We start from the raw sequence: 230,686 nt of genomic DNA on the forward strand, positions 1-230,686 counted from the left end.
ATCGCTTCTCTAAAGACAACGTCCAAAATTCATTTTTTTATTGTTATTTTGGAACACTATGCCCCTAGCGTTTACTTACTTTAACATTAAATATTTTTCTAAATTAAGATTTTGCAACTTAGGCAAATCAATATTAAATAATTCAGCTTGAGATCTTAAAATAGTCAAAGAATCATAATATCCCATTATCTGTCCCATAATATAGTCTTTATCACCTTTTTCACAGGAAGAAATTTCCTGTTCCAACTCAGATAACTTATCTATTTGTATATCAATAAAATCATTTAGATAATTCTTATAACTATTAGCATTCATTTTACTTCTCTTTTAAAATTCCTCCAGCCGTCATTCGTGAAAAAAATAGCTCTCGCTTGCTTCCTAGCAAGTGATTTATAGGTATTCGGCTTGTAGCCGTGTATTTGTATTTCTAAACTAGCATAAATCTAATATTTTAAAGTCAAAATCAAAAGAACTTTACAAATTAAAATGGCAAATACAAAAACCACGGCTACAAGCCGAATACATATGAAGCACTCGTTAAAAACGAGCGATAGCCACAAAAATACTTTTTGTTAAAACAAGTATTCATAAATTTGAAAATTTTATTTTTTACTAGTAAAGATAGTTAATTTATTTTCCCAAGTTAAAATCATATAAATCCAAACAGGAATACAACAAGCAAAAACGATGTATGTTCCTGTACTTCCAAATTCGATAAGTATATCAATCCAAGCGTGCAGAGTTACGACCACAAAAAGGGATTTTGTTTTTTCGATAGCTTTTCCCAAAATAACACTAATAATAAAACTGCCTAAGCCAAAAGCTAAAATTTTAACGATAATCATATACCATTCTCCAGAAGAAGTACGAACGAAAATATGCCAAAACTCCCATAAAACAGCAATGATTAAATATTTTGGTAGTGGTTTTACATTCTTCAAACTGTCTTGTAAAAAACCTCTCCAGCCAATTTCTTCTCCCAAAATAGAAATAAAACCTACAATAGATAACACTAAAGGTGCAATATGAACAGGAAAAGGAAGTCCTTCTATTCCCACAATGCAAAGTCCAAACACAGGCAGGAAATAAAAAATAAGGGATTTTATCCAAGAAGTTCCTCCTAGAGAAACCGTTTTTTCAATGCTTTTTCTAAACAAAAAATAACATACTAAAGCCGAAATTCCGACTCCCCACATGATGAACCATTGTTTGGCAAAACCTATCATTTTCCAGTCTATCCAACTGTCTGTATTAAAGTGTCGCCACCAAAAAAAAGGAAACGAAATGGCACACGCCAAAACATAATAAACTGCAATCGCTTTCCAATTTATTTTTGAAGAATCAGGAGAAATAAGTATATTTTTCATAGATTGAAATTAAGTTTTACAGTACTGGACATGAGTTAAATTTTTCATAGAACTCAGCAGTAGCTCGCACAATCCTTGTTCGGCTGAGTCTTCCAAAAAACAGTAAAAAATAGCTCTCGATTGCTTCTTAGCAAGTGAGCAATATGTATTCGGCCTGTAGCCGTGGTTTTTGTATTTGGTATTTTAAGTTGTACATTTTTTTGATTTTCGTTAAAAAATCAAAGCCATTTAATTTACCAGCATCTAACTTTACGCAAACCCCAACTGTTTCCTTACTTTCTGCAAGACTTCAAAAGCTACTTTTCTAGCTTTTTCTTCTCCTATTTTGAGTTTATTATCTAGTTCTTTTTCATCTGCCATTAATTTATCAAAAGTAATTCTTTCGTTCTTATATTTATCCAAAATAAGTTCTAAAAGAGCCTTTTTTGCGTGTCCGTAGCCATAATTTCCACCTGCATAATTTTGTTTCATTGTCTTCAAATCACTTTCAGAAGCTAATAATTTATACAAAGAAAAGACATTACAAGTTTCGGTATCCTTTGGTTCTTCTAAAGGTGTACTGTCTGTTACGATAGACATAACTTGCTTTTTGAGTTGCTTTTCAGGTAAGAAAATATCGACAATATTTCCATACGATTTACTCATTTTTCGCCCATCAGTCCCCGGAATTGTCATTATTTGTTCATCTACTTTTGCTTGTGGCATTACAAAAATATCTCCGTACTTATTATTAAAAGCTGAAGCAATATCTCTAGTGATTTCAATATGTTGAATTTGGTCTTTTCCGACAGGAACAAACTCAGCATCATACATCAAAATATCAGCAGCCATCAAAACAGGATACGTAAAAAGACCTGCATTTACATCTGAAAGAGAATCTGATTTATCTTTGAACGAATGTGCATTGGCAAGCATTGGAAAAGGTGTAAAGCACGATAAATGCCACGCAAGTTCGGTTACTTCTGGGATTCTTGACTGACGATAGAACGTATTTTTTTCTATATCAAAACCAAAAGCCAGCCACGCAGCAGCAACAGCATTTGTGTTTTGAATTCTCGTTTCGGCATCTTTTACCGTTGTGAGAGAGTGCAAGTCAGCAATAAAAAAATAAGAATCGTTACCTGCTTTTTTTGAAAGCTCAATAGCTGGTAAGATTGCGCCCAAAAGATTTCCTAAATGTGGACGACCAGAAGACTGAATACCTGTGAGAATACGGGACATATTGAATTGTGAATGATGAATTGTGAATGATGAATGGAATAAAATAAAACCAAACACTATTTTTCGTTTTTCTGTCGTTGTTGGTGTTGCCACCAACGATAACAGTTTACATTACTTCAAAATTGAAAAAAAAGTTTCAAAAAGCCTAATTATTTACTTTTAAGAAAAATAAAAAGGATTTTTGCCTATCCAAAAAATAAACCATACAAATATCTACCTGGTGAAAAAGTAAAAGCTCCTGCAATAATGAGCGCACCAAAATAGAGCAAAATCATTTTTCGTTTGTGGGATTTTACATCTCCTTTTTTGATAGCAATATAAGCTGTCGGAACGCTATAAAGAACGACAAAACTAAAAATATGAATCCACCCAAAATGATTGAAAACTGTAAATCCAATTGTTGCAGGCATAAAAAGAGTAATAACTGCTGTAAAAAGCATCAAAATCATATAAATTCTTCCAAAAATTTTATGAATTTGTGTCCCTTTTTTGATGAGTAAAAGAACTGTTCCGATAAAAAAACTAGGCACTACGGTAGCCAAATGAAGATACATAAGTTGTAAATAATCCATAAGTAAGTAAGTTAGATTTGGGAAAAAAAATCAAAAGTATAAAATTTTATAATTACTATGTTACTTTTTCTAATCACTAAATTTTCCGTTATTTGAGCTTTCTAGCTAAGTAAAAGGTATTAAAAAATTCTGTATCAGATGGATAAGTGATTTATTATCCCACATAAAACTTCAAAAAAATATTTCTAAATAATGAAAACTAACTCTTTATCTTCTTCATTTTTATCTTTCTTATCAAAATCGCCATTAGTAGCATCAATATTTTTTCTATTCTTTTTTTCTTGTAGTTCTGATAAAATGACAGATAAAGAAAAAGAAGATGAATCTAGTATTGAATGGGAAAGCACACAGATTCCTACTGATTCTGTTTCTCTTGTTCATGCAACTCAATTTCGTTCTTATGTATATCCAAATTTCAGAACTTTAGAAGTTTATGATAAAAATAAAAATTTACAACAGCGTTATCTATTGTACAAAGGAGAAACAAAACCAAAAACGAATTTTGAATATGATGTTGCTCTTCAAATTCCTTTAAAACGTATCGTTTCACGTTCTACAAAGTATGCGACTTTTATATCACTTTTAGAAAATGTAGATAATTTAGTCGGTTTTGTAGGCTCTCAGTATGTTTCGGATGAGCAAATTAGAAAAGGTTTGGATGCAGGAAAAATCAAAGAAGTTGGAAACGATGATGGTTCAGGAGTAAATTTTGAAGGTTTGCTTAGTTTAGAACCAGATGCCATTTTTACCTATGATGCCAGTTTGTATGGAGGAACAAGCGATACACAGCAAAAAATGAAAGAATTGGGTTTGCCTATGATTATTTGTAATGAAACTTTAGAAAGCTCGCCTCTTGCACAAGCAGAATGGATAAAATTCTTTGGTATTTTGTTTGAAAAAGAAGAAAAAGCAACCGAAATTTTCAATCAGGTAAAAAGCAATTATGATTCTCTAAAAAACCTGACAGGCAATCTAAAAGAAACTCAAAAACCAACACTTTTTTTTAATGCATGGTATAATGAAACTTGGTTTATGCCAAATGGAGATAGTTATGTAGCACAGTTTGCCAAAGATGCAGGAGCAATTTATTTATGGAATGATTTAGAAGGAACAGGTGCTTCTCCTTTAGCCATAGAGTCGGTTTATGAAAAAGCTCAGCAGGCAGATTATTGGTTTCATGCTAGTGATTGGAAGAATATGAATCAGCTTATAAGTTCGGACAGACGGTTTGTGTCTTTCAAGTCAGTCAAAAATAAAAAAATATTTAATCATAATAAAAGACAACTAAAAAGTGGTGGAAATGACTATTTTGAGAGTGGAGTAGCTTTTCCAAACAAAATTTTGGAAGACTTTATCAAAATTTTGCATCCAGAATTAATCAAAAATAAAGAGCTTTATTTTTATGAAAATTTGAAGTAAATTGGATAAAATACAAATTATCTAGCTATTAAAAAATAAAAATAATTTTGTTTTTTAATAATCTAAAAGTCGGTTTTTTGTGTAAAAACTGTCAAAAATCAGTAAGTAAAGCGACTTTTGATAGTGTTTTGCGCTTATTAAATTTGTATCTTGCAAGCCAAAATAAACACCACACACAAATACACACAATTAAATAAATAATTTATCGGTTCAATTCTATGCTAATAATAAGCAATAGATTTCATAAAAAAACTGATACAAAAAAAATAGTTTATGAGTAATATTCTAACCCTTTCCCCTTCTCGTTTAGAAGTCATGCGCCATTTAGAAGGCTACGTGGATCAAATGACAAGTAAATTTTTACGTCCTATTGATGTAAACTGGCAGCCTTCCGATTTATTGCCTGATGCTTCTAAACTAGATTTCTTTGATAAAGTAAAAGATCTTCAAGAACGTGCTAGAGAACTATCTTATGATTTTTGGATTGTTTTGATAGGCGATATGATAACAGAGGAAGCTCTTCCAACTTACGAATCTTGGTTGATGGATGTAGAAGGTGTACACCAAGGCGACAAAGAAAATCCGTGGTCAAAATGGGTAAGAGGCTGGACAGCAGAAGAAAATCGTCATGGAGATTTGCTCAATAAATACCTTTATTTATCAGGACGAGTAAACATGAAGCAGGTAGAAATTTCTACTCAACACTTAATTGCTGATGGTTTTGATATCGGAACTGCAACAGACCCTTATCGTAATTTTGTTTATACTTCATTTCAAGAATTAGCTACTAACATTTCACACAAACGAGTAGCTCAACTGGCAGGAACACATGATAATTCAGATTTAGAGAAAATGTGTAGTATGGTAGCTGCCGACGAATACCGTCATGCGTATGCGTATATGTCATTTGTAGAAAAGATTTTGGAAGTTGATCCAAATGAAATGCTTTTTGCTTTTGAAGATATGATGCGTAAAAAAATTGTGATGCCTGCTCATTATTTGAGAGAAATTGGTGGAAAAGTAGGCGAAACCTTCAAGCATTTTTCTGATTGCGCTCAACGTTTGGGTGTTTATACAGCAGAAGATTATGTTGATATTATGGAAGTGCTAATCAAGAAATGGAATATCGAAAACTTGAAAGACCTTAATGAAACAGGCGAAAAAGCAAGAGATTATATTATGAAACTTCCTGCTAGACTTTTGCGTGTAGCTGAAAGAATGAAAACAGACACAAGTGCAGGATATAAATTTAAGTGGATAGATTAAAATCAATTATTAGTGATAAATGGTTAATTATAAATGAATGAAAGTAGTCCATTTATAATTAACCATTCACAATTATTCATTGCTTTCTTCTTCAAATTCTAGTTCTTTAATAGGTAGTTTGTTTTTCTTGGCAGTTTTTCGTTTTCCTCTTTTATAATAAAACCACTCGCCAGTTACTTTTCCCTCTTTATATTGACCTTCATATTTGGGTTTTCCTTCTTCATCATAGTGAATCCAATATCCAGTTTTTTTTCCTTCTTTATATACTCCTCTACTCATTACAATCCCGTTTTGATCATAGTATGTCCAAGAACCTTGTTTTTGTCCATCTTTGTATGTTCCTGATTGAATTGCACTTCCATCAGTAAAATATTCTTCTACTAACCCGTCTAATTGTCCTTTTGTATAAAAAACTCGTCTTGCAAGAGTTCCATCTTCATAAAAAGTTAGCCAAAGACCTTCATACGCACCATCACGATAAATACCTGTACGTTTTACTTGTCCATTTGGATAATAAAAAAAAGCTGAATCTTGTAACATTCCGTTTATCCATATTTCTTTTCGCTCTAGCTTTCCATCTGGTGAATAATACTTTGATGTTCCATTAAGTTTATTGTATTGGTAGTTCTCAAAAGCCATTGTTGTTCCATCTGGATAATATAAGAACCAATATCCTTCTTTATTTCCTTTTACTTCTTTTCCCTCAGCTTTTAGTATTCCACTTTTATAAAACTCTTGCTTTTTTGATTGTGCAACAGAATTTTGTATAAAGCTAAATAATAAAAAAGCAAGTAAATACAGAGTTAAATATACATTTGAATAATACTTATTTTTCATATAATTTTGTTTAGATACTTATAGATAAAAGAGTCCTATCATCAAGCCCAATTATCATACTACTTTTTTGCTCTTAGTAAGGCAAGCTACATAAATTTAAAATAAAAAAAACAAAATAATCAAATCTCTTTTATGAATGCAGTCAAACAAAGATTTTAGCTATTTTTATATCTATTTTTAATATTTAATCTAAAAATGTGTTTGATAAATCAAAAAAAATGTTATTTTTGTACTACTTACTATCTAATTATTTGCTCAAAATTGTACATTATTTAGACTACTTTTCCCCTTGAAAAAATTGCGAGAAAAATTATCAACTATCTCTTTTTTAAAAAAATACCTTCATCAGTTTGCTGAGAATTTCTTTTCAAAATCTTTAGTAAAAGGATTACTCTTGATTTTATTTTTCTTTGTTTCACTTATTGTTAATGCACAAAAACAAAATAAACACGTTCCCTTTGACCCTAATAAACAACTCTCTCAATTTTTAATAGATGTTTGGGATAGTGAAAAGGGATTACCTTCTAGTACACTTTTGCAAGTCATCCAAACCAAAGATGGATATCTATGGATTGGAAGTTATGATGGGCTTTTACGTTTTGATGGAAATAGTTTTGATATTTATACAAAAAATACCACAAAAGAATTCCAAACAAATAATATTACTTATCTCAAAGAAAGTAAAGATAGTACGCTTTGGATAGGAACACAAGGTAGTGGATTAGTAAGTTGCAAAAATGGAGTATTCAAATCACATGGTTTAGAAAAAGAGTATATTGAAGCAATTCATGTTTTAGATAATAGTGATTCAGCATATATTGGCACTCGTTCTAGGGGATTGTTACTATATGATATAAAAAACAAGATTTTCAAACCTCTTTTTGCTAAAGAATTGTCTTCGGAATCTATTTATGATATTTTAGAGTATCCAAGGGGTAAATTTTGGTTAGCTACAAGAAATCAAGGGGTACTAACTATAGAAAACAATCAAATTCTAAAAGTTGCTTGTGATGTGGAAAATCCACGAACACTAAAATTATATTTAGATAATACCAAAAGAATTTGGGCAGGTACTTATGATGGTATATTTATGTATCAAGACAATAAACTTACTAGACAATTCGAACAGCTTGCTAAAGAACGAATTCATGATATGAGGTTTGATCCAGCAGGTAATTTTTGGATTGTTACTCGTAATAATATTTATCGTCATAATGTCTTGACAGAGAAATTAGAACTTCTTACCACTGATACAGGAGAAGCATTTGATGATGTGCGTTCGGTGTGGTTAGATCAAGAAGAAGATTTATGGATTCCGACAGCTAGACATGGACTGTGTCGTTTGCGTGATGGAAAATTTATTAATTACACTGTTCGTGAAGGACTTGCTTACCCTTCTGTAAACTCTGTGGGGATTTACAATAATACAGATGTTTTGGTTGGAACAAGTAATGGAACTGTTCATCGTATAAATCCTATACAAAATAAAGTGTTTGATTACCCTATAAAAAGTAAACTTTCTAATCAAGAAATATTCAATATCCGTCAAGATAGCGCAGGAGCCGTTTGGATAGTTACTTATGACGGTCTATTAAGGAAAGATATTAAGGGAAACGAAAAATTATTTACTACAAAAGATGGGCTTCCAACTAATATTTTGAGACTTACCTATCAAGATTCAAAAGGTCGCTTTTGGATAGGGACACGAGGAGAAGGATTGGTAGAATACAAAAAAGACAGGAAAACAGATCAAGATAGTTTTTCCAAAGTTGGTCTAGAAAGAGGATTTACGGCTGATTTTGTGATGGCAATAACAGAAGATAATGATGGAAATCTTTTAGTAGGAACAAATAATGGAGGATTAGCTATAGAAAACGGAGATAAATTTGATTTGTTTTCTACTGAAAATGGATTACCTACTAATCTTATCTTTAATATTTATTGTGATAAACAGAATATAATTTGGCTGGCTACTAATGCTGGTTTGGTGCGTTGGAAAGATAAAAAAGCATTTGTTTTTGATGGAGCAAATGGTTTACCAAACGAAACTATTTTTGATATTGTAGAAGATGAGAAGGGGTATTTTTGGTTTTCTTCCAATAGAGGAGTGCTACGCATAAATAAAAATGAACTCAATTCTTTAGCCAATGGAGAAGATATAGACTTAAACTGGACACAATACGACAAAAATGATGGTATGCGTTCCGAACAATGTAAGGGAGCAACTCAATCAATTATCTCTCCTCAAGGAATAATTTGGATTCCTACTAACAATGGTATTTTACAAATCAACCCTAATTTTCTACCTATCAATTCTCATCGTCCTCCTGTATATGTACAGAAAGTTTTCTTAGATGATGAGTTATTTTTAGAACCTTTAAAAGTAATTGTGAAACCTGAGCAACAGCGTGTCATTATTGATTTTACAGCACTTAGTTTTCGTGCACCTGAAAAAGTAAAGTTCAAATACCGATTAGAAGGCTTCGATAAAGATTGGGTAGTAGCAAAAAATAATAAAAGAGAAGCAATTTATACCAATCTTCCTAACGGAACATATAATTTTCAAGTCATTGCAGCTAATAATGATGGTGTTTGGAATAATGAAGGTGCAAGTGTAGAAGTTATTGTTAAACCTCATATTTACGAAACACTTTGGTTTATTGGATTGATAGTTCTCTTAGTTGTAGGAAGCATTTGGGGAGTAGTAGCTACAAGAACAAAGAGAATTAAGATGAAAGCTGAAGAATTAGAAAGGATTGTTGAATTACGTACTGTCGAACTTCGATCTAGTAACGAAGAACTGATTACTCAACAGCAAGTAGTAGATGAAAGAAATCTTCTGATCGAAAAACAAAATCATAATATTATATCTAGTATCAATTATGCCAAACGCATTCAAGTAGCAATGCTTCCTGCCCTAGAACAAGTGACAGAACTTTTGCCTGAGTCTTTTATATTATTTTTGCCCAGAGATATAGTTTCAGGAGATTTTTATTGGATAGAAAAACAAAGTGAAAAAATAGTTGTAGCTACTGTTGATTGTACAGGACACGGTGTACCAGGTGCATTTATGTCTTTGATAGGAAATGATTTGCTCAATAAAGTAATTCAAGACTATTCTATTACACAACCTAGTCTTATTCTTAATGTTCTTAATGAGGAAATAAGTAATATTTTAAGACAACGAGAAACAGATAATCGTGATGGAATGGATATGAATATTTGGACATGGAATCAGAAAACTCATACAGTAGAATTTGCTGGCGCAAAAAACCCATTGATTTATATCCAAAATGGAGAATTACATGAAGTAAAGGCTGATAAACTTTCTATAGGTGGAAATTATTATGACAAAGAAGGTATAAAATATAAAAATCATATTATCAAGATTGATTCTCCTACTGTATTATATACATTTTCTGATGGATATCAAGACCAATTTGGAGGGGAACAAAATAGAAAATTTATGAAAGGTAAATTGAAAAAACTACTATTAAAAATTCATCATTTACCTATGAAAGAACAATATCAAATCTTAAAAGATACTATTGAAGATTGGAAAGATGAATACCCACAAGTTGATGATATTTTAATTATAGGAGCTAAACTAGATGTAAATATTTAGATTATGAGTTTCACAAAACTATGTTTTACACTAATTCATAGTATACAAAAGTTAACTTTTAAATTAATCTTGAAATCAAAAAAAAAGAGTTATTTTAAATAAAAATCACAGAAGTGTTTTTTTTTTCATAAATTGTCTCGTCCTAACATAGTGTTACACAACCAATTTTATTATGGAACGTACCTATGTAAAACGTACACAGAAAGACTATACCATGCAGTTCAAACTTCAAGTAGTTAAGGAAATAGAACAAGGTCTTTTTACAATAACTCAAGCACAACGGAATTATGGTATTCAATGTCGTCATACTGTTGTGAACTGGTTAAAAAAATACGGTAATTTTGATCATTCTTATAAAGTAATTCGTCCTATGAAAACAGCAGAACAACGTTTAATGGAACAAGAGCAGGAAATTCGTCTTCTTAAAAAACAAAATGCCACTCTACAAGAAGAATTATCTACCTTAGATAAGAAAGCCATTTTGTTTGACATGATGATTGACTTAGCCGAAAAAGAATATAAAATTTCTATACGAAAAAACTCCAACCCCAAGTAGTTAGTTCATTTAGTGAACAGCCTGCAACCAGTATTGAAAAGACCTGTAAATTGCTTGGGATATCTAGACGGGTATATTATTATTCTTTATTTCGGACAGATAAATACAAAGAATTAGCTCAAAAAGTAGTTGATTTAGTCAAAGAAGTTAGACATCGAATGCCACGAGTGGGTACTCGTAAACTTTACCACATTTTAAAAATTCCTTTAAAGGCTTTAAAAGTGGGACGAGATAAACTATTTCGTATTTTGGAAGCTAATCATCTTCTTATTTTACCTAAACGGAGGTATCATGTTACTACAGACTCCTTTCATCGTTTCAAAAAGCATAAAAATTTAATTGCAAACTTGAAGGTAGATGGAGCAGAACAAGTTTGGGTAAGTGATATTACCTATATTGGAACACGAGAAAATCCGATGTATTTGGCATTGGTTACTGATGCGTATTCAAAGAAAATAGTTGGTTTTGATGTTTCTAATAGCTTAGAGACTGTTGGTTGTTCAAATGCTTTAAAAATGGCATTGAAAAACAGAAATTATCCGTTACGAGAATTGATTCATCATTCAGATAGAGGTGTCCAATATTGTAGTGATGAATATCAGACGATTTTAACTAAAAATCGTATTCGTTGTAGTATGACAGAATGTTATGACCCTTACGAAAATGCAGTAGCAGAACGTGTCAATGGTATTCTCAAACAAGAGTTTTTACTAGAAACTCAACAATCGTATTTGACTTGGATGAAACAATTAGTACAACAAAGTGTACAAATATATAATCAAGAAAGACCTCATTTTTCTTTATATATGCAAACACCAGAGCAAACACATCAAAAGGAAAATATTGAAATAAGAACCTATAAAAAAGAAAAATCAGACAATCTTAAGACTGCCTGATATATATTTAATCTATCTAAAAAACTGTAACACTATTTCAGGACTAGACAAATTAAAGACAAATATTGGATAACCGTATTTATATTATCTGTAAAGCTGGTCGTTGATGCCTCATACAAGCCCCTTTTTTAAACTATCTACAGAAGCTCTCTGTGTGCTAGATATACATAATCGTATCCTGCACGCCAATACTGCTATGGAAAAACTTGCTCAAAGAGAAGAAAAATTCTTAATTGGAGAAAGTTTTATAGAAGAAATAGAAAAAAGAATTGAAGGGCAGAATAAAATAGGTGTTAAAGAATTGATTACTAGGTTAATAAATCAACTTGACAAAACACGTATCAAAATAAATGAAAAAATAATTGAATCGTATAGCTTCATAAATAATATAAATAATAGAGAAGAATACAAAATTTCTACAATTTCTACAAAAGAAAATTACGTTTATATATCCATTGCTTATACATCAACTACTATTAATCCTGATTTAGTAGAAACATTTATTGAAACAAGAGCCATACAGACAAAGCAGTTGAATACTATCCTAGCAACTGTTCCTGATGGTATTTTTGTTATCAATGAAAAGGGAATTATATCTTTGGTTAATCCTGCTGCTGAGAATATTTTTGGTTACAAAGAAGAAGAGTTACTTGGCAAATCAATAGAATTACTTTTGTCTAACCAACCTATACCCGAACGTTTTACGCAGCTAGTAACAGAGTCTTCTTCTGATTTGAAGGTCATTCATAATATAGAATTAATTGCAAAACACAAAAATCAAACTGAATTTCCTTTAAGTGTTTCGTTAAACGAAACTCATTTTGAAAAAGGAAAAACGGTTTATATTGCTTTAGTGAGAAACCTTACAAAATCAAAAGAAGTACAGAATAAATTACGTGATAGTCAAACATTTGGAGAGTCAATCTTTCAATCAGCCAAAATTGGATTAGCTGTTATTAATGAATGGGGCTATTTTGTAAATGTAAATAGACAATATGCACTCATGACTGGCTATAATCCAGAAGAATTAATTGGTCAAGTATATTCTATAATTGTACCTGATTTCGAAACAGAAGATAGCATTAATACTATAAAAAAAGCTCGCAGAGGAAACACTACTGCAAAACGTTTTTGGAAGCTAAAGCAAAAAAAGGGTGCATTGATTGACATCGAATTATATATTAATGATTTTTATAATCGTAATAAAGAACAGTTTTTTATTCTTTCTTCAAAAGACATTACTGAAGAGAAAAGTATTGAAAAAGATTTAAGGAATACAAAAGAATTATTAGAAGGCATTTTTCAGTCTTTAGATAATGTATTTTGGTCGTATGATGTCAAAAAAGATAAATTACTTACTATTTCTGCTGCTGTGGAAAAAATTTATGATATTTCACAAGCAGAATTAAAAGATGATCCAAATGCGTGGCTAAAAAAGGTACATCCAAAGGACATAAAACTTGTCAATGAATCTCGTAAAAAAGCAAGAGAAGGACAAAGTATATCTTATGAATATCGCATCATAGACAGAAAAGGAAACACGAAATGGATTCAGACAGATGTAAAAGTAACAGTAGATAAAGAGGGAAATCCTATTCGCATTGAGGGAGTAGATACAGAAGTGACACAACGCATTCTTGCTAACCACGAGTTAGACAATACGAAAAGAATGTTACAATTCATTTTAGACTCACTTCCTGATGGAGTCGTCTTTACTAATCCAAATCTAGAAATAGAATGGGTAAATCCTGCTATAAAAAAACTTTTAGATTATGATGAAGAGGAATATACAGGAAAAGTTTTTTCAAGCCTATTTGAAGAAGAGAGCTTTTTTCTAATTTCTGACCATTTTGACATAATGGAAAAAATGTCTGTTTTCGAAATTGCTCTGAAGTCTAAAAATGGAAAGTTAATTTATTCAGAAACTATTTCTACACCTGTTTATGACTCTAGCAAAAGCATAATTGGCTATCTGTATGTAATCAGAGATATTAGTGAACGAAGAGTATTTGAGCAGGAAAAAGCACAGATTATGCGTTCTCTAGCACAGTTCAAACGAACACTAGATGTTACCAAAGATAGTGTTTTTATGTTTGATGCTACTACGCATTTGTTTATTTATGCTAATAAAGGAGCGACAGAAGCTGTTGGGTATTCGTTTGGAGAACTTCGTGCCATGAAGCTCATTGACCTTATGAGTGATATTAATCCTGAAGATTTTCAACAACTTACTTCTTATGTTGTAAATAATACGAATCATCAAATCAACTTAGATACAACCTTTTTACATAAAAGTGGAGGCAAATTTCCTGTTGCTCTTTTATTGCAATATGTAGATTTAGATGATGGAGAAAATCGTTTTGTAGCTATTGTAAGAGATATTAGTGAGCGAAAAATTACAGAACAGTTACTAAAGGAAAGTGAACTCAAATTTCGTTCTACCTTCGAACAAGCAGGGATTGGAATTGCTCATATCGGAATAGATTTGTCGTGGGCAGCTTTCAATGTTCATTTTTGTAAAATGACTGGCTATTCTCAAAATGAACTTAGCATCAAAAAATTGAGGGAAATAACACATCCAAAAGATTTGCCAAGAGACATTATGCAGCTTCGTCGTGTTCTGAATGAAAAAAGTGAGGGTTACTCTATGCGAACACGTTATATTCATAAAAATGGAGATACCATTTGGCTCAATCTGTCGCTTTCAGTAGTAAAAGATGATGATAAAAAACCTGCATTTATTGTAATGTTTATTGAAAATATTTCCGACCAAGTAGAAGCTGAAGAAATGTTGCGTCAAACTTTAGAAGAACTAAAAGTAAGTAACTATGAATTAGATCAGTTTGTCTATAAAGCCTCACATGATTTGCGTTCTCCTCTTACATCGATTTTAGGTCTTTTAAATATTGCCGAAATTGACAAAGAAAATGCACTTTCTCATATCAGAATGATTAGAGGAAGAATTCATAAACTTGACGAATTTGTACAATCCATCATTAATTATTCTCAGACAAGTAATTTGGAAACTAATTATGAACCTTTGCGAATAGAATATTTAATTCATAAAAATATTGCTGATTTAGATTTTTTACCTTATGCAAATGAAATAAAATTCAAAATTAAATCAAGTCAAAAAGGAGCTGTTTATACTGATAATTTAAGACTAAATGTAATTTTGAGAAACTTACTCTCAAATGCAATTAAGTTTGTAGACAGAACCAAAAAAAGATCAGTTATTATAGTAGAAACTGCTTTGAGAGAAGACAAAAAGTTTGTTTTGAAAATTACTGATAATGGCGTAGGCATAGATAAAGCCTATCAAGAACGCATTTTTGATATGTTTTATCGTGGAAACGAAACCTCTGATGGAAATGGTTTGGGACTTTATATTGTTCGTCAGGCTGTTGAAAAACTAAGGGGAGAACTCAAATTTGCTAGTCAGCTTGGAAAAGGTTCTACTTTTATGGTAATTTTACCTAGTTTCGAACCAAAAACTAAAGATGAATTAGAAAAATTATTTATTCCTGCTGAGTTGGATAATAGTAAGGAAAACAGAAATAATTAAATATAATTTGTACTTTAGTGTGAAAAATATAAATCAAATTGAAAAAAATACTTGTAATTGCAGGAGCAACAGCTGTAGGAAAAACAGCTTTATGTACAGAATTAGCAGCTTACTTTGATACAGAAGTTATATCAGCTGATTCAAGACAGTTTTATAAAGAAATGAGCATCGGAACAGCAAAGCCTACACGTGAGGAGATGACTTTCATTTCAGAAACAGGAACTTCTAGGCTAATCAAACATCATTTTATAGATTCTCATTCTATTCAAAATCCTTTATCAGCAGGGCAATTTGAAAAAGAGGCTTTATCTGTTATTAATAATTTATTTAAAGCTAGAAACAAAGAAAATGACATCCTTATTCTGACAGGAGGTTCTGGACTTTTTGTTCAAGCTATTTGTGATGGATTTGATGAAATACCAACCATCGAAACAACATTCAGAGAAGAGTTAAATCAAGAATTGAAACAAAATGGGCTAGATAGTTTAGTTTCAGAGTTACAAGAAAAAGATTCAGAATACGCATCAGAAGCAGACTTAAATAATCCTCAACGAGTAATTAGAGCATTAGAAATAATTAGAAGCACAGGCTGCAGCTATTCAGAGTTCAGGAAAAAAAATGCACAAAACCAAGAAAAAGTAAGAACAGAGAGATTGCAAAAATTAGGCTTTGATTTCATCAAGGTAATGTTAGACCGACCTAGAGAAGAACTTTACGAACGAATAAATAAAAGAGTCTTGCTCATGATTGAGAACGGATTGGTAGAAGAGGTAAAATCATTGAAAGAATACGCTCATCTTGCACCCTTAAAAACAGTAGGGTATCAAGAAATTTTTGAATATCTTGATACTGATAATAACGAAAAAACAGAAGAAAAAATAAACTTAGAAACAGCTATTTCAACTATTCAACAAAACACAAGACGATTTGCTAAAAGACAATTGACATGGTTTCGTAAAGACAAAGAATATGTTTGGTTCGATATTTCACAACCAAACTATAAACAAAAATTAATTAATTTCATTAAAAGTCAATTGACTAAAGGTTGATTAATTATAATAGTTATAAAAAAGTCAGTATATCGAATCTTGATTCAACATACTGACTTTAATGTAAAATAAATTGTAAAAATAGGTCTATAAGCCGAGTCCTGTCCAGTTTGAGTCTTTATTTTTAATTTACATTTAAAATAAAAAACAAACCTGTCCTATCATTTATCTATGCTGCATTTCACAAAACAGCTTTAACGACCTACCCGTCTGCTCCAGCGAGCAACTTTTTTGTATTTATTCTCATAATTAAATAAGAATAAAAACATTCGCAGACTTATTTGGTCTTTCAGCACATGGGGTTTATTCGCCCAAAAAAGTTGCCTTTTCTGTCGGTGCGCTCTTACCACACCTTTTCACCCTTTCCTTTCCACTCATTTTTTCAAAAAAGTAAAAAGGTGGTTATTTTCTGTAACACTTTCCGTCTATACTTACAACTTCTTTTAACTTGGTATAGCCTTCCCGTTAGGAAGCATGTTGCTCTGTGCTGCTCAGACTTTCCTCTTCCATTTTTCTGATTTTCTTACTTTAAAAAGTTACCAAATAAGAAATATGAAAGCGATAAGATGACCTATTAAGTTAATAATATTAAGACTTTTCCTAAATAATCTAAAATTTAGTAGAAAAAGTAACAAAAAATTCATTAAATTCGTTTCAAATTACACTATCGTTTAGCAAATATCAAAATATTTTGTCAATTTTACAGCATTATTTTTTGATAAAAGCAAAAAACTAACAAAAAAGAAATTTTTTTAAAGTGTAAAGCAAGTTTTAAACAAATTTAGATACAAATTATTCCCTCCCTTATTATATTAGTTGTGTCTAATTTTTATTATAAACTTTCTCTATAACTAACTAGTTTCTAATTTTTATTTTGCTTTAAATTTTTTCCCCTTAATAATTATATAATAATGCATTCATTTAAGACAATACATAAAGAAGAGTACGCTTCAAAAAAACAAATTTTTGATGATGCTCATACTGCCTATAAAAAAAGGTTAGATACAAAATCTGTAGAGGTTCCTATTTATAATACGGTTCTTTTTGAAGTACCTTTCGCTAGAATTAGTTATATCCCAAAAGATAAAACAAATAAAGAAGCTATCAAAGATGGTATTCTAGCTCTAAAATGGAGAGGTGACATAACTGACGAGCAATACAAGGAAGTTATGAACAAATTACTTGAGTTTAGTTATCTCTATGGTATTACAGGTTTATTGATTGATGCTATGGAATTGGGCTATGTCAGTATGTTCGCCCGTGCTTGGTTGATGTTAGACTGGATTCCTCGTATGCAAAAACAAGAAATAGAATCAGCTAAGTTGGCTATTTTACGTACAAATGCTCCTATGCACAAAGTAGGAATTGACTATGTTGTTAGTTATTTACAGCAAATGTTGCCTTATGAATGTAGATTTTATATGAGCAAAGAAAATGCTATCAACTGGATTTTTAGAAAATAAAATCAAGTGTATTGGTTATTATAAGACACGTTTTTTGTATAAAAAAATTATGCAAAAAGCGTGTTTTGTTTTTACATCAAATGTACAGGAAGATAATATATAGCAGCACTCTCCTTTTGAGAAGCAGGTAAGTCGCTTTCAGTAGAAGGTTCTTCTGAATTCTCTTTTTTTGAAGGCTTTTTTGGACTACTTTTTAAATCAGAAACTACTTTTTTTGAAGAAGAGAATGAAGGTAAAAAAGAAAACAGATTAATTTTAAGTGTGTGCATTTTTTTATAGTATGAAAATTTTGTAAGACAGGATTTTTTATTTTAACTAATACAAAATTAAGTCCATCAAATTATATAAAAACTTGAATATCAGAGCTTTTATCACTTGTATAAGTCTTGAGTGCATGTTTCTCAAAATTTAATTTAAAGCGATTATTTAGTAGCTTATTGTAATTTTTGCGTACTTATTAGCTAGTAATTTGCATAAAACACAAAATGATTAGATATTTAGGGTACAATGATAAAATTAAAATATCCACGCCAACGTATTTTTATAGCTTTTTTGATTTACACCTTACTCTCCTTTGCTGTGGCTACACTCAGTTTTTGGCTTTTTAGACGTGTCGAATCAATAAATCTGTTGGCTGATAAAGTTCATGAATTACATATCCATATTCGAAATCTATCAAAATTAAGGAGCGATTTTTTATTAAATGAACCACTCAATGAAGAGTTTTATAAAACAGGACACAGTCGTTTTTTGAAAGAGTATATTGTCAATCAATCACAAATCTTAGGTTCAATCAATTCCATCAAAACATCTCCTCAAGCCAAAAAGTGGAATATGACTAAGAATTTGGATTCCCTGCAATATGAAGTTAAGCTCAGTACAGATATGATGAAAGAATTAGCACGCAAGATAAGATTAAGAGGATATAAAGATTATGGTTTGGAAGGCGTAATGAGAGAGTATATACGCTTATTAGAAGTTCAACCTCACATAGACAAAGTTTTAGTTTTACAGCTTCGTAGACATGAAAAAGATTTTATAAATAGATTAGATAGCATTTCATTAAATAAATGGAAAAAAAATTTTGAAACACTTACCGAAAACATTGTTAGCAACACCTATGAATTAGAACAAAAATATAAATATCTTGCCTACCTAAATGCCTATAAAGATGCTTTTCAGCATTTTGTAGAAGTAGATTATGATATTGGTTACCGACAAGAAACGGGATTTACAGCCCAGACTAATCTAAAAGACCAAAAAATTTTGAGACGTATCGATAAATTAGATGCTTACTCACAAAATAAAAAAGATTCAATTTTAACTCAACTTCGTTTTATTACAGTAGTTTTAGTTACAACTTCTGTTATTGCTTCCATGCTGCTCAGTTTAGCTTTTCCATATATTATGAAAATTTAAAAAAAGAACAATTACTCTTTTGATGCAATGTCTATTATAATTGTAATAGATGCGTTTTTTGTGTATATTTGTATAATAATTTTTGGAATGAAATATGCCTTTTATCTAGTAAGGATTTTAGTTAAGACAGATAAAAACGTATTAAATCAAAAAAGTAAAAACGCAAAAACAATTAGTAATAATTAAAATGGCAGAAAATAATAAAGAGGAAAACGCAATAGTAGAAACAGATGTAGAAAATACAGTTTCTCCTATTCCAGAAGATAACTCAGAAAATAATGATAGAGGTAATTATGGCGCAGATAATATTCAAGTTCTTGAAGGATTAGAAGCCGTACGTAAACGCCCAGCCATGTATATTGGCGATGTAGGTATAAAAGGATTGCATCACTTGATTTGGGAAGTTGTAGATAACTCTATCGATGAAGCTCTTGCTGGACATTGTGATACGATACATGTAACCATAAATGAAGGAAATACAATCACAGTTAGAGATAATGGTCGTGGTATTCCTACTGATATTCATACAAAAGAAAATCGTTCTGCTTTAGAAGTTGTAATGACAGTACTTCACGCAGGAGGTAAATTTGATAAAGATACTTATAAAGTTTCTGGTGGTCTTCATGGTGTAGGTGTTTCCTGTGTAAATGCTTTATCAGATGATTTGAGAGTAGAAGTACACAGAAATGGGAAGATTTTTGAGCAAGAATATTCTTGTGGCGCACCTAAATACTCGGTGCGTGAAATAGGAACGACTGATGTATCAGGAACTCAAGTTACTTTTCATCCTGATGCAAGCATTTTTACACATTCAGTTTTTAAATATGAAACCGTTGCTAATCGTCTTCGTGAGCTGTCTTATTTGAATGCAGGTGTAAAAATTACCCTTTCAGATGTAAGAGAAGAGTTTGGTGAAAAAGATGAAAAAGGAAATTTTGTAACCGAAACATTTTTATCAGAAGGTGGACTACGTGAGTTTGTAGAATATTTAGACAAAAGCCGTACTGCCATTATTCCAAATGCAATTTATGTAGAAGGAGACAAAAATGATGTTCCAGTTCAGGTAGCTATTCTTTACAATACTTCTTACTCTGAAAATGTATTTTCTTATGTAAATAATATTAATACAATAGAAGGAGGAACACATATTACAGGTTTTTATCGTGCCTTGACAAGAACTTTGAAAAGTTATGCTGATAAAAATGGCTTAACAGACAAAAAAGTAGAACTTTCAGGAAGTGATTTTAGAGAAGGAATGACTGCTGTAATTTCTGTAAAAGTAATGGAGCCTCAATTTGAGGGACAAACAAAAACAAAATTAGGAAATTCTGAAGTATCAGGTGCAGTAGAAACATGTGTAGCTGACGCACTTTATAGTTATTTAGAAGAAAATCCGAAAGAAGCTAAGATCATTATTCAAAAAGTTACTTTAGCTGCACAAGCTAGAATGGCTGCACGAAAGGCTCGTGAAATGGTTCAGCGTAAAACGGCTCTTAGTGGAACAGGACTTCCAGGGAAATTAGCTGATTGTTCGGAAAAAGACCCAGAAAAGTGTGAAATTTATCTCGTAGAGGGAGATTCAGCAGGTGGTTGTTTTGTTGGTACAACAGAAGTAGCTCTAACAGATGGTAGAAATTTGAGCTTTATAGAACTCATCAAAGAAGCCTCACAAGGAAAACAAAATTACTGTTATACTATTCTTAAAGATGGTTCGATAGGTATTGAAAAAATCTTATATCCTCGTAGAACTAAACAAAAAGCAAATTTAGTTCAAGTTACTTTAGACAATGGAGAGAAAATTAAATGTACGCCAGACCATAAGTTTATGCTTCGAAATGGTGAGTATGTAGAAGCAAAAGATTTAAAAAATGGTTTTTCTTTAATGCCTCTCTATAAAAAAATATCTAAAATAGGAGGAAGAATTACTATAGAAGGTTATGAAATGGTAACTAATCCAAAAAATAGTAAGTGGATTTTTACTCATATGTTAGCTGATCAATATAATTTGAGGAATAATTTAGATGCATTGGAAGATGGTGATACTAGACATCATGTTGATTTCAATAAGCTAAATAATAATCCATCTAATATTAAAAGATTTTCTAAAGAGGAACACTTAATTATTCATCAACAGCATTTAGAAAAAACACTTCATAGACCAGATGTAATAGAAAAATGTAGGCAACTTAAAAAAGAACCTGCTTTTCGTATAAAAATGAGTGAGAGAATGCAAGAACCTCAAACTCGTAAAATACTTTCCGAACAAGCGAAAGCTCAATGGAATGATGAGCAATATATGGAAATGATGAGGGAAAAACTTCTAATTCCAAATGGTAAAGCTCCTAAAAATGTAGAGCGTTTGAATCAAATGCAACAAGAATATTGGAGTAAAGAAGAAAATAAAAATAAGCAATCCCAAACTACAAAAAGTTATTTTGAAGAAAATCCTCAAAAAAGAGAAGAACTTTCTAAAATAGCTAAGGAACAATGGAATGATGAAGAATTATTGTTGTGGAGAAGCGAAACTACTAAACAACAATGGACAGAAGAATTTAGAGAATCTCGTTCAAAGGCATATAATCAGACATATTTTGATGGTACCATTGCTTTAATGAAGGAAGTTTTGGAAAAACATGGCTCTTTAGAAAATTTTGATAAAATCAAAAGAAGTGACTATCCGAAGAAGAAAAATGTATTGAAAGTAAATAATTTTTCAGAACGTTTTTTTAATGGGGATAATCAAAAAGTTTTAGAAGCTGTTGAAAATTACAATCACAAAGTAATAAGTGTAGAGTTTTTGGAAGAAACTCAAGATGTATTTGATATTGAAGTTCCGAATACTCACAATTTTGCTTTAGCTTCTGGGGTTTTTGTTCATAATAGTGCCAAACAAGGAAGAGACAGACAATCACAAGCAATTTTGCCTTTACGTGGTAAAATCTTGAATGTCGAAAAAGCACAAGAACATCGTATTTATGATAATGAAGAGATAAAAAATATTATTACAGCATTGGGTATTCGTTTTGGAGAAAATGAGAATGGCGAAAAATACCTAAACCTTGATAAACTTCGCTATCACAAAATCGTAATCATGACCGATGCAGACGTTGATGGTAGCCATATTAGAACACTTATTTTGACACTTTTCTTCCGTTATATGAAAGATTTGGTTGAAAAAGGGTATGTTTATATTGCTCAACCTCCTCTGTATCTTATCAAGAAAGGTAAGCAGCAAGTTTATTGTTGGGATGAACCTCAACGTGAACAAGCGATGAGAGAACTCGGTGGCTCAAGTGGAAATATGAATGGAGTAGGCGTACAGCGTTACAAAGGTTTGGGAGAGATGAACCCAGAGCAACTTTGGGAAACAACAATGAACCCAGAAACGAGAAGTATGAAGCGTGTAGATGTAGAGTCTGCTGCTGCTGCAGATCAACTTTTCTCTATGCTTATGGGAGATGAGGTTGCTCCACGTAGAGAGTTTATTGAGAAAAATGCTCGTTATGCTCGTGTAGATACTTGATAAAATCGTCAAAATTATTTTTGACAATCTTATATTAAAAAAGCCATAAAAATATTTTTTAATTATTTTTATGGCTTTTTTGTGCTTATATACCTCAAAAATAAGGTTTTTAAAAAATAGACAAATTATTTCTATTTTTTTTCATGTTTTGTGTAACCTTTCTTCATCAATCAGAGTATATATAAGCAGACAGACACTTTAAATAGTTCTCACTTTAATTTAATTAAAGTCATTTTTTTAGAAAAGGAAACTATCATTTTTTTTATATTCCTTCTCAAACTATTCTACTAAATAAAGTATTTATTCTTATTTTTTTAAAACTTATTTTAAGAATACTGTCAAAAATCAAAAAAAACAGAAAACATTTATCAAAAACTCTATTAAGTAAATTAGTAAATCAACAATTTCTAATTTCCATTTTTTTACCTAGTCTTGTTACATATAGACATAAATTTTACAAATCATGAATTTCAAAGCAATAATTAGCATTTTTCTTATCCTTTTAGGTATTATTGGATTAGTAATAGGTGTCTTCGGTATTTTCGGACAAAACCTTTCTAGTCAAAATCCTTGGATTTTTGCCGTACTTGGTTTTATCTTTTTCCTTTCTGGAATGGGACTTTTCAAAACCACAAGTGGAAAAGTAGAAGGATAAAAAAAAATACATTTTTTAAAACAAAAAAAAATAAAAAATGTTAATACACCAACGTTATTAGAGTATAAATCTAATTCATTCAACGAGCAATTTATTTTTTAATCTCAATTTTTTAATCTTTATTATTATGGACAAGCTAGAATATCAAGGAACTTGGAACGAAGTAAAAGGTCGTTTAAAAAAATCATACGGCTCACTTACTGATGATGACTTAACATACGCAGAAGGTCAAGAAGACCAAATGTTAGGCAAAATTCAACAAAAACTTGGTAAGACAAGAGATGAAGTAGTCAAGATGATTAAATCTCTTTAGTCAATCAAAAATATAAAAATTCATTTTTATAAAATTAGAAAGAAATGAATGATGCAGAAGCTACGGTGGTCTGATAAGTACGTTTTCTTTCTAATTTCTATACCTTTCCGACCAAAAAATACTATTCAATTTTCAGAGAAGACAACCAAATCTTCCATTTTTTAATCTCAATTTTTTAATCTTTATTTATTATGGGTAATTTATTATATATCATCGCTGTTGTTCTTGTTATTATATGGGCTGTTAGTTTCTTTACTGGAGCTTATACAGGTGGAATTATACACGTTCTTTTAGTTGTTGCTATTATTGCAGTTTTACTTCGTGTTATTCGTGGTGGAAAAATTATATAGTTTGACTATTAAAAATTGATTTCCTTTCTATTTAATTTTATCATACATTTTATTACGCTAAGTACATGAAAAGTTTAGAATTCATTTTCTATACAATGGTAGTTATCATATTTATTGCTTGGTGTTTAGGATTCTTTTGGTACGATTTAGATAAATCAATCCACATGTTACCAGTAATAGCCTTGTTAGCTTTATCATTTAAAAAATACAGAAAAAAAAGCTTTTAACTCAAGATATATTACGAAACACAAAGCCTTTACAAGTCAATTTAATTGATTTGTAAAGGTTTCTTTTTTGTTCAAAAAAAAGGAATTAGTGTATATTTGTGCTATGAATACAACTACTAAAACCAATAAAATAGATAAAATAAAGAGTTTTCTTAATCATCCCATTGATATTGCTCCTTTGATTTATGCAAGGATTACTTTAGGACTTTTGATGACTATTGAACTCTGTGGAGGAGTTTTATCACCTTATGGAAGAACTCTTATAACTGGAGATTATCATTTTTCATATTCTTTTGCCCCTTTTATAAAACCTTGGTCAGAACCAATAATGATGTATATTCATTTTGGAGTAAATTTTATTTTAGGTTTGATGGTAGTTTTTGGGTTTAAATATCGTTTTGCCTGTATTGCCATGTTTTTTTCGGCTACTTCTATTTTTTTGATGGAAAAGACATTGTATATTAACCATGTTTATTTATACTGCATATTATTTTCAGTTTTTGCTTTTCTTCCTGCAAACCGAGCTTTTTCAGTTGATGCACATCAAAATCCTCAACTAAAGTCTTCTGAAATACCTGCTTGGACAGTCTATTGCATTATTTTTCAGCTCAGTATTGTTTATATTTATGCAGGAATTGCAAAGTTAAATATTGATTGGCTTCACGCTCAACCCATGCAAATTTGGCTGGCTGCAAAAAAAGACCATCCTGTTCCTTATTTAGGAATTTTACTTGCTCATAAATATCATGCTTTTTTGGTTGCTTATGGTGGAATTGTTTTTGATTTGCTTGTTGTTCCTCTGATGATTTGGAAAAAAACGAGAAAGGTAACTTTTATTTTAGCTATCTTTTTTCATGCTATTAATGCGCTCACATTCGGAATTGGTACTTTTCCTTGGTTTTCTATTGCTGCAACAGCTCTATTTTTTCCTCCTTCTGTTTTTCGAAATTGGTGGATTTTCAAGTATTTTGATAAACAACTTCCAAAAAAGAATACTCACTTTTTTCAGTATTCAGATAAATCAAAGTTATATCAAAACTTTGTTTATTCCTTCTTTACTTTATTTTTTGTTGTACAGTTTTTTCTTCCTTGGAGAGCTTTTTTTTATGGAGAAGACCCAAGTTGGACAGAACAAGGACATTTTTTTTCTTGGAGAATGATGTTACGAACAAAAAGAGGAATTACAACTTTTAAAGTAAGCGATGCAAAATCAGACAAAAAAGAAATTGCCTATCCTAGTGTGCATTTGTCGTACAGGCAACTTCGAAAAATGGAAAAAGACCCAGATATGATTCTTCAATATGTTCATTTTTTAGAAAAAATTTATAAAGAAGAAAAAGGTTATATAGAACCAATTATAAAAGTAGAATCAGAAATGTCATTGAATGGAAGAAAAAAACAGTCTTTTATTGATTCAAGTGTAGATTTGACAAAAGAAAAACGAAGTTGGAGACTCTATAATTGGGTAACTCCACTTACAGAAACAGAATACATAAAAAAAGAAGATAAAAATGAAGACCCAAACGATTAAATTTTACTTTTTTTGAGAGAAAGCCTATTTTTAAAATCACTATTATCATTTAACTTTGTAAACATTAGTGAATATTTTTTTAAACCCTAAGGGTTTTGAAAACCCTTAGGGTTTCGAAACTAAGTTGTTGTCGGTGTATTATTGACAACTTTTATATACAAAAAGCTATGAATAATTTATTTAGAGGAACAGGAATTGCCCTTGTTACTCCTTTTGATGAAAATAAAAATGTAGATTTTGATGCACTCAAAAACCTACTTGTACATACACAAAATCACGTAGAGTTTTGGGTTGTTCATGGAACAACTGGCGAAGCTGCTACTACCACACGCCAAGAAAAACGAGAAATATTTGATTTTATAGCTGAAAATAACCCAAATAAGTTGCCTTTAGTCTACGGATTAGCTTGGAATGATACAAGACAACTTATAGAACTGATTGGCAAATCTAATTTAGAAGGCGTGTCTGCAATTCTTTCGGCTTCCCCTTCATATAACAAGCCAACTCAAGAAGGAATTTATAGACATTATATGGAAATGGCTGATGCAAGTCCGAAGCCAATTATTTTGTATAATGTGCCAAGCCGAACAGCATCAAATATTGAAGCCAAAACTACTCTAAGACTTGCTCAACACCCTAATATTATTGGCACAAAAGAGGCTTCTGGAGATATGACACAATGTATCGAAATTTTGAGAAATAAGCCAAAAGATTTCATGGTATTTTCGGGAGACGATGCACTTACACTGCCTTTAATTTCTCTTGGAGCAGATGGTGTAATTGGTGTAATTCCGAATGCTTATCCAAAAGAGTTTGGAAGCCTTACTCGTGCTGCTCTGAAAGGTGATTTTGAAAAGGCAAATGAATATTTACATCAGCTTTTTCCTCTTTTCGAACATTTATTTGTAGAAAGTAATCCTGTTGGAATCAAGGAAATTTTATCTTTGATGGGAATTATGAAGCCTGATGTAAGACTTCCTCTGTTAAATGCTTCAAAAGAATTAAGCAATAAATTTGAGCAAGAAATGAAAAAAATACAGAAACTTCAAATAGCTTGAAAGACATAACTATTTTGATAATTAATGCTTGCTTTATTGAGCGTCTTTTGTATATATAATAGTATTACTTAAAAGTAAAACTATTTGTAAACAATACAAAAAAATTAAATTAATTAAAACAATTCTTGGTATAATACTGTTATATATATGTAACGTTACTCAAAAGAGAGTTACTTTACAAATTCATTTTTGTAAATTGATTTATTCAATCTAGGAAAATGAAATGTTTTGGAAGAAACCGTTTTTTGATGTTTTTTCAAATTCGTAGAGGCTAATTGCAATTGTGTTTTATATAATTTTGTGTCAATTTTTAGAATTATGAAGTTAAAATTTCAGAGTTCTAACAAAATCATAAAATTAGCTTATAGTATAAAGTCAATTGTGAAAAGGGATTTCAACGCTTATTTCTGAAATTAAACAAATAAGTAGCATTTCTATCGACATGCCTTTACATCTAAGACTTTAGATTCTTTTATTGTAATTAATAAATAAGTATTTTTTTTGTAGAAAATTACAACAATAACTATCCTATTAAAAGAATCAGAATTTATGAATTAGTTTTATTAAATTTGAGAAAGTTTGATATTCGTAAATTCAACTGAAAAAATATCCTTACGTAATGTAAAACTTTAGTTTTTATGTAATTTGTAGATTTCTCTTTTGAGTAACATAAAAATCATAAAAGCTAATAAAATAATCATTCATTAACTTAAACAGAAATCCTGAATGCAAAGAATCGTATTGAGCGGCAGTATTGCCGTACTCGTACTTCTCTTTTTCGGATTTTCTAAATTTTTTGCAACTGCTTCGGCTACGAACAGTTCGCTAGAAAGTGCATCGAAAGTAGATGCTTTTCCGTCAAAAGAACCTAAAACTATTGAGAATACTTCTATCGCTTTTGAAAATCATATCAAAGATATGTATCAGAAGTTGAAATTGAAAAAGGCAGAATTAGATTATCCTGCTTTCAAAACAGCGTATGTGGGTTATCTTAACCTTCAAGCTAAAGGAGAACTCAAAAAAGAAATATTGACAATCTTAGATTTTACAAAATCTTCTCGCTTTGAGCGTATGTGGATTATTGATATGGAAAACCAAAAATTAATCCGTAGAGAATTAGTAGCTCATGGCAAAAATTCTGGACACGATATGGTTACGTCATTTTCCAATAAATTACATTCTAATCAAAGTAGTATGGGATTTTATGTAACTGACTCACCTTACATTGGTAAAAATGGAATTTCTATGCTTATCAATGGAATGGATAAAGGCTATAACTGCCAAGCGAGAAATCGTGCTGTAGTTATGCACGGAGCAAATTATGTAAACCCAAGAACTATGAATCGTAATGGAAGATTAGGAAGAAGTTTTGGTTGTCCTGCTGTAGAAATGCACAAGGCACAAGAAATTATAGATTATGTCAAAAGTGGTTCTTGTCTATTTATTTATTTCAAAGACAAAAAATATTTGAATACAAGTAAATGGCTTAATTTAGACAAAGCAACAACTTTTTTTGCTGAAAATATACAGCATAACGCAGTAAACGTACCGAGTACGGCAAGCGTAACAACAGAAAATACAAATGGATAATTCTTAATGTAGATTTATGATTTTGAGATAGATAAAAAAATAACTGAACGGCTAACTACTTAGTAACTTATTTTCTATTCAAAATTACTAAAATCCATTAATTGAAAAGATAAATTAAGTTTTATCGAAGACGAAAATCACTTGAAAGCTGATTTAATCAATAATCCATTTTGTATCTGCTTCAAAGCAGCAACGCTTAAAAGTCGCAACATGGCTGGTATTTTCAACTTCGAAAACTAGATAGGTGAAATGGTTCATCCATTCGCCTGTATTAAAATAATAGCTTTTATCATTAGGTTCAGTTTGTGAATCGGTGGTAGAAGCTATTGTTTTTTTGTCCATTTCAATCATAAGAGGCAAATGACGATGCCCAAAAACATAATAATCTTGTGGATTTTTTTGATGAATTTCATTACAATAATTCCAAATCCATTCTTTTTCTTTGCCTTTATAGCTTTCTATTTCTTTAGGTTTTTTATTAGTTGGTTTTTTAGAAGGTTTACGGCTATTTGACCAAAAATGAGCCAAACCAATTCCGATATTTGGGTGCAACCATTCAAAAAAGAAACGACATATAGGATTTTTAAATAATGCTTTTTTCATAAACTTGTAGGAATAATCTCCATTTCCTAATCCATCTCCATGTCCTAAAGTTATTTTTTTATTATTCCAAACTACTTGTTGAGGCTCATGATAAACTTTTACTCCCAGTTCTTTCTCAAAATAGCCAAACATCCATAAATCGTGGTTTCCTGTAAAAAATACCACATCAATTCCACTATCCGTGATTTCAGCTATTTTACCCTGTAAACGTACAAAACCTTTAGGAATGGTTTTGTTATATTCGTACCAAAAATCAAAAATATCTCCCAATAAAATAATAAGTTCGGCATTCTTACGAGCCATTTCTAACCAACGAAGTATTTTTTTTTCTCTTTCTAAAGAATCTAAACCAGCTTCATCTTTAGAATATCCTAAGTGAAAATCAGAAGCAATATAAATTTTTTTTGATGGGGAAAGGTTTATGTTTTGCATAAATCACAAAAGTAGTTTTTTATAACTGGTTCAAGTGTCGACGCTTGAACCAGTTAAATAAAAAAGAAAACCAACACTAAAAAAATAGAGTTGGTTTCTTGAAATGATTTTTCTATAAGCTAATTTTACAAAATGTAAATTAAGCCTGTGAAGCAGTATAATTACCACGACGCTCTTTGATACGAGCAGCTTTACCCATACGACCACGTAAGTAATAAATTCTTGCTCTACGTACTTTACCACGACGAACCATATCAACTCCTTCTACATTTGGAGAAAGAAGTGGGAAGATACGCTCAACACCAACACCATTAGAAACTTTACGTACTGTAAAAGATTCTCCGTTTGTGTTAGGGTTTTTACGTTGGATAACTACACCTTGGTATTGCTGAATACGCTCTTTATCGCCCTCTTTGATACGAACTCTTACGTTCACTGTATCACCAGCACGAAATTGAGGAAATTTTTTGCGAGCTTCTGCATTAGAAGCTTCTACCATCTGAATAAATTGATTTCTCATTAGAAACAAATTGGGTAAGTTTGAAATAAAGAGTTTGATAGACAATTAAATTCCTCAAAGTATATTTCACAACTTGGGTTAAAAATAATTTTAGTCTTGAATGATATTAATAATCATTTAATAAAATTATTTGTTGCTGGTGATACACCAGTAACAGTTTTTATTAAAGACAGTCCAAAGCTAAATTTTATTAGCAAATTTTATTTTTATTAGTGGAGACACCAATAATGACAAATAAAATAAGATAAGGGAAAATGTTGGAGGCTGTGCGCTTCAAAACGAACCACAAAGGTAGAACTTTTTATTTGTCTTTGCAAAATTAATAAGTAGAAGATTGTTTTTAACTGCCCTAAATGTCAATATTATTTTCATCTTCTGTATTCTCTCTAATTACTTTCCAAGTTCGGTCTGCTAATAATAAAACTTCTGCCATAAAAGTAAGTTTTGAGCTTCGTCCCCATTGGTCTGGAGCAATCATAGAAAGAACTTTTTCGCCTGTTTTAGAGCGTTCATAAAGGAAATAGGTATGATTTACAAGTGGCTCAAAACCCATATCAGCATTATAAATCTCTAATGAGATATGTGTTCTTGATTGAATTTCTTTTGCCTGTTGTGCCAAAAGGTTGATTTGTTCTCTAATTTGGTCAAGTTGCATTTCAGTTTGTTGTTCCATGGCAGCAAGTGCCTTACTTTTCATAATTCCTTTTTCGGTCGGAACAATGATAGCACCTCCAACTGTATGTGCATAAGGTAAAAGCCCTGGGTTGGTCGCTATTTTATCGGCATCAATTGGATTGACAAAGTTTTCGAATTGTTGTTTTTGTTTCTCATCAAAGAAAAGATTTTCTTTTTTGTGTTCTGATTTTTCTTTGTCGCTCATACGTACAGTATTCAAAATAAATAGTGGTTAATTTTTATCTTTATGCAGATGTTATATTGTTTAATCTTTTACTATCAAAAATCAAACAAAACTCTAAAATCTAACTTTCTGAATCCTTTTTTTGTTTGGAATTTCTTAATCTATTTGTGTAGTAGCTAACCAATTTTCAACCTCTTGTATTTCTGTAAAGAATTTTACTTTAATTTTTGTTTTTCTGTTTGCCATCACAACAGCATCTTCAAACACACTCGTTTCAAAACCCATTTTTTCTACTAAGAAAGCGTGTTTTTGTAGACCATACTCCTCTGCATCAGGATACCACATATGTTCAATATACATGAGCGTTTCTTCAGGAGGAAGATTTATTTTTGTAAAATCATCTACCCACATCAAAACTTGATTTTTTCGCATAAACTTTAAACCTGTTTTGTAAGCAGATAGAGCTTCTTCTGTCAGAACAGTTCCACGCCAATGGCAACGTAAATATTTTTTTTCATTCTCAAAATGAATTTCTACGTGAGAATCTGTATAAATGATTGAATTTTCCATAGTTGCAATTGATTTTAAACTAGTTATTTTTAAATGGCTATTTTCTTGTTCTTTATCATTTTTATAAGGACTACTTTTTCTATTAAATAATCAGTAGTTTTGAACTGTAAAATTACACAACTCTACTCAATTTAAAACGATGTGAAACTGTAAAATTATGTAGAGATAATGTAGAGTTTTTAAAAAATGTCTTATAATTAAATTAGTTATGCAACAGAAAAAAGTAGGAATTTTAGGAGGTGGACAACTTGGCAGAATGTTGATTTCGCCAGCCATTGATTTAGACATTGAATTACATTTTTTAGAAAATGATTCAGATGCACCTTGTTCGACTGTTTCAAGAAATTTTCATAAAGGAAATATTATAGACTACCAAGATGTTTTAGATTTTGGTAGAAAAATGGATATTATTTCCATAGAAATTGAAAAAGTTTCGGCTGATGCGCTTGAGCAGTTAGAAAAAGAAGGTAAAAAAGTTTTTCCTCAATCAGCTATTATTCGTTTGATTCAAGATAAAAGATTGCAAAAACAATTTTATAAGGATAATCAAATTCCTACTTCTGATTTTGTTTTGATTGACGATAAAGAAGAATTGATAAGCTATTTAAGTAAAAATCAAGACAAATTTCCTATTGTTCAAAAATTAGGAAAAGATGGCTATGATGGAAAAGGTGTTCAGATTCTGAAAAACCTAGAAGATGCAAAGCAAAATGGTTTTGATGCTCCGTCGCTTTTAGAAGAAAAAGTCGATATTGAGAAAGAAATTTCAGTAATTGTGGCAAGAAATGAAAAAGGCGAAATAGCTGTTTTTGATGCTGTCGAAATGGTTGTAAATGAAAAATATAATTTGCTTGATTATCTGTTAGCACCTGCAAATATTACAGAAAGCCAAAAAGAAGAATCTATTCGTTTAGCCAAAGAAGTTATTGAAAAACTAGGTAATAAAGAAGGTATAGATGGAATGGTTGGTCTTTTGGCTGTTGAATTATTTATTCCAAAAAATAATGACAAGCAAGGAGCTATTTTAGTTAATGAAGTTGCGCCACGCCCTCATAATAGTGGACATCATACCATAGAAGCCTCTACTACTTCACAATATGCTCAACATTTACGCTCAATTATGAATCTTCCTTTAGGAAAGACAACGCTTCGAAGCTCAGCAGCAATCCTAAATTTGATAGGAGAAGAAAAGCATACAGGCGAGCCATTCTATGAAGGATTAGATAAATTATTGGATTTGGAAAATGTCTATCCTCATATCTATGGAAAAAAAATAACAAAACCAGCACGAAAAATGGGACATATTACCATTTTGGGAAATGATATTGAATCATTAAAGGAAAAAATTGATAAAGTCAAAGGCAGTATTCGTGTGATTACTAGATAAACCAAATTTGATTTTAGGTTTCAAGAAAATATCAATTAAATTAATAAAATTATATTTCTTAGTGTTAAAGTTATGTTTTATTTGGAATGATTCTAATAAACACTGTTTTTGGCAAGGTAATTGAATTATTTATAGTATATTTTATACAAAACAAAGTTTACTTATTTTACTACTACTATTAATTTTGTTTTGAATACTCACTAAAAATATTTTCCTATGACTACTATTCGCAATTATATTTTATCGTCTTTATTACTTGTTTCAGTTTTTGGCTGTGCAGCTTTTTCTCAAAATGAGAATGTAAACAAGAATGAAGGAAAGGTTTTTTCAGTTTCTGATGCTTCTGCTATTGGAGAAGGTAAAATTACAGAAAAAAGGGTAGAGAAAGATAACAGCAAGGAAAAAGAAGATACTAACTCAGAGAGAAACGAGTTTGTAGCTTCTGTTTTAGAAACAGCTACTGCTTTGGAAGGTGTTCCTTATGTTTATGCAGGCAAGTCACCAAAAGGTTTTGACTGTTCAGGATTTGTTTATTATGTATTCAAAAATCATGATATTGCTCTTCCTGCTTCTTCAAGAATGTACGACAATGTAGGTAAAACAATTACGTTAGAAAATGCAAAAGAAGGAGATATTATTTGTTTTACAGGAACAGACCCAAGCATTGATCGTACGGGACACGTTGGAATTGTAGTAGAAAACAATCCAAATGAACCTATAAAGTTTATTCATGCTACTTCTGGAAAAAAATATTCAGTAGCATATAGTACACTTTCAAAAGATGGAAGTGGTCATTATGCTAGACGTTTCCGTTCTATCCGTAGAGTTTCTCCAAAAAACTAGAAAATTATCTAGCTTATTCTTATAAGCTCATCAATAATACATAAAAAAATGCCTTATTCCATTAATTTGAAGTAAGGCATTTTTTGTGTCAAATATTGAAATTGATTATGTAATTATGCCAAATTCTGACGAATCTTTTCTGCTGTATTTTGAAAATCTTCTTGACTAAATTCTGGTCGTTTTTTTGAAAAATCTAAATCTGAAATTTCATTAATTGGAACTAAATGAACATGTGTATGTGGAACTTCTAAACCAATAACAGCAACTCCAATACGATTACAAGAAATAGATTTTTTCATTGCTAGAGCAACTTTTTTCGAAAAAAGCATTAATTCAGAAAGTTCTGAATCGGCTAGATCAAAAATATAATCGTTTTCTTTTTTTGGAACACACAAAACGTGTCCTTCTTTCAAGGGACGAACATCTAAAAAAGCAAGATGTTTTTCGTCTTCCAAAATTTTATAAGAAGGAATTTCTCCGTTGATGATTTTTGTGAAAATAGACATAAGTTAAGTTATAGGTTGTAAGTGGTAAATTGTAAGTTCATTGTGAATTCATTTATCACTTATAACTCACAACTTATCACCTGTGTTTTTATCGTGTAATTTCTAGAATTTCAAATTTCATTTTTCCTCTTGGAGCATCTATCTCTGCTGTTTCGCCTACTTTTTTACCTAAAAGTCCTTTTCCGATAGGAGATAAAACAGAAATTTTGTTTTGTTTTAAGTCTGATTCTTCTTCTGCTACAAGAGTGTATTGTAAAACTAGTTTTTTATTAGCCGAATTTCTAATTTTTACTTTTGAAAGAATAGAAACTTTTGAAATATCAATTTGAGACTCGTCAAGAATACGAGCATTACTGATTGTTGTTTCTAGTTTTGATATTTTCATTTCTAGCATTCCTTGTGCATCTTTTGCTGCATCATATTCTGCATTTTCTCTCAAGTCTCCTTTGTCTCTAGCTTCTGAAATTTCTTCAGCAATATTTGCTCTTCCTTTTGTTTTAAGATATAAAAGTTCTTGTTGTAATTCGTCGTATTTTTCTTTTGTAAAATATGATATGTTTGCCATAATTCTGAAATGTTATAAGTTATTGTTGTCAAATTGTATGATGTACTTCCTTTTATAGTTGTAAAGGAATTTTTATCAAAAAAAAGAACACACCAAATCTATGAGAAGTTTGGCGTGAACCTTTTATGATTATACGTATTTTGCTAATTTCTATTTTAATTTTCTGTAATTACAAAGATACAAAAAACACATTGAAATTGATGTAATTTACTACTTAGGTAATTACATTTTTTTTGGATTATCTGTCTTTGTTTTTTCCTTATTATTTATAGTTGATTTGGGTTGATTGAGTTGTATTTTTTCAACTGTTACAATTTTTCCTTTTTCATTTTTGTCCAATCTCCAACTTAATGTTCCATCAGACAAACGAATAAGTTTAGCTACACCCAAAATTTCTAATGTATTACGGTCTTTTACTTGTAGAGTGGCTGTATCAGCTTCTACTGTACCAGAAAGTGAATAGTTATATTGACAATCTACTCCGTAACAATGTGTTCCTAAAACTTCTTTCCCAACTTGATTGAGTTGAATCAATACTTTTTTACCATCAAAGTTCCATTCCCAATCTCCTTTAAAATCAGCATATTTAGGTTGATTATTTTGCATCAACACTATTTCTTCAAGCTGTTTTGTCATTGGCTTAAAGGTAAGATTAATGATAGAAGGCTTTGCCGAATAGTTTACAAACTGTACAGTTAGAGAATCGGATGTTTTGTTCTGAAACTCAAACACCCAATAATAGGCATTGCCAGCTTCATTACTCAAAACTAACGTATGGTTTGTTTCTATAAAAAAGCCTTTTAAGCTATCTAAACCTAATAAATTTCGTGCATCATATTTTCCATTTTTTTCAAATGAGATTTGTTGAGCACCTTGTTTGAATAACTTAGAGGTAATTTTGGAAGAAACACTTGTATCTTGTTCTGTCATTCTTTCCAAATACCACTTTGTGCCTTTTAGTGTGGAAAGGGAGGTAGCCCAAACATATCCATTACAAAAAAACAAAAGACCAATTAAAGATAAAAAAAATAAATATTTTGTAGTTTTCATTTAATAAAAAATAAAGGTAAAATTTAGTGTGCTAATATATTTGTGAGTATAACTTTAAAATTATTTTAAGAACCTATCAAACAAAAAAGTTTGAGCTGATAGTTCCCACAAAAATATTGTTTTTTATGTAGGATAAAAAATAAGTGTAAATAATTAATTATTGGTTGTAAGTGAGTGTTTATAACAAAATAATTGTATTATATTGAATATAAAATATTTTATTTTATGCGATATAAATCCTAACTCTATCAACCACTTATTATAGTTTAACTGTAATAAGGCATATTTTTGTTAAAAAAGCAAAACAACAGAAGGTAAATTTATTATTTATAGTCAACCATTTATAATTTGTTTTGTTTTATTCGTAACGCAAAGACTCAATAGGATCTAAATTAGAAGCCTTATAAGCAGGATAAACACCAGCAGCTAATCCAACAAAAATACAAATAATGATTCCGACAATCATCCAAAGCCAAGGAATAACAAACTGAGCATCTGCACTTCCTATAAGTTTGGCGACTCCATTACCTAATCCAATACCCAAAAAAATGCCAAATAATCCACCCAGTAAGCAAATAACGATTGCTTCAATTAAAAATTGCCTTCTTATCTGTTTGGCAGAAGCTCCAATTGCTTTTCTGATTCCGATTTCTCGTGTTCGTTCTGTCACCGAAACAAGCATAATATTCATTAGTCCAATAGATGCCCCTAGTAAGGTTAAGAATCCTATTCCAGCTCCTCCTAAACGCAATATTCCTGTGGTTTCTCCTAAAGAAGAAGATAAAGATTCACTACTAGAAACTTCAAAAGAGGAATCTTGAGTAAGTTTGTCTCCTCTAATTATTCTCATAAGTCCTGTTGCTTCTCCCATGAGTGCTTCTGTTTGAGCAGGATTTTTTACACCAATTGTGATAGTGTAGGAAAGTTGTCTGTCATTTCCCAAAATATTTGCCATTGGTAAAGGAATCAAAACACTTCTATCTGTACTTGAAGAGCTTCCTATTCCTCCTTCTTCTTCCAAAAGACCAATAACTGTAAAGCCATATCCTTTTACTAAAATACGCTTTCCGATAGGTGAGTTTCCTTTAAAAAGAGTTTCATTTATTTCTTTTCCGATAATGGCAAATTGACTTCCTCGTTGAATGTCTATTGAAGTAAAATTTCTACCTTCCTTAATCTCAAATCCATTTACTAAGTTATAGTTTTCATCAATACCAACAACTGAAGAGTTTGGGTTTGTTTTTTCGGATTGATATTTTACTTCTGTTCCAAAACTTACTCTTGTATAAATAGTAACGGCATCTTCTGAACTTACACTTTCACTAAAACGTTTTTCAAATGCCATTACTTCATTATATTTCAATGGACTTTCTATTTTTTCTACTACGCCACGACGACGAGAGCGCATGCTATTATTTTTATCTTTTACATCAAAAGAATTAGCTCCCAAATCTGAGAGACCAGCAGTAATATTTTGTTCGATAGCATCAATAGCTGTCAAAATACCTACTAGAGCAGTAATTCCGATAGCAATAAGAGAAATTGTAAGAAGAGAACGCAACCAATTATCACGAGTAGCACGTAGAGCTTCGGCAGTATTTTGAGCTAAATTCATAAATTATTCAAAACTATTTTTTGGTAGATACTACTATTACTAAGAGATTATTCTATTAGTTTGAATAAATTGGATTTATTACAAAAATCTGGGAAATTTGATTTTTTATAAGGAGATTAATAACAGATTTATTTGATTAAATTATATTTTAAGATGCAATAAATAGCTCTAAATCCATCTTTCCAGTTTATTTTTTTTCCTTCTTTATAAGTTCTTCTATGGTAAGAGATAGCTACTTCATAAATTCTTATTCCATATAATTTAGAGATTTTAGCAGTTATTTCAGGTTCAAAACCAAAACTATTTTCTTCTAATTTTATAGATTGAATCATTTTAGTATTAAAAATTTTATAACAGGTTTCCATATCTGTTAAGTTGAGATTAGTAAACAGATTCGATAAAAAAGTTAAAAATTTATTCCCTAGTGTGTGCCAACAGAAAACAAACCCTTTAGAGTTATCATTCATAAATCTAGAACCATATACTACATCTGCAAAATCATCAATGATAGGTTGTAACAAAATATTATATTCCTGTGGAGCATATTCTAGGTCAGCATCTTGAATAATTAGATATTCGCCTGCTGCTTTATGTATTCCTGTTCGTAAGGCTGCACCTTTGCCTTTATTGATATTGTGGGCAAAATAATAAATAGACAAATCAGGATTTTCTGTAGTATATTTTTTTATTGCTAGTTCAGTATTGTCAGTCGAACAGTCATTTACTATAATTATTTCTTTTTGAATATTATTTATCAAAATTACATCCTTAACTTTATTCAGTAATGCTATAATTGTTCTTTCTTCATTATAGGTAGGGATAATTATAGAAAGGGTGTTTATGTGCATAAAGTTAATTAAGAGGTGTTTTATGTGGATATTACTATAACAATGGTTGCTTTTTCTTATTTTTGAATTGTCAAAGGAAGACTAAAAAAATAAATTTACATTTTTAGCTATCTATAAAAACAGAATTTTAATCCTGTTTATTAATGCGTGAATTTTTCAAAGTATAAATTTATTCATTTTATATTCCAAAGAGGTGTTGCTGTTGTTGAGGAAAAAAATAGAGTAGTAGATGATTTTTGAGACAGTTTACTACCTTGTCAAAACAATATAATCCTGTAATACAGTATGTAAAAACTGTTTAGTTTGTTGTGGACTTGAAAATTTTTCTTGTGGAACATCTAGTTTTTGGGCAGCTAAAAGAGCTGTTTTTTGAAGTAATTTATAGGTTTCTTTTTGTTTTGGAAAACGACTTGCACGATTTAGAATTGTTTTGATGGCAAGCATATCCTCCTCTGAAAACACTGTAACACGCTCATAAGTAGGTTCATAGTTTCTAAAAGAACGAATATTAAGTAATTCTTTCATATTTACATGTTGAGTAGATTTTACTTTAATAACTGTTGTTCCTGCCAAAATATCTCCCAAACGCTGTCCTTTTTCAGTTCCTGTAACCAACAAAACAGCTAAAGCACCTGAGGAAAAAACTATATCTACCATTCTGAATGCCCAACGCATAAAGTAATCGGAAAGAGAAGGAATATCACCATTTAGCTTTACTACACGAATTCCCATTGCTCGTTTGCCAATACTTTGTCCATTAAAAATAATTTCACAAAAGAGCGAATAAAAAAGCCATATAGGTAAAATAATCAGAAAACTAAAAAAAGTGTATGCTTTTTCCGACCAACCAACAACATAAAGTAACCAACTAAATAATAGATACAAGACAATATTTACTAGAATAAGAATAGCCAAATCTATAACCCAAGCAATGATACGCTGAACGGTAGAAGGTAATTCGTATTCAATAGTTACGTTTTGAGAAGTGCGAATAGAAATGGTTTTCATATATTTACAGAGTATTTTTTTATTATCTAACCTTATATTTTAAATTTCTTAGAACAAATAAAAGTTTTAGCTTACAAATTAGTAAAATAATTAGTATTTTGTAGTTTATTATATAAAAAATGATGACAAAATAATTGGCAGAGCAATTTTATAAAATTCATAAAAAATGAGAGAAAATACTTTTATAGAACAAAATAAGGAAAAATGGCAAGACTTTGAGCAATTACTCAAAGAAAAACAACGTAATCCAGACAAACTTAGTGAATCTTTTGTCGAAATTACAGATGACCTTTCTTATGCACGTACATTTTACCCTAATCGTTCGGTGCGTTTATATCTCAACGGAATTGCTCAACAAATATTTAGAGATGTCTATAAAAATAAACGGGTTAGGTGGCAAAAACTCCTAGATTTTTGGACAACTGATTTGCCTGCCACCATGTATATGATTCGAAAAGACCTTTTAGTTGCTTTTCTTATTTTCTTTGGTGCTTTACTGATTGGTATTTTTTCTACTGTACAAGACCCTGATTTTGTAAATGTTATTTTAGGAGAAAGTTATGTGCAAATGACAGAGGAGAATATTGCCAATGGAGACCCAATGGCTGTTTATAAAGGAAGTGATGAGATAAGTATGTTTTTTCGGATTACATTTAATAATTTGAGAGTTGCTTTTATGAGTTTTGTTATGGGCGCACTCTTTTGTATAGGAAGTATTTTTGTATCTATTTATAATGGAATAATGGTAGGGTCTTTTCAATATTTTTTCTATGAAAAGGATGTTTTGATAGATTCCATGTTTGCGATTTGGTTACACGGAACGCTTGAAATTTCATCGATTGTTATTGCTACAGCAGCAGGAATTACGATGGGAAAAGGGTTGCTTTTTCCAGGCACACTCAGTAGATTGGAATCTTTTCAGATTAGTGCAAGACGTGGAATGAAAGTAATGGTAGGACTTGTTCCTGTGATTATTTTGGCTGGGTTTATTGAAAGTTTTCTAACTCGTTATACCGATATGCCTTTAATTATTCGTGGAATACTTATTCTAGTTTCGTTTCTTTTTATGGTAGGTTATTTTGTGATTTATCCATATATTTTGGTAAAGACTAAAAAAATAACATTACCTGTTCAGAAACTTCCCGAAACAAGTGAAGACAGTGAATTTGAGCTTTTTCAGATACGAACATTAGGTAATATTCTGACAGAGTCAATGATGATTCATAGAAGACATTTTGTTCCTATTTTTAATCTATGTGTTGTGATGTTATTTCCTTTGGCTATTATGATGTATCTTTTAGTTTTTAAAGATATTTCAAATTTTGATTTTCCTCGTGATTTGGAATATAAGATGGAGAAATATTATTTATTAATCGTAACAGGAAATTATATTCAAAGTATTCCCTTCATGATAGCACATACATTAATTTGGACACTTGGCATTACCTTTCCTTATTATTTTTTCTCTGAAACGGTCACTCAGGAATCTAGAAAGATAGAGTGGTCTGTTAAAGGTTTTGGTAATTTTCTGCTCAAAAATGGTTACAAATCATTTTTAGCTGTTCTTTTGGTAAAAGTTATTATTTTTTCTAGTCCGTACATGATTTTTGTTGCTTTACTAGTTACGCCACTATTACTTTTTTGGTTATTTACTTGGACGACTCAAACAAATAACCCTTTCAAAGCCTTTGGAAAAGCACTAAAACTATTTTTCTTTCAACCAATCGATAGTTTTATGATGATGGCAATTACTCTTTTGGTAGGTTCTGTTTATTATGTTCTTATCAATTCTCCTTTGAGTGGTTTCTTTATTGGAGTTTTGGAAATGCACTTTTTGGAAGGCGAAACGTTTGCACTCAAGATTGTACAAGTATTTTATTTTGCTAGTCTGATTACAGGTATGTTTCTCATTGTTCCTTTATTTATTTATTCTATCGGAATGCAGTATTTTAGTGTGATGGAACGTGCTGAAAATACCACACTCAAACAACGTATTGAAGCCATCAAAGTAGAGGAATAGAACATTATATGTCGTTGGTGGGACACCGATATTAGAAAGTTTATATATTGTCAGTCTAAAACCAACCAACAGCAAAAAGAAAGAATTACTAAAAAATTAAATTACTTTAGAAACCAAAAACACCTTCAAATTTATAAGATTTGAAGGTGTTTTTAGTATTTATAATCTCTATCTATTTATCTCTTTACTTAGGATTTGTAGCCCAAACTGTGGCATCAGTAATAAAACCAACATCATTCATAGAAAGTAAAGATACGATAGTATGAGCAATTTCAGTTCCTTGTAGTTTGCTCTCATTTTCTTTGTCTTGTGTAGCTCCTACTTTATCAAAAAATGGTGTCACCACTTCACTAGGATTTACTTGCATTACTCTGACGTTGTGTTTACGAAGTTCTGCACGCCAACATTCTGTCATGGCAGCCAATGCAAATTTACTAGAACAGTAAGCTGTTCCATTTGCAAAACCTTTTTGAGAAGCTGTAGAAGCAATATTTATAATATTTCCAGTATTTTCTTTTTGGAAATGTTTGGCAGCTTCCTTTCCTACCATAAAAGCACCTTTTACATTTACTTCCCAAACTTTAGTAAAATCTTTTACTGAAGTATCTACCAATGCACCAAAACTACCAATTCCTGCATTATTTATAACTACATTAATTCCTCCCATTTCTTGAAGTGCTTTTTCGAATAAGTTTTTGACATCAACTTCATTCGAAATATCAGCAGTTGTTCCTTTTATTCCTAATTCTGAAATAGCTTTTTGTACGTCTTTTGCGTTTCTAGCACAGATAAAAACATCTGCTCCTTGTTCTTTCAGAAGTTTAGCTGTTGCATAACCTATTCCTGTACTTCCACCTGTCAAAATTACTTTTGCGTCTTTGATTTGCATAAAAAATGAGTATGATTAATTTTTTGATAAATTGATTTAAAGTTTAACATGTAATCAAAGAACTACTAGATAATATTGTTTTAAATTTTAGAATAAACTAACATTTTTGAAAAAAATAAAAACAATAAACAAGAAATGAAAATTCATATCTAATCACTTTAAAACTCATATATTTCTTTCCAAGGTTGTATAGGATTACGATTTGGTATTGGTTCACCTGTTTCTTCATCTACTTTTAATTTTATTTTTTGACCTGTCGTAATTTTTTTAATCTTAAATTTGGGTAACTCTTGAGTATAATAAAAAGGCTGGTTGGGTTTATAAATTTCTGTATCCATATTATAAAATGGAACAACTACATAACCATAGAGCTTAAACTCTTCTGGCAAATCCTTTTTATTTTCAGGATATACGTACAAGAAAAACTCATTTTCTAGATTTCTTATTGGTAATTTGGGATTATAATAAGTTAATTTTGTCTTATCTTCGCTCAAATATATCCCAAAAAAATCACCATCTATAATTCTTTTTCCATCTATATTTTTTACTTTATAGGTGTTTTTGGCAGCATCTTCTGTACTTCTGCCTTGCATAATCATTTTATAAGTAGGCTTTTCTTCAATACGCCAGTTAAAATTATTTAGCTCAGAGTTTTTCTTAGTAATAAGCTGAGGAGGAATTACTTGCCCTTCGGGTTGCTGTAAAAATAGGATTTCTTCTAGCTCGTTATCTGCAATAAATTTCATAATAATATTACTACATTTTATGTAATTCATTCCTTTTAAGGTAGCCTCTTCTTCTTTTTTTTCTTCTATCATAAAATAAATACTCTCACCATTTCCATTTACATTTACTCTTTTTATATAGCCACTATCAAAAACGGCAAGCAAATCCCGACCTTTTATTTGATTAAATTGTCCGAATACATCAGCCGAAATAACAAAAGCTTTATCGGTAATTGTCATAGAATCTACAGTATTATCTCTCAGTTTTGCTTTTATTTTTGTACCTGAAAGTTGATTTGCAGTATTCCATAAAACAGGGTCATAATCAAAATAAATAATAGAATCTTCTAAGTCATAATTTAAAGAATCACAAATTCCCTGCAAATCTTGCTTATAAATCTTGACATTTCTGTAAGCATAAAAACGCTGTTCAGCTGCTACGCTATCATTCATTGCAATTAATGTATCAGCAGCAATATAGAGTGTGTCCTTTTTGAAAGGTTTTACCAAAAGAGCATCTCCATAGGCATCTAAACGGCTTTTTATCCCATCATAGTAGGCTTCATCTCCAAAAATAGTGACATTTTCTTTTTTGTAATAGAGCTGTACATTCTCCTTGAAAATGCCTTTTTCTGTCAAATTATCATAATCGATAAAATTAGCAGAAATAATATAATCTCGGTTTTCGATGCGAGTAGCTACATTCGAACCTTCTGCTGTTTTCAAAATTCCTGTTTGAGCATTTATTTGAGTTCCTTTTACAGCATTGATAGTTCCATCTTTATTGATGATTTTTCCCTCTGAATCAAAAAAGATTGTTTTTGTAACTGTATTATAAGCTACCGAATCAGCTATAAGTTGTTGGTCTGGACTAAGTGCTTGTACATTTCCACGAAAAGTAGCAATTCTAGAATTTGTGTTATAATAGCCTCTATCACTTGTCAGTCTTGAAGTTTTGTCTGTAACTACTCCTCCTTCAAAATAAGCTGCTGTTTTTGTTTTGAGGTTATAATTTAATTTTCGTGTTCGAACTGTTTTTTCTTGGTCTTGCAAAACTACATTTCCTCTTACTTTGGCTAATTTTGTATACCCATCATAATAAAGTGTATCGCCAGTAAGAGTAAGGCTGTCCTGTTCTACAAAACGAATATTTCCAAATGCTTCAATTTGATTTCTGTCAATATATTGAAAAACACTATCGGCATACATGATTGTGTTTTTCTGTTTAAACTGAACTTGTCCACGTTCATCTTTTTTCAGAATACGTATTTTTTCCCCATTTGGCAATACATCGCCTTCCAAAACTCCAGCTTTCAAAAGTTCTACCCTTGATATTGTTTGGGTTGTATCTTCAATAGTTTCTAAAGTAGGTTTTTTTTCTATGGTTTTGTTAGTTGCTTTTTGAGCAAAAGAAGAATGCGAAAAGAACGCTGATGAAGATAACAAGAAAATGAAAAATGTAACAAATAAAAATCTCATAAATTCCTTTTTTTGAACGACTAGAAATGCTTTGAATTAATTTACAAAGTTAGTCTATTTTAATTCTATGTTGCATAAATTGATTTAGAAAAAATGGTATTTTGTATTTACTTAATCTTTGCTAAAGCTATTTAACGGATTTTTTCAGGTATTTCTTATTGCAAAAGAATCAAGTACACTATGAATTACAGTCACTTTTTCTAAACTTTACTTTCTAACAGTCCGTACTTGTAAGAGAAAAAATACTCTTAACAAAACATTAAACGACTCTTATGAATAATTTTAACGACGAAAATAATGGGTATTTACTTTTTTGCAAGCGATGGAATATAGAAGATGTCAAAAAAGTAGAAAGCATGTATCACTTAGAAGATTTAAAAGCATTTTTGCCTGATGAACCTAGTGAACAAGACAAAATAGCATTAAATAGTGTTTTGGGAGCTAGTTTTGATAATTTTTATGGATATATGGACTATCAAAAATCAACTAATACCTTCGAACTTATCATGCAATGGCGTGAAAAAACAGGTAAGTTTGAGATATAAATTTCTTTTTATTTGATTAATTCAATACCGTAACATAAATTATTTTGTATTTCTTTGTATGTAAAACAGGGTTAAAACCCTGTTCAATTCATAATTCTGCCATTGTCGGTGTCCCCACCGACGATAGCAAAATACAAACAAACTTATATTACGCTGTATTCAACCTATAGATTAAATCTAGACTTTTTAGTCTGCATCCACACACATACCCTCATCTTATACTAACTTCAATTCTGTAAATATTACACCCTAGAAATAAAATACTCTATTTGAAGGAGCTGATAGCTATGAAATGCCATCTATTGTAGCCATGTTAAAAAGCAAATTTTACTAACTATAATTTCTAAAAATATAAAATAAAACTAATGTTTTAGGTGTTTTTTTGAATTATAATCTGTTTAATGTCGCAATTTTAACGTTTAAGAAGCGTTATTTTTTTATAATAAAGATAAAAAATGTTACCTTGCATGAGGTTTATTCAATTAACTAAAATAAAATTTAGTTTTCGTTTTATCTACTATTATATTTTTGATAAGACTATTGATTATATCACTACCAGCTATAAAAATTTCAATCATATTTATATTACGACAATGAATTTAGGTTTATTCAAAAATTTTTTATGTGTAATTGTTCTATTTGCTTGCTTTGGACTTTATCATAAAACTACTGCACAAGATTTACAGTTTTCACAATTTCATAATGCACCTCTTTATCTCAATCCAGCTTTTGCAGGAATGCACCAAGGAGGAAGAATGACACTTAACTATCGCAATCAATGGCCTAGCTTAGATGTCAATTATATTACCTATGCAGGTGGCTTTGATTATTATTTCCCAAATATTCGCTCTTCTATTGGTGTAATTGCCAAAGTAGACGAGCAAAGTACAGGTACAACTCCTTATAAAAGTACAGATGTTTCGCTTATTTATGCGTACATGATTCCTTTAAGTGACAGGCTTACTGTCCAGCCAGCCCTTCAAGTAGGATATGTGCAAAAAAGTGCAGGATTTATCGGACTTACTTTTCCAGACCAATTTAGTGATAAAGGATTTTTAGGAACACCAACAGGAGAAAGTTTTGCTCGTAATCAACTTGGATATGTAGATATTGCAACAGGAGCAGTTCTTTTTGGTCAGAATTTTTGGGTAGGAGTTTCTGCCAATCATATAAATAGTCCTCCTGATAGTTTTATTGGAGATGAAAACCGTTTGCCTATCAAACTATCTTTTCATGGTGGATACAAAATAGACTTTGCAAACCGTTACGACAATCGTAGTAAAAGTATTACTCCTACCTTTATGTACAAAAAACAAGGTTCTTTTCAACAGTTGAGCCTTGGCGCACATGGAGAGTATGAACCACTTTTGTATGGACTTTGGTACAGAGGTTTTCCTATCGAACAATCAGTTAATAATTTTCCAAAACATGATGCTGTTGTAGCTATGTTGGGAGTGAAATTTGGTGGCTGGGCATTGGCTTATAGTTATGATTGGTCTATTTCAGAAGTTGCAGGAGCTAGAGCAAATTCACATGAAATTTCTTTAGTATTTAGCTTTGGTGGAAAAGACGATGTAGCTTGTCCCAATCCTTTTTCTGAACCTCGTTATAAAGGTGCACGTTATCGTTAGAAAAATATTCTATGTTAAATAGAAATCAAAATTTGTAAAGAAATTAAAAATCAGACAGTTGTTATATTGTCTGATTTTTCTTTTTTATAGATTCTTAGCTCAAACATTTTCACTATTTTAATTTTATATTCTAAATACTGTTCAAATTTGAAAGCTGACCAATTTCATGTTTTATTGATTCTTATTTCCTGCATTGTTGCATATTTGATTCCTTTCGAACTTTTTTTATTTAGTTATATTATTTTGGGTGCTTTACATTATCTGACTGAACTTGCTTGGTTGCATGAAAAAAAATATTTCACTTCATCTGCCAAAATAGAACTAATTATCATTTTTATATGTGCTGTGGGAGTTTCGCTAAGTTATATTTGTTATCGTTTAGAGTTTGATCTAAGTTCTGTAATTCCTTTTTGGAATTCAAAATCAGCTACTCATTTCATTTTTTTAGCCTTTATAATGGCATTTTCTGCTATTTTTCTTAAAAAGAGGAAAGAAAAAATAGTTCTTCTTCTTTTATCTATTCTGGGAATTTATCTATTTCGAAATCAATTTTATTATTTATTTCTTATCGGACTTCTTCTTCCTACACTTATTCATGTCTTTATTTTTACAGGAATATTTATGCTTGTAGGAATTAAGAAAAATCCTACTTTTTGGACAAAGATTTGTTTTATTACTTTTATTGTCTGTGCAATCAGTTTTGCTATTGTTCCAGCTTCTTTGCCTGTTCTGTCTGAAAAAGTGAAGTCTAATTATTTTTTGAGTGGTTTTGATATGCTCAATAAAGTATTTATTGCTCTTTTTGATGGTACTGTTTTTAATGAAGCTAACAAACAATTAATTTTTGAATCTACTTTATCTATAAAAATTCAGCGTTTTGTTGCCTTTGCTTATACCTATCATTATCTCAATTGGTTTTCGAAAGTACATATAATTGCTTGGCATAAAGTAAATAAATTACGTCTTAGTTTAGCTATTTTGCTTTGGATTATGGCTCTAGGAATTTATTTTTATGATTTCAAAACAGGAATACTGACGCTTTATTTTCTAAGTACACTTCATGTTTTGATGGAGTTTCCATTGAATATGCAATCTTTTCAAATTTTGATTCAAAAATAATTCTTCGTATTTTATATAAGTAATTTAGCCAAGTTGTTTCTGATTTATATCTTTGCCTTTCAATTCTTTAAGGCTTTCTTTCTCCTATTTTTACTTACAAAATTAAACCAACTGTTATGAAAATTAATTTACTCAAAAAATATAGTTTATTTTCAATTATATTTGTGTCTTTACTTGTTTTTTCAAGTTGTGGTGCTTCAAAACGCTCTAGCTGCCCTACTTATAGAGATTCTGATCCAAAAGTTATTTTTGGAGAAATAACATTGAAAGAAAGAATGGATCAACAAGAAAAAGACCTTCAAGTGAAGTCAGATAAACAGCGAAGAAAAGAAGCCAAACAACAAATTAAACGCTCAAAGAAAGCAAGTAGAAAACGTAAAAAATAATTAAGATAATAGCTAATAGTTCTCAATAATTTTAATGGAAGAATTAGATAATCAACTAGACTTATTACACAAAGGTTATAAAGCCTTATCTTCAAAACTACTTGGATGGTTTGAAACTTTAATTTCAATGTTGCCTAATTTTTTCTTGGCAATACTTGTGCTAATTGTATTTTATTTCTTAGCAAAAGCTATTAAGGTGGGTATCAACCGTGCTCTTTCTCGTTGGGTAGACAACACAAACATATTAGACCTTGCTACTCAAGTTATCTTTTATGTTATCATGATTGTAGGTACTTTTGTTGCATTGGGAGTTCTGAACCTAGATAAGACAGTTACTTCTTTACTTGCAGGTGCTGGTGTTATTGGTCTTGCTCTGAGTTTTGCCTTTCAAGATTTGGCTACTAATTTTATTTCAGGGATTTTTATTGCTGTTCAAAAACCTTTACAAATAGGAGACCTTATTCAGACTAATGATTACATCGGATATGTAAAAAAAATAGGTTTGAGAGCCATTGATATAGAAAATTTTGATGGACAGTATGTAATTATTCCTTCAAAAGAGGTTTTTCAAAATCCTTTATTAAATTATAATCGACTCAATAATCGTAGAGTAAATGTTCCTGTTGGAGTATCTTATGGAGACGATATAGAAGTTGTAGAAAAACTCCTTTATGAAACCATTCGTGATTTAGATATTACAAAGAATGATTTTAGTGATGTACGTATAGATTTTGATGGTTTTGGAGATAGTTCTGTTAATTTTATTGTTCGATTTTGGATAAATAGATGCGACCAACCTTCTTATCATAAGGCTTATACTAGAGCTGGAATTGCTATTAAAAAAGCATTTGATGCCAATGATATTACAATTCCTTTTCCAATTCGCACTTTAGATTTTGGAATAAAAGGAGGTGAAAAACTCAATCAACAGCTTGCCATTTTAGAGATATTAGACAGAATAGAAAAGAAAAATCATTAAGTGTTCAGTTTCATAAGTTTGTTTTATGAATTTTGATTATGCTTTTATACACAAAAAACGGGTTCAAACATCCTTGCCTGAACCAGTTTAGTAAAATAATAATTCTGTGTATTTGCCTTAATCTTATAAAACGCCTTTTGTAGAAGGCAATTCAGACGAACCTGTATGTGTTTTTGCCATTTTAAGAGCTTTTGCAAAGGCTTTAAAAATTGCTTCAACTTTGTGGTGTTCGTTTGCACCGTCCATTGGTTCAGCTTTGATATTTATGTTTGATTTTGAGGTATCGCTAAGCGATTTAAAAAAGTGCATAAACATTTCGGTAGGCATATCTCCAATTTTTTCTCGCTTGAAATCTGCATCCCAAACCAACCAAGGTCTTCCTCCAAAATCAAGTGCTACCTGTGCCAAAACTTCATCCATTGGTAAACAAAAGCCATAACGCTCAATACCTCGTTTATTTCCAAAGGCTTTTAAAAGAGCTTCTCCAAGTGCGAGAGCTGTATCTTCGATAGTGTGATGTTCGTCGATATGTAAATCTCCTTTTGTTTGGATTTTCAAATCTACTTCTCCGTGTCTTGCAATTTGTTCTAGCATGTGGTCAAAAAAAGCAATTCCTGTATTTATTTCTGCTTTTCCTGTTCCATCCAAATCTATTTCTATGTCGATGTCAGTTTCTTTGGTTGTGCGTTTTACCTTTCCGATTCTAGAACCAAATTTAGATTGTGGTGTAGAAAGAAAATCTTTGATTTCTGTCCAATCATCACTTACCAAGACACAAATAGAAGCCAGTTCAGGATTTTTTAAACTAATTGCTTTGTCATTTTCTGCAATCAAAATTCCTTTACAACCTAAGTTTTTAGCTAATTGTATATCACTAAATCTGTCTCCAATAACAAAAGAGTTTTGAATATCAAAGTCAGGGTTGTTTAAATAGTGTTTTACTAATCCAATTTCAGGTTTACGGTTTGGTGATTTTTCGTGAGGAAATGTTTTGTCAATCAAAATTTCATCAAAAATGATTCCTTCATTTTCTAAGATATTGAGCATTTTATTGTGTGCAGGATGAAAAGTATGTTCTGGAAAACTTACTGTTCCTAAGCCATCTTGATTAGTTACCATTACCAATTCATATTCTTTGCTGGCTGCAAGTTCATATAAATTTCTCAAAACGGCTGGTAAAAACTCTAATTTATCTAGTGAGTCGATTTGTTCGTCGGCTGGTTCTTTTATGATTGTTCCGTCACGATCAATGAAAAGTATTTTTTTCATGGTTTTTCTTTGTGTTATTACTCAAACAATTTAGTGTATGGTAGGAATTTTTTAAAATAGAATATAGCTTTCCTTTATTGGACAGGGTTTCAACCCTGTTTTGGATTTTTACAAAAATAACAGAATTTTTCCACAAAATTGTTTAGACTTATTCTAAATAATTCTTGTTTTTTTAAAAATAGAATTATACATTTGCAACTCTATTGAGAATTAGTCTAAATAAGTATAGTGATTTAGTTCTTATCATTTTATTAAAAAAATATTCATAGCCATGAAAAAATCAACAACCTCTTTTCTCTTACTTTTAGTTTTACTTTGTAGCACTTTTTTAGTTTCTTCTTGTAAAGATGATGAAGATGAAGAGCAGGATTCAGAATTAAAATTAGATGAAAATCAAGTAAATAGTTTTCTTTCTAATTATTCAAATATTGTTTATGCTTCTTATGAAGATAGTTATAATACAGCAAAATTATTAGATGATGCCATTAAAGCATTTACTCAAAGTCCTTCTCAAGCTACTTTAGAGGCAGCAAAAACAGCTTGGATAGCAGCAAGAGAGCCTTATGGACAAACAGAATCTTATCGTTTTTATGGTGGTCCAATTGATGGTGATGAAGGTGTAGAAGGTTTTATCAATGCTTGGCCTCTTGATGAATCGTATATTGATTATGTAGAAGGTAACGCTACAACAGGAATAATTAATAATCCAACAGATTTTCCTACTATTGATAAGCAAACTTTGATGGATGCAAACGAACAAGATGGAGAAACAAACATCAGTACAGGATACCACGCTATTGAATTTTTGCTTTGGGGACAAGATGTTACTTTAGGTGCAGGTGGTGGAGACCGTGCTTTCACAGATTATACAACAGCAGAAAATGCAGAGCGTAGAAAAACATATCTTTTGACTGCTTCTAGTCTTCTTTTAGACCATTTACAAACTGTTTTGAATGAGTGGACTCCTAATACAGCAGGAAATTACAGAGCTTCTTTTGAAAATAGTTCGAATCCAAAATCTCGTTTATTAGACGTTTTGGTAGGAATTTCTTCGCTTAGTAAAGGTGAGCTTGCAGGAGAGCGTATTTTTGTAGCTTTAGATGAGCCAGATAGAGAAAATGAGCATTCTTGTTTTAGCGACAATACAGATAGAGATGTTGTAAATAATGCGCTTGCTGTTGATAATGTGTATTTTGGTAGATACAAAAGAACAGATGGATCAACTATTTCAGGAACAAGTATTTCAGATATTTTTGAGCTTGCCGATACAGAAAAAACAGCCGCTTTAGATGCCAAAATGAACGAAACAATAGTAAATGTAAATGCCATTCAGAATCCATTTGAAACTGAAATGGTAGAAGCAGACGGACGTGCAAGACTTCAAGCATGTGTTACTTCTCTAACAGAACAAGCTGACATGATTTTAGAACTTGCTTCTTTGTATGGAATTAATATCGTTTTAGAATAATCATTTTAATTATTAGGAATATAAAATGAATAAATTTACACTTTGAAAAATTCACTTAATAAACAGGGTTAAAACCCTGTTCAATTAAAAAACTACCTTTTGTGATTTTTTACAAAGATGTGTTTTCAAAAATAGACTATGAATTATAAATTGTACAGGGTTTTAACCCTGTTTTTATAGATAGCTTCTGATACTTTTGTAATCAATTTAAACCCTAAGAGTCTTCAAGACGCTTAGGGTTTGTGAGTAAAAATCTCAATCTAATTTTATAAAAATATGCGTTCTTACTTATTACTTTCTCTATCTTTTATTTTACTTTTTTCTTCTTGTAAAAATGAAGAAACCGAACCTCTTTTTGAAGAAAACGAAATTTATGCAGGAGGAAATGCTACTACTTTTGACCAATCTCAAAATGCTTTTGGACATGCTGCAAACAAACTTACAACTGAAGAAAATGGAAAATTTGTTACAGGAAATTCGTTTTTTAAAGCAAATTGGGTAGCTGCACCTTCTTCTACTGTCGGACTTGATGGTTTGGGAGGATTTTTTAGCGCACGTTCGTGTTCGGGTTGTCATGCCTTTGATGGACGTGGAAATTTACCTCAAAATCAAGGTGATGATATTGTTGCCTTAGTGATAAAATTGAGTGTCAGAAATGGAGTAACGTATGAAAATGAGCCAACTTATGGTGGACAGTTATCTAGTCAGGCTATTTTTGGAATGGAAGCAGAAGGAAATATTTCTATTTCGCACCAAACTATTACTGGAAGTTTTGCAGATGGAACAAGTTATACTTTAGAGAAACCTATTTATAATTTCGAAAGAATGAATTATGGAAATGTTCACCCAAATGTAGTTGTTTCTCCTCGTCTTGCACCACATATTGCAGGTTTAGGACTTTTAGAAGCTGTTTCAGAACAAACTCTTCTTTCTTTTGCTGATGAAAATGATGCAAATAATGATGGAATTTCTGGGAAACCAAACTATGTTTTGGAAGCTGAAACAGGACAAATAAAAATTGGTCGTTTTGGTTTGAAATCAAATCAAGTTTCTTTAAGAGAGCAAGTAGCTGGAGCATTTAATGGAGATATGGGAATTACGTCTTCTATCCATCCAATAGAAAATTGTACGGATGCACAACAAAATTGTAAAGAGGCTATTTCGGGAAGTACAGATGAAGAAATGGAAATTAGTGAATCAAAACTAGCAAAAGTAGTTTTGTATTGCCAGACACTTGCTGTTCCTGCTCGTCGTGATGCTGACAACGAACAAGTTTTGAGAGGGAAACAGATTTTTTCCAATCTAAATTGTAATAAATGCCATATTCCAAAAATGAAAACAGATTTTCATGAAATTCAAGCTCTTTCTAATCAAACCATTTATCCTTATACAGATTTGCTTTTACACGATATGGGAGAAGATTTAGCAGATAATCGTCCAGATTTTGAAGCAACAGGAAATGAATGGCGAACTGCTCCTTTGTGGGGATTAGGAATGGTTCAGCGTGTAAATCCACGAGCTACTTTTATGCACGACGGAAGAGCAAAAACAATAGAAGAAGCAATTTTATGGCACAATGGAGAAGCAAAAAACAGTCAAGAAGCCTATAAAAGTTTATCAAAAAATGAAAGAACTGATTTACTCACTTTTCTGAATTCTTTATAATTTAATTTGTCTTTCATTCTAAAAACTTTGTCAGAGTTTGACAAAACAAACTCTGACAAAGTTTAAATAAGTCTAATAAAACTATAAACTAGTCTATTTTTTCAATGATTCAGCCGTTTTGACAAGGCGAATAAATTCTCCTTTGTACCCTTCTTCGTCATTAGTTTTTGCGTTGGGAGCATTTTCCAAAATCCATTTATACAAATCAGAATCTTTTTCTTTTTTGTATTTCGAATCAGTCAGAATCATTCCAAACATCGCAACAGCATTTGTCCAAACAAAATTTTCAGAGTTATCTGTTTTAATTTCATTCATAATAACTTCTTCAAATTTTACACTTTTATCTCCGTCAGGTTCTTTGTAACGAAACTTTACAGTCATCAGTTCTTGACTTCCTGCTGCTTCCGAAACTTCTGAATTTTGGTATTTTAAGTTCTGTTCTTTTCCGTCTGTTTTAGGCAAAAAATCAGATTTTACACCAACAGGAATAATTTCATAAAGAGCTGTTACTGTATGACCTACGCCTATTTCTCCAGCATCTTTTGTGTCGTCGTCGAAGTCTTCTTCATTCAAAAGACGATTTTCATAACCCACCAAACGGTACGCAGCTACATAATTTGGGTTAAATTCAATTTGAATCTTGACATCTTTTGCAAGTGTAAAAAGTGTTCCTGAAAATTCGGTAACAAGCATCTTTCTAGCTTCTTGAAAGTCATCAATGTAGCCATAATTTCCGTTTCCTTTATCTGCTAATGTTTCAAGTTTTGAATCTTTGTAATTTCCCATTCCAAAACCCAAACACGTCAGAAAAACACCACTTTCACGCTCTTTTTCTATCAATCTTTGCATATCGCCATCAGAAGAAGCTCCTACATTAAAATCACCATCAGTACACAAAATGACACGATTTGTCCCATCTTTGATGAAATTTTCCTTCGCAATTTTGTAAGCTAATTCTATTCCCTGTCCTCCTGCTGTACTTCCTCCAGCACTAAGTTGGTCTAAGGCTGCAATAATTTCTTCTTTTTTAGTTCCAGAAGTAGAAGGCAAAACTACACCTGCTGCACCTGCATAAACTACAATGGCTACTTTGTCATTTTCTCGTAATTCTTTTACCAGTTCTGTAAGTCCTTTTTTGAGCAAAGGCAATTTATTTGCAGAACTCATAGAACCCGAAACATCAAGCAGAAAAACAATATTACTATTTGGTAAATTATCTTTTTTGATTTTTTTTGCTTGTAAGCCTACCAAAACAAGTTTGTGGTCTTCATTCCAAGCACAATTTCCATATTCTGTCGTAACTCCAAAAGGGTGTTCATTTGTAGGTTCTTGATAGTCATAATTGAAATAATTTATCATTTCTTCTACTCTAACGGCATCTTGTGGAGGCATTTGTCCATCATTCAAAAAACGACGTACATTAGAATAAGAAGCCTTATCTACATCAATCGAAAATGTAGAAAGTGGGTTTTGAGAAACAGAACTAAATCCGTTTTCTTCTTTTGATGAATAACTTTCAGTAGTAGGTTCTTGATAAGAAGAATTAGAATAACTGTATGAATAATTTGAACTTGTGCTACTACTGCTATGTTTATTTTTTTTACGTCTCTTTCTTCCTCCAGACCTTCCAGAATAACCTGTAACTACGACTTCTTCCAGTCCTGCATCTTCTACTAGAGTTACATCAATGACAGATTTTTGTCCAATCCTAATTTCTTGTGATTCATAACCTACAAAACTAAAAACCAAAACATCACTTCCTTCAGGAACAGTAATAGAATATTTTCCTTCCATGTCACTTTGCGTTCCATGTTGTGTTCCTTTTACTTGAACCGTTGCACCAGGTAAAGCACCATCAGCACTTGTAACTGTTCCTGTGATAGTGCGCTGCGAAAAAGCAATATCTGAAATAAAATAGCTTCCCAAAAATAAGAGAATTGTAAATACGTACTTGTACATCTTCATAATAAAAATAAATTAGTGAGTAAAAATGATTTTTTATAAAATTATATTTTGTAGAAAGGGTAATTTTTGATGTGATTCTTTCCCTATTCGTAAAAAAACTTAAAAACGTTGCAAAGTAATTATAAAGAATCTTGTGAGTAGGATTGTAAAACCTTTAGAAATGGCTAATTTTGTTTTATAAAATAATATTAATTAGCTCTTCATTTTGATTATAGATGCTACTTTGCTGATTAATCCATAAAAATAGTTTACATTTTAAAATAGTCCTTCATAAAAAGATATGAGTCAAAAAACAACTTTACGCCAATTTTTGAAAGATAATGAAGCAAATCTTCCTGCTCCACTTTCTGAATTAGACCATTTATTACATTCGATTGCTCGTACAGCAAAAACTGTTCATAGCCATGTTTCTCGTGCTGCCATCACAGATTTGTATGGAACAGCAGGTTCTAGTAACGTACAAGGCGAAGAACAGCAAAAATTGGATGTTCTTGCAAACACCCTTTTTATTACTACATTTAGAGAAAGTAATCTGGTTTGTGTAGTGGGTTCGGAAGAAGAAGAAGAAATTATTTTGACCGATAATAATGATGCTGAATATGTTGTGGCAATGGATCCCTTAGACGGCTCGTCAAATATTGATGTAAATGTTTCTATTGGAACTATTTTTTCGGTCTTTAAGCGCAAATCTCCAAAAGGAACAAAGCCAAAAGTAGAAGATGTTTTGCAAAAAGGAACTGAACAGCTTATTGGTGGCTATGTATTGTATGGAACAGCTACAGCTTTAGTTTTTACAACAGGAAATGGCGTTCATATTTTTACCTACGACCCAAAAGGAGGCGAGTTTTTGCTTACTCACAACAATTTAACTATTCCTAAAGACAGTAAAACCTATTCTTGTAATGAAGGAGGTTTTTTAGGTTTTACAGAAGGTGTAAAAAAATACATTGATTTTTGCAAAGAAGGTGGCGAATACAAAGCTCGTTACATCGGTTCTTTGGTGGCAGATTTTCATAGAAATATGCTAAAAGGAGGAATTTTTATCTATCCAAGTACAGAAAAAACACCAAAAGGAAAATTGAGATTGTTGTATGAATGTAATCCATTGGCTTTTATTGCCGAACAAGCAGGTGGAAAAGCGTATGATGGACGTGTGCGTATAATGGATATTGAGCCAGATTCTTTACACCAACGAACTACCTATTATGTGGGTTCTGCAAATATGGTCGATAAGGCTTTGGAGCTTATTGAGGCGAATGAGTAAACAAATTTAGAAGTCAGATTTAAGAAGTTAGAAGTGAAATACTAATTTCAGAAGTCCATTTTTACGGAATGCTATTATTACTTTTTTGTGATAATAGCATTTTTTATGGATTACTAATTTCAATATTTTTATTATCTTAGTAATATGAAAATAAAAACTATCTTTCTCGTTCAAGCAAGATACTTGCACCAGATAAATTATTAAATAATGAAGCACATTGTAAAAATATATCTTCTAAACCCTATTCTACCTACTTTTTTTCTGTTGGTATTTTTTTGTTGGATAGGCTACGATAATTTTTTGAAGGAAAAATATACAGATGCAGAGAAGAAAATTTGGAACTCTGCTACAAATAACGTCAGAAATTTAGGAAATACTCTCTTAGAAAACACGAATAGATTATCAAACGATTTAAAATATCAGTCCAGTTATGAGTATTGTTTGAATCAAGACAAAATTCCTCCCATTAATTCGGAATTGGTAAAGCATTTACGAGAATTAATAAATGAAAATTTCGTGCAAAATGATTTTTCGAATCCAAAAGAAATTCCTATTCGTTTTGTATTTGAGAGTTATGTCAAAAAGGCAAGTGAGTTAGATACGGCTTTGGCTAAAAAATACAAAGATTTTGAATTTGAAAACGGCTTGTCAGATAAAGAAATCAATCTCAACTATTTTTCTTATGATAGTATGCAAAGCAAATATCATTTGGCTAGGTTTGAAATGCAACTTGCCGAAATGTACAGCGATGACATGAAACTGTTAGCTAACATATATTTTTTAAATGAATTAAAAGAAAAATTGAGCAATCCAGTTATTGTTCCGTACATTAAAAATCACAATAAAGGAGTAGATATTTATACTGTCTATCCATTTGACACAGAACATACCAAAATTGAATCTCCCAAAGGCTTAGAAACTCATTTTGACGATAGAGGTTATTTGATTATTCCACCTTCTTTGAGAGGCAAAAAGATTGATATGGATATTAGAATAAAATGTTCGGCAGATACCACTTACACTTACAAAAATTATCATGAAGAATAAAATATACATATCTATTTTCTTATGGCTGTCTTTTGTTGTATTGGTTGTTTCTTTTTTTACCCAAAATGCAGAAAAGGAATGTCAAGCACTAAAAGAAACACAAGAAAGTATCTTGAGAGTTCATAAAAAAATGTATAATAATAAGTCGAATAGTATGAGGTTGCGAATAAATATAGCTGGAAATAATCCTAGAGATAAAATAGTTCAAGATACTGTAGAAAAAGGAGAGGTTCTACTAAATTCTATGTTCGTAAAAGAAAAAATAGAAAACGAACGTGTTCTACCTTTTTTGTGGAAGTATTATTATTCAATGGAAGTAGGAAGAGAAATAGATGGTACAGAGAAAATTTTGAAAAAATTAGAAGAGTACGAAGGAGGAAGTGAAATAGTAAAGCAAGTAAATTTTCTTAACCGTTATCAAACTGCATTCTATCATCTATACGAACATTACAATAAAATTGGAGAGTATTCTCGGCGTTTTACTAAAACTAGAATAGTAAACGCTAGTGATACCACTTTAGGTTTTGAATTAGGGTTTTATGATGATTACTTTATAATTCCGAGAAGCAAAGCTTGGTGGATAACAGGTTCTTCAAATAAACTAACTGGTATTCAGACAGAAACATACATAGAAAGGGATACCATTACAAAAATGTACAAAGTTATTCCTTCTAAAAATGGTAAAATTAATCCTTTTGATTATGAAGAAGTAGAGTGAAATTAGCGTTACCCTGATGTCTTAGATGACTTCAACAAAATCTGTAAGACAACTTCACGAGACACCACTTACACTTACAAAAATTATCATGAAGAATAAAATATACATATCCCTTTTTCTATGGCTATCTTTTATCATATTGGTTGTTTCTTATTTTACCCAAAATACAGAAAAGGAATGTCAAGCACTAAAAGAAACACAAAATACCTTCTTGAAGTCGCATAAAAAGATGTATAATGATAAATTTAATAGTATGGAATTGTATATAGATGGTCTTGGAAATAACCCTAGAGACTTTTTAATTCAAAATAAAATACAAGAAGGAGAAAGTTTGCTAGACTCAATGTTTGTAAAAGGTAAAATAGAAAATGAGCGTATTTTACCATTTTTGAGAACACATTATTACTCAATGGGCGAAGTAAATGATACAAAAAAAATACTAAAAGGATTAGAGATCTACAAAGGGAATAATAAAATGTTACAGCAAGTCAATTTAATTGACCGTTACCAAACTTCATTCTATTATTTGTACGAACATCACAAAGAAATTGGAGATTTTAGAATACGTTATTCGAAGACTAACATAATAAATGTTAGTGATACCACGTTAGGGTTTGAGTTTTTAGGACGTTATGAGGGTGTTGTTCTAACTCCAGAAAACAAAGTGTACTGGATGATGGATTCTTCAAAGAAATTAATTGGTATTAAAACAGATACCTATACAAAAGAAGATACTATTACAAAAATGTACAAAGTTATTCCTTCTAAAAATGGCAAAATCAATCCTTTTGATTATGAAGAAGTAGAGCTTGATAAGTAATTAATCAATAATTTAAAAATCGGTTATTAAAAATACTATCATTACAAATATTGTATAGATAGTATTTTTTTGTCATTTATTTAATAGTGAAAAGTCAGTTTTGTAAAATTCTATTTGCCTTTTAGTTTGTGTTTTGCGTAAAGAGTAAAAACAATAGTTTTAATTTATTCAAAAAAAATGCGTATTTTTCTAAAATAAGGAATTACCAAATACCTACCTTACTTATGAATAAAAAACAACAAATAAATGAACTCTTCCGAAAACTTTCCATTGTAGAGTCAAAACAATCTGTTTTTGATAGAGAAATTAGAAAGTTACGTGTAGAAATTGAAGGTCTGCAAAATGAAACTTCTTTTGAGAGCGAAAAACTAAAAGAATCAAGAGAAGAAGAACCAATAAGACAAAAGCCAATTTTTAGAGATATTCCTTCTGACTTTCCTACTGAATCTGAAAATGAGAAGAAAGAAGAAAATAGAGAGTTAAAAAGAAGAAAAACACCTGTTTTTGAAGCACCAACCCAACCTCAGAGAACAAAAGTTCATCAAAAATCAAGTATCGAAAAATTCATTGGTGAAAATGTAATTTATATAGTTGGGGTTTTGATTATTGTTTTGGGGGTTGGTATTGGAGTAAAATATGCCATCGATAATGATATGATTAGTCCACTTACTAGAATAATTTTAGGTTATTTGGTGGGTGCTGGTTTGTTAGGTTTTGCGATTCGTTTGAAGGAAAAGTATGAGAAGTTTAGTGCTGGACTACTTAGTGGTGCAATGGCAATTTTCTACTTTGTTACCTTTATGGGATATGATTTTTATAATCTTTTTCCTAAAGAAATGGCGTTTGGTCTGATGGTCGCTTTTACGGTCTTTACAGTGGTGGCTTCTCTCAATTATGACAGACAAATTATTGCTCATATCGGACTTGTGGGGGCTTATGCAGTTCCGTTTTTGCTTAGTGATGGCTCTGGAAAAGTGATGATTTTGTTTAGTTATATGGCAATTATAAACTTAGGCATTTTAGCCATTTCTATTAAAAAATACTGGAAGCCTCTTTATATAAATGCTTTTACGCTTACTTGGCTTATCGTTTTGGCTTGGTATGGATCAAAATACAATCAAGAAGAACACTTTAGTTTGACATTGATTTTCTCTACTCTCTTTTTTCTCATTTTCTACATTTCGTTTTTGGCATATAAAATCAAGAAAAAGGAAATTTTCAATGTTGGAGATGTTATTTTGATGCTCATCAACTCATTTATTTTTTATGGAGTTGGCTTTGCAACACTTTCAACAAATGTTCAGACAGAAAATTTAGTAGGTTTATTTACACTCGGACAGGCAATTATTCATTTTGGAGTGAGTGTAGTTTTATATAAAAATAAACTGGCTGATAGAAATTTATTCTACTTAGCTTCTGGGTTAGTTTTGGTTTTTATTACTATTGCTGTTCCTGTTCAGTTGGATGGAAATTGGGTAACTCTTATTTGGTCGTTACAAGCTGCGCTGCTGTTTTGGATTGGACGAACAAAAAAAGTCGGTGTTTATGAATCGCTTTCTTTTCCTTTAATGCTCTTGGCTTCTTTTAGTATGCTTCAAGATTGGTTTTTAGCAATTGATGCCTCTACAGGAATATATAGTTATGAAACTGGCAAAACTGTTTTGAATCAAATAACACCAATTTTTAATGTTATTTTTCTGACTTCTGTTATTTTTGCAGCTTCATTTTTCTTTATTGATTTTATCAATAAAAATGATAAATATATTTCTTCATTGAAAGATAAAGCAAGTGGGTTTTTGAGTTTTGTAACTATTGTAATCACTACAACATTACTTTTTGCATTGTATTTACCTTTATTAATTGAAATAATAATTTATTTCAATCAACTTTTTACCTTGTCCAAACTTGAAGTAATGGGACAATATGATTACATGGAAACATTCCATAATTATGATTTGCAGCATTATCAAACTGTTTGGGGATTAAATTATACACTTCTTTTCTTTATCGCACTGGGTTTTTATTGTATCAAAAAAGTAGAAACTCAAATGTCAGTCATTCTCTATTATTTAGCTTCTGCTCTTTTACTTTTTGTTTTTATGAGCGCAGGATTATACGAGTTGAGTGAACTCAGAGATAGTTATATTTCACAAAGTTTAGCTAAATACTATGAGGTAGGTAGCTTTAATTTAATAGTTCGTTATATTTCTTTTTCACTTGTTATCGGTCTTTTATTTATCCTTTTCAGACTTGCAAAACAAGAGTTTTTGAAATTTGATTTTATTCCCTTCTTCGATTTTATTCTTCACGTTTCAGCTTTATGGCTATTGAGTGCCGAACTTATTCATATTCTTAGCCTAACAAGCAATGCCGATGCTTACAAACTTGGTTTGAGTATTTTGTGGGGAGCTTATTCGCTTTTTGTAGTTGTTTTGGGAATTTTGAAAAAGAAAAAATATTTGCGTGTTGGTGGTTTAGTTTGGTTTGGAATTACGTTTGTCAAACTCTTCTTCTACGACATTGCAGCTTTATCAACAATTTCGAAAGTAATTGTCTTTCTATCTTTAGGAACACTTCTTTTGATAATCTCATTCTTATATAATAAATATAAAGACAAGATTGAGGGCTAGAACAAAATTAATTTCCTATTTTTACAAGACAAAGTAACTATTTTTAATTCTCAACTATTTGTTTCAAATAGTTGAGAATTTTTGTATCTTTTGAAAAAAATAAATTTAGAATAAATGCAAACTACTCAAAATTCTCTTTTTGAAGAGGAAGAAAAAGACAAACAAATTATAGAAAAAGATAGCGATATTGATGAAAAAGAGGAAACAGACGAAAATGTTATTTATCCTAAAGATCTAAGAGGATTTGAAATAGGAATTCAAGAAGATAAATTTAGTGTCTATGAGCTTTTACGCCAATATCAAAATGGTAGAATTATATTAGATGCCGAATTTCAACGCAATTTAGTTTGGAATAAAAATGATATGAGTCGTTTTTTAGAATCTGTTATTTTAGGGTTACCTATTCCTGCTCTATTTTTTAATCAAACTATTGATAATGAATATATTGTAGTTGATGGAAGACAACGCCTTTCTGCTCTTATTTCATTCTTAGGAACAGCAAAAAAAGATGATGTTTTTGAGCATCTAAATTTTAAATTACGAGGTTTGCAAGGTCTGAAACATTTGAATGGAAAAACATATAAAGATTTAAAGGAGTATGTTGGTTTACAAGCTAGGATTGAAAATAAGGCACTTAATATTTTTGTAATAAAACCCTCTGTAAAATTAGATATTATTTATGATATTTTTGATAGAATAAATACTGGAGGAACAAAGTTAAATAAACAAGAAGTCAGAAACGCACTTTTAGCAGGAAAATCAAATCAATTATTAAGAGATTTAGTTCAAACTGATTATTTTCAAAAAGCTATAAATGAGGGGATTTCAGATAAACGAATGAAAGCACAAGAAACGGTTTTACGTGTTTTGTCTTTTATGATTTTTGATTATGAAACAGAATATAAAGGAAGTATGAGTAATTTTTTGGAAATGGGAATGAGAGAACTCAATAAAACAGATGATAATAGAATAGAAGAACTAAAAAACAGATTTGAAAAAGTAATGCGATTGTCTCATTCTATTTTTGAAGAAAATAATTTTAGTTTACAGTTGAATGAAAAATCTAAAAGAATAAATTTGTCAATAATGGATTCAGTTTGTCATTTTTTAGATACAACAGATGAGTATTTTATCGAAACACATAAAGAAAAAATAAGAAAAAATTATGAAACTCTAGTAAATGATAGTGATTATATAAAAGCTGTAACTTTAGCAACCAGTTCTAGTGAAAAAGTGCAAGAACGTTTTTATCTTGCAAAAACTATTTTATCAAACGTATAGCACACCTTTTTTATGCTTAAAGAAATTCGTCTAAAAAACTTCAAATGTTTCCGTGAAGAAACTATTTTTCCACTTTCTTCCATAAATCTCCTAACAGGAATAAATGGAAGAGGAAAATCTACGCTTTTACAATCTATGCTTTTGATGAAACAAAGTGTAGAACACAATGAATATACAAATAAACTTATTTTGAATGGAAATTGTGTGAATTTGGGAACCTATGAAGATATAAAAAATTATAATTCTGATATATCTCAAAATATAGAATTTTTATTTATTTTTTATAATATTTTTAATATTAAAAGAATTGAAATACCAGTAGTAGTTTCCTCTCATACAAAAATTAATAGAAGTCCAAAATTAGAATTAGGAGATGAAGAGGAAATGCCACATTTAATAGAATTAATAAAAGTTGATAATCCTAGTCTTAATGAAATGACAGAAGAATCAGCAATGGAATTAGCTAAAAATACTCTTGGATTAACAACACAAGAAGAATTAGACGAATTAGATGAAGAAGATATAAAAATTAAATTATTACTTGAAAAAACTAAAAATATATATAACAAAACATTAGCTATTGCTTTTAGCAAGATTCACTATGTTGCTGCTGACCGACTAGGCTCACAAGAATACTACAAAAAAATAAATCTAAATGATTTTATAAGTGTAGATAAAAAAGGCGAAAACTTAGTAACTGTTTTATTTGAGTTAAAAGAAAGTTTAGTTAATGACAGATTGTATTTAGGAGAAGACGCAAAAAATCTAATTACTCAAACTGGAGAATGGCTTAGTCAAGTTTTTGATACAGATGTAAAAATTGAGTTACAGGAAATTTCTTTTATTTTTGAACTGCTTTTTATTCTTAATACACAATCTCACAGACCTAATAATGTAGGTTTCGGCTATTCTTATATTTTGCCAATTATTGTTTCTGGATTGATAGCAAAAGAAGGCGAAATCTTAATTATAGAAAACCCAGAAGCACATTTACATCCAAAAGCACAATCAGAACTGACAAAGTTTTTAGCAAAAGTAGCTTCTTGTGGTGTTCAGATTTTTATAGAAAGTCATAGTGAGCATATTTTGAATGGGTTGAGAGTGGCTATGCTACAAGAAGATATAGAAATAAATAATGAAGATTTGAATATTCTTTATTTTCAAAATGAAGAAGAAAATCCATTTGTAAAATTAGATTTACAATCTAATGGGAAAATCAAAAATTGGGTAGATGGCTTTTTTGACCAACAAGAACAAGATTTAGCTGAAATTTTTAAACTAGGAAGGAAACAAAAATGATTGCTAATTTTTATTTATTCAAAGATTCTTTTCAATATAAAGAAGGTCTGACTACTGATGATTTAGAAGAAAAAATCAAAAAGTTTTCAGTAGACTATGAGTACATACGAGAGTACGAAAATGACAATGTCTTCATTCAAGATTCTGTTTATGATGCTTATATTTTTCCTAATATAACAGTTGTTGATTTAATGTATGATATTAAATACAAACAAAAATTTGATAGAGATACGTTAGAGTTTCTAAGATTAATTGTAGAAAAATCTGCTGACACAGATTTGAGTAACGAAGAAATAATTGACTTACTTCCAACTCATTCTCAAGAGGAAATTTTTGGGGTTTTATGTTTTCAAGAAATTGAGAATATAGAGCAAAAATACCTAGTTTATGATAAAAATGACTGGTTAAGTTTTCATCGATATTTCTTAGCTCTTTATCCTATTGATAATTTGTTTTTTATATCTGAATGTGAAAAATATTTTCCTGCTCTTTGTTTTCATTCCAATAATAAATTGAGTATAAAATCTATTTTAGATGACTTTTCAATAGAAATTATACGGCATTTATCAGAATTAAATGATAAATTCAAAACTATAAGAAGTGAAGATACACATTTACCAAATGCCATAATAGTTTTTTCATCTACTTGTAATATAAATGTCAGTTTAGAAGGAGATGCAAGTCGTAGAAACGATCTGACTTTTGATTTTGAAACAGAAGATGGAAAATTAGAGCCTGTCTATTGTGAACCTCATACAAAAATCAACAGTCATAATAATAAAGGAAATACAAATTATTTTCAACATCGTATTTATTTTCACGAAGGTAAAAATCATATTCAAAAGGGAAATATTTTAATAGGGCATATTGGAGAACATTTATAGAATAATTATCGCTATCTGATTTTACATATTTCTATTCTCATAAAAAACGAACCACAAAATAAATTGTAGTTCGCTTTTTGTATAAAACTCTACTTGCCGTTGTTTGTGTCCCCACAAACGACATTATTTAAAAACCTAAACCAATTCAGGTTTATAAATTTCAGCATAACGGAAGAAGAAATGAGGAATTGTATTTATTCCTTTATAATAATTGAAAAGTCCGTAATGTTCGTTTGGCGAGTGAATGGCATCAGAATCTAAGCCAAATCCCATCAAAATACTATCAATTCCAAGTTCAGATTTGAACATCGCAACAATTGGAATACTTCCACCACCACGCATCGGAATTGGGTCTTTGCCAAACGTTTGTTTATAGGCATAACTTGCAGCTTGATATGCCTGTGAATCGGTTGGTGTCACAACTGGCTCACCTCCATGATGAGGTTTTACGACAACACTAACTGAAGGAGGAGCAATTTTTTCAAAATGCTTCTTGAAAAGTTTAGTTATTGTTGCAGAATCTTGATTAGGAACTAAGCGCATAGAGATTTTTGCATACGCTTTCGAAGCAATAACTGTTTTTGCGCCTTCGCCTGTATAACCTCCCCAAATTCCGTTTACATCTAAAGTTGGACGGATAGAAGCACGCTCTAAAGTAGAATATCCTTTTTCACCTTCTACATCTTTAAGTCCAATAGATTTTTTATATTCTTCTAAAGAAAAAGGAGCTTTTGCCATTTGAGCACGTTCTTCTTTCGAAAGTTCTGCTACATCATCATAAAAATTCTCTACTGTAATTCTGCCTTCTTCATCTTTCAAAGAAGCAATCATATCACAAAGAACATTGATAGGATTTGGAACAGCACCACCATAAAGACCAGAGTGTAAATCACGATTAGGTCCTGTAACTTCTACTTCTACATACGAAAGACCACGCAAACCAACTGTTACAGAAGGAATATCATTGGCAATCATTCCAGTATCAGAAATCAAAATTACATCAGTAGCTAATTTTTCTTTATTATTTGCGACAAAAATTCCTAAATTGTCTGAACCTACTTCTTCTTCACCTTCTATCATAAACTTGACATTACAAGGCAAAGAATCAGTTTTCATCATAGCTTCAAATGCCTTGATGTGCATATACATTTGTCCTTTGTCGTCGCACGCACCACGAGCATAAATTTTCTCATCTCTAACAGTTGGCTCAAAAGGAGGCGTTTCCCAAAGCTCTAATGGGTCTGGTGGCTGAACATCATAATGTCCGTATACCAAAACAGTAGGTAAAGAAGAATCAATCATCTTTTCTCCATAAACAATTGGATAACCTGCTGTCTGACAAAGTTCTACTTTATCAGCTCCTGCTTCTTCTAGTTTTGTTTTTATAAATTCTCCAGCTCTGAAAACGTCTTCTTTGTATTTTTTGTCTGCACTTACAGAAGGGATACGAAGTAAGTCTTTAAGCTCTTCTAAGAAGCGTTCTTTATTTTTTTCTATATAATCGTGTGTATTCATTAATAAGGGTATGTTTATATAAGTTTATTGAATGAGTTTTACTAATATTTTTGATGCAAATTTAGTAAAAATAAAAATTCTTCAACGAAGTTCGAATATACGGCTTTTTCTTCAAAAAAAGAACCTTCATCTATTCAAAAGGTAGGATAGTCTAAAAAACAAATGTTTTTAATTCCTTTGGTTCGTCGTTTGTTCTTTACTCAAAAAATAAAAGACTGTTTGAATAAAAAGTTACAAAAATTTGAAACAGTTTAGCAAAACAATCAAAATCATTCCATTCCAATACTCATTTCATAATGAATTATCTCATTTTTATAGTTAGTGTTATTGTTCTTGTTAAGGGAGCAGACTGGGTTACTGACGGAGCTTCATCAATCGCCAAACGCTTTAATATCTCTGACCTTATTATTGGTCTGACGGTAGTTTCGATTGGTACTTCTGCTCCCGAGCTGGTCGTAAATCTTTTTGCTTCTAGTAGTGGAAGCTCTGAACTTGCAATTGGAAATGTTTTGGGAAGTAATATTTTTAATACATTAGCTATTTTAGGAATTTGTGCCATGATTTCGCCTGTTTTTGTCAAGCGTGCAACTGTTCAGATAGAAATTCCTTTAGGACTTTTGGCAGCTTTGGTATTGGGTGTTTTGGCAAATGATATGCTTATTGATGGTTCTAGTAATTCTATTCTAACTAGAAGTGATGGAATTATTTTGCTCTTTTTCTTTGTGGTTTTTATGTATTATACATTTTTTTCAGCCCAAAAAGATAAAAAATTATCTGTTGAAGAAGCTGAAGACATACAAAAATTACCTTTAGGATTGTCTATATTGATGCTCTTAGGTGGTTTTGCAGGACTTATTGGAGGAGGGAAATTTATGGTAGATGCAGCTATCGAAATTGCACAATCTTGGGGAGTAAGTGAAGGAATTATCGGACTTACCGTGGTGGCAGCAGGAACTTCTTTTCCCGAACTAGTCGTGTCAATCATGGCTGCACGAAAAGGGAGTGCAGATATGGCAATTGGTAATGTAGTAGGTTCAAATGTCTTTAATATTTTCTTTGTTTTGGGTATTAGTGCGACTGTTAGACCTATTCCATTTAATCCCAATACAAGCAATTTAGATGTTGTAGTTACAGCTTTAGGTTGTTTGATGGTTGTCGCTTTTGTTTTTATGGGAGAAGGGCGAAAAATAAGCAGAGGTGAAGGTTCAATTCTTACACTTGGTTATGTAGTCTATATTGCTTATTTAATTTATCAACAAATTGGATTAGCATAACTTCGAACTACGCCAAAAAGGTTTTTTTTAGATAAGAGTTTCGCAAAAACAAAATTTTAGTTAGAGAATAAAATTTTGTTTTAGCCATTCAACAAGGGTTTAATCCTGTTTATGCTTAATATTCCACCTTATCAAATAGAGGTAAATTTTTATCCTTTTCAGAAAGAATAATTTTATCCAAATCCATTTGCCATTCTATTCCTATTTTTGGGTCATTATAATACATTCCTGTATCTGCTTGTGGCTCGTAAAAAGCATCACATTTATAAAAAAACTCAGCATAATCACTCAAAACCAAAAAACCGTGTGCAAATCCTTTTGGTATGAAAAGCTGTTTTTTGTTTGTTCCAGAAAGATTTATACTTAAGCTTTTGCCATAAGTAGCTGATTCTTTTCTCAAATCAACAATTACATCTTGTACCTCTCCAACAATTACTCTAACTAACTTAGACTGTCCGAAAGGAGATTTTTGAAAATGTAATCCTCTCATAACTCCCTTTGTAGAACCAGATTGATTATCTTGCACAAAAGTAGGTTTTAGACCTGTGTGTTTCTCAAAATTATTAAGATTAAAACTCTCAAAAAAATAACCTCTATGGTCTTCAAAAAGGAGTGGTTCGAAAATCCAAACACCTTCAAAATCTGTTTTGTTATACATATAAATTAATTATGAATTAAACGAAGTAATACAAAATAACGTATTAATTTTATGAATTGCATAATTTTATCACTACTCTTTTCAAATTTTATAAAAAATGACCACACAAAAAACAATTTTATATCAGATTTCTTCTCGTGCTTGGGAACATCCAGCCGATCGTGCAGCCCTAAATTCACTCAAAAAAGTACCTGGGTTGGATAAACTTCTCAGTATGCTTTTCGGAGCAACTTCTGAGCGTTCGCTTCGTCTTATGTATTTGGCTTCTGCTGTTAGAGTTTCTGATAAACAGTTTGCAAGAGTCAAAGTACTGTTTGATGAGGTTTGTAAAACATTTGATATAGAAAAAAAACCAGAAGTCTATGTTTATCAAAGTGAAGCGTTGAATGCTTTTGCTGTGGGAATGGACAGTCCTTTTATCGTTTTGAATTCTGCGTTAATAGAACACTTTGATGATGAGGAACTAACAGAAGTTTTGGGACACGAATTAGGTCATATTATGAGTGGACATATGTTGTATCGTACTCTTTTTATACTTCTTCAACAAATGTCTAGGTCTGTTATAAAACTTCCTATTCCTGATTGGATTTTCTCAGGTGTCTATTATGCACTACAAGAATGGAGTAGAAAAAGCGAGCTTAGTGCAGATAGAGCAGGTCTTTTGGCTACTCAAAATCCTGATGCTTCATTGCGTGTGTCGATGAAATTGGCAGGAGGAGATTTTGAACAAATGGATGTTGCAGCCTTTTTAGAGCAAGCTGAAGAATATCATAAGATGGATAATGTGGGAGATAATATTTTTAAGTTTTTTAATATAATTGGACAATCTCATCCTTTTGCATCTACTCGTGCTTTAGAAATTGTAAACTGGGTGCGTTCGGGAGATTATGATGCAACTTTACAAGGAAATTACCCAAGAAGAACAGATGCTGAAAAAAATGCGTCTGTTTGGGAAGATGTAAAAGAAGCTTCACAAGGTTATGCAAGTGATTTTAAGGAAGCAACACAATCGACTAGAAATACAGCACAATCTACACAGTTTAATGAACAGTTTAGGCAAACAGCTCAAAATGTATCTGAAAAAATGGATGAGACTACCAAAAAAGCAAAAGATTTTTTTGATGATTTTTTCAAGCCAAAAAATTATTAATCTATTAAAGGTTATCACGGTTAGTTTAGTAACATTGATTTTTCCGTAGCGACAGGTTTGCAAACCTGTCACTACGGAAAAATAAGACTGTTTTGCTTTTCTATAACTTGCTAATTATTAGACCTGTAAATAACTGTGATAACGTTTATTATGAATTACAAACAAAAGTAGAAGTTTTCTAAACTATTGATAGCACTTCACTAAGAGCTATCAATAGTTTAAAATAAAAAATATATGACTTAAAATTAAATTTAGTGTAAGTTTTGGTTAGCTTGAACAACTTACTTGACTGAACTGTTAAATCACTCTATTTGAATAATTAATTTTACTCTTATATTTTTAATTCATACTTCTAACTTTGTATTATCATATGTCTAATAAAAAACTTTTTATAATCATTGGTGCTGTTGTTTTGCTTGTTATCTTAGGTGTTGCAGGAAAAAAGCTAGGCTGGTTTGGTGCAAAAGATGGAATTGAAGTAGAGTTTGCTCCTGTTAAGCGTATTCAGATTGTAGAAAGAGTTAGCGCATCAGGCAAAATTTATCCAGAAGTAGAAGTCAAATTATCGCCAGATGTATCAGGGGAAATCACAGAATTATTAGTAAAAGAAGGAGATTCTGTAAAAGAAGGACAATTACTTTTGAAAATACGTCCTGATACGTATCAAACAGCTGTGGATAGAACACGTGCTTCTTTAGGGTCACAAGGGGCAAATATCGAACAAGCCAATGCCAGATTACAACAAGCTAAAGCACAATATTTTAGAGCCAAAGCAGATTTTGGAAGACAACAAAAACTTTATGATGATAAAATTATTTCTTTACAAGATTTTCAAGCTGCTGAATCTACCTTTAAAGTAGCAGAAGCAGAATTGCAAGCTGCCGAAAAAACAGTAGAAAGCGCACGTTATTCTCTTCAAAGTGCTAGGGCAACATTAGAAGAAGCCCAAGCAAATTTATCTCTAACTAATATTTTTGCTCCTCAAAGTGGAATTATTTCTTCACTCAATGTAGAACAAGGTGAACGTGTAGTAGGAACTGTACAAATGACAGGAACAGAGCTTTTACGCATTGCAGAATTTAAAAATATGGAAGTGAGAGTTAATGTCAATGAAAATGATATTATAAGAATTGAAATGAATGATACAGCCTATGTTGAAGTGGATGCTTATCCAGACCAAAAATTTATAGGAATCGTTACTTCAATTGCAAAGAGTGCAAATAATTTACAGACTGTTACAGCTGATGCTGTTACAGAGTTTGAAGTCAAGATACGAATGAGTAGAGAGTCATACAAAGAATTATTAGTAAAAAGAAAGTTTCCTTTTCTCCCAGGTATGACGGCAAGTGTTGAAGTTATTACTAATCGCAAAAATGGTGCATTGGCTGTTCCATTGGCTGCCGTTACAGTTAGAAATGAAAATCAAAATAATGAAAAAGAGGAAGATTCTCCAAGAGGAAAACCTAAAAAAGAAACTACTCAAAATGCAAAAGTAGAAGAAGATAAAATGAAAGAAGTGATTTTTGTGAGAGATGGCGACAATAAAGTCAAGATGATACAAGTAAAAACTGGAATAAGTGATTTTGACAATATAGAAATTTTGAGTGGAGTGGAAGAAGGACAAGAAGTAGTAGTTGCGCCTTACAATGCAATTTCAAAAACTTTAGAAGATGAAAGTAATGTCAAAATTGCAAAAGACAAAAAAGCGAAGTAACTTGTAGGTTATTAATGTGAAACTTGCTTAGTAATTTATATCGCAAGTTTTGTGTTAAATTAAAATTTATTACTGCTTGATACCAAATAGCCTATTTTTTTACTTCATAATGCAATTATGACTTTAGCTAACATTAATTTTTATAGAAATATTCAGATAGAAAAATTTAAGGAACTCGCAGGAGTTACAGGTTTTGATACAGGAGTAGATATTGACCAAATTTATCCTCAAATAAAAGATGCAAAAGCAATTGCAGAACTAGGAGTAGGATATGGAAGAGCCGTCCAACAGCTTTTAGAACGTGGTTTTGAAGGTAAAATCTATGGGGTCGAAAGAGTAGAGTCTTTTGTAACTTATATGGAAAAAGAGCATAAAAATGAAAAATTGTTTATGCTTCATCAAGACATAGAAGAGTTAGAGCTACCTGAGAAAGTAGATGCTGTTTTGTGGCTTTGGTCTGGAATATTGGAGCAAAACCTTGAACAACAACGAGATTCTATCTGTAAAATTAGAAAATACCTCAAAACAGGAGGTAAACTATTTATTGAAGCTCCTCAAGACAAAATTAAGTTTGTTGGAATGAAAATCAATAAACATTATATCCGTGTAGAAATGGATTGGGGAACACTTGATGCCTATATGCCTTATGAGGAAGATATGCACCTCATAAAAGAATCATGTCACTACAAATCGTTAGAAATGATTAAATATCAATCTGTTACAGGATTAGATAGAGTATTTTATGTTTTTGAGAATTAAATAATTGATTTTGAAAAAGAAAAACTCTCTAAAAAAATTAGAGAGTTTGGTTCTTCCGATAATTTAGCGAAATTAAAAAAGGGTGTGCGTTAGTTTTAGCTTCGCTGAGGGTTACACCGTTCTCAAAAACTAACGAAACACTTCCTCAAGCAATATTACGCTTCTGAGGAAGCGTTTTTTCAGTTCTGAGGAACTGAACACACAATGTTTCGCTTAATAATTCACCTTTTATAATTCATAACTGATGTTAAGCAGTCAAAAAACGAGACCCCATAACTTTACTTATGGGAAAAACATTTACTACTATTCTGTGCCTGTTTTACCACGATTAAAATCGTGGGTTTCGTTATTTATGCAAGAAATTTGCAGAAATTTTATTGTTATGTAATATCAGTTCGTAATTAATTTTAAGCATCCATATCTACCTTTACATCATCTGTAAGTGGGTGGGCTTGACAAGTCAGAATATAACCTTCAATAATTTCGGCTTCGCTAAGAGCTTCATTGGAGTCCATCGTAACTTTTCCAGACAGACAAAGCCCACGACAAGCCGTACAAAGTCCACTCTGACACGAATAAGGCATATCAATTTCATCATCTAAAGCAGCTTCTAAAATTGTCTTTTTGGCATCGACAGCAATCTCAGTTTCTTCGCCATTCAAAATAACTTTTACTGTTTTTCTTCCATCAGGAACGATTGCTCCATTTTCATCATCAGAATTAACAGGTGCAAAAAAGTTTTCTTTATGAACCGTATCACTAGGTACATTCAATTCTGATAAAGTTTCTTCTATAGTATCCATCATTCCTTCAGGACCACATAAGTAAAAAATTCTATCTTTTATTGTTGGTAATTTTTCTAAAGTTGTTTTAATGAACTCTTTTGTAACTCTACCTTCAAAATGATTTTCTTTAGTTGATAAATCTGTTTTAGGCTGTGTTAAAGAATAAATCAAATTAAATCTATCTCCATGTTTTTGTTTGAGTTTGTTTAATTGATTTTTGAAAATAGTGCTTTCTTCATCTCTACACGTATAAATTAAGGAAACAATACTATTTTGCTCATAACTTAAAGCCACTTTTAGCATCGACATCAATGGCGTAATTCCACTTCCACCCCCAAAAAGAACAATATGACGTTTATTATCTGGATGTGTTCTCAAAACAAAATTACCCATTGGTTCCATAATTTCTAGTTTTTCTCCAGCTTTCAATGTATCATTCAAAAGATTTGAAACTACACCACCCTCTACTCGTTTTACAGTCACGGCAAGCGTACTATCTAAGTGAGGAGCAGAACAAAGCGAGTAAGCACGACGATATTTTTTACCATTGGCATCTTTAACAATTAGTGTCAGAAACTGCCCTGCATAATAAGGAATCTTTCTAAAAAGAGGTTGTTTGAGATGTATAGTAATTGTGTCAGGTGTTTCTTTGACAATTTCTTTTATTTTTAGTGTTTGATAGCGATTAGATGACATAAAACAAATTATATTTATTAGTTGGGTGTAAATTGTATATGAATTGGCTAAGTTTTTCTTTAAGGACAAATAATTAAATTAGTTGTGTTTTTTTTCAAAATAGCTTGTTAGACTATCCAATAATTTCTTAAATTGATGCAAAGTGCAAAGATAGTCATTCAAATAAATTTAAGATAGACTTAAAGGCTAAAAAAAGCAAAAACCGATTTTATATGATAAATGTTGAAATTTTATCTCCTACTACTACTATTACTCCATCTTCTAGTTTTTCTGTGCCTTCTCAAATACAGGCACAAACTCTATTTTCATTTCTCAAATCAGCAAATAGTTGTATTTCTTTTAATGCACTCTATGATTCTATTTTCGAACATCTAAATAAAGTCTTTGAAATAGATTTTAGTATTGTAATTGTATCTTATCAAATTATTTATTCGAAAAAATATTCAAAAAATACGCCTTTTCTGAGTGAAGAAGAAATAAATATGTTAGAAAAAGAAAGCAAACTACAAAAGCTAGTTTTTACAAAAAATGAAAACAATCATTATTTTCTATATATTCCAATTCAAAAGTCTAATCAATTATTGAATATTTTTGTTTGTCTTTCTCAAGATAGTTATCAAAATATAGATAATCAGACTATTAGTTTTTTAGATTGTTTCTATCAAATGATTTTGTCGGCTTTAGTGCGCTTAGACAAACAAGAAAATGATATAAAATTCAAGACCATTTTTGAATCTTTTCAAGATATTTATTTTCAAGCTACTCCAAATGGAATAATAACAAGCATTAGTCCGTCCGTAAAAGCTATATTAGAATATGATCCAAAAGAACTTGTTAATAAAGCGATTCATTCCTTTCTTATTTCAAAAGAGAAACTTGAAAATCTTCTTTTTATATTGAAAGAACGTAAAAAAATAAAAAATTATGAAATACATGTCTTATCAAAATTAGGTCATTCGAAAACGCTACTCTGTAACTTTCAAGTATTAGAAGACAAGACAAATAAAAATATATTGGCAATAGAAGGCATTGCACGAGAAATTAATGAAAGTAAAAAAGTAAGCCAAGAAGTACAAAAAACCAAACAGAATATAGAGCGAATTTTGGAAAGCAAAAAGCAATTTTTAGCTGATATGGGACATGAAATAAGAACTCCCATGAATGGAATTATTGGAATGATTGATTTGCTTCGTACAACTCAGCTCAATGAAGAACAAAATAATTATTTAGATACAATTGAAGCCTCTTCAAATGATTTATTAACTATTTTGAATAATGTATTAGATTTATCAAAGATGGAAGCCAATAAAATGCTTCTAAAACCAGAAGTATTTGAGTTAAAATCAGTATTAGAACAATTTTTATTACTTTTTACAAAGGAAATTAGGCAAAAATCATTACAGCTTTCTGTCAAAGTTACAGATAAAACACCTAGAAAAATTATCGCTGATAAAAGTCGTTTATTGCAAATTTTTGGTTCTTTAATTTCAAATGCTATTAAATATAATGTTCAGAATGGAAAAATTTCTATTTCATTAGATACTCTCAAAGAAGAAGACGGAAAACTACTTTTGAGAGGCGAAGTAAAAGATACGGGAATCGGAATTTCGGAAGAAAATCAAGAGTTTTTATTTGATTCATTTTCCAAACTACAACATCATTATCAAAAAATAGTAAGTGGAACAGGACTAGGACTAACAATAGCCAAACATCTTGCAGAAATAATGGGAGGAACTATGCAAGTTTGGTCGAAGGAAAAAGAAGGGAGTACATTTTATTTCTCTTTTGAAGCACTAAGAAGTACAGAAAATAATAGAGAAGACGAATTGATAAGTGAAAATAATTCTGAAATTCAAAGTGAGTTAGCAAGTCAAAAAACAACTACTCAAATACAATTAGATTGGGAAAATTCATTTATTAATAATCCTTTGATTTTAGTAGTCGATGACAATACAACAAATTTAACAGTAGCCAAAAAAATACTAGAAAAATCGGGTTGTCAGATAATTACGGCAGTAAATGGCAAGGAAGCAATTCATAAAATAAAAAATAATCAATTTGAACTCGTCTATATGGATATTCAGATGCCTGAAATGGATGGTGTAACAGCTACTCGTTTTATAAAAAGGCTCAAAATTTCTGTTCCTCCTATTATTGCCTTAACAGCTTTTACAGTTGCAGACGAAAAAGAACGTTTTATTAGTGCAGGAATGGATGATTATTTGCCCAAGCCTGTAAAAGCAGAAACACTGATTCAAAAAACAAAACAATGGATAGATATTAAGTTTCATAATTTGGATGATGAAAACTCAAAAGAGAATAGAGCAAAAAAGAGTCAAGAATCTATAAATAAAGCTAATCTAGCCAGTCAATCTTCGACAGAATCTTTAAAATATTTACCTATTGTAAATACACAAACAGCCCAACAGCTTCAAAAATGGGGAGGACAGGAACTAGTGGATGAATCCTACGAACTTTTTGAAACTGAAACAACAGGGCTTTTGATTGAGGCAATTATGGCATTTAATAAAAATGATAGACAGACTTTAAAACTTCATGTTCATACCATAAAAGGAAGTGCTGCTACTTTGGGAATTGATAGAATGGCAACTATAGCCACTGAAATTGATGCAATGCTAAAAGATGATATTGACGCAGATGTAGCCGAACAAATGCAAGCCTTCGAACATTCTTTTGAAGAATATAGATTGAATTATCGTATTATTTTGAATTTGTGATTGTATTAAAATTATTTCAGCTAACAGAAATTAAATGGCTATCAATAATGAAATAGATAGTATTCTACTATGAGTGCTTTCACATTTATCTATATTTTCAAAGCCTATTAATTCTACGAATCTTTAAGAAAAATCAGTTGCAAAAAACCTTTACATAAATTTTATTCTTTCAAATCACACTTTTTTCCCTAAATTAGTGTAAAAATAGAATTACGTACAACAGACTTCCTAGTCTGTTCAAAAAACATAAAATTTATATATGAGTACAGTTGATAATAAAGTTATATTTTCGATGGCAGGAGTGAGCAAAACGTATCCTCCTCAGAAACAAGTATTAAAAGATATTTATCTTTCATTTTTTTATGGTGCTAAAATCGGTGTAATTGGTCTGAATGGTGCAGGTAAATCTACCATTCTCAAAATTATCGCAGGTTTGGAAACAGAATATCAAGGCGAAGTTGTTTTTTCACCTGGTTATTCGGTTGGTTATTTGGAACAAGAACCAAAACTTGACCCAACCAAAACAGTAAAAGATATTGTACAAGAAGGCGCACAAGAAACAGTTGATTTACTCAAAGAATTTGAAGATATTAATCTAAAATTTGGTGACCCAGAAATTTTGGACGATCCAGATAAAATGGACAAACTCATCGAAAAACAAGCGAAAGTTCAAGAAAAACTAGATGCTTTAGATGCTTGGAGTTTGGACACAAAATTAGAAAAAGCAATGGATGCACTTCGCACACCTCCAGAAGATGCCATTATTGGTAATCTTTCGGGTGGAGAAAAAAGACGTGTTGCCCTTTGTCGTTTGCTTTTGAAAGAACCTGATGTTTTGCTTTTAGATGAGCCTACCAACCACTTGGATGCAGAATCTGTACACTGGCTTGAGCATCATTTGAGAGAATATAAGGGAACAGTAATTATTGTTACTCACGACCGTTATTTCTTGGATAATGTAACTGAATGGATTTTGGAATTGGATAATGGAAAAGGTATTCCGTGGAAAGCAAACTATTCAGATTGGTTAGACCAAAAGCAGAAAAAAATGTCTGAAAATGAAAAAACTGCTTCTCGTTACCAAAAAGCTCTTCAAAAAGAGTTGGAATGGTCAAGAATGAATTCAAAAGGCAAACAAGCAAAATCTAAAGCTCGTATGTCTTCGTATGACAAAATGATGAGTGAAGACCAATCTCAAAAAGAAGAAAAACTAGAAATTTTTATTCCTGCAAGTGAGCGTTTGGGAGATGTGGTTATTGAAGCAAATGAGGTTTCAAAAGCATTTGGAGATAAATTATTATTTGAAAATCTTAATTTCTCATTACCTAAAGGTGGAATTGTAGGAGTAATTGGACCAAATGGAGCAGGAAAAACAACCCTCTTCAAAATGATTATGGGAACTGAAAATCCTGATGGAGGAACATTCAAAGTCGGAGAAACCGTACAAGTAGGTTACGCAGACCAAGAACACATCCATATAGACAATGAAAAAACAATCTTCGAAACCATCACAGGAGGAAGCGAACTGATGATGTTGGGAGGAAAAGAAACAAATTCTCGTGCCTATGTTAGTCGCTTTAATTTCGGAGGTTCAGACCAACAGAAAAAACTAAAAGAGCTTTCAGGTGGAGAAAGAAATCGTGTACATTTAGCCTTGACATTAAAAGAAGGTGCAAACTTACTTTTACTAGATGAGCCTACCAATGATTTGGATGTAAAAACTCTGCGTGCCTTAGAGGAAGGTTTAGATAATTTTGCAGGTTGTGCCGTTGTTATTTCTCACGATAGATGGTTCTTAGATAGAGTAGCAACACATATCTTGGCCTTTGAAGGCGATTCGCAAGTGCGTTTTTATGAAGGAAACTTTAGCGAGTATATGGAAGACCGTCAGAAAAGATTAGGCGATGAAATTCCTAAGCGTTTGAAATATAAGAAATTAGTTTAAAATAACAACAGGTTATTAACTTTCAACCCTAAGGGTCTTTAGCGACCCTTAGGGTTTTTACGTAAAAAATAAATTTAACATTTTCAAGACTTTTTACGTACTAGGTAATACCAACTACTAAAACTACTTTTCATTAAATTACTTTATGCCTACTCAACTTCCTACCAAAACGGTTTGTCTTAATTGTGATTACGAGGTTAAAACAGAAAATAAATATTGTCCGAATTGTGGACAAGAAAATGCTGATAAACGTATTTCTTTATACCTTTTATTGAAAGATGCTATTGCAACAGCTTTTAATTTTGAGTCAAGAGTATTCAAAACCATTCCTTATTTTCTTTTCTACCCAGGAAAACTAACCAATGAGTTTTTAAATGGAAAACGAGTGCGTTATATGCACCCTTTTAAAATTTATTTGCTTTCTAGTTTGCTTTTTTTCTTTGTCGTTATCAAATTATTTACGCCTGCTATAGAAACGGCTATTAGAAGTATTGATAAAAAAACAGAAGATTTGAATGTAAACCTGACTTTAGATGATTCTACAAGTACAAATAATTCTAAAGAAAAAGGATTTATTGAAGATGTAAGCGAAGGATACTATCATGGAAAATATTTACAAGATAGTCTTGAGCAAGATACTATTTCTGATGAAATGGTAGAAAAAATAAGAATACAACAAAAAAGTATAACAGATTCACTATCTAAAATTATTGCTGACGTAAGTTCAGGAAAAGTAACTAATGTGGCTGTAAATATAGATTCTTTAGAAGATTTGGTACAAGATAGTGCTGCTTTAGCTAAAACTATATACACTTTTAATAAAAAAGCTAATCAAAAAGTAGATGGATTTCGTAGATTTTACCGTATGATTCAAGATAGAAATATGACCCCAGAAGCATTTTTAGACTCCTCTGATATAGTAATGAAAGGTAATAAAAGAGATATGATAAACTTGCAATTTGCTGAACAATTGCTAAAGATTGGCAGAAATGATCCTGCTATATTTTTGGCAAATATTATCAATAATATTGGTACACTTATGTTTTTTACGCTGCCTTTATTAGCATTTTGTTTTATGCCTTTTTATATAAGACGAAAAAAATATTATATAGACCATCTTATTTTTACGCTTCATTTACAAGGGTTTACATTTATAATTCTGACACTTGCAGCATTATTCTTTCATTGGAATTTTTGGATAATTAGCTTGCTTATGTTCTTAGGACTGGTAATTTATGTTTGGCTTGCTTTTAAGAATGTATACAAACAAGGGTTTATCAAAACAACTATTAAAGCATATATTATTTCTATGCTTTATGCAACTATACTTATGTTTATGCTTTCTATTAATTTATTGTATTCTTTCTTTATGTTTTGATTTTATATCAAAACTCGTCTTCAAATTCCATCAAAAAAAGCTCATGCGCCGATTTTAATTCTTGAAGTGATTTTAAAGTTACTTTATCAATTTCTATATTTTGCTCTTGAGCTTTTTGAATTGTTGTTTCACAAACTTCAATCCCTTTTAAATATGTTTGATTTGCCTTTTCATAGTTCTCTAAATTGGTGTATAATTCGGCTGCATGATAATAGGTAGGAATATAATTAGCGTGATTTTGAAGTAAATTTTCATAATAACTTACGGCTTTTTGGGTATCTGTTTTGAGGTATTCGGTTGCAACTGCATATAATAAAAATGTATCGTTGGGTTCTTTTTCTAAGAATTTTAATAGCTGTTCTATGCGTTCCATATTTGTTTATGAATAGTTGTAAAATTATTTTTTTGATTACAAATTTAGTAATTTTGCAATATATATTTTTGACAAAAACTAAAGAAAGTATAATGCAAAGAGAAAAAGATTATTTAAAGAAAAAAATAGACAAACTTGCTGTAGTATTAGCAGAACTTTTAGCTAAAGTAACCAAAACAGATGTTGCTTTCACAAAAGAAGAGTTTGCAGCCGAGTTTGATAAAGTTTTAAACGAAGAATCAAATCTCACTATTGCTATGGTTTTAGAAATGAAAGCTGAGGTTTTTTTACAAGTCTTGAGAGACGAATATGAATTTAATCCAAATCAACTCCATATTTTAGCAGATTTATTATATCAATATTCCTTAAATTTTGAAGAGAATGGAGAAAATTTGAATAGTAAAATAGTTGCTCTCTATGAAAGTTGTATTGATGAGGGAATTGCACTTTCATTAGATAAGTATAAATTGATAGATTTCTTGAAAAATAAAATGTAGCATACTCTTCAGAGTGTGAAAAAAATGATATGAATAAAATAGACATACAAAAAAACACCAAAAAGTGGTTTGAAGAATGGATTTTGAAATTAAATCTTTGCCCTTTTGCTCATTCTGTTTATGCAAAAAAGCAAATTCGTTTTGAGATAGAAGAAAGTGATAGTTTTGAAAAATGCGTACAGAAAGCTGTTTCTGAAATTGAACTTTTACAAGATAATGATAATGAACAAAGTCAAAATTATATAGACACAACACTTTTAGTTTTTCCAAATATTTTTTTTAACCTTTCTGAAAAGATAAATAACGAAGAAAATACGCTGTTCAACGACTTTCTAGACTTTGTTGCTGTATTGGATTTATATTTGGAGCAAAATAACTTAGAAGAAAAATTTCAACTTGTAGCTTTTCATCCCAATTATATTTTTGCAGGGGAAGATATAAATTCAAAAAGTCATTTTACTAATCGCAGTCCTTACCCAATTTTACATATTTTGAGAGAAAAAAGTGTAGAAAATGCAATTAAAAATTATAATCAAGTAGAAGCTATACCTCAAAAAAATATAGAAAAATTAGAAAAAATGAAAGATACTGACTTTGAATGGTTAAAATTTTTTTCTTCATAGTTTTCGAAATCCTTAGGGTGTAAATAAACATTCAACTTATCACTAATAGTTAATCATTAATCACTAAAAATGTACGGTTCTTCCTCCTCTTCTCGTTCGCCTTTCTCTCAGTTAGACTGGATGACAATTTTATTGTTTTTTGGACTTCTAACTTGGGGTTGGATTAGTATTTATGCAGCCATTTACGACGCTGAAAAAACCTATACCATTACTCAATTTTTATTTAAGACCAATGCAGGAAAACAAATCGTTTGGATTGGACTAGCAACAATGTTGGCTTTGGTTTTGATGCTTTTAGATGTTCGGCTTTTCGCTTCTGTTTCCCCCTTTTTTTATATTGGAACAATGGCTTTACTGGTCGGAGTTTTACTTTTTGGAAGAGAAGTAGCAGGGTCAAAGTCGTGGTTTGATTTTGGAGGAATTCGCTTCCAACCTGCCGAACTCGCCAAAGTAGGAACAGCTCTGATGATAGCCTTTTTCTTAGGAAATAAACGGGTTAGTGCCGAAAAATGGAAGTATATCGGTGTTTTGATGGTCATTATTGGCATTCCTGCCGTTCTTACAATTTTGCAAGGAGATACAGGTTCTGCAATGGTTTTTGCTAGTTTTTTTATCGTTTTTTATCGTGAAGGGTTGCCTTCTTTTATTATGGTGGCTGGTCTTTCTGCTATTTTACTTCTGGTGGCTACACTTGTTATGCTCTCCGATTTGTGGGGATTGATGCAGCGAATTATTGTCATTGGAGGAACAGTTTTACTCTGTATTCAGCTCATAGATTTTTTTAGAAGGCGAGCAGAAGACCGTCCAAAATGGTTTGTTTTTGCAATAGAAATTGGCTTAAATGTTATTCTTTTAACTATTCCTTGGTGGCTTCCTGTTCAAGAGTATCAGTCAGAAGATATTGCTCTTATCAAATCTGAATCTTTCAAACAAAATTTGATGTGGCTAAGTGGTGTTTTTGCTGTTTGGTTATTTATTAAAGGAATTTTTTCAATTACAATAGACAAAAAATACAAACCCATTTGGCTTGTTGGTTTTATAGTAATTGCTGCTGTAGCAATTGTAGGAGGATTAGACTTTTTTGTAAAAGATGTTTTGAAAGAATATCAACGCAAAAGATTAGAAGTTTTGGTCGATCCAACACAAGGAAAACAAGATTTTGGATGGCAGGTTTACAACTCAAAAAGTGCTATCAGTTCAGGAGGACTAACAGGAAAAGGATTTTTAGAAGGAACACACACAAAACTAAATTATGTACCTGACCAAAGTACCGATTTTATTTATTGTACCATCGGAGAAGAACAAGGCTGGGTCGGAAGTTTTGGTGTTTTGGTGTTATTTGTTTTGCTGTTTTTTAGGCTCATTCATGTAGCAGAACGGCAAAAATCAAAATTTTCTAGGGTGTATGCATACGGTGTAGTTTCAATTTTATTCTATCATTTTGTAGTAAACATCGGAATGACAATCGGACTTTTTCCTGTAATTGGTATTCCTTTGCCATTCTTTAGTTATGGTGGTTCGTCGCTTTGGGGTTTTACGCTATTACTTTTTATTTTGGTAAAACTAGATATGCACCGTAAAATTGAAGTCAAAATTGATTAAAATAGTGATTAGTTATAAATTATTAGTGATTAATGAAATTCAAAATTAATCACTTATCACTAACCATTAATCACTATGAAATTAAGCATTATTACCGTTGTCCGAAATGCAAAAGAACTTTTCCTTCAAACGCTTGAATCGGTCAAAAATCAAACCTATCAAAACATAGAATATGTAGTTGTTGATGGAAATTCTAGCGACGGAACAAAACAGCTCATTGAAGAAAATCAAGAGTTTATCACAACGTGGATAAGCGAAAAAGATAAAAGCCTTTATGATGCAATGAATAAAGGTTTGAAACTCAGTATAGGCGATTTTGTGTTGTTTTTACACGCAGGAGATACAATCCCAACGCCTCAAACTTTAGAAAATGCGATAAATGATGTTTTGAATAAGGAAACAGACTTTCAAAAAATAGATTTCATTTATGGAAAAGTAAAAATCAAACATTTAGATAATTCTTTTACAGATTATCATAAAATTGCTCCCACAGAAAAACAGTTAGCAAAACTAGGGTACAAAAATTTCTTAGAAGGAATGGTAATTTGTCATCAAGCGATGCTAGTTCGTAGAGAAATTGCGCCTTTGTATGATTTGGATTTTAGATTAGCTGGAGATATAGATTGGTCTATTCGTCTTTTTAAAGAAATAGAAAAACGCAAAAAGAATAAACAGGAAATAAGAGTAAAACAAACAGAAATAGTTATTGCTCACTTTTTGGCAGGAGGAATTTCCACTTCTCAAAAGAAAAAATCACTTCAAGAGCGTTTTGCTATCTTTGAAAAACATATTGGTTTTGTAGGTGCAGTTTGGCAGCATTTCGTTATTTTTGGAAAGCGATTTTTTAAATAAACTTTATTTTATATGCCACAAACCTCAAATAAATTCTCTTCTATTATTGGAATTGTTTTATTGATTGCAGTTATAGGCTTTACTGTTTTTATAAATTTCTTTGTTGATAAATCCATTAATCAACAGAATAATAAAGAGAATAGTGCATTTGAATATATAGTCTTAGAAGAGAGAGATTTGATTTCTCTTTGGAAGCTAAAAGACTTAGATACTAATCCATTGACTATTGATCCAAAGAAACCAATATCACATATAGGTATTAATGAGAGTTTTAAATTTGAGCAGTATGATTCATTAATAAGTAGTGAAATGTTTAAGAAAATACCTGATTCACTAAAACATCTATCAGAAATATTTAATGAAGGTAATCAGCAGAAAGCTATTATAAATTATGGTACATTAAGTTTGAAACATGATTCCAAAGGTAACTACATAGGAACACCTGAAAGTATCAAAATAAAGAATTATGATATTAATTTTATAGATTCTACTCAACTAATGGAAATAGGAAAAATGTTATTAAAGTATCAGATTGATAATATTTCTACTCCTACTTCAGAACAATTTACAAAAATTGATTTGAAAGATGGTAGAAAATTATTCTTAATCAGAAAAGCTATAAAAATACAAGATGATTACTACAGAAACATACTAGGGAATGCAATATATTTGAATGACAGTACAAGAATAATTTATCCATCACACAAATAAAATATGCGACAAAGTCTAAAAAACAAACTCTCTACTTTCATTGGAATCATTTTACTACTCTTTATAATAGGCTGTACTATCTTTGCAAATGTTTTTGGTCTGAAAACAAAAGAGCAAGCCAAAAAAGAATATGATTGGAAAATGAAACTGGCAAAGCAAGAATATACGCCTCTTAAAACAAATGATTTAGTCAAATTTTGGAATCTAGAGAATTTGCAAACAGATTCTATCAAAATTGATTATGATAAAAAAAGAACATTAATTACAATAATCAATTGTGGAATATTAGATTTTAGCCACTCTTATAGTGGAAAATATATAATGACATTTGAAGATTTTTTGGTAAAAGGTTCTGTAAAAAATCATAACAAACTAACCGAGATAGGAAATTTATTTATAAAATATCAGATTCAATCTATCCATACCAAAACACAATTGGGAGATTTTACTCGCATAAATTTCAAAGATGGTAGAAGTGTTTTTTTAGTAAAAAAGAATGCAAAACTTGAAGAGGAATACAAAAGAATTTTAGGAAAGGCACAATCATTAAATGATAGCACAAAGCTACTTTATAGTAATTAAAATCTTATGCCACAAAGACCATCAACAAGCAAAATATCATCTACTGTTGGAATCATTTTACTTCTTTTAGTAATAGGTTTTACTGTTTTTATAAATTTCTTTGTTGAAGAATCGACAGAAGAAATAAAAGAGGTGGAGAATGTAGTTTTTGAGCAAGAAGCAGTATTAGAAGATACTTTAGTAAATTTTAAAGACAGGTATTTTACAGAAGCTGAGTTATCTGATTTGTGGAAACTAGAAAATATACACACAGATTCTATAGTAACAAATGAAATAGAAAACCAAACGTACATGAAAATTTATAAAGAATTAGGATTTACAAAACTTAATCCTTTTAGAGATTCTGCATTAATTGAAATACTAGGCGAGTCTGAAATGCGTGAATTATTTATAGATGTTTCATCAAGATATAAAATTTACAACGGAATAATTTCATTCAAACACGTAGAACAAGATGATGCCAGTTTATCTAATACAGATTCTTCTATTGAATATTTTGAATATTTTTCGATAGAATATACAAAAGCCAGTGATTTTGAACCAGCAATGAGAGAAATTGCTCACTTAATTGTAAAATATCAAATTGAATCTATTACTACATTACCAGAAGCAGGTAATTTTACCAAAATTGAATTCAAAGGTGGAGGAGCTTTATTTTTAGTAAAGGAAAATGCAGAAATAATAGATAATTCTTATAAGAACACAATCAACAAAGCACGTTATTTAAATGATAGTACACAAATAGTCTTACCTTCTGATTATTAAAATGTTATGTCACAAAATCCGACAATAAATAAATTTTCGTCTTTTATTGGAATAGCTCTTTTGCTGTCAATTATTGCTTTTACTGTTTTTATAAATTTCTATGAAAGACAAGTTACAGAAGAATTAGAAGCTATAGAATTTGAAGAAGAAAAAAATCAAGCATTTACACCAAACGAATTATTAGACTTTTGGGAATTGGAAGGAATACGAGCCGATAAAATAGCAGCAAGAACTAAAGAGCAAGATAAAACATATATTGTTATCAGTAAAACAGTACGCTCTTTAGAATCTGATTTGTCAAAAGATAGCCTTTTTGTTTATTATGGTTCGGTTGAGTTTAGCACAATGAATAGTGGCGAGAACAATAAGAATGAAGAACTGGCTTATTTTAAAATAATAGATAAAAATGATACACAACTTGATTTGGTGAATCAAATAAGTAATTTATTTATTGATCATCAAATACATTCTATTTCCGTTCTACCAAAAAGCAATCATTTTACGTGTATTAATTTCAAAGATAGTTCAAAAGTGTTTTTAATAAAGGACAATAAGACAATAGAAAACACTTATTACAAGGAGTTTATAAAAGAAGCCAAGTTTCTAAATGATAGTACAAAATTATATTTGCCTAAAGTAGAATGAAGTTATTATCCTAAATGAATACTCAATATGCCACAGAACCCGACATCAAATAAATTTTCATCAATCGTAGGTTTTCTTTTACTGATTGGAGTTATTGGTTTTACTGTTTTTATAAATTTCTTTGTAGAAAAGCCTGTTGAAGAAATAAAAGAGGAAGAAGAAATAATAGAAACAGCAGAACCAGAATTTAGTATTTTAGATTCTGCTGACTTAGCTGATTTGTGGAAGCTAGAAAAATTACAAACAGATTCTATAAACTTTCATTATGAGAAGCTAAGAAAGCATATTCAAATCAATAAAAACTTTGGTTATATAACTACTGAACTTATTAATAATTCCAATAACTTAGAACCTAATACGAAAAGACGTTTACAAGAAGCATACAATAACTTCGACCAAGGTAAGGTTATTATCAATTATGGAATGTTAGATTTTGAATATTCTTACCCTACAAGCTATACTACTAAACTTGAAGAGTTCGATATCAAAGAATCTGACTCTAGTTATTATTATCAGCTTAAAGAGATTGGAGTGTTATTTTTAAAGTATCAGATAAAATCTATTTTTACTGAATCAAAGGCAGGAGATTTTACTAAAATTGAATTAAAAGATGGAAGACAGTTATTTTTGATAAAACAAAATGCAGAAATAAAAACGGAATATTCCAAAAAACTCATCGAACGAGCAGAGTATCTGAATGATAGCACAAAAGTAATTTATCCTTATTAAAAATAGAATATGCCACAAAATCAATTTACAAGTAAAATTTCTGCTTTTATTGGGTTTACTCTACTTCTTTTGATAGTAGGTTTTACTATTCTTGTAAATCTTTTTCCTATAAAAACGAAAGAAGAAATATTGCAAAGTAAAACCTTAAAACCATTTACTCAAGATGAATTGGCTGATTTATGGGAGTTGGATAGCATACAAACTAGTATAACTTATCCAGTTGAGGGAGAACAAAAATGCACAATTCGTACCACCAACAATTATTACTTAGGAATCTTAAAGTTTCAAATAGATATTGATCAGAATGTGAGCGAGCCATTAATGATAATTGAAGAATCTGAAATTCTGTATTCCAAAAATGAAAAAGATTCAATATTCTTAAACAGAATAGGACATTTATTTATGAAATATCAAATAAAAAATATTGTTTCTAACTCTTACTATGGCGATTTTACAGCAATTCATTTAATTGATGGAAGTATAATTATTTTGATGGAAAAAAAAATAGAAACAGAAGATAAGTATTATGAAAAAATCATTGAAAAAGCAGATTTCGTAAATGAGACCACAAAAGTAATTTCGCCATTAGAAGCCACAAAAATCTATAAAGAGATTTATGTTAATTTGGAAGTAAATTAATGGTTGATTATTCTAATCAAAACTTTCTATTGTAAAATAGCAAATAAATCGTTTTTTTTGTAGAACCTAAAAAAGAAAACACAGAAAAGTAAAACCTAGCACACACTACAAACTATGGCAGAATCAAAAAGTCCTGATAAAACTAGCACTCATAGCAGCCCTTCAAAGTCTGAAAAGGAAAATGTACAGCTCAACATTAATGAAGATGCAAACAAACAGCTTATATTTCAACTTCAAGCAAAGCTAGACAAAGTAAAATTAGGAGGAGGACAGAAAAAAATAGACAAACACAAATCTAAAGGAAAACTAACAGCTAGAGAACGTATCAACTACCTTTTAGACAAAGACCAAGAAGGAAACACCACTTATTTTAATGAAATCGGAGCTTTTGTAGGTGATGATATGTACAATGAGTGGGGAGGTTGTCCGTCTGGTGGCGTAGTTACTGGTTTGGGACATGTAAGTGGACGACTTTGTGTAATTGTGGCAAATGATGCCACTGTAAAGGCTGGAGCGTGGTTTCCAATTACAGGAAAAAAGAATTTGAGAGCGCAAGAAATAGCTATGGAAAACCGAATTCCTATTATTTATTTGGTAGATAGCGCAGGAATATTTTTGCCTTTGCAAGACGAAATTTTTGCAGATAAAGAGCATTTTGGTAGAGTTTTTAGAAATAATGCTCACATGTCAGCCGAAGGAATTGTACAAGTTTCTGCTATTATGGGAAGTTGTGTGGCAGGTGGCGCATATTTGCCAATCATGTCCGATGAGGCTTTAATTGTTGAGGGAACTGGTTCAGTATTTTTAGCAGGTCCTTATCTTGTAAAATCTGCTATAGGCGAAGATATAGACCAAGAAACACTAGGTGGAGCTTCTACACATTGCGAAATTTCGGGAGTTACTGATAATAAATATCCAAATGATGAAGCGTGTTTAGATGCCATCCGAAATATTATTGATAAAATTGGAGAGCCTGATAGTGCAGGTTTTAATCGTTCAGAACCAAAACTTCCTACCAAAGATATGGAGGAAATTTACAGACTTTTACCTGCTGACCGTACCAAGCCGTATGATATGCGAGATATTATCGAAAGAATTGTAGATAATTCTGACTTTGAAGAATATAAAAAGGAGTATGGCAAAACTATTTTGTGTGGACATGCAAGAATAGATGGTTGGTCAGTTGGAATAGTAGCCAATCAGAGAACGATTTTGAAGAGTGGTAAAAAAGAAATGCAAATGGGTGGAGTTGTTTACTCAGATTCTGCTGATAAAGCTGCCCGTTTCATAATGACGTGTAACCAAAAGAAAATTCCACTTTTGTTTTTGCACGATGTTACTGGATTTATGGTAGGAAGTCGTTCCGAACACGGAGGAATTATTAAAGATGGTGCAAAACTAGTTAGTGCAATGGCAAATAGTGTCGTTCCTAAGTTTACTATTGTAGTTGGTAATTCGTATGGTGCAGGAAATTATGCCATGTGTGGAAAAGCGTATGACCCTCGTTTGATGTTAGCTTTTCCGACAGCTAAAATTGCTGTTATGAGTGGTGCTTCGGCTGCAAAAACTCTTTTACAGATAAAAGTAGGTTCTGAAAAGGCACAGGGAAGAGAAGTTTCTAAGGAAGATGAAGAAAAATTACTAGCAGAAATAACAGAGAAATACGAAAAACAAACAACTCCTTATTATGCTGCTGCACGTCTTTGGATTGATGCTATTATTGATCCATTAGAAACTCGTCAGATTATTTCGATGGGAATTGAGGCTGCTAATCAAGCACCAATTACGAAGCGTTATAATGTAGGTGCAATTCAAACCTAGAATTTTTAGTTATCAGTGAACATTAATCAGTTACTAGTTAAATGCAAAAGCCAATCATTTTTATAAAACGATTGGCTTTTTTGTTTAATTCAAGTGTCCTCAATTGAATTTTAAAACTAAAAAGATAGTTCAAAAAGAGTATAAAGTCATATATTTTATTTTCATGCGTTTGCCCTATAACAAGATAGTATTTTTCGTTGAGTTTAGATCTTTCACTAAAAAAAATCTGTGGTTTATCTGTATAATCCGTAAAATCTGTGTTCCATAAAATAGTAGGTTAGAGTATTCTAAGGAATTGGAATTAAATAACATATTCATTTCGAAGTAACAAAACGCTAATATTTAGTGTATTACATTCGTAATTGTTCCTAAAGATTAAACCAATAAGAAATCTTTGCTACAATAGCACGGTTTTTCGAACCAAAACTTTCAGGTAAATAATTTTCTGAATAGACTAAGAAAAAGTCCGAAACAGGTTTGAAACGCCATTGAAAACGGGCATTCAAATTGACATTATCAGCTTGTGTATTATATTGTAAAAAAGTAGTCAGGAAAAGACTGCGAGTAAATGAAACATCTAAACGAGGACTAATAATCCAAAAATTAGCATCATTATAAGGCTCAGGCAAATCAATAATATTATGGTCAAAACTAACAGCTATTTGTCCATAAGGCTGAAAACGGTAGCGAATCGTTCCATCAACATTAAAACGAGTTCCTGTAAAATATGTGCTATGTGATGCTGAAGTAGAAAGATTAAAACGCTTACGAGAATCAGAACTAAAATAAACATACGCTCCTGTATTTGTAAATTCTTGTCCTTCTTCAAATTGTTTTCCTCCAGAGTTAGTAGGGTCAAAGGAAAAGAATAAATATGTATAATCATTGAAAACACCTGCTCCAAATTCACTAGTATTAAATAAAGTAGCATTGTATTCTAAAGAAATATTTCTGTCTGTCATTTTCCAATTCAAATCAGTATAAGTATTGAAATAAGCATAAAAATTATGACGCTGTATTTTTCCTTTTTTAGGATAAATATTATAGCCTGCCCAATCTTCAAAACGCCAAAGACCTTTTCGAAGCACATAACCAATATCATTAATATCATAATTTTCTCCTACCAATTCGTGATTCCAAGCAGCATAAAATTTGCGAGTATTGTAGGCAAAAAAAGCAGCATGAGCAAATGTTCCTTTTGTTTCATTGGGCAAAAAAGCATGATGATAAAATACTTTTCCTCTCCACTTGCTGTCCTTTGATTGCATGTTATAATCAATTCCTGCCATTCTTGTATAAGGCTTGTCAGAAGTTTCGTTCCCAGTTTCCTGACGATTAACAAAAATCCCTGCAATATTCGAACGAGAGAAAATCTGTCTTTGAAAAGCTGCAACGGTGTAGTTATTACCAATAATTCCTTTTTCTTTATCTTGTCCTGTTTGAATATTTAAAAGACCTACACGCCAATCTTTATTAACTTTTCCACTCAAACGTGCGCCATATAAAATAGGATTCTGAACATTTTGATTAATAGTAGTATCATAAGCAATTCCGACACGACGAGAGAAAAAAGGTCGCATTCTACTGAACCCAAAATTGGCAAACAAATCACTATTTTCTAAAAAAAACTGTCTTCGTTCTGGAAAAAATATCTCAAAACGACTCAAATTAGTAACCTGCTGATCGACTTCTACTTGCGAAAAATCAGGGTTTACAGTCAAATCCAAATTTAGAGAAGGAGTAACAGCAATTTTTGCATCTCCCCCAATATTTCCTTTGGTTTTGTAAGGAGTATTATTGATGTTGTCTTTTGCAGCCGAACCTGCTAAATAAGGAATAATAGAAATATTTGAACCTGCTTTTTTTAAGTTTTCATCAAATATAAGTTCGCCTGTAAAAGCCAATGAAACCGTCGAAAACTGAATTGGAACAGGAATCCAAGCCGAAATTTCATTTCTATACGCATCATTACGAGCAAAATTTACTTTCCATTTTGATTTGTCTTTTGGATAACGAAGTGTCTTGAAAGGAATTGCAATTTCACATGTCCAAGAACCATCAGGCAAGTCTGAAACAGCACTATACCATTTATTATCCCAATTAGAAGCATCTCTATCGCCCTCAAAAATAAGTCCTTCCAATTGCGCTCCAACAGGTGAAACTGTAAAATAAACACCATTCAAGCCATCTCCAAAAGGGTCAAGATTAACAGAAAAATTGTCATTTTGTCCCCAATCATAATCTCTTCGCATGGAAGAAATAATGTATTTTTTTTTGGGATTCCCTTTACAAATTGCAGCGACATACAAATAATTTTCATCGTATGCCACTCGCACTTCAGTCTGAGAAAGAGCAAGTAACGTATCAGTAGGGAAATTCTGAACAAAACCTGTTGCTACTTCAGAAACTTGCCAAATTTCTTCATCTAATGCACCATCTACACGGATAGCAGTTGTTTTTCTAACTGAAAGGCGATAAGGAGAAGTGGCAAGTGAATCTATATTTTTTTCATTTATGATACTTTCTGTTTGATTAGGAGTAGTTTGACAAAAAATAGAAAAGTGAAAACAATAAAAACAGAAAGTAAGAAAGACAGAAGAATAAAAGTGTTTCATTAAAAGTAAAATTGAAGTTGTGAACTATGATTGACTAATCAAATTAAACAAAAATACTTGCTAATAACTTTGTTACTTGTTAAGAAATTCAAAAATCAGATTTCTTTAAGAGAATTTAATACAATTCAAACGAAGTTTTGAGCAGCTAATAAAAATAAATTTAATTTTTTTAAACCTTTTCAAATAAGATACGTTTTAAATACTGAACTTAAATAAAAAGAAATTTTTGCTTTATTTTTAAAAAGCATAAGTTTTTAGCTCAACAAATCAACTTATATTGTATCATTTTTTCATATACACATTTTTTTTTATGATTTGTTTAATAAAATTATTAAATTTACCCCATAATTATTTCAGTTTTTAAACAATTTTTTGATAAAACTGTATAATACACAAAGACAAAACTGAAAATCGAAACCAAAAAAAAACGATTTTTAATTATTATTTTTAACCTTATTTTTTCAACAACTATTTTTTATTATGAATACTAAATTATCTGTATTTTTATTTGCCCTTCTATTGTCTTCAACAACACTTTTTACAGCTTGTTCTCCTTCTGAAAGAAAAGAAGCTCAAGCAGAAGTAAACGAAGAAATGACTGAAATGAACAACGAAATCAATGAAGCTAGTGCTGAATTTAAGCAAGAGCGCATGGAGTGGAAAAACGAATGGAACACTAAAATGGCTACTTGGGATGCTCGTTTGGCAGAATTAGATGCTAAAATTGAAGCAAAAGGCGATAAAGCATCTGCAGAGCTTAAGCAAGAGCGTGAAGAGCTTCGTAACGAATATGCAGAATTTAAGACAAATATGGAGCAAGCTGAAAATAAAACAGAAGCTGAATGGGCTGAGTTTAAAGCTGACGTAAATAAAACAGCTGATAAAATTGCTTCTGATGTAGATAACTTTTTTGCTCGTATCGATGTAGATGGCGACGGCAAATAATCCAAGGCTAAATAGACTTTTCAAACATCTGTTTCTAACAAGAAACAGATGTTTATTTTTACAACTTATTTAATTTTTTTAAACTCAACTGTATTTTTATTATGAACACTAAATTATCTGTATTTTTATTAGCATTATTAGTTTCTTCTTCTTCTCTATTTTATTCTTGTCAGTCTGCAACTGAAAAGAAAGATGATGCTGCTGAAGAAGTAGTAGAAGCGAAAGAAGAACTTGCTGAAGCAAATGTTGAATATGCTAAAGCAAAACAAGAATGGCAAAACGAAATGAATGTGAAAATGGCTGAATGGGATGCTCGTTTGGTAGAATTAGACAAAAAAATTGAAGAAAAAGGAGATGATGTTTCTGCTGAAATGAAAGAAGAACGCAGAGAATTGGATAACAATTATGAAGCATTTAAAGCTGATGTAAATCAAGCTGAAAACAAAACAGAAGCTGAATGGGATCAATTTAAAGCTGACGTAAACAAAACGGCTGACCAAATCGGTGAAAATGTTAGTAATTTCTTTGACCGTTTAGATGGAAAAAAAGATAACTAATAAGCAATTTTTAGGATACTATTTGAAAGACCTGTTTTCTTTAAAAAGAAGACAGGTCTTTTTTTATAAATTAATTTGTGATAAATTAAGATTATTTTTACTACATTTGATTCAAAATTAATCTAAAATACAGAATAGATAAGTTTCTACTATTTTTGTATCAAAACTATTATTTTTATTACTAGCATTTTTTACAAAAAACTTTTATTATGACTACTAAATTCTCTGTATTTTTATTTGCAGCTCTTCTTTTTTCTTCTACACTTTTTTATTCTTGTACTCCTGCTGAAAAAGCAACAGCAGAAGAAGATGCTACGGAAATGGTAGATGATGCACAAGCAGAAGTGAACGAAGTGAATGCTGAATTGGCACAAGAGCGTATGGAATTGAAAAATGAGTGGAATGCAAAAATGGAAAAAATGGATGCTCGTTTGGCAGAAGTAGACGCTAAAATGGAAGCTGAAGGCGATAAAGTTTCAGCAGAAGTAAAAGAAAGACGTGAAGCACTTCGTAAAGATTACGCAGATTTTAAAGCAAATTTAGAAAATGCTGAAAACAAAACTGAAGCTGAATGGGAACAGTTCAAAACAGAAATGAAAGCAGCATCAGATAAAGCAGACCAAGAAGTAGATTACTTCTTTGCTCAATTAGGCATGTAGTTTTTATAAAATTTATAAATTTAGAAAAGCTATTTCTTTACAAAAGGAATAGCTTTTTTGTTCGACTCTTTATTATTTAAAACTCTTTTCCATGTGTCAGACTAACTACTTTACGAGCCAAAGAAGGAATATATTTGAATGTATTTATCAAAATCTCGCTAGATTGTCGTCCTCCAAAAAAATGTTGAACAGTTCTTCCTGCCTTTAATCGCAATTGAAACTGCTTAGTCCAACGTTTTTGATAGTGTTTTTTTAAAGTATTAAAATCTATTTGATTGTCAAAGTGTTGGATGAGTAAATCACTCAAAATTTTTGAACTATGAAGAGCCATTGCCATTCCATTTCCACACAAAGGCGTTATCATTCCTGCCGAATCTCCACACATCAAAACATCATCTTCAATTAATTTTTTTGGAGAAAAAGAAACTTGATTGATTATTTCGGGCTTATCATACAAAAACTCAGCTTCTTTCAATATTTTACTCAAAAATGGATTTTCTGTAAAAAGCTGTTTTTCAATTTCTTCCACTTTCTTAAAATCTGTAATGTTGTCTTTATGAGAAAGATAACAGAAACAAAACTTGTCATCTTCAATTCTTGAAATCCCACAGTAGCCACGCCAAAAATTATGCAATGCAATTACATTATCAGGCATTAAATTAGTTTTTAAATGATATTTTACACCAATATAAGGGAAATTTTTACTTGAAAAGTCTCTTTGTAGTTTGTTGTCTAAGTTGCTTCGTTTGCCATAAGAACCAATTATAATCTGACTTTCAATAGTTCCATTTGAAGTTTCAATCAAGAATTTGTTTTCAGAGCTGTTATTCTCATTGGTATTCTCCAATTCCCAATTTCCAATTTCCATTCCCTTATTTACGTCTTTTACAAAAACTCCTTCCCAAATATCTACGCCTTCTTTTTTTGCAATTTTTGATAACTCATAATCTAATGTATAACGGCTAATTCCGAAACCACCCAAAGGCAAATCTAATTCTAGTTTGTTTCCAGAAGGCGAAGAAAGCCAAAATTTGTCTAAAGCAACTGCACCAAAATCAAAGGGATTTACGCCTAAAGATTTTACATATTCTAGGGCTTCATTTGAAATATATTCTCCACAAACTTTATGAAATGGATAGGTGTTTTTTTCTATTAAAATTACTTTTATTCCTGCTCTAGCTAACCGAATACTACACGCTAACCCAGCCAAACCACCTCCAATGATGGTGATTTGAGTAGAGACAGATTTATTTTCTTTTGTTTGAGTTGTTTCTTTTTGCTTAATTTTTATCATTTTATGAAATTATAGTTTACAAACCCAAATCTAATCTATCGTTTTGAGGTGTAACAAAAGGAATATTTTGAATCGTATTTTCAATGCTATTTAGAGTCGAATATTTTTTTAGAATATTAGTTTCTAGTTCAATTCGTTTTATTTCGTGTTCTGAAACAAAAACTTTATGTGTTTCTTCGTTTTTTGTTGTGATAATTAAATCATAAAAATTTTCTCCTTTATTAAATAAAATAGAGTTAGCAAGACGAGAAAAGAATTTTGCTTTTTCTGTATTTATAGATTTGATATTTTGAGTAGGAATAACTACTTGATTTTTTTTATCTTTAGAGCCTGTTCGAGTTTAGATACATAAAAAAGAACATCAGATTTTTTTATTAGTTAAGTTATTGATTTTCAGTTACTAATTAAAATATCAATGACTATGTTTACTAATGAATATTTATCTGATGCTCTTTGGCAATATATGAAAAAATTTATACCTTTTTCGTACTTGGAAAGAAAACGCAAACACAGTTTGTATAATATCTTTTCAGGACTATTTTACATCACTCGTTCTGGCAGTAGTTGGCGTTTACTTCCCAGTAGTTATGGTATTCCTTGGAGTAGTTTGTATGACTACTTTAGCAAATGGCAGAAGATGGGTTGGTACAAAAAACTTTTGGACAAGTTGGTCACAAGAGAACGGTTGGCTCAAGGTAGAAATGCTAAACCCTCTTTGGGTTCTATAGACTCTCAAAGTGTACAAAGTGTATATGGAGGGGAAGCTATAGGTGTAGATGGTTACAAGCTCAAAAAAGGACGTAAACGGCATATACTGGTAGATACGCAAGGAAATTTACTAGAATTAGAGATTAGTCCAGCCAATGAAGCTGACGTGAATCAACTTGCTTATCTAGCTTATTTAGCTCAATTTAGAGGAAGAAAATTCTTTAAAATTCTTGCTGATGCAGGCTATAGAAGTGCTAGTTTGGCTGCTGAAATATTTAGTCAAACAGGAGTACAAATTGAGATTGTCAATAGTCCAAGAAGAGAAAAAAAAGAGGATAAAGCATTTGTACCTCAACCCAAAAGGTGGGTAGTAGAAAGAACTTTTGCTTGGCTTAATCAAAACAGAAGACTAAAAGTAGATTATGAGAAAACTGTAGATTCTGCTAAAGCATTTGTGTATTTAGCTATGATTTTAAACCTCATAAATAAAGGGGCTAGAAGAAAGAAAAAATAAAAACTCGAACAGGCTCTTATTGATTATGAAATATCCAGAATCTAAGATAAGCGTTTTTTGTTTGTACATTTTTTTTCCTGCACCTATTCCCAATAAAACAGCACCTAAACCAAAAAGAAAAAAATCCATATCAAGAAGATATGTTGAATAAGATATAATTCCCCCTATCAAAGCGAAAAAACCAGTATAAATACTAGTTGCTTCCGACTGTTTTACTGTTGTGAACTGATAAAAAGCAAGTTTATCAAGTCTTTCATTTCTTGATTCTCTATCGATTTTGACAGCTTCTTGTTTTGGTATTTCTCTTAAAGTATGTGTTTGATTACAATGTTTTTTATCCATATACGACCACGAATCAGCTAAAAAAGCAGATTTACAGCTTGCACAAATTACAATCTCATCTCCTTCTTGCAGAATATCTCCAGTAATTGGGTCAATTCGTTCTTGTTTTAGGAAATCTTGGTGTTTTTCTTTTTGTAGGGTGTGAGTGGTCATTTTTTATACTGTATGTTGTTCAATTTCTATATTAACGCTAGTAGAGGGAAGAGAGTTTTTATTGAATTTTTGTAAAAGGTTGGTTTCTGATTTAATATGTTCTAATGTTTTTTTAGTTATCAAAACTTTGTGTTTTTTATTATAATCTACTGTGAACTCTAAGGTGTAGAGCTTGTCTGATTTTTGTCTCAATAAATTAGCCATCCAATAACGACTAGGTTTGTAATAACGAATATTTTTTACAGAAGAGAGAAGAATACTATCCTCCCATTTTTCCTCTTTTTTAAATGATAAAAACTTTCCTTTTATCTGTAAATAGCTCTTATAATCATTGACTACCCAAAAAAAGAACCAAGATAGCAAGAAGGAAATAACAGAAACTATCGAAAAATTAGTATCAAAAAAGGTATCAAACGTTATTCCTAAACAAGTAGTAGGAAGATATATATTTACGGCAGCCATTTTTGAAGCTCTATTGATTGAAACTGTTTTTACTTCAAGATTTACATTAAGACTAATAAGAGGTCGTTCAATTTTAAATATGCTATTTATAGGAATTTTCTTTAAAGTAAGCTTTTGCTGACAATGTTTCCTATCCATATACTCCCAAGAATCCACCAAAAAAGCAGACTTACAACTCGCACAAATCACAATTTCATCTCCTTCTTGCAGAATATCTCCAGTAATTGGGTCAATTCTTTCTTGTTTTAGGAAATCTTGGTGTTTTTCTTTTTGTAGGATGTGAGTGGTCATTTTGTGATATTGAATAGCTTAAAAATATACATCTAAATTTACCTTCTCATTTGGAGATATGATAAGAGGAATATTTGTGTTTTGAATGTGATTCAAACCATTATATTTTCTCAAAAAATTAGTTTCTCTTTCAATTCGATCTACTTCATATTCTGAAATGAAAACTTTATGTGCTTTGTTGTATTTTGTCGTAATAATTAGATTATAAAAATCCTCTTGTCTTTGTTTGAATAGAAAAGAATTAGCTAAATAGGAATAGAGTTCATCTTTCTCTATCCTAATTGTATCAATCTCTTCTAGATAAATGATAATTTCACCTCTCTTTTTTTTGTTGATTATAAAATGACCAGATTCTAAAACAAGCGTTTTTTGTTTATAAAATTTTTCAACCGTCTTAACTTTATAAAAAGCAAGTCTGTCTAAATTTTTGTTTTTTGCGACCAAATTAATTCTAACAACTTCATTTACAGGAATCTCCTTTAATGTAAGACTTTGCTCACAATGCTTCTTATCCATATACTCCCAAGAATCCACCAAAAAAGCAGACTTGCAACTTGCACAAATCACAATCTCATCATTTTCTTTTAATAAATCTCCTGTAATTGGATCAATTCTGTTTTGAGCTAGAAAATTACTGTGTTTTTCTTTTCCTAAGGTGTGGACTGTCATTTTTTACTTGTTCTTTTGTTTTTTGAACAGACTAGGAAGTCTGTTATACATAATTCAAGTTAATAATATTCTCCCAAATATTCTATCAATCTTTTTTTTGAGTGTGGAAGTCCTGCATCTCTCATCATGAGACTAAAATTTGCAAAAGATATATCTTCTCCCCAACCTTTTGAATTTGCAATGGCTCTTAGTGCGATTCTTTCATTTTTTTCTAAGTCGTTTACGTCAGTTTCTTTGATAGGAGTTGTTCTGTTTCTATTCAAAATATCCAAAACAAATCCAGTTGTTTCGGTGGCTTGATACATATTCAATTTTTCCAAAACTTGACAAAAAGCTAAAAGTATTTTCTGTTCTTCATCTTCATTTTGTGCATAACCAGAAAGCATTCCACTTGCATAACCGTTTATATTTCCGTCGTTAAATGGAATTTCGTTTATTTTTCTTAGTTCTTCATTTGAAGTAATTGAGTCAATCAAAATTTCGATAATTTGATTTGTTAGAGGATATTTTACTAGTGCAATTGCTGCTGAGGTTTTTAAAAGAACAGAAGTAGAATCTAAATACTTTTCTAAAAAAGAAATATCTATAACTGGTTCTGTATTTTTGGAAAGCAAGCCAATTGCTAAAATACAATTTGCAATATCGTTTTCATGTGTCAGAATAGAAATTTGATTTTTGATAAGTTCTACCGATTCTGTTCCTTTTTCGGCAAACCAAGCCAAAGCATAAATAGCTGCATTGATTAATTTTCTGTTTTTATTATTCTCAACTTCATTATTTAGGTTTTTGGGTGTTTTTTCTATTATTCTCCATAAGATAGGAATTCGCTCTTCTACAAAACTATAACAATCCAAAAGAGCCAAATAACTATATCCATAATCTTTACTATTCTGGATTTCTTGTTCAGACATGGTTGAGTGTGCATGTTTGAGTTCTGCCTTTATTTGTCGTGGATTTATTCCTTCTAACAAATACGAATTTTCGTAACCTAAAGCCAAATGAACAACATAATAAATAAGTTTGTGTCTCTCTTCAATATATTCACTCTCAATAAGTTCGAATAAAAATGGAATTGCGTAAGGAGTAGCCTCATAACGTGTTCCCTGATGAAAAATGTTTCCATAAAGAACCCAAAGAGCATTTTTACGAAGTTCTTTATCAGAAAATGTCAAGCTACGTATAGTATCAGGCACATCAGCAGCCGAGCCATAAGCATGTTGCAGTTTAGCCCAAGGAATTGTGTCTATTTTTTCTAGCATTTTATTAAAATTTAAAAGTCGTTGAACAATTTTTTTGATAAAAACTTTCTAAACTCTCTCTAATGCCATTTCAGAAATTGTTTTTCCAATAGAAAGTGAAGACGTAGCTGCTGGAGAAGGTGCATTGACAACATTGATGACACCTTGTTTTTCCAAAATCTTAAAGTCGTCTAAAAGTCCTCCATCTTTATCACAGGCTTGCGCTCTCACACCTGCATCAGCAGTAATTAAATCTTGTTTTTCTACTTCTGGAATAAGTTCTTGTAAGGCTTTTGTAAAGGCATTTTTAGAATAAGAACGATGAATTTCTCCCAAACCTGTTTTCCAATATTTGAAGGCTACTTTTTGAAAACCTCTGAAAGTCAGAGTTTCTAATAGTTCAGAAATTGAAATATCTGTTTTTTTGTAGCCTTCTCGTTTATATGCCAAAACAGCATTTGGTCCTGCTTCTACTTCGCCATTTATCATGCGTGTAAAATGAACACCCAAAAATGGGAAATTTGGATCTGGAACAGGATAAATTAAGTTTTTGACTAAATGTTTTTTCTCTGGAACAAGTTTGTAATATTCTCCTCTAAACGGAATGATTTTGATAGGTGCATCAGGCATTGTCATTTTGGTGACTTTGTCTGAATACAGACCTGCACAATTTATTACTAAACCTGTTTGATACTCTGAATTTGAAGTAATTACTTTTGCTAAAGTGATATTCCCATTCGTTTCATCATTGAGTTTTATATCTTCTACTTTTTCGGAAAGATGAATATGTCCTCCTAGTTCCTCTATTTTTTGTGCTAATTTCTGACAAACCGTTTTATAATCAATAATTCCTGTTTGTGGAACAAAAATTCCTGCGACTCCTTTTACATGGGGTTCATAATCAGCAATTTCTTCTTTTTTTATGTTTATTAGTCCAGTCAAACCATTTTCCAAACCTCTATCATAAATAGTTTTGAGTGCTGGCAATTCTTCGTCTTTTGTGGCTACGATTATTTTACCACATTTATCAAAGGCAATATTTTCTTTCTCACAAAAATCTAAAAGCATTTCATAGCCACGAATACAATTTATAGCTTTCAAACTATTAGGTTTATAATAAATGCCAGAGTGAATAACACCACTATTGTTTCCAGTTTGATGTTTCGCAATAGAATTTTCTTTTTCTATTAAAAGTAGTTTGATGGAAGGACGAGCCAAAAGAAGTTGATACGCTGTCGCAAGTCCGACAATTCCACCTCCAACAATGAGTATATCGTATTTCATTTTTTATATATAATTTTGTCGTCGGTGGAAACACCGACAACGGCAAAGTGATTGATTTTTATGATGAATTCTAGGATAAAGACGAAAAAAAATAATGTACGAGTTTTTATTGAATTTCTTTATCCAAATGATATTTTCTTCTAATATCATTGATTAAATGTAGTTTTTGCATGAGAAAACTTTTTGGATGAACAGCAGAAAATAAAGTTTGCCATTCCTCAAAACGTTCTTTTTCAGCCTCTTCGAATAGTTTTGGACTAATTTTTTTTGATTGTAAGAATTTTTCGAATTCTTCTCTTAGAGATTCTTCCATGGTGTATGTATTCCTATTCCCAATGAATTATCAAGGCAATATAATAGTTTGTGTATCAAATCATTATTAAAAACTATGATTTTAGCAGTGATAAACAAAACAACAATTATCTTTGTTTTACGTAAAATTAAATTACAAATTTGCACTTAATTAAAATCAAATTCAAACAAAATGGAAACTCTCATTCAAGACCCAACACCAAAAAAAGTAAATTTTCAAGAAGTAGCTAAAGATAAAACAGTCATTTTGTTTGATGGTGTCTGTAATCTTTGTAATGGTGCAATTAATTTTGTTATCGATAAAGATACTAACAATAATTTTTATTTTGCTTCTCTACAATCAGAGTTTGGACAAGCTCTTTTAGCTCATTTTGATAGAAATACAAGTGATTTTGATTCGATGATTGTTTATGAAAATGGAAAAATAAAAACCAAATCTACAGCAGCTTTACGTATTGCAGCAGGACTTTCAGGAGGTTGGAAGTTGTTTAGCATCTTCAAAATTGTACCTGCTTTTTTAAGAAATGGAATTTATAATTTAGTGGCTAAAAATAGATATAAATGGTTTGGTCAGAAAAATGAATGTAGAATTCCTACGCCTGAACTGAAGGCTAAATTTATAGAGCAGTTACCAAGTCAGTTACCAGTTACTAATAATCAGTAATCAGTTGATTTCAAATACTTACTATACAGGAAAATGCAAGCCATTTTCCCTACAAAGTATTTCATTATTGCCCTTATCGGTGTTTTAGTGCAGTGACACCAATAAATACGCTAAATTCCTTTTTTAAAGAACTTCATGAACTAGTTTCATATCTCCATCTACTAGAATTTTGTTTTAGAAGAAATTTTTATGTAAATTTTAAATTAAAATTATGAATATTCGAATTTGTAATTCAAATTTGTAGTTTCTACTAAAAAAATATTTTATTCCTTTTACTTCTAGCTTTTACGATTATGAAACAAAAAAATGTAGTTATTCTTGGTGGTGGAGAAAGTGGTATAGGCGCAGCTCGCCTTGCAGCCGAAAAAGGGTATAATGTTTTTCTTTCTGAGAAAAATAAACTTTCGGACGAAAATAGATATGAGCTACAACATCATAAGATTTTTTATGAAGAAGGACAGCATACCGAGTCGATAGTTTTGGGAGCAGATTTAATTATCAAAAGTCCAGGGATTCCTGAAAATGCACCTATTATGGAAGCTATTCGATTAGAACATATTGATGTAGTTTCTGAAATAGAGTTTGCTTCTCGTTTTGTTTCTGGCAAAATAATAGCCATTACAGGAACAAATGGCAAAACCACAACCACACTTCTTACTTATCATTTACTCAAAAGTGCTGGACTTAGTGTTTGTTTGGCTGGAAATATAGGAAAAAGTTTTGCTCGTGAAGCCATTGAAGACGATTATGAGTATTATGTTATTGAAGTAAGTAGCTTTCAATTAGATGATATTGATGAGTTTCGTCCTCACGTAGCTGTTTTGCTCAACATTACACCTGATCATTTGGATAGATATGATTATCAGATGGAAAATTATGTAAATGCAAAATTTAAAATCAATGAAAATCAGAGTAACAAAGACTTTTTTATTTATAATGAAGAAGATATAGAATCTCTCAAGCACATTCGTTTTCATCGTCTTGCAGGAAGAATGCTTCCTATTAATATTTCTAAACAAAAAGAATATTTATCGCTACAAAATAAAATAAGAATTTCGGCTACACCTGCCCAAATGTTAGATATTCCTATTTCAGATTTGCCACTCAAGGGAGCGCATAATTTTCTAAATATAGCAGCAGCAGGAATGGTAGCACAAATTATTGGTCTTTCAGATAAGCAAATTATGAAAGGTTTAAAGTCGTTTGTCAATGCACCTCACAGACTAGAAAAAATCAAAACAATAAAAGGAGTTACATTTATAAATGACTCAAAGGCAACCAATGTAGATGCTGTTTCTTATGCTCTTGAGAGTTTTGATAAACCTCTTATTTGGATTGTTGGAGGAGTAGATAAAGGAAATGAATATGAACTTATTGAAGAGTCTGTCAGAAAAAATGTGCGTGCAATGGTTTGTTTGGGAAAAGATAACAATAAACTAACTACCTTTTTTAAAGGAAAAGTAAGTGAAATTAGAGAAACTAAGAGTATGAAAAAGGCAATAGAAACGGCTTTTAGTTTGGCTGAAAGTGAAGATATAGTTTTGCTTTCTCCTGCCTGTGCAAGTTTTGATTTATTCAAAAATTATGAAGATAGAGGTGACCAGTTTCGTCGTTATGTACAAGAATTAGCACTCAATACAAGAGAAAGACAAGAACCTGAGAATGTGTAAAATCTACAAGTCGCTTTAAAGTCTATTTTGTTTTAACAAATAGACAAAAAGCTGATACGAAAAATAAAAAATAACTTTTTAACAAATGTTTACGTTAATTGACTTATCCATTTGAGTTTTTTTAATAAAATATATACTTTTATAAAATATAAAAGTGTAAAGCTCTTTTTTAATTTTAATGTATTTCACAATTTAACAACTTTATTTTTTAATTATGACAACAGAAGAATTTTATAGTGATGAAACAGCAGCCCTTCATGTAAATGATGATTTTGCAAAAGTACGCCAACAAGGTTATAGTGTAGAATTAGGAGATACTATTTCTAAGGGTTGGGACTTTATGAAACCTCAACTAGGTTCTCTTATTGGTTTCTTAGTAATAGCAGGAATTATTGTAGGCATACTAAGTATGATATTAGGATTAATTCCATATATAGGAAGCATTCTGAATGGTGCTATTAATGCTATCGTTTTGGCAGGTTTTTATTATTTCTTCATTAAACTCTATCAAGATAAATATGCTACTTTTTCTGATTTCTTTGAAAGTTTTCAGGATGCTGTACCTCTTGGACTTTCAGGTTTGTTAATTAGCTTATTCACTTATGTTCCTTTTATATTATTGGGTTTAATAGGTTTTTTTGCTTTTGACTTAGCGAATGTTAATTTTTCAGATCCTAATGAAATAATTCAAATGATGCAAGGAGGAACAATGAGTATTTTGCTTCTTATCGCTATAATACCTATGGTTATTATTTCTACATTATATACATTTACTGCTGTTATTATTGCTACTAATAAATCTGGAGCTTGGGATGCTATGGAATCAAGCCGAAAGTTAGTTATGGCTAATTTTGGTGGAGTATTTGGATTTATATGGGTTTTGGGATTGATTAACGCAGCAGGAGCCTTACTTTGTGGCTTAGGACTTTTTGTTACTGTTCCACTTACCTATGCTTCTATTTTTATTCTTTATACAAAACTGGTAGAAAAAAATGGAGCAGGAGAATTTTTCTATGGAGATGAAAAAGCTCCTTTAGACGCTATTTAATGTCTTATTGTTCTAATATAAATTAACTAAAAAAAGTCTTCCTCATTATGTAGTAAGACTTTTTTTGATTTTTACTATTCCTCTATTTATTATCGATATTTATGGAAAATCAAGACAACGAAACTTTTTATACAGAAGATGATCTTCTACAAAGTAAAACAGGACTTACTCCCACTGACGAATTTGCTACCATTCGTATGGAAGGGTATAGTGTAGAGTTTTCAGATACATTTAGCCGTTCTTGGGATTTTATGAAACCTCACTTAGGACAATTATTAGCTTATACTTTATTATGTTTTTTTTCTTATCTCACTTTATCTTTTATAGTTCCACAAATTGCAGGTTATATGGGAACACTTGGTTATTTGGTGGGAGCAATCGTTAATTTGACAATGATATCAGCTCTTTTGGCTGGTTTTTATTCTTATTATCAGAAAATATATGAAAATGATAAGGTTTCATTTCAAAATTTATTTGATGGTTTTCAACATATCAAAGAACTAGCTTTATATCAAATTTTAGTTGTGGTTATTTTAGTAATTCCATTTTTAATTATTTTTTTTATAGCTCAAAAGTTGGGAGTTAATGACACAGTTGATATTTTTGATACAAATACGTATGAAACTTTCACGATAGGTTTTTATCTGTTTTTTGTGATTCCATCTTGTCTTATTTTTACACTTTATATTTTTACTCCTATTTTGATTGTAGTGGCAAGAATGAATTTTTGGTCTGCTATGGAAACAAGTCGTAAATTAGTAATGGCAAACTTTATAGGTATCTTGGGTTTTGTGGTAGGTTTTGCTTTGCTTAATCTTTTAGGTTTACTTTTTTTAGGATTAGGATTAACCATTACTCTCCCTCTGACTTTTGCAGCTACTTTTATTCTCTATACCAAACTTATTGAAAAAAATGGAGGAGGAACTAATTTTGGTGGAGATTTTTATGCTGATGAAAATGCTCCCTTAGATGCTTTTTAAAAAACTAGAATATGATAAAATTAAACTCAAAGAATTTCCAAAAGACAAAAGACTTTTTAGAAGAAAAATATGAAAAATACAACCACATTGATTTTATAGAGAATGATCCTATCCAAATTCCTCATAGATTTACAAAGAAACAAGACATTGAAATTTCGGCACTCTTTGCAGCCGTTTTAGCGTGGGGATTGCGAAAGACAATTATCAATAAATGTAATTTGATAATGGAATTAATGGATAATTCGCCTCACGATTTTATACTAAATCATAAAGCGACAGATTTGAATAATATAGGTTTCCAAGAGTTTAAGCACCGTACTTTTAACTCTACAGATTTACTTTATTTCTTAGATTTTTTACAGCGATTTTATCAAGAAAATGATTCTTTAGAAATTCTTTTTTCTTCAAAAGAAACTCAAAAAGAAAATATAGCTCACTTTCACAATACGTTTTTTGATATAGAGTATGCTCCACAAAGGACAAAAAAACACATAAGTACACCTGAGAGGAAATCAGCTTGTAAGAGGTTGAATATGTATTTGCGTTGGCTGGTCAGAAAAGACGATAAAGGAGTAGATTTTGGAATTTGGGAGAATATTTCACCTTCTGTTTTGATTTGTCCATTAGACATTCACGTAGAAAGGGAAAGCAAAAAGCTAGGACTTTTAGAGAGAAATATTTCTGATTGGAAAGCAGCTGAAGAACTTACCCAAAATTTGAGGTTATTTGATGCAAATGACCCTGTAAAATACGATTTTGCTCTTTTTGGCTTGGGCGTGGAAAGCAAAAGGAAATAAAAAAACTCTAACAGAATTATAAAATAGTTTCTGTTAGAGTAATTAAAGGAATGACTATGTTAATTAGTTATTCAAAATGAAATAACAATGATATTTTGTGTGTAGTCATTCTATCAATATTTTTATAATAAACACTTTGATTACGAAGATTCATATTTGCAATGCCGTGCGAAAAACGGATTTCGGGTGCAAATTTGAAAAAACTAAAGTAATGATCCCAACCCAAACCATAGGTAACTTCTAAGTTATAATCTTCCATTCCAAAGGCTTCTTGGTTATTACGCTGCTTTCTTCCTCCTACTTTTATACTTGGAACAATTCCACCTACCATATACATACGGTTGTTGTTTCTTCGTATTGATTTGTATTTCATTAGGATAGGAAAATCAAAGAATACACTTTCTACGGGAACTTTAGTATCTACATATTTTCCACTTGAGCGTTCAAGTTGTTTATGAGTAATACTGTATTCGTATAAACCTACTGTTGGTGTAAAACGAAAATTCCATTGGTCAGCCAAAGGAATATCTATAATCATCCCAACAGCAAAATTACTAAAACTACGTTGAGGCAATAAAGCAATAGTTGTATCTGTATTGTCTGTAAAATAGTCAGAATAATTTATTCTCATAGTAGCATAATGCAATCCCAGAATAAAACCATAGTGTAACGGTTTTGAATCATAATCAGGAATGTTGAGGCTTTTATCTTTTAGCTTTTTGTCCTGATTAACAGGCTTTTTCTTGTTCATAACTTGAGCTGAAACAGAAAAAGTAATTCCAAAAAATAATAAAACAAAGAGAACTGAAAATAAAGTGTTTTTTTGTCTGATTTTCATAGTTAAAAGTAAAGAATAGAATAACAAAAAGAAAAATTTATTTCTTTCCGTAATAAATCGAACTTATTCCAAAAGTAAGTGCTTCATCTCGTGTAAAAACAAAACCTACCTTTTCCATAATTTGAAGAAAATCTTGTCCGTACGGAAATGCAGCAACAGATTCAGGCAAATAGGTATAGGCTGAAGTATCCTTAGAAATCGTTTTTCCGATTCTTGGAAGTATCTGTGCTGAATAAAATGAGTAGAATTGTTTTATAGGAAATGCTTCTGGTTGTGAAAATTCTAGTACAACAAGTGAACCACCTTTTTTCAAAACTCGGTAAATATCTCTCAATCCTTGTTCCAAATTTTCGAAGTTCCTTACTCCAAAAGAAACGGTAACAGCATCAAAAGTATTGTCTGGAAATGGTAATTTTTCAGAATCTCCAATTTTTAAGTCTATAATATCTTGAAGTCCTAATTTTTCTATTTTTTCTCTTCCATAAGATAGCATTCCTGTAGAAATATCTACACCCACTATTTTCTTAGGTTTGAGTTTTTTATAGGCTTCAATGGCAAAATCACCTGTTCCTGTTGCTACATCAAGCATCACTTGAGGGCGTTCGGATTTGAGGTATGAAATGGCTTTTTTTCTCCAAATAATATCTATTCCACCACTTAGTATTCGATTGAGTAAATCGTAGTTATTCGATATATTATCGAACATTTGTGCTACTTGGTCTTTTTTAGAAGCTGATTGGTCTTTATAAGGAATAACTGTCATAATCTTTGTGTTATATTTGTTAAAAGAGTTTGCAAAGTTAAGTAATTCTTTAGTCAATTACGACCTGCTAGAGCAGTGAAGCTAATTACAAATTATATTATTTATGAATGACTGAGGTTTAATCCAATTTATCAGAAAATAATCGTATTTTGTCCTGTCTAAGGAATATAAAATGAATAAATTCACCCATTAATAAACAGGGTTAAAACCCTGTCCAATTTATAATTCATAACCTATTTTTGAAAACATATCTTTGTAAAAAATCACAAAAGGTAGTTTTTTAATTGAACAGGATTTTAATTCTGTTTTTATAGATAGCTAAAAATATAAATTTATTTTTTTAGTCTTTCTAAGCTAGGTTATTAGTTTCAAAAAAAACAATCCATTCTATTAAAAGTGTCTTTTACTTCTAACAAAAAAATATCTTATTTTTCTCTCAATTTACAATTTGTAAAGGGTTTTTGTTTGTGGTTTTTATTCTGTTTTCTTTTTTTCTTTCTTTCTTTTGCTTTCAGTATTTCTTCTCAGGCTCAGTCATTTCTTTCTTCTTCCAAAAAAATCACGCAGTATAGCCAAAATACGTGGCAAAAAAGAGATGGGCTTCCTCAAAACAGCATTACTTCAATTACTCAATCTGATGATGGTTATTTGTGGATAGGAACACACAATGGACTTGTCAAGTTTGATGGTAGAGAATTTAAAGTTTTTTCTGCACCTACCGATTTGAAAAACAACGTAAATACTGGAATTCCAGATAATTTTATTTCGGTAGTACAGAATACAGAACAAGATGGTTTATGGATTGGAACAAATGGAGAAGGGCTTTCTAATTATAACTTTCTAACATTTAAGAATTTTAATACTCAAAAAGATTTAATCAATAACACTATTCTATGTTTGGAAGAGTGGGAACAAAGTATTTGGATAGGAACACCAAAAGGACTTAGCCGTTATCGTAGAAATGTATTTAGGAATTATACACAAAAAGATGGTTTTTTAAATGTAAAAGTAAATACACTTTTAAAGGATACAAAAAATGGACATAATACGCTTTGGATTGGAACAGATGAAGGACTTGCCAAGTTTGATTTAGATTCTGGAAAAGTTATTCCGATTTCTATTCCTTTGCCTGATTTGCAGATTTTGACACTAGAAAGCGATGCCGAAAATAATCTTTATATAGGAACTGCAAATGGTCTTTTTTATTGGAATGTAGAAACAAATACGCTCAGAAATTTTAATATTTTATCAGAAAACGAAGTAACAAAACAAACAAATACTTATTCTGATAAAAATCAGCTTATTAAAAGTGCCACTATCAATACTCTACTTATCGATAGATTAGGTTCACTTTGGATAGGAACAAATAGCCGAGGACTTTTGCGTTATATTCCTAGTTTAGAAAAATTTGAAGCCTTAACTACAAAAGAAGAACTGGCAAGTAACAGCATTACAGCACTTTTTGAAGATAAAGAGGGTAGTTTGTGGGTCGGCATGAACAGAGGTGGACTTTTGCGATTGAATGATAGCAAGTTTACTCCTTATTCTACTTTAGAAGGACTTTCTGATAATTTGACCAATTGTGTTTTTGCTTATTCTGATACTGAAAATACTACTAATAAACAAATTTGGATAGGAACACAGAGTGATGGGATTTCTATTCTAAATCAAGATAATACATTCTCTTATCTGACAATCAAAAATGGTTTGCCACACAGTCATGTCAGAAGTATTACAGCTACAAAAAATGAATTAAATCAACCTCTTTTTTGGATAGGAACGTATGGAGGAGGAATAGCAAAATACAACGCTGAAAACAAACAAATAACTACTTTCGATACAAAAAATGGATTGGTAGGAAATTTTGTGAGAGCAATTAGAGTAAGCCAAAAACAATCCAAAACACTTTTAATTGCCACAACACAAGGATTAAGTATTTTTGATGATACTAGATTAGGTACAAATAAAATTACAAATTATACTACTTCAAATGGATTGGCTTCTGATAATCTGACTTGTGTTTTGGAAACTCATGACGGACAAATTTTAATAGGAACAGAAGACAACGGTATTTTATTGATAGAAAATCCTTATTCAGATACTAAAGGAAACATAACACCTTCATTTTTTTCATTTACTACACAAGATGGGTTGGCTGATAACTTGGTTTTGAGTTTGTATCAAGACCCTTTGGATAATACGATTTATATAGGAACTAAAAATGGAATTTCTACTTATGATAATGGAAAAATAACTACTCCAAAATCGACAAGTCATTGGTCTAGTGATGCTATTCATTCTATTTTAAAAGTAAGTTCGACGTGGTGGTTTACAAGTAATGATGGCGTTTGGACAGTTTCGAATGATAATTTTACAAATTGGATTACACAAAAAACAGATAATCTAAAAATTACTTCATTCGATGAAAATGACGGACTTCGAAGCAGTGATTGTGCATCACTTTCATATCCTAACATCACAACTGACCAAAATGGAAATATTTGGATTCCGACAGCACAAGGCATTTCTTCTTTTAATTATACTACTCTACATAGTCTTTTACCCAAACCAAACGTAATTGTAGAAGGTGTTTTTGATGAAAATGGAAAAAATTGGAGTTTGAAAGAAACAGATGCAAATGGGAAAGTAGTTTTTCCTTCTGAACTAAATAATTTAGAAATTCATTTTGATGCACTTACTTTTGTGTCACCTCAAAAAGTAACTTATAAATTCAAGCTAGAAGGATATGATGAAGAATGGCGATTTACAGATAAAAGAACTGTTTTTTATGGCGATTTGCCTCCCAAGAAATATATTTTTCAAGTAAAAGCTGCTAATAGTGATGGTGTCTGGAATGAAGAAGGAACAAGTTTTTCATTTAGAATACAACCAAAACTGACTCAAATTATTTGGTTTTGGCTGGCATTAGTTGTTCTTATTCTTGTTGTTGCTTATTTTATTTATAAGTGGAGAGCAGGAGTAATTGAAAATCAACGCAGAAAATTAGAAGAACTTGTAGAAAGTCGTACAGAAGCACTATTAGTTAAAACAAGAGAAACACAAAACCAAGCCTCAGAATTAGAAGTCATTGATAGAATTGTAGCAAGTGTAAATCAGCAAGTTACCTTTGAAAATGTTTTGGAAACCCTTTTAGAACAAGCTCTAACACTGGTAAAAGATACCGATAAAGGTTATTTTCTGTATTATCAAGAAGATTATTTCCATGTAGCTGTTCCACATGGCTATACGCACCGTTTGCCCGAAAAACTATCTTTTGATAGAGTAATTAATTATTTCAAATGGGGAGTTCCGTTGGCTCGTTATTTTTATAAGGTGTATCCAACAGATAGAGAATATTTACTTGCACCTTATCTTCCTCGTTTTTCGCTTGTTATTCCAATTCTGATAGGAAATTTTCCAGAAGCAATATTAGTTTTTGATTTTGAAAAAGAACGTTCTTTTTCGCTTACAGAATCTCGTCAGTTACAGCGTTTTACCGAACATGCTGTTTCTTCTTTCTTAAAAGCAAGAGCTTACAGAGAAGTTCATTTGCAAAAAGAAGCCTTACAAGATACCGTGGGACATCTTTCAGATAGTATTCAATATGCTTTCAGAATTCAGCAGGCAATTTTGAAAAAACCAGTTGAAATAAAATCTTATTTTGAAGATGCTTTTGTTTTTTATCGTCCTCGTGATGTAGTGAGTGGAGATTTTTATTGGTTTTATGAAAATAAAGAAACAGGTATTATTACTTTTGCCGTCATTGATTGTACTGGACATGGCGTTCCAGGGGCATTTATGACAGTAATGACAAACTCTATTCTGAATCAGATTATTAGAGAAAGTCATATTGAAGACCCAGCTCAAATTCTTACTCTTTTGGATAAAAGATTAGAAGAAACCTTTTCAAATGATTCTAAACGAAAAGATGGAATGGACATCGGAATTTTTAGTGTCAATAAATCTAAGAAAGTGCTCAAGTATGCTGCTGCAAAACTAGATTTGTGTTTTATTAGAGATAATGAAATTCATCAAATAAAAGCTACTCGTTATCCAATTGGAAATATGGGAACGAAAAAAGTACAAGAAAAGAATTTTCAAACTCATTCTATTGAATATCAAAAGGGGGATGTTTTTTATCTTTATACAGATGGTTTCCCAGACCAGTTTGGAGGAGAAGAAAATCGTAAATTTATGAGTCGTCGTTTTAGAGAGTTTTTATTAGAATATCATTATTTATCAGCAGCAGAACAAGAAGAAAAACTACAAGCAGCTTTAGAAATGTGGCGTGGAAATCTAAAACAAACAGATGATATTTTGGTAGTGGGTGTGAGAATAGAATAGTTATTTGAATTAAAATATTTACACCTATTTATTGCTTAGGAATGTAGAAAAAATAAATTTACATTTTTAGCTATCTATAAAAACCCTGTCCAATTTATAATTCATAGCCTATTTTTGAAAACATATCTTTGAAGTTGTTTAAGAATACTCTTTTTCCTTAGCACTAGGTTTGCAAACCTAGTGCTAAGGAAAAAGAACATAGCCTTTGTTGGTGTTTTAGCGTAGCGACACCAACAAATATACAAGATCTATTCTTAAACAACTTCTTTGTAAAAAATTATAAAAAGTAGTTTTTTAATTGAACAGGGTTTTAACCCTGTTTATTAATGCGAATTTAATTTATTGATTACCAGTTAATTGAATGTTTGAAAATAGTAATTTATTTAATTCTTGTTCCTTAGTCAAAGTCTATAATATGCTTTTTAAAACTTGTAAAAGTTCTACTAAAAAAAGTGTTTTTTTTGATAAATTATTTAAAAATGTAAGTTGTTGATAATCAATAATTTATTTTATTCCTACTTAGCTTCTCTGAATAAATATTTCATAATTTATAATTTGTCTTTCTTCAATCCTATGTATTTTTCATTTTTTTAACTAGATTAGGGAACAAAATAATTTCACTCTAAATCTTACTTAATTTTTATGAAAAATCGTCGCTTATCCAAGCCTATCGAAAAAATGCTTCCTCATTATGATGTGGTTGTGATTGGTTCTGGTTATGGAGGTTCAATTACTGCCTCTCGTCTTTCTCGTGCAGGAAAAAAAGTGTGTTTGTTAGAGAGAGGAAAAGAATATCTCACAGGAGAATTCCCAGATACACAAACAGAAGCTGCTTCTGCTATGCAGTTCAATCTAAACAATAAAAGAATAGGTTCTCAATCTGCTCTTTATGATTTTTGGATAGATGATGATATAAATGTTTTTAAAGGTTGTGGACTAGGTGGTACTTCGCTTGTCAATGCAAACGTTTCTATTCGTCCAGAAAAATGGGTTCTCAAAGAAAAAGTATTTCCTAAAATACTACAAGATGAATCAGAAAACCCTCAGAGTGACCTAGAAGAAGGCTATCGTTTAGCCTATCAAATGCTAAAACCAAATCCATATCCTGATACTTTTCCTAAACTAGACAAGTTAGAAGCACATCGAAAGTCTGCAAAGACGATGAATCAGCCTTTTTATAAAACAGATATTAATGTAAATTTTGATATTGATGGAGAAAATCATGTTGGTGTAGAACAAAAACCTTGTAATCTCTGTGGAGATTGTGTTTCGGGTTGTAATGTAGGTGCAAAAAATACGACTATGATGAATTATTTGCCCGATGCTGTAAACTTTGGAGCAGATATTTTTGTCGAATGTTCGGTTTCTCATTTAGAAAAAAATGGAGAGCAATGGATTGTACATTTCGAACTCTTGGGAGCGCAACGCACAAAATTTGATGCACCTGAAATGTATGTAACAGCAGATACAGTTGTTTTGTCGGCAGGAACACTTGGTTCTACTGAAATTATGCTTCGTTCTAGAGATAAAGGATTAGAGGTTTCAAACAAATTAGGCTTCCATTTTTCTGGAAATGGCGATGTTTTGGGTTTTGGATATAATACAAATGAAAAAATAAACGGAATTGGAAGAGGACAACATTTAGATAAAGACAATCCTGTTGGGCCTTGTATTACTTCTGTAATTGACCTTAGAAAAACAGAAAATAAAGAAGAGGGAATGATTTTGGAAGAAGGTTCTGCGCCTTCGCCAATGGCAAAGATTTTTCCTGAGTTTATGATAACAATGGCTAGTCTTGCAGGAAAAGATGAAAATAAAGAAGGATTTGTAAGTGAAGTAATAGAGAAAAAAAGAGAATTAGAAAGTGTAGTACGAGGTGCTTATAAAGGAGCAACCCAAAATACACAAACTTATCTCATCATGACACATGATAAAAGTGCAGGTGTGCTGACTTTGAAAGATAACCGTTTGCAAATTTCGTGGTCAGGTGTTGGAAATGAAGAGATATTCAAAAAAGCCAGCGACCATATTGGAGAAGCTACTAAGGCTCTCAATGGCACAAGTGTTCCGAATCCTACTTGGACAAAATTATTTAATAAAGATTTAGTAACTGTTCATCCTTTAGGTGGTTGCATTATGGGTGAAGATACTCGTGAAGGTGTTGTCAATCACAAAGGACAAGTTTTTTGTACAAAAGCAGAAGAAGATGCTGTTTATGAAAATCTTTATATTGCTGATGGTTCGATTGTTCCTCGTTCGTTGGGTGCAAATCCACTCTTGACAATTTCAGCACTTTCAGAGCGTATTTGTAAAATTATGGCTAGAGAAAAAGGGTGGGAAATCAATTACGATTTGCCTTCAAAAGCTCCTATCTTGAAAGAGTTAGAAGAAATGCCTATCGGAATTCAGTTTACTGAAACCATGAAAGGATTTATTAATGAAAAAACAGCTGAAGAACCAAAATGTAAAAGTGAAGAAGAATTTGAGAGAGAATATAATTTTGGTAAATCTAAAAATCAAGAATTCAAAATTACGCTGACAGTTATTTGTGAAGATTTGGAAAAAATGCTACACAACAAAGAGCATTTGTCTAGAATGGTCGGAACAGTAGAAGCTCCATCACTTTCAGCAGACCCACTTTTGATTAGCGAAGGAAGTTTTCAACTCTTTGTAGAATATGAAGGTGAAATGGAAACCAAAAGAATGGTTTATAAAGCAAAATTATTCAATCCAAGTGGAGAAAGCTACAACTTTGAAGGCTATAAAACCATACGAGGAGACAAAGGTTTTGATATGTGGAGTGACACAACAACACTTTACACTACTATTTATGCAGATATAGAAAGTGTAAAAGAAGAACTGTTAGATAAAGATAAAGACTACATTAAATCACAAGGAATTATTCATGTTCATTTGACTGATTTTATCAAACAAATGACAACTATGAAAGCTCTTCATGCTGATACAAATACTGAAAAACTAAAAGCTCTGTATAGTTTTGGAAAATACTTTGCAGGAAATCTTTATGATACGTATGGAGGTGTTTTTGCTAGAGATTCACCGTTCAATCCTAGTGCGCCACCACGAAAAAAACGACCTTTACGTGCGCCTGAACCACAAATTTATCCAGTTACTACTTCTGATGGTGTGGCTTTACGACTTACTCGTTATGATGGAAGAAACAAGGAAGCATTGGAGATGGGAGTCAATAAAGGTTCGGTAATGCTTGCTCATGGATTTAGCGTTTCAGGACTTATTTTTGAAATTGATACACCTGATACAAATTTGGTAGAATATCTTTGCGCTCATGGCTACGATGTTTGGGTAATGGAATATCGTACAAGTATTGCGCTTCCGTCTGCAAAAGACCAAGCTACAGCTGACGATATTGCACTCAAAGATTTTCCTGCTTGTGTAGATAAAGTATTAGAGGTTACTGGCGAAAAAGACATTCAACTCTTTACGCACTGTGTTGGCGCAGTTACTGGTGTTATGGCAATGCTGGCAGGATTGAAAGGAGTTCGTTCAATGGTTTGTTTTCAAGTAGCTACTGATATTATTGGAGGCGAACAAATCAAACTCAAAGCTGCTGCACACGTTCCGACGCTTCTCAAAAAATTTGGAGTTAAGACGATGACTGCCTACACAGATTCAAATTCGGGTTGGTTAGATAAAGCCTTGAACACAGCCGTAAAAGCCTATTCTAGTGTTTTGGGTTCGGATACAAACGACCCAATTGCCAACCGAGTTACATTTATGTTTTCTACATTATATGAAAAAGAAAATATTGATGAAAAAACATTTGATTCTTTCCACGAGATGTTTGGAGTAACAAATCTGACTACCTATGAGCAACTTACTCTCATGTCAAGAGAAAAAGAATTGAGAAATGCTGAAGGAGAAGACGTTTATTTACCTCACGCAAAAGACCGTTTGAATATTCCGATGTGTTTTGTTCATGGAGAAAAGAATGAAGTTTTTGTTCCAGAAGCAACTGAAAGAACCTACAACCGTTTAAAAGCTCTCAATCCAGAACAGCATTACGAGCGTCATGTAATAGAAGGTTACGGACACCAAGATTGTGTTATCGGAAAAAATGCCGATAGAGATGTTTGGCATTTTGTAGTAGAATTTTTGGATAAGAATAATTGATTTTTATTCTATTTCTCTATTTTTTAAATCCTCGTTGACGGCTTCATTTGAGTCTCAACGACGGTTTATTTTGCTATTTTTTAACCGTCAACAAGGCGTTGCCGTCGTTGAGAGTGAAAAATAAAAATAGTAGGATACAGAATTGATTTTTAGTAAATAACAAATCACATAAAAAAACTCAAGTCGTTTTGGTTTGAGTTTTTTTATGCAATTGTTTGATAATTTTTCAAAATCTTGTTATACCAAACCAACTTCATTAAAATAAATTTCGTATATTTATTGGTTCTATAAAGACGGATATTTTTCACTAAAGTATTTCAAAAATGCTTTCAAATCTTGATTAAACTGTCCTTTATAAATGGTTTTCAATGTATCTTGACTTGAATTATACCTTCTCACGCTCATAAAATTAGTATTATTGAGTTCTCTTTCTTGAAAATGTTTTGCCCAGTTTTTATTTGACAATGAAACCGTATCTATTTTTGATTTGATTAGATTAAAATGATTTTGTTTAGCTATTTCATTTTGTATATCTGAAAGACTGTTGTCCATTCCATAACGATAAACTGAATCTAAGGAAGTAGAAGCTAAAAGCATAAAGTTTCTATATTTTTTAGAATCTTGAAGTGAAAAAATATAATCATTTAATTCTTTTGAATCTTTACCATATTTTTCTTCTAAAAATAGTTTTGCACCTTCTTCTCCTATAAAATTAGCGAGATTTTCATTAAAATTTACACTGTCTTTTACATAAAGTGTGGCGTGGGTAAGTTCGTGTAAAATAAGTTCTACCAAATCGCCTTCATCTCTTTCCAGATTATTGGAAAGCAAAACATCTTCAAACCAGCCTAGAGTCGACCAAGCTGAAACAGAACGAATATTTGTATCAAATTTAATTCCTTCTTCACCTTCATTTTTCAATCTATCTCTTTCCTTTTTAGCTTTCTCTAAATCAAAATAACCTTTGTAAGAGAATTTTCCTACTATCGGAAATTTCCACTCATAGGCTTCTAATTTATAGGGATAAGAAGCTGAAACATTCCATAAAATACTTTCTCCCTTTTGGTCGTATATTTTGGTGTAATTTTGAGAAAATTTCATTCCCAGTTTTTCCATTCCAAATTTTCTAGCCTCTTCAATAATTTTTATTTTTGCTTTTAAAGAATCTGGAAAATTTACATCTTTTTTTAGTTCTTCAAACGAACGAGCATTATTCATGACTTCTAATTGTCCGTTAAGCTGCAAAAGTCCGTAAGCGATAAGCTCTCTTTGCCAAATTGCTAAGGCAGAAAGAAGCAAGAGGAAAATACCTGTGTATTTTAGTAGTTTTTTTTTGTTGAATTTTTTAAAGTTCATTGAAGTCAATGTATGGGTTTAAGACAGTTCCTTTTTCAGCTTGAAAGGCTATTTTTTGAATGTATTTGTTTTTAACAGGCTTTTTCGACGATGTTACAATATATTTCATCTCTTCAGTTTTTTTGTGAGGTGTATATCTATCTCTTGGCGAACTTCTCATCATATCTCTATTTTTAGGTTCGTACAAATGGAATAAGTAATACTTTGACGAATCTATTTTGGTTTCTTTTTCGAAAGAATTCAATATTTTGCACGCATATTCTACAAATAAAAAACTACTTTCTAATTGTTTTTCATATTCTGGACGAGAAGGGTTAAACGATTTTATTTCACAAAACAATGCTTTAATTTTATCTTTGTCTTCATAAAGAATAACAAAGTCAGAACATTTATTTGCAGTTGGACTAGATTTATTGAAATAAAGATTTCCAATACCTTCTACATCTAAAGTAAAAACTAGGGCATTTTTAGGTAAATTTTTTATTGTCAGTCGTTTTAGAAAAGCATCAGCTTGTGTTTCTTTTATCTGAACATAACTTATTTGATGAGAAACGGAAACCAAAATCAAATCTTTATTAAGTAGGTTTTCTATTTTTTCTACTCTACTCATTTTTTAGTTGTTTTTGGTGGTAGTTTGTTTTAAGTTTTCCTCATCAATTTCATCAGCCAAACGATGTGCAACTGTGTTTATATTTCTTGCCTGCTCATCAAAAGTAGTCATTACCATTCCATATTCATCGAATTCTACTTTGTCTACTGTACAACCTTCTAGTTTTTCATCATAACGAGCAATGTAAGCACGAATATCATCACGTTTCAAAATTTCGTTTTCTTTATAGCCTAACTCTTCTAAAAGTTCTTTTTTATTCTCTATTTCTTGTGAAAACATCAAACAATTATTGAGTTCTTTTATAATATAATCGCTGTGTGTCGTTATCCAAACCTTAATTCCTGCATTGACAAGTTTGGCAAACAAACGAGCCATTTTGATTTGATTTTCTGGGTGTAGATTCAATTCTGGTTCGTCAATCATCAATAAATCGCCTTTTTGAACTTTGTGTTTTAGCCAAAAATGCAAGTGCATAAGCGAACGAACCGATGTAGAAGCCATATAGGCAGGAATTTTTTGAGTAGAATAATTGTCTTTTATCAAAACCTCATCGCCCGAAACTTCATAGGTTACACCTAATAAATTCTCAACTTCTTTTAATAATTCGGGATATTCTTTAGCGAGAAAACTTTCCGTTTTGATGACTTGGCGTGTTAAATCTCTAGCGAAATCAATTAGTTTTTCGATGGGTTGTGGAAAGCGGGAACTTTCTTTATCCAGTAAACTTAAATCTCTTGTAGTTCTTAATTTTTCTAATAAATGACTTCTATTTTTGTCTAATTCTTTATAAAATAATTCTATGCTATCTCTTTGAGCTGGAAGGAGGAATATGTTATTACGATATGATTGAATAAAAATCAAAAGTATAAATATACTGAAAGCATGGTGCTGTTTAACATTGTCTATAGTCAATAATTCTTTTAGACTACTCTCTCTTTTTGAAATTTTCACTTCCAAACTAAAATCTTTTGTCAAAACAATATCTAAACTAAAGATTGAAAAATTACGATTTCGTTCGATAACACGATGCAGTTTCAAGTTGTGAAAACCTTTTCCATTACTTGCAAATACACTACTTATGCTGTGCTTATTAAAACTGTTAATAATTTGTTCTGCTTTGCTCCAATGCTCTTCATCTATTTTTAAATAAAAATAGCTTTCATCTTCTTCTATTTTTGCCTTATCAATATAATTATCAATATCTTCTAATTGTCTAGTGGAGAATAATTCTATATTAGTTTTACCTATAATTTCTATATCCAATATCCCCCAAATCCCATAAGTCAAATAGGTTTTCCCAGTATTATTTTTTCCACAAATAACGGTTAGATTACCCATTTCTAATTGGGCTTCTTTTATTGTTCCTAAATTTTTGAATTCGAATTGCATAGTTATGATATTATTTGATGTCGCTTTACTAAAACACTAATGGCATTTTAGGAATAGAAAATGATAAATTAAACATATTTGAATTGTGATTTATTGGGTATTAAGTAGTAAGACATTATTAGCAAGTGATTTTTATGATTACTATGATAATTACAGGATAATACAATAAAATTTAAATAAGTATTAAAAAGATATTATTATTTAGCTTCGCTAAACTTCATTTGTATTTATCTTGTATTTCATCTTAAAAATCAGGTAAATCACTCGCTAATCAGTTATATGTATTATTAATTTTGTACGACTACTTACACTCATAATTTACCATTCACAATTTACAATTATTTTTACACTGTTTTTAGCCATTCTATAGCTTCTTGCAAATTAGAAAAAAAACGAATTGTATATTTACTTTTATCCATTTTATCGGCTATTTTTTTGACTGTAATTTGATTAAATATACTTTTTGATGCAATAACAGCAGAAGTTCTGTATCCATGTTCGTAAATTCTAGGAAACCACACTTTGTCTAACCAATCTTGATTTTTTGGACTTACAGCTTCTGATTTCAAATTATTAGCAATCATTTTGCTGCTTTTGTGTTTTATCAATAACTCTAAAAAAAAATCACACGCATCTACAAATTCTTCATGGGAAACATGACCAAACCATTCAAACTGAATTGCATTTATATCCTGATGATAATAAATTTTGCATTTAGGTTTATCATATTCAAGTGTAATTTTTTCGTCAAGCATATTTTTGTTTAATTTGAGTTGTTTTTTCCTAAAAATAGAAATTTAACAGAACTCTTTTTAATCAAAAAACGCTTAATTATTACAATCAAGCGTTTTTTATGAATTTAGCCTTTAAAGAAAATACATTTAATAACTTTCATCTTTACTAGGAAAATTCTCACTTTTTACATCCTTGATATATTCCTCAACAGCCTTTTGCATAATATCATTCAAATCAGCATAACGACGCAAGAAACGAGGATTAAACTCTTTTGTAATTCCCAGTAAATCATGAGAAACCAAAACTTGTCCATCCACTCCACCACCAGCACCAATTCCGATAATCGGAATATCAATTGCTTTTGATACTTTTTCAGCAAGTTTGGAAGGGATTTTTTCTACCACAATAGCAAAACAACCACATTCTTGTAAAATTTTGGCATCTTCAATAAGTTTTGCAGCTTCTGTTTCTTCTTTTGCACGAACGGTATACGTTCCAAACTTATAAATAGATTGAGGAGTAAGTCCTAAATGCCCCATCACAGGAACACCAGCAGAAAGCACACGCATAACAGACTCTTTAATTTCTTCTCCACCTTCCATCTTGACAGCGTGTGCGCCCGATTCTTTCATAATTCGGATAGCAGAATCAAGAGCTTGACGAGAATTTCCTTGATATGAACCAAAAGGAATATCAACCACCACAAGCGCACGTTTTACACCACGCACCACACTAGAAGCATGATAAATCATTTGGTCAAGCGTGATTGGAAGAGTTGTTTCGTGTCCTGCCATAACATTTGAAGCAGAATCGCCAACTAACAAAACATCAATATTAGCAGCATCAAGAATTTGAGCCATCGAAAAATCGTATGCTGTAAGCATAGAGATTTTTTCGTTTTTATTTTTCATTTCCTGCAACGAGTGCGTAGTGATACGTTTGGCTGAGGAAGAATTAGCAACAGACATGTAAATAAATTTAGAAGGATGAATTTAGAATTTAGAAGTAGTACAAATATATATATATTGTATTTATTTGTAGGGCAAAAAAGGTTTGCCTTTTCCTAAACAATTATCTTTTTAGTATAAAAAATAAAAATACTGATTAATTCACAATTAACCATTAATAATTCACAATTAAAAATGATTCCAACCTTGTGCTTTTATATCCATTAGTTGCTCTGAATTCATAACTACTTTTACACCTTTTTCAGCTTCGTGAATATAACCAATCAAATGAACATCGACTATTTTTTCAATTTTTTCTAAATCTTCTTGTTTGATGGTAAATAAAAGTTCGTAGTCTTCGCCACCATTCAAAGCACATGTTAGAGGACTAAGTTTTAGCTCTTCTGCTGCTATTACGGCTGTTTCTTCAAAAATAGGGATGTTTTTTTCGTACAACATAGCTCCTACTTTCGACTGACGACAAATATGGTGAATTTCAGAAGCCAAACCATCCGAAATATCCATCATGGAAGTAGGCAAAACTCCCTTTTCTTCTAACTCATAAATAATATCCATACGAGCTTTTGGTTTGAGCTGTCTTTCAATGACATGTTCTGCGTTATCTAGTTTAGGTTGAGCTTCTGGCGCATCCATAAAAACTCTTTTTTCTCTTTCCAAAATCTGTAAGCCAACAAAAGCAGCTCCCAAATCGCCTGTAACACACAAAACATCACCTTTCTTTGCTGTATTTCGATAAACAATTTTATCTGGACTAGCTTGTCCAAGCGCAGTAATTGAAATAATTAATCCTTTTGGAGAACTTGTGGTGTCACCTCCTACCAAATCAATTCCATAATCTTCACAAGCAAACTTTACACCTTCATAAAATTCATCAACTGCCTCAACTGAGAAGCGATTGCTCAGTGCAAGACTAACCGTAATTTGATGAGGAATACCGTTCATGGCAGCAATATCTGAGACATTTACCGAAACAGCTTTATAGCCCAAATGCTTCAAAGGAGTGTAAGACAAATCAAAATGAATTCCTTCAACAAGCATATCCGTCGAAACTAAAAGTTGCTTGCCATTTTCAATTTCTATAACAGCTGCATCGTCTGCAATTCCTTTTTTGGAAGTGTTTTTTTGAAGTGGAAAATTGGAAGCTATACGTTCAATAAGTCCAAATTCGCCAAGTTTATTTATTTCTGTACGCAATTTTTATTCGTTTTTAAGTTTTTCTAGTTAGAATTAGAGTACAAAAATAGGGAATATTGAGGGAAAAAGATAGTAGGAAAGTAGAGAAGACAGAATTATATTTTATGTTTATTTTTTTGAGTTTGAATAAAATTAACTGAGGTCTAATTTCCAATTTAATAGTGAATCAGTTTCTCCAATAATACTAAAGTTATTTTTTTCAAGAACTTTGCAAGAAGCTGTATTTATTTTGTCTGTTGAGGCAAGAATGAATTTTACTTTTGGTTGTGTCTTTGTCCATTCAATAATTCCTTTCACAATTTCGGTCATAAATCCTTTATTTTGAAATTCTTTATATGTTCCATAACCAATCTCTATTTCTCCCTCCTTATTTGGTTCGCCTACGATACATAAATCGCCTACCATTTTATTTTCAGCTATTGAAATGGCAGTCCAAAGTGTTGAATACAAATAATTTTTACTTTTATTGGCTACATTTGGAAGAATAGTTTGTTCAAGTGCTTCTTTCAATTCTGGGGATATTGTCCTTGAATTTGGTTTCAAGTCTAGTTCTTCTTCCAATGAATTATTACAATTTATATACTTTATCAACTGATTATAAGTTAATGGTTTTAAAATAAGTCGTTGAGTGGTTATCATTTGGTTTTTAGGACGGCTTTGTTCTATATGTGCTGTTTTTTTAGTGGTTTTTAAAAGACTTACAAAGATAAGGTGTAAGGATTTAAAAAAAAATACTGATTTGAATTTATGATAAATTACCATTTTTTCTATTCGGATTGATCTTCATTATTTTTGTTCTAAATCCCAAAGATTTTGGTAAATTTATACTTATTTCTAATAAAGCAAATCGCAGTAGTGTACCTTTTAAGGTGCGAATCTGTACTGTAGGCTTTAGCCTTCGGAAGAAAAAATGATCTTATTTTCATTTTAAAGGCTAAATCCAGTGTTTCATAAGTTATCTGCTATTTTATTTTGTTCCTCAACGAGGTTTTAAAAAACTTGTTTATGTCAAAATTCTATCAATAAATCAACTGTCAGATACTTCTGAACTATAGCCCTCAATAAAGTTAAAGTGCCTGATAGTAATAAAATAATCTCAAAATACAGATAAACTTTTGAAATACGGTACTAAAATATTTAGTGTATTATCCCATCCTAAAGAGTAAGTTACATATGCAACATCGCAATTTACCTCATATTTATCCAAGAGGAGCTACCTTTTTCATTACATTTTGCCTGTATAATGCCCTTCCAAATAAAGTAGTAAAAGAAATACAAGAAGAGTATGATTTAAAGATAAATAAAATTAAAAAGGAACAGAATTCTAAAAATGAAAGAAACACATCTCTTTATAAGTTAGGAAAAAAATATTTTGCAGATTATGATATTCTATTAGAACGTTATTCAAGAGATGATGATTTCTTAAAAAACACGAAAGTAGCTCAAATAATTATCAATAAAATGAAAGAATATGATGGGAAAAGATATGATTTATTAGCATATTGTGTGATGTCTAATCATGTACATGTATTATTTTGTACAGCAGATTATGAAAATGAAACAGTAAGCAAAACGATGCAACTCATAAAAGGAGGCTCTGCTTATGAAAGCAATCAAATTTTGAAACGAGAAGGGAATTTTTGGCAGAAAGAAAGCTACGACCATTATATAAGAAATGACAACGAACTCAAGAACATAGTTCATTATATTCTAGAGAATCCTGTAAAAGCAGCAATTGTAAAAGAATGGAAACAATACCCATTTTCATATCTAAAAGATGAATTAATGTAGCGTACCTTTTAAGGTGCGAATCTGTAGCGTAGGCTTTAGCCTTCGTAATATTTTTAATTTTACCCGAAGGCTAAAGCCTACGGTACAATTTTACTCACTCTAAAGAGTAAGCTACAAAAAAAACTGTTAGATTTTCTTTTTGAAAATCTAACAGTTCAGGGCATGTTCATAAAAATCTTTTATGTTCAAAGAGGTGATATACATTTCGTTCTTTGTAGGCTAATTCTTCTCTGAGTACTGTGAGATTTTCTACTTTTTGCACTTCCAATAGGTTTGTAGCTAGTGTTATACAAACAGCTATAAACCTACTTTGGTTTTCATTTCTAGTTATCAAATTGTCTTCTCCCATTTGTTTATCTCTTGTATTATGATGTACTTCTATTGCCCAATGCTCTCTTATAGCCATAAATAATTCTAGGAAATTAATTTGGTTGAGAGGTAAATTGGTTACCCAGTAACTTTTTTCTTTACTTTTTTTCTGTGTTTTTGTGATTTTTCTTTCTCTTTCTACTACTATCAGGATTTTGACTTTCGTTTCTTTCCAACGTTTGGGTAATGATTCTGTATTCATTTCATATCCAAAACCGATTCGTATTTCTTCTCTTCCATGCGCTTTTTGGTAGGCTTCTTTTTTATAAGAAGTAGTTAAATTATCGTCAATATGTTTACAATCTTCTAAAAGAAGTTTTTGATTTGCCTTTACTTGCATCAAATAAATACCTCCTTTTTTTGCTATTAAAGCAGGTAATTCACTACTCAAATGAAGAGCATCTAACGTATATTTACCTAATAAGTAATCGTAGGAGTTAAAATAATGAGATACAACAGTCTTTTCCGAGTCTTTACTTCCATTGTACCACCCTACAATACTACTTTGTTTAGTTGAATGAGAAGTACGAGAAACTACATTTTGACCTCGTTTTTCTCCTGCTACATCATCAATACTACCACGAAGTTCTTTTCCATCTATGGCGTACCATTCCAAAGCATCTTTATAAATATATTGATGAAAGAAGGTTTCATTAATTGCATTAAAACCTTGATAATCAACTTTTTTTAGAATACGTTGAAGTTGAGTATAAGAAATACACGAAGAAACTTCTATATCTAAATCTTGAGCTACTTCTTTATAAGAACGGCACATAGAACGATGAATATAGGCGACTGTCAGTTTTTTATCAGAGCGTAAAATACAAAGCATAAACAGAACAATGACAAATGCTAAAGAATGCTGTTTTCCACGGTTATCTCGGTGGTCTAAAAGACAAGTTTGTACTTCTTGATAATACTTTGTAAATTCGTTTTTTGGGGAGTATGCATAGTTTTATATTTTGTAGGTTAGAATTACAAAAATAGAAAATTTAGCAAACGCCCCTTTTTTTTGGACATTATTTTTTATGAACATGCCCTGTCTAACAGTTTTACATAATTTGTAATTAAATTATTTACTCAGCCAGTTCAGCATCAACAGCTGTTACAAAATGACTCATAAACTCTTCAATATTCATTGAACCCAAATCGCCTTCGCCTTTCTTACGAACCGAAACGGTATTTGATTCAACTTCTTTTTCACCTACTAAAAGCATATAAGGCGTTTTTGCAACTTCTGCATCACGAATTTTACGACCGATTTTCTCGTTGCGCTCATCTACACTACCACGAATATCATTTTGACGTAATTTTTGAACAATTTCTTTTGCATAATCATTGAAACGCTCCGAAATTGGCAAAACAACAAGCTGGTCAGGAGAAAGCCAAAGAGGGAAATTTCCTGCTGTACTTTCAATCAAAATAGCTACAAAACGTTCAATCGAACCAAAAGGCGCACGGTGAATCATAACTGGACGGTGTGGCTTATTATCCGAACCAATATATTCTAATTCAAAACGCTCTGGAAGGTTGTAATCTACTTGAATTGTTCCTAATTGCCATTTTCTACCGATTGCATCACGAACCATAAAGTCTAGTTTAGGTCCATAAAATGCAGCTTCTCCGTATTCAATGACAGTTTTTAAGCCTTTTTCTTCGGCAGCTTCTTTTATTTGAGCTTCTGCTAAATCCCAATTTTCATCAGAACCTACATATTTCGTTTTATTTTCTGGGTCACGAAGTGAAACCTGTGCCGAATAATCTGTGAAACCGAATACTTTAAATACATAAAGTACCAAATCGATAACACTTTTAAATTCGTCTTTTACTTGGTCTGGCATACAGAAAATGTGTGCATCATCTTGTGTAAATCCACGTACACGAGTAAGTCCGTGCAATTCTCCACTCTGCTCATAACGATAAACTGTTCCAAATTCTGCCAAACGCAACGGTAAGTCACGATACGAACGTGGTTTTGTCTTATAAATTTCACAGTGATGAGGACAGTTCATTGGTTTCAAGAAAAACTCTTCATCTTCCGAAGGTGTTTTGATAGGCTGAAAAGCATCCTCGCCATATTTTTCATAATGTCCAGAAGTAATATAGAGATTTTTGTGTCCAATGTGAGGTGTAACAACAGGGTCATAACCACGTTTTACTTGTTCTTTTCTTAAAAACTGCTCTAAACGCTCTCTAAGCATTGTACCTTTAGGTAACCACAAAGGAAGCCCCAAACCAACACGTTCAGAAAAAGTAAACAATTCTAGTTCTTTTCCTAATTTACGGTGGTCTCTTTTCTTAGCTTCTTCTACTTGCGTTAAATATTCTTTTAATTCTTTTTCTTTTGGAAATGTAATTCCGTAGATACGTGTGAGCTGCTGACGGTTTTCATCGCCACGCCAATATGCACCAGCTACATTCAAAAGTTTTACGGCTTTTATGCCAGAAGTATTTGGAATGTGAGGTCCACGGCACAAATCTGTAAAATTACCTTGTGTATAGAAAGTGATTTTGCCATCTTCTAAGGCTTCAATCATTTCTAATTTATATGGATCTGATTTTTCTGTGAAATAAGAAATTGCATCAGCTTTCGAAACTTCTTTTCTTACAAATTCGTTTTTTTGTTTGGCAAGTTCTTTCATCTTCGCTTCGATTTTGGGCAAATCATCAGAAGAAAAAGTTTTTTCACCAAAATCAACATCATAATAAAAACCGTTTTCGATAGGAGGACCGATAGCAAATTTTACATTTTCGTAAAGAGCTTCTAAGGCTTCGGCTAAAAGGTGGGCAGAAGAATGCCAAAACGCCATTTTTCCGTTGTCGTCATTCCATGTGAGGAGTTTTAAAGCTGTTGTTTCTGGCAATGCTCGGGTAGAATCCCACACTTCGCCATTTACTTCGGCTGCCAGCACATTACGTGCGAGTCCTTCACTGATACTTTGTGCTACCTCAAAGGCATTTGTGCCTTGTGGATACTTTCGGATACTTCCGTCTGGAAGAGTTACATTAATTTCGCTCATAAAAATTGGTTAGTTGTCGCTTACAAACGCAACAACATTAGGGTTAGAAATAAATCAAAGCTACAATTCCTTGATTTTTTTATTTTAAACCGTCGTTGAGGCTCAAATGCAACTCTCAACGAGGATTCAGTTACAAATATCTATAAAATAAATGTAGAATTATCTTTCAATCTTGCTATTTTTCAGAAAATTATCAAATTTAAGAAAGTGTCATATATATACAGAGTCAAAATTCTAAAACTGATCAAATTTATAAAGTATTATTGCTTTTCAATCCAAAAACTACCTCCAAAGTGCTTATAACAAAGAGGCATTTCTTTAAAGCTATCTGCATATAATCGATGCAAATAATCTGGAAAAAGTATAATTTTATACTTTTCATTATACATTAGAAAGGCTTTTAATATATAGTTTTCATTCCAGTTACGTCCTTCAAAAACCCACTTTTTGTGGTATTCAAAGGGGTAAAAGATATCATGAATATGAATAAAAACACCTGACTTTAGTGCAGGTAAAACTTCAAATAATAGATAATTGACATCACTTCCTGTTTTGGATACATGTGTACTATCAATAAATAGAATATCCCCAGCTTCTAGTTCTTCAAAAACGCTTAAAGGAATATTTTGTACTATATCTTTCTTGATTATACAGTTTTGTTTATCTTTTTGAGTTAAGAGACTATCTAATCTTTCTGTATCAGGGTCTATAAAAGTAAGATGAATTGAATTATCAAAAAATAGTTGATTAACATCCAAAATTGATGCAGAAGAAAATCCAGAACCCACTTCAATAATTTTTTTTGGTTTTATATGACGCATCATACCATATAAAATGATTCCATCTGTATAATGATAGAAGTTATTTTCAAAATAGTATCGTATCCCTTCTTTTTGATAGGGTTCAAATGGCATTTCAGGATATAAAGCAGATATTTTTTTAAGAAGCTCTAGCTGTTCTGGTGTATTTAGGTCAATACCTGCTATTCCATCTTTATATTGGTTTTTCCATATTTCATCTTGCTTTTCCTCTGCTTCTTTTACCAAAACTATTGGAGAATAATAATGACCTGCTGGCACAAACGCATTATTGTTGTAATGTTCTACTTGTTTATAGAGAGTTTTAATATAAGGTAGCTTATTTACTATATTTTTTATATATTGTTTAAATGCCATTTTGTTCTAATGAATTAATTTAATACAAAAAAAACGAACTTTGAAAATATTCATGAATTTTGTGAAGTGAAAAGTTAATTAAACGATTATTTTGTTAAAAAACAATATCGGATAACTGCAATACATATACTCTTTTTTAAAAATAAAATGTAAAGTAAATTTACAAAAGTCTTATTAATTATATTTTTGAAACTCTAAAATAACTTTACTTGCTTGATAAGCAGACTATTAATAATTGTAAATAATATAAACATGCAAGTTAATTAATGCTACAAAACCTTATAGATATATTTAACAATCTACCACTACTCTTATATTATAAGTCTTTTACAAACTGAAGTATCAATAAAGTTTTATGATTGATAAGTTTATCTTTGGACAAAGTTAATGGAAAAAACTTTCTTCTACTGAAGGCTAAAGCCTTTAGTACTTTTTATTTGAACTCCAAAGAGTATACTACAAATATCTAAAAATAAATGTAGAATGATAGGAATATTTTATTCTTACTCTATTTTAATTAAAGCAAATGATTGGAATAAAATTATTTTTCAATGAATTTAAAAGAATTTAGAAATTCATTCATAGACTCATTTTCATCTTTAAGAGGAATGGTAACAACCTGAATTGCTATTTGTGATTTTCCTTTAAGAAGTATTCTCTGTTTAATCATCATCTTTCCTTCTTTTAAACTTTCTTTGGTTTCAATTCCACTAATTCCACTAACAGATATTTCTTTTTTACTTATCAGAGTAGATTGTCTTCCATTAAGACCTGCTCTAATAATACTTAAATAATATTCATCTAAATCAAAACCAACATTTTGTGTGATATCTTGTGAATATGTGAGGGTGCTAACCATATAAGCAATATTTTCATCATTTTCTAATTTTGGTTGATAGCCTTCTAAAACAATTCTTACATCACCATATTCAGTAACTGCTTCCGTTTCTTTTATCTCTGTAGGGTTATTAAATTTAATAGTATATATTTTTTCAGCATTTTCAGTCTGTACTTCTGCTTTTGGATTAGGCTGTGTATTAATCAGCTCAAACGAATCAAAAAACGCATTAATGCCTAGGTTGAAATTTTTTTCTTCCTTTGTATTTATGGTAAGAATATAAACTCTATTATCAACTAAATACATTCTAGTTCTAGAAAACATACCTGTTTGAATATCTTTAAATCGAAACTCTCTTCCTGTATATCCTAATACTTTTTGGTTCAAAAGTCCTATTAATTCAACCTTTTTGGAATTGAGAGCCATGGAATTAAAGGTAGCAAAAAAATTATAGGTATTCTCTGTACTGATTATATCAGTAAACTCTTTTGGGTAATCTATATAGCTTACACTATATGAAATATTATCATCTAGTTTGGGTTCTGATATAAATACATATTGAGTTGTTTCTCCTTCCAAAGTAGTAAAAGGTTCTTCTTTTAGGGTAGGTTTCGTAGGAAAAGAAATTTTAAACCTTCCTTTTTTATCCTCAAATTTATTTACTCCTTTTTTGACTTGATTACATGAAAACAAGACAAAAATACAGACTAACAGGTTTAAATATACTTTCATTTTTTTGTTTGGTTTTTAAACTTATAGGTAGCTTAAAAAAAACTATTTCTCTTCTAACAAACTCACCGTTTTTGCATCAGCATAATTCCAAGAAGCCCAAGAGTATTTTTTTTGTTCTTGCAGATACGTTTCAATACGTTCATCTAAATATGTTCCATAAGTATTTACATTAGGCGAATTACGATAAGAAGAAATACCTCTTTTATCAGTTTCAAAATATTGTCTATTTTCCCTTAAAATCGGCAAAGTTTGGTCTGAGCGACTGAGCATAAATCCTAAATCAATTTTAGCTTTGCTTTCTACTGTTTTACATTTTTCAATATTATATTTGACAATCAACATATCCCAATTTATACAAGCCATAAAAACGAGCATTGCATAAGTTGCCCAACTATTTACTCTCCATAAATAAAAACTTGATTTGTGTTCCTTAATTTTTACAAATAAAGAATACAAACCATAGGTCGTCAAAGCCAAAAAGAGCAAAACACCAATTCTTTTGTAAGCCAATCCATGTTCAATGATGTAATAGTACGTTCGGATAACTACAGAAATTACTAAAATGGTATTTTGGAAAATCCAAACATAAGCTAACTTTTTAAGTAATTCGTTTTTGAGGTAGAAATTTAGATTTTTACGAAAAAAATACATCAAAATACTCATAGAAAGTAAAATACTGATTATTAACATATACGTTCCCTCATGAACTAATTCTGCTAGATTTCCAGCTTCATCAACCTCAAAATTCAGCCATAAAAATTGAATATCAATACCATTTACAACTAATAATAAAAGATTTACCATTGCAATCAAGAGTATTCCAGTTTGATATTCTTGTTTCAAATCCATAATTTTAAAAGTAGTATCTTTTTGTGTTTCCAGTAATTCCATTTCCATTACTCGTCTTTCTCTGCTCAACTCTCTTCTTAGTACATCTGTTTTCATACTTTCCCATAGAGCAACTATAAGAGTAGTTTCACGTTTGACAAGACTTACCAAAATTATAACAGCTCCAAGAAGTAGAAACAGAATTTTCAAAAAAGAAAAATCAACAAACAAATTACTCAAGATATCAAATAATTGATTGCCTAAATTATTCGTCATTTTGTTAAAAACTGGATTAGCTATCTTAAAAATCATAAAAAATATACTAAAAGCAATTAAAGGAATAATCAGAAGACGAAGTTTGCGAATAGAGGATTTTGGAATAGTAGCAGGAGCTTTAATAAAATTGATTTGCTCTAAAAAAGAATGATGTATAGACACAAGAGCCACTAAACTACTCCAAAAAGCAGAACTAAGTAAACGAAGATTTCCTTGTTGGAAAAAACCTAACATCAAACAAAAAGATACAATATGAGCAATTTTACTGATTATAGAATTATGAATAAGTACCATAATTCCTGTAACGAAAGTGAAACCAATAGCTATTCTAACAGTTTGATATTTAAAACTCTTCCTATGAAACAACAAGAAAGTTCCTATCAATAGATTTGAAAATATAAATAGATTCAAACCCAACATTTCATTCCAAAAAAGAGCATTAAAAATCACTAAAAGAAGTAGCATTAAAGCACTTTTTAGAGTTTTTATTTCCACGATACTTTTTATATTACTTTTCATATAATGAGAATTTTAATAGCTGTATTTTTTTAGATAGAAGTGAGATAATACAAAATTACATGAAATTTGGAGGCAGTCCCACAAATGTAAGTTTATTTACACTATTTTTATGTTTTACTCATCAAAAAGAAAGTAAGAAGTCTGTATATAGTGTAATGTTAAACAAACGAGAATAAGGGTTAATTATTAAGTAAAACAAAAAACTAAAAAATCACTTTATACTTATGGCTGACAAAGAACAAAATTTACTACCATGAAAGACTACAACTTTACTCGTCCAATAGATAAAGATACACATGAATTTTCTGATGCAACTTCGCTTTTAAAAGATTTTGAAAACGGAAAAACTACTTCACTTAATTTGGTAGAAAAATCGTTGCGAAACATTGCAGACAATCATGAAAGGCTAAATGCAATGATTCAACTTTTTGCAAAAGAAGCCTTAGAAGAAGCAAAAAAAAGCACAGAAAAAGATAACTCTACAACACAAAAACGAGGGAAATTAGAAGGAATTCCTATTTCACTCAAAGAGCCTATAGGTTTAGAAGGACAAGAAGTAACAGGAGGCTCAATGCGAATGCCAGCCAAAATAGCCGAAAAAGATGCTTTAGTAGTTCAACGACTGAAAAAAGAAGGTGCAATTATTATTGCTCGCACCAACACACCAGAGTTTAGTTTTGGACACGAAACAAGAAGTCCACGTTTTGGAGTTACAAATAATCCGTATGTAGAAGGATATATCCCTGGAGGTTCTTCAGGGGGAGAAAGTGCCTTGATTGCTTCTGGTGGGTCGGTTATCGGAATTGGAACAGATGTCGGTGGTTCTATTCGTTATCCTGCTCATTGTTGTGGTTTGGTAGGATTTAAACCTTCTGGAAGAGCTGTGAGTAAAAAAGGAATTTTTCCATTTATAGAAAGAGAAGATTTTTTCTTAAATGACTGGTTGGCAGTAGGACCAATTACACACTCTGTTAGAGATGCAAAACTAGTTTATGAAGTAATTGCTGATAAAATCCCAACAGATAGCAATGATTTGAGCAATGCAGAGCTTATCATAAGTACAGATTTTGATACAGAAATAAGAAACGAAACAATAAAAGAGGTTTTGATTAAAGCCAAACAAAGTCTTCTGAACGAAGGTTTACAACCTAAAAATATAACTATTGAAAACATCGGAAAAATTCATTGGAATTTTGGTAAAATGATGATAAAGGCAATGAAACTAGGTTTGAAAGATTGGTTGAGAAATGATAAAGATGTTGGTATTTCTGTTTTTGTGGAATCTTTACGCAGAGTAATTGGAGAAAAAACCGTTTCAGGTGAGATTTATTCCGTACTTTTGGCTTCTAAATTTTTAGAACCTTCGGATAAAGAATTAAATAAAATGATTCAATTTTATCAAAAAGAAAAAGAGAATTTATACAAAAAAATAGGGCAACGAGGAGTTTTGCTTCTTCCAACTTCTGGAGATATTGCACTCAAACATCAGCAGACAATGCAAATAGATATGTCGCCACTTGTTCCAAATATCTTTTCACCCATGATTTTTACTAATGTTATGGATTTGCCTTCTATTACTATTCCTGCCTGGAAATATAGAGATAGAAAAACAGGTTTGCCCACTTCGGTAATGCTTTGCTGTCTGCCAAATAGTGAAAACTTACTTTTTGAAGCTGCATCAAAACTGGAAAGCATTTTGAACTAGATTTTAATTCTCTTACTAAAACAAAATAATTAATACAGTCTATCTAATGTTACAATTTTTCAGATATATAGCAAATTCTAAAATTTTAGTTGTGATTCTTCCTTCTATTATATTTGTAGGCTTGTTTGTCTTTTTAAAATTTTTCTTTGTTCTTTTTTCTGACCGTCATCAGCTTAAAGTTTCTACTCCTTCTGAAAAAATTGTTTCTACTATTCGTAAAAATATCGGAAAAAAAGATTCTTCTAAAAACAAAGTTGAAAAAGATACGCTAGTAAAAAAAGATAATTATTATGACCAAAAAGGAACTTATCGCACACAAGCTATAAAAAAAGATACAACACTGAGGAAACCAAATAAATAATTTTTTATGGGCAAAGAAATAGAAAGAAAGTTTTTAGTAAATCATAAAAAGTGGAAAGATAGTGAGAAAAAAGTAGGGCAATTTTACCGACAAGGTTATTTATTGACAGACCCAAACAAAACAATCAGAGTAAGACAAACAACTGAAAAAGCCTTTCTGACAATCAAGGGATTATCAATTGGTGCTACACGTCCTGAATATGAATATGAGATTTCACTTCAGGATGCGAAAGAATTATTAGATAATTTTTCAATTTCTGAATTATCAAAGATTAGATATGAAATCTTGTACGAAAATAAAATTTGGGAAGTTGATGAATTTCTTGGAGATAATTCTGGACTTATAGTAGCAGAAATTGAATTGGAAAGTGAAGAAGAAAAATTTAGCATTCCGTCTTGGGTGGATGTAGAAGTTACAGGAGAAGACAAATACTACAATTCCAATCTAACTATTGAGCCTTATAAGAATTGGAGAAATAAAGTTTAAGCTGGTTATAAAAAAAGGATTTTATTTAGTCATAACATTTGAAAAAATCGCTAACCTTGATATTTTTTCTCAACAACAGCAACGTCTCGTTGACAGTTTAAAAATGAGAAAACCACCTGTTGTTGAGGCTTCGCTATCAATGAGGTTAAAAAAAACAGCACAAAATTTCAATCTTCAAAATTGTTACAATCTCTATTCAAAAGGCTTTTTTAAAGAACATTAATACAAAATTTCAAAAAAAATGAGAAAAACATAAAAACTTTTGAATTTTTTGCTACACCTTTGCAGCACTTCCAAACTTACTTGCGTAAGGACTTTGAAAGCAACTTAAATATTACCCTAAGAACACATTAACTACTAATTGTTGGTGAAAGCCATAGAGCTAACAGATATTGAACTTCGCCTAATAGAAGGCTGCCGAAATAAACACGCAAAAAGTCAAGAAATGTTATACAAGCATTTTTATGGTTATGCGATGTCGGTATCGCTACGTTATTGCAAAAGCAAAGACGAAGCGAGTGAGGTGTTAAATGATAGCTTTATGAAAGTGTTCACAAAAGTAAATCAATATGACAACAAAAAGTCGTTTAGAGGTTGGCTTCGCAGAATAATTATCAATACAGCAATTGATTTTTATCGCAAAAATGAAAAACATACCAATCATTTAGATGTAGAATATGCCGATAGAGAAGAAGATTCGACAGGTGATGTGATAGACCAAATGAGTGCAGATGAAATTTATGCACTTGTACAATCTTTACCAGATGTTTATCGAATTACCTTTAACCTCTATGAAATTGAAGGCTATTCACACGAAGAAATTGGAGAACAAATGGGAATTCCAGCAGGAACTTCTCGTTCAAACTTGTCAAGAGCAAAACAAAAATTACGCTTACTAATAAAAGAGCATTTCGGAAAAAAGTATGAAGCATATATACGATAACCAAAACGGGAATCACAAATCATCGGAGGAGCGTTTTACAGAACGGTTTAAGGAGGTGGCACAGAGTTATGAGCCTACTTTTCAACCTGCTGATTGGTCGGCTATGCAATCAAAATTGGCTGCTCATAATGAAAAAGACCGTAAAGCAGTAGTATTTAGACGCTTAGCAGTTTTTGCAACTATGGGAGCAGCAGCAGTAATCTTGTTATTTGGAGGGTATCAGTTTTTAGATAATTCAGCAAATAAAATTTCGAATGGAGGAATAGCTTTTCAAGAAAATTCTATCAAAAATCAAACTTCTACTAATCAAAAATCAATTAATAATAATTCTACGGATGATAAAACACTTACACAAAGTAATTTAGAAGAAAATAATAATCATAATAAAGATATAGCTAGTAATTTGAGTGGTAGTTCAAATACAGATTCAGCCAAAAATAAAAAGACTACTAATTTCACTAAAACAAAATTATATTCTAATTCAAAAACAAAATTAGAAAAAAACAATCAAATAGCTTTTAATCATTCTTTAGATAATTCAGAAGAAAAGATAGTTATCACAAATACTTTATTAACTGATAATGAAGCAAGTAAAGAAGTAGAATCAAATCAAGTGCTTAGTGCATTAAAATTGGAAAAGGCTACTTTTGATTTATTTGCTGATGTTAAACCAAATGAAGTAGTATTACCAGTATTAGAAATTGATGAAATGCTTATTGCTTCTAATCAGAATGAAGAATTAATTAGAAAAAATCCAGTAGCAAGTGCTATCGGAAAATGGAGAATTGGAGCTGCCCTTATGGCAATGACAAACATCTATAAAAGCAATGATAAACAGCGTATGAATTATGCAAATGGATATGGTGTAATGGCTGATTATCAAGTTGCTAAACGATTTAATATTTCGGCAGGAGCACTTTATATGAAAAAGCAAATTGATATAGAAGAATCTCTTTCTATACCAAATATTACAAATTACTTTAACCCAAATGATAACGCTTGGGTAAAGAAAAACAAGACAAAAATTAATTGGCAATTAATAGATTTACCTATACATTTGCGTTACAATGCTATTGAAACAACTAGAAATAAATGGTTTGTATCCGCAGGTACTTCAAATTATTTCTTTTTAAAAGAACGTTACGAATCGGATTATACCGTTTCTTATCAAGATATTTATGACCCACGTCTTACTCGCTCACAAGAAATAGTCAGACAAAGGGAAACACAATCAGCTTTACAGCTTTTTGCAACCATTAATGTTTCTGCAGGAATTGAAACCTCCTTAGGAAAACATTTAACGCTACAAGTTGAACCGTATTGGAGGTTTCCAGTACGCTCACTTGGTTCGGAAGGGGTATTTGTTCAGACAGGTGGATTACTTACACGCATTAACTTTGCATTGTAACAATCAACGTTACTGAATAAATATTATCATAAATTGGCAATCTTCTTTGAGGATTGTCAATTTTTTTTTGCGTTAATTTGTGATTACTTTTAATAAGAGTATTTTAGATTTTACTAATTACAGTATTGATTGCTATTCACTGGTAATTGAGTACTGGTAACTGATAACTGATAACTGAAAAAATGAATTTATATACTATTTGGTGCATTTTCTGGTTTATGCTTGTTTTTTTATCTTTATATCCTTTTTTATGGCTTTCAACGCAACGTAAAGAATGGCATCACTGGAACGGATTCTTATATAGAATTTGGGCAAAGGTTTTATACTTTGGAATAGGAATAAAAATGAAAACAGAATGGGAATTTGAGCCAAATCCGAAGCAAAACTATATTTATGTATCTAATCACACATCTTATATGGATATTGCTGCTATGGTAATGACTGTGCCTAAGTTTAGTGTTTTTATGGGAAAGGCATCGCTCAGTAAAACTCCTTTGTTTGGTTACATCTTTAAAAAGATTCATATTCCCGTCAGTCGTGGAAAAGGAACAAGTCGTTTTGAAGCCTTTGAGCAAGTAAAAGAAGCTTTAGCTGAAGGCAAAAATGTTTTGATTTATCCAGAGGGAGGAATTATTGGTGATAAGCAGCCTGAACTAAATCCTTTTAAAGATGGTGCTTTTCGTGCAGCTATTCAAACAGGTATTCCTTTAGTTCCTGTAACAATTCTTTATAATTGGATAATTTTTCCTGATAAACAGCCTTTCAAATTTACTCGTCATCATTGTAAAATGATTTATCATAAACCGATAATAACTACAAATCTAACAGAAAAAGATATCGAAGATTTGAAAAATAAAACCTTTCAACTTATTGACTCCACAATAAAAAAGTATACAACTTAACTTACGCTTTAGAGTAAAAAATTAAAGACAACATAATTGGAATTACAAATTATCACAGTACAATGATACTATATTTGTAATTGACTGCGCCGAGCTAAAGGTTAGCTTTGCTGCTTTAGCAAGTCGTAATTTATAATTCGTAATTGATTCATGGACATTATCTCAGCTCAAACTTTTTTTGTAAAACAACTCATCCCATTTTTTAGAGAATGGGGATTTGAGTATATAGATGTTTATAGTCAATTCAGGAAAACAGATAAAATAGGTTTTCAAAACGTAATTTTGTCTATTTCACAGTATGAGACTGAAATTTGGATTGAAGTAACTTTAGGAATTAGAAAAGATGAAGTAGAACGTATTACTCAACCTTTTTTGTCTAACCCTACTGATTTTCAAAATCAAACAACTACTATTTCAGTTTCTGTGGGAAAATTAAATCAAAACCCTTACTTTAGATACAAAGCCGAAAACGAAGAAGATTTAGAAGTGTGTGCTGAAGAACTTATAAAATTTATGAGTGAAGAAGGAATGATTTTTTTAGAAGAAAAAAATTCAATGCAAGAATTAGATTTAGCCTTTAATAGAATTCCTAAACGTCCAATTTTATATATTTATAATCAGCACCATCGCTTTTTTAAAGGAATTGTTTTAGCCAAGATTACTAACAATCCAAGATATGAAGAGTTAGTAGAGCTTTATTACCGTTCTTTGGTTATTCAAAAGGCAAATGAAACTATTCAAGCTAATTTCAAACGTTTAGTCAATTTTTTAGTTCATTACTCTGTAAATTGATTGGTTAAATTTGTCGTTGGTGAGGACACCAACAACGACAAAATATAATAAATTTACCAGAATTTTATTTTTTAACTTAATAAACAGCCGTTGTCGGTGTCTCTACCGATGACTTATTCATAACATTTTTTATGGCAACAGTACTCATTACAGGAAGCACAAGTGGAATCGGTTTAGGAATTGCAGAACATTTTGCAAAAGCAGGATATAATGTAGTTTTTAATGGTTTGGAAGATAACGGTGCAGAAATAGCAGCTAATGTAGCAAAAGAGCATGGTGTACAAACTATGTTTTCTAATGCAAACATGCTTGACCCAGAGCAAATCAAACAAATGATAGATGAAGCGAAACAAAAATTTGGAACTATCGATGTTTTGATAAATAATGCAGGTATTCAATATGTTGCGCCTATTGATGAATTTCCTGCTGCAAAATGGAATGCTATTATTGGTATCAATTTAAGTTCTGCTTTTCATACTTCACAAGCTGTTTGGGCAGACATGAAAAAACAAAAATTTGGTAGAATTATCAATATTGCTTCTGCACATGGGCTTCGTGCATCTGAATTCAAATCAGCTTATGTAGCTGCCAAACACGGTATTGTCGGACTTACAAAAGTATTAGGTTTGGAAGGTGCGCCATATAATATTACTGCAAATGCTATCTGCCCTGGGTATGTCAAAACACCTTTAGTAGAAAAACAGATTGCAGACCAAGCCAAAACACATGGAATGAGCGAAGATGAAGTAGTAGAAAAAGTAATGCTCAAAAAACAAGCTGTTAAAGATTTTGTGTCAATTGATGCTCTTGCAGGAATGGCTTTATTTTTAGCTTCAAAAGAAGCAAGTACATTTACAGGAACAGCAATTCCTATTGATGGAGGTTGGACAGCACAATAATTAAAAAAAAAGACCAAAATAATAAAGGGAATAGACAAGAAATGTTTGTTCCCTTTAATTTTATAGAAATTCTTTATGATACCGTTAGAAGAAAAATATTGGAAGAGTTTTAGCAGCCCTTATGGAGATTCGTCAGAATTACCAGCACTTTTGAAAAAATTAGATAGTAATTATACTGAAGAATTATCAAATGAAATATTTTGGGAATATATTTATCATCAAAATACGCTATATCAATCTACTATTGCTTCTTTTCCTTATCTCTTTAAAATAATTACGAAAGAAGAAAACAAATCCATACGTTTGGATGGCTATATTTCATTAGGAGTCATAATTGCAGAGTTGGATGAGAATGAAGTATCTCTCAACAATATAATAGAAGATAATTCATATAAATTAGATAATCAAACGAAAGAAGTTTTATATATCTCTTTTCAAAAGAGTTATAAGGAATTTAAAAATTTGCTACCTAAACTTATTAATGAGGCTAAAAATCTATCAGAAGATGAAAAACGCTATTTTTTGGCAGTAATAGCTTTATATAAGGGGAATTCTCTTATAGCAAAAATGTTTATCTTGTTTAATGGTAATGATGAATACATGAGTATTTGTCCAAATTGTAACTCTGAACTTTATCTTTGGAATGAAGAAAACAGATTAAATGGATATATAGAAGATCCTGTTTTTAATAAAATTCAAACTCCTTTTGAAATTATTCCCAAAAGTATAGACCGAAAAAAAGCAACCATTCAGTCTGATAATTATCAAGAGTGGATGATTGCTTATATAGATTTACTGGAAATAGATTCTTTAAAAGAGATTATAACTTTTTTATTTGGAGATACAATCTGTCCAACTTGTAAAGTTAAATATTCTATTTTTCCTTCTGTTTGTAATGCTTAAATTATGATTCTATCAAGACAGCTCTTTTAGTTCTTGAGTTTGAGTTATTTTGTTGCATAGAAACTGCTTTTATTTTATTTCTTTGCTCTTGTAGCTGCCTAGCTTCTACTTTAGAACGCATTTTTCTAAAACGGTTTTTTGCATGAATATCTCTCACAGATTCTTCTACTCTTACTTTATCGATTACTTCTGTATATTTCTTGATAATAATCTGTTGATCAAATTTGGTTTCGGCAAGCCAACGACTATTTACTCCCATTTCTTCTAGTTTTCCTTTTTCCAGACAAATCATTCTTTGCATTTTGTCAGCTAAGTCATACGCATTTTTTACTTCACATAAATAACCATTAAAATTATGAATAACTGTTTCTCTGCACCCTGGAACATCAGTTGTAATTATTGGTTTACCAAGGCAAGCAGCTTCTAAAAGCGTACGTGGAGTTCCTTCTCTATAGGAAGGCAAAACGATACAATCAGCATTTGAGATAAGAGGACGTACATCTCCAGTAGTACCAAGATACTTCAGAATCCCTTCTTTTTCCCATTCTTTGATTTGCTTTTCAGGAACACCTAATCCTTTTGTTTCGTCTATCTTACCTAAAAGTTGAAAACGAGCATTAATTCCCTTACTTCTCATAAGTTTGATAGCATCTGCATACTCTGCAATTCCTTTGTCATATAATACTCTAGCAATTAAAAGAAAGGTAAATTCTTTTGTATTTTTTTCTTTTGGAATAGATAAGGTAGGTGTATTAGGCACAAAATGCGTAGTATCTATACCTGACCCAGGTAAAAGACGGGCAATAGATTCATTAATGAGATTCTTACTAACAAAAAGCTCTCTATCATCTTTATTCTGAAAAAATACAATTTTAGGAAAGCGAAATGTAAAACGATACAGATATTGAGCAATTTTAGAAGAAATACCTTCTCTTAAAAATACAGTTCCTAATCCTGTTACATTATTGATAGAGGGGATTTTTAAAATCTCAGCTGCCATTGTACCATAAATATTTGGTTTTATGGTATAATGCAAAACTACATCAAGTTTGTGTTTTTTGTAAGCAGTTACCAATCTTTTGACAAGCAAAGCATCATTAATTGGATTTGTGCCTTTACATTCCATAGGCACAGGCTCAAACTTACACCCCATTTCTTCCAATGGTTTTCTATATCCATCGTCTGGAGCGATGGCAATTACTTCATGGTTTTGCAAAAAGGCTTTTATCAAACCTGCTCTAAAGTTATAAATGTTCCAAGAAGAATTGACTACAATTCCTATTTTCATCTTATGTTGGTTATTTCGCATTCAAATAAATCTCGTAAATTTCTTAAAGAATCTCTCATCAAATGAGTTAAGAGCTGCTTTAAAAGGGAGGAGTAGAGTTTAATTCATATAAAAGAGGTATGCGTAAATTAAAAAATTACCAGTTAAATAAATATGTCTGATTTGACTAATTGTAAAAGTAGAAAAAAGTATTAATAATCATGTTGATACTTTGTTGAGACAACAAAAACATCTATATAATTACGTTGTATTTTCGAATTTCTACCTTCAATAATTTTCTTTCAAAAAATCAAATTAGAAGCTAATTTATCTAAAGTATAAGCAAACGCAAGACCAAATTTAAAAAAATCTTAAAACGCTTTTCGTTTTACACTACTCTTGTATGTTTTTGTCCGTAAAAAAATAGTTGTTAATACCTTATATTCTGTATTAGGATACAGACATCAAAGTCATTTTTTTAAAATAAAGGAATGACTCAAAATATCTATCAAATATGTATTCTGATACAAAAATCTTTAAAAAAATAGAGAATAAAAAATATATATCTAAACTTTCTTTAAACCTTAACTATTTGCTCATCAAAGAATTACCTCTAAAAAAAATAGAGCTGTCTTAGGTGCTAAAAATAAGAGCCTGTTCGAGTTTTTATTTTTTCTTTCTTCTAGCCCCTTTATTTATGAGGTTTAAAATCATAGCTAAATACACAAATGCTTTAGCAGAATCTACAGTTTTCTCATAATCTACTTTTAGTCTTCTGTTTTGATTAAGCCAAGCAAAAGTTCTTTCTACTACCCACCTTTTGGGTTGAGGTACAAATGCTTTATCCTCTTTTTTTTCTCTTCTTGGACTATTGACAATCTCAATTTGTACTCCTGTTTGACTAAATATTTCAGCAGCCAAACTAGCACTTCTATAGCCTGCATCAGCAAGAATTTTAAAGAATTTTCTTCCTCTAAATTGAGCTAAATAAGCTAGATAAGCAAGTTGATTCACGTCAGCTTCATTGGCTGGACTAATCTCTAATTCTAGTAAATTTCCTTGCGTATCTACCAGTATATGCCGTTTACGTCCTTTTTTGAGCTTGTAACCATCTACACCTATAGCTTCCCCTCCATATACACTTTGTACACTTTGAGAGTCTATAGAACCCAAAGAGGGTTTAGCATTTCTACCTTGAGCCAACCGTTCTCTTGTGACCAACTTGTCCAAAAGTTTTTTGTACCAACCCATCTTCTGCCATTTGCTAAAGTAGTCATACAAACTACTCCAAGGAATACCATAACTACTGGGAAGTAAACGCCAACTACTGCCAGAACGAGTGATGTAAAATAGTCCTGAAAAGATATTATACAAACTGTGTTTGCGTTTTCTTTCCAAGTACGAAAAAGGTATAAATTTTTTCATATATTGCCAAAGAGCATCAGATAAATATTCATTAGTAAACATAGTCATTGATATTTTAATTAGTAACTGAAAATCAATAACTTAACTAATAAAAAAATCTGATGTTCTTTTTTATGTATCTAAACTCGAACAGGCTCTAATGATAACTAAAAAAAAATACTCAAAATAGTTATAATTCCATCTTTTTGTATTTCAAAAACAGTATTACTTTAAGTATTAGTTTTTTCTTATAATTCTAAGTAAAATCAATAAAAACATATTGTTCAGATTTGGCTTAATTCTGAGACATCTCATAAACGCTTTCAAAACAAAATAGTTATACATTTTTTTAAAACTAAAATTTTTATTTTTTTTTTAATGAAGTTGTCTAAATTAACTATTTAAGTAAAAAAAGCTCAAATAGATAAATTATAGCAAACAGTCTTTCTTTTTTATTTTCACTCTAATTTTGATTCAAACATAAGTCTAAGGATATTTGTAGTAGCATATCAGAATGATATATTTTGTAACTTTACACTATCAAAAATGAGTTCGGAATTTACTCTATAGTCTATCTCAATTCATTAGAAAGTTTATCAAAAACTACTGCATTTTTATATTAGGTCTTTTCATATTAAGTCTTTTCATCTAGCTTACCTTTAGTATACCAATGAAAATCAATATCTTCAACCAAACCACCTTTGAGAGTCGCCACAACGGAAATCTTGATGATTCTGTTACTGAAATGCTCAAAAAAGTAAACGCTTCTTCTATCGAACAGCTTATTTCAGAAACTGTTCCTGCTGATATTCGTCTTAAAAAAACTTTAAATCTACCTTCTGCACTTACAGAAAGTGATTTTATTCATAGCCTTCAAAAAATTGCTTCAAAAAATAAAGTATTTCGTTCTTTTATAGGAATGGGATATTATGAAACGCTTGTGCCAAATGTAATTCTAAGAAATATCTTAGAAAATCCAGCTTGGTACACAGCTTATACACCTTATCAAGCCGAAATTGCACAAGGACGTTTAGAAGCTCTTATCAATTTCCAAACGATGGTCATTGACCTTACAGGAATGGAAATTGCAAATGCTTCTCTTTTAGATGAAGCAACAGCAGCAGCAGAAGCAATGCGCCTTTTGGATGCTACAAAAGCAAAATCTAAGAAAAAAGCAATGAAGTTTTTTGTTTCTGACAAATGCCATCCTCAAACACTTTCTCTTTTAGTAGGACGTGCTGAGCCTTTAGGTATTGAATTAGAAATTGGAGATATTACAAAACTAGATGTTACTGATGAGAATTTATTTGGACTCTTGATTCAATATCCAAATACAGAGGGACATATCAAAAATATAAATTCATTTATTGCTTCGGCAAAAGAAAATGAAGTTTCGGTGGCTGTTGCTTCTGACCTTTTGGCTCTTACAATGCTTACTCCTCCAGGGGAAATGGGTGCAGATGTAGTCTTTGGTTCAGCCCAACGTTTGGGTGTTCCGATGGGTTATGGTGGCCCTCACGCTGCATTTTTTGCGATTAATGATAAAGACAAACGTTTTATTCCAGGTCGTGTAATTGGTCTTTCGAAAGATGCTGAGGGAAACCCTGCTTACAGAATGGCTCTTCAAACTCGTGAGCAACATATCAAAAGAGAAAAAGCAACTTCAAATATATGTACAGCACAAGTTTTACTTTCTGTAATGGCAAGTATGTATGGCGTTTATCATGGCGCAGAAGGATTAAAGAATATTGCTCACAGAATTCACGGTTTTGCTAAAATTACCCATAAAGTTGTTGAGAAATTGGGGTATGAAGTGGTTTATAATCAATATTTTGATACACTTAAAATCAATACCACAAGTGAACAAGCACGTATTATTAAAGAATTAGCAGAGAAAAATGAAATAAATCTCCGTTATTTTGAAAATGGAAATATAGGAATTTCGTTTGGCGAGCGTTCAGAATATGAAGACCTTGAAACCTTGTCAGCTATTTTTGCTAAAGCTGCTCACAAAGATTCTTTCAAAGAAGAAATAAAAGAATTTGCTCAAAACTTAGAACTAGACTGGGAAGATGCTGTAGTCAGAAAATCTGATTTTATGACACATCCTGTTTTTTCTTTATATCACACCGAACACGAAATGTTGCGTTACATGAAGCGTTTGGAAAACAAAGATTTATCGCTTGTTCATTCTATGATTTCTTTGGGTTCTTGTACTATGAAACTCAATGCAACAACAGAAATGATTCCTGTTACGTGGTCAGAGTTTGGACAAATTCATCCTTTTGCGCCTCTCAATCAAGCAGAAGGATATAAAGAACTTACTGATAATTTACGCACTTGGTTATGTGAGATTACAGGTTTTGATGATGTTTCTTTACAACCTAACTCAGGAGCGCAAGGCGAATATGCAGGTCTTATGGCAATTCGTGGCTATCACGTAGCAAAAGGAGATACACATAGAAATGTTGCTATTATTCCTTCTTCGGCTCACGGAACAAACCCAGCGAGTGCAGTTTTGGCAGGAATGAAAGTTGTCATTACAAAATGTGATGAGAATGGAAATATTGATGTAACTGACTTAAAAGACAAAGTAGAAAAAAATAAAGAAAATTTATCGTGTTTGATGGTAACCTATCCTTCGACACACGGAGTTTTTGAAGAGTCTATCATAGAAATTTGTGATATTATCCATCAAAATGGTGGTCGTGTTTATATGGATGGCGCAAACATGAACGCACAAGTTGGTTTGACTTCTCCTGCTAATATCGGCGCAGATGTTTGTCACTTAAACTTACACAAAACGTTTTGTATTCCTCACGGTGGTGGAGGTCCTGGAATGGGACCAATCGGTGTAGTAAAAGATTTAGCTCCTTATTTACCTTCTCACCCAGTAGTTGAGATTCGTGGAAAAATTGGAGAAAATGGTGCAAGTCACCCTATTTCGGCAGCTCCTTATGGAAGTGCTTCTATCTTGCTTATTTCGTATGCGTATATCGCAATGATGGGAGGCGACGGACTCAAAAGAGCAACAGAAAGAGCTATTTTGAATGCCAATTATGTCAAATCTTTATTGGAAGAACACTATCCAATTTTGTATGTAGGTAAAAATGGTCGTTGCGCTCACGAGTTTATTTTGGATTGTAGAGAATTCAAAAAAACAGTCGGAATTGAAGTTGTCGATATTGCTAAACGCTTAATGGATTATGGTTTTCACGCTCCGACGGTTTCTTTCCCAGTTGCTGGAACGCTTATGATTGAGCCAACAGAAAGCGAAACAAAAGAAGAACTAGACCGTTTTGCACAAGCTATGATTCAGATTCGCAAAGAAATTCAAGAAATTGAAGATAGAGATTCTGATGCAACTGATAATGTCTTGAAAAATGCTCCTCACACAGCAGGAAGACTTTTGGCGAATGAGTGGAATTTCCCTTATTCTCGTCAGAAAGCAGTTTATCCATTAGAATGGGTAAAAGAACGCAAGTTTTGGGTTTCGGTTAGTCGCATAGATGATGCGTATGGTGATAGAAATCTAGTTTGTAGTTGTATTCCTGTTGAAGAATATGAAGAACGAGAATTGGCAGAAGTGAAGTAGAATAATTTGTGTCGTTGGTGGGACACCAACAACGGCAAGATATATTTTTTTATGAAAACCTACTAAATTTCTTTTTTGGAAATTTAGTAGGTTTTTTTGTAGCTTACTCTTCAGAGTGAGTAAAAATGTACTATAAAATTTAGTGTTTGGAATGAAAAGTATTTTAATTACTCAAAGACTAAAGCCTAGGGGACAGTTTCACATCTTAAAAGTTACGCTACAAAATAATATTTATAAGATTAAAGGTCATTACGGTTATTTTTGTATAACAGTCTTCTAGACTGTTGAATTTGATAAAATGCTGTTTTTGATGTTCAGACTGGAAGTCCTGAACTACTTTAATACAAACCGTGATAAGGTTTATTAAGTTTTCTCTATGAATCAAAAAACAACATCAAACCCAAGTTATTTAACCCAAAAACTATGAACAATGAACAGATTGCAATAAAAGCGACTTACTTTAGTATTATTGGCAATACTAGTTTAGCTTTAATTAAAGGACTAGCAGGTTTTTTTGGAAATTCGTATGCGCTAATTGCTGATGCTATTGAATCTACAACCGATATTTTTGCTTCTTTATTAGTTTTATTTGGACTTAAATATGCACAAAAACCAGCCGATAAAAATCATCCGTATGGTCATGGCAGAATAGAACCTTTGATTACTTTTGCTGTGGTTGTATTTCTTATAATTTCAGCATCCATAATTGCTCATGAGAGCATTCAGAATATTCAAACGCCACACAAAACGCCTGAATCTTGGACTTTAATCGTTTTGGGAATAATTATTTTATGGAAAGAAGCTTCCTTTCAAATTGTGATTAAGAAAAGTAAAGAAACAAATAGTTCATCTCTAAAAGCAGATGCTTGGCATCATAGAAGCGACGCTATTACCTCCGTAATGGCATTTATAGGAATTTCAATTGCAATTATTTTTGGAGAAGGATACGAAACAGCAGATGATTGGGCTGCTTTACTGGCTTCTAGTTTTATTCTCTACAATAGCTATTTAATCTTTAGACCTGCACTTGGTGAAATTATGGACGAGCATGTATATGATAACTTAATCTTAGAAATTAGAGAAAAATCTATGCAAGTAGAAGGAATAGAGGGAACAGAAAAGTGCTTTGTGCGAAAAGCAGGTATGAAGTATCATATTGATTTGCATGCTAGAGTAAATGGAAACATTTCAGTACGAGAAGGACATGCATTAGCTCATAATTTAAAAGATTATCTAAAAGAAAATATTGAAAATTTAGAACATATACTCATTCATATTGAACCAAATGATTGATATACTTAATCAAAAATGGTTTTCGGAAAAATAAAACTGTCAGACACTTTAACTTCGTTGAGGGCTAAAGCCGTTCATAAGTGTCAGTACAGTTCAAAAAACAAATTATCTGACACCTTTGAGGTGTACTGATAAATTTGATTTTTGAAAACCAAAAACGTATGAGTATAAAAAACGTTATCACGGTTATTTACAGGTCTAATAATCAATTAGTTAGAGAAAAGAAAAACCCTCTTGTTTTTCCATAGCGACAGGTTTGCAAACCTGTCGCTATGGAAAAATGAACATTACTAAATTAACCGTGATAATGTTTAATAAAGAAGTTTAAATTTTTTGTAAAAAAAAACATTTCCTTAAAAATATAATTTTTAAAAAACTATACTTCCAAGGAAATGAAATAAGGAAATGAAAAGATATGAAATTTTACATAATGCGAATAATGTGAGCAAAAGTAAAATGATTGATATACAAATAAACGTTGTAAATTATCACAAATTATTTTTTAAAATTATTTACTTTCAAATCTATTTTCTCAAAGACAATTTCTTTATCTGTCTTTTTTATGGTTACGGCATGCAGAGGATAAGTAAGTGCCATTGTAAGCATAGCATCTTTTGCTGGATTCATTTCTTTATAGAAAACAGTTATTTTGTCATTTGCTTCGATGATTTTTTCGATTTCTATATCAAAACCACCTGTGTTTTTCATTCCAGACATAACCATTAGAAGTGTGTTTTCTTTCAAATTTACTTCTAAGAGTTCTTTTGGCATATCATTGCCATTAGCTACCTCAAAACTTTTCAAATCAGTTTGTGCTTGAACTACTTTAGTTCCTGCTGTTTCGCTTCCAAAAGTCATTGTTTTTAAGACTGTTTCGAAGGGAATTGATTCATTTTCTTGTTTGTCTTTACTAGATTTACAAGATAAAAAAGTTGAGATTAAAATTGATAAGACAGATAAAAAAATAAGTTTCATAAGATAATTACGAATTAAAAATGAAAAAAAATAGTTGATATTCAGATACCAAAACAACACATAAATAGACTAAAAGGTTACTTTTTTCTTAGCCTCCTGTTTGAAAAGTGATTTATCTATTGGAACAACTCCTAAGGATTCACAAACCAATCCACCACCCAAATTAGCTAATTCGGCTACTGTTTTTAGAGGTAGTTTTAGAGCCATGCAAAGTCCTGCAATGCTTACCACAGTATCACCAGCACCCGAAACATCAGAAATTTCTCGTTTGTGGGCAGCAATTTTATGATTTTCAGATGAGTTGGCAATATAAACACCATATTCAGAAAGTGTAATCAAAACCGATTTGAGTTGCATTTTTTGTGCAAGTTCTTGAACAGCAAGAGCTATCTCACTTTTCCTTAAATTATTTAAATCGGTGTTTTTTACATTAATGTCCTTTCCTAAACCTTCTTGAAGTTCTTTCAAATTGGGCTTAAAAAGTGTAGCATTTTTATAGTGCCAAAAGTTACGTTTTTTAGGGTCAATGACAGTAGGAATATCTTTTTGATTGGCAAAATCAATTAGTTCTGAAATTACTTTTTCAGTCAGGACACCTTTATCATAATCTTCAAAAATGATAACATCAGCTTCAAGAGCCAATTCTTTTACTTTATTGATTAACTCTTCGCTTTCATTTTCTGAAATAGGATTTGTAGTTTCTGAATCAATACGAAGAAGATGCTGCGAACCTGCCAAAATACGATGTTTAATAGTAGTAGGACGGTCTTGACTGTGAATAATGCCACGAACATCAATGTTTTGCTGCTCAAACATTTCAATGAGATTTTCGCTTTCTTTATCATTACCCACAACTGAACACATAATCGTTTTTGCTCCTAAAGATTTGAGATTCAAAGCTACATTTGCAGCTCCTCCAAGTCTACTTTCTCTATCTTTCAAACTAACAACAGGAACAGGGGCTTCTGGCGAAATGCGTTCTACTTTTCCCCATAAATAGGAATCTATCATTACATCTCCAATAACGAGAGCTGTAAGGGTATTAAAATTTTCAAAAATGGAATCCAATGACATGTGGCAATAAATAATTAAGTTTCCTTATTGTTTTTATATTTGTTTGATGTTTTTGTTTTAATCAAACTGATTTGGCAAAGGTCGTAATTATTCAAGTAAATTAATAAAGAATTAGTTAGATAAAAATTATAAATTTGTATTTCCTTTCAATTTTGTAACTGTTTTTTACAGCTAAGTTTTTAAAAATTCCTAAAAAAACGTATATTTAAATACAGCTTAACTTACTCACTCATATCTATTATCTTATTGATTTGCCAGATTCTTCCATTCATATTGATTATTTTGAGGCATTAGCCAAACTTACTCGTAGCCAAAAAGCTGAACTAAAAGACTTTTCGGAAGCTGTAGAGGAAGTAATTCAGACTGCTATTAATATATTAAAAGTAGCTAGTATAAATCTGTGGCTAGTAGATAAGGAACAAAATAAAATAAAATGTGTAGCTCATTCGCAACAGGACAAGACGATAGCTTCGAATAACAATTTGGACAATGAAATAATGCCTATGTATTTTCAAACTATGAAAGAAGGCGAGTTAATTGTTTCAGATGATGTTTATAAAGATGGTCGCTTAAATGAACTAAGAGAAGTCTATTTTCAGCCTAATTCGATTACCTCAATTATTGATATGCCTATTTATATAGAAGGTGAGCTAAAAGCGATTCTGTGTGGTAACCATACTGGAAAACCACGTAAATGGCAGATTAGAGAACAACAATTCATGTTAGCTATTGGAAATATCATTGCCCTGCTTTTAGAAATTTGGGAACACAAGCAAACTGAACAGCGTCTTATTCATAATGATAATCTACTCAGAGGAATCAACTCTTGTATCTTTCAACTTTTTACAAACCCTAATTTTGAAGATGGACTAGATACTACAGTTTCGACAATTGGAAAGGCGACAAAGACAGATAGAGTGTTTATTTTTCAAAATTTTTTAAATGATAATAAAGAACAATGTTGTAAAATTATTCATGAGTGGACAAGCCAACCTCAATATAAACAGATTCATAAAAGTGAATGGAAAAATGTGAACTATAGAATAACAGGTTTAGAGCGTTGGAAAAATCAACTAGAAGAAGGAAAAGGAATTAAAAATATAGCTGACAAACTTACTCCTTTAGATGAATATTTTTTGTGGAGCAAGCATGCAAAATCTACACTTATTGTTCCTATTTTTATCAATGAAAAAGAATTTTGGGGTTTTATAGGACTAGAAGACTGTTCTGGAAAGCATATTTGGACACTTACAGAAGAGAGTTTTATTTTTAATCTCGCTATTACCATTGGAGGAATACTGACGACTCAGCACGTTGAAAACTTACTAAAAGAAAAAAATGAACAACTCAAGAAGACTAATGATGAATTAGACCAATTTGTATATAGTGTTTCTCATGACCTGCGTGCGCCTCTGACCTCTGTAATGGGACTTTTAAACCTTCTCAAAACAGATATTGCAAGTGTTGCTAACACTCAAATGTACCTTCAACTAATTTCCAAAAGCATTACACGGCTAGACAATTATATTCGGGAAGTGTTGAGTATTTCAAGAAATAGTCGTACAAGAGTAGAGCGTGAAGAAATTGATTTTGAAGAAATTATAGAAGAGATAAAAGAAGATTTAGCTTATTTAGATGAATTTAAGGAGGTAAGAATAGAATTAGATATAAATCTACAAACAAAAGAAACTACTTTTAAGAATGATAAAATTCGTATTAAAGCTATTTTTGATAATCTTATCTCCAATGCAATCCGTTATCATAATCCCTATCAGGAAGATAATTTTGTGAAAATAACGATTCACATAAATGAAGAAAAAGCTGAAATAACTGTCCAAGACAATGGCTTAGGAATTAGCAAAAAACATATAGGGCATATTTTTGATATGTTTTATAGAGCCAACGACCAAAAAATGGGTTCAGGATTAGGACTTTATATTGTTAAAGAAACAATTTTGAAACTCAAAGGTATGATGGAAATTGATTCTATACCAAATGTAGGAACTACTTTTACAATTGTTTTGCCAAATAAAAAGTAAATTTTACCTTAATTTTCTAATTTGAAATAATATATGTTTTGTTTATATTTATGATATTCCTAAGACAGATTAACTGTGAAAAAATTATTGAAATGAGAAAAGTAATTCTCTTTCTATGTATAATAATTTGTTTTTCATGTTCTCAAAAGCCAAAAACAGAAGTTTCTTCTCAAAATTTTTCAAAAGATTCTATCAATCAAATTTCTCAAGAAATAGCAGAAATAAAAAAAGATACGTTGCCACTTCTTGACACAACTATTTTTATAAAATCAGCAAAGCAGAAAATAAATTCTCCAAAACCAGTTTACAAACAAATGGTAATTGATGATTTGTATGCTTATTTTAAGAAAAAGGGAAGATATATTGAACACAATATTCCATTAGATTTAAATGAAGATGCAAATCCAATTTGTATAGATACAGATACCACAATGATTTATTTAGCTGATTTGAATAATGATAATCAATTAGATGCAATCGTGGAATATTATGATTTTGCTTGTTATGCAAGTAGTCATTGTAATCAGCCTTATAAGTTAATTGCTGTGAATTATGGAAATAAATTCGTTTTTCAAAGTAAATATTTAGATTTTATTCCAACCTTTTACACCATAGACAGCGTAAAGACAAATAAAGAAGAAACTATAATTTACGGGTATGACTATTTTTGTTATGACCACAAAACAACAGGCTATTTTAAAGCCCATCTAAAACATTCCCCTTAATCAAGCTATTTCAATTCTCAATCTTTCTTTGTATTTTTGTTAATTAATTTAAGCTCAAAATGTAGTTATAATTGTCAAACACTTTCAGACAATTATAAAAAGAGAAATAAAATAATAAAAGACTTCTAGCCCAGTAATTATATAAAGGGAATAATCTATATAGAACAACGTATGAAAAACATCAGAAATTTTTGCATTATTGCACACATTGACCACGGAAAAAGTACGCTTGCCGATCGTCTTCTCCAAACCACAAACACCATTACCGAACGCCAAATGCAGGCGCAAGTTTTGGATGATATGGATTTGGAACGTGAGCGTGGAATTACGATAAAAAGCCATGCTATTCAGATGAATTATATAGACCCTGAAACAAAAGAAGAATATATTCTAAACTTGATTGACACCCCTGGTCACGTAGATTTTTCGTATGAAGTTTCTCGTTCAATTGCTGCTTGTGAAGGTGCTTTGCTTATTGTAGATGCAGCTCAAGGCATTGAGGCTCAGACAATTTCAAATCTTTATTTGGCTTTGGGAAATGATTTGACAATTATTCCTGTCATGAACAAAATTGACTTGCCAAGCGCACAGCCAGAAGTTGTGGCAGATGAAATAATGAATTTGATTGACTGTGAGCGTGAGGATATTATTTCTGCTTCAGCAAAAGAAGGAATCGGAATTACAGACATTTTAGATGCGATTGTAAAACGCATTCCTGCGCCAGTTGGAAATCCTGATGAAGAACTTCAAGCACTTATTTTTGATTCTGAATACAATACGTACAGAGGAATTGAGGTAATTTTTAGAGTGATGAACGGCACAATCAAAAAAGGCGATAAAGTAAAATTTATGGCGACAGGAAAAGAATATGAAGCTGATGAAATTGGTATTTTAGGATTAGAGCAAAAGCCACAAAAGGAAATAAAAGCTGGAAATGTAGGTTATCTTATTTCTGGTATCAAACAAGCCAAAGAGGTAAAAGTAGGAGATACAATCACACATATTGCCAAGCCATGTAAAAAAATGATTGAGGGTTTTGAGAACGTAAAACCAATGGTTTTTGCAGGAATTTACCCAGTAGATACAACAGAGTTTGAAGAGCTTCGTGCTTCAATGGAAAAACTTCAACTCAATGATTCAGCTCTTATTTGGGAACCTGAAACTTCGGCTGCCTTAGGTTTTGGTTTCCGTTGTGGATTCTTAGGAATGCTTCACATGGAAATTGTACAAGAGCGTTTGGAAAGAGAGTTCGATATGACAGTTATTATGACTGTTCCTTCTGTTCGTTTTCAAGTTACAACTAAAAAAGAAGGTGTTTTCAATGTCAGTGCACCTTCTGAAATGCCAGATCCAGGATTTTTGGAGAAAGTAGAAGAGCCATTTATTAGAGCTTCCATTATCACAAAATCGGATTATATCGGACAGGTTATCAAAATTTGTATGGATAATCGTGGAATTTTGATTAATCAATCCTACTTGACACCTGACCGTGTAGAGATGACTTTTGAGATGCCACTTGCTGAAATTGTATTTGATTTTTACGATAGATTAAAAACAGTTTCTCGTGGTTATGCTTCTTTTGATTATGAATTGATTGGTCTTCGTCAGTCGAATATGGTGAAGCTAGATGTAATGCTCAATGGAGAACCTGTTGATGCACTTTCTGCTATTGTACACCGAGATAAGGCATACGAATGGGGGAAACGTCTGTGTGAAAATTTAAAAACATTGCTTCCTCGTCAGCAGTTTGAAATTGCTATTCAGGCAGCTATTGGAGCAAAAGTAATTGCTAGAGAAACCATTTCGGCACTTCGTAAAAATGTAATTGCAAAATGTTACGGTGGAGATATTTCTCGTAAGAGAAAACTTTTGGACAAGCAGAAAAAAGGTAAAAAACGTATGCGTCAGATTGGTTCAGTAGAAGTTCCTCAAGAAGCATTTATGGCTGTTTTGAAAATTAATAACTAATCTTTCAGTTACCAGTTAATTTCAATTTTACTAAAAAAAAAGCAATTTCAAAATAATGAAATTGCTTTTTCCTATTTATCTTTTCTTTACTAATCGTATTCCTAGTAGTTTATCAAACCACGAATAATTTTTTTCTATATTCTGTTTGATATAAAAAAAATTGGTAATAATAACTGCTAATCCTATAAAGAATACAGAAAACTCGCCAAATTCATTGTGTAAAGCCCTTGCAATTAAAAATGCAAGTGCAAAAATACCATTCATTACCCAATAAAGTAAATTTCTACCTAATGTTTGCCCAACTGTGGCAGGGAGATTTGTAGTTACATCTATAAAGTATATTTCCTGAGCTGCTTTTCCAATACTTGTATTTATTAAAATACTATCTCTAAAAGTAAATAATACAAAACCAAGTAAAAAATAAAGATAAGGGTTACTTATTGATTGACCTTTAAAACTTATTGTAACTATTGCAGCTAGAGAAATACAAAAAAGTATCAGAACAAGTATATCAATAAAAAATGCTGAACTACGTTGGTCAGAACTTACCCAAACAAAAGGTAATTCAATTGGTTTTTGAAGTTTTAATTTTTTGGGTTTTGGAAAAACAGGTAATGTTGAACGTTGGTCACAATGTTTGTTTCCCATATATGCCCAAGAGTCTTTCAAAAAAGCAGATTTACAGACACTACAAAATACCACTTCATCTCCTTCTGAAAAGCTATCACCTGTAACAGGATCGTTTCTATCTTCCAATAAAAAATGTTGATGACTTTCTTCTCTAATCTGATAAGAATTAACTGACCTAAAACGCATTTTGGAACAAATTGTGAAGTAATAATTAATTTTTAGGATGAATTGAAAAGTTTATTTTTTAATTCATCCATTTTCTGCCAAATTACATGTTTCTGACTATCTAATATCTATCTTTCTAATTTTTTCTATGAAAATATACAACTATCCATTCTTAACTGCACTAATCTTCTTAGTATTTACGCAGATTAGCTCTAGCAGTTCTGTTTTTGCTCAAAATTTTTCTTCTAATAATTCTGATAAGATAAAATACTGGGTATTTTTTTCTGAAAAAGACACAACCAACTACAATTATACGACTGCAATTTCTGCCAAAACTATTGAAAATAGAATTCTGCACAATCTTCCTGTGAGGCAATATAGTGATATTTCAGTTTCTGAAAAATTTATACAAAAAGTAGAAAGCTCAGCAACTGATAAATCAATCATAAAATCAAAATGGCTCAATGCAATTTCTATCTATCTAAATGAAGATGAAGCAAAAAGAGTTCAAAACCTTCCTTTTGTGACTCATCTGCAAGCTCTAACTACAAAATGGAAACCTTTATCTTACACAACCAAACAAAAAAGAGAAATGGGAAAAGCTATGGAACAGCTAGAACTTTCTGTTTTTCAAAAAGAAAATTTGACAGGAAAGGGAGTTGTAATTGGTGTTATTGATGCAGGTTTTTATGGAAGTGATAAAAGTAATTATTTGAAACACCTAGATAATAGTCGTGTTTTGGGAATGCGTGATTTTGTGAATCCAAAACAAAAAGACCTTTTTAGAGAGAAAGAAACTTCTGATGATGCACATGGAAAAACAGTTTTGGAAATGATAGGAGGATACAATGATGATAAAGATGATTTGAGACAAGTGGGAGCAGCTTCAGAAGCTCAATTTTATCTAGCAAGAACTGACCACGGAGTAACTGAAACACGCTCAGAAGAAGATTTTTGGGTGGCTGCTATGGAATGGATGGATAGCTCAGGTGTAAAACTTATCAATACTTCGCTAGGTTATTCGGTTGGCTTTGATGATGATAAAGATAACTATGACATAGAACAAATGGATGGCAAAACGAGTGTTGTCAGTAAGGCTGTAAATATGGCTTTCAATGAAAAAGGTATTTTGATTGTCGTCTCAGCAGGAAATGAAGGTTGGGATACTTGGAAAATCGTATCTACACCAGGGGATAGTCCATTTGCGCTTTCTATTGGAGCAACAAATGCAGCAGGTCTAAAAATGGGTTATAGTAGTATAGGAGCAGAATTTGTTGAGTTTTTGAAGCCAAATGTTGCTTGTTATTCGCTCACAGGAACATCTTTTTCTGCACCAAATATCACAGGATTTGCAGCTTGTTTATGGCAAAAAAATCCAAAGGCAACCAACAAAGAAATTTTTGAAACCATAGAAAAATCAGCTTCTTTATATCCTTTTGGTAATAATTTTATAGGATATGGAATTCCAAAAGCATCAAATGCAATCAAAATTTTGGAAGGAAAAACGATAAAGCCAACTATCAAGAAAGTAGAAGAAAAAACAAATTCTTTTAAGTTTGATTTGAAAGCTGGACAACGTTATGTTGTTTTTCATAAGCAAGACAAGCGTATTGCAATAGAACAAGACTCTGAAAAAGCTGCTAGTAAAAAAGACATCAAAATCACTATTAAAAGACCTAAAGATACCAATTTTAGTACAATCTATATAGAGGATATAGGTGGTTTTGAAGTAGAATGGAAATAGAATAAAAATAAATTTAGAGTTTCTACTTTATATATTTATTCTTCTAATCTCTTTATCATTAAAGCTGATTTTCTATAATAATTACTTGTTTCTAGCTGCTGTTGGTTTTTCCAAAAAGCAGCTAGATTTTCGTATCGTTTTGATAAAGGAAGGTTAAGATTTGAGATAATTTTGGCATCACAAACTGGACAAAAATAAGAAGGATGTCCGTCTATTTCTGTCAGGTTATTTGCGCCTTGCAGTGCACAACGATAAAAAACACAATGTTGAAGTGAAAAAATATGACCAATTTCATGTACTGCTGTTTTGCATGTTCGTTTTAAAGCCAAATTAAAAATATCAATATCATCTTTCATTGCTTCTACATCTCCAAAACGAGCCATCGACCAAACTCCTACTCTGTTATATAGTCTTGCTTGTCCGAAAACAAAACTCCATTTTTTATTTGGATACAAATCATTTGTAGTAAAACTGACTAGTAAAACACCATCCTCAGGTAAGTTTTTTTCTAAAGAGTCCAAAATGAAAACTGTCTTTACTTGAAAACCATTTCTACTATGAACTCTCCAATTTGTAGTATCTAAGTTTGTAGAATCAAGCTTTTTCTGTGCTAACCTTTCAATGGGTAACTCATAAAAAATAGATAAAAAACGTTCTACTGAATCCATCAAACGAAGTTGTGTTTTATCAAAATTTCCATAGAGTTGGAGATAGATTTTTCTTCTTTGTTCTGTTGCTCGTATAGGCGAAATATTTGTATTTTTATTCCAGTATTCTGTAAAAGTTTGCCCTCTTTCTTTATTTCTTTCTAGCCATTCTCCCGACTTTGGTTCTTCTATATAAAATTGATTTTTTTGTAAAACAAATTCCATAGAATCAGCTAAGTTATTCAATCCTTGACTTGGAAAAGGTTTGGGTTTGGGCGTACAAGCAACAAAAAGGCAAATTGAAATAAGGAGATACAAAATACTTTTTTTCATAGGAATAATAAATGCTTGATAAAATAATACTTGAGGTAACAAAGTTACTTCATATTTCATTTTCCAAAGCTATAAAAACAAAAAGAGCGATACAAACTGCATCGCTTTTTTTCAGCTATCTTCCAAAACCCGATCACTCGGTTGTCTTTAACATCTCAAATTACTTTAATGGTCTAAAAGGTGTAATTGATACCTTTTTATAATCTTCTTCAAAAGTTCTCCGTAGAGTGGCGAAGTGGCATAACCTACTCCTCCAGTTCGTTCTGAACCAATTTTGTCAGCCCAGTCTTCATAATTTTTCCCTTTTGTAAAGAGTGGTGCATATCTTTTATGAGTAGATAAAAATTCAGAATGTCCTCTGAATGATTGCCAAGCACTACCATATTGCGTAAAATAATCTTGTACTTTACATTCATACAAAACATTTCCTTTTTTGATAAATGGCTTTTGAGTAAGTATAATATCCTGATTCATGGATGCTTCTTCGGCTGTAAAATATTCTGTAGTAATCGTTTTTTCGCCTGTTCTATTTTTATCTTTTATGCCAAAATAATTATTATGAATTACTCTTGAACCATACGCCGTTTCTAAAGCAGATTGAGCTAATTTTATCGAAACAGGAACATTGTATTTTACTTGTTCCATAAGTGCCGTTTCTATTTTGCGAAGATGAATTGTATCTGCAAAATAAGTCAAAACATGAGCAGGCGCACCTAAGTTTTTCAAAACCATTTCCATAAACATGCGACTAATATCTCTATTCATTACTAAAAGAATGCTATCATTGAGCTGGTCAAGACGAGAAACTTTATTCTCAATAAGTGCCTTTGTAATGCGAATTTGCTTTTGTATCATAAATTCTTCCATCATATTTTCACTCTTGGCAAGGCTTGCCAAATTATCATAATCAGCTACCGAGTGAACAAAGATAGGAAGACCGTTTTTTGTGTCTTCTTTTAACGATTTTTCATCCTTTAAATTAGATGAAGTAAGTTTTACAAGCTCCATAGTAGCAGATTCTTCATTTTGATTTGAGGAAGGAAAAATACTGGCAGAAGCAGAAGTCATTATACTTTTTTCATCCATTTCCCATAATTCAAAAGGTGTTTCTTGTCCTATCTGTACCCACAAATTTTTGATATAAGTATTTTGAGTTTCTCCCCAGCTTCCATAAAGAGCAACCATTCCCAAAAATAAAGCAGCTACAACAAGCATATACTTTTCTATAACAAAAGAAATAGTATACTCAAAATATCTCTTCCCTACCATAAGTTTGATAGGAATTTCTATATGTCTATGGTTTCTTATCTTGTCCAAGCTAATGGAAATAGGTAAGAATTTATTGGTTAATTTATTTTTCATTGTATTTTTCATCTATTGGCTATAAAGTAGTAGAGATTTATCTATATAAGTTCTGTTTGATTACACATAATTAAATCTTAATGAATACTATTTATGCTAATTTTATTTGTAATTAAATTGAATGTTCAAAATTATTTTCAATAAAATCTACTTTTGTTAGCTAATTGATTTAATTGTGCTATTATTTTTAGCAAAGTTAAGTAATGCAGCAAACATTTCCAATAGTTAAGGGAAAAATAAACTAAAAATTTGAGCAATTTGTCTAAATACTTAAAACCCAATAGCATAGCGATAAATGAGGACGTATTTTATTTTTTCGCAAAAAATGAACATAAAAATACCTGTAATTCTGAACAACTACAGGTATTTATTTTTTTGAAATTTTTTCTTAAAATACTTAATTTCTAGCTAACCATTTTTTAAGTTCCATGACCTTTTCAGGATTCTCTTCTATCCATTTAGCAGCTTTTTCATTTGAAATCTGACTAATCCAATAACAAAAAGTATCTATATGTTCGCTTTCTCCAAGCTGATTTAAGAAAGGAGCATAAAGTGTCCACCAAATATTCTCTTTTTTATCTTTTGCATCTAAAAAGCTAAAGAAGGTTTGTGTGTTATCTCTAAAAATTTCTTCTTCTGTTTTAGGTGTATCTTTCATAATTACTACTTTTTCAGTAGTTGTGGTATCTTCGTTTTCCATTTCTTCTTTTACTATTTTTTCTATTTCCTCTTTACTGGGTTTCATAAAATTTGAAGCCTGTGCTAGTGACATAACCATTTCAATAGCTGCAAATTCGTCATCTTTTCCACCAATACTGATTGTGATTTCATTGTTGTCTCCTTTTTTTATGTTAGCCAAAAGTTGTTTTTGCAAAACCTCAAATGCTTTTTCTGATCTTGCTGAATTAGGTTCTAAAAGTAAAAAATAATTAAGAGCCATCATACTAGGTATTTTTCTACCTTTATCGTATTCTATAAAACCAAGCATCAAATGACTACTTGAATGTTCTGGATTTGCTCCAATAGCCTGAATTAGATTGTCTTCTGCCTTGTCTAGCTTTCCAACTTTATAGTAATTTAGAGCTAGATTGTAATGCAATAAATAATTTTTAGGATTTTCTTTGATTACTTTCTCAAAAAATGAAATGGATTTATCTGTTTTTCCCATCATATCTAATGATGAACCTTTTATTATATAAGCAGGAACGGTACTTTTAGATTTTGATTTAATGACTTTATCACTATATTTGACACACATTTTATAATCCTCTTTATGAAAATAAGTCAATGCCATTTCATAATAAATAACTGAAGAATTAGGCATCAATTTGAGTGCTTCTTCATACTTTTCTAATGCTTTTTCGTATTTTCCTGCATCATGAAAAGCAACTCCCTCTTGTAGAAGTTGGTTTGCATCTTGAGCAAAAGAACTAGAAAAATTAGCACAAAATAAAATTAGAAAGACTATAAAAAAAAGTGGTTTTTTTGATAATAATTTCATAGCAAAGTAAAATTTAAGATTAAAAGTAAATAAAAATTATTTTGAATTGTAAATAGTTAAAACAACAATATTCTATTTTTATTGTAGATTTTTGGTAATTTAAAAAAAATAAAATGAAGTATTACAATTTAGTTGCAGAGTGCAAAGGTTATGAATCGGCTCACGAATTTTGTGCTTATTTTAGAGAAAATGTTCCTGTTTTGTCTAATGGAACACGAATAGCAAGCGAAGCAAATGCAATGCGTAGAGGAGATGGATATTGGATAGCTTGTGTTTCTTTTGAAGGGCTTTTTTCCTTTGATAGTGAAGAAGAATTAGAATATGCTCAAAAAAATGCTGTTTCTGCTACTGTAAACTCTAATTTTTTGGAAGAAGCTGTTTCAGAAATTTTTTCTTTGCTTTCAGTTGCACCTTCTTATATGGCTGCTGCTTTTGGAGTGGATGCTATTGATGCTTTTTCTCAAATGGCAATTGAAGAAATTATTTTGCAAAATGCGTCTTTTGGGTATCTTTTTTTGAATGATACAGCGTGGGAACGTTTGGGCGAACCAAAAGGATTTGAAGTTTTTTCAGAAGGGTATTATTGGAATCCCAATTAGATTTATATGTAACTAAACAATTGATTCTAAGGAAAATAACATTATTACACGTTTAAAGCATTTTTATTTATTAGAAAGAATAGCTATTTTTAGGTAATCAAAACAAATTTAGAAGTCAGAATTTAAAATTCAGAAGTAGTAAAATTCTTTTTTCATAAATCAAACTTCTTGTTTCAAGCATTTTAAGAATTGTATTTCCATTTCTTACCTCAACAATCTAAATTCTTACTTTATTTATGCCTGATAATCCTAATTTAATTGAAATAAATAATTTATCTGTTATCTTCAAGGGAGAAAATGGACACCATAAGGCTGTACAAAACGTAAATCTCAAGCTAAAAAAAGGAGAAACGGTAGGTATTGTAGGAGAATCAGGTTCTGGAAAAACAGTTACTTCTCTTTCCATGATGCGTCTTTTACCTGATGCTCCTTATTGTCAAACAGAGGGTGAAATTTTATTTAATTCAAGAGAATATGGAGAAGTAGATTTACTCAAAATACCGTTTGATAGACTTCGACAACTTAGAGGAAATGAGATTTCTATGATTTTTCAAGAACCCATGACTTCTCTAAATCCTGTTTTTACCTGTGGAAATCAAGTAGTAGAATCTATAATTAGGCATGAAGAAATTACTATAAAAGCTGCAAAACAGCGAGTTATTCAACTTTTCGAAAAGGTTCATCTAAGTAACCCAGAGCGTATTTACAACGCTTATCCCCACGAGATTTCTGGAGGACAAAAACAGCGTGTCATGATAGCAATGGCACTAGCCTGTAATCCGTTATTACTTATTGCAGACGAACCCACCACAGCACTTGATGTAACTGTGCAGGCTGCTATTTTGGAGATTTTGAAAGATCTCAGAGAAACTGAAGATATGTCAGTGGTCTTTATTACACACGATTTGGGTGTTGTGGCAGAGTTTGCCGACCGAATTATTGTCATGTATCAAGGTAAAATAGTGGAAGAAGGTGCTGTTTGGGACATTTTTTCAAACCCTCAACATCCTTATACAAAAGGTCTTTTGGCATGTCGTCCTCGTTTAGATTTGAAATTACGTGTTTTGCCCGTCGTTTCAGATTTTATGGCTACTGATGAGCATGGAAATATTTCAGAAATTACAGAAGCAAAATTTCAATCTGTTGGTCAGGCTTTGATGTTAAACTTTCAAAGTGAAGCCGAACTACGAAAACACCATGAAAAATTAGTACAACAAACTCCTTTATTACAAATTAAAAATCTTACCAAAGAATTTGTAAAAACAAAAGGATTTTTTTCAAATAAAAAAGAAATAGTAAGAGCTGTAAATGATGTTTCCTTTGATGTTTATCCAGGAGAAATTTTAGGTTTAGTAGGAGAATCAGGGTGTGGAAAATCTACATTAGGAAGAAGTCTTTTAAGATTGGTAGAACCTACTTCTGGAGAAGTAATTTTTGAAGGCAAAAATATATTAGATTTGAATCAGAAAGAAATGCGTGCTATCCGAAAAGATATGCAAATCGTATTTCAAGACCCTTATGGTTCATTAAACCCTAGAATGACCATCGGAGAAATTATCATGGAACCTATGCGAATTCACTCTATTATGAACAATGATAAGGAAAGAAGAGCGTATGTAATCGAACTTTTAGAGACTGTAAATCTGAATGCATATCATTTTAATCGTTATCCTCATGAGTTTTCGGGTGGACAGCGTCAGCGTATTTGTATTGCTCGTGCGCTTGCCTTACAACCTAAATTTATCATTTGTGATGAGTCAGTTTCTGCGCTAGATGTTTCGGTACAAGCACAGGTTTTGAATCTTTTAAATGAATTGAAAGAAAAGTTCAACCTTACTTATATTTTTATTTCTCATGATTTGGCTGTTGTTAAGTTTATTGCTGACCGTATTTTAGTCATGAAAGATGGACAAATTGTAGAAACAGGTTTTTCAGAAGATATTTACGACAAACCAAAACGAACGTATACAAGAGAATTAATAAAAGCTATTCCTAGAGGAGATTTGGATACCATCAGAAGAATTATGCTCAAAAGAAAATTGCAAAAGTCTAGTTAAAAACAATTAAATAGAACTATTCCAATAAACACCCATAGATTTATAATAATTTTTGTTGATAATAAGTAAAAAAGATGTACATTTGAAAAAAAATACAAATAACTCTCTTTTTAAAATTTATTACATCAAATGAGTCTAGTTGCAAAAATGTATGTAGAAGATAAGGAAATTAATATCCTTGACTTCAAATTTCGTTTTACCCGTTCTACTGACGAACACGGAAAACCGATGGGAAAACCTAGAGGAACTATTTTTGAAATTATCTTCGAAACAACTGCTGATTAAAGTTTTATGTCGTGGTCTATTGCCACTGATATAACTAAACACGTCAAAATTGTAGTTTCTCCAGTTACAGCAATGAGTAAAAGTAGAATAATAGAACTCTACGATGTTCATTGTGTGTATTTTAGGAATAACTTTAATGCCAAAAGTGGTGAACCCATGACAACGCTTATTCATCTTACACCTGCAATTATGATAGATGATGGCTATAAATTGCTAGACCATTACTGGAAAAAAACAGATTTGAGTACTGAAAATGTTACACCTACCATTATTGAGAGAGACAAAGAATTAGAAATTATTGATATATACTACGAAGATAAGCAAGGAAACAAAATAGAAAATATCTATCTAGGAGATGTTGTACTAGTTTTGAAAACCAAAAATGGAGAAGGTAAAGACCTAGATATTGACCTGCAAGACCAAGATCATACGTACATCCATAATGGAGAAAAGCTAGAAGATGGTATATTAACGGATATATCTATTGTGGGAGATACCACTAAAGTAGAATTCAAAGTTATTCCTCTTCTTCTAAGCAAAGATTAATCTCACCTTATTTACCTTAATTATTCAATATTAATTTTACTTTTTATGCCTGTAGTATATGAATCTGGAAATGCTAGTAACTCAGCACATTTTAAACCTTTAGCAGCAGGAGATCCTCCTTTTGTAGTTTCTTTTTATCGCTCTAAAGACCACGCAAATACTGAATTTGGAGAACAAAAGTACGGTGCTGCTGACCCACTATACAGAGGAGAATTTGGATTTGATTTCTTTGATAAACAAGTAATTGCTGAAGGACTTTCGCAACACTATAAAGTACTTTCTGGTATAGAACGAGAAAAAGACGAAGGAAAAAAAACAAAAAAAGAAACTTTTACTGGAAGTTATGCCTATTTGTGTCCTTACTTATCTATTTGGCCTCCCAATGTAGATGGAAATACGGAGGAGAAAAATAAAAAACACATAGTAACACTTTATGCTCGTTTGGAGAAGAGTAGTGAATACAATAATGTCAAAAATCTACCTGATAATTTAGATGTTAAGTTTGTGAGTACCGATGACCAAATAATTACTGTTAAAGGTAAAGTAGATGATAGAAAACCAGAGTATATTGTCAATTTGAAATTAGAAAAAACACTTGTACCTATAATAATAGAGTGTAAGAAACCTTTTGGAGAAGAGAAAGAAGTCGCTATTTTGGCAAAAACAAGATATAAAAAAGAGGGTTCGATGGATATTGTAGGAAAGGTGGTACTTTATCCGAATGCTATTCGGTATAAGACTATTATTCAGCCTGTAAAAGTAAAACTAGATAGGAAAGTAGATCTTAAAATTGATGATATTCCACATATTCCAATGATGGAGAAATTATTAAAAGCCTTCAATACACTTTCGTTTAACCAAGCCTATATGCATGCAAAGCTTGCAGAAAAAACCAAAGTCATTACCTTGAAGAGAAAAGAACTTGCAGATCTAGATATTTTCACTACAGCTTACATAGATGGAAAGGTAGACACCACACAGACAGCGATGGATTATGATGAGAAAGAAGATACTTACAATAAGGTAATAGAAAATGGTTATGCCGCACTGATAGCTCAATCTACTAATGGCGATAAAGTAGATAAGGAAAAATTAGAAAGAGAGCGCAATGAAAAAGCACTTGCTCTAGTAGAAAAGTTCAAAAAACGATGTAATCTCCAAGAAGTCCCCTCTGATGGACTACAAGACCTCTCTCAATTCAAAGCACTAAAAAGAGCACGTCGTAAAAATAAAGTCACCGATGCTTGGAATCACCCCAAAGTGCAAAAGGCACTTAGAGAGTATGAGCAAGCGCAAGCTGCATGGGAGAACAACAAGACCGAAAAAGCTAAACTGGACAAGACACACAAGATACATATCTTCTATACAGAAGATATTTATAGTGGGATGCAGGAACGTACCAAAAATGTTTTTGCTTACGGGCCGTCTGATACAGGCGTCTGTCACGTATTTGAGATTGCCTTAAATAACACAGCTATTATTCCTACTCTCATTCACGAAATAGGACACAGTCTGGGACTGGGTCATCCTTTTGATGAAAAGGCACACCCACCTCTAGAGCTTCGTCAGCCAAATGTAGTCTATAAAAGAGATATAGAAAAACAAATAGAAGACCTTAATGAAGATATTGAAAAAAAAGAAGATGCACTCAAACAAGCAAAGAAATATCAAAGAGCGATAGATTCGGGAGAGCTATCGGTTGAAGACATCTTATCGCTCAAAGCGCTACAATTTGAATACTTCCGAATCAACAACTTCTACACAAGACTAGCTGAAAACATAAACAATGGAACGACAAGTTTTGCCTTTATTGAACCCATTCAGGAAGCCATGAAACTAGAAAACGAAGCCACCACTACAGAAGGTACTATCATGACACTAGCACAAAAAAGGCAAGAAATTACTAAAATGGAAGGAGAACTACAAAGATTAGAAGAGGCTTTAGAGAAAGGGATTTTAGATGGCAAGCCTATACCCGAATTGGAGGTACTTCCCGCACTACAAAAACAAACTGAGACGCTAGAAAACTATATGGACTACAACAATAAAGAAAAAACCAATGAGGTGGATACAGATGTAGAGCGAAAGGTATTCTACAAGTGGGAGTGGGACATATTGCGTGAAACAGGTGATAGTAAGAACTATTTTGAAGCACAACACTAACATAAGATTTATGAAGAATATAATATATATCACCACTTTTTTGGTACTACTGTCCTTGTGGAGTTGTAGTAGCATCAAAAAAGAATATTACGTCTATGAAAATAAGAAAAATAACTCGTACTGTACTTTTGAAGTACATCGTCACAAGAAAAATCCTTATTTACAGCGCATTTATTATCGGGCTGTATCTGACTATTATCACGGCAGACGAAAAAATCGCCATGAATGGCTACCTGAAGCAAATGATGAACGTCGCTCACCTTTTAAAGTCAATGAGATTTACGGGCGTGATGTGCTTTATTTCTACATGGAGTGTCTCGACCAAGATATTGCTTATGATGAGGACTCTACACTGAGTAGATCTTTGAGCCTGAATGCCCGATTTTCAGTGTATTTTGTAGAGGCTCACACAGGTGCTTCGTTCAATACGTGTTCTCCCAGACGCTTAGACGAAAATGGTAAGTATGAGGATGTAGTTTATGATGAACCTCACCCACTTACTGGAATGACTTATGTACTATATTTGAGAGAAAACAGTGATAGTCTCAAGCTTTTATGGATGCAAGATAGTCAAAAAGAGTTCCTCAAAGAGCCTTGCTTTCAAGACATTACTATTGACTGGTTTCCTCCTTACATCAAACGTGTTGATAAGATTGATTACGAGAAATTTGATCTTCCCATTAAGAAAAAATACCTTCAATATCCTATGGACGGTCCTAGCATAAGAGATGAAAAACGCAGAGCAGCTCTCAACAAGAAAAGAGCAAAGCGTATCAAAAGAAGAGGAAAAGAGCGTGAAAAAATAGAACGTAAAAAAGAGCGAGCCAAGAAAAAAGAGGAACAAGAGGAATAGTTTCGTACACGTTGCGTGAAACAGGTGATAGTAAGAACTATTTTGAAGCACAACACTAACATAAGATGTATGAAGAAGATAATATATATCACCACTTTTTTGACACTACTGTCCTTGTGGAGTTGTAGTAGCATCAAAAAAGAATACTATGCCTATGAGGATAAATCAACTAATTCGTACTGTACTTTTGAGGTGCATCGTCAAAAGAAAAACCCTTATTTACAGCGAGTTTATTATCGAGCTGTATCTGATTATTATCACGGAAAGTATAAAGGTGCATATGATTGGATGTCGCTGTTGAATGACAATCAGGACACACCGTTTCATACCAATGATATACGTGGACGTGACATATTGTATTTCTATATGGAATGTTATGATTTAGACATTGCTTATAAAGAAGACTCTACACTCAGTAGATTCATAAGCCTTAACGCACTTTTTTCTGTAGACTTTATAGAAGCTTTTACAGGCAAAGCATTTAATTATTGTTCACCAAGACGCTTAGACGAAAATGGTGCATATGATAAACGAATTTACAGCGAACCTAGCGAATTTACAGGAATGACTTATGTATCATATTTCAGAGAAAGTAGTGATAGTCTCAGCCTTGTATGGACACCAGATAGAAAAAAGGAGTTCCTCAAAGAGCCTTGCTTTCAGGAAATCACTATTGACTGGTTTCCTCCCTACCTCAAACGTGTCGATAAGATTGATTACGAGAAATTTGATCTTCCCATCAAGAAGAAATACCTTCAATATCCTAAAAAAGGTTCTCGTGTTACAAATGAAAAAGATAGAGAAAAGCTACAAAAGCAAGAAAGAAAAAGGTTAAAGCGCAGAGATAAAGAAAAGAGACGAAAAGCAAAAAAACAGGAACAGTCATCCAAAAAAACAGAGAATTAAACTCATCTCTTTAGATCCGTAATAGTTGTATCTTATGTATAGAAGCTCTAAGTTGGGAGTGGGACAGGACAAATTGTGTGAAACAGGTGATAGTAAGAACTATTTTTTAGAAGACAATTAAACTATGAAAAAAGCACCTTTATACATATTATTACTTCTTTTGTTTTGCTCTTCTTGTAGCAAAAAAATGTATTATGCCTATGAAGATGAGCATAGCTATTGTACTATAGAAGCCACTCCTAAGCAAAAACTTTGGTGGATGTTCGGAAGAAGATTTGACCAAGTAATATATAGAGCTGCTTCAAAGGAACATTATGATACTACGGAAGTAAGTAATAAATATTTGAGTTGGGAAGATAGGTATAGTAAGAAAAAGGATAATATATATATGTATATAAAAAATAGCAATTATAATATTGAAAAAAAAGTATATATAGATACATATTTTGATTTTTTGTATATACAAAGAAATTATGTATATAGATATGACTTTTGCTTACCTTCGCATGATAATAGTGCTAACTATGCTACTTATACTAACGCTAAAGATAGTTTAATAGTGGATTATATTCGCTATGATTTAGATACACAGTATTGTTTTTCTCATCAAGGTATTGACTGGTTTCCTCCTTATTTTGTGCGAGTAAAAAAAATAGACTATGCTAAATTCAATGTTCCTGAAGTAAAGTACAAGTATTTAAAAAATCCTGAACATCGTAATGCTCCTTTTTATAATGATAAATGGGAAGATGAACAGAAGAAGAACGCAAAGAAAGAGGAGAAACGAAAAGAAAGAAAGCAAAGTAAAAATAGTGGATAAGGCTCAAAATATTTTATAAGTTTCAATGGGAAATTATGCAAGAAGAAACTCAAAATTATTACAATTAAACTATGAGAAAAATATATATTCTTTTTCTTACTCTACTTTGCATAGCCTGTCAACACAAAAATACTAAGGTACTCACTAAAAATATGCCTTCGCCTCCGTCTTATAACCTAGAAGAACAGAAAGATATTTCTCTTTTTGTGAAACGCTTTTATATAAATAAAAAAGAACAAATCATTAAAAAACAAGAAAGAATAGAATTAACTGACACTATTCTAACTTATTCAGAGTATGCTCTAAATACCTCTTCTTTATCTATGTACTACAGAAAAAATAATGACATAGGTTCAGAACATATCGAATTAATAAATGGGTATCCAATAGGAAACTATGAAGTAGCTTATGGCAAACAAATAGTTAGAATAGTACCCTATCAAAACAAGCAGTTAGAAGGTTTTTTAGAAGTTTATACTACTAATGATATTTTATTATATAAGAGCATTTTTTTGAAAGGCGAAGGATATTGGAAAGACTATTACTATAAACAAGGCACAATAAAGGAAGAAGGTTTGATAAGAAATAATTATAAATATGGGACATGGAAGTATTATAACAAGACAGGAGAAGTAGATAGTATCAAAGTATATTCTCTTCAAGATGCAGTAGATATTCGGTATCCATATTGTCTTTTTAATAAAAATGAGCCTTGTTTTTAGCTTGAAAGAGCAGAAATAAAAAATATTGAATGTGAAAGTATAAATCACATTTTCAAGTAATGGTTTTCTCTTTCATAGAGAGATTTGCAAAACATTTATTCAAAGTTGTAATATTGCCACAGTAAACGCTACATATCTAGTATGTATTTTTGTGTTTAAAATAATAATCTATATTATTTAGTATAAATATTTATGAACTTCTCTCTGTGGTTAGAAAGTCTTTCAATGGCATTAGGAGCATTGAAAAGTAATTTATTACGAACTCTGCTTTCTCTTTTAGGTGTAACAATTGGCATTTTTGCCATTATTGGTGTGCTTACTTTTGTGGATGCTTTAGAAAAAGGAATTAAAGGCAGTTTGTCTTTTTTGGGAGAAAGTGTTATTTATGTACAAAAAATGCCTTGGATTTTTGCTTCAGATTATCCGTGGTGGAAATATATAAATCGTCCAGATCCAAGTATGGATGAGTTTCGTTTCTTAGAAAAAAATCTAACACAAGCACAAGCTGTTTCTGTCTTTGCTATTCGTTCAGGTTTTACGGCTAAATACAAAAAAAATAGTCTTTCGGGTTTAGTGGTTCAGGGAATTACGTTTCAACATAATATTGTAAGTGATATTCCCATTGAATATGGTCGTTATTTTACGCAAATTGAAGTAGATAGAGCTGTTGAAGTCGTTATTTTGGGAAATACAGTTGCAAAAGATTTGTTTGGAAATGAAAACGTGGAAAGTGCTATTGATAAAATAATTAAACTAAAGGGTAGAAAGTTTAGAATTATAGGAATTCTCAAAAAACAAGGCGATAATCTACTAGATGCTCCCAGTAATGATAATATTACCTTAATGCCTTATTATACGCTAACCAAAATGATTCCTGAAGGAAAAACAGGAATAAAACCCTCTATTTCTATAAAAGGATTTGATGACGATAAAGATTTACAGAATGTAGAAGGCGAAATTACAGGACTTTTACGAATAAAACGAGGATTACGACCCAAACAAGAAGAAAACTTTGCTTTAAATAGACCAGAACAGTTTGCCGTTTTCTTAGATGGTGTAATTGGCATTCTTACGCTTGCAGGTTGGGCTATTGGTTTCTTTTCAATTTTAGTAGGAGGTTTTGGAATTGCAAATATTATGTTTGTTTCTGTAAAAGAACGCACCTCTCTTATTGGTGTTCAGAAAGCCTTAGGAGCAAAAAAAGGATTTATTCTATGGCAATTTTTATTAGAAGCCATTTTACTCTGTATTATTGGAGGAATTGGAGGACTTATTTTGGTTTCTTTTCTTTCTTTGTTTTCTAGTGATACTTTCATAATTTCTCTATCTATCAAAAATATGATTTTGGGAGTCAGTGTAGCTACTATAATCGGAATCATTGCTGGAATTATCCCTGCTATTTTGGCTGCTCGTTTAGATCCTGTTGAAGCCATGCGCTCAGTTTAGGGTTAATTATAAACAAAAAAAGACTTTTCTACCAAGAATTTTAAGGTTTATTGAACCTATGCTAAAAGTAATAGCATTTTTTTTTTACCTTTGTAAATTATTCATATTCAAAACTACTGATTTCTTTTTTAGTAAAAAATCAAATACATAATTTATATTCATTCCCTTATCTTAAAAATTAAACACACATAATGTACAAACCTAATTTAAAAATTAGTCTACAAATTTCCACTTTCATTTTAGCATTTGTTATGCTGGCAGGTTATACTCGTGCTGATGAAGGTATGTGGTTGCCTATGCTTGTAAAACGCTTGAATGAAGCTGATATGAAAGCAAATGGACTAAAATTGACAGCCGAAGAAATTTATAGTGTAAATAATTCAAGTCTAAAAGATGCTATTTTTGGATTGGGTTATGGTGATCCTTCTTGGAACTTCTGTACTTCAGAAGCAATCTCTTCAAAAGGACTTTTGCTTACAAATCATCACTGTGCTTTTGATATGATTCAGAATCATAGTACAGTAGATAATGATTATTTGACAGATGGTTTTTGGGCAAAATCTCTTGCTGAAGAACTTCCAAACCCAGGAATTACAGCTTCTGTTTTAGTAAAAATGGAAGATGTAACAGAACGTGTAAAAAAAGCTCTTGATGGACTTAGTTTAGATGACCAAGCTCAAAAATTAGAAGAAATCAAAGCTGAAATTATTGCAGAACATACGAAAGACACACATTATAAAGGATACATCAAAGACTTTTTCTATGGAAATGAGTATTATCTTTTTGTGTCAGAAGTATTTTTAGATGTTCGTTTGGTAGGTGCGCCTCCTTCATCAATTGGAAAGTTTGGTGGTGATACAGATAACTGGATGTGGCCTCGTCACACAGGTGATTTTTCTTTACTTCGTGTATATGCTGGTAAAGATGGAAAACCTGCTGAATACTCTACTGAAAATGTTCCTTTGCAACCAAAACATTCTTTACCTGTCTCTATGAAAGGAGTAGAACAAGGTGATTTTGCTATGGTATTTGGTTTCCCAGGTAGTACACAGCGTTTCAAAACTTCTTATGGTCTTGATGTGGATTATGCTGTTACAAACCCAGCTCGTATAAAATTACGTGAAAGCAGACTTTCACTCATGAAAGAGCAAATGGACGTAGATGCAGCTACACGTATTGCCTATGCTTCAAAATATGCTTCAATCAGTAATTATTACAAATATTTTATCGGACAAAATGCAGGATTAAAACGTCTCAAAACTATCGATAAAAAACGTAAAGAAGAAAAAGAATATCAAACTTGGGCAGATGCTTCTGGTAATGAGGCCTATAGCACAGCTCTTTCTCGTTTAGATAAAGCATATAGTAGTGCTGTTGATTATTCGCTTTGGTCAGCTTATTGGCAGGAAGCTTTCTTCGGAAGTGAAATCATTGAGTTTGGAGCAAGTTTTCTTCAATTACAAAGAACTCTAGCAACAGGAGTAAATGAAGAAAATCAAGAACAAGTAGATGAAATGATTGCAAAATTGAAAGAAGCAACAAAAGAACATTTCAAAGAATACAATGCAACTGTGGATAAAAATGTTACTGGAGCTTTATTGGGAATGTTTTATAAAGATATAGACAAAAAATATCACCCAGAAATATTTGCAAGAATAGCTGGCGAAAATGGAGAAGACTTCAATAAATATGCTAATGTGATTTTTGAAAACTCTGCTTTTGCAACAGAAGAAAAAACAATGAAGTTTTTGGAAAATCCAAATGGAGAAGTTTTGGAAAGAGATCCAGTTATGCAGCTTATTACTTCAGTGGTAGAAACATATTATACAAAGGTAAGACCACAACTAATGGTTTCAAATGAAGAAGTTGCTTCTGCTATGAAAGATTATGTAGCTGGTCTTTTGGTTAAAAATAAAGACAAAACATATTACCCTGATGCAAATTCATCTCTTCGTCTTTCTTATGGAAATGTAAAAGATTATTCTCCAAAAGATGGCGTAAAATATCAGTATTTTACAACATTAGAAGGAGTTGCTGAAAAGTATGTCCCTAATGATGATGAGTTTGATGCTCCTAAATCTCTATTAGAAATGCAAATGTCTAAAGAATATGGAAAATATGCAGATAAAGATGGAACACTTCATGTTGGTTTTATTACAAACAATGACATCACAGGAGGAAACTCTGGAAGTCCTGTAATTAATGGAAATGGAGAACTTATCGGTCTTGCTTTTGATGGAAACTGGGAAGCCATGACAGGTGATTTAGTTTTTGATGAGCAGTATAAACGTTGTATCAATGTAGATATTCGTTATGTACTTTTTTGTATTGATAAATTAGCTGGTGCTTCTCGTCTTATTGATGAAATGAATCTAGTTACTAAAAAAAGTAAATAAATGAGCTTAGATTTTTTTCTAAATCTTTTTTAGATTTACTTATTTACAAAAAAAGACGATGCTAATTTTGGCATCGTCTTTTTTGTTTTCTAGCATTATAAAATGCTATCTAATTTTCAATTGGGTTAAAAATACTTGCTTAGTTTTAAAACTTAAAACGTAGAAAGCCGAGTGCAAATGAAATATTGTTTCCACCACCTTCTATATCTCCAATAAAGGATGAAATATCTTGTGTACTAAATCCTGCCTCATAATGTCCTCTTCGTGCATGATAGGTTAAGCCAAAAGGAATATTAAGATTAAAATCTTGATTTCCTCCTGTACTTAGTCCCGAAGAAATTGTCAGTAATTTGTTTATACGAAGATCGCCACCAATAGCATATAAATTACTCGCTAAACTACCAGGAGCATCTATATTAAGAGGTACAACTACATCAAAGCCTAAATGAGCTGTTTTGAAAAATTCATAACTTCCTCCTACACGCAACATAGCAGGCAATTCATCATCAAATTTTTCGCTGCCTTCCCAAGATAAAGCAGAACCTTCTCCTCCAAGTTGAAATGTTTCAGGAGAGTAGGCAATAAAATTGTAGTTATCAAAACCTGTTCCTTGTGTTTGTGCTAAGATTCCGTCAGTAATATTATATACATTTCCTGTCCAAGACATTTTTCCATAATTAATAAGAGAAGCACCTAGATATAAATTTCTTTTAATAACTATATTAAGACCTAAATCAATTCCGTAACCATTGCCAATAGGTTTGGGTAAAGCAAAACGAGCAAAACCATTTTTAGGTTGATAGCCAACATTAGTTGGGCTAGGAATATCAAAACCTTCTATCGGAAAAGAAGGCGATAAAGCAATGGTTTCACCAATAAAGACATTATTTTGTGACTCCAAATCTATAAGTGTAATACCACTAATATAACGTACTCCCAAACCAGCAAACACTTGGACATTATAACTATCCACTATTTTTTTTCCGTAGGCAAAGTTATACTCTCTTGTCCAAAGCATCTGAATAGTAGAATTATTCATAACTTCACCATAGGTTTGTGACTCGCTTTCTGGACGAAAACCAAAAACAACTTGATCTCTTATATCTTGAGATAAATCTTGACTATTTGAAATAGTTTGTCCATTTGATAGCAAAAGATTCGTAAAATAAGAAGCATTTTGTCCCAAAAATAAAATTTCACTAAGCGTAGAATTAGTTTTACTATAGAAATCTAATCGATCACGGATGCTAAATGCAAAACCACCTAGTTTTTCAGAACTAATATGCATGCCAAATAAAGTAGCATTGATAGTAGTTGAAAGAGAAGCATTGGGCAAATCTTTTGCAGCTTTTTGTTTCTCAGCATAAGTAAGTTGATAGTTGTTTCCATTATTAAAAGCTTTAGGAAAATAGCTCTTCAAAATCTGACTAAATGTTACGTTTTCTGTATAAAAACCAATATTCCCCTCTAAAAAGCCAAATGTAATTTTGGGATCTCTAAAACTTTTACGAATAGCTAAATTAGCAGGATTAACGCCAATAGCTTGATAGTCAGTTGCAAAAGTAGTAGCTACTCCTCCTCGTCCTGTTACTCCATAAGAAGTGAGTTCTTGTCCAAAAAGAGTTGTATTTGCCAGAAAAAATAAAATAAGTATAAAAAATACTTGTTTTACTACAACTGTATGGAATAAATTATTAAAATTTAAAATTTTAGAAAATCTTTGTAGTAGATAAGTTGATTTCATTTATTTGTTGATTAAAATCTTTAACTAAAATCCTAAATGCTATATTAAGATTGATAGACAGAAGTACAGATAAAAGATATTAAGACAGAAAATAGCATCTTGTTTTGTAATTAGTACCAAAAATTACTTAGATTCTCTCAAACAAACAACTTTATTGAAATTTTAATTTTTTATTTTAGAATATACTATAATTTTACTGTCATTAAATAGACTTATTCCTATGTCAAAACTAATTATGAAAAATATTTATCATAGTATCGGACTTATGTCTGGTACTTCATTAGATGGACTTGATATTGCACTCTGCCAGTTTGAAAATCAGATAAAAAACAACCTTTCCTTATGGAACTACAAAATTATCAAAACAGAATTTATAGAATATGACCAAATTTGGAAACAAAAATTACAAAATGCACATCTTCTCTCAGCCTTAGAACTTAAAAGATTAGAAACAGAATGGACACATTTTTTAATAGAAAATATAAATAAATTTGTTTTACAAAGTGATAGGTTTGATTTGTCTTCTTTAGATTGTATTTCTTCACACGGACATACTATTTTTCATCAGCCATTGATAAAGAATGATAGAAGAAATCAAGTGAGTGAAGAATTTGGTTTTACATTTCAAATAGGAAATGGAGCTATGTTAGCAGCAAAAACTGGTTTCACAACAGTCTGTGATTTTCGCCAAACAGATGTTGCTTTAGGTGGACAAGGTGCGCCACTTGTTCCGATAGGTGATGAGCTTCTTTTTTCTGATTATGATTTTTGTCTGAATTTGGGAGGAATAGCAAATGTTTCTTTTAATAAGAATAGCAATGAGCATGAAAAGAGTATAAATTCTCGTTTTGCTTTCGATATCTGTCCTTGTAATATGGTGCTAAATTATCTTTCGAACAAAATAGGTTTTGAGTATGATAAAGGAGGAAATTTAGCAAAAGAAGGAAAAATCAATGAAAAAGCACTTCAAAAGTTAAATGCGTTAGATTTTTATAAAGAGGATTATCCTAAATCTTTGGGTAGAGAGTGGGTAGAAGAGTTTGTCTTTCCTTTATTAGAATCACAAATTTCAAATACAAACAAAATAGAAGAGATAATAATTAAAGATTTATTACATACTTGTACCTATCATTCAGCTTTCCAAATTGCAGAAAGCATCAAAAAAATTGAGTTAAACAGCCTATCAAAATCAAAAAAGAAAGTATTGATTACAGGAGGAGGAGCTTATAATGATTTATTAATCAGTTATTTGGAGCAATTATTACCAAAAATTGAAATAGTAAAAGGAGATAAAACACTTATCGCTTACAAAGAAGCTCTAATTTTTGCCTTTTTGGGAGTTTTGAGGTTGAGAGAAGAAACAAATACATTAGCCTCAGTTACAGGAGCAACAAAAAATAGTTGTGGAGGAAGTATTTATTTAGGAGAATCAGAACTACCTATGCTTTCTGGAGTATGAATAACAGGTTGAGAAACAGTTTGAATCATATAGTTTTTCGGTTCAGAATTTTTGGTATGAATAAGTTTATCAGAAGAATTTTCAGTTTCTTGTCTTTCTTGTACCTTCATAAAAAGAGCAAAAATAAACAAAGGTAATATTACAAGAGCTGACCATTGCAAAGCTGTAAGTTTGAATTTTCTTTTGATATTAGAATGATTCATTATAATTATTTTTTGTGTTAGTTGTGTATTTTGTTTTAACAATCAACAGTTTTAAAATCTTTTTTGTTAAAAATTACTCAAAAAAATAGATTTCAAGCAAAATAATAATCAATAAGTTTTATTTGTGTGGTAGGTTGTTAATGCAAATTTAAGTGTTTTATTTGAGAATAAAAATTACATTGTGTTTTTTGAGTGGTTTTTCGGTCAAATTAATTTTCTGACTGATGAAATTTTTAATTTAGGTTTGAATCTATTACTCTAAGCACGAAATTTTTTATGAAAAGTAGTTGTCTTAAATTGGTTTTCTACATAAAAGGTCATCACGGTTATTTTTGTATAACAGTCTGGAAGACTGTTGAATTTGATAAAATACTGTTTCTGATGTTCAGACTGGAAGTCTGAACTACCTTAATATAAACCGTGATAAGTTTTATGGAATAAAAATTATAAGACCATTTTTATTTGAATTTGTTTTTGTATAGACAAGTAGAATCAGTCTAAAACTTATTACTAAATAAATTAAATTTGCTTTTTGCTAAATTAATTAGCATTTTTGTAAAGGAATTCAAGAATATTTTTTTTAAATCTGATTTTACTCAAAAATTAATCATCTTTGCAAAGTATTTGATTTATTAAGTAAAAAAGAGATTTCATTCTCTTCTAACAAGAATAAATATAACAAACTAAAGATAAAATATAGAAATTTATATATAAATATGGCTCAAAATACACCTTCTACTGGAAATTCGACTTATAATGAAGACAGTATACGTTCACTAGATTGGCGTGAACACATTCGTCTTCGCCCAGGTATGTATATCGGAAAATTGGGTGATGGTTCGGCACAAGATGATGGAATCTATGTTCTTGTAAAAGAAGTAGTCGATAACTGTATTGACGAATTTGTGATGGGACATGGAAAGCGCATCGAAATCAAAATTGAAGATCATAGAGTTTCAGTTCGTGATTTTGGGCGTGGAATTCCACTCGGAAAAGTCATTGATTGTGTCTCCAAAATTAATACAGGTGCAAAATATGATTCAGAAGCATTTAAAAAATCTGTTGGTCTGAATGGGGTTGGTACAAAGGCTGTCAATGCCCTTTCTACGCATTTTAGTGTAAAATCTACCCGAGAAGGAAAGTCAAAAGTGGCTGAATTTCATCAAGGAGTTTTGAAAAATGATTTGCCTATTGTAGATGAAAATGCAAAAAATGGAACATTTGTAGTTTTTGAACCTGATAATTCTATTTTCAAAAATTATCGTTTTATTCCTGAATATTTGGAAGAACAAATTTGGAATTATGCCTTTCTGAATGCAGGATTGACAATAAACTATAACGGCAAAAATTTCTATTCTAACAAAGGTTTGTATGACCTTTTGATGAGAAAAGTAAATGAAGAGTCATTACGTTATCCAATTATTCATTTAAAAGGAGAAGATATTGAAGTTGCCTTTAGTCATACCAACGATTATGGAGAAGATTATTATTCGTTTGTAAACGGACAATATACTACACAAGGAGGAACGCATTTAGCAGCTTTTAGAGAGGCGATAGTAAAGACAATTCGTGATTTTTATGGTAAAAACTTTGATGCCTCAGATATTCGTCAGTCAATAGCTGGTGCAATTGCAATAAAAGTTCAAGAACCTGTTTTTGAATCTCAAACTAAGACAAAATTAGGCTCTCAAAATATTTCTCCAGATTCAAATTCACCTAGTGTACGTCATTTCATTAATGATTTTCTTAGAAAAGAACTAGATAATTATCTACATAAAAATCCAACGGTTGCAGATGCTATTTTGAAGCGAATTTTGCAATCTGAAAGAGAACGCAAAGAAATTTCAGGTATTAAGAAAATTGCTAATGAAAGAGCAAAGAAAGCAAGTGTTCACAATAAAAAATTGCGTGATTGTCGTGTTCATTTTGACGACAACAAAGGCGATGAGGAAATAAAAAGACAGACAACTATTTTTATTACCGAGGGAGATTCGGCAAGTGGAAGTCTTACCAAAGCTAGAAATGTACAGACACAAGCTGTTTTTTCACTTCGTGGAAAGCCATTGAATTGTTTTAGTCAGACCAAAAAAGTAGTTTATGAAAATGAAGAATTTAATCTTCTTTTCCATGCTTTAAATATTGAAGATGGATTAGATGGACTTCGTTTTAATAGAATTGTTTTGGCAACGGATGCCGATATTGATGGAATGCACATTCGACTACTTATGATGACTTTCTTTTTACATTTCTTCCCTGATTTAGTAAAAAAAGGACATTTACATATTTTAGAAACACCATTATTTAGAGTTCGAAATAAAAAGGAAACTATCTATTGTTATTCAGAAGAAGAAAAACAAACGGCTATAAATAAATTAGGCAAACAAGCCGAAATTACACGATTCAAAGGTTTGGGAGAGATTTCACCTGACGAATTTGGACAGTTTATAGATGAAAATATGAGGCTTCAACCTGTAATTTTGAATAAATCAACTTCTATTTCAGATCTTCTGACTTATTATATGGGCAAAAATACTCGTGAACGTCAAGAGTTTATTATCGATAACTTGAAAGTAGAAAAAGATGCAGTCGAAGATGAAGAGGGAAATAAAATTGAAGTTATTGTTCAAGGTGATTTAGAAACTGTTTAAATTTTCTGTAATTCATAATATCAAACCCTAAGGGACTTCGAAGACCCTTAGGGTTTTTGATGCAATCTTTTTGATTAAACTAAAATTCATTTTATCTTTAATCCTTCAATAATTTCAAAAACACACATATTTCAAAAAAAATGTACACCAACTACGAAGTCAAAAACCGAATTGCTTTTATTACACTCAATCGTCCAGAAAAAAGAAATGCCTTTAGTGATGAATTGGTAGAAGAACTAAAAAGTAACTTTTCGAAAGCTGAAAATGACTCAACTGTAAAAGTTATAGTTTTGAAGGCAAATGGTGATGTTTTTTGTGCAGGTGCAGATTTGGGGTATTTACAGACACTCCAGACAAATTCTTATCAAGAAAATTTAGGTGATTCTTCTTCTTTGAAAGATTTGTATGAACAGATTTATATGCTTTCAAAGCCTACTGTTGCACAGGTGCAAGGTCATGCGTTGGCTGGTGGTTGTGGTTTAGTGTCAGTTTGTGATTTTGCTTTTTCTGTTCCAAAGGCAAAATATGGCTATACAGAAGTAAAAATTGGTTTTGTTCCTGCGATTGTGATGTATTTTCTGATTCGTAAAATCGGAGAAGCTCGTGCAAGACATTTACTTATTTCTGGTAATCTTATTAAAGCCGAAAAAGCCGAACAGTACGGAATTGTTACCGAAATTGTAGAAGCTGAAAATTTAGAACAAACTGTTTTAGATTTTTGTCAGAATATGTGTGATACAAATTCTGGCGAAGCAATGAAATTAACAAAACAGGCTATTTTGGATGTACAGGAAAAAACGATTCCAGATGCGCTTCGTTATGCTGCCGAACTTAATGCAAAAGCAAGAATGACAGAAGATTGTAAAAAAGGAATTGGTGCATTTTTGAATAAAGAAAAAATTAGTTGGTAAATCATTATGTAGAATACTCTTTAGAGTGTGAAATTGTAATATAAAACAAACAGGAATTTGATAAAATTTTATCAAATTCCTTGTTTATTGAATTTATTTTACTCAAAAAATGGAAAAACATGTTCATTCATAAATTTGTGTAATTCTTTTCTTTTTTTCTTTGAACTTAACTTTTCTATTTGACTTTGATAATCTCGTCTTAGATTTACTTGATAATCAGATTTTCGTTTTTCTAAATAAGGAATCCAAGCAGAATGTAAAGTAAAAAAATAGATAAGTGAAGGATGATGTAAAATACAAATAGCTCCTTTTTTCAGATTAGCAGCATCAAAAATCCAAATTTCACGTTCATAATTTGTATCTGGTTTTTGTCCTTTGCCATTTACCATCATACAAAAAATATAGCCATCAATAGAAGGTGATATTGATTTGTCAGAATCTGCTTTTGTTTCTTTGCGAGGTATAAATTGTAAAGAACGAATTTCATAGTTTTTAGGGAATTCATAAAAATCTATTATTTCCATCTTGTCAGTATCCAAACAAGTAAGCGTTGCAGGAATTTCTTGTAAGGTATAATTTTCTATGTCTTTTAAAGGAACAATTCTATTTGGATAATTTTTATAAGAATTATAGACAAAACGGGTAAGTCGGCGATGTTCTATTCCAGAACATTGCCAATAAATATGTTGTATTTTGGAATGAGGAACAGACTCAGAAATAATATCTCTATGGGTATATAAACCCACTCCCCAAGTATGTGCGCCTACTTTTTGAGGTTGTTCTGTATCTTTTTCTTGTTTGATATTTCCAATATTGTGATAGAGTTCTTTTTTGATAAATTTTTCATTTTCTACATCAATCACAAACTTTCCCATTCTTGCTATATCCATTTCTCCAACAGCTAAAATACCTGCTGTTCCTTCTTCAATAGGAGTATCTTTTGGAAAGTTTACAATTTTATCATAATAACGAACCCATTCAGACAAGCATGCCCCTGCATTATTTGCAGTATAAAAGGTTATTTGTCCATTTGGATTTTCATAATTAGTTGTGAAATGTATGGTTTCAAGTGGAATGTGAAATTGTTTTACTTTTACAGTATCAATATCTTCTGTCAAATCTTGCCTTCTGACAATATACATTTTGGTATAAGGAAGTTGTTTGCTGGCGACAAGTTCACGCAATATTTTATTAAAATTTGGATTTTGAGGAAATGGATTATTCATCAGAACATCCAATCCTACCTTAAAAGAGGCATCAATCAATAAAATATAATCTTTACTTAGACTAGTTTGGTGCATACATTGAAGAATATTAATAGGTGTTCCGTCTTCTTGTGTAAGTTTCCAAGTGTGTATTGCTTCATCTCCTTCCCATTTCATAAGGTATAAAATGGGTTCTGTTGTTGTTTTTAAATTTGTTAGATTTTTGAATCTATTTTTAATCCAAGTGGAAGTCTTTTGAACAAAGCTAATTTCGTCATCTATATTTACTCTATTTTGATTATAATTAGCTTTGCTATGAAGTTTGGTAAAATAGCTATAAATTTCATTTTTTGAAACTTGATTTGCTCTCAAAACTGCATGTTTGAAATGATTTTTGATAGATGTTCTTTTTTGAATCAAGCCTTCACCAATCCGAATCAGGGAAGCAGCATTTTTCGAACCTTTTACATAATTGACTGTAAATATTTCTTTTGTAATTGGGTCAAAACTAGGATGTGCGCTAGTTTGATGAATAGGAAAAATCCAATCTATAAAAGGAACATTTTTGGCTTGCCATTGCTCATTTGTTCCAATAGGAGTAATGACTTTTAATGTATTTATATCAATTTCAAAAGGTCGTCCCAAATCTGAAGTGGCAAGCATTCTAATACAATCTTCATTTTTTGTTTTGAAAGGTGTAATGGCTGTACTTAATAAATTTCTTGCACCTAGTTCGAAGGAAATACGAGAAATGCCCATATTTGAAAAACCATATTTTTTATTTCTTGCTGTACCTTGCTTTGAAGCCAAATCTGCGTAATAAGAAGGTGGTTTGAGTAAGCGAGATTTGACTGTTACTTTTCCTGTTTTATCAAAATCAAAACGAAAAACCATACTATCTCCATTCAGAATAGGACTTCCATATTCTGAATTTGCTTTTCCATCAGAAGTAGTTTTTGGATAGGGCAGACCATTAGAGTTTACTGAACCAACAGAAGAATTGACAAATATATGTCCAAAAATATCAGTAGGAATGTTTCCTTCTTTGACTAAAAGTTCGATATCTAATTCTTCTCTACTTGCAGAAACTAATGGTTGCATAAATGATGTAAGGTATATAGATAGTTGTTTAAAATTTTTATTTTTAAAATAGAAATAAAAATGTAAAATTCGGACTATTTTCGAATAAAAAAAAGGAATTTGATATTTTTTATCAAATTCCTTTTTTTGTCTCTTACTCTGAATGTAGATATTTAAAAACACATAAACAAAGAGTTACCTCACAAACAAAAGTTCACGATATTTAGGAAGTTGCCACATTTCATCATCGACAAACTGCTCTAATTTATCAGTTTCATAACGAATTTTATCAAAATAAGGCTTTATTTTGTTGCAATAAGCATCTGCTCCTTCTGTTGGCTCTAGTAGGTTTGCTTTCTTGCGTTCGTTTATCATTTCTTTAACGAGGTTGGTAGCTTTATTGACATGTTTAGCAATTCTACGAGCTGTATCTGTTATCATTTCTAAATCATCACCCAAACCAATTTTTTGCATTTTATGGATTGTTTCGGTAAGTTCTCCCAAATATTTCATAGCAGAAGGAATGACATGATTTATTGTCAAGTCACCTATCAAACGAGATTCAATCTGAACTTGGTGCAAGTAATTTTCTAAATGAATTTCTTGACGTGCTTCAATTTCTTGTTCTGTCAAGATAGCATTATCTGTAAATAATTTTCTTCCTTTTTTAGTAAGATTAGCTGTAAGAGCTTCTGGAGTCGTTCTTAAATTAGAAAGACCTCGTTTTTTAGCTTCTTCTGCCCACTCATCACTATAATTATTGCCTTCAAAACGAATTGCTTTTGATTCTTTGATATAACGACGAAGAACATTAACGATAGCTAATTCTCTTTTTTCTCCATTTGCTTCTGCTTTTTCTACTTCATCATGGAATTTTACAAGTTGATCAGCAACTGCCGTATTCAAAACCATCATAGGAAGTGAACAGTTGGCAGTAGAACCAACAGCACGGAATTCGAATTTATTTCCTGTAAAAGCAAAAGGTGAAGTACGATTTCTGTCTGTATTGTCTAACAAAATTGGTGGAATTTTATCAATTCCTAACTTGATATACATATTGTCTCCTTTACCAACTTCTACTTTTGCATTTTCTTCTAATTCGTTCAATACTTTATCAAGTTGTGAACCTACAAAAACAGAAATAATTGCTGGAGGTGCTTCATTTGCACCCAAACGATAATCATTTGAGTCAGAAGCAATACTTGCACGAAGCAAATCGGCATGTTCGTGAACAGCTTTAATTGTATTTACAAAAAAGGCTAAAAACTGTAAATTTTCTTTTGGCTTATTAGAAGGAGCTAATAAATTTTTACCTGTATCTGTACTTAAAGCCCAGTTGTTGTGTTTTCCACTTCCGTTTACACCTTGAAATGGCTTTTCATGGAAAAGAACTTTCAAGTTATGACGTTCTGCCACTCTGCTCATTACATCCATCAAAACCATATTGTGATCGACAGCTACGTTTACTTCCTCAAATTGTGGCGCACATTCAAACTGTGCAGGTGCAACTTCATTATGACGAGTAGTAATTGGAATACCTAATTTTAATGATTCAATTTCGAAGTCTTGCATAAATGCTTTTACTCTTGAAGGAATCGAACCAAAATAATGATCATCTAATTGCTGACCACGAGCTGGTGCATGACTCAAAACAGTACGACCACCAAGCATTAAATCATGACGAGCATAGAATAGTGCTTTATCCACTACAAAAAATTCTTGCTCAACACCCAAAGTAATTGTAACTTTATTTACATTTCTATCAAAAAGACGACAAACATTAGTGGCAGCACGATTCAGTAAGTCAATAGAACGAATCAAAGGTGTTTTGTGGTCTAGTGCCTCGCCTGTATAAGATACAAAAAGCGAAGGAATACAAAGTGTTTTTCCTCCTCCACTCTCTACAATAAAAGCAGGAGAAGAAGGATCCCAAGCTGTATAACCACGAGCTTCAAAAGTTACACGAAGTCCACCACTAGGAAAAGAAGATGCATCAGGTTCTTGCTGAACAAGTGTAGAACCTTTAAATTCTTCTAAAGGAGTTCCTTCTGCATTCGGACGGAAAAAAGAATCATGTTTTTCTGCACTTGTGCCACGCAATGGCTGAAACCAGTGTGTATAATGCGTAACACCATTTTCGATTGCCCATGCTTTCATTCCAGAAGCCACAGCATCAGCAAGACGAGTGTCTATTTTTTGACTTTTTTCGACGGCTGTTTTTAGGTTTTTGTATGTTGTAGAAGACAAATAGCGTTGCATTGCTTTGTCATTAAAAACATTTACTCCAAAGTAATCAGAGATACGATTAGATGGTGGAGTTACTTTTACTTCTGGGCGATTTTTGGCATCTTTTAATGCTTCAAAACGAATATGTGACATAAATAGAAATTTTGAGAGAATAAGGTGTTAAATTAAAACTATTGTTGAATTGGTTTTTTGCATCAATTCTATAAATAAAGTTGATTTTCTAAAAAAATGACCTTTAAATATAAGGCAAATATAAATAAAGTTTATCAATTTATAATTAATGCCCTCAAATATTAACCCTTTAATTCTATTTATGTTTTATATTTTTTAAACCCATTCTATTGGCGCAGCAATATTTTTATATGCAATGTAGTTTTGAAGAGAAGAATCAATTTTAAAAACTACTTTTGTTTTCTTTGAAAGCTCAGATATTAATTTTATAAATCCTTGTTGCTCATTAAAATCAATATAATTTATAGAAATAAATATTGGTTCTAAAACTGTCTCAGGCAAATCATCTCCTATAATATGGAAATTAGAATGAAGGTTGTCGTTATTTTCGCTAATTTTTTTCACTAAAAATATAATTTGTGTAATATTCTTATAAGGAATATCATCTTTTAAATCCCAACCTTTTACTAGTCTTAATTCAGAATATCCTATAATTATTTCATTTAAGGAAAAAAATGAAGATGATAAATATATTAATGTTATTAGTATGGCAAACACAATACAAATGTATTTAAAGTAGCCACTAAATAAAAAATCCAATGTATAGACAGATAAAATCGCTAAAATGATAGCTATAATTATACTAGACTTAGGTTCTTTTTCTTTTATTTTAAAATAGTTTGGTGCATCATAATTTAATACTAAAGTTTTATTTTTAGGAATAACTGTTAAAGTCTGACTTTGCTCACAATGTCTGTTTCCTATATACTCCCAACTTTCTTTCAAAAAAGCAGATTTACAAGAAGCACAAAAAACAACTTTATCATTTTCTTTTATCAAATCCCCTGTAATTGGGTCTTTTCGTTCTTGATTGAGAAAATCAAAGTGTTCTTGAAGTGTTAGCGTATGTATATTATATTTCATAATTTGAAACAGTGTACTTAAAGCCATTCTATTTTTACAGGAATATCTTTTCCTTTGATTGCATTTTTATAACGAGAATCTATTTTCAAAACAACTTGTGTATAACGAGATAAATAGTTTACAAAATCTAATAACTCTTCGTTTTTGTGAAACTCAAGATACTTTTTCTCTAATGGTATTTTTGTACTAGTACCATTAGTTTGTTTTATGTAAATATAACTTGATGTAGATTTTGAGTGATTGCAGTTAATAGTTATGTATTTTATTTCTCTATACTCTATTTTTATTTCACCTATTATTTTCTTTATGCTCAAATAGGAACTGTATAAATTTATCTTAGTAGTAGGCATAACTAGAATTCCTATGGTAACAGGAATAAGAAAAGCAATGAGACCAATTACAAGCAGAGCTAACGAATCATCTGAACTAATAGAAACAAAGCTAAAAGCTACTATTTCAAGTATCAAGACACCTAAAAACTTTGTGAAAATATCTTCTTTAGGAACTAGAGCTAGAAAAGTTAGTAAACCTATTTTAAGCTCCAAGTTACTCTGTTTTGGAATAATTTCTAAGGTTTGATTTTGCTCACAATGTCTATTTCCCAAATACTCCCAACTCTCCTTCAAAAAAGCAGATTTACAAGAACTACAAATCACGACTTCATCATTTTCCTTTATCAAATCGCCTGTAATTGGGTCTTTGCGTTCTTGATTGAGAAAATCAAAGTAATTTTGAGTAGATAATTTGTGAATATGTATCATTTTTTTTGATAAATAAAGCAGAATAAAAAAAAGAGTGCAGACTATAATTTACGTAAAAATAATTATTTAGGTTAAAGTATTTTTTATCAAAAAATAACCCACACACGCCATAAAAAACGTATGTGGGAATTGTATATATCTTTTTATATTAAAAAATTACTTCAAAGAACCTGTCATTTCAGCAGGAACAACCCACTTATCAAATTCTTCTGAAGTTAAATATTCTAATTCGACAGCAGCCTGACGAAGAGTTTTGTTTTCTTGATGCGCTTTTTTAGCAATTTTGGCAGATTTTTCGTAACCAATATGCGTATTGAGAGCAGTAACAAGCATTAATGAATTTTCTAAATGTTGTTGAATAATTTCATTGTTTGGCTTGATACCAGCAGCACAATTATCTGTGAAAGAAACACAAGCATCACCAATCAAACGAGCAGATTGAAGTACATTTGCAGCAATCAGAGGTTTAAAGACATTGAGTTCGAAGTGTCCGTTTGAACCACCCACCGAAACGGCAACGTCATTTCCCATTACTTGAGCGCAAACCATTGTCAATGCTTCTGGCTGTGTAGGATTTACTTTCCCAGGCATAATAGAAGAGCCTGGTTCGTTGTCTGGAATAATAATTTCTCCAATTCCACAACGAGGTCCCGAACTGAGCATACGAATATCATTTGCAATTTTCATAAGCGAAACAGCAGTGCGTTTCAATGCTCCTGAAAGCTCCACCATTGCGTCATGAGCAGCTAACGCCTCAAATTTATTTGGTGCTGTTACGAAAGGCAAACCTGTAAGATTTGCAATTTTTTGAGCCACCAAAACATCATATCCTTTTGGTGTATTTAGTCCAGTTCCTACAGCAGTTCCTCCTAAAGCTAATTCTTTTACCATTTCTAGCGCATTTTTGATGCAACGCAAAGAATTATTTAACTGCTGAACATAGCCAGAAAATTCTTGTCCTAATGTAAGTGGAGTAGCATCCATAAAGTGAGTACGACCTGTTTTTACGATGTCTTTAAACTCTTCTACTTTGTTTTGAAGTGCATCACGTAATTTCTCAATTCCTTTAATGGTATTTTCTGTTACCAATTTATAGGCTGCAATGTGCATTGCTGTAGGAAAAGTATCGTTTGAAGATTGTGATTTGTTTACATCATCGTTTGGATGCAATGCTTTTTTCTCATCTGTCAGTGTACCACCTTGCAAAACATGTCCACGATAAGCAACTACTTCGTTTACATTCATATTTGACTGCGTTCCTGAACCTGTTTGCCAAATTACTAAAGGAAATTCTTTATCTAATTTTCCTTCCAAAATTTCATCACAGGCTTTTCCGATAAGGTCACTTTTTTCTTTTGCCAAAACTCCTAGTTCTGTGTTGGCTTGTGCAGCAGCTTTTTTGAGATATGCAAAGGCATAAATAATTTCTTTTGGCATAGAAGCCTCATCGCCTATCTTGAAATTATTGCGACTACGCTCTGTTTGTGCGCCCCAGTATTTTTCGGCAGGGACTTTTACCTCGCCCATTGTATCACGCTCAATACGAAAATCTGACATATATTTTTTATTATTAAGTCGTCGGTGAGCACACCGACAACGGCAAGTGAAGAATTAAAATGATAGTAAAATTACTCACTTTGTTTTGGCATTGCAAATTTTGAGATTCGTTTTGAACAGATTTGAAATTAATCTTCTATAAAAACATTGTCATATTGATAACAGCTTATCTCCTCTAATTTATGATTGGTTTCAATTCCAATAGATTTTGCGATTGAAATAATCTTACTTCCTTGACCTATATTTTTCAAATTTTCTTCTTCAAAAGGTAAAGGCTTTCCTATATTTTCTATTAATTCCCCACCCTTAAAATCAGGATCATCTACAATATATTTACGACGAAGTAATCCATTTTTATAATAGGTAACATCAAAGGAATAATCACAATCGCCCATAGAACAATAAAACAAATCATATTTTTCTCCTAACTTATCGATTTTCTTTCTAAAAGAATCAGAATGCCATAAATTATACCACCAATTATCCATAATATGAACCCATTCTTTATCCCTTGTGATGAAAAGTAATTGTTTAATATCATCTTCTATATTTATTATTTTACAATTATCAAACTCTAAAAATTCAAGAATCTGTGCATCTGATAAATGATTTAGACCTTTTATAAAAATAAAAAATGGACTGTGAAAACTACCTGTGTGTTTATCTATCATTTTGGTATAAATTTATTCGATACAAAAAACATATAGACTTGTTTTTTATAATCCGTGAAGAGTTAAAATGATAGTAAAATTACTCCCTTTGTTTTTGCATTGCAAATTTTGAAGGGTTTCTATGAGGTAAATCATATCTAAAAAATAGCTAAATCTAGTACAATCAGAGCAATAATTTATGTATTTTTTATATAGTCCTCAAAAAATACGTATTTTTGTGATTCATTTCCGATTATTATTTATCAGATAATGGTCTTATCTAACATTCAATCACTAATCACTAACAAGACTTTGAATCAGAAAAAAACATTTTGGCAATGGTTTACGCATCATTATTTGATGGTATTTCGTGATGAAGAAAATTTTGAAAAACTAAGAACTATTCGTTTTAACTTTGCAAAAGTTGTGGTTATTTTGACTGGTTTTGTTTTGCTTATTTTTATACCTTCTTATTTTTTGGCAAAAGCCATTACTGATTATCAAATTTCTACTTCTGAAAATCCACAAGCTAGACTTTTTAAACTAATGGAAAAGTCAGATTCTTTAGAAGCCATTGTGGCAGGACAAAATGAATATTATGAAAATCTAAGGCAAATTTTGGGTGGAAATATTCCAAAAGATGAAATTTCAGAAGATTCTACTGAAAGTACTATCAATACACAAGATTTGGATTTAGAGCAAATAGATTCTATTGATTTAGCTTTCAGAAAACAATTTGAAAAAGAAGATTCTAAAACAAAAGGATTACGAACTTCAAAAAGTGAGCTACAACAAGTTTTATTTTTCTCTCCTATTTCAGGAATAGTAACTAACCAATATAATTCAGCTAGTTCGCATTTTGGAGTTGATGTAGTTGCACCAAAAAATGAAGTTATTAAAGCTGCTGCTGACGGAACAGTTATTTTGTCGTCTTGGACACAAGATTCTGGACATACATTAGCTATTCAACATAAACATCAATTGGTTTCTTTTTACAAACATAATTCTGTTTTACTCAAAAAAGTAGGTGAGATAGTAAAAGCTGGAGATCCAGTTGCTGTTATTGGAAACTCTGGCGAACTTACAGATGGTCCACATTTGCATTTTGAGCTTTGGTATGAAGGAAATCCTGTTAATCCACAAGATTTTATTTCTTTTTAATTTCGTTTGATTCGTTAGTAGGATACTGACAACGATAAAAAAGAATCGTCGGTAAGGAGACCGACAATAGTAAAACACAAATAAACTTATGTTACACTGTATTCAATTGAAAACATCTAAATTCTATTTTTTATAAATCTATCCTTGTTTATAAAAATTTCAGAACTATTTTTATCAATAAAAAACAAAAGCCTTTTATCATTTTTTGATAAAAGGCTTTTGTTATAAATACTATGTTTTGGAGATTACTCTACTACAAATTTCTTTGTAATGGATTCTGTTGCAGTGACAAAACGCAAGAGATATGCTCCTGCTGGTAATACTCGCATAGGAGTAATTACTATGTCTGCTCCTCCTTTTTGTACATCTTGTTGGTGAACAATTCTACCAGTCATATCTACAATTTGAATTTGTGCGTCTGTAGTAAGTTTTCCATCCAGATTTAGATAAAAACGAGCACCACCATTTGGATTTGGATATAGACTAACTTCTCCTTTTATTCCACTTATTACTTTTTCAAATAATACGCTTCTTACAGGAGAATATTCAAAAGACCCATTTTTATCAACTTGTTGTAAGCGATAGTATGAAAGTCCTGTGAATGGTTCTGCATCCCAGAATTGATAATTAAAAGTTCCTTCTAATCCAGTTCCTTTTGCGTCTACACGTCCCAAAGAGCTAAATGAATTACCATCTTGACTACGCTCTACCATAAAGTGAGAATTGTCTTGTTCATTAATAGTCTCCCAAGTTACTTTTACAGATTCTCCTTCTAGTTTGGCATCAAATGCAAGTAAATCTAATGGTAACGGATTAAAATTAGTAATTGAACCCAAAGTAAATGGACTAAAATTGCTAATTTTGGCTTGACTAACAACCACACCTTGTGCCGAAGCATTTGTATGTCCTCCATTAAGTTTGTTTTGCCATATTGGAGTTGGATCATCCCAACGCAATACTAAAAGTCCTTCTGGCTGATAAGCTACACTTCTAGCAGCTTCCCAACTTAAATAAACAAAGGCTTCATCGGCAGCACCTTCATTATTTATCAACCAATATTCTACATTACTAACCACTTGGATTGAAGGTTCTTTCAAATTTACATCATATCCATCAAGGGTAGGTAAGCGAGGTCCTACATAACGAGCTTCAAAGACAGCAGCATTATTATTTCTTTCACTCAATCCAGCAGGAGCATAACTAATACCATTTCCGATTGGGAATATAAAAGCATCTTCTCCAATTTTCTGAACTTTACCCACTACGTGACTTGCATTGCTAGGTCCATCTGCTGATAAAGGAGCAGCAGCCGAAGTAGAGACCCATCCTCCAACAGAATATGTGCTTGATCCATCTATAGAAGCATTTCTTTCAAAAATCATCATTCTTGTACTATTTGTTCCTAATGCCACATCGTCAGGAATAAATAAACCAGTATTGAAGATAGTTTTGCCATCTTCTTTAATAGTAATATCATCCATCATACGGAAACTACCACCAGTTGAACTTGCTTCTAACTCAAAGAATTTTTGAGCATTTGTTGTGATGCGTTGTTCGGTTGTACCATTTAATACCACTCTTCCTTGCTGAGAATTAAAAGAACCTGTTGGCTGACATGTCCAGTTTCCTCTCAAATTAATTTGATGATTAGAAGCTGTTACCTCAAGATTATTTCGGTTTTGTATCAAGAGATTTCCATATATATCTGTTGTTCCTAATAGTTCTTTAGTAACTGTTCCAGATGCTGCTGCATTAGTTAGGGTTACATTTCCATAGTTAGGTTCTGCAGAAATATTATTTCCTGTTACTCCTGAATTATAGATAACTGTACTTTTTGTTGGTTGTAAATGACTTAAATTAGTATTTACTCTAGGATAAAGTGTTGGGAATAGGGTTGCTTGCGTAGCAATTCCTAGCACAAGCTCTGACCCATCCCTTACTAATAAATTATTGGCAATATTTAGAGCATTTCCAATAATTTGAATACCTGTATCTTCAAAACGAACTCTATAATCTACTGTAAGCGTTCTAGTTACTGTAAGCGTTGTATTGGTAGCAATTACTGGAGTAGGTACAATTATTTTAGGAATATTTGCACCTGCTGAACCATATCCAGAAGTTAAGAATAAATTACCATAAATAGGCTCACTAGAAACAAATTGAAAAGGAGCTGTTGTTCTACGAGACTGATAACGCACCGTAGAATTATTATCTAAATTGATTCTAGCTCTTTCATAATTTGTAGGAAAAACGGTTTGGATACTTCCGTTATTTAATCCTATATAAAGGTTTGCACCGTTTTCCATTGTAATAATTCCTGTTGCCACACTTCCAGTAACTTGGTTTCTATTATCTTCAAAACGACTTCCTGTTCTTATCGTAAAATTATTACGAATACGAGTAGCAGCTTGCAGAATCTTACGAGCTGTAAATTCATTTCCTGATTGAATAATCAAGTTATAATATGAATCTGTCCCTGTCGCAATTCCATTTAAGCCTGCACCTCTTACATTTTGATTTTGACCACTTCCTGTATTGTAAATAACAGTTGTTAAGTCATTTAACACAATTGTTCCAAATGTAAGTGGGAATTGAGTTGCAATGTCTGTTCCTCCATTTGTTCCTAAAGTAAGCATACTCTCTCCTAGAGGAGCATCACTATTCATTGTAACAGATTTTGGAGCAAGCCCTCTAATTTGATTTCCTTCATCAATTAAATGGTTTCTTGGATTTATAAGAAGGTTTCCATTTATATCTGCTGTAAGACCTGCATTTGTTCCTGCTGGGTCTGGTCGGAAACGTTTTTCTATTAATTCAGCATCTATAGAGTTTGGAGCTGTTAGAGTAAGGTTTCCATAAATAGGTTCATTAGACATAAACTGAGGAACATCTGCATTATAGATTGTTTCGTGGTCGTTAGCATCTAAAGAAATATTTGCTCTGATGAAAGTGTCTGGGAAGTTAGTACCACTTGTCTGATTTCCAATAATCATTTTAGAGTTTGCTTCTCCTGTAAAAGTACCTGTTGCATTACCTGAAATTTGGAAACCATCATCTATAAAGTGATTAAATGATTCTACAAGTGCATCTGCTGCAATAGTCATTTCTCCAGCACTAGCTCCATTATGTTGTGTGACTGTTTTGAGTATTGGGTTTGCTATATCTGAACCTGTTGATCTCAAAATGATACTTCCATACGTAATTCCTCCTGCTACTTCTTGGTCTGCATTTGCATTGAAAATCACTGTAGAGTTTGTACTCAAACTAACTTTTGCATCACTAAATACACCATTTCCAAAAGTACCATCTCCTGTTGTGAATTTAGGGAAAGTAGTTGCTATATCTGCTGTTACTACTGGGGGAACGGTTACATTAAGAGGAACATTTGTTGCTGTATAAGTACGTTCGCTTGCTGTCTGATTTGTGCCCAAAATTAAGGTTACATTATTTCCTGTACTCAAAATGTTATTAGCTTGGTTATGGCTATTTCCTCTAAGTTGGTAACCCATATCATAAACCGTCTGTTCATTTCCTATAAAGAAAGCTCCTTCAATAGTAGCTTCTCCTGTAAAACGTTTTACATTGTTTCCATTTGAAGTATTATTACTAATTATTCTTAGAGTTCCATACGTAAAATCTGTTCCTCCTGCTATCATTTGCTCATCAGGACAACGATATTCTACAATAGATGCTTGTGTACTTGCATTTACAGGAAATGAATTATCATCTACTAAACCATCTGTAGCTCCCTTAGATAAGATTATATTAGCAGGAAGATAACAAGTAGGAAATACAGTCGCATCATTATTATCTCCTAAACGTAACAATGTGTTATGAGACATATATACATTTCCTGTAGCATTACCTCTAATTTGGAATCCATCATCTTCAAAATACCCTCCTACAATATGGAAGTTATTGAGAATAGATATAGTAGTATTTATCTCTGTTCTTCTATTCCAAGGTTTTTCATTGGTTAAGTTATAAAAAGGACTTGTACTACAAGTGCTACCTACTGAAGTACATTCTGTACAAGCAGCTCCTGTTTCTACATCTGCTATTGTAATATCAGCATCAGTATTTCCATCAAAAGTTACTGTTCCTGTACCTGCTATAAAGCGAGCTTGTGGAAGGCTTACAGCATTATTGGTTATTATCCAATCATGTTCTAATCTAATATTTTTATCAGTTGCAAATACATCTCCATAGCTGATAGTAATATTTGCTCTTCCTCCTCCTTCTACACGCATAGAGTCTGAGAGAGTCCAGTCATCAAAAGGAGCATTAAATATAACAGGACCAAAAAATCTAGATCCGTTTGATAGAAGGGTTTTTGCTTGTCCTACATTTGTTCCTTTAAACTCAAATGTACCTGGGAAGTCATTCCAATCTCTATCTGATGCAAAATCTGCAAAAATGAGGTTTCCAAAAACTTGCACAGTATGTAAATTATCTCCTATTAATCTTCCTCTATTTGCATCAGAAGCAGACCAAGTCATATTTTTACAATAGGAAAAGAAATTGTCAATATTTACAGTTTCTATACCTGCTCCTGCAAAAGAGTTATCATCAAAAATTACGTTGTCATTGGCAGTAGGGATACAATAAGAAGGTGCTCCACCAGAACCAACTAATGACCAGTGATTATCAGCATTTAAGTCATTCCAATTACCACTGTAATTTCCATTATCACTTTCTACCCAATAAAAAGTGCGTGAAGGTTGATTATTAATGAAGGTAATGTTTGAGTTATTACCAATATCAGAAACAATAGCAGGGTCTGCCTCTACTACATTTCCACCCACATTATTTATATCTTGAATAAATGTATATAAAAATCCATTTAATCCTGTATGTGCATTTTGGAAATCTATATTTGCTTGTACTCCTGTTAGGTTTGAGCGAATGTTTATCCAACCTGCACAACCTTCTCTAGCACGTACAAAACCTGTAACTGCTGTAACCCCATTGTTTGGAGCTGTTCCATCACTATTTGGGAAGTTCACAACATCAAAACGAGAAAGATTTAGATTATCAATTGTCAAATCGTTTTCAAAAGTAAGAACATTATTTTCTCCTACCTCCATATCTCTAATAACAGAAACATCTGGATTTTCAAAATCTATACGACTGTCATTTCCTGTAATGAATCTAGTGCCTAATGGAGCAGGTCCAAAGTCTAATCCTCTACGGAATCTTACTTGTGTTGTGGCATTCCCTCCTGCTGCTTCTCCAAATTCTACTTGAGCATGAAACTCTGGACGGGCTTGAAAATCGATATAAGCTTGTTGTGCTGCTGTTGAAGCAATGAATAATGTGCTTATAAAACGAGCTATTGTAGTCTGATTACCATTGAAAACAACCACATTTCGCCCTCCCAAGAAATTAACTGGCGCACGGAATATATTTGTTCTATCATTATTACCTGCTGTAAATCTTGCTATTCCTACTGTTGAGAAAGTAAGTGGAGCTGTAGCCAAAAACTCATTATCTTCGTGCAAACGAACAGCATTACCGTCATTAGTCGTACTTGCTATCGTAACAGCTTGTTGGAACTGATTATCTCCATACCAATCTATTCGTGTATTTTGTCCGAAAGTAACTGTTCCTGTGTAAAAATTAACTAACGGAGCAGCATTAGTTACTCCTCTGAAATCTACTAAAGCATTATCAGGAAAGAGAATATTACCATACGTTTTTGGAGCATCTCCATTCATATTAAAAGTGAGATTATTCTGTAAAGCAGTAACATCTCTAAAAGTAATTCGATTCAAGTTGTTTTCTATATTAGAAGAATTTACATTTATTGTATTTCCTGTAGTAGCATTATCAATGAATAGATTAGGAATTGTTTTGGCTGCTTCTCCCATTTCTAAATCGATATCTCCAACACCAGTAATATGAAGTTCGGAGGTTGCAGTAGAACTCAAAACGAAATTAGCTGTATTTCCTCTAAAATCTACAGCAAGTCCACCGTTTCTAGTTGCATTGGCTACCGAACCATTTAAGTTTAATTCTCTAGTAGGGTCTCCTACGCCATTAGCTATAGCAAATACATCTATAATTCTAGCTGTTAGCTGATGATTTGCTGGGCTTGTAGTGAATGTTCCGTCTACTAAGTTGAAGGTTTGATTAGTTGCAAAATCATCTGCTAGTTGCCAAATGCCTGTACCTAATGTGTTATCATAAAAAATAACATTTCCATTAAATACTTGTCCATCAGAGGTAATTATATTTGTGCCAGTGTTAGTATTTCTAAAGAAGGTTTCACCTGCAAATGTAAAATTGATATCATTTATAAAAGTCACTGAACCTCCAATTTGAATATTAAATATAGGACTTCCTGTAAGAATAGGAACTCCTGTTGCTCCTGTCCAAGTCATATCTCTTGCTTGTGCATTTACATCTATATTTACAATTTGGCTTCCTGCTCCAAATGAATTAGCATCAAAGAATACATCATCATTTAATGTTGGAGGACATTCTCCAGTTTGTCCACCAGAAGTAAGTGACCAGTTGTTGGGATCATTCCAATTTCCAAGAGCAAAAGCTGTTGGGCTTGCTCCTGTTGCTGCTGATGGATTTCCATTGTGTACCCAATATAAGGTTCTTAAAGTAATAGTTGAGAAATCTATTCCTGTATTGTTTCCTCCATCTGTACCACTATCAACCATTACTACTGTACCAATATTATTAATATCTGTAACGGTTGTGTTTTCCCAACTTTGAGCAAGATTAAAATCTACTGTTGCAGCATTTCCTGCTATAGAAGAGCGAATAATAATTGGGGTAAGACAGTCTGCAATAGCTACAAAGTTTCCTGTTACATTACTATCTGCATTTGGGCTAAATTCAAATATAGTTGAATTTGCCAAAGTAACATTAGTAAAGCTATTTGGAGGACCTGAGGTATTTTGAAGTGAAAATAAACTTCCTACTCCTAGTGTAACATCTCCTTGAAAACGTTTTCGTCCCGTACCAGTAAAACGAATACCAGCTCCTGATGTCCCTGCAACAGTAAATGTATTCTCAAATTGGTCATTACCTATAAAATTAGCTTGTGAATTGACTGCGAAACTTACAGCTTCCTCAAAGATGCTACGATCAACATTGGCTGTTCCTCCATCGAAAGTTGCATTTATACCATTATTAAATGCTAGAGCTTCTGAGTATGTTTTTGGGGAAGTTCCTGTTAAATTGAAAAGAACATTATTATCTTGTAAATCAATACTTCTAAATGTAATTCTATCAGTTCCATTTTCTGAGTTTATGGTTACATTATTATTTTGAGTAACAATAATATCAGGCATTTCTTTAGATTCTGAACCTGTATAACCTTCTACGTTTCCTCCACCACTTGTTAGACTAAAAAAGCTATTTGCTCCTGGATTTATAAAGTTGAAGTTAGCATCATTTCTAAAATCAAAGGTAAGTCCTGTTGCTCGTAATGTAATTTCAGAGTCTCCAATATTCAATGAGCCATCTGCTCCATTTGCATCTATAATACGAATCTGTATAGGATTACTGTTTGTTATAATATCTCCATTTTGAAGTGTTAGCCTTCCAAAAGGAACTTCTTGAGTAAGATTGAAAGCAGACGACAAAGACCAACTAGCTGTTGCTGCCACTATCATTTCTTTATTTTGATTGAAAAAAGCTCTTTGAAAACGTTTTCCATCTGTGTTTTCATTAGGAATTCCCCAATCGATAGTATTGTTAGTGGTTGCAGGCACAACTACAGGAGTAGTCAGTGCATTTGTAGCAGCAAAGTAAATATCTCTAATTTCGTTGGGGTTTGTTCCTCCTGTACCTACAGTCATTCCATTTACAAAAATAAGGTTTCCTCCAACTGTAAGGTCAGTGTCTTCTCCAATAGATTGTAAAAAAGGGTCGTTAGTAGTACCTGTCCAGTCCATATTTCTACAAAAAGCATCATTATCCATATCAACAATTTGTCCTGTTGCTGAAAATGAATTAGCATCAAAAAATACATTGTCATAGATAGTAGGAGGGCATTCGCCTGTCACGCCACCACTTGTCAAAGACCAGTTAGCTGCATTATACCAATTAGTTGTGCTTCCTGCACCTGCTACACTATGTACCCAGTATAAATCTCTACTGACAGAATTTCCTGTTACATTGGTATTATTTGCAAGTGTTCCATTCGCAACATTTATTGGCTGTGCTGCGGCATTGATATTTTGAACAGTTGCTCCCACTAAAAATAAAGCATTTGTAAGTTGTAAACTTGCTTGGTTTGGAGGGTTATTCGAAGTAAGTGTAATAGGAGTAGCACAAGAACCCAATACATTTATATTTCCAGAAACAGTATTATTAGTGATAGAACTAAATGCAAATGTAGTTCCGTTGTTCATATTTATATCAGAAAAGGAATTTGAGTTTCCTACTCCTGAGTTATTAAATGTAGCTGTTGAATTATCTCCTAATGTAAAAGCTCCTATAAAAGTAGTATTTTTATTTCCTCCTGCTACAAATGTACTAGCTGTACCAGTAGTCAAGGTTGATCCAAATCTACTATCATTAGCAGTATTGAACCTAACTGTTTTATTATTTCCAAAGGAAAAATCACCATTAATATCATAACCTCCAGCAAAATTATTCGCTCCATTTATACCAAGAGTTACGTTTCCATTTATTATATTTCCTAAATTAGTATTAGCTCCAGTAATTGTTCCACTTACATTATTTCCAAGCGTAATATTATTGTATACTTTAGGAGAAGTTCCATTTATGTTTAATTGTCCTCCATTATTAGCAGTAGTAATATTTCCAAATGTAATTGTATTTACATCAGAACCTGTATTAATTGTTCTGACTCCTGCACCTATATAATTAAGGTTAGAAATTGTCTTTGCTAAAATACCTGTTTCTATTGTAGTGGTATTACTAGATATATTTATTGTACTTGTTCCAGAATTTAGACTGAAATTAGTATCATTTCTATAATCTAAAACTATAGTAGAAGTACTTGTAAGAGTAATTGTTGAAGCTCCTAGATTAAGATTTCTAGTGGGTACAAGAATATTATTTGTAGAAAATGTACCAGCAGTTACGTTTTCATCATTTGTATCTAGTGTTCCAGAGTTTAATAATAATTGATTCCTAACTAAGAAAGCATCTTGTAGTGTCCATTCTCCTGCTGCTCCAGTTTGGAAGCGAGCTCTATTGAGTCCTTTTCCATTCATTATTAGGTTTTGAGAGGTTGCAGAAGAAAATATCATCAAACCTTCAAAAGTAGGAGCATTGCCTGTTTGATTCATTCCTGCTGCAAAAGTCAATGAACCTGTTAGAATAAATTGTCTGGCTGCTGCACCTGTAAGAGTAGGCGTATTAGTTACTCCTGTCCAGTCAAGGTCTTTAGAGGTTGCATCAATATCTATAGTTACTATTTGTCCTGCTGCTGTAAAAGAAGCTGCATCAAAAAACACATCATCTATTGAAGTAGGAATACATTCTCCTCCTGTTCCTCCACTAGCTAAAGACCAATGGCTAGGGTCACTCCAATTACCAGTTCCTCCTACCCAAAATAATGTACGTCCAGTCGTTGTGTTATCTATAAAATTTCCTGTTACCACCACACTAATACTGTTTACTGTTACAAATTCATTAGTAGACTCAATTGCACTTACATTGACGCCACTCCAAGTTTGTGGATTTGCAAAATTAACAGGTGCAGTAAATGCACCAGTTGCTGAAAGAGTTACAGGATTAGAACAATTTCCATTTGGTGCAAATATGCCTGAAACGGTTGCTGTACCTCCAGTTGAAGAGGAAAATCTAAATGTAGAACCTTGCTCAACAGTAACATTACCAAAGGCAGCTAAATTTCCATTCGAAAAGTTAGTAGTTGTGGTAGCATTTGCTGTAAAATCGCCTAAAAAAGTATAAGAACTAGCACCAGCAAATTCAACAGTTCTTGTAGCAGCTATATTTGTTGTTCCATTTACAGTAAGAGGATTGGCAGCAGTAAAAGTAGCACCAGCAACATCATAATTAAAATTTCGAACAGGAGCAGCAATATTTAAAGAAACTGTTCCACCTGCAAGACCAGAAGCACCATCAAAATTTACATCATCAGTTGCTGTTGGAATACACTCTCCTCCAGTTCCTCCACTTGTCAAAGACCATCTTGCTGTATTGTTCCAGTTTCCAGTTCCTCCTACCCAAAATAAATTCCTATTGGTAGTATTATCTGTAATTCCAGTGCTTGTTGTGATTGTTCCACTTTGTAGTGTTACACTTCCTGTTGCATTTATGTTTGTAATATTGGTATTTGACCAAGTAGAAGCTGCTGTAAAAATAACAGGTGCAGCTCCACCAGTAGAATTAATTGTATTTTGAGCAGAACAAATGCTATTTGAGGTAAATGTTCCTGTAATTGTAGTAGTTGCATCAGGAGTAAAACTAAATGTAGAACCATTTCCAATATCTATATTAGCATTAAAATCTACATCTCCTGTAGTTGTAAAACGAGTTTGAGAGGCTGTAATAGCTGTGTAAGCACCTGTAAAAGTATAGGTATTTGTTCCCCCAAAAGTAATGGCTTGAATTGAAGAATTAGTAGAAGTTCCACTGATAACAAGGCTATTTGTTCCATCAAATGAAAATGCATTTCCATCAAATGAAAAATTATTTGCTAGTGCAGCTATATCTAAAGTTACACTGTAGCCTGCTGCGCCTGAATTGACATCAAAGAAAACATTATCTGCTGCTGTTGGAGCATTTGTTTGAAAAGTTGCACCTCCTGACGTAGTCGCCCAGTGTGTTGCAAAATCACTCCAGTTTCCAGAACCTCCCACCCAGTAAAAATCAGCTGCATTTGCTTGAAACGAGAAGAACAGAAAAAAAAACAGAAAAAAAATATTTTTTCCTCCTCTCTTTAAAAATTGTAAAGATTTTGTATTGATATTTTGCATAACTTTTTGATTTTGATACTTGAAATAGCGATAGAATGTATTGTACTGGTTTTTTTAATTAAAATATAAATTCTTACTAAGTCAGTATGAGTATAGTAATACTAAAAACAGTAAGTTTAGTTTAATGATATTATTATAGAGTTTATTAATCTCGCTTCAATCATAAACAAAGATAACTATTTTAAATTACTTTAGGGTGTTCTTTGTTTTAGAAGAAAATTGATTTTATGTAGATTTTAATCTTAAAAATCTAAATAATCATAAAGGAATAATTATATAACTCATAAATAAGGCAATATCATATTTTTCTGCTGTTTTTTTACTTTTTTTAGAACTTTTTCACTTTTAATTGACTATTTTTCACAAGCAAGGACAGCCAAATAAATCTATCTCTTTATTCCATAGATAAATAATAGTATTTTCATCTGTCAATAAAACTAAAGCTCTAGAAGGTGTATCTAACTCATTATTAAGAGGAAAAGTATCAGCAAATACAAAGTAAATATTCGTTGTTCCTTTAAGACGAGCAAACGTTTTTGATAAGTGTGAGCTACTAGGACAGTCAAAGCAGTGGGTAGGCGTAATTTCATTTTTAATTAAACTGTCTACCTTCATATTGTTCTCATAAATCAAATCTATCTGAAACGGACTTCCAAATAAAATGGTATCTGATAAATTTATATTTCTAGTATCAAATGAGTATTCAAAGTATTCAGTACAATCAGCGAGTAAAATACCCAAATCTTTAATTCTTGTTTTCTTTCTTTCCTTATTTGTATAATAATAAATAGCAGGCTTTTCTTTCCCTCTATAAACTGAATCTAATAGTTGAGGATAAAATCTGACTTTGTCGTACTCTTCTGGTTTGATAAGATTATAATCTATATTAATATTTTCTAGTAATTTTGTTTCTGCTGTAACAGCGTCATTTTTATTGCCATAATTTGGAAAAGCAAGTACTCCAATTTGAGATTTATTAGAGCGAAAAATTGGAAATATAGCATTGTCTACTACTAACTTTGAAGAACTTACATTTTTTAACTGCGTAATAAATTTTTGATTATTTTCACTAAGTTGATTGATTTTGAGAATCTCATTGAGATAATTTATACGTATGCTGTCAGTAGGAAAATGTAATTTCCAGTATTTTTCACAGTCTGTAAAATCCTGTTGAATAGTTGTGTCTTTTACTGTATTTTTTTTATTTGAATCTAGTACAGCACTAGATTTTTTAGTTTCATCTCCTATTTTGTGAAATGGTGTAGTGTCTTTTTTATTTTCTGCTACATTTTTACTAGCATTGTTTATAGTATCGCTTTGACAAGAATATAGTAAAAAAGTAAATAAAATGCAAAATTTATAAAAAAACATATCTATACATTTTGGAGGAATGATGGTAATAAGAAATTAGCAAAATTACTTAACAAAAACCTGTGTAGTATCTTTTAAATTTTCAAGAACAATATCACTTCTTCTGATTGTTCCGTCAGCTTCTTTATAGTTTTTACGATAAAATCTATACTTTTCTACACGATGACGAGCATTTTCAGGAGGCATAAAATCAATCGTTTTTTCTTCTATATTTATTTTTCCTTTCCAAGTAGTAAAACGATCTTGAGGAATTGAATAAGTAAAAATGTACTCTCCATTTTCTTGTCTCACTGCCAAAATTTCTATTCTACTATTTTTGAGTTTATTTAATTCAGTATGAAAAACTAGACCAGCATACTTTCCAATAAGTTGTTCTGGATTTTCTATTTTATCACTAATAAATTCTTTTTCTGTTTGTGCAGAATCTGTACTGGAAAACGAAAGAGGAGAATTGGGAATATTAATAGCTAAAATGATAGCAACAGCCAAGACAGCAAATAAAATTCCTGCAATCAGAAAAATACCTACTCCTTTTGGTTTACTAATCTTAATTTTACGATTATCTAAAAGAATTTCTATATCTGATTTTGAATAATGTAGTTTGTCTCCCACCCCTAAAATTTCTTGAAAAGATTGCTGTGAAAGCATTTTTCCTTTTAATCTATCTTGAAGTTCAAAATCCAAAATTTCTTCTCTAGTTTGTAATTTTAGGTTTCTCTGACGGAAAAAAATACTTAATTCTTTCTCTGAAAAACCATTTTGTTCGGCTACTGCCAAAAGTTGAGGATAATATTCATTTGGAAAAAAGCGTCCTACTTTTCTTCTGTCTACATGGGTTTCTAAAAGCTCACGAAGTGGCAAAACACGAATTGCTGCTGCTTGTAAACGCTGTTCGAATTCAGTTTCACTAATATCTAATTCTCTTGCCTTAATGCGCAAACTTTTCATTTGTTCAGTCGAAAGTAGCTCATCTTTAGCAAGTTCTTGTGCTTGTCCTAATAAAATTTCTAAAGAAGGTAACACTTCCAAACCGTTTTGCTTAACTACTTTATCAACTGTTTCTTGATTCCAGTTTTGAGAATTGACATAAGAATTCCATATTTTTTTGGGTAGAAAATATTGGTATACTAAAAATTGAGGAATAGCCTCTTTTATTAATGTTTCTTCTACTAAAATAGGTTCATCTTTCTCTTGTTTGTCTAAATAATTTTTTATACCTCTCAAAACATAACGACTAGCTTCATCATCTGTAAGGGTATGAATGGTAAAATGCCTATGAATAAGTAATGCTTTTAGTTCAGAGTGCAAAAGCAAATCTCCTATCAAATAAATTTCTGAATCAGTCGGAGTATATTCGACTACTTTTTCGGCAAGTTCTCGGTCTTGAATACGTAACAACTGAACTTCTTGAGATGTTATTGTAGCTGTTGCGCTTGTGCCATTAGATAGCCTAACGGTAATAAAACTCTGTTTTTCTTCTCTAATTTTGTCTATCCATTCTTCGGCTCTGTGTGAATGTAAAGCCACTTCTTCATCTAAATCTACTCCTGTTGGAACTTGTCTCATGGCTTTTTGTAAGACAAATTTTACAAGTTCTCTTTCAAAATCCCAATCTGAGACATCTTGTAATCTCTTCGTTGTAAAGCCTGAGTTGGTATCATCTCCTATTTGAGTAAGCATAATGCGCTCTCCAAAACTTTCAATAAAGGTTAAAGAAGATTTTGAGGCTTGTAACTTCAGATTTTTTCCTTCCACTAATGAATCAATATATAACTGATGGGGAAGAATATGAAATCCTTTTTTTAAAAAATAAGAATTAAATTTATCAATTAATTTTTCTGAAAAAGCTGGAGAAAAAACACAAAGAAGAGGAATTACACCTTGAAAATTAGGAGCTAGACGTTCGAATTCTAGCTTGATATTTTCTACAATACTATCAAAAAGTCTTTCATAAGAATGTGAAGCACCCAACCAATCAAATGTCTTATTTTTTTCTATTCCATAAGCAGGATGACGAAGTGCATTTACAGAAGCATCCAAACTCTCATAGTATTTTTTTGATATAGGTTTGATTTGAGTATCTATTTCGAAAAAAAGATCTATACGTTCCTTTCCTTCATAAGGAATAGAAAGTAAGTTTTGAGAATTATAAAAGGCTGCACTACAATATTCTTCAGTAATTAAAAGACAAATTGTAGAAGTAGAATGCGTATCCATGAAAGTTGATAGAGAAGTTGAGCAGAAAATTATAGTATAACATAGAGAACAATCAAGCAAAGCTACAAAAAAAGCAGTTTTGATAAAGAATTATTTAAGAATTAAATAAAAACAAGCTATTACACTGTTTAATAATTTTTACAATGTTTTTGTGTGTTCAACTCCCCAGAGTTGAACGAAACGCTTCCCAAGAAGCGTGATTCAAGCAAATAAATCATGCTTATCAGAAAGCGAAACATTCAGTTATGAGCAACTGAATGCACAACAAAAAATAAGGTTGAGTATATTTTTCCCTTAACATTGATTTACAGTATCATTAAAAAAATATACATTCTTAAAACAATTTCATCATTAATGATGTCATTTAGACATCATCTACTTATAAAAACGATTTACTATTTTAACGCTCTCAAAAAATATATATTGGAAAATTTACTCTTAATTTTTGCTTGTTTAGGTTTAGGTTTTATCTTCAAACAAATTTCTATCTTTCCAAAAGATACACACAAAGGAATAAACACATATATTATTTGGGTTGCTTTGCCTTGTCTTGCACTTGTTTATATTCCAAAATTAGAACTTTCAATGTCCTTGATTTGGCTCGCCTTAATGGCTTGGGTCGTTTTTGGACTAAGTATTTTGTTATTCAAAGTAATGGCGAAAATTTTTAAATGGAGTAGGCAAACAGAAGGGTGTTTGGTTTTGGCTTGTGGACTTTGTAATACTTCTTTTGTAGGTTTTCCTCTATTAGAGTTTTTATACAACTCAAAAGAACCTTTACAATATGCTATCGTTTGTGACCAAGCTGGGTCTTTTTTGGTTGTGGCTACTGTCGGTTTGATTGTCGCTATGAGTTATGGAGGTGACAAACCCACAGGAAAAATTATCTTGAAAAAATTATTTTATTTTCCTCCATTTTTAGCTTTTTTAGTGGCTCTAGTAATTCTTCCTTTCGGTGGAATAGAACAGTTTTTTACTTATTTCTTATCAGAAATAAATGGTTTTGAAGAGCTAGGAATAATTTTGGAAAATGTATTGATAAAATTAGCTGCTCCTTTGGTTATTTTGGCTCTCTTTTCTGTTGGACTTCAAATAGAGTTTTCAAAAGAAAATTTTAGATTTCTTAATCCTTTCTTTTTTGGTCTTTTATATAAACTTTTTTTAGCTCCTTTAGCTATTTATTTTTTATATTTGATTGTCTTTGAAGAAAAAAATATAGCTTTTGATGTGGGAGTTTTGGAAGCTGCAATGGCTCCTATGGTAACAGGTGTTTTGTTGGCACAAGAATATCAGCTCAATCCAAAATTAGGAGGATTCTTGCTTGCTATTGGAATTCCACTTTCTATTGCAACAGTTTATTTGTGGTATCTGTTTTTGGTGTAAATAATTCAATTTTTGTACTATAAGTATTTCAAAATTCCTGATTTGCAAAACTTAGCAAATCTGTGATAAACAATTTGAGTTAATTACTGATTTTGATGAAGTTGTTTCATAGAATCTTTTTTCAAAATACGGTTTACAAAATCTAGTTTTTCTGAAAATTAAACTTTTGTTAAATAATTTCGTTCTTTTTACTAGTTAGAGCTAAAAATAGCTTTTGAAAGCGATTAAATTCTCTTTGATTGCGAATTATACGATTTTAGTTTTTTATAATCCATCTTTTTTGTAAATTGAGTAATTGTAAGTAGTTTTACTAAACTAAACAATTCATATTTTAGCGACACTGATATATCCATTCCATAATTTTTAATTTATTTAATGATAAGCAACTCAAGAAGAGAAGAACCAAGCATTTCGATAACAGAATTTGAACGTTTAATGGAAGAAGGACGAAGTTTTTTCTTTGAAATTGATACGTATGAATTTCTATTAGAACATTATCGGAAGACAGGAAATATTGAAAGGTTATTTTCAGTTTGTGATATTGCACGTTCTCAGCATCCTTTTTCGGTTAATTTTATTGTCGAAGAAGCAAGAGCGCATATTATCAACAATGACTTTGATAAGGCTCAATCTACTATTGAAGAAGCCGAAGCTTTGCAACCCTCGGAAATAGAGGTGCAATTAACAAAAGCTTGGATTCTACAAGAGTGTTTTAAGTTTGATGAAGCTGCTGAAATTTATCAAAACATTCTGCCTTTTACAGATGAAAAGGAAAAAGATGAGGTGTTATATCAAATAGCAAGTTGTTATCAAGCCAAAAATGATCTCAAAACAGCTATTAAATATTATAAAGAAACTCTACGTCAAAATAAAGGACACAAAGAAGCATTGTATGAACTTGCTTTTTGTTACGATGAGTTAGATGATTTGGAGGGAAGTATTGTTTTCTATAAACAATTTATTGATAATGACCCTTACTCTGCCGAAGCGTGGTATAATCTGGCTCTTATTCAAACTCGTTTATCATTATATAGAGATGCTATTGTGTCGTATGATTATGCCTCACTTATCGAAGACGGATTTTCTTCTGCATTTTTTAATAAAGGAAACTGTCACATGAATTTAGGACAGTATCAAGAAGCATTAGATTGTTTTATTCAAACTTCAAAACTAGAACGTCCAACTGCTGAACTGTATACACATATTGGTGCAGCCTATCAAAAATTAAATAAATTTGCTGAGGCTCTTAATTTTTATAGAAAGGCATTGGATTTTGACCAAGAATATGAAATGGCTGCTTTTGGTATAGGTGAATGCATGGAAGAGCAAGAACGTTGGAAAGAAGCTGTACATTTTTATCAAAAATCCCTTCGAAATAATAAAAATTTAGGTAATGCATGGTTTGGAAAAGCTCGTTGTGAATATCAACTTGGAAATATGATTTCGTGTATGGAAGCATACGACCATGCTTCAAGAATATTGAGTGAAAATGTAGATGTTTGGCTCTCTTGGTCACATGTTTATTATAAAGAAGAATGGTTTGATAAAGCCATTGCTATTACCGAAGAAGCACTAGAAATTATTCCAGATTCTGCCGAGCTTTTATATCGATATGTTGCTTATTTGATGGGAGGAGGGAAATATAAAGCTGCTGTTATGGCTCTTGAAAATGCTATTTTGATAGCACCAGAAGATAAAAATTATATTTTAGAATTTTTTACAGACTTGAACACACAAAAAGCCATCTATCAAATAATTGAACAATTAGAAAATTAATTAACAACTGATTTAAGTGTCCATGCTTAAATCAGTTGTTTGAAAAATATAAAAACGAAGGGATTTGATGAATCAAATCCCTTTCTTTTTTCGAAAAAGCTCACTCCATTGACAAAACTTTAATTTTCTGATTGAATTTAGTTTCTTTACTCATTGGATTATTGAGTATTTTTTTGATTTCTAGTAATCCATATCGGAAAAAAGAGTATTCATTATATCCATTTGAACAGACTCTTATTTTCGTTTTTTTATGTTTCCACTCCCCTACTTTGTAACACCAAACAAATGCAATAGAACAAAGAGCAAGTAATTTAGCTATTTTCTCTGGTTCTGTCAATTTTGTATTTTCTAGCTTAAAACCTTGTGTTTTTAGTGCTTTAAACAGCGTTTCTATTTCCCAACGTTGTTTATAAATTTCAAAAGCGTTTTCTAAAAAAACAGGTGAAGCTAGATAAATATATCCTTTTTGTGTTCTACTTACAGATAAATATACTTCTACACCATTGACTATAAAAACACCCTCTAAATGATACGTTTCTGAAATAGCCAGTCCTCTACACCAGGCTGCAATTGACTTTGTTTTACCTTTTCTAGTCGCTTTAAAATTAGACTTTAGTCGCATTACAAAATCAAAGTTTTTTCCTGATAAATAAGTAAACCATTTTTGACCTACAAACTCTCTATCTGCTACAATAGAAGAAATAGATAGGTTAGGAAAAATAGATAAAAAACGTTCTATTAATTCGATGCGTTCTTCAGTAGAAGAGTTTCCTTTTTTTGGAAAAACAGACCAAATAAGAGGCACTGAAACATTTTTATAAGCTGCTGAAAGTAACAAAATATTTATATTTTTTTTACCCACTTTCCAATTGGAACGGTCAAGACATAAAACAATATCCTTCCACTTATCAATACCTTGTAAAGAAACAATTAAAAGAGTAATTGCCTTAAAATCAAGGTTATAGTGATTTAAAAAGCGTTCAATACGACGTAAAGAGGAGCTGCACTCTACATTCCGTTCAAAAGCTGTAGCAATTTGAATCAACCCTCCTAATCCTACTTTTATAACAGCTATTACAAAAAGACCTATAAATTGAACTCGTGCAAAATGAAACTCTGTTAAATGAGAAGATAAAACAGTAACTAATTTTGTAACTTTACCACTAGAAGCATACTTTGCTTTTGCCATAATTGAGAAAAATTTGTGAGAAAAATTTTGTAAGAAACTCAATTATGGCTTTTTTTTATCTCGTTTCAAAATCTTTTGTCAGAGGACTGAGTCGAAAAAGTAAAAACGCATTGGCAATCCTTGATAAAATATGTATTTTTGTAATTATAAAAAATATATTTCAAAATGTAAGTAATTGAGCAAAGTTATTTATATGCAAATGGAATCTGTCTGACACCTCAAAGGTGTCTTGACAGTTTATACTTCCACTTTCTAATTCTTTTCTTAGATGTATTTTATTTTGCTCAGTTACTTATTTTTTTAATTAGCTACACTGACTTTCAGTTCTCTGTGTTCCTCTGCGAACTCTGTGTTTAAAAAACGAAATTATACCATTTTATCCATTTATTCTATGAAATTCGGAGTTATTGTTTTCCCTGGGTCTAATTGCGACCACGACGTATATTCTGTTCTTAAAGATACTTTCAAACAAGAAACTGTCAAACTTTGGCACAAAAGTACAGATTTAGAAGGCTGTGATTTTATTGTCGTTCCAGGTGGTTTTTCGTATGGAGATTATTTGCGTTCGGGTGCGATTGCTCGTTTTTCACCAATTATGAATGAAGTGATAAAACATGCCGAAAAAGGTGGTTATGTTTTAGGTATTTGCAATGGATTTCAGATTCTTACAGAAGCTCATTTATTACCAGGTGCATTACTTCGAAATAATAATCAAAAATTTAACTGTAAGAATATATTTCTTCAAGCTACTTCTCAAAATAGTTTGATTACTCAAAATACAGACCCAGCAAAAGCCTATAAAATTCCGATTGCTCATGCAGAAGGTCGTTACTATGCTTCTGATGCAGATTTGAATAGTTTGATTGTTAATGATCAAATTTTGTTTCGTTATTGTGATAGTGAAGCTAGAGTTACAGATGATAGCTGCCCAAATGGCTCAGCAATGAATATTGCAGGAATTTGTAATAAGGAAAGAAATGTTTTTGGAATGATGCCACATCCAGAGCGTGCTGCCGATGAAATTTTGGGAAATACGGATGGAAGAGTAATTTTTGAATCTATCTTGCAGCTTGTTGGTCAAGTTTAATACTTTTAAAATGTCTGAAAAATTACCTCAAGTCTATACAGAAATTATAATAAATGCTTCTAAAGAAAAAGTTTGGAATGTACTTTTAGACTTTCCAAATTATCCAACTTGGAATAATTTTATCAAAAAAATAGAAGGCAATTCAAATTTAGGAGGAAAAATAGAAGCTAAAATGTTTCCTCCTGCTGGTTTGCCTATTACTTTTGATGGTACAATTTGTCGAAACACTCCAAACAAAACATTAGCTTGGAATGGATATATGATTGCTCGTTGGCTTTTCGAACCAACACATATATTTGAAATAGAAGAAAAAACTGAAAATCAAATCCTTTTCATTCATAGAGAAGAATATGAAGGTTTTATAATTCCATTTATAAAATTTATGTTGCCTACTTTGGTGGGAAAAGGATTTGAGGTAATGAATAAAGATTTGAAAAAGTTTGTAGAGGCAAATTAAGAGAAATTGAGTATTTTGTATTCATAAATCACTAATCATTGAAAAACTAATCATTAAGTATGTTTGTAGATAATTTTGAAAATCAAAGTAAAGAAAAATCAGAATCAATAAAAAAGCAATGGGTTGAGACAGCTACTAAATTTTTAAAGGGAAAACCCTATCAAGATTTGGAGTGGGAGTTTTCAGAAGACATTTCTATTGAGCCATATTATACAAAAGATGAAGAGAATCATTCTGATTTATCCTATTTACAGATTCTTCAAAATAATCAACTAGCTTTAAATGAACCTGTTTCTCAGCCTCGTTTTTGGTATAATCAGCCTTTTATAAAGCTATATCGTTTAGAAAAAGAAGAGCTAGAGAAAATAAATAAAGAGGTTCGCCAAGTTTTGATGAGTGGCGCAGAAGGAGTTTGTTTTGACTTGAAAAGTATAGAGCTAACTAATATTGATAAGAAAAAATTAGAATATTTACTTTTTGAAGTAGCTTTGCCCTATTGTGCTGTGAGTTTTCAGGTAGATATAGAAAATGAAAATGAATTACAAAGTTTTTTAGAAAAATATATTGATTATGTAAAGGAAAGAGGTTTTGAAATACATCTTTTGACTGGAGGAGTTTTATATCAAAACTCATCCAAGAAAAATAATCAATTCTCTACTACTTTTTTAGAATCAGTTTCTCAAACAAATACTGCTTTTCGTTCTATTACATTGCAATTGAATAATTCGAAAGATGAAGCCCAAAATATTGCTGATATTCTTTTTGAAGTTAAGAAATTAGTAGAAAATTCAAACAAAAATATTTTACAAAATATTCAATTTGTAGTAGAAGCAACTGATAGTTTTTTCATTACAATTGCCAAAATACGTGCTTTGAATTGGCTTTTGATTCAAATGTATGACTTGTATCAAGTGGATACTAAACCATATATTCATTCAATTACTTCACAAGGTACTGACGAAAAGAGTTTAGAAGACGAAAATTGGAATTTAATTAGAAATACTACACAAGCATTTTCTTGTATTTTGGGAGGAACAAATGCTTTGAGTGTAGTCTCACATCAAAATCAAGAGAATACAAAATCTAAAGCATGGGCAAATCGTATTGCTCGTAATGTTTCTGTCATGTTACGTGAAGAATCTTTTGTAGACGCAACTGCAGATCCAATCTCAGGTTCATATTATTGTGAACAAATGACAGATAAATTAATTGCATCTGCGTGGAAAAAATTTCAAGAAATGATAAATTAAATAAATGAAGTTAATTATTTTGTGTTATTTTTGTAAACACAAGATTTACATCAATGCTTTGTTTAATTATTTTTTTGTAAATATCTGTTTAATTGCATTTTTGTTAAACAGTTTTTGTTTTAATAACTATAATTGTAGTATAATATTAAATTAGTAATTAAAATATACATTTTTATAAAACAAAAAGGGTCATATAGTGTTTCGTAATAGACTTACTTTATAGTTACTTATTTTTTATTTCAACCATTTTTTAAACTGTTGAATTTTGAGAGTTCGAATAATATTTGATTTACGGAATAGAGGCGCAGTTTTGCCCTTCTATCACCAGCACCTTTTTTCAGGATTTATTAAAGATTTACTTACAGATACTTCTTTTGGAGTAGATGATAATTTGTTTTATAATTTTTCTGGATTAAAAGGTCAAACACGAGTGAGCCGAAAAGGCTTACATTACTGTTCCCGAAAAGTTACATTGGTTTTGTCTGCGCTTCGTACTGAAGTGATTGATGAGCTTTTGGATAGTCTTTTTAGTAGAGAACACATACAGATTGGAGAGCTAGAATTAGCTCCTGAAGCAGTAGAACAAGAACTCATGCCAGAGCAACGAGAGATGACAAAATACATTTGTATTTCTCCGTTGGTGGTTTCTAGTCCTCGTTTTCATAGAGATACAAAAGAATTTATCGTACCAAGTATGGACAAATTTTCTGATCTTCTTTATGATTCTACACTTACTCGTATGGAAGAGTCTGGACATTATACCGATGCCGAAATGGCAGAATTTTATAAGTTTCAGCTTGTTCCTGACCGTCGTTATTTAGAAAAAATACAGCAAGAAGAAAAGAAGTTTGCTCGTATTTATCCACTTGAAGGACAAGGAAGTGAAGTAGAGGTAAGAGGATATACGTTCCCTTTTGTGCTTTATGCACACCCACAAGTACAAAATTTTATTTGTAATTGTGGCTTAGGAGAGTATACTGATTATGGCTTTGGAATGTTAGATTTTGCACATAGCGACCCTACTCAACGTACACAACCTTATGGAAAATATGGTGTAGCAGAAGAGAGTAAGAAGTAAAACTGCTTTTCTAATTTATAAACATCTTTTTCTATGAAAGAAAATTACATAAAAAACCACCTTTAAAATCTTTTGATTTTTGAAGGTGGGTTTATTTGCTAGTTGAAAAATTTATTTTATATACTTCTTATTATTTTATCAAACTCTACTCTTTCTTTAGGTTTTTTAATAGGCTGAAAAAAATCTTCAGGATTGCGATAACCAACAGCCACACCAAACAAGGCAGTATAATTTCCATTTGGATTAATAAGAGCATCATATTTATCAGGTTCAATTCCTTCCATTGGAGTTGCATCAATTTCCATTGTTGCACATGCTCCCAAAAATATTCCTAATGATAAATAAACTTGTTTTTGAAACCAGTTTTTTACAAAAACATCTCCTAGAGGTTTTACAACGGTATTAAAATAATTGACAGCCCCTTCTACTAAATGTTCAGTAATCTGTTTCTCAAACAAATCAATATTATCTATCGAACTAAAGACTACTAGAGTATCACAATCTTTGATTCTATCTGCATTGAAAAAAGAGGATTCTGCTAATTTGGCTTTCATTTCTGTATCGTGAACAAAAGTAAATTGCCAAGGCTGACCATTAATTGAGGAAGGACTTAAATGTAGAATTTGTTTCAATTCTTCCATTTTTTTACTGTCAATTTTTTTGTTGTGGTCATACAATTTTGTTGCATAACGGTTTTGAGCTGCTTCTAAAAATTTCATTTGTTAGCTTTGATTTAGTTGTGAATATTAAAATTTACCATTTGTGTTTTTATGTTCTTCTGCTGGAGCAATCGGTTCGATTACATCCCAATGTTCAGCAATTTTACCATTTTCTACTCTGAATAAATCATAGAACGAAGTAGATTTATCAGCAAATGAACCTTCACTTACTACCAAAATAAAATTTCCTTCACCCAAAACTCGGTGTACTTTGTTATATTTCATTGTAATTCCTTGAGAAGCCATATATTCTAATGCTTTTCCAAGACCAGAAAGACCGTCTGCAATTTGTGGATTGTGTTGGATATAATTATCTCCATCAAAATATCCTGTTAGTTTTTCCATTTTTCCATTAACCAAAATATCTTCTACAAAATTTTTGACTACCCTTTTATTTTCATTGGTCTTGTCTAAATCATTGATTTCTGTTGTACCATCAATCATAGAATGCCCACTTGGGTTATTGGATTCAGGTTTTACTTGTAAATTATCCCAATGTTCTACAATTTTATCATCTTCAAATCTGAATATATCAAAACCTACTTTTGGACCAAAAAAATTATAATCTGTGTGAGTAAATACAAAATCTCCATCTTGAAAAGCACGAATTGTATTTAATTTTGCTGAATTAGCTGGAAGTTGAGCCAATAAAGCTCCAAAACCTGCTAGTCCGTCAGCAATACTCAAATTGTGTTGAATATATTTATTTGGATTGATGTAACTAACAGGTTCTTGTGCTCCTGTTTCGATACTTTTTAATAAAGCAACAGCTTTTTTCTTATTTGAAATTTCTGTAGTGTTCATATTTTCTGCTTTTTTAGTTTGTGAAGTAATACTATTTTGTGAGTTACAAGATAATAATCCAAGGGTTAAAATTAAAGATGTGATTGATAATAACTTTTTCATTGTATTGAGATTTGAGTTTTAAATTGACAATACAAAGTTGAGGCTATTCAACAAAAAAATAATGATACAGAAAGTCCTTTAGATGATACTTTTGTTCCAACTAGAAATTAAGGATTGAAAAACTCTCTAAATTCGATGGGAGTAGTATCAGCATGTTTACGAAAATACTTGATAAAATTAGTAGATTCTTCAAAGCCTAATGTAAATCCTATCTCTTTTACACTTTCGTTGGTATGTGCTAAAAGTCGTTTGGCTTCTAGCATAATTTTTTCATCAATAATTTGCTTAGGTGTTTTACCTAATGTTTTTGAGGTAGCTTGATTGAGTCTTTTTTGTGTAATATTTATCTGAGTAGCATAATAATTTACCAATTTTTCTTCTTGAAACTTTTCTTCTAATAGATTTTTGAAAAGCATTGTATAATCTAAATCTAATCCTGTTTTGACTTTGGTAAATCCTTGTTTTTGCCTTTCTCGTTCAGAAATTAGTAATAAATTACGTAAATAATTCCGAAGAATATCAGCTTGATACTCATCATTTGGGTTGTTTGATTCTGCTTGCATCTGTTCAAAAAAAGTAGCGAATATAGATTCCATATGGGGAATATGAATGGTAGGAATAGAAAATAAATCATTAAATAAGATAGTACTTCTTAAAAATGTTGTATCTATTTCTGTTTTGCAGAAAAAAACATCTGTAAACAAAATTCCTTTTCCATCAGAATCATCTTTATTATCAAAACGTTGTACCATATTTTTATTCAAAAAAACAATAGTATGAGGTTCTATTTTTATAGGATTAAAGTCAACTAAATGTGTTGGTGTTCCTTTTTGAAACCACAATTTTTGATAAAACTCTGTTCTATGAGTAGATGTCAGTTTTTCACCATCAGATTTAAAAAGTTGATTCATTTCTACTACTTCAAGTTCTTGTGGTAGTCCCTCTTTAAAATTATATTTCTGAATATCTTTTTTCACTATATTGTATTTTTGGATATGATTAATTTTTAAATGTTCAAGTATAAACAATACTTTCACAATTATCTATACTTGAATATTTTTTATTAATACATCGTATTCGGATTAGCTGACTTTTCAGGAATTTTTTGGATAGCATCCCAATGTTCGCATATTTTGCCATTTTTATCAAATCTAAAAAAGTCCATTGTTATATACTCATTTTGAACGTCTTTTTCTAGCCAAGTCTGATGAGTATGTAAAGCAACTAAATCTCCCTCAGCAATACATCTAACAAATTCAATGGATTTATCAGGATATTCAATTTGCATCCTTTCAAAATAATCAATAAACCCTTGTGTTCCATCAGCAACATCCGGATTGTGTTGAATATATTCTTTTCCAATATATGTTTCTATTGCTTTTTTAGGGTTTCCTTCATAAGCAGTTTTATAGAATGCGATTGCATTTTCTTTATTTTTTTGCAGGTTCATGGGCATAATTTTTAAATTATTTATAAATCAAGATGACTACAATATCTTAAAAATAAGCTAAAACAGGAAAAAGGCGTAAAAAAACACCTTCAATATCTGTGTTGAAAATTGAAGGTATTTTGTATTTATCAAGATGTTTTTTTGTTATTGTTTTTTACGCAGATTTATAATTCCTCCAAAAACAATATTGAGTTGAGAAAAAAAGAATGTTTGCTCAGCTTTATCAGATTTTGAATAAGTTGTTTCTACATCTGGTAAATTGATATATCCTCCTTTAAATTCAGATTGAATAAAGAATTTATTAAAAAAAGCAACTCTAGCACCTATCACACCACCAATTCCATATCCTGCTACATGAAAATCATCGTGTCGCTGTTGTCCTAATAAAGTTGTATTTGTTCTTGGATATAAAAAGCCAACTCCTAGACCTTTATTAAGACTAATTTTGATTTTATTAAAATCAAAAAGTAAACTAGAATGCCTTATTTCAACATTTACATAATTTAGACCATCTGTGTGTTCAAATTGTAAAAAATCATCTTTCAATTTTATATCATTATGAAAATAATCAGCATCATAATTTGATGAAGTATCGTGAATGTAACCATTGATATCCACAATCTGATTTTGTTGCATTACATATTTCATGTGATCTATTCCAAATGAAACATCCCAGTTTTCTGTCAGATAATATCCTATACGAAAGTTGTATTGAGGAATCGTAATTTTGTTTAGCTTGAAATAGGGATCAACTGCAAATTTGGATTGTCTATCTTTAGCAATTACGTCTTTTAAGGTAAAATCATAGTTTTTACCTTTAAAATGAATATCTGATTTGGTGTACCAACCTCTATTATATCCCCAATAAAAATACAATCTTCCTTTAGAAATTTGTTTAGGAATTGGAGGTGTAACAGTTTGAGCAGAGCATAAATAGGAAATAAGCGTAAAGAAAACAACTAAAAGTATAGCTTTCATTTTTTGTAAGTAATAATATTAAGTAATAGTTTTTTAAGTGTGCTTTAATTTATTTGAATGTGTTTTACACTAAGAAATAAACTAAAGTAGATTATAGGGCTGCAAAGGTAACTATACTTTTATTAAGACTAAATACAGAAACTAAATACAAAGAGTTTATTATGTTTTTTTGTGGATAATGAAAATAATACAAAATGAATTTAAGAATAAATTTGTTAAAAAATGTGCCTAGATAGATTTTTTGTGTACTTTTGGTACTTAGTACTTACATTTTTTAATAGACTTAAGAGTTTGAAAAATACTGCCTTTATTACTACTTTAAGAAACCCTTTTTTAATTTGGGTTTTTAGTTTACTTCTTCATAGCATTTTATTATTGCTTGTATATTTTGTTTTTTGGGCTTCTTATAGCGAACCTACTTTAAACTTCTTATATCATTTTTCTCATCAAGTCAGTAAAGACAATTCTGTTTTTACTTTTTTTTCTTGGTTTTTGATAGTTAGTTTAGGTTTTAGTTTCTCGGCTGTTTTTGCTCAATTTTTTACATCTATTTCTGATTTTAATCAAAAAATTAGAGTGTTGGTTCTTTATATTTTGGTCTTTTTTGTCGCTTTTATTCCTATGCTCTTATGGTTAGATAGGCATGTTGTGGCAACTATTTGTGTGCTTTCAGGAGTAAGTCTCTTAGTAATTAATTATAAAAAAAATACGTCTTTTTATATCAATATTTTTGTTGGAACATTGCTCTGTTTGGTGGGGCTTTTTTGGTCTGTCAAAGGATTTGGGTGGGCAATGGCTGCCAGTATTCCGTTTTCACTTTGGTATCTTAAAAAGGAAAATTTCAAAAATCAGTTGCCTCAAGTTGTGATTTTGGTTTCACTAGTTATGTTGGCTTTAGTTTGGGATTTGATTGAAAGTCAAATTGAACAAAATGAAGTTATTCATTTTTCAGCAGAAAAAATAGAAAAAAATGTTCCTCAATGGCTTTTAGATGAACATTTGATAGAAGTAAATTGGACAAAAAATGATTTTCGTTTGTGGTTAAGTGGTTTTAGAGGCTTTGGAGAATTGAGTTGGGAAAATAAAACAACAAATCACCATTTTTCAGAAGAAGCTATTCAAGAAATTACTGAATTTTTGTTGCACTATGATTCTGTTGTTCCTGTTGAAGGTAATCCAATTTTAGAGTTACGATATGTAATTTTACAAATTGCTTTACTTATTTTTTGGTTTTTGTTTTTAGCAAATTATAATCTTTCTCGCTATCGTTTGATAACCTATTGGGTGGTTATTTTTCTGATTTGGGTGTGGACAGAATATATTAGTTTAGATACAGAAAATGGATTTTTATTAGCTCTATGTGCCTATGGAGGGCTTTTACCTTTAATTGGTGCAAACAGATTTAAAGATATTGTTTCTTTCAAAATTCATCAAAAAATTATTTTCATAGGAATAATTATTCTGATTGTGATTGAACTTAGTGGAAGTTTGGCAATTTATATTTCGGAAAGTCTGGCTACTCGCAAAAATTATGTAGAAGCAAAAGCCGTTTTGGAAAATATTTATAAGAGTTATTTTTCCGACCAAAAAGCATATATTGACTGGAATGCACACTTAAATGATAAAACATCGCTTCCTTTTTCTACTTCAGTTACCTCAAAATTTGATAAAGAACAACTTCAAAATAATTTAGTAATTCCGATTCAACATCTAAAAAATGAAGAAAATCTGAATCAAAATAATACTATCAATTCTTCGAATTTATATTTTATCTTGCCTTCCAAAACTAGTAAATCACAAACAGATATGCTTATGCTTTATTTTAGCGAACATCAAAACAAACTTGTAGAATGGCAATCGGTTTGGAAAACAGAAGAAATTGAAGTTTGGAAATTGATTGTTTTTTAAAATTCTTTTTGCTCTATTCCAAAATCTCAAATACTAAAAACTGTGTCTTCTGCTTAGGGCTAAAATTATTATCTGATACAAAAACGATTGTTTTATTGCCATTTGCAAGCATTTTTCCTAATGTCATTCCTTCGATATTATCTACATGATTGAGGTTCATTTTTGATAAATCGGAAATTAGTGTTTTCTTTAGAGGAATATAATCTTTATTTGGAATCAGGTTTTTAAGACTTTCTATATTTTTAGAATCAGTTGCATTCTTTGTTTCTACCAAAAATAATTTTACAACAGTTCCTCCATCTGCTTGATAACCTTGAGAATAAGAACGTTCTAAAACTAAAAATTGTGTATTATTTTTATCTGTTTTCCATTCTAAAATTTCTACAATTCCATTGAGTCCGTAGGCTGTTTGTGGAATTGGTTCTTTAGCAACAGGTTCAGCCAAATAAACAAATTCCTGCTCAAAATTTGAGGTTTTTCTGTCTAAACCTATCAAACGAATTGGAAATATACCTTCTGTGTTTTTTGTCATTTCGCCATCTTGTTGTAAAGCAGTTTCGGAGAGAAACCAAATTTTGTTTTCATTATCCGAAAAAGTCATAGATTCGATGGCTGCATTGTGATACCAACCTTTATTTTGAGTGGTGTCTATAAAATGCTTGGGTAGTTTAAATTTTCTAATTTGATTGCCATTTGTATCCATTTCGGCAATAAAAGGAACTATATTTCGCTCTCTATCGCCTTCACTACTCCAAAAAAGTGTACTTGATTTACTAGAAAAACAAATGCTTTCTGGGTCAGCTATTTTTGTACCTTCATTTTTTTTAGGATAAAATTTTCCGTTTTCTTGTTTGAGAAAGTTTACAGAATTTATTTTTAGTTCTTCAAAGCTATCTTTTGTATAATTCAATTTGGCTGTATAAAAACGCAAAAGTCCATTCTCATCAAATAAATCATCAGAAAGTAAATAATAACTATCTGTTGAATTGTCATAATCAATTGCTGAAAGTCCACCAACAGTCATTTTTTGTTCATTTTCTCCAAATTTTTCTTCAAAAGGAATAATTTTTTCTCCAATAAAACGAAGTGCAAAAGGATCTTTTTGTTCTGTTTGGGTAGATGTAGGCTTTTGACTTTGGCAATTTGTAAATAGAAAAGCAATACAAAAAGCTAAAAAATACAAACTTAAAAGATTTGCTTTTTGAGATTCAATTGGCTTCATAGTTATTTGTTGTTGGTGTCGCTGTCGCTAAAACACCAACAACAGCAGTTTTTATACTCTAATTTTAGAAAAGACTCTTATTTATTTAATCTTCTTTTTCTTCTTCTTCCTCCTCATCGCTCAAATAAACATCTAAAAGTCCTTCTGGAAGTTGCATCAAAATAGATTTATTTTCTCTATTAAATTCTTTTATTAATTCTTTTTTTAGAGGAATCAATACTTCTTTTTCTTTAAAGTTGATGACTAATAAATCATTTTGAGGAAGATTATAAATTGTGTCTATTTTGCCAATTTCCCCTTTTTCTATATCAGAAACCATAAAACCGATAATTTCGTGATAGAAAAATTCATCCTCTTCTAATTTTGGAACAAACTCATCAGGCAAGAAGAGTTTCAGTTTTCTAAACTCTTCAGCTTGTTCGACACTATCTACTCCTTCTAATTTTATAAGCACTTTTTGTCCGACTTGTGGACGCAGATTTTCTACAAAAAAAGGAACTAATTGTCCTTTTTGTTCGACCAAAATAGATTCAATGTCAAGATATAAATCAATATTATCAGTATCCCAAAAGGCTTGAATATCGCCTTTGAGTCCGTGAGGTTTGATGAGTGAACCGAGTTCGAAACAGTTTTCTTTATTCATATACAAATTTAGAATTTAGAAGATAGATTTTAGAAGTATGTCAATACACTACTTTAGTAAAAATGATTGACAAAAATACGACTTCATTTATTAATAAACGAAAAATTTATATTCACATTATCAAATCCATTGATTCTAACTTCTGAAATCTAAATTCTAACTTTATTTCATTTATTGATGACTGTTAACTGAATCTTCTTCTCTGAGTTTGTCTAAAAGCGCACTCAAAAGTCCTGCTTCTGCATCTGAAAGATTAAGGTAATTAGGTTTGTCTATAGGTTCTTCATTGTCTATCTGTTTCAAAAGTTCCAAACCTGATTCTGTAATAGAAATATTTACTTCTCTTCTATCTACTTCTCCTCGCCATTTATTGATATATTCTTTTGTAATTAATTTATCCATAATACGTGTCGTATTCGAATTTTTATCAATCATTCGGTCAGTAATATCTTTTGCACATAATGGAGTAGGGTGTGAACCACGCAAAATTCGAAGTACATTATACTGTTCTTGCGAAATTCCATAACATTTTAGCTTGCCTACTACTTTACCACGCAACCAACTTGCCGTAAACATAATATTTAACATCGCTTTATGTTGGTCAGATTTGAATTTGTTTGTTTTTAATGCCTCTTCGATTTTCATTAATTAGTTGAAAAAGTAAATGATTATTTTTATGATGATTAACTGACTTCTCAATTATTGTACCTACAACTACTTTTTGGTGGTTTATGTTTGGATATTGTTTCTTAATTGAATTAGATTTGTATGGAAATAGTATATTTGCCCTTTTCCCAACAAGGCTCACCTCCTTCTTTGCTTCTGTTTTGTTTTGTGCATTTTTTTATTTCTTCAATTTTTCTCTTAGAAAGAGGAGTTTTTGAATTGATTTGATAAATGGTTAATTCTGGTTTCATTTTTAGATAAATATCAAAAATAAGTTCTGTATTTTCTTCTATTTCAAATTCAAAATCTAAACGTTCTATGTTTATATCATTTACCATAGAAAATACTGTAGCTTCATATTTACCTGCTGCGATTTCGAATTCAAATTTCCCAGACCAATCTGTTTCAAAAACCTTTTTATTAGTAGTTTTAGTGGGTTTTATATAAAATTTATACGGCATTTCATCACCATCTCCATTTGAAACAACACCACCTATTTTGCTTTTCGTAGCTTCTTTCTTGTCTATTTTTACTCTACTTGTGTCGTCTTTATGGTCAAATGAAAAAGTATATTCATATTTGAATTCTGAATCTTTATCTTTTTTATAAAAATGACTTTTTTTATTACAAGAATTGAAAGCTATAAAAATTAGAAGTAAAAGGAACGTGATTTTATAGATTTTCATGATTGTTTTCTTTGAATTTAAATGCTGTTAGGAAACTGTTCTAAAATCCACGTTAAAAAGATTAAAGATAATAAACAAGTAATTCCAATAAAATAGGGACTACTAAATTTGAATCCTTCTTTTTTCACATTTTTATAAAAGCCAATAAAAAAACAAATTAAAAGAGGAATAGAAACAAAGAAATAGAATATTAGTAAAAAAGCTATAAAGAAAAGTATATTACCCATATCTCCTCCATCGTGCCATCGTGTCCAAAGTATAGGTTTTAAATTATTTTGTTCTAAAAAAATATCCCATTCTAATTCTGTTTCGAAAAAATGAGATTGATTATTTTTTTCATTAAAGACAAAATAGCTTCCTAATTGCTGTCTTTCTGCTTTTTCCCTATTATTAAAAGGAGGATAACAACTACATTTTCCTATAATGAATCCTTTATAAAAATGCCATTCTTTTAATCCTGTTAATTGTTCTTTTCCATTTACTTTTAACGTGTTTCCTGTCCAATTATCTATTTCGTTTCCATAAGGTGTATAGTAAGTTTCATCTGCTAAACCAACCATCCCATAAGTTGGATTATAAACTAATGAAGTAACAAATAGGAAAAATAAAATTATGTGTTTTTTCATCAGAATATATTTTTGAAATAACTACTAAAAGCAAAAATCTCCTCCTTATTTTTCAATAAGAAAGAGATTTCTGACAAAAATAGTTTTTTTACTAGACTTCCAAACCTATTCCTTCAAATTCTTATAATAATATTTCAGTTTTTCTAGTTTTAATTGAATATCATTGAGTTGATTGATAGAATCATTCAAATTTGCTTTTACGATGGGTGCAAGACGAGCATCTACAAACAAATTTTGGTCTAATTCGTACCATTCTTCTGGTTTTTCAGTATCTAGTTTTGCTAAATTTTCATTTACATAAGCCAAAAGTTCCTCTAGTTTTTCATTCCAATATTTTTCTATAAGCTGATGAGGTTTTCTGTAAATAATTTCATCTTTTTCTACCTTATGCGTGCGTAAACCCAAGGCTAAAAGTTGAGCATTATGGAATAAATGAATTTGATGCTGTACAGGTGGTTTTTTTGCTTTTACTTTATAGGTCAATTTAAAAGCGTCATCATAGACATTTATTGTACTTTCTTCTTGTGTCAATCTATCAAAATCAGCTCGTTTGATGTATTTTCCATCCATTGACGTTTCCAAATTCATTACTTGATAGAATTCTTGTTCGACTGGATAGAGTTCTTCTCGTGTTGTGATGTGTTTTACTTTTGTTTCTTTTTCAATTTCAGTTTCTAATTCCTTTATTTCTTGTCTCAATCCAGTCAGATTTAGCGAAATAGAATAACCATGTTTGCGTATCACTTCTGAAACCAAATGACGCACTTTATCCAGCTGTTCAGATTGATTCCAAACACAATGTGTAATCAAGAAACAATCCATTAGATTGACTTTTTTGCGTCCATTTAAAAAAGCACACGTTTTGAGAAGGCGAATTACTTTTTTCCATCTTCTATCCGAAACAAAATATACATTTCCAATCTGATTATCGGTATCATCAAGTTGCTTTTTGACAAGCTGAATAGTATTCAAAACTTCTGTTGGCAGTTCTATTTCATCAATTTCTTTGCTCCAAAGCTCATTTTCTTCTGCTGTAATCTTAAGTTCATCTGAAACTGTATCTTCATAAACATTATCTGAAGAAGTTAGCATTTGCAGAAAATTACCACTTTCTTTTATTTCAGAAATTAGATAACGTACCAAAAACCTATCCCAAAGAGCTTCTAAACCTTCATTTTTGGGTGGAAGTTCGTTTGAAGCTGCAATCAATCCTTTTAGTTCTACTTTTACTTCTTCTTCTCCATTTCTATAAATTTTCTCATTCAAAACGGTCAAAAGTGCATTCTGAATAGAAGGACTTGCCTTCCAAATTTCATCTAAAAAAACAACTGTTGCCCCTGGTAAATACTTGTCTGTCAAGCGTTCATATTTATCCTCATCTTTTAACTTTTTGATAGAAACAGGACCAAAAACCTCATCAGGCGTACTAAAACGATTCATTAAATACTCAAAAGATTGTCCTGCTGTAAAGGCAAATTTTAGCTTACGTGCAATCAAACTTTTTGCTACCCCTGGTGCGCCAAGCATAAATAAACTCTCTCCTGCAACGGCTGTCAGAAGTGCTAATTGTATGGGTTCTTGTCGTTCGTAAAGATTTTTATTGAGAGCAGAAAGTAAGTTTTTGATTCGTTCTTTGCTTTGCATTGAAAGTGGTTTTTTTGTCGTTGGTGAGACACCAACAACGGCGATATAATAGTATTTTGAAATAAAACAGGCTAACTTTTTATTTAGGAATAAGGTTTTGAGAAAGTATTAGTAAATTTGTATCATTAAAAGGTATTTTTATCAATTAGTCATTTTTTATATGAAAATTATACGATTTTCTTTTGAAGATAAAGAACTAGAGTGGAAACTAGAGGAAATAAAGTTTAATAAACTTAATCTTTTAGTTGGTGCTTCTGGTGTTGGAAAAACTCAAATCTTGAAGGCTTTACTTATTTTGAAGGAGATTGTAGAAGGGGAGTCTCCAAATGGTGTGAAATGGTTTATTGAGTTCGAAACACTTGGTAATCAAAATTGTATTTGGGAAGGGGAATTTGAAAACAAAAAAGGTTTTCCGTTAATAGAAGGCATCTTAAAAGACAGTAAAATAAATCGTCCTAAAATCACTTTTGAAAAACTTGATATTAATGGTAAAGAAATAGTCAACAGAAACAACGAAACAATCGTTTTTAATGGGCAACAGACACTCAAGTTACTCAAAGAAGAAAGTATTTTACATTTGTTGAAAGAAGAAGATTTGATAAAACCAGTCTATGAAAGTTTAAGAAAAATAAACTTTAGCGACTATTCCGATTCAGTAAATGCTCCAAAACTGGTCAGTATCAATAATATAGCTAGTATAGAAAAACCTTTTGAAGAGTTTGATAACATAGAGAAAATTCAAAATAGTGAAATAGGAATTATACTCAAACTATTTTACTCATCTAAAATAGAAAACGATAACACATTTAGTAGAATTAAACAAAGATTTAATGATATTTTTCCTCAAATAGAAGATATTAAAGTTGCTACTTTAAATAGTAAAGATGTTCCTTCTTATCTAAAAGATTTTTTGTTCATTCAAATCAAACAAGAAAATGTTACGAAGTGGATAGACCAATTAAGAATATCATCAGGAATGTTTCGCACTTTATTACAACTTAGCGAACTTTATTTGTGTAAAGAAGGGACAGTTTTTTTAATTGATGAATTTGAAAATAGTTTGGGAATTAATTGTATTAATGAAATAACAACTGATATTCTTACTTCAAGAAGACAATTACAGTTCATTCTGACAAGTCATCATCCTTATATTATAAATAATATAGAGTTCAAAAACTGGAAGTTAGTTACTCGTAATGGTGGAATTATAAAAGCTCACGATATGAGTGAATTTAATTTTGGAAATTCGAAGCATGAGGCATTTATGCAACTTCTTCAATTAGATGAATATCAAACAGGACAAGAACAACTATGAATATCTATTTCTTAGTAGAAGGCAAACGAACCGAGAAAAAAGTATATCCAAAATGGTTGTCTTTTCTAATTCCAAAACTAAAACGAGTAAACTTTCATAATGAAGCAGAAAAAAATAATTATTATATGTTTAGTGCAAATGGTTTTCCTTCTCTTTTGCATAATCATTTACCAAATTCTGTTTCTGATATAAATGAAAGTAACAATTTTGATTATTTTGTTATTTGTATTGATGGCGATGATGAAGGAGTAGAAAATCGAAGAGATGAAATAACTGATTTTATGAAAGAAAATGAGATTATTTTAAATTCTGACACAAAACTTGAAATTATTGTTCAAAATAAATGCTTTGAAACGTGGTTTTTGGGTAATCCTAAACTCTTTAAACAAAACCCTCAAAGCGAAACAATGAAAGAATATAATCAATTTTATAATGTCAAAACAGACGACCCAGAGTTGATGGAAAAACCTGCTGACTTTGATGCAAGTACATCAATTTACCATTCTAAGTATTTACAAGAAATCTTTTGGGAAAGAAATATCAGTTATAGTAAAATCAATCCAAATGAAGTAGTTAAGGAGTATTTTTTAAATGAACTCATCAGAAGGAATCAAGAAACAGGACATATCAAGAGCTTTAAATATTTTATTGATTTTTGCAGTAAAATCAGAAAGGAAACAGAAAAGTAAATGAAAAACAAAAAAATAATCATAATTGGTGGTGGTGCAGGTGGATTTTTTGCAGCCATTAATCTCAAAGAAAAAAATCTGAATTATAATGTTTCTATTTTAGAACAAACCAATACATTACTCAAAAAAGTAAAAATTTCGGGTGGTGGGCGTTGTAATGTTACGCATTCTTGTTTTGATGTGGAAGAATTAACTAAAAATTATCCACGAGGAGAAAAAGAATTATTAGGAGCTTTTTATCAATTTCAACCTCAAGACATGATAGAATGGCTCAAAAAACGAGGTGTCAAAACCAAAACGGAAGCCGACGGACGTATGTTTCCAGTTTCAGATGATTCTCAAACGATTATTGATTGTTTTTTGAAAGAAACTAAAAAGCTCAATATTGATATTCAAAAAGGGTGTGCTGTTGAAAAATTAATTCCTCCAACAGATTTGGTTAATGGAAATACAACTAATCAAAAATGGCAAATTCAGATAAAAAACAAGCCTAATTTGGAAGCCGATGCGCTTATTGTTGCAACTGGAAGTCAGCCAAAATCTTGGAAAATGCTTACTGATTTGGGGCATTCTATTTCAAATCCTGTTCCTTCGCTTTTTACAATGGACGTGAAAAATGATAGCCGTTTGAAAGATTTAGCAGGTGTTTCGGTAAATAATGGAACGGTTTGGGCAAAAGATACAAAACTTGCTACTGAAAATGGTGCTGTTTTGGTTACGCATTGGGGACTTTCTGCGCCTGCTGTTTTGCGTCTTTCTGCGTGGGGAGCGAGAGAACTAGCCGACAAAAATTATAAATTTGAAATGGGTGTGAATTGGATAGAAGGTACACCAAAAAACACGCTCAAAACTTTGAAAGCACACCGAGAAGAATGGCGTAAAAAACAAATTGGAACAATTTCTCCCTTTGAAATTCCGAATCGGCTTTGGAAAAAACTCGTCGAAGCTGCACAAATAGACCTCACTACGAACTGGGCATCCCTTTCAAATAATCAATTAGAGAAACTTTCAAACGAACTCACACAAGGAATATTTCATGTAACTGGAAAAAGCACTTATAAAGATGAATTCGTAACTTGTGGAGGAATTGCTTTATCAGAAGTTGATTTTAAGACAATGGAAAGTAAAGTTTTGCCTAATCTATATTTTACTGGCGAAGTCTTAGATATTGATGCCATTACAGGAGGATTCAATTTCCAAGCTGCATGGACAACAGCTTGGATTGCAGCACAAAACATTTAATTAAATTATGGATGTTGAAAGAATATCTATACAACTTATTATTTTTTATAATAAAAGTTAAACAAAAATATATGCCTTACTCTTTAGATTGAGTAAAGTATGCAGAAATACATTTTTTAAACTCGTTCTATTTTTACTCAAATTATATAATTATATGAAAAACATTGTCAATTGGATAGGAACAAAGATATTTTCTACTCGTTTGGAGAGTATAGAAAATTTCAAAAAGAACCCTTTTGAGGTTCAAGAAAGAGTATTTAAGTATCTGATTGAATCTGGAAAAGATACCGTTTGGGGAAAAGAACACGATTATTTTTCTATCAAAAATCAAGGACAATTTGCAGAGCGCATTCCTGTTTCTAGCTATGAAGAATTTTACCCCTACATAGAAAGAAGTTTGAAAGGCGAACAAAATTTGCTTTGGAACAAACCGATTATCGGCTTTTCAAAATCTTCTGGAACGACCAATGCACGCAGCAAATATATTCCTGTTTCGGAAGAAGGATTGGATAAAAATCATTATGCAGCTGGAAAAGATTTAATAGCTCTGTATGCTCATAATAATCCAGAAACAGGGTTTTTCTCTGGAAAAGGATTGGGAGTAGGGGGAAGTATGCAACCAAATCCAGTTACAGGAGAAAAAAATTGTGGTGATGTTTCAGCTTTGATAATGAACCATTTACCTTCTTGGGCAGAATATCTCAGAACACCGAGTTTAGAAATTGCTCTGATGGAAAACTGGGAGGAAAAAATGGAAGCAATGGCAAGAGCTAGTTCGAAAGATAATGTAACAAGTATTCAGGGCGTTCCGACATGGACACTTTTTTTGATTAAGAAAATATTAGAAATTACAGGAAAAAATTCAATTTTAGAGGTTTGGCCCAACTTAGAATGTTTTTTTCACGGCGCAGTTTCCTTTACGCCTTATCGTCAGCTTTTCAAAGAACTTATTCCTTCCGACCAAATGAATTACATGGAAGTCTATAATGCTTCCGAAGGATTTTTTGCGCTACAAGACCAAAAAAATAGCGAAGATTTGTTATTGCTTTTAGATTATGGAATTTATTATGAATTTATTCCGATGGAAGAATGGGACAAAGAAAATCCTAAAACAATAACATTGCAAGACGTAAAATTGAATGAAAAATATGCGATGATTATTTCTACTAATTCGGGGCTTTGGCGATATAATATTGGCGATGTGGTAAAATTTACGTCATTAAATCCGTTCAGAATCCGAATTGCAGGACGTACAAAACATTTTATCAATGCTTTTGGAGAAGAAGTCGTAGTAGAAAATGCTGATATTGCGCTGGCTTATGCATGTGAAAAAACAGGCGCAAAACTAAAAGATTATACAGCAGCACCGATTTATATAAAAGATGAAGGAGAAGGAAATCACAAACAAGGAGGACACGAATGGATTATAGAATTTGAAAAACAGCCAGAAAACAAAACTCTTTTTGTGGAATCTTTAGACGAAAAACTAAGAGAAATAAATTCGGATTATGATGCTAAAAGACATGCAAATATCGCTTTAGTGATGCCAACCGTTCATTTTGCAGAGCCAAATACGTTTTACAAATGGCTACAATCAAAAGGAAAGCTGGGAGGGCAGCACAAAGTACCACGTCTTTCGAATAATAGAGAATACGTAGAAGCAATTTTGAA

Annotated in this window: 180 protein-coding genes, 1 other RNA gene and 1 pseudogene (1 of these 182 running past the window's edge); 104 read left to right on the forward strand and 78 right to left on the reverse strand. The window is 31.3% G+C overall.

Annotation, left to right across the window (positions count from 1 at the left end; all coding sequences use genetic code 11):
- Positions 1 to 75: 75 nt before the first annotated feature.
- From V9L05_RS21965 to V9L05_RS21980, 4 genes are all read right to left on the reverse strand, one after another.
- Positions 76 to 315 carry a hypothetical protein gene (locus V9L05_RS21965; protein WP_338815699.1) on the reverse strand — a complete coding sequence of 80 codons (240 nt, stop codon included), beginning with the start codon at positions 313 to 315 and terminating at the stop codon, positions 76 to 78.
- 287 nt (positions 316 to 602) lie between these two features.
- A complete protein-coding gene (locus V9L05_RS21970; protein ID WP_338815700.1) occupies positions 603 to 1,367 on the reverse strand; it encodes a CPBP family intramembrane glutamic endopeptidase in 765 nt (254 codons plus the stop codon).
- Positions 1,368 to 1,616: 249 nt separating this feature from the next.
- Positions 1,617 to 2,588, reverse strand: coding sequence for a tryptophan--tRNA ligase (trpS, locus tag V9L05_RS21975; RefSeq protein WP_338815701.1), 972 nt, complete (start codon positions 2,586 to 2,588; stop codon positions 1,617 to 1,619).
- 185 nt (positions 2,589 to 2,773) lie between these two features.
- On the reverse strand, positions 2,774 to 3,160 hold the full coding sequence (locus V9L05_RS21980; RefSeq protein WP_338815702.1) for a DUF2306 domain-containing protein: 387 nt from the start codon (positions 3,158 to 3,160) through the stop codon (positions 2,774 to 2,776).
- Positions 3,161 to 3,352: 192 nt separating this feature from the next.
- On the opposite strand from V9L05_RS21980, the gene V9L05_RS21985 reads away from it, so the two are divergent.
- A complete protein-coding gene (locus tag V9L05_RS21985; protein ID WP_338815703.1) occupies positions 3,353 to 4,579 on the forward strand; it encodes an ABC transporter substrate-binding protein in 1,227 nt (408 codons plus the stop codon).
- 273 nt (positions 4,580 to 4,852) lie between these two features.
- Positions 4,853 to 5,845, forward strand: a complete 993-nt coding sequence (locus V9L05_RS21990; protein ID WP_338790815.1) for an acyl-ACP desaturase — start codon at positions 4,853 to 4,855, stop codon at positions 5,843 to 5,845.
- Positions 5,846 to 5,917: 72 nt separating this feature from the next.
- Here V9L05_RS21990 and V9L05_RS21995 read toward each other — a convergent pair whose 3' ends face one another.
- Entirely contained in the window at positions 5,918 to 6,682 is a 765-nt protein-coding gene (locus V9L05_RS21995) for a toxin-antitoxin system YwqK family antitoxin (protein WP_338790816.1), read from the reverse strand.
- 298 nt (positions 6,683 to 6,980) lie between these two features.
- On the opposite strand from V9L05_RS21995, the gene V9L05_RS22000 reads away from it, so the two are divergent.
- The 5 genes from V9L05_RS22000 to miaA all read left to right on the forward strand — a co-directional run bounded on the left by V9L05_RS22000 (position 6,981) and on the right by miaA (position 16,373).
- On the forward strand, positions 6,981 to 10,307 hold the full coding sequence (locus tag V9L05_RS22000; RefSeq protein ID WP_338815704.1) for a two-component regulator propeller domain-containing protein: 3,327 nt from the start codon (positions 6,981 to 6,983) through the stop codon (positions 10,305 to 10,307).
- A 172-nt stretch (positions 10,308 to 10,479) separates the two neighbouring features.
- The gene (locus tag V9L05_RS22005; protein WP_338811880.1) at positions 10,480 to 10,863 is read left to right on the forward strand and encodes a transposase; all 384 of its coding nucleotides are present in this window, start codon (positions 10,480 to 10,482) and stop codon (positions 10,861 to 10,863) included.
- Positions 10,864 to 10,913: 50 nt separating this feature from the next.
- A complete protein-coding gene (locus V9L05_RS22010) occupies positions 10,914 to 11,759 on the forward strand; it encodes an IS3 family transposase (protein WP_338811879.1) in 846 nt (281 codons plus the stop codon).
- A gap of 106 nt (positions 11,760 to 11,865) precedes the next feature.
- Positions 11,866 to 15,324 (forward strand): PAS domain S-box protein, encoded by a 3,459-nt coding sequence (locus tag V9L05_RS22015; protein ID WP_338815705.1) that lies wholly within the window; start codon positions 11,866 to 11,868, stop codon positions 15,322 to 15,324.
- A gap of 38 nt (positions 15,325 to 15,362) precedes the next feature.
- The gene (gene miaA, locus V9L05_RS22020) at positions 15,363 to 16,373 is read left to right on the forward strand and encodes a tRNA (adenosine(37)-N6)-dimethylallyltransferase MiaA (protein WP_338815706.1); all 1,011 of its coding nucleotides are present in this window, start codon (positions 15,363 to 15,365) and stop codon (positions 16,371 to 16,373) included.
- Positions 16,374 to 16,447: 74 nt separating this feature from the next.
- On the opposite strand, the gene rnpB is transcribed toward miaA, so the two are convergent.
- An RNA gene (rnpB, locus tag V9L05_RS22025) (RNase P RNA component class A) lies at positions 16,448 to 16,951 on the reverse strand.
- A gap of 333 nt (positions 16,952 to 17,284) precedes the next feature.
- Here rnpB and V9L05_RS22030 point away from each other — a divergent pair.
- On the forward strand, positions 17,285 to 17,836 hold the full coding sequence (locus V9L05_RS22030) for a hypothetical protein (protein WP_338815707.1): 552 nt from the start codon (positions 17,285 to 17,287) through the stop codon (positions 17,834 to 17,836).
- 71 nt (positions 17,837 to 17,907) lie between these two features.
- Here V9L05_RS22030 and V9L05_RS22035 read toward each other — a convergent pair whose 3' ends face one another.
- Positions 17,908 to 18,105 carry a hypothetical protein gene (locus V9L05_RS22035; protein WP_338790821.1) on the reverse strand — a complete coding sequence of 66 codons (198 nt, stop codon included), beginning with the start codon at positions 18,103 to 18,105 and terminating at the stop codon, positions 17,908 to 17,910.
- A gap of 238 nt (positions 18,106 to 18,343) precedes the next feature.
- On the opposite strand from V9L05_RS22035, the gene V9L05_RS22040 reads away from it, so the two are divergent.
- The 8 genes from V9L05_RS22040 (at position 18,344) to V9L05_RS22075 (ending at position 28,502) form a co-directional block, all read left to right on the forward strand.
- Positions 18,344 to 19,255: a hypothetical protein gene (locus V9L05_RS22040; RefSeq protein WP_338790822.1), complete on the forward strand. Its 912-nt coding sequence runs from the start codon at positions 18,344 to 18,346 to the stop codon at positions 19,253 to 19,255.
- A 187-nt stretch (positions 19,256 to 19,442) separates the two neighbouring features.
- Positions 19,443 to 22,778, forward strand: coding sequence for a DNA topoisomerase (ATP-hydrolyzing) subunit B (gene gyrB / locus V9L05_RS22045; protein ID WP_338815708.1), 3,336 nt, complete (start codon positions 19,443 to 19,445; stop codon positions 22,776 to 22,778).
- Positions 22,779 to 23,241: 463 nt separating this feature from the next.
- Complete coding sequence (locus V9L05_RS22050) at positions 23,242 to 23,433, forward strand: hypothetical protein (protein ID WP_338790824.1); 192 nt, start codon at positions 23,242 to 23,244, stop codon at positions 23,431 to 23,433.
- 127 nt (positions 23,434 to 23,560) lie between these two features.
- On the forward strand, positions 23,561 to 23,746 hold the full coding sequence (locus V9L05_RS22055; protein ID WP_338790825.1) for a CsbD family protein: 186 nt from the start codon (positions 23,561 to 23,563) through the stop codon (positions 23,744 to 23,746).
- A gap of 191 nt (positions 23,747 to 23,937) precedes the next feature.
- Entirely contained in the window at positions 23,938 to 24,096 is a 159-nt protein-coding gene (locus V9L05_RS22060; protein ID WP_338815709.1) for a lmo0937 family membrane protein, read from the forward strand.
- A 330-nt stretch (positions 24,097 to 24,426) separates the two neighbouring features.
- Positions 24,427 to 25,854 carry an HTTM domain-containing protein gene (locus V9L05_RS22065; RefSeq protein ID WP_338815710.1) on the forward strand — a complete coding sequence of 476 codons (1,428 nt, stop codon included), beginning with the start codon at positions 24,427 to 24,429 and terminating at the stop codon, positions 25,852 to 25,854.
- Between the two features lie 167 nt (positions 25,855 to 26,021).
- Positions 26,022 to 26,912: a 4-hydroxy-tetrahydrodipicolinate synthase gene (dapA, locus tag V9L05_RS22070; RefSeq protein WP_338815711.1), complete on the forward strand. Its 891-nt coding sequence runs from the start codon at positions 26,022 to 26,024 to the stop codon at positions 26,910 to 26,912.
- A gap of 726 nt (positions 26,913 to 27,638) precedes the next feature.
- Positions 27,639 to 28,502: a murein L,D-transpeptidase catalytic domain family protein gene (locus tag V9L05_RS22075; protein WP_338815712.1), complete on the forward strand. Its 864-nt coding sequence runs from the start codon at positions 27,639 to 27,641 to the stop codon at positions 28,500 to 28,502.
- Between the two features lie 153 nt (positions 28,503 to 28,655).
- Here the strand turns inward: V9L05_RS22075 and V9L05_RS22080 are convergent, their stop codons facing one another.
- From V9L05_RS22080 to V9L05_RS22095, 4 genes are all read right to left on the reverse strand, one after another.
- The gene (locus V9L05_RS22080; protein ID WP_338790830.1) at positions 28,656 to 29,537 is read right to left on the reverse strand and encodes a UDP-2,3-diacylglucosamine diphosphatase; all 882 of its coding nucleotides are present in this window, start codon (positions 29,535 to 29,537) and stop codon (positions 28,656 to 28,658) included.
- Between the two features lie 139 nt (positions 29,538 to 29,676).
- Positions 29,677 to 30,057, reverse strand: coding sequence for a 50S ribosomal protein L19 (gene rplS / locus V9L05_RS22085; protein WP_338790831.1), 381 nt, complete (start codon positions 30,055 to 30,057; stop codon positions 29,677 to 29,679).
- A gap of 349 nt (positions 30,058 to 30,406) precedes the next feature.
- Complete coding sequence (locus tag V9L05_RS22090) at positions 30,407 to 30,937, reverse strand: DUF2452 domain-containing protein (protein WP_338790832.1); 531 nt, start codon at positions 30,935 to 30,937, stop codon at positions 30,407 to 30,409.
- Positions 30,938 to 31,072: 135 nt separating this feature from the next.
- Positions 31,073 to 31,486: a hypothetical protein gene (locus tag V9L05_RS22095; RefSeq protein WP_338790833.1), complete on the reverse strand. Its 414-nt coding sequence runs from the start codon at positions 31,484 to 31,486 to the stop codon at positions 31,073 to 31,075.
- A gap of 208 nt (positions 31,487 to 31,694) precedes the next feature.
- Between V9L05_RS22095 and V9L05_RS22100 the strand changes: the two genes are divergently transcribed.
- Complete coding sequence (locus tag V9L05_RS22100; protein WP_338815713.1) at positions 31,695 to 32,873, forward strand: 5-(carboxyamino)imidazole ribonucleotide synthase; 1,179 nt, start codon at positions 31,695 to 31,697, stop codon at positions 32,871 to 32,873.
- 216 nt (positions 32,874 to 33,089) lie between these two features.
- Positions 33,090 to 33,716 carry a C40 family peptidase gene (locus V9L05_RS22105; RefSeq protein WP_338815714.1) on the forward strand — a complete coding sequence of 209 codons (627 nt, stop codon included), beginning with the start codon at positions 33,090 to 33,092 and terminating at the stop codon, positions 33,714 to 33,716.
- Between the two features lie 113 nt (positions 33,717 to 33,829).
- Here V9L05_RS22105 and V9L05_RS22110 read toward each other — a convergent pair whose 3' ends face one another.
- From V9L05_RS22110 to V9L05_RS22135, 6 genes are all read right to left on the reverse strand, one after another.
- Positions 33,830 to 34,222: an HIT family protein gene (locus V9L05_RS22110; protein ID WP_338790836.1), complete on the reverse strand. Its 393-nt coding sequence runs from the start codon at positions 34,220 to 34,222 to the stop codon at positions 33,830 to 33,832.
- An 88-nt stretch (positions 34,223 to 34,310) separates the two neighbouring features.
- Positions 34,311 to 34,787, reverse strand: a complete 477-nt coding sequence (gene greA, locus V9L05_RS22115) for a transcription elongation factor GreA (RefSeq protein WP_338790837.1) — start codon at positions 34,785 to 34,787, stop codon at positions 34,311 to 34,313.
- 222 nt (positions 34,788 to 35,009) lie between these two features.
- Positions 35,010 to 35,837 carry a hypothetical protein gene (locus V9L05_RS22120; RefSeq protein ID WP_338815715.1) on the reverse strand — a complete coding sequence of 276 codons (828 nt, stop codon included), beginning with the start codon at positions 35,835 to 35,837 and terminating at the stop codon, positions 35,010 to 35,012.
- Between the two features lie 358 nt (positions 35,838 to 36,195).
- Positions 36,196 to 37,452 (reverse strand): ABC transporter permease, encoded by a 1,257-nt coding sequence (locus tag V9L05_RS22125; protein ID WP_338815716.1) that lies wholly within the window; start codon positions 37,450 to 37,452, stop codon positions 36,196 to 36,198.
- 128 nt (positions 37,453 to 37,580) lie between these two features.
- Positions 37,581 to 38,300 (reverse strand): glycosyltransferase family 2 protein, encoded by a 720-nt coding sequence (locus V9L05_RS22130; RefSeq protein WP_338815717.1) that lies wholly within the window; start codon positions 38,298 to 38,300, stop codon positions 37,581 to 37,583.
- Between the two features lie 249 nt (positions 38,301 to 38,549).
- A complete protein-coding gene (locus tag V9L05_RS22135; RefSeq protein WP_338790841.1) occupies positions 38,550 to 39,308 on the reverse strand; it encodes an RDD family protein in 759 nt (252 codons plus the stop codon).
- Between the two features lie 166 nt (positions 39,309 to 39,474).
- Between V9L05_RS22135 and V9L05_RS22140 the strand changes: the two genes are divergently transcribed.
- Positions 39,475 to 41,328, forward strand: coding sequence for a stage II sporulation protein M (locus tag V9L05_RS22140; protein ID WP_338815718.1), 1,854 nt, complete (start codon positions 39,475 to 39,477; stop codon positions 41,326 to 41,328).
- Positions 41,329 to 41,512: 184 nt separating this feature from the next.
- Here V9L05_RS22140 and V9L05_RS22145 read toward each other — a convergent pair whose 3' ends face one another.
- Both V9L05_RS22145 and V9L05_RS22150 read right to left on the reverse strand, forming a co-directional pair.
- Positions 41,513 to 42,217 (reverse strand): SDR family oxidoreductase, encoded by a 705-nt coding sequence (locus tag V9L05_RS22145; protein ID WP_338790843.1) that lies wholly within the window; start codon positions 42,215 to 42,217, stop codon positions 41,513 to 41,515.
- Positions 42,218 to 42,375: 158 nt separating this feature from the next.
- On the reverse strand, positions 42,376 to 44,421 hold the full coding sequence (locus V9L05_RS22150; protein WP_338815719.1) for an OstA-like protein: 2,046 nt from the start codon (positions 44,419 to 44,421) through the stop codon (positions 42,376 to 42,378).
- Between the two features lie 272 nt (positions 44,422 to 44,693).
- Between V9L05_RS22150 and V9L05_RS22155 the strand changes: the two genes are divergently transcribed.
- The 5 genes from V9L05_RS22155 to V9L05_RS22175 all read left to right on the forward strand — a co-directional run bounded on the left by V9L05_RS22155 (position 44,694) and on the right by V9L05_RS22175 (position 49,081).
- Positions 44,694 to 44,966, forward strand: coding sequence for a hypothetical protein (locus V9L05_RS22155; protein ID WP_338815720.1), 273 nt, complete (start codon positions 44,694 to 44,696; stop codon positions 44,964 to 44,966).
- Between the two features lie 593 nt (positions 44,967 to 45,559).
- Complete coding sequence (locus tag V9L05_RS22160; protein WP_338790846.1) at positions 45,560 to 46,597, forward strand: PorP/SprF family type IX secretion system membrane protein; 1,038 nt, start codon at positions 45,560 to 45,562, stop codon at positions 46,595 to 46,597.
- A 147-nt stretch (positions 46,598 to 46,744) separates the two neighbouring features.
- Complete coding sequence (locus V9L05_RS22165; RefSeq protein ID WP_338790847.1) at positions 46,745 to 47,716, forward strand: hypothetical protein; 972 nt, start codon at positions 46,745 to 46,747, stop codon at positions 47,714 to 47,716.
- A gap of 116 nt (positions 47,717 to 47,832) precedes the next feature.
- Entirely contained in the window at positions 47,833 to 48,102 is a 270-nt protein-coding gene (locus tag V9L05_RS22170) for a hypothetical protein (RefSeq protein ID WP_338790848.1), read from the forward strand.
- A 34-nt stretch (positions 48,103 to 48,136) separates the two neighbouring features.
- On the forward strand, positions 48,137 to 49,081 hold the full coding sequence (locus V9L05_RS22175; protein ID WP_338815721.1) for a mechanosensitive ion channel: 945 nt from the start codon (positions 48,137 to 48,139) through the stop codon (positions 49,079 to 49,081).
- A 123-nt stretch (positions 49,082 to 49,204) separates the two neighbouring features.
- On the opposite strand, the gene hisB is transcribed toward V9L05_RS22175, so the two are convergent.
- Positions 49,205 to 50,350, reverse strand: a complete 1,146-nt coding sequence (gene hisB / locus V9L05_RS22180; protein ID WP_338815722.1) for a bifunctional histidinol-phosphatase/imidazoleglycerol-phosphate dehydratase HisB — start codon at positions 50,348 to 50,350, stop codon at positions 49,205 to 49,207.
- A gap of 271 nt (positions 50,351 to 50,621) precedes the next feature.
- Between hisB and V9L05_RS22185 the strand changes: the two genes are divergently transcribed.
- Together V9L05_RS22185 and V9L05_RS22190 are read left to right on the forward strand one after the other, a co-directional pair.
- Positions 50,622 to 51,818: an imelysin family protein gene (locus V9L05_RS22185; RefSeq protein WP_338790851.1), complete on the forward strand. Its 1,197-nt coding sequence runs from the start codon at positions 50,622 to 50,624 to the stop codon at positions 51,816 to 51,818.
- Positions 51,819 to 52,094: 276 nt separating this feature from the next.
- Positions 52,095 to 53,483 carry a di-heme oxidoredictase family protein gene (locus V9L05_RS22190; RefSeq protein WP_338815723.1) on the forward strand — a complete coding sequence of 463 codons (1,389 nt, stop codon included), beginning with the start codon at positions 52,095 to 52,097 and terminating at the stop codon, positions 53,481 to 53,483.
- A 93-nt stretch (positions 53,484 to 53,576) separates the two neighbouring features.
- Here V9L05_RS22190 and V9L05_RS22195 read toward each other — a convergent pair whose 3' ends face one another.
- Entirely contained in the window at positions 53,577 to 55,442 is a 1,866-nt protein-coding gene (locus tag V9L05_RS22195) for a von Willebrand factor type A domain-containing protein (protein WP_338815724.1), read from the reverse strand.
- Positions 55,443 to 55,728: 286 nt separating this feature from the next.
- Between V9L05_RS22195 and fbp the strand changes: the two genes are divergently transcribed.
- From fbp to V9L05_RS22235, 8 genes are all read left to right on the forward strand, one after another.
- Positions 55,729 to 56,712 (forward strand): class 1 fructose-bisphosphatase, encoded by a 984-nt coding sequence (gene fbp / locus V9L05_RS22200; RefSeq protein WP_338790855.1) that lies wholly within the window; start codon positions 55,729 to 55,731, stop codon positions 56,710 to 56,712.
- A 207-nt stretch (positions 56,713 to 56,919) separates the two neighbouring features.
- Complete coding sequence (locus tag V9L05_RS22205; protein ID WP_338815725.1) at positions 56,920 to 57,759, forward strand: hypothetical protein; 840 nt, start codon at positions 56,920 to 56,922, stop codon at positions 57,757 to 57,759.
- Entirely contained in the window at positions 57,749 to 58,477 is a 729-nt protein-coding gene (locus V9L05_RS22210) for a hypothetical protein (protein WP_338815726.1), read from the forward strand. Before V9L05_RS22205 ends, V9L05_RS22210 begins: the two co-directional genes overlap by 11 nt.
- Positions 58,478 to 58,502: 25 nt before the next feature.
- On the forward strand, positions 58,503 to 59,297 hold the full coding sequence (locus V9L05_RS22215) for a hypothetical protein (RefSeq protein ID WP_338815727.1): 795 nt from the start codon (positions 58,503 to 58,505) through the stop codon (positions 59,295 to 59,297).
- A gap of 224 nt (positions 59,298 to 59,521) precedes the next feature.
- Positions 59,522 to 61,927, forward strand: coding sequence for a DUF2339 domain-containing protein (locus tag V9L05_RS22220; protein WP_338815728.1), 2,406 nt, complete (start codon positions 59,522 to 59,524; stop codon positions 61,925 to 61,927).
- A gap of 114 nt (positions 61,928 to 62,041) precedes the next feature.
- Positions 62,042 to 63,208, forward strand: coding sequence for a DUF262 domain-containing protein (locus tag V9L05_RS22225; RefSeq protein ID WP_338815729.1), 1,167 nt, complete (start codon positions 62,042 to 62,044; stop codon positions 63,206 to 63,208).
- Positions 63,209 to 63,220: 12 nt separating this feature from the next.
- Positions 63,221 to 64,507: a DUF3696 domain-containing protein gene (locus V9L05_RS22230; RefSeq protein WP_338815731.1), complete on the forward strand. Its 1,287-nt coding sequence runs from the start codon at positions 63,221 to 63,223 to the stop codon at positions 64,505 to 64,507.
- Complete coding sequence (locus tag V9L05_RS22235; RefSeq protein WP_338815733.1) at positions 64,504 to 65,391, forward strand: hypothetical protein; 888 nt, start codon at positions 64,504 to 64,506, stop codon at positions 65,389 to 65,391. The genes V9L05_RS22230 and V9L05_RS22235 overlap by 4 nt, the downstream gene beginning before the upstream one ends.
- A 135-nt stretch (positions 65,392 to 65,526) precedes the next feature.
- Here V9L05_RS22235 and V9L05_RS22240 read toward each other — a convergent pair whose 3' ends face one another.
- Positions 65,527 to 66,906, reverse strand: a complete 1,380-nt coding sequence (locus V9L05_RS22240; protein WP_338790860.1) for a dipeptidase — start codon at positions 66,904 to 66,906, stop codon at positions 65,527 to 65,529.
- Between the two features lie 296 nt (positions 66,907 to 67,202).
- On the opposite strand from V9L05_RS22240, the gene V9L05_RS22245 reads away from it, so the two are divergent.
- The gene (locus V9L05_RS22245) at positions 67,203 to 68,180 is read left to right on the forward strand and encodes a calcium/sodium antiporter (protein ID WP_338790861.1); all 978 of its coding nucleotides are present in this window, start codon (positions 67,203 to 67,205) and stop codon (positions 68,178 to 68,180) included.
- Between the two features lie 115 nt (positions 68,181 to 68,295).
- On the opposite strand, the gene rfbC is transcribed toward V9L05_RS22245, so the two are convergent.
- Complete coding sequence (gene rfbC, locus V9L05_RS22250; RefSeq protein ID WP_338815734.1) at positions 68,296 to 68,838, reverse strand: dTDP-4-dehydrorhamnose 3,5-epimerase; 543 nt, start codon at positions 68,836 to 68,838, stop codon at positions 68,296 to 68,298.
- A 97-nt stretch (positions 68,839 to 68,935) separates the two neighbouring features.
- Between rfbC and V9L05_RS22255 the strand changes: the two genes are divergently transcribed.
- The 3 genes from V9L05_RS22255 to V9L05_RS22265 all read left to right on the forward strand — a co-directional run bounded on the left by V9L05_RS22255 (position 68,936) and on the right by V9L05_RS22265 (position 72,461).
- Positions 68,936 to 69,988, forward strand: a complete 1,053-nt coding sequence (locus V9L05_RS22255; RefSeq protein WP_338815735.1) for a M48 family metallopeptidase — start codon at positions 68,936 to 68,938, stop codon at positions 69,986 to 69,988.
- Between the two features lie 370 nt (positions 69,989 to 70,358).
- Positions 70,359 to 71,702 (forward strand): efflux RND transporter periplasmic adaptor subunit, encoded by a 1,344-nt coding sequence (locus tag V9L05_RS22260; protein WP_338815736.1) that lies wholly within the window; start codon positions 70,359 to 70,361, stop codon positions 71,700 to 71,702.
- Positions 71,703 to 71,819: 117 nt separating this feature from the next.
- Positions 71,820 to 72,461 carry a class I SAM-dependent methyltransferase gene (locus V9L05_RS22265; protein WP_338815737.1) on the forward strand — a complete coding sequence of 214 codons (642 nt, stop codon included), beginning with the start codon at positions 71,820 to 71,822 and terminating at the stop codon, positions 72,459 to 72,461.
- Between the two features lie 407 nt (positions 72,462 to 72,868).
- On the opposite strand, the gene V9L05_RS22270 is transcribed toward V9L05_RS22265, so the two are convergent.
- Entirely contained in the window at positions 72,869 to 73,942 is a 1,074-nt protein-coding gene (locus tag V9L05_RS22270; RefSeq protein WP_338815738.1) for a ferredoxin--NADP reductase, read from the reverse strand.
- Between the two features lie 212 nt (positions 73,943 to 74,154).
- On the opposite strand from V9L05_RS22270, the gene V9L05_RS22275 reads away from it, so the two are divergent.
- From V9L05_RS22275 to V9L05_RS22285, 3 genes are all read left to right on the forward strand, one after another.
- Complete coding sequence (locus V9L05_RS22275; protein ID WP_338815739.1) at positions 74,155 to 76,680, forward strand: response regulator; 2,526 nt, start codon at positions 74,155 to 74,157, stop codon at positions 76,678 to 76,680.
- Positions 76,681 to 76,939: 259 nt separating this feature from the next.
- Complete coding sequence (gene ettA / locus V9L05_RS22280; RefSeq protein WP_338815740.1) at positions 76,940 to 78,625, forward strand: energy-dependent translational throttle protein EttA; 1,686 nt, start codon at positions 76,940 to 76,942, stop codon at positions 78,623 to 78,625.
- A gap of 145 nt (positions 78,626 to 78,770) precedes the next feature.
- On the forward strand, positions 78,771 to 80,003 hold the full coding sequence (locus tag V9L05_RS22285) for a DUF3667 domain-containing protein (protein WP_338815741.1): 1,233 nt from the start codon (positions 78,771 to 78,773) through the stop codon (positions 80,001 to 80,003).
- Between the two features lie 7 nt (positions 80,004 to 80,010).
- Here V9L05_RS22285 and V9L05_RS22290 read toward each other — a convergent pair whose 3' ends face one another.
- Positions 80,011 to 80,376 carry a tetratricopeptide repeat protein gene (locus V9L05_RS22290; protein WP_338815742.1) on the reverse strand — a complete coding sequence of 122 codons (366 nt, stop codon included), beginning with the start codon at positions 80,374 to 80,376 and terminating at the stop codon, positions 80,011 to 80,013.
- Positions 80,377 to 80,468: 92 nt separating this feature from the next.
- Here V9L05_RS22290 and V9L05_RS22295 point away from each other — a divergent pair, with 92 nt between their 5' ends.
- The 11 genes from V9L05_RS22295 to V9L05_RS22345 all read left to right on the forward strand — a co-directional run bounded on the left by V9L05_RS22295 (position 80,469) and on the right by V9L05_RS22345 (position 89,842).
- A complete protein-coding gene (locus tag V9L05_RS22295) occupies positions 80,469 to 80,873 on the forward strand; it encodes a hypothetical protein (protein ID WP_338815743.1) in 405 nt (134 codons plus the stop codon).
- A gap of 29 nt (positions 80,874 to 80,902) precedes the next feature.
- The gene (locus V9L05_RS22300) at positions 80,903 to 81,496 is read left to right on the forward strand and encodes a DUF1415 domain-containing protein (protein ID WP_338815744.1); all 594 of its coding nucleotides are present in this window, start codon (positions 80,903 to 80,905) and stop codon (positions 81,494 to 81,496) included.
- A gap of 69 nt (positions 81,497 to 81,565) precedes the next feature.
- Positions 81,566 to 83,098, forward strand: coding sequence for a rod shape-determining protein RodA (gene rodA / locus V9L05_RS22305; RefSeq protein ID WP_338790874.1), 1,533 nt, complete (start codon positions 81,566 to 81,568; stop codon positions 83,096 to 83,098).
- Between the two features lie 75 nt (positions 83,099 to 83,173).
- Positions 83,174 to 83,950: a glycosyltransferase family 2 protein gene (locus V9L05_RS22310; RefSeq protein ID WP_338815745.1), complete on the forward strand. Its 777-nt coding sequence runs from the start codon at positions 83,174 to 83,176 to the stop codon at positions 83,948 to 83,950.
- 12 nt (positions 83,951 to 83,962) lie between these two features.
- Positions 83,963 to 84,661 carry a hypothetical protein gene (locus tag V9L05_RS22315; protein ID WP_338815746.1) on the forward strand — a complete coding sequence of 233 codons (699 nt, stop codon included), beginning with the start codon at positions 83,963 to 83,965 and terminating at the stop codon, positions 84,659 to 84,661.
- A 3-nt stretch (positions 84,662 to 84,664) separates the two neighbouring features.
- Entirely contained in the window at positions 84,665 to 85,243 is a 579-nt protein-coding gene (locus V9L05_RS22320) for a hypothetical protein (protein WP_338815747.1), read from the forward strand.
- A 6-nt stretch (positions 85,244 to 85,249) separates the two neighbouring features.
- A complete protein-coding gene (locus V9L05_RS22325) occupies positions 85,250 to 86,008 on the forward strand; it encodes a hypothetical protein (RefSeq protein WP_338815748.1) in 759 nt (252 codons plus the stop codon).
- Between the two features lie 6 nt (positions 86,009 to 86,014).
- Positions 86,015 to 86,653 carry a hypothetical protein gene (locus tag V9L05_RS22330; RefSeq protein ID WP_338815749.1) on the forward strand — a complete coding sequence of 213 codons (639 nt, stop codon included), beginning with the start codon at positions 86,015 to 86,017 and terminating at the stop codon, positions 86,651 to 86,653.
- A gap of 27 nt (positions 86,654 to 86,680) precedes the next feature.
- Positions 86,681 to 87,382 (forward strand): hypothetical protein, encoded by a 702-nt coding sequence (locus V9L05_RS22335; protein ID WP_338815750.1) that lies wholly within the window; start codon positions 86,681 to 86,683, stop codon positions 87,380 to 87,382.
- 9 nt (positions 87,383 to 87,391) lie between these two features.
- A complete protein-coding gene (locus V9L05_RS22340) occupies positions 87,392 to 88,021 on the forward strand; it encodes a hypothetical protein (protein WP_338815751.1) in 630 nt (209 codons plus the stop codon).
- 114 nt (positions 88,022 to 88,135) lie between these two features.
- Entirely contained in the window at positions 88,136 to 89,842 is a 1,707-nt protein-coding gene (locus V9L05_RS22345) for a carboxyl transferase domain-containing protein (protein ID WP_338815752.1), read from the forward strand.
- 368 nt (positions 89,843 to 90,210) lie between these two features.
- Here the strand turns inward: V9L05_RS22345 and V9L05_RS22350 are convergent, their stop codons facing one another.
- Positions 90,211 to 92,457, reverse strand: a complete 2,247-nt coding sequence (locus V9L05_RS22350; protein ID WP_338815753.1) for a DUF5916 domain-containing protein — start codon at positions 92,455 to 92,457, stop codon at positions 90,211 to 90,213.
- A 480-nt stretch (positions 92,458 to 92,937) separates the two neighbouring features.
- Here V9L05_RS22350 and V9L05_RS22355 point away from each other — a divergent pair, with 480 nt between their 5' ends.
- The 3 genes from V9L05_RS22355 (at position 92,938) to V9L05_RS22365 (ending at position 94,618) form a co-directional block, all read left to right on the forward strand.
- A complete protein-coding gene (locus V9L05_RS22355) occupies positions 92,938 to 93,402 on the forward strand; it encodes a hypothetical protein (RefSeq protein ID WP_338790883.1) in 465 nt (154 codons plus the stop codon).
- 101 nt (positions 93,403 to 93,503) lie between these two features.
- Positions 93,504 to 93,959, forward strand: a complete 456-nt coding sequence (locus V9L05_RS22360) for a hypothetical protein (protein WP_338790884.1) — start codon at positions 93,504 to 93,506, stop codon at positions 93,957 to 93,959.
- Positions 93,960 to 94,168: 209 nt separating this feature from the next.
- Positions 94,169 to 94,618, forward strand: a complete 450-nt coding sequence (locus V9L05_RS22365) for a hypothetical protein (RefSeq protein WP_338790885.1) — start codon at positions 94,169 to 94,171, stop codon at positions 94,616 to 94,618.
- Positions 94,619 to 94,694: 76 nt separating this feature from the next.
- Here V9L05_RS22365 and V9L05_RS22370 read toward each other — a convergent pair whose 3' ends face one another.
- Complete coding sequence (locus tag V9L05_RS22370) at positions 94,695 to 95,912, reverse strand: NAD(P)/FAD-dependent oxidoreductase (RefSeq protein ID WP_338815754.1); 1,218 nt, start codon at positions 95,910 to 95,912, stop codon at positions 94,695 to 94,697.
- Between the two features lie 421 nt (positions 95,913 to 96,333).
- Between V9L05_RS22370 and V9L05_RS22375 the strand changes: the two genes are divergently transcribed.
- A complete protein-coding gene (locus V9L05_RS22375; protein ID WP_338811837.1) occupies positions 96,334 to 97,134 on the forward strand; it encodes an IS5 family transposase in 801 nt (266 codons plus the stop codon).
- Here the strand turns inward: V9L05_RS22375 and V9L05_RS22380 are convergent.
- The 6 genes from V9L05_RS22380 to V9L05_RS22405 all read right to left on the reverse strand — a co-directional run bounded on the left by V9L05_RS22380 (position 97,093) and on the right by V9L05_RS22405 (position 101,886).
- A complete protein-coding gene (locus V9L05_RS22380) occupies positions 97,093 to 97,629 on the reverse strand; it encodes a hypothetical protein (RefSeq protein ID WP_338815755.1) in 537 nt (178 codons plus the stop codon). The two genes, V9L05_RS22375 and V9L05_RS22380, sit on opposite strands and share 42 nt — an antisense overlap.
- 3 nt (positions 97,630 to 97,632) lie before the next feature.
- Positions 97,633 to 98,382 carry a hypothetical protein gene (locus V9L05_RS22385; RefSeq protein ID WP_338815756.1) on the reverse strand — a complete coding sequence of 250 codons (750 nt, stop codon included), beginning with the start codon at positions 98,380 to 98,382 and terminating at the stop codon, positions 97,633 to 97,635.
- 18 nt (positions 98,383 to 98,400) lie between these two features.
- On the reverse strand, positions 98,401 to 99,051 hold the full coding sequence (locus V9L05_RS22390; RefSeq protein ID WP_338815757.1) for a hypothetical protein: 651 nt from the start codon (positions 99,049 to 99,051) through the stop codon (positions 98,401 to 98,403).
- Positions 99,052 to 99,110: 59 nt separating this feature from the next.
- Positions 99,111 to 100,310 carry a hypothetical protein gene (locus V9L05_RS22395; RefSeq protein WP_338815758.1) on the reverse strand — a complete coding sequence of 400 codons (1,200 nt, stop codon included), beginning with the start codon at positions 100,308 to 100,310 and terminating at the stop codon, positions 99,111 to 99,113.
- 48 nt (positions 100,311 to 100,358) lie between these two features.
- Positions 100,359 to 101,573 carry an L-2-hydroxyglutarate oxidase gene (gene lhgO, locus V9L05_RS22400; RefSeq protein WP_338790891.1) on the reverse strand — a complete coding sequence of 405 codons (1,215 nt, stop codon included), beginning with the start codon at positions 101,571 to 101,573 and terminating at the stop codon, positions 100,359 to 100,361.
- Positions 101,574 to 101,679: 106 nt separating this feature from the next.
- Entirely contained in the window at positions 101,680 to 101,886 is a 207-nt protein-coding gene (locus V9L05_RS22405; protein WP_338815759.1) for a hypothetical protein, read from the reverse strand.
- A 171-nt stretch (positions 101,887 to 102,057) separates the two neighbouring features.
- Between V9L05_RS22405 and V9L05_RS22410 the strand changes: the two genes are divergently transcribed.
- The 5 genes from V9L05_RS22410 (at position 102,058) to V9L05_RS22430 (ending at position 107,044) form a co-directional block, all read left to right on the forward strand.
- Positions 102,058 to 102,549, forward strand: a complete 492-nt coding sequence (locus tag V9L05_RS22410) for a thiol-disulfide oxidoreductase DCC family protein (RefSeq protein WP_338815760.1) — start codon at positions 102,058 to 102,060, stop codon at positions 102,547 to 102,549.
- A gap of 293 nt (positions 102,550 to 102,842) precedes the next feature.
- Positions 102,843 to 104,219, forward strand: a complete 1,377-nt coding sequence (gene murD / locus V9L05_RS22415; protein ID WP_338815761.1) for a UDP-N-acetylmuramoyl-L-alanine--D-glutamate ligase — start codon at positions 102,843 to 102,845, stop codon at positions 104,217 to 104,219.
- A 214-nt stretch (positions 104,220 to 104,433) separates the two neighbouring features.
- A complete protein-coding gene (locus V9L05_RS22420) occupies positions 104,434 to 105,267 on the forward strand; it encodes a hypothetical protein (protein WP_338815762.1) in 834 nt (277 codons plus the stop codon).
- A 101-nt stretch (positions 105,268 to 105,368) separates the two neighbouring features.
- Positions 105,369 to 106,247: a hypothetical protein gene (locus tag V9L05_RS22425; RefSeq protein WP_338815763.1), complete on the forward strand. Its 879-nt coding sequence runs from the start codon at positions 105,369 to 105,371 to the stop codon at positions 106,245 to 106,247.
- Between the two features lie 11 nt (positions 106,248 to 106,258).
- A complete protein-coding gene (locus V9L05_RS22430) occupies positions 106,259 to 107,044 on the forward strand; it encodes a TIGR02757 family protein (RefSeq protein ID WP_338790897.1) in 786 nt (261 codons plus the stop codon).
- A 67-nt stretch (positions 107,045 to 107,111) separates the two neighbouring features.
- Here V9L05_RS22430 and V9L05_RS22435 read toward each other — a convergent pair whose 3' ends face one another.
- Positions 107,112 to 107,882 (reverse strand): porin family protein, encoded by a 771-nt coding sequence (locus tag V9L05_RS22435; protein WP_338790898.1) that lies wholly within the window; start codon positions 107,880 to 107,882, stop codon positions 107,112 to 107,114.
- A 37-nt stretch (positions 107,883 to 107,919) separates the two neighbouring features.
- Entirely contained in the window at positions 107,920 to 108,645 is a 726-nt protein-coding gene (gene ubiE / locus V9L05_RS22440) for a bifunctional demethylmenaquinone methyltransferase/2-methoxy-6-polyprenyl-1,4-benzoquinol methylase UbiE (protein ID WP_338815764.1), read from the reverse strand.
- Between the two features lie 396 nt (positions 108,646 to 109,041).
- Here ubiE and V9L05_RS22445 point away from each other — a divergent pair, with 396 nt between their 5' ends.
- Together V9L05_RS22445 and V9L05_RS22450 are read left to right on the forward strand one after the other, a co-directional pair.
- Complete coding sequence (locus tag V9L05_RS22445; RefSeq protein ID WP_338815765.1) at positions 109,042 to 112,989, forward strand: two-component regulator propeller domain-containing protein; 3,948 nt, start codon at positions 109,042 to 109,044, stop codon at positions 112,987 to 112,989.
- Positions 112,990 to 113,631: 642 nt separating this feature from the next.
- Complete coding sequence (locus V9L05_RS22450) at positions 113,632 to 117,141, forward strand: GMC oxidoreductase (RefSeq protein WP_338815766.1); 3,510 nt, start codon at positions 113,632 to 113,634, stop codon at positions 117,139 to 117,141.
- A gap of 285 nt (positions 117,142 to 117,426) precedes the next feature.
- Here the strand turns inward: V9L05_RS22450 and V9L05_RS22455 are convergent, their stop codons facing one another.
- From V9L05_RS22455 to V9L05_RS22485, 7 genes are all read right to left on the reverse strand, one after another.
- A complete protein-coding gene (locus V9L05_RS22455; RefSeq protein WP_338815767.1) occupies positions 117,427 to 118,497 on the reverse strand; it encodes an aminopeptidase in 1,071 nt (356 codons plus the stop codon).
- Positions 118,487 to 119,107 (reverse strand): hypothetical protein, encoded by a 621-nt coding sequence (locus V9L05_RS22460; protein WP_338815768.1) that lies wholly within the window; start codon positions 119,105 to 119,107, stop codon positions 118,487 to 118,489. Before V9L05_RS22460 ends, V9L05_RS22455 begins: the two co-directional genes overlap by 11 nt.
- A gap of 3 nt (positions 119,108 to 119,110) precedes the next feature.
- Positions 119,111 to 120,496 carry an AAA family ATPase gene (locus tag V9L05_RS22465; protein ID WP_338815770.1) on the reverse strand — a complete coding sequence of 462 codons (1,386 nt, stop codon included), beginning with the start codon at positions 120,494 to 120,496 and terminating at the stop codon, positions 119,111 to 119,113.
- A gap of 344 nt (positions 120,497 to 120,840) precedes the next feature.
- Complete coding sequence (locus V9L05_RS22470; RefSeq protein WP_338790905.1) at positions 120,841 to 121,251, reverse strand: STAS/SEC14 domain-containing protein; 411 nt, start codon at positions 121,249 to 121,251, stop codon at positions 120,841 to 120,843.
- Between the two features lie 126 nt (positions 121,252 to 121,377).
- Complete coding sequence (gene panB / locus V9L05_RS22475) at positions 121,378 to 122,199, reverse strand: 3-methyl-2-oxobutanoate hydroxymethyltransferase (RefSeq protein WP_338815771.1); 822 nt, start codon at positions 122,197 to 122,199, stop codon at positions 121,378 to 121,380.
- Positions 122,200 to 122,367: 168 nt separating this feature from the next.
- On the reverse strand, positions 122,368 to 123,393 hold the full coding sequence (gene thiL / locus V9L05_RS22480) for a thiamine-phosphate kinase (RefSeq protein ID WP_338815772.1): 1,026 nt from the start codon (positions 123,391 to 123,393) through the stop codon (positions 122,368 to 122,370).
- A gap of 132 nt (positions 123,394 to 123,525) precedes the next feature.
- Positions 123,526 to 124,155: a GNAT family N-acetyltransferase gene (locus tag V9L05_RS22485; protein WP_338815773.1), complete on the reverse strand. Its 630-nt coding sequence runs from the start codon at positions 124,153 to 124,155 to the stop codon at positions 123,526 to 123,528.
- A gap of 411 nt (positions 124,156 to 124,566) precedes the next feature.
- Between V9L05_RS22485 and V9L05_RS22490 the strand changes: the two genes are divergently transcribed.
- A complete protein-coding gene (locus V9L05_RS22490; protein ID WP_338815774.1) occupies positions 124,567 to 125,184 on the forward strand; it encodes a transposase in 618 nt (205 codons plus the stop codon).
- A 166-nt stretch (positions 125,185 to 125,350) separates the two neighbouring features.
- On the opposite strand, the gene V9L05_RS22495 is transcribed toward V9L05_RS22490, so the two are convergent.
- The 5 genes from V9L05_RS22495 to V9L05_RS22515 form a co-directional block, all read right to left on the reverse strand.
- Positions 125,351 to 126,385, reverse strand: a complete 1,035-nt coding sequence (locus V9L05_RS22495) for an ISAs1 family transposase (RefSeq protein ID WP_338812018.1) — start codon at positions 126,383 to 126,385, stop codon at positions 125,351 to 125,353.
- Between the two features lie 244 nt (positions 126,386 to 126,629).
- Positions 126,630 to 128,573 (reverse strand): threonine--tRNA ligase, encoded by a 1,944-nt coding sequence (gene thrS, locus V9L05_RS22500; RefSeq protein WP_338815775.1) that lies wholly within the window; start codon positions 128,571 to 128,573, stop codon positions 126,630 to 126,632.
- A 260-nt stretch (positions 128,574 to 128,833) separates the two neighbouring features.
- Entirely contained in the window at positions 128,834 to 129,748 is a 915-nt protein-coding gene (locus V9L05_RS22505; protein WP_338815776.1) for a class I SAM-dependent methyltransferase, read from the reverse strand.
- A 541-nt stretch (positions 129,749 to 130,289) separates the two neighbouring features.
- Positions 130,290 to 131,318 (reverse strand): hypothetical protein, encoded by a 1,029-nt coding sequence (locus V9L05_RS22510; protein ID WP_338815777.1) that lies wholly within the window; start codon positions 131,316 to 131,318, stop codon positions 130,290 to 130,292.
- A 42-nt stretch (positions 131,319 to 131,360) separates the two neighbouring features.
- The gene (locus tag V9L05_RS22515) at positions 131,361 to 132,941 is read right to left on the reverse strand and encodes a DUF4173 domain-containing protein (RefSeq protein ID WP_338815778.1); all 1,581 of its coding nucleotides are present in this window, start codon (positions 132,939 to 132,941) and stop codon (positions 131,361 to 131,363) included.
- Positions 132,942 to 133,194: 253 nt separating this feature from the next.
- On the opposite strand from V9L05_RS22515, the gene V9L05_RS22520 reads away from it, so the two are divergent.
- The 9 genes from V9L05_RS22520 to V9L05_RS22560 all read left to right on the forward strand — a co-directional run bounded on the left by V9L05_RS22520 (position 133,195) and on the right by V9L05_RS22560 (position 141,340).
- Positions 133,195 to 134,646 carry an amidase gene (locus V9L05_RS22520; protein WP_338815779.1) on the forward strand — a complete coding sequence of 484 codons (1,452 nt, stop codon included), beginning with the start codon at positions 133,195 to 133,197 and terminating at the stop codon, positions 134,644 to 134,646.
- Positions 134,647 to 134,692: 46 nt separating this feature from the next.
- Positions 134,693 to 135,007 (forward strand): hypothetical protein, encoded by a 315-nt coding sequence (locus V9L05_RS22525; protein WP_338790915.1) that lies wholly within the window; start codon positions 134,693 to 134,695, stop codon positions 135,005 to 135,007.
- Positions 135,008 to 135,013: 6 nt separating this feature from the next.
- Positions 135,014 to 135,493: a CYTH domain-containing protein gene (locus tag V9L05_RS22530; protein WP_338815780.1), complete on the forward strand. Its 480-nt coding sequence runs from the start codon at positions 135,014 to 135,016 to the stop codon at positions 135,491 to 135,493.
- 364 nt (positions 135,494 to 135,857) lie between these two features.
- Positions 135,858 to 136,436 carry a sigma-70 family RNA polymerase sigma factor gene (locus V9L05_RS22535; protein ID WP_338815781.1) on the forward strand — a complete coding sequence of 193 codons (579 nt, stop codon included), beginning with the start codon at positions 135,858 to 135,860 and terminating at the stop codon, positions 136,434 to 136,436.
- Complete coding sequence (locus tag V9L05_RS22540) at positions 136,417 to 137,844, forward strand: outer membrane beta-barrel protein (RefSeq protein WP_338815782.1); 1,428 nt, start codon at positions 136,417 to 136,419, stop codon at positions 137,842 to 137,844. The genes V9L05_RS22535 and V9L05_RS22540 overlap by 20 nt, the downstream gene beginning before the upstream one ends.
- Positions 137,845 to 138,026: 182 nt before the next feature.
- Complete coding sequence (locus tag V9L05_RS22545; RefSeq protein ID WP_338790918.1) at positions 138,027 to 138,746, forward strand: lysophospholipid acyltransferase family protein; 720 nt, start codon at positions 138,027 to 138,029, stop codon at positions 138,744 to 138,746.
- Positions 138,747 to 138,896: 150 nt separating this feature from the next.
- On the forward strand, positions 138,897 to 139,538 hold the full coding sequence (locus tag V9L05_RS22550; protein WP_338790919.1) for a hypothetical protein: 642 nt from the start codon (positions 138,897 to 138,899) through the stop codon (positions 139,536 to 139,538).
- 131 nt (positions 139,539 to 139,669) lie between these two features.
- Positions 139,670 to 140,437, forward strand: coding sequence for a 3-hydroxybutyrate dehydrogenase (locus tag V9L05_RS22555; protein ID WP_338815784.1), 768 nt, complete (start codon positions 139,670 to 139,672; stop codon positions 140,435 to 140,437).
- A gap of 75 nt (positions 140,438 to 140,512) precedes the next feature.
- Entirely contained in the window at positions 140,513 to 141,340 is an 828-nt protein-coding gene (locus V9L05_RS22560) for a hypothetical protein (RefSeq protein WP_338790921.1), read from the forward strand.
- A 1-nt stretch (position 141,341) separates the two neighbouring features.
- Here the strand turns inward: V9L05_RS22560 and V9L05_RS22565 are convergent, their stop codons facing one another.
- Positions 141,342 to 142,628 (reverse strand): glycosyltransferase family 4 protein, encoded by a 1,287-nt coding sequence (locus V9L05_RS22565; protein WP_338815785.1) that lies wholly within the window; start codon positions 142,626 to 142,628, stop codon positions 141,342 to 141,344.
- Positions 142,629 to 143,273: 645 nt separating this feature from the next.
- Positions 143,274 to 144,074 (reverse strand): IS5 family transposase, encoded by an 801-nt coding sequence (locus V9L05_RS22570; RefSeq protein WP_338811837.1) that lies wholly within the window; start codon positions 144,072 to 144,074, stop codon positions 143,274 to 143,276.
- A gap of 607 nt (positions 144,075 to 144,681) precedes the next feature.
- On the opposite strand from V9L05_RS22570, the gene gcvP reads away from it, so the two are divergent.
- Both gcvP and V9L05_RS22580 read left to right on the forward strand, forming a co-directional pair.
- Positions 144,682 to 147,606: an aminomethyl-transferring glycine dehydrogenase gene (gene gcvP, locus V9L05_RS22575; protein WP_338815786.1), complete on the forward strand. Its 2,925-nt coding sequence runs from the start codon at positions 144,682 to 144,684 to the stop codon at positions 147,604 to 147,606.
- Between the two features lie 423 nt (positions 147,607 to 148,029).
- Positions 148,030 to 148,899: a cation diffusion facilitator family transporter gene (locus tag V9L05_RS22580; RefSeq protein ID WP_338815787.1), complete on the forward strand. Its 870-nt coding sequence runs from the start codon at positions 148,030 to 148,032 to the stop codon at positions 148,897 to 148,899.
- Positions 148,900 to 149,394: 495 nt separating this feature from the next.
- Here V9L05_RS22580 and V9L05_RS22585 read toward each other — a convergent pair whose 3' ends face one another.
- Both V9L05_RS22585 and V9L05_RS22590 read right to left on the reverse strand, forming a co-directional pair.
- On the reverse strand, positions 149,395 to 149,874 hold the full coding sequence (locus V9L05_RS22585; RefSeq protein WP_338815788.1) for a protease complex subunit PrcB family protein: 480 nt from the start codon (positions 149,872 to 149,874) through the stop codon (positions 149,395 to 149,397).
- 69 nt (positions 149,875 to 149,943) lie between these two features.
- Entirely contained in the window at positions 149,944 to 150,948 is a 1,005-nt protein-coding gene (locus tag V9L05_RS22590) for a bifunctional ADP-heptose synthase (RefSeq protein WP_338815789.1), read from the reverse strand.
- A gap of 251 nt (positions 150,949 to 151,199) precedes the next feature.
- Here V9L05_RS22590 and V9L05_RS22595 point away from each other — a divergent pair, with 251 nt between their 5' ends.
- The 3 genes from V9L05_RS22595 (at position 151,200) to lepA (ending at position 155,680) form a co-directional block, all read left to right on the forward strand.
- A complete protein-coding gene (locus V9L05_RS22595) occupies positions 151,200 to 152,987 on the forward strand; it encodes an ATP-binding protein (protein WP_338815790.1) in 1,788 nt (595 codons plus the stop codon).
- 92 nt (positions 152,988 to 153,079) lie between these two features.
- A complete protein-coding gene (locus V9L05_RS22600) occupies positions 153,080 to 153,712 on the forward strand; it encodes a hypothetical protein (RefSeq protein WP_338815791.1) in 633 nt (210 codons plus the stop codon).
- A 171-nt stretch (positions 153,713 to 153,883) separates the two neighbouring features.
- Positions 153,884 to 155,680 (forward strand): translation elongation factor 4, encoded by a 1,797-nt coding sequence (gene lepA / locus V9L05_RS22605; protein WP_338815792.1) that lies wholly within the window; start codon positions 153,884 to 153,886, stop codon positions 155,678 to 155,680.
- Positions 155,681 to 155,755: 75 nt separating this feature from the next.
- Here lepA and V9L05_RS22610 read toward each other — a convergent pair whose 3' ends face one another.
- Positions 155,756 to 156,496, reverse strand: coding sequence for a hypothetical protein (locus V9L05_RS22610; protein WP_338815793.1), 741 nt, complete (start codon positions 156,494 to 156,496; stop codon positions 155,756 to 155,758).
- 127 nt (positions 156,497 to 156,623) lie between these two features.
- Here V9L05_RS22610 and V9L05_RS22615 point away from each other — a divergent pair, with 127 nt between their 5' ends.
- Positions 156,624 to 158,219, forward strand: a complete 1,596-nt coding sequence (locus V9L05_RS22615) for a S8 family serine peptidase (RefSeq protein ID WP_338815795.1) — start codon at positions 156,624 to 156,626, stop codon at positions 158,217 to 158,219.
- Positions 158,220 to 158,254: 35 nt separating this feature from the next.
- Here the strand turns inward: V9L05_RS22615 and V9L05_RS22620 are convergent, their stop codons facing one another.
- From V9L05_RS22620 to V9L05_RS22630, 3 genes are all read right to left on the reverse strand, one after another.
- Positions 158,255 to 159,259, reverse strand: coding sequence for an archaemetzincin (locus V9L05_RS22620; RefSeq protein WP_338815796.1), 1,005 nt, complete (start codon positions 159,257 to 159,259; stop codon positions 158,255 to 158,257).
- A gap of 105 nt (positions 159,260 to 159,364) precedes the next feature.
- The gene (locus V9L05_RS22625) at positions 159,365 to 160,561 is read right to left on the reverse strand and encodes a glucosaminidase domain-containing protein (RefSeq protein WP_338815797.1); all 1,197 of its coding nucleotides are present in this window, start codon (positions 160,559 to 160,561) and stop codon (positions 159,365 to 159,367) included.
- 397 nt (positions 160,562 to 160,958) lie between these two features.
- Complete coding sequence (locus tag V9L05_RS22630) at positions 160,959 to 162,062, reverse strand: tetratricopeptide repeat protein (RefSeq protein ID WP_338790936.1); 1,104 nt, start codon at positions 162,060 to 162,062, stop codon at positions 160,959 to 160,961.
- Positions 162,063 to 162,175: 113 nt separating this feature from the next.
- On the opposite strand from V9L05_RS22630, the gene V9L05_RS22635 reads away from it, so the two are divergent.
- The 10 genes and pseudogenes from V9L05_RS22635 (at position 162,176) to V9L05_RS22680 (ending at position 174,855) form a co-directional block, all read left to right on the forward strand.
- Positions 162,176 to 162,661, forward strand: coding sequence for a hypothetical protein (locus V9L05_RS22635; RefSeq protein WP_338790937.1), 486 nt, complete (start codon positions 162,176 to 162,178; stop codon positions 162,659 to 162,661).
- 236 nt (positions 162,662 to 162,897) lie between these two features.
- Entirely contained in the window at positions 162,898 to 164,718 is a 1,821-nt protein-coding gene (locus tag V9L05_RS22640) for an ABC transporter ATP-binding protein (protein WP_338815798.1), read from the forward strand.
- A 129-nt stretch (positions 164,719 to 164,847) separates the two neighbouring features.
- Positions 164,848 to 165,549: pseudogene (gene tssD / locus V9L05_RS22645) on the forward strand (type VI secretion system tube protein TssD).
- Between the two features lie 45 nt (positions 165,550 to 165,594).
- Positions 165,595 to 167,712, forward strand: coding sequence for a hypothetical protein (locus tag V9L05_RS22650; protein WP_338815799.1), 2,118 nt, complete (start codon positions 165,595 to 165,597; stop codon positions 167,710 to 167,712).
- Positions 167,713 to 168,019: 307 nt separating this feature from the next.
- Positions 168,020 to 168,565: a hypothetical protein gene (locus V9L05_RS22655; RefSeq protein WP_338815800.1), complete on the forward strand. Its 546-nt coding sequence runs from the start codon at positions 168,020 to 168,022 to the stop codon at positions 168,563 to 168,565.
- Between the two features lie 99 nt (positions 168,566 to 168,664).
- The gene (locus V9L05_RS22660) at positions 168,665 to 169,471 is read left to right on the forward strand and encodes a hypothetical protein (protein WP_338815801.1); all 807 of its coding nucleotides are present in this window, start codon (positions 168,665 to 168,667) and stop codon (positions 169,469 to 169,471) included.
- 124 nt (positions 169,472 to 169,595) lie between these two features.
- Positions 169,596 to 170,291, forward strand: a complete 696-nt coding sequence (locus V9L05_RS22665; RefSeq protein ID WP_338815802.1) for a hypothetical protein — start codon at positions 169,596 to 169,598, stop codon at positions 170,289 to 170,291.
- Positions 170,292 to 170,443: 152 nt separating this feature from the next.
- Entirely contained in the window at positions 170,444 to 171,013 is a 570-nt protein-coding gene (locus V9L05_RS22670; protein WP_338815803.1) for a hypothetical protein, read from the forward strand.
- A gap of 192 nt (positions 171,014 to 171,205) precedes the next feature.
- Entirely contained in the window at positions 171,206 to 172,459 is a 1,254-nt protein-coding gene (locus V9L05_RS22675; protein ID WP_338815804.1) for an ABC transporter permease, read from the forward strand.
- Between the two features lie 191 nt (positions 172,460 to 172,650).
- Complete coding sequence (locus V9L05_RS22680) at positions 172,651 to 174,855, forward strand: S46 family peptidase (RefSeq protein ID WP_338815805.1); 2,205 nt, start codon at positions 172,651 to 172,653, stop codon at positions 174,853 to 174,855.
- A gap of 145 nt (positions 174,856 to 175,000) precedes the next feature.
- On the opposite strand, the gene V9L05_RS22685 is transcribed toward V9L05_RS22680, so the two are convergent.
- Complete coding sequence (locus tag V9L05_RS22685; protein WP_338815806.1) at positions 175,001 to 176,599, reverse strand: DUF5723 family protein; 1,599 nt, start codon at positions 176,597 to 176,599, stop codon at positions 175,001 to 175,003.
- A gap of 220 nt (positions 176,600 to 176,819) precedes the next feature.
- Between V9L05_RS22685 and V9L05_RS22690 the strand changes: the two genes are divergently transcribed.
- Positions 176,820 to 178,058 carry an anhydro-N-acetylmuramic acid kinase gene (locus V9L05_RS22690; RefSeq protein ID WP_338815807.1) on the forward strand — a complete coding sequence of 413 codons (1,239 nt, stop codon included), beginning with the start codon at positions 176,820 to 176,822 and terminating at the stop codon, positions 178,056 to 178,058.
- Here the strand turns inward: V9L05_RS22690 and V9L05_RS22695 are convergent.
- Complete coding sequence (locus V9L05_RS22695; RefSeq protein WP_338790955.1) at positions 178,016 to 178,261, reverse strand: hypothetical protein; 246 nt, start codon at positions 178,259 to 178,261, stop codon at positions 178,016 to 178,018. The genes V9L05_RS22690 and V9L05_RS22695 overlap by 43 nt on opposite strands.
- Before the next feature lie 716 nt (positions 178,262 to 178,977).
- Between V9L05_RS22695 and V9L05_RS22700 the strand changes: the two genes are divergently transcribed.
- Positions 178,978 to 180,909, forward strand: coding sequence for a DNA topoisomerase IV subunit B (locus V9L05_RS22700; RefSeq protein ID WP_338815808.1), 1,932 nt, complete (start codon positions 178,978 to 178,980; stop codon positions 180,907 to 180,909).
- Between the two features lie 140 nt (positions 180,910 to 181,049).
- Positions 181,050 to 181,820, forward strand: a complete 771-nt coding sequence (locus tag V9L05_RS22705; RefSeq protein ID WP_338815809.1) for an enoyl-CoA hydratase-related protein — start codon at positions 181,050 to 181,052, stop codon at positions 181,818 to 181,820.
- A 98-nt stretch (positions 181,821 to 181,918) separates the two neighbouring features.
- Here V9L05_RS22705 and V9L05_RS22710 read toward each other — a convergent pair whose 3' ends face one another.
- From V9L05_RS22710 to V9L05_RS22735, 6 genes are all read right to left on the reverse strand, one after another.
- Positions 181,919 to 184,126: a carotenoid oxygenase family protein gene (locus V9L05_RS22710; RefSeq protein WP_338815810.1), complete on the reverse strand. Its 2,208-nt coding sequence runs from the start codon at positions 184,124 to 184,126 to the stop codon at positions 181,919 to 181,921.
- 174 nt (positions 184,127 to 184,300) lie between these two features.
- On the reverse strand, positions 184,301 to 186,484 hold the full coding sequence (locus tag V9L05_RS22715) for a glutamine synthetase III (protein WP_338815811.1): 2,184 nt from the start codon (positions 186,482 to 186,484) through the stop codon (positions 184,301 to 184,303).
- A 195-nt stretch (positions 186,485 to 186,679) separates the two neighbouring features.
- Positions 186,680 to 187,447: a hypothetical protein gene (locus V9L05_RS22720; RefSeq protein ID WP_338815430.1), complete on the reverse strand. Its 768-nt coding sequence runs from the start codon at positions 187,445 to 187,447 to the stop codon at positions 186,680 to 186,682.
- Positions 187,448 to 187,464: 17 nt separating this feature from the next.
- Positions 187,465 to 188,208: a hypothetical protein gene (locus tag V9L05_RS22725; RefSeq protein ID WP_338815431.1), complete on the reverse strand. Its 744-nt coding sequence runs from the start codon at positions 188,206 to 188,208 to the stop codon at positions 187,465 to 187,467.
- Between the two features lie 156 nt (positions 188,209 to 188,364).
- On the reverse strand, positions 188,365 to 189,765 hold the full coding sequence (fumC, locus tag V9L05_RS22730; protein WP_338815432.1) for a class II fumarate hydratase: 1,401 nt from the start codon (positions 189,763 to 189,765) through the stop codon (positions 188,365 to 188,367).
- Between the two features lie 128 nt (positions 189,766 to 189,893).
- Positions 189,894 to 190,436: a hypothetical protein gene (locus V9L05_RS22735; protein WP_338815433.1), complete on the reverse strand. Its 543-nt coding sequence runs from the start codon at positions 190,434 to 190,436 to the stop codon at positions 189,894 to 189,896.
- Positions 190,437 to 190,727: 291 nt separating this feature from the next.
- Between V9L05_RS22735 and V9L05_RS22740 the strand changes: the two genes are divergently transcribed.
- A complete protein-coding gene (locus V9L05_RS22740; protein ID WP_338790964.1) occupies positions 190,728 to 191,576 on the forward strand; it encodes a M23 family metallopeptidase in 849 nt (282 codons plus the stop codon).
- A 245-nt stretch (positions 191,577 to 191,821) separates the two neighbouring features.
- Here the strand turns inward: V9L05_RS22740 and V9L05_RS22745 are convergent, their stop codons facing one another.
- From V9L05_RS22745 to V9L05_RS22755, 3 genes are all read right to left on the reverse strand, one after another.
- A complete protein-coding gene (locus tag V9L05_RS22745; RefSeq protein ID WP_338815434.1) occupies positions 191,822 to 202,513 on the reverse strand; it encodes a T9SS type A sorting domain-containing protein in 10,692 nt (3,563 codons plus the stop codon).
- Positions 202,514 to 202,873: 360 nt separating this feature from the next.
- Complete coding sequence (locus V9L05_RS22750; protein ID WP_338815435.1) at positions 202,874 to 203,884, reverse strand: hypothetical protein; 1,011 nt, start codon at positions 203,882 to 203,884, stop codon at positions 202,874 to 202,876.
- Positions 203,885 to 203,929: 45 nt separating this feature from the next.
- Entirely contained in the window at positions 203,930 to 206,101 is a 2,172-nt protein-coding gene (locus V9L05_RS22755) for a hypothetical protein (protein ID WP_338815436.1), read from the reverse strand.
- 423 nt (positions 206,102 to 206,524) lie between these two features.
- Here V9L05_RS22755 and V9L05_RS22760 point away from each other — a divergent pair, with 423 nt between their 5' ends.
- Together V9L05_RS22760 and V9L05_RS22765 are read left to right on the forward strand one after the other, a co-directional pair.
- The gene (locus V9L05_RS22760) at positions 206,525 to 207,484 is read left to right on the forward strand and encodes an AEC family transporter (RefSeq protein WP_338815437.1); all 960 of its coding nucleotides are present in this window, start codon (positions 206,525 to 206,527) and stop codon (positions 207,482 to 207,484) included.
- Positions 207,485 to 207,859: 375 nt separating this feature from the next.
- Positions 207,860 to 209,260, forward strand: a complete 1,401-nt coding sequence (locus V9L05_RS22765; protein WP_338790969.1) for a tetratricopeptide repeat protein — start codon at positions 207,860 to 207,862, stop codon at positions 209,258 to 209,260.
- Between the two features lie 100 nt (positions 209,261 to 209,360).
- Here the strand turns inward: V9L05_RS22765 and V9L05_RS22770 are convergent, their stop codons facing one another.
- A complete protein-coding gene (locus tag V9L05_RS22770) occupies positions 209,361 to 210,449 on the reverse strand; it encodes an IS4 family transposase (protein WP_338811925.1) in 1,089 nt (362 codons plus the stop codon).
- Positions 210,450 to 210,840: 391 nt separating this feature from the next.
- On the opposite strand from V9L05_RS22770, the gene purQ reads away from it, so the two are divergent.
- The 4 genes from purQ to V9L05_RS22790 all read left to right on the forward strand — a co-directional run bounded on the left by purQ (position 210,841) and on the right by V9L05_RS22790 (position 214,321).
- Positions 210,841 to 211,536: a phosphoribosylformylglycinamidine synthase subunit PurQ gene (gene purQ, locus V9L05_RS22775; protein WP_338790970.1), complete on the forward strand. Its 696-nt coding sequence runs from the start codon at positions 210,841 to 210,843 to the stop codon at positions 211,534 to 211,536.
- Between the two features lie 10 nt (positions 211,537 to 211,546).
- Complete coding sequence (locus tag V9L05_RS22780) at positions 211,547 to 211,993, forward strand: SRPBCC domain-containing protein (protein WP_338815438.1); 447 nt, start codon at positions 211,547 to 211,549, stop codon at positions 211,991 to 211,993.
- Positions 211,994 to 212,052: 59 nt separating this feature from the next.
- A complete protein-coding gene (locus V9L05_RS22785) occupies positions 212,053 to 213,243 on the forward strand; it encodes a methylmalonyl-CoA mutase family protein (protein ID WP_338815439.1) in 1,191 nt (396 codons plus the stop codon).
- 265 nt (positions 213,244 to 213,508) lie between these two features.
- Complete coding sequence (locus tag V9L05_RS22790) at positions 213,509 to 214,321, forward strand: CRISPR-associated endoribonuclease Cas6 (protein ID WP_338790973.1); 813 nt, start codon at positions 213,509 to 213,511, stop codon at positions 214,319 to 214,321.
- Positions 214,322 to 214,437: 116 nt separating this feature from the next.
- Here V9L05_RS22790 and V9L05_RS22795 read toward each other — a convergent pair whose 3' ends face one another.
- From V9L05_RS22795 to V9L05_RS22815, 5 genes are all read right to left on the reverse strand, one after another.
- A complete protein-coding gene (locus V9L05_RS22795) occupies positions 214,438 to 215,040 on the reverse strand; it encodes an NAD(P)H-dependent oxidoreductase (protein ID WP_338815440.1) in 603 nt (200 codons plus the stop codon).
- A 27-nt stretch (positions 215,041 to 215,067) separates the two neighbouring features.
- The gene (locus V9L05_RS22800; protein WP_338815441.1) at positions 215,068 to 215,844 is read right to left on the reverse strand and encodes a nuclear transport factor 2 family protein; all 777 of its coding nucleotides are present in this window, start codon (positions 215,842 to 215,844) and stop codon (positions 215,068 to 215,070) included.
- Positions 215,845 to 216,053: 209 nt separating this feature from the next.
- Positions 216,054 to 216,923, reverse strand: coding sequence for a helix-turn-helix domain-containing protein (locus tag V9L05_RS22805; RefSeq protein WP_338815442.1), 870 nt, complete (start codon positions 216,921 to 216,923; stop codon positions 216,054 to 216,056).
- An 86-nt stretch (positions 216,924 to 217,009) separates the two neighbouring features.
- Positions 217,010 to 217,396: an ester cyclase gene (locus V9L05_RS22810; RefSeq protein ID WP_338790977.1), complete on the reverse strand. Its 387-nt coding sequence runs from the start codon at positions 217,394 to 217,396 to the stop codon at positions 217,010 to 217,012.
- Between the two features lie 144 nt (positions 217,397 to 217,540).
- The gene (locus tag V9L05_RS22815; RefSeq protein WP_338790978.1) at positions 217,541 to 218,374 is read right to left on the reverse strand and encodes a hypothetical protein; all 834 of its coding nucleotides are present in this window, start codon (positions 218,372 to 218,374) and stop codon (positions 217,541 to 217,543) included.
- A 291-nt stretch (positions 218,375 to 218,665) separates the two neighbouring features.
- Here V9L05_RS22815 and V9L05_RS22820 point away from each other — a divergent pair, with 291 nt between their 5' ends.
- Entirely contained in the window at positions 218,666 to 220,282 is a 1,617-nt protein-coding gene (locus V9L05_RS22820) for a hypothetical protein (RefSeq protein ID WP_338815443.1), read from the forward strand.
- 13 nt (positions 220,283 to 220,295) lie between these two features.
- Here the strand turns inward: V9L05_RS22820 and V9L05_RS22825 are convergent, their stop codons facing one another.
- The 6 genes from V9L05_RS22825 to V9L05_RS22850 all read right to left on the reverse strand — a co-directional run bounded on the left by V9L05_RS22825 (position 220,296) and on the right by V9L05_RS22850 (position 225,769).
- Entirely contained in the window at positions 220,296 to 221,504 is a 1,209-nt protein-coding gene (locus tag V9L05_RS22825; protein WP_338815444.1) for an esterase-like activity of phytase family protein, read from the reverse strand.
- Between the two features lie 85 nt (positions 221,505 to 221,589).
- Positions 221,590 to 222,147 (reverse strand): ribosome maturation factor RimM, encoded by a 558-nt coding sequence (gene rimM / locus V9L05_RS22830; RefSeq protein WP_338815445.1) that lies wholly within the window; start codon positions 222,145 to 222,147, stop codon positions 221,590 to 221,592.
- A gap of 171 nt (positions 222,148 to 222,318) precedes the next feature.
- Positions 222,319 to 222,792, reverse strand: a complete 474-nt coding sequence (locus V9L05_RS22835) for a MarR family transcriptional regulator (RefSeq protein ID WP_338790982.1) — start codon at positions 222,790 to 222,792, stop codon at positions 222,319 to 222,321.
- 113 nt (positions 222,793 to 222,905) lie between these two features.
- Complete coding sequence (locus V9L05_RS22840) at positions 222,906 to 223,499, reverse strand: hypothetical protein (RefSeq protein WP_338815446.1); 594 nt, start codon at positions 223,497 to 223,499, stop codon at positions 222,906 to 222,908.
- Between the two features lie 17 nt (positions 223,500 to 223,516).
- Entirely contained in the window at positions 223,517 to 224,125 is a 609-nt protein-coding gene (locus V9L05_RS22845) for a hypothetical protein (RefSeq protein WP_338815447.1), read from the reverse strand.
- A 105-nt stretch (positions 224,126 to 224,230) separates the two neighbouring features.
- Positions 224,231 to 225,769, reverse strand: coding sequence for an AAA family ATPase (locus V9L05_RS22850; protein WP_338815448.1), 1,539 nt, complete (start codon positions 225,767 to 225,769; stop codon positions 224,231 to 224,233).
- 160 nt (positions 225,770 to 225,929) lie between these two features.
- On the opposite strand from V9L05_RS22850, the gene V9L05_RS22855 reads away from it, so the two are divergent.
- The 4 genes from V9L05_RS22855 to V9L05_RS22870 form a co-directional block, all read left to right on the forward strand.
- Complete coding sequence (locus V9L05_RS22855; protein WP_338815449.1) at positions 225,930 to 227,084, forward strand: ATP-binding protein; 1,155 nt, start codon at positions 225,930 to 225,932, stop codon at positions 227,082 to 227,084.
- Positions 227,081 to 227,773, forward strand: a complete 693-nt coding sequence (locus V9L05_RS22860; protein ID WP_338815450.1) for a hypothetical protein — start codon at positions 227,081 to 227,083, stop codon at positions 227,771 to 227,773. The genes V9L05_RS22855 and V9L05_RS22860 overlap by 4 nt, the downstream gene beginning before the upstream one ends.
- Positions 227,774 to 229,015, forward strand: coding sequence for an NAD(P)/FAD-dependent oxidoreductase (locus V9L05_RS22865; RefSeq protein WP_338815451.1), 1,242 nt, complete (start codon positions 227,774 to 227,776; stop codon positions 229,013 to 229,015).
- A gap of 154 nt (positions 229,016 to 229,169) precedes the next feature.
- On the forward strand, positions 229,170 to 230,686 hold the 5' portion of the coding sequence (locus V9L05_RS22870) for a GH3 auxin-responsive promoter family protein (protein ID WP_338815452.1). It continues 16 nt past the right edge of the window; 1,517 of the gene's 1,533 nt are visible here — the first part of the coding sequence; it begins with the start codon at positions 229,170 to 229,172; the stop codon falls past the right edge of the window.

The organism is Bernardetia sp. Wsw4-3y2 (assembly GCF_037126295.1).
In the GTDB taxonomy this organism is placed as follows: Bacteria; Bacteroidota; Bacteroidia; order Cytophagales; family Bernardetiaceae; genus Bernardetia.

Coding starts and splice junctions, on each gene's coding strand:
- V9L05_RS22245 (WP_338790861.1), top strand. CDS start 67,203: ATGAATTATCTCATTTTTATAGTTAGTGTTATTGTTCTTGTTAAGGGA.
- hisB (WP_338815722.1), bottom strand. CDS start 50,350: ATGAAAAAAATACTTTTCATTGATCGTGACGGAACAATCATAAAAGAA.
- V9L05_RS22745 (WP_338815434.1), bottom strand. CDS start 202,513: ATGCAAAATATCAATACAAAATCTTTACAATTTTTAAAGAGAGGAGGA.
- V9L05_RS22360 (WP_338790884.1), top strand. CDS start 93,504: ATGAACACTAAATTATCTGTATTTTTATTAGCATTATTAGTTTCTTCT.
- V9L05_RS22735 (WP_338815433.1), bottom strand. CDS start 190,436: ATGATAGATAAACACACAGGTAGTTTTCACAGTCCATTTTTTATTTTT.
- fbp (WP_338790855.1), top strand. CDS start 55,729: ATGAGTCAAAAAACAACTTTACGCCAATTTTTGAAAGATAATGAAGCA.
- V9L05_RS22015 (WP_338815705.1), top strand. CDS start 11,866: ATGCCTCATACAAGCCCCTTTTTTAAACTATCTACAGAAGCTCTCTGT.
- V9L05_RS22345 (WP_338815752.1), top strand. CDS start 88,136: ATGGCAGAATCAAAAAGTCCTGATAAAACTAGCACTCATAGCAGCCCT.
- V9L05_RS22635 (WP_338790937.1), top strand. CDS start 162,176: ATGAAGTATTACAATTTAGTTGCAGAGTGCAAAGGTTATGAATCGGCT.
- rodA (WP_338790874.1), top strand. CDS start 81,566: ATGTACGGTTCTTCCTCCTCTTCTCGTTCGCCTTTCTCTCAGTTAGAC.
- V9L05_RS22520 (WP_338815779.1), top strand. CDS start 133,195: ATGAAAGACTACAACTTTACTCGTCCAATAGATAAAGATACACATGAA.
- V9L05_RS22665 (WP_338815802.1), top strand. CDS start 169,596: ATGAAAAAAGCACCTTTATACATATTATTACTTCTTTTGTTTTGCTCT.
- V9L05_RS22785 (WP_338815439.1), top strand. CDS start 212,053: ATGTTTGTAGATAATTTTGAAAATCAAAGTAAAGAAAAATCAGAATCA.
- V9L05_RS22540 (WP_338815782.1), top strand. CDS start 136,417: ATGAAGCATATATACGATAACCAAAACGGGAATCACAAATCATCGGAG.
- V9L05_RS21990 (WP_338790815.1), top strand. CDS start 4,853: ATGAGTAATATTCTAACCCTTTCCCCTTCTCGTTTAGAAGTCATGCGC.
- V9L05_RS22565 (WP_338815785.1), bottom strand. CDS start 142,628: ATGAAAATAGGAATTGTAGTCAATTCTTCTTGGAACATTTATAACTTT.
- V9L05_RS22670 (WP_338815803.1), top strand. CDS start 170,444: ATGCCTTCGCCTCCGTCTTATAACCTAGAAGAACAGAAAGATATTTCT.
- V9L05_RS22380 (WP_338815755.1), bottom strand. CDS start 97,629: ATGACCACTCACACCCTACAAAAAGAAAAACACCAAGATTTCCTAAAA.
- V9L05_RS22405 (WP_338815759.1), bottom strand. CDS start 101,886: ATGGAAGAATCTCTAAGAGAAGAATTCGAAAAATTCTTACAATCAAAA.
- V9L05_RS22695 (WP_338790955.1), bottom strand. CDS start 178,261: ATGAATCATTCTAATATCAAAAGAAAATTCAAACTTACAGCTTTGCAA.
- V9L05_RS22005 (WP_338811880.1), top strand. CDS start 10,480: ATGGAACGTACCTATGTAAAACGTACACAGAAAGACTATACCATGCAG.
- V9L05_RS22610 (WP_338815793.1), bottom strand. CDS start 156,496: ATGCGTTTTAGGTCAGTTAATTCTTATCAGATTAGAGAAGAAAGTCAT.
- V9L05_RS22495 (WP_338812018.1), bottom strand. CDS start 126,385: ATGCTTTGTATTTTACGCTCTGATAAAAAACTGACAGTCGCCTATATT.
- lhgO (WP_338790891.1), bottom strand. CDS start 101,573: ATGAAATACGATATACTCATTGTTGGAGGTGGAATTGTCGGACTTGCG.
- V9L05_RS22765 (WP_338790969.1), top strand. CDS start 207,860: ATGATAAGCAACTCAAGAAGAGAAGAACCAAGCATTTCGATAACAGAA.
- V9L05_RS22365 (WP_338790885.1), top strand. CDS start 94,169: ATGACTACTAAATTCTCTGTATTTTTATTTGCAGCTCTTCTTTTTTCT.
- V9L05_RS22120 (WP_338815715.1), bottom strand. CDS start 35,837: ATGAAAACTACAAAATATTTATTTTTTTTATCTTTAATTGGTCTTTTG.
- V9L05_RS22270 (WP_338815738.1), bottom strand. CDS start 73,942: ATGTCATCTAATCGCTATCAAACACTAAAAATAAAAGAAATTGTCAAA.
- V9L05_RS22425 (WP_338815763.1), top strand. CDS start 105,369: ATGGAAAATCAAGACAACGAAACTTTTTATACAGAAGATGATCTTCTA.
- V9L05_RS22725 (WP_338815431.1), bottom strand. CDS start 188,208: ATGATACATATTCACAAATTATCTACTCAAAATTACTTTGATTTTCTC.
- V9L05_RS22450 (WP_338815766.1), top strand. CDS start 113,632: ATGAAAAATCGTCGCTTATCCAAGCCTATCGAAAAAATGCTTCCTCAT.
- V9L05_RS22525 (WP_338790915.1), top strand. CDS start 134,693: ATGTTACAATTTTTCAGATATATAGCAAATTCTAAAATTTTAGTTGTG.
- V9L05_RS22650 (WP_338815799.1), top strand. CDS start 165,595: ATGCCTGTAGTATATGAATCTGGAAATGCTAGTAACTCAGCACATTTT.
- V9L05_RS22800 (WP_338815441.1), bottom strand. CDS start 215,844: ATGAACACTACAGAAATTTCAAATAAGAAAAAAGCTGTTGCTTTATTA.
- V9L05_RS22560 (WP_338790921.1), top strand. CDS start 140,513: ATGATACCGTTAGAAGAAAAATATTGGAAGAGTTTTAGCAGCCCTTAT.
- V9L05_RS22530 (WP_338815780.1), top strand. CDS start 135,014: ATGGGCAAAGAAATAGAAAGAAAGTTTTTAGTAAATCATAAAAAGTGG.
- V9L05_RS22320 (WP_338815747.1), top strand. CDS start 84,665: ATGCGACAAAGTCTAAAAAACAAACTCTCTACTTTCATTGGAATCATT.
- V9L05_RS22435 (WP_338790898.1), bottom strand. CDS start 107,882: ATGAAAATCAGACAAAAAAACACTTTATTTTCAGTTCTCTTTGTTTTA.
- V9L05_RS22160 (WP_338790846.1), top strand. CDS start 45,560: ATGAATTTAGGTTTATTCAAAAATTTTTTATGTGTAATTGTTCTATTT.
- V9L05_RS22370 (WP_338815754.1), bottom strand. CDS start 95,912: ATGATAAAAATTAAGCAAAAAGAAACAACTCAAACAAAAGAAAATAAA.
- V9L05_RS22795 (WP_338815440.1), bottom strand. CDS start 215,040: ATGAAATTTTTAGAAGCAGCTCAAAACCGTTATGCAACAAAATTGTAT.
- V9L05_RS22140 (WP_338815718.1), top strand. CDS start 39,475: ATGAGAGAAAATACTTTTATAGAACAAAATAAGGAAAAATGGCAAGAC.
- V9L05_RS22125 (WP_338815716.1), bottom strand. CDS start 37,452: ATGAATTTAGCTCAAAATACTGCCGAAGCTCTACGTGCTACTCGTGAT.
- V9L05_RS22075 (WP_338815712.1), top strand. CDS start 27,639: ATGCAAAGAATCGTATTGAGCGGCAGTATTGCCGTACTCGTACTTCTC.
- V9L05_RS22080 (WP_338790830.1), bottom strand. CDS start 29,537: ATGCAAAACATAAACCTTTCCCCATCAAAAAAAATTTATATTGCTTCT.
- V9L05_RS22205 (WP_338815725.1), top strand. CDS start 56,920: ATGAAGCACATTGTAAAAATATATCTTCTAAACCCTATTCTACCTACT.
- V9L05_RS22720 (WP_338815430.1), bottom strand. CDS start 187,447: ATGAAATATAATATACATACGCTAACACTTCAAGAACACTTTGATTTT.
- V9L05_RS22690 (WP_338815807.1), top strand. CDS start 176,820: ATGTCAAAACTAATTATGAAAAATATTTATCATAGTATCGGACTTATG.
- V9L05_RS22040 (WP_338790822.1), top strand. CDS start 18,344: ATGATAAAATTAAAATATCCACGCCAACGTATTTTTATAGCTTTTTTG.
- V9L05_RS22585 (WP_338815788.1), bottom strand. CDS start 149,874: ATGAAACTTATTTTTTTATCTGTCTTATCAATTTTAATCTCAACTTTT.
- V9L05_RS22460 (WP_338815768.1), bottom strand. CDS start 119,107: ATGAGTAGAGTAGAAAAAATAGAAAACCTACTTAATAAAGATTTGATT.
- V9L05_RS22240 (WP_338790860.1), bottom strand. CDS start 66,906: ATGAATACACACGATTATATAGAAAAAAATAAAGAACGCTTCTTAGAA.
- V9L05_RS22545 (WP_338790918.1), top strand. CDS start 138,027: ATGAATTTATATACTATTTGGTGCATTTTCTGGTTTATGCTTGTTTTT.
- V9L05_RS22375 (WP_338811837.1), top strand. CDS start 96,334: ATGTTTACTAATGAATATTTATCTGATGCTCTTTGGCAATATATGAAA.
- V9L05_RS22220 (WP_338815728.1), top strand. CDS start 59,522: ATGAATAAAAAACAACAAATAAATGAACTCTTCCGAAAACTTTCCATT.
- V9L05_RS22705 (WP_338815809.1), top strand. CDS start 181,050: ATGTACACCAACTACGAAGTCAAAAACCGAATTGCTTTTATTACACTC.
- V9L05_RS22215 (WP_338815727.1), top strand. CDS start 58,503: ATGACTTCAACAAAATCTGTAAGACAACTTCACGAGACACCACTTACA.
- V9L05_RS22185 (WP_338790851.1), top strand. CDS start 50,622: ATGAAAAAATCAACAACCTCTTTTCTCTTACTTTTAGTTTTACTTTGT.
- V9L05_RS22225 (WP_338815729.1), top strand. CDS start 62,042: ATGCAAACTACTCAAAATTCTCTTTTTGAAGAGGAAGAAAAAGACAAA.
- V9L05_RS22515 (WP_338815778.1), bottom strand. CDS start 132,941: ATGAAAAGTAATATAAAAAGTATCGTGGAAATAAAAACTCTAAAAAGT.
- V9L05_RS21995 (WP_338790816.1), bottom strand. CDS start 6,682: ATGAAAAATAAGTATTATTCAAATGTATATTTAACTCTGTATTTACTT.
- V9L05_RS22035 (WP_338790821.1), bottom strand. CDS start 18,105: ATGCACACACTTAAAATTAATCTGTTTTCTTTTTTACCTTCATTCTCT.
- trpS (WP_338815701.1), bottom strand. CDS start 2,588: ATGTCCCGTATTCTCACAGGTATTCAGTCTTCTGGTCGTCCACATTTA.
- V9L05_RS22135 (WP_338790841.1), bottom strand. CDS start 39,308: ATGAAAACCATTTCTATTCGCACTTCTCAAAACGTAACTATTGAATAC.
- V9L05_RS22860 (WP_338815450.1), top strand. CDS start 227,081: ATGAATATCTATTTCTTAGTAGAAGGCAAACGAACCGAGAAAAAAGTA.
- rimM (WP_338815445.1), bottom strand. CDS start 222,147: ATGAATAAAGAAAACTGTTTCGAACTCGGTTCACTCATCAAACCTCAC.
- V9L05_RS22615 (WP_338815795.1), top strand. CDS start 156,624: ATGAAAATATACAACTATCCATTCTTAACTGCACTAATCTTCTTAGTA.
- V9L05_RS22170 (WP_338790848.1), top strand. CDS start 47,833: ATGAAAATTAATTTACTCAAAAAATATAGTTTATTTTCAATTATATTT.
- V9L05_RS22780 (WP_338815438.1), top strand. CDS start 211,547: ATGTCTGAAAAATTACCTCAAGTCTATACAGAAATTATAATAAATGCT.
- V9L05_RS22315 (WP_338815746.1), top strand. CDS start 83,963: ATGCCACAAACCTCAAATAAATTCTCTTCTATTATTGGAATTGTTTTA.
- V9L05_RS22570 (WP_338811837.1), bottom strand. CDS start 144,074: ATGTTTACTAATGAATATTTATCTGATGCTCTTTGGCAATATATGAAA.
- V9L05_RS22465 (WP_338815770.1), bottom strand. CDS start 120,496: ATGCAATTCGAATTCAAAAATTTAGGAACAATAAAAGAAGCCCAATTA.
- purQ (WP_338790970.1), top strand. CDS start 210,841: ATGAAATTCGGAGTTATTGTTTTCCCTGGGTCTAATTGCGACCACGAC.
- thrS (WP_338815775.1), bottom strand. CDS start 128,573: ATGAGCGAAATTAATGTAACTCTTCCAGACGGAAGTATCCGAAAGTAT.
- V9L05_RS22685 (WP_338815806.1), bottom strand. CDS start 176,599: ATGAAATCAACTTATCTACTACAAAGATTTTCTAAAATTTTAAATTTT.
- ubiE (WP_338815764.1), bottom strand. CDS start 108,645: ATGACAGTTATTCCTTATAAAGACCAATCAGCTTCTAAAAAAGACCAA.
- V9L05_RS22810 (WP_338790977.1), bottom strand. CDS start 217,396: ATGAACCTGCAAAAAAATAAAGAAAATGCAATCGCATTCTATAAAACT.
- V9L05_RS21965 (WP_338815699.1), bottom strand. CDS start 315: ATGAATGCTAATAGTTATAAGAATTATCTAAATGATTTTATTGATATA.
- V9L05_RS22060 (WP_338815709.1), top strand. CDS start 23,938: ATGGGTAATTTATTATATATCATCGCTGTTGTTCTTGTTATTATATGG.
- V9L05_RS22715 (WP_338815811.1), bottom strand. CDS start 186,484: ATGTCACATATTCGTTTTGAAGCATTAAAAGATGCCAAAAATCGCCCA.
- V9L05_RS22470 (WP_338790905.1), bottom strand. CDS start 121,251: ATGCTTGACGAAAAAATTACACTTGAATATGATAAACCTAAATGCAAA.
- V9L05_RS22255 (WP_338815735.1), top strand. CDS start 68,936: ATGACCACACAAAAAACAATTTTATATCAGATTTCTTCTCGTGCTTGG.
- V9L05_RS22555 (WP_338815784.1), top strand. CDS start 139,670: ATGGCAACAGTACTCATTACAGGAAGCACAAGTGGAATCGGTTTAGGA.
- V9L05_RS21980 (WP_338815702.1), bottom strand. CDS start 3,160: ATGGATTATTTACAACTTATGTATCTTCATTTGGCTACCGTAGTGCCT.
- V9L05_RS22430 (WP_338790897.1), top strand. CDS start 106,259: ATGATAAAATTAAACTCAAAGAATTTCCAAAAGACAAAAGACTTTTTA.
- gyrB (WP_338815708.1), top strand. CDS start 19,443: ATGGCAGAAAATAATAAAGAGGAAAACGCAATAGTAGAAACAGATGTA.
- V9L05_RS22550 (WP_338790919.1), top strand. CDS start 138,897: ATGGACATTATCTCAGCTCAAACTTTTTTTGTAAAACAACTCATCCCA.
- ettA (WP_338815740.1), top strand. CDS start 76,940: ATGAGTACAGTTGATAATAAAGTTATATTTTCGATGGCAGGAGTGAGC.
- V9L05_RS22290 (WP_338815742.1), bottom strand. CDS start 80,376: ATGGAACGCATAGAACAGCTATTAAAATTCTTAGAAAAAGAACCCAAC.
- V9L05_RS22055 (WP_338790825.1), top strand. CDS start 23,561: ATGGACAAGCTAGAATATCAAGGAACTTGGAACGAAGTAAAAGGTCGT.
- V9L05_RS22840 (WP_338815446.1), bottom strand. CDS start 223,499: ATGAAAATCTATAAAATCACGTTCCTTTTACTTCTAATTTTTATAGCT.
- V9L05_RS22110 (WP_338790836.1), bottom strand. CDS start 34,222: ATGTCTATTTTCACAAAAATCATCAACGGAGAAATTCCTTCTTATAAA.
- V9L05_RS22330 (WP_338815749.1), top strand. CDS start 86,015: ATGTCACAAAATCCGACAATAAATAAATTTTCGTCTTTTATTGGAATA.
- V9L05_RS22620 (WP_338815796.1), bottom strand. CDS start 159,259: ATGAAATATGAAGTAACTTTGTTACCTCAAGTATTATTTTATCAAGCA.
- V9L05_RS22700 (WP_338815808.1), top strand. CDS start 178,978: ATGGCTCAAAATACACCTTCTACTGGAAATTCGACTTATAATGAAGAC.
- V9L05_RS22855 (WP_338815449.1), top strand. CDS start 225,930: ATGAAAATTATACGATTTTCTTTTGAAGATAAAGAACTAGAGTGGAAA.
- V9L05_RS22850 (WP_338815448.1), bottom strand. CDS start 225,769: ATGCAAAGCAAAGAACGAATCAAAAACTTACTTTCTGCTCTCAATAAA.
- panB (WP_338815771.1), bottom strand. CDS start 122,199: ATGTCTGTTGCTAATTCTTCCTCAGCCAAACGTATCACTACGCACTCG.
- V9L05_RS22065 (WP_338815710.1), top strand. CDS start 24,427: ATGAATACAACTACTAAAACCAATAAAATAGATAAAATAAAGAGTTTT.
- V9L05_RS22355 (WP_338790883.1), top strand. CDS start 92,938: ATGAATACTAAATTATCTGTATTTTTATTTGCCCTTCTATTGTCTTCA.
- V9L05_RS22865 (WP_338815451.1), top strand. CDS start 227,774: ATGAAAAACAAAAAAATAATCATAATTGGTGGTGGTGCAGGTGGATTT.
- V9L05_RS22385 (WP_338815756.1), bottom strand. CDS start 98,382: ATGACCACTCACATCCTACAAAAAGAAAAACACCAAGATTTCCTAAAA.
- V9L05_RS22680 (WP_338815805.1), top strand. CDS start 172,651: ATGTACAAACCTAATTTAAAAATTAGTCTACAAATTTCCACTTTCATT.
- V9L05_RS22090 (WP_338790832.1), bottom strand. CDS start 30,937: ATGAGCGACAAAGAAAAATCAGAACACAAAAAAGAAAATCTTTTCTTT.
- V9L05_RS22030 (WP_338815707.1), top strand. CDS start 17,285: ATGCATTCATTTAAGACAATACATAAAGAAGAGTACGCTTCAAAAAAA.
- V9L05_RS22590 (WP_338815789.1), bottom strand. CDS start 150,948: ATGTCATTGGATTCCATTTTTGAAAATTTTAATACCCTTACAGCTCTC.
- V9L05_RS22490 (WP_338815774.1), top strand. CDS start 124,567: ATGCAACATCGCAATTTACCTCATATTTATCCAAGAGGAGCTACCTTT.
- dapA (WP_338815711.1), top strand. CDS start 26,022: ATGAATAATTTATTTAGAGGAACAGGAATTGCCCTTGTTACTCCTTTT.
- V9L05_RS22300 (WP_338815744.1), top strand. CDS start 80,903: ATGAATAAAATAGACATACAAAAAAACACCAAAAAGTGGTTTGAAGAA.
- V9L05_RS22095 (WP_338790833.1), bottom strand. CDS start 31,486: ATGGAAAATTCAATCATTTATACAGATTCTCACGTAGAAATTCATTTT.
- V9L05_RS22655 (WP_338815800.1), top strand. CDS start 168,020: ATGGAGTGTCTCGACCAAGATATTGCTTATGATGAGGACTCTACACTG.
- V9L05_RS22640 (WP_338815798.1), top strand. CDS start 162,898: ATGCCTGATAATCCTAATTTAATTGAAATAAATAATTTATCTGTTATC.
- V9L05_RS22630 (WP_338790936.1), bottom strand. CDS start 162,062: ATGAAATTATTATCAAAAAAACCACTTTTTTTTATAGTCTTTCTAATT.
- V9L05_RS22050 (WP_338790824.1), top strand. CDS start 23,242: ATGAATTTCAAAGCAATAATTAGCATTTTTCTTATCCTTTTAGGTATT.
- V9L05_RS22275 (WP_338815739.1), top strand. CDS start 74,155: ATGATAAATGTTGAAATTTTATCTCCTACTACTACTATTACTCCATCT.
- rplS (WP_338790831.1), bottom strand. CDS start 30,057: ATGAGAAATCAATTTATTCAGATGGTAGAAGCTTCTAATGCAGAAGCT.
- murD (WP_338815761.1), top strand. CDS start 102,843: ATGAAACAAAAAAATGTAGTTATTCTTGGTGGTGGAGAAAGTGGTATA.
- V9L05_RS22845 (WP_338815447.1), bottom strand. CDS start 224,125: ATGAAAAAACACATAATTTTATTTTTCCTATTTGTTACTTCATTAGTT.
- V9L05_RS22750 (WP_338815435.1), bottom strand. CDS start 203,884: ATGTTTTTTTATAAATTTTGCATTTTATTTACTTTTTTACTATATTCT.
- V9L05_RS22675 (WP_338815804.1), top strand. CDS start 171,206: ATGAACTTCTCTCTGTGGTTAGAAAGTCTTTCAATGGCATTAGGAGCA.
- V9L05_RS22335 (WP_338815750.1), top strand. CDS start 86,681: ATGCCACAGAACCCGACATCAAATAAATTTTCATCAATCGTAGGTTTT.
- V9L05_RS22130 (WP_338815717.1), bottom strand. CDS start 38,300: ATGCACATAAACACCCTTTCTATAATTATCCCTACCTATAATGAAGAA.
- V9L05_RS22195 (WP_338815724.1), bottom strand. CDS start 55,442: ATGTACAAGTACGTATTTACAATTCTCTTATTTTTGGGAAGCTATTTT.
- V9L05_RS22155 (WP_338815720.1), top strand. CDS start 44,694: ATGAATAATTTTAACGACGAAAATAATGGGTATTTACTTTTTTGCAAG.
- V9L05_RS22265 (WP_338815737.1), top strand. CDS start 71,820: ATGACTTTAGCTAACATTAATTTTTATAGAAATATTCAGATAGAAAAA.
- V9L05_RS22410 (WP_338815760.1), top strand. CDS start 102,058: ATGGAAACTCTCATTCAAGACCCAACACCAAAAAAAGTAAATTTTCAA.
- gcvP (WP_338815786.1), top strand. CDS start 144,682: ATGAAAATCAATATCTTCAACCAAACCACCTTTGAGAGTCGCCACAAC.
- V9L05_RS22755 (WP_338815436.1), bottom strand. CDS start 206,101: ATGGATACGCATTCTACTTCTACAATTTGTCTTTTAATTACTGAAGAA.
- V9L05_RS21970 (WP_338815700.1), bottom strand. CDS start 1,367: ATGAAAAATATACTTATTTCTCCTGATTCTTCAAAAATAAATTGGAAA.
- V9L05_RS22825 (WP_338815444.1), bottom strand. CDS start 221,504: ATGAAGCCAATTGAATCTCAAAAAGCAAATCTTTTAAGTTTGTATTTT.
- V9L05_RS22100 (WP_338815713.1), top strand. CDS start 31,695: ATGCAACAGAAAAAAGTAGGAATTTTAGGAGGTGGACAACTTGGCAGA.
- V9L05_RS22710 (WP_338815810.1), bottom strand. CDS start 184,126: ATGCAACCATTAGTTTCTGCAAGTAGAGAAGAATTAGATATCGAACTT.
- greA (WP_338790837.1), bottom strand. CDS start 34,787: ATGGCAAACATATCATATTTTACAAAAGAAAAATACGACGAATTACAA.
- V9L05_RS22390 (WP_338815757.1), bottom strand. CDS start 99,051: ATGACAGTCCACACCTTAGGAAAAGAAAAACACAGTAATTTTCTAGCT.
- V9L05_RS22325 (WP_338815748.1), top strand. CDS start 85,250: ATGCCACAAAGACCATCAACAAGCAAAATATCATCTACTGTTGGAATC.
- V9L05_RS22190 (WP_338815723.1), top strand. CDS start 52,095: ATGCGTTCTTACTTATTACTTTCTCTATCTTTTATTTTACTTTTTTCT.
- rfbC (WP_338815734.1), bottom strand. CDS start 68,838: ATGTATAACAAAACAGATTTTGAAGGTGTTTGGATTTTCGAACCACTC.
- V9L05_RS22395 (WP_338815758.1), bottom strand. CDS start 100,310: ATGCTAGAAAAAATAGACACAATTCCTTGGGCTAAACTGCAACATGCT.
- V9L05_RS22235 (WP_338815733.1), top strand. CDS start 64,504: ATGATTGCTAATTTTTATTTATTCAAAGATTCTTTTCAATATAAAGAA.
- V9L05_RS22340 (WP_338815751.1), top strand. CDS start 87,392: ATGCCACAAAATCAATTTACAAGTAAAATTTCTGCTTTTATTGGGTTT.
- V9L05_RS22420 (WP_338815762.1), top strand. CDS start 104,434: ATGACAACAGAAGAATTTTATAGTGATGAAACAGCAGCCCTTCATGTA.
- V9L05_RS22310 (WP_338815745.1), top strand. CDS start 83,174: ATGAAATTAAGCATTATTACCGTTGTCCGAAATGCAAAAGAACTTTTC.
- V9L05_RS22485 (WP_338815773.1), bottom strand. CDS start 124,155: ATGGTAATTTATCATAAATTCAAATCAGTATTTTTTTTTAAATCCTTA.
- V9L05_RS22580 (WP_338815787.1), top strand. CDS start 148,030: ATGAACAATGAACAGATTGCAATAAAAGCGACTTACTTTAGTATTATT.
- V9L05_RS22815 (WP_338790978.1), bottom strand. CDS start 218,374: ATGAAAGCTATACTTTTAGTTGTTTTCTTTACGCTTATTTCCTATTTA.
- V9L05_RS22625 (WP_338815797.1), bottom strand. CDS start 160,561: ATGAAAAATAAATTAACCAATAAATTCTTACCTATTTCCATTAGCTTG.
- lepA (WP_338815792.1), top strand. CDS start 153,884: ATGAAAAACATCAGAAATTTTTGCATTATTGCACACATTGACCACGGA.
- V9L05_RS22150 (WP_338815719.1), bottom strand. CDS start 44,421: ATGAGATTTTTATTTGTTACATTTTTCATTTTCTTGTTATCTTCATCA.
- V9L05_RS22295 (WP_338815743.1), top strand. CDS start 80,469: ATGCAAAGAGAAAAAGATTATTTAAAGAAAAAAATAGACAAACTTGCT.
- V9L05_RS22510 (WP_338815777.1), bottom strand. CDS start 131,318: ATGAAAGTATATTTAAACCTGTTAGTCTGTATTTTTGTCTTGTTTTCA.
- V9L05_RS22210 (WP_338815726.1), top strand. CDS start 57,749: ATGAAGAATAAAATATACATATCTATTTTCTTATGGCTGTCTTTTGTT.
- V9L05_RS22175 (WP_338815721.1), top strand. CDS start 48,137: ATGGAAGAATTAGATAATCAACTAGACTTATTACACAAAGGTTATAAA.
- V9L05_RS22230 (WP_338815731.1), top strand. CDS start 63,221: ATGCTTAAAGAAATTCGTCTAAAAAACTTCAAATGTTTCCGTGAAGAA.
- V9L05_RS22835 (WP_338790982.1), bottom strand. CDS start 222,792: ATGAAAATCGAAGAGGCATTAAAAACAAACAAATTCAAATCTGACCAA.
- V9L05_RS22145 (WP_338790843.1), bottom strand. CDS start 42,217: ATGCAAATCAAAGACGCAAAAGTAATTTTGACAGGTGGAAGTACAGGA.
- V9L05_RS21985 (WP_338815703.1), top strand. CDS start 3,353: ATGAAAACTAACTCTTTATCTTCTTCATTTTTATCTTTCTTATCAAAA.
- V9L05_RS22260 (WP_338815736.1), top strand. CDS start 70,359: ATGTCTAATAAAAAACTTTTTATAATCATTGGTGCTGTTGTTTTGCTT.
- V9L05_RS22350 (WP_338815753.1), bottom strand. CDS start 92,457: ATGAAACACTTTTATTCTTCTGTCTTTCTTACTTTCTGTTTTTATTGT.
- V9L05_RS22770 (WP_338811925.1), bottom strand. CDS start 210,449: ATGGCAAAAGCAAAGTATGCTTCTAGTGGTAAAGTTACAAAATTAGTT.
- V9L05_RS22285 (WP_338815741.1), top strand. CDS start 78,771: ATGCCTACTCAACTTCCTACCAAAACGGTTTGTCTTAATTGTGATTAC.
- fumC (WP_338815432.1), bottom strand. CDS start 189,765: ATGTCAGATTTTCGTATTGAGCGTGATACAATGGGCGAGGTAAAAGTC.
- V9L05_RS22455 (WP_338815767.1), bottom strand. CDS start 118,497: ATGAACTTTAAAAAATTCAACAAAAAAAAACTACTAAAATACACAGGT.
- V9L05_RS22505 (WP_338815776.1), bottom strand. CDS start 129,748: ATGGCATTTAAACAATATATAAAAAATATAGTAAATAAGCTACCTTAT.
- V9L05_RS22600 (WP_338815791.1), top strand. CDS start 153,080: ATGAGAAAAGTAATTCTCTTTCTATGTATAATAATTTGTTTTTCATGT.
- V9L05_RS22105 (WP_338815714.1), top strand. CDS start 33,090: ATGACTACTATTCGCAATTATATTTTATCGTCTTTATTACTTGTTTCA.